Below are 230,686 nucleotides of genomic sequence, written 5' to 3'. Positions count from 1 at the left end.
ATGCGCAAGGCATCATAGATGCGTTTCAAGGCAAGCGCGCCGCTCACGTCTACTCTCGTTCTTCTTCGCCTTCGGTGGCTGCATTACAAAATATGCTAAATGACTTAGAGGCCGGTGTAGGCGCGTTATGTTACTCAACCGGTATGGCGGCCATAAGCAGTTCTTTATTTGCCTTGTTAAAGGCGGGCGATCATTTAATTGTAAGCCAATACCTTTTCGGCAACACAAGAAGCTTTTTCGAAACGATTAAAGATTTCGGAGTGCAGGTTACCTACACTGACGTGACCGATATTCAACAAGTTAAAGAAGCGTATCAGCCAAACACAAAAGGTGTCTACACGGAAACCGTCGCCAACCCTGTAACTCAGGTTGCTGATCTTCATGCCATTGGTCAATTCTGTGAAGAGAAGCACATGCTGTTTATGGTTGATAACACCATGACACCGCCACCAGTTTTCTACGCAAAAGACGTTAAGGCATCACTGGTGTTTTGCTCTTTAACCAAATACATCGCAGGTCACGGCAATGTATTAGGTGGAGCAGTGGTTGACACAGGCAACTTCGACTGGACAAAGTTTGACAACCTCAAGCCTGCTTATCAGGTTGCAGATATTGCGCAATGGGGCATCACTCAAATTAAAAAGAAAGGTCTTCGCGACCTAGGTGCTACATTGGCACCACAGTCAGCTACGGCTATTGCATTGGGCATGGAAACCCTTGATTTGCGTTTAGCACGAAGCCAGCACAATGCTATGCAGCTAGCAACGTTTTTAGACAATCATCCAAAAGTATCTAAAGTGTTTTATCCAGGTCTTGCCGATCATCCTCAGCATTTCATGGCACGGGAATACCTAAACGGTGGCTACGGAGCAATTTTAAGCTTTGATCTAATTGATGGTGCTGATCCGGTTGCGTTTTTAAACGAGATGGAGCTGGTAATCTGTGCCACCCATTTAGGCGATAATCGCACCCTTGCACTACCTGTGGCACCTACTATTTATTTCGAGAACACGGCAGAAGAACGTGAGCTTATGGGGATTTCCGATACCATGCTACGTATTTCGGTAGGTATTGAAGACACTCAGGATCTGATCGCGGATTTTGAAGCAGCGCTAAACACGATTTAGACAATGTTTTGCTAGGGTAAAGTACAGAAAAAGGGGCTTTCGCCCCTTTTTTATTTTGTTCTAATTGCGTTCAATATGATGAAAGCAATATGTTTGACTGAAATCTGTTAGTCAAAACCTAGCGTGATTTGACCGCGAATTTCACCACTCGGAAATGCGTCTGAATGGAAGTTTGTGTAAAGACCTCCGTCAGCCATCACGCCCATTTGTTCAGCCGTTAGCGTTGTATTAGCAGGCACCGACCAAATTCCATCTGAACCGTCAGTAAGCCCTAGTAATACACCACCATTAACACCCGCTGCACCTTCGTGAATGTGCGCCATATTGGCTGTCATACCAGTTATAGTTACGCTACCAGATAATGCGCCTGTGGATGTGTTGAGCGTAAATGCGCCCGCACCGCTTGCTGTTGTTGTTACTGCAGGCACTTCTTGTAAGCCATCGGCAACGATGCCGTATACTTCAATGTTGTCAGGCGTGATCTGACCGCGAATTTCACCACCAGTGAATGCCGCTGTATGTACGTTTACATAGTGACCACCTGATAGTAATAGCGTAGCTGTGGCTTCATCTAGTATTACACTTCCGTCGGTCATCCAAACACCAGCTGTACCTTCGCTTTCCACAAGCCCTACAAGAACGTCTCCATTTACACCAGCGAAGCCTGTGTGAATGTGTGCCATGGTTGCATTTTCGATAGTGGTTACCGCCACAAGAGAAACATTGTTGTTTGTGGTGTCGAAGAGCGCATAGCCAGAGCCCATTGCCATAGTATCTACTGCTGGTACCTCTTGGCTGCCGCTTAGTGAGAATGTTACTACCGCAGTTGTGTCGGGAACAATCTGACCACGCACTTCACCGTTAGGGTTAGCGGTAGTGTGAACATTTAAATACCACTCACCGCTAGTCAGCGCATCTAAGTTACTTGGTGAAATATTAGTTTCAGCGAGAACATAAGTACCATTACCAGCATCAGTCAGTGGGAAAGCAACTGGGCCGTTCATACCAATGCCGCCATCATGCACGTGCACACCAGTAACGTCAGTTAGGCCTGAAACATCAACGCTTACACTAAATGCAGGTAAATCTTCGTCAATTTCAACCACTGCCGTTGCAGTAGACATAGTATCAACAGCAGGCACTTCTTGAGATCCGCTTAAATTAACGTTGTAAGTCATGTCAGCATTAAAAGCAGGTGGAGGTGGCGCAAGTCCATCAAGCAGTGCTAATTGAGGTAGGTCGCCGTCCATTGCTCCATCTAGTGCGATAGCGGTGTAAATCTCACCATTCTCAAGCGTCAAAACGCCTGTTTCGATGGCCGCTGTTTTAGTGCCTGTTGGTGTAACCGTCACCACGTAGTCACCTTCCGCTAAGCTAACGTAACCTGTTTCAACTAGCTCACCAGTTTCATAGGCAATGTCGGCAAATGCCGGGTCAACCGCATCAATTTCGCCATCTGCGGTTACGTAGATATCGACGTTACCTGCTGAAGGTGAAGCATGTACAATACGCACTTTAGCTTCTGTCGCTACTGAGCGAGGCATATCAACAAGTACATCAAGTTCTGGTGCAGCTAAAACGTTATTTGCTATAGCGGTATAAGACATACCTACTTCTAGTGTCAACTCAGCATCGTCAATTGCCACAACACTGTTGTCGCTATCTGCTACCACGTCAATAAGGTAGTCACCTGCTGCAACAGACAAGTAGTCTGTCGTACGAGGGAACTGTATTCCGTCTACCAGCACAATCTCGTTATTCGCTAAAACATCTACCGCTGGTGCGTCGCTGATACCGTGCACTACGCGAATTTCGGCACCTGCTTCTGCATCCCATATCTTGAAGCTGCTGTCACCGTCTGCAGCTAAGAGCGTAACAGGTGAATCTCCGGTACCGACGTTATTAGTTGCGGCAATAAGCAAATCAGCACCGTCAGCTAAGTTAACCGTACCCGAGTCGTATACAACCGTTGTTTCACCTGCCGGTGTAATGCGAATTTGATAATCGCCCGCAGGTACTTGAATCAAATCTGTCGAATCAGTAAATTCAGCGGTGACTAGTGGTTGTTCCGCAGTGATGTCGGTATCTGGCGCAGTGACGTAAATGTCGACCGTTGGTGCCATAGATGCTGCGTGTACAATCTGCACTTGTGCATTACCGGCTTCAACGGTGGTTTCCATGCTGGTTACCGTTAATAACGCTAGCGTTTCATCGCTTACATTCCCCACGGCAAATACATCGTAGTTCATATCTGCTTCTAGCGTTACGTCGGCCTGAAGCACTTCAGCATTTTCACCTGGCAGAATACCGGTAACGCCAATGTCGTAGGTACCTGTTTCTACTTCAAAGCGAGATGAAGCAACTTGGTAGTCAACATTCTCTAATCCGTTAAGGATCGCATCATTAGCGGTAACATTAACCATAGGGGCGTCAGATGCGGCATGCACAACGCGCACATTTGAATATTCGATAACGGGGGCGGGGACTTCAACAACGTCATCGTCGTCATCGTCAGAGCAGCCGATTAAAAATAGTGGTAAGATTGAGCATGCAAGGAGCGTTTTGGTCCTTCTCATTTTTTGTATCCTCTTTATTGTGTTGTGGCAAACTCGATTACGCGAGGCAAATAAGAGAAGATCATCCTCCTTGCAACATTAACGTAATGTAATGTTTTCAAGTAATTTACAAAGGTTTCATTTTGCCTACTTTCGTTCTGAAAATTAGAATGGTTACCTCATATTTTTGAGATTTTCATCCAACCTTAATCCGCTAACATAGTTGTGTATTAACCAAACAACGAACATTGGAGTGCGGCATGAAAACAGTTTTAGCTATATTTTCCAGCCTTAGTGGCGAACAAGGCAATTCTTCAAAAATAGCAGACGAATATCTTTCAAAAATTGAAAGTGATGGCTCAGTACATATTAACCGCGTGGATGTAGCCTCACTGGCGCTACCTCACTTAACGGGCGTAGAGATGCAAGCGTGGATGACTGATGCAGCAGAGCGAGATGAGTCTCAACAAGCACTAGCGAAGATCTCGGACGATATTGTTGAAGCAGTAAAAGCCGCTGATGAAATTGTATTGGCAGTGCCAATGTACAACTTTGGTATTCCATCTAGTTTGAAAGCCTACTTCGATCGCATTGCACGAGCGGGCATAACGTTTAAATATACCGAGACTGGCCCTGTTGGTTTGCTGGAAAATAAATCAGCTACGGTTTTTGCTGCTCGCGGTGGAGTTTATGCTGGGTCGGACTTCGATACACAAACGCCATACTTAAAACACTTTTTAAATTTCATAGGTATTAGCGATGTACAATTCGTTTATGCTGAAGGACTTAACATGGGTGAAGAGCAAGCAAACAAGGCTTTTGCCGATGCAAGTGAAAAAATTATTGAACTAACTAACGACTAAGCACACTAAATTAATGCAGTTAGCTAAAACGTAGGAAGTATGTTTTCAGCTAAAAGTGTGTTCCAAGTTGAGTGTGCTTGTTTGCCCCGCGTATTACGCGGGGCTTTTTTATGACCAAAACTTTTTGCGAATATTCTTTTTGATTAAACGAAAATGAACAAGCGAAAACCTATTCACCCTTGATAAGTGCTTCAACATCGGCAATGAAGTCAGGGTCTGTAGGTTTAGTCGAGCTAGGGTAGTGAGTGATTTGTTTACCTGTGCTGTCAATAAGGTACTTATTAAAGTTCCAAGACGGTGCTTTGCCGGTGGCGGTTTTTAGCATTCGATACATTGGGTCTGCGTCGTCACCTTTCACCGATATAGGTTCAAACATAGGAAATTTAACGCCGTAGGTTAGTTCGCATAATTCTGCCGTTTTGCCCTCATCGCTGTCTTCTTGATTGAAATCGTGTGAAGGGAAACCAAGTACGACAAAGTCCTTATCTTTATAGTCACTGTATAGCGCTTCTAACCCTTCAAATTGTGGCGTAAAACCACAATAGCTGGCAGTGTTAACGACAAGTAGTGTCTTTCCCCCATATTCACTACACAAATTCACCGTTTCTTGTGAATTGAGCTTACGCTTCATAAATTTAAGTACGCTAGGGCACTCGTTCGCAAAGCTAGCTGACGTGAAAGAGCTGAGTACAAGCAGTGCTGGTATAAAACCTCTGGCTTTCATAGTGTTTTACCTCATCAGTTAATTTTTGTTATTTTGTCAAAGTACAACGGACCTTATTCCAAAACCATAAACGAGGATGGTTTACGTTTGGTTCACTATCTCAATCGATGAACGTTAGCGCTTTAGCAGCGGCTCTGCGTATAATGTTAACGATTTTTACATAACAACGACTTAAAATAATGAAAAAATACTCTTCTTTACTCATTGCGGCTAGTGTTACCTTTGCGCTAGGCGGATGTGCAAGCACTACTAACGAACCATCGAGTCAAACAACGTCTACATCGCTTCCTGCTGCCACAGTTCAGCAAACCGTCACACCAGATGTCGCGCCTCAGAACAGCACGCAAAAAGGTGAAATCACACTGAAGCAAATTATGTCAGATCCTCAATGGATTGGCGCGTTGCCAGAGGCTATGGGTTGGTCGGTCAATGGCGATAAAATTGTTTTTGAAAAAGAAAGACAGAATAGTGCACTGACAGATGTCTATATTGCAGAGCTTTCTAACCCTGCAAATGCCGTAAAAGCACCGCTATCAGATTTACACAAGTACCGTTTTGACGAACGCGTAGTAAGAAAAGATGGTGTGATTGCTTATTCATTTGAAGACAGTGTTTATGTGCAGTTTACCAACGGTGAAACCGTGCGTATCGCGCGTGGCGGTAATACGCTATCTACGCTTTCATTTATGACCGATGGTCGTTTAATGGCGTTAAGCGGTAACAAATTCATAGCTATAGACCTGTCTAACGGCACCCGCGAAGAATTGTTGAGCTGGGAGTTCAGCGACGAGCCCAAAGCGGTTGAGCCGCCTAAAGATTATATTGCCGAGCAGCAGCAGTCGCTGGTGGAATATATCAAACTACAGCGCAAAAACAGGCAAGAAAAAGATGACGCGCATAAAGCGTTGGCCAAAGAAAACAGCAGTGTAGCGCCCACGCCATTTTACTTTGATAAGTCGCATCGGTTAGCGGGTATCAGCGTATCACCTGCGGGTAACTTCGCAGTAGTAGCAACCACTGAAAGTAAGCCGACTCGCGATGATAGCGATATCATGCCGCACTACATTCAAGAAGACAGTCGAATTGCTGCGAAGCCGGTACGCCAACGTGTGGCAGATGCAGAGTCGGTAAATCATGAACTGTGGCTGCTTAATTTAAAAACTGGCGAGAAGAGTGAACTTAAATACTTTAATTTGCCTGGCTACAACGACGATGTTCTTGCTGACGTAAAAGCTGAAAACGCGAAAGCAAAAGGCGAGACCTATGAAGTTAATCGTTTGCCGCGCGACATTACCTTACTGCAGAGCTGGTACTGGACCAAACCTTCGATTCGCTGGCACAAAAACGGTAACGCCGTTGCTGTTATGCTAGAAGCGTGGGACAATAAAGACCGCTGGATTGCAACGGTCGACCTAGCAAATAAAACGCTAGAAAATCAACACAGGCTTCATGACGATGCGTGGGTAAACTACCGTTTCAACGCGTTTGATTGGCTAAATGACAGCGAGACGCTTTACTATCAGTCTGAGCATACCGGTTATTCGCATTTATACATTCAAAAACCAGGCGAGAAACCTGTCGCGCTAACCAGTGGCCGTTTTATTGTTGACGATCTAACCCTTTCTGGCGATGACAACTATATCTACTTTAAAGCAAACATGGAGCATCCGGGGCTTTACGAAGTTTATCGTGCTGATTTAAGTGACAACACCATCGATACCATGACTGATTTGAATGGTATGACAGATTACTCACTTAGCCCTGATGGTAAAAATTTGCTGCTAAGCCATAGTAAAGTTAATCAGCCACAAGAGCTTTACATTAAGCCTGCAGATGAAACAACTGCAGCAAAGCAAATTACACAAAGCACCAGCGCTACTTTCAACGCACTTCCTTGGGCGGTGCCTAACATCGTTGCTATTGAATCGTCGCATACCGATGCACCTATCTACGCACGAGTGTATCTACCGGAAAATTACGATAAGTCGGCACCAAATAAAGCGGTAGTGTTTAATCACGGTGCAGGCTATTTGCAAAACGCCCACATGGGGTGGTCTGGTTACTTTAGAGAATACATGTTCCATAGCATGCTAGTGCAGCAAGGCTATGTCGTACTAGATATGGATTATCGCGCTAGTGCTGGCTACGGACGTGATTGGCGAACCGCTATTTATCGTCAAATGGGTACGCCTGAAGTGCAAGATTTGCGTGATGGTGTGAACTGGCTTGTCGAAAATGCAAATGTAGATCGTGAGCGTATTGGCACATACGGCGGTTCATACGGCGGCTTCTTAACCTTTATGTCTATGTTTACCGCGCCAGATCTGTTTGCGGCAGGTGCAGCACTTCGTCCGGTAACTGATTGGGCCCATTACAACACGCCATATACGGCTAATATTCTGAATACGCCTGATATCGACCCCATTGCGTTTGAGCGTAGCTCGCCAATTTATTTCGCAGATGGGCTAGAAAAGCCATTGCTTATCAATGCGCCTATGGTTGATGACAATGTGTTTTTCCACGACACCGTGCGATTGGTACAGCGCCTTATCGAGCTCGAAAAGGAAGATTTTGAAACGGCAATTTATCCGGTAGAGCCACATGGCTTCGTACAACCAAGCTCTTGGCTTGATGAATACCGTCGTATATACAAGCTATTCGAAGAAAACTTATAGGCAGAAATGCGAGTGCAACCCAGTGATTAAGAGCCACTGAGTTGCTCACAGCGCGGTAGCTATTAAGGACGGAAAAAAAAGCTTACAAAAAAGGCCCAAATTCAATGAATTCGGGCCTTTTTTTAAATCTTCTTTTTTTTGCTTCAGCACGTTAATCTGTTTTAACAAATCAAAATGCGCAAAAAGAGTGACGCTATATCGCTCTAGTTTCTATTTTCTTTTCGCCGTAATAAACATAAGTAAAAAGATTGCGATACCGGTAAGCGCGCCGAATAAATGCGCATCTACGGCAACTTTTGCGTCAATTAGGTTAGCAACTTGTTTGCTGCTACCGTCAATTTGTTCGTATCCTACTTTCAAGGCTAAGCCAAGAAGTAACAACCAACCCGACTTCATCTTTTCTTTAATATCCACACAAGCACCCCATGCGAAAATACCGTGTAGTGCGCCTGACAAACCGGCGTACCAAATCAGATCTGGAGAGAAGAAATAAAGACCGACACTGGTTCCTAAGCAGCACCACACGAAAACTTTTAAGTACAAGCCAATGCGATAATGTTCACCATGCAAGGCCCACAACAGCGCCAGACCTGCTAAATTTAAAAGTAGGTGGTAGCCATTGGTGTGCACGATATTGCCGCTGACTATACGCCAAGTCTCTAGGCCTTGAATGGCATATCTGTCGTAAGCCAAATAATTGCCAGACATAGGCTCAAAGAAAAACGCGACAACGGAGCATAGCGCTATAAATAAAGGACCAGCGCTATACTTAAGCGAAAACGGCAGTGACATCATCAGTGTTAGTTATTTTTGAATTCAGAATTTGCTGGCTATGATACAGAAATTGCCTACTGGGTGAAAACTGAAGTACACCCGAAATAAAAAAGACGACAGAAAAGGAGTGATCATGTCCTACATCATTACCGAAAATAATCAGCAATGCTTAACCATTACGCTCAACCGCACCGACAAGAAAAATGCGTTAACGCGCGATATGTACCAAGAAATGGCGAATGCCATATTAGGTGTTAAGAATGATGGCTTAACGAAAGTGGTGGTGATAAAAGGTGCCGGTGATTGTTTTACCGCGGGGAATGATATTGGCGACTTTGCGCAGCAACAAGATCACGCCCAAGTGCCTGAGACCGCTGCCTTTATGCGCGCACTTGCCGCCTGCCACTTACCGGTTATTGCACAAGTTCACGGCTTGGCGGTAGGGATAGGCACAACGCTTTTACTGCACTGCGATTTTGTATACGCCACACCAGATACCCGATTTGTTCTACCGTTCATCAACTTAGGGCTTGTTCCCGAGTATGCATCAAGTTATCTTTTGCCTAAGGTTGCGGGTCATATCAAAGCGGCAGAATGGTTAATGCTAGGTGAACCCTTTACGTCTGCCGATGCTTATCAATTTGGTATCTTAACTAAAATAATCGACGCGAAAGAAATAGAGCAAACTGTTCAATCAACGGTAGACAAACTCGTTGCCAAGCCTTCATTCTCGCTTAGACAAACTAAAGCGTTATTAAAAGGCGATGGGGAGCGAACGAACCAACAAATGAATGAAGAGTTCGATATATTTTTAGAAGCGTTGGGCACAACCGCAGCCCAAGAAGCGTTTGATGCGTTTCTAAAAAAACGGCCAATTAACCCCGAAAAATTTAAATAAGAGGAAGTATTATTTTGAGACGCAGTGCTTTGTTCAGAGCTTCAGTAGTTACACTTGCATTATCTAGTTGCTTCATTTTTGGAGCGAACGCTAAACAAGCTCGCGAAGTTGGTGAGCCTGAAGCGGCAACAGGCTACATAGAGAAAAAGGCCTTTGAAGCCAAAGACTATATGGTTGTGGCGGCAAACCCCTATGCGTCATGGGCGGGGAAAAATGTTTTAGAAAAAGGCGGCAGCGCCATAGACGCTGCCGTGGCTGTTCAATCAATGCTTTCTCTGGTTGAGCCGCAATCGTCGGGCATCGGTGGTGGTGCATTTATCCTTTATTGGGATAATAAGAACAAAGTACTTCACACCTTCGATGGCCGTGAAACAGCGCCGAAAGCTGTCAATTCTCATTGGTTTATTGAAGGTAATAAGCCAATGCGCTGGTTAGATGCCGTAGTTGGCGGTAAGTCAGTAGGCGTGCCCGGTGCAGTGAAAGCGTTAGAAATGGCGCAGGGTGAGTTTGGTAAGCTACCTTGGAATACGCTGTTTGACGATACAATCAAAACAGCTGAAGACGGCTTTAAAGTATCGCCGCGTTTAGCCAAACTTGTTGCATTGGACTATCACCCTGGTCTTAAAACGTTTCCTGCAAGCTCTACTTATTTCTTCCCTGCAGGCCTGCCGTTAAAAGAAGGCACGGTTAAGAAAAACAAAAAGTTAGCTAAAACCCTAAGAGGTATTGCGGAAAAGGGCAGCGACTATTTATTGAAAGGCGAAGTTGCCGAAAAAATAGTAAAAGCGGTAAACAGCGCTGAAATCAATCCAGGTCAGATGACATTAGAAGACTTAGCAAGCTACGAGCCTGTAAAGCGTGAACCTGTTTGTGGGTTATATCACGAAAAGCGTATTTGCGGTATGGCACCGCCTAGCTCTGGTGGTGTGAACGTTTATCAAATTCTTAAAATGTTAGAGGGTTTTAACCTTAGCCAGTATGCGCCAGATTCAGTAGAGTTTGCGAACTTGTACACGCAGGCAAGTGCGCTTTCGTATGCCGATCGCGAGAAGTTTATAGCGGATAGCGATTTTACTAACCTGCCGTTTGCGGCCATGATCAATACGGCTTATCTTGAGCGCCGGGCTGAGAATATTGCTGTTGATAAAGAGTGGCGTCGCAAGCGCGCGGGTAATCCGTACGCTGATGCGAATGTTGCGCTTGGTACGTCAATGGAACTGCCAAACACCTCCCACGTCTCTATCGTAGACAAAGAAGGTAACGCAGTATCAATGACAACCAGCATTGAATTTATGTTTGGTTCTGGGATTATGGTAGAAGGCTTCCTGCTTAATAATCAGCTTACCGACTTTTCATTTTCGCCAACTAAAAACCGTTTTCCTGTACCAAATCGCGTAGAGCCTGGTAAACGCCCTAGAAGCGCGATGAGCCCTACAATGGTGTTCGACAAAGAAGGCAACCTTGAGGTTGTTGTAGGCTCGCCTGGCGGCTCTCGAATTGTAAGCTATGTCGCTCAAACCCTAATTGGTGTTTTAGACTTCGGCTTGGATATTCAACAGGCTATCAACTTACCTAAAATAACTAATAGAAACGACTATACGGCGTTAGAGAAGGGCACGCCGATAGCCGAGCTCGAAGAGCCATTAAAAGCGCTTGGCCACAAGGTTAAAGTCGTCGATTTAAACAGCGGTCTTCACGGAATTCAGTTTAAGTCAGGTAAACTAATTGGCGGTGCAGATCCTCGCAGAGAAGGCATTGCAGTAGGGCGCTAATTTGGCGTTTGCCTAGTTAAAACTAGAGGCAGCAATGCGCTGTTGCGTGAGTGAAAGCGGAAGGTTAAATATCTTCCGCTTTTTTGTTTTCGATAGGGAGCGAGCATAGAATGTTTGGCTCTTTCTAGTTTTTACTTTTAACTATTCGATCTTTCAAGAAGGAGTAATACCGAACGAACATGTGCAGAAAAAGACGACACTGGTGTTACTTGAATAACACGCCAGCCCTGATTGTTGTATTTGGTAACTTCTTCGTTAAGGGTGTCTAAATTAAGTTGGCTAGACCAAAAGTTACGAGTTTTAAATTCAACGACTTTTTGCATTTATATAGTTCCTTCTACAGCTTTATTCTTTAAATTGTTAAATAGTAATATAACCTTCAAGGTAAGACACCGCTTGGCCTGAAATAAGCACGCGGTCGCCTGTCACTTCACATTTTACTGTACCACCTCGTTTAGATGCTTGATAAGCCATAAGCTTTGACCGCCCAAGCACTTTTGCCCAATAAGGCGCCAGCCCAGTGTGAATTGAACCGGTTACCGGGTCTTCATCACCGCCGTTCGCAGGCCAAAAATAACGGGATACGAAGTCAAATTGAGTACCCGGTGCTGTCACTACCACATCATAGGGCGCAAGTGTTTTCAGTTGTTCGCTGTCTTGAATTACACTTAAAACGTCGTCTTCGTCGGAATAAACAGCAAAATACGCTTGATCATTTTTCAAAATGCTTTTGGGTTTTATTGAAAGCCCTTGTAGTAACGCTTCAGGCACGTCATCAACAGGGTGAGGCATTCTATTAGGGAAGTCCATTTGAATGAAACCGTTTTCTTTCTTAACGACTTTCATCATCCCCACCGATTTAGCGAAAAACGAAATGTGCGGTAGTTGATAATTTTCGCTAAAAATAACAAATGCAGAAGCCAGCGTTGCATGACCGCAAAAGTCGATTTCTGTTATCGGGGAAAACCAACGTATACCAAATACACCGTTATCGTCTTCTACTAAAAATGCGGTTTCTGAAAGGTTATTTTCAGCAGCGATTTCTTGCATTTTTTCATCGCTAAGCCATTTACCCGTTATAACTACAGCTGCAGGGTTGCCTTTAAACCTTACACTAGTAAATGCATCGACAACGTTAATTTTAATTTTCATTCGAACGCGCTTTTTTTATGATCGTATTTAAGTTTGGTTTAATTGGCATTGCCTTAAATGGGCTAACGTTAGCGCCACCTGTATTTCCATGAGGTACAAGCCCAAAAACAGTTTTTGTGGCAGCACCCGCAATTCTTAAAAGCTGACCAAAAAACTCACCAATATTGCCTTGTTTCACTGCCCATAAAAGCACTTGAACGTGTACCGCTACGTGCAGTCTTGTAGAGGCTTGACCAAGAACGTGGGCATTTTCTAAGTGTGAAAAAGCACACTTTTGGTTGTTTTGGTTTTGCATTTTATGAGCGTGCGCTAGTTCTGCTTCTACATATGGGCGAATATTGCGCGTAAAGCCTTTTGCTTTGAACATAGGGTAGGTACCTTTTACTGAGATTGATTTAAACCAAGGGCTTTTTGCATCTTTTTGGTTAACCCTAACGATACTAGCTTATATGATGCGCTTAGATAATACTCTAACGCTTCATCTTCATCGTTCTCACAGTTGTATTGCTGTATCCACTTCATACCACGACTAGCAAGATAGGGCGCTGGCCTATAGCCAGGCTTTTCTTCCAGAAAATAATAGTTTTGCTCTGACGTTTTAAAGGTAAAAGCAGGGTGCCCGTCTTTGCCAATGTTCCCTATAGCAAAAACTTTCCCACCTATCTTCCATACATCTGAATTTCCCCATTGAACAACATGGGTAGTATGGGGTAGCGCTTTGCAAAAGAGATTGAATTCATCAAGGGTCATATCATTCTATTTATTGAAGAAGCTGACTAGTGGTTATTGTGCTTCTAAACTTGCTTAAACAAACTGTTTTTCAAATCACGTACATATTAAATGGCATCAGGTTACACCTAATAGCTTTGCTGCCAGTAGTGCCAACGATATTACAGCAATAAATATTTGTAAAAAAACTAATTTAGGTTTTGGCTTCTTTTCCGGCACCAAAAATTGTTTGATGTTCACCTGAGTAATCAAAAACAGCATTGAGATAAGAAGCATAGATATAGCAGCGAATGGCTTGTCTGCTTGAAAATAGCCAGCAGCTAAATAGATTGGAGCTATTGCGAAGAAAGTTAGGATAATCCTAGCCGGTATTTCATTTTTTATCATAATACTTCCTTGTGTTGGTATGAACACTGTGCTTCACCGTAATGCTATAACCAAGCAGGCGTTGAGCTTTGTTTCAGCTGCTAAGCCTTAATAGCGTCGATGACGAGTAAATAAATTCTGTCATCATTTATATCTACAGTTTTAACAGCAGTTCCTAACGATGTGTTATACGACAATATAAAACTATAAGTAACCAGCACTTTTATATTTCCCGGTCATTCGGGCTTTTGAGTGAAGCCTCCCAAGAAACGAGCGCAGCAAATAGAGCAGATACGGTCAATATAACTATAGCAAAAACAAGAGTAATCACTCCCAATATGTACGTGTCCCCATGATAGGTTTCTCCTTGACCGCCAACCGGTACAATTGGAAATATATAATTATAAATTTCGGAAGAAAAAGCTAAAAGGGCTACACCTATAAAGAAATAACCGGCATAAGCTAACAAACGCGCAACAAATAGAATTATGCCTAGGTTCCTGGGCTTTAAATTAGAGTAAGGTATCAGTTTCATCATAAGTCTTTTACATTAACTTGTTGTGCGCTATCGCTTTCAGTAAACGACTGAGGCAGTGCGGCATATCATCAAATTCAGTGAAGCCGTTATTCATGCGTCTGTCTTTGTTAATAGGCTGCTACGCGTGCATTGCTGCCATCAAAAGAAGATAAAATGTAGCAATATCACTGCTCCCATCAAGAACATATTCAATAATCTAAACCTTTTAAACTGTCTTATTTTTTCATCGGCCACAGTCGAAAAAAAACCTGTTTTGAATGATTCACTCAAATTTGCATTTGTCACTGACCACTGAGACCCACCTAAAGAGTTACGGGATAATTTCCCCCATTCTTCTGGGTAGGTGAAAGATAAATATTTACACATATCTCTAAATTTTTTTATTTGAAGAAAAATAAGTATAGATATTAGAACTAAAGGGATGAAACTTTCCATGTGATTGTAACCTCCTGTGCGCACGACGCTTAAATAAAGGGCGCATATATTAATTCTGTCTTTAATCAAAGCGATGCATTAGAGCCGCCGCTTTCGTGTCCCTGTGATACTGCGAGAAACTTACTTAAATTTTTATAACGCAGTTTTTCGAGAGATACTACAACTTATAGATTGGTTTATTTTGTATTGAAAGTAAATGACATGAAAAAAGCTGCTCAGAAATGGGTCTAGCCACAAATAATTGCCTTTTGACGCTTTATTTACCCTATTAATTCTATTTCTAACTTTGATAATCCATACAATATGGAAAACTGCGGATATTAGATGAAGAACCTTAGCCGTTACTAGTAACGCTGCTGGTGCAGGGAACAGAAAATAGTAAGCAAGCCCTAGTAACGAAAGTATGTGAATCGAAATTGCACTGGATGTAAATGCCTTTGAAATGTGACTTTCCGATGTTGAATTCAGTATTTCGGATAACTGCCACAGGCGATAAACAACGTAAGTTCCAAATGAAAAAACGCACAAAGCTAGAACCGCTACTATCGATTTTTCTTTAAACAAACTATTTATTTGTGGCATTTCTTCATCCTTGAATTAATCGTTTAAATATCAGTGTGGTCTGCTGATAGTTTTTCAAGGCTGAGAAAGTTACATAGTTAGTTCTTTGTTTTGCACTTCGAAGTTGAATTCGCGTTACATTTACTTGGCACGTTATGTTTCGTTATTAAATTTCCCAGTATAGCCAATAAGTTTCAAATTCTGGGCGCCCGTTCGTGGGCATAAAGGCGAAGACGACCAAAGGGGACTTATTCGAGTGGACGAACTTGCCTACTTGTTAAATACCACTGGCTTTACTTATAGAAGCGTTTTGATTGATGAGCGCTGTCCATTGGTCAAAGGATTTTACTCTTGAACCGCCTTCAATAAGTATTCCTTGTGCATCTATCCGAATAATATGAGGCAGAGAGCTGGTAAAATTAGCGAATAAGCGCTCTTGAAATGCTAACTCTGCGTCAGCAGATTTCCATACCTCTCCAGTGTAGCCAGTTCTTTCTAACATTCTTTCTAGACTAGCCCAATCCTCGTCTAAAGATATTGCAACAACGTGCACAGTTGGTGGGGTAGTTTCGATTGCTTTGTTTAAGTTCTCTAGCGCTTCATAACACGGAGAACACCAAGATGCGAAAAAGTAAGCGACTACAGCTTCGCCTTTTAGGTTTTGGAAGGTAATTGGTTGTTTATCTAAAGTATAAAAAGTGTGTTCTTGAACAGGCTTTCCAATAAACGCTTTAGATGCAGCAATTTTCTCTTCGTATGTCTGACTCCAAGAGCTGTTTGAGAAAATAAGCAATAATAGTAATAAACCCTTCTTCATAATGACCTCCTTACTGTCAACGTATATAACTTTCTAATAGCGAGCGCCTTTCGCGTGCTATATTCCAAGCAATTGCGGCCTCTAACAACACAAACGCGAATAGATAAATCAAATATTTCCCTTTGACTGTGCGACTCGTAAAAATTGTTGGCATATAACAACCTAGCTCAAGAAAACAGTAGGTTGACTAGGTTGTTATTCAAAGAGCCAATTAATTCATAGAAAGAAGGCTACGAGGTTTAAGCTCTAAATTACTCTCCAAGCTTTCTATTTTTAAGAGAAGATCTTGATTAGCTTTGCTTGTTTGCTCAATTTGACTCTGAAGCTTGTCTACTTTGCCATGTAAAGTACTATTTGCTTGATTTTGCTGATACAGGATAAAGGACTGCAAGCTTATTACAGATGTAAAAGCAACGGCTGATAAAACTATTTTTGTACGGCTTTTCATAGAACTTCCTTATTTGAATAGAGCTTTTAGGTTACCAATGATTTTCTTATTTTTCACATTTATTCGTATAACTTTATAATGATGGAGCACAATAGCGAATCCGCCACGAGTGTATGCGCCCTAGCAAACAATGCTATTGTAAATTAGCATGTTATTTGCAGGCGAACTACAAACTAAAACAGTAAGTTTTTTAATAACTCTGCCGCTTTGTATGCAAAGACAAAAATGAAAATTAACTCTAATATTTTAGGAGCCTTTGAATGTTTGTTTTTAACCCATACAAACGCAGGTGATGTTTTAGCTTGTTTTAAATAACCACCAAAGAAAGCTATTCCGTAAGCGCAAACAACCATAATAATCAGGCAATTTAATAGTGTGGCAGTATTCATAGTACCTCCATGTGTATATGACGCCTGAGTTAAGGCGCTATTAATGCCTGGCTAAACTGTGTAGCAACGTGGAACTGAGCCAAGCTCTAGCAGTCCCGTAGCTATTCACTTCACTGGCAATCCATAAGCCTCTGCAACTACTTTCTTGTATTTCTCCAATGATGGCAGTCCAACTTCTGCTCTTCTGTGATTTACATTCTCTTGGTCTAAAATTGGTTCGAAAACTAATTCGCCACCTACAATACTTAGTTGGGTGCCATATAGTTGTGGTTTATTCTGATAGATTAAAACCCTGTCTGTTAGTAAGGCAAACTCTTGACCCGTGACGCCTTCGCCATTCAAGAAGGATTGTTTTAAAAGTGGAAGCATGCTTTGCTTGAATTGGTAGTCTGGCGAATGTTGAACAATTAAAAACGCGGCTGAAACGCCTTCACTACCAACTAAATCTTGAGTAACCCATGAATGTTGTTTAACGATTTCTTTTAGCCTATTGGTGTTTTCTATATCAATACGCTTAATTTTTTCGAGCAAATCAGCTGGCGCTTTTTTCCATCCGGCTGTACTTATCTCATTTCTGACTTCTTGATCTGCTTTAGCCATAGATACTAGTTCTTTTTGTAGCTCTATATTTGAAGCAGCTAAGCAGTTAAATGACAAGAATATAATTAATAGAGATATACGCATTTTTTGAAATCCTTTTAGTATTGTTCTTACACACTAAAAATAAACATCCCTGTTAAGTGCATGTCACTTCGTATTCATATGGGCTGACAAGGACGCCATATTTTGTCCCAGCTAGCTCGCTGACGACATAATTCTTGCTAACTGCTTTTTCCTTAACGACCACTTTGTCTTCGTAGCTGTCGAGCCATCGCCTGAGTTGTTGGGTACTTAGGTAAAATTAGCCACAAAACAATATATAAAAAAACTGGTAAAACAAAGAAAAAGGAAGATATAAGAAACGCTATCCGAAGCCCCGCTTTACGGAGTCCATAATATTGAGAAAGACCTGAGCATACACCTGCGATAATGCCGTGTTCCCCGCGAGTGAGAACTGAGAACTTCCTATGTGGCATAAAACCTCCTGTTTCATGAAGAAAAAATCTTAGTAACCAGCTTACAGATTACAAGACACAAATGACAGCTAGCAAACTAAAAAACTAAGCGCAGACTCGAAGTAGACGCTTGTTTGTTTTAATAGAGTACTCATAAATAAGTCTCTACTAAGGCAACATCAGAACATCAGTGGAGCTGATTTCTGTTTATGAGTACCTAACTTTTAAATGATAAGAGCGAATGTTTGTGGAATATCGGCAAAACCGCTGCATGTATGTGTCCCTTCGCGAGCCTTATTATACTTCATACGCATTGGGTATTTTCGCCAACAAATCTGTGACACCTAAATCTATACCAGACTGAAAAAGCAATGTAGAAATTTGACCTCGATGATGAGTTTGATGGTTAAAAAAGTGTTGTATGAGGTGCGAAAAAGGCTTTTTGAAAGGGACGCCATTTGAATTTTGATAGGATAAATCACTGTCCAAAAGCTCATCGCTGAGCTGATTAACAAACTCCAGAATTACGTCATCTAATCGGTTTCTTTCATTTTTTAGCTTTGCAAAGTCGCTAAACAGTATTGAATCGAGATTTTCTGGTAATGGCGTCATTGCGAGGCTATGCAATGAACTAAAATTTGAGGGATGAGACGCAAATCGTTTTAGCCAAATGACATCGGCGACTAATATATGATTAAGGGTTCCGATAATGGAACCAAAGAAAGCGCCTTTGTTTTCTGAAAGTGAATCTCTACTTAAATGTGACGCAGCCGAGTAAATGGACTCATTTATCCATTTATTGTACTCAGCCATTAATTTGAAATTGCTTTTCAAAGACATAATCTGAACTTGGGCATAACTTTAAAATAAGGGGCGTAGGCACGTAAGGCATAATGGCGAAACCGCGCATGAATTTGTGCCCCAAACCGCCTGCGGGCGACATAACTTTGTTGTTAGGTACTATGGAGCAAAAACAACAAAAGCAGCCCTAAGTAAAATAATAAAAACACCATAGCCTAGAAGCGAAATAGAACGCCTACGGCGTTTAGGCAGTAGCTCTTTTACAACAACTGTATCGTCCTTTTTTAAAGACGCTCCCCAGATAAAAAACCAATATACACTGAGCGCATAAGAACTAGAACCGATTTGAACGGTAGCGTTATGCCTAGGCCAGAAACAAAAATACTTAGAGTAAGCAATAGTGCCACCGATCTTCACTTCAAACTTTGTGGTAAAGCGGTCATAAGATACGCAAACCATATTATCAGCTACGATGTGTCGATGTTTTTGAAATCTTTCGAAGCTCATATCCGTGAAGCACCGAATGCTGAGCTTTGGCGCGCAGACGAAGGCGAGAACCGCGAAGTACCCAGGTAGTGTCTTAGTGACTGCAGGGAATGACAATAGCGCATCGTTAACGGCCGGCCCATATAACAATAAATGTCCCCACCGACCATAGACCAATGAACGTATAAAAAAACGCCAGCGCGGTGTTAAACCCGAGAACAGTATTCCAAATTAAGCCATTAAAATTATGACGCTCTCTAGCTTTTTTTCTTAAAAGAATAATCGAGGTTGGGATTAACAAAATTGCAGAGATTAATGCTAAAAAAAAGACAGAAAGAAGACCAATCCCAAGCGCCACTGAGCCTTGCGCATCAGGTGAGTCTAGTCGCTGCGCAAAAGACATGTAATAGGTAAAAGCTAAAATTGATATGATTAATCCGAAAATTTGAGTTACTTTCATACGACTCTATTTTCCTGGCTGCTAACGGCTCGAACAAAGGGAAAAATACGCGGCTACAACACCAAACGAAGTGTAGGGAGCCCAGGTGATTTTGTCCTTGGCAAGCGCAGCAAGCGTTAATGTGCTTGTGATGTGCGTGTAGAAAGCAGTTTTTTGTTTTGTATCATCTTATATGAAAAGTAGATAGTAATAAAAGGGCAAATAAACAGCGCTTTGTATGAAAAAGTGACTGGGTATGTATTTGGTAAACATAGTCCGATAGCGATAGCAAAAAGAAACGAAGTAATGCCTAAACAGCTGAAGATCAAAAGTGAATAGAGTGCAATTTTAAGCAGAGTGGAGGGCATTGGAAAAATTGCTTTTTCAATGAGCTTATACCCCGTAATGAAGAATACAATTGTTACCAAGTTTGCAAAAAATAGTTCCATTTAAACATTCTCTAGCACTTCCGCTTGAGCAGCTTGTTATAATGACTTTTCAATAGGCTTTGAAATTTCCTGTCCGCCAAATATAAAAGCTAACATAAACGTTAACTCATCTAATAGCCATAAATTAGCTAATCCCGTTAGAAGCAATACAATTATTAAGGCAATACCAGGTATAAAAAATGTGAGAAAACTATTTTTCCTTTGGCTTGGGAACAGTGTTAAGTACAAAAAAGCTAAAACAACGCCGCAAAAAGCTGATAGCAAATAAGGCATTAAGTTGATAGGGGTTATCTCGACTTCTGAATAAAAGCCACGCATGAAAAAAAGCGTTAATGCCATTACAACTGACATTATAGTTGCTGATTTTATATTTTTCGGTGTAAGAAGCATAGTGATGTTCCTTATCGTTATAGCACTAAGCTAAGGGGGGAAACGTAAGTCGAAAGTAGCGAAGCCGCCCTGCGTATATGTGTCCCCGCGCCCCGCGAAGCGAAGAGCGTCTTGCGCGTTCTTTAGATTTCATTGTTAAACTTTTCTGCATAATCAATAACTTTTCTAGCAAGATAAGTCGCGGTTTTTAAATCTATTTCGTTAACTGAACCGTCCAAGCTTTGCGCTGTAACACCTGAATGACAACCTAGCCTATTTACGCCTTTTGCTGTGTCGTGATAAGTGGCGTCCAGATTAACCCAAAGCATTCCGTGTTGACTGGCCAATACCTGCATGTATGCAAGTGAGGATGACTGATCTCCATTGAGCCCAGTGCCTGACGTAACACCCGCGGCTAGCTTACCCGCCCACTTTTGTTCAGCCCAGAAATCACTTGTGGCGTCGGCAAAAGCTTTGAATTGAGCGGATACACTGCCCATGTAGGTTGGTGAGCCAAAAACGATCGCATGGCATTTATGTAATTGTGAAAAGAGGTCGGGGTTTTGAAACCGGCCATCTATAATCTGATTGCCTTCAATCTTGTGGATGATGAGTTGACAACCATAAGCTTCAAGCTCTGTTATTACAGCTAGCATTAATTGGCCGGTTACGTCTGTGTTAGTAAAATAAACAAGTCCGATATTTAACATTGTACTAAAATTCCAAAACTACCATTGAGAAACGTAACTTTTAAATAAAAGGCGATAGCACGTAGGGCATATTTTTTGTTATGTAATATTTCCAATACATCAACTTTTGTCATGGCCTAAATCCAAGTGCGCAACTATGTAGCCGTATTGCTTATCGGTGATTTTCTCTTGCTCATGTAGCGATTTTGCTAATTCGAAGCTCCATTGCTTACCTTTAGGTGGCTTCGGAATGGATAAGTCTAATTCGAGTAGTTCTCTTCGAATTACAGTATTACCTTTTTCGGCTGCCTGTTTTGCACAATAACTTAAAATGTACTCGACGGCATATTTGTCTACGCTAGGTTCCCAAGTATATTCCACTTCACAAGCGAATTTGGTCTCTCCTTCTGGAGTCATATACTCTAAGCGACCAGTCGTGCAACCCGCTAGTAACAAAAGAGAAAAAGCTATACTTGAAAACTTCACCTTATTTTTGATTTCCTTTGGTCACATAACCTTTACGAAGTGAGTGGCTTGTTTTTTGTTAGGTACGCAGTTTCAACTGCCAATAGCCGACGTCCAACCACTTATCAAACTTAAAACCGACATTGCTAAAGTGAGCAACTTTTTTCATACCCAGTTTCTCGTGCAATGCGACACTTGCAAGATTTGGTAGCGTAATGCCTCCGATTACGGAGTTTACGTCAAGTAAATTCAAATTCTTAAGTAATTCGGTGTATAGAAGAGTTCCATAACCTTTACCGTGATGCTTTTCGGAGACGTAAACTGAAGACTCTACAGAAAATCTGTATGCAGCTCTCTCTTTCCATTTGGTCGCGTACGCATAACCGACGATAGAACCACTGATTTCCATAACAAGCCACGGAAGATTGGAACTACGTGATTTTTCTACTCTATTTTGAATGTCGGTGCTTGAAACGGTAGTTTCTTCAAACGTAACAGAGGTATTTGAAACATAATGGTTATATATTTTTTCGATACTTTCATAATCTTCAGGTTGAACTTGCCTAATCAATTCATGCTCCATATGTCAATTAACCTCACAGTACCTAATGCCAGCATATAAAAAATGTCCCAAAGAGCGCCAGTGAACGCCAATATGCTCTTGTTAGGAGACCTCACCTGAAACATCCTTTTTTCGATAACCAACTTTTATTGCAATGAGCATCACCGAAACAGAAATAATAAAATCAAAATATAGTGTCGGAGAAGTATATATTTGCTTCATTGCCACGGATAAAAAAACATTCAGAATCATCGCACTGAATATATAAACGATAAATCCATGGCTATATGGTTTCGAATTCAAACCTCTAGCAAAAGACCAGTAGGTTAAAAATGAGCTAATGCCAACCACTGGATAAGAAAATATCAAATAGGCAGTATCAAAAGAATTAATCTCTAGTCGTGCCAATAAGAGGTAGATCCCTGCGGCACAAAACGAGGGAATCAAAACATTCAGCGGTATAAACCAAAAAATCCTTTTAACCTGATACATACCTTGGTCTCCTAACTTTTAAATAGGGGGCGCAGGCATGTAGGGCATAATGGCGAAGCCGCCCTGCGTATATGCGTCCCAGCTAACGCCGTGAGTGCCAACAGTTGTTTGTTAAACACGTACCTAAAGCGATCTCGAAATTTGTTTGCACATAGATACGTCATTAGCGCTAGCGCTACTATATTTTTCGCCATTCTTTCTGAAAACTAGCCGACAGGTTTGGCTTCTTCCATCTGGATCGAAAGTTGATTTTGGATTATCCAATACTATCCGCTTATTTGCAGGGTAAACAAAGTGTAATTCGATAGTCCCACTCCCTTTGTTATGAAAAGCGTAAAAAACGTCAAGATATTGTTTGTAACCATAGTATGTACACAATATTGGTACCACAGGAGAAAACAATATGATTTTATATAAGCTCAAGGCTGTATCGTATTTAACCTTATAAATTAGGCCAACAACAACACTTAAAAATGCCGCTACAATGGAGACATTTCTGATGACCTCAAAATGGAAGAGAGGTATAGCAGGATCTGTTAATGTGATATCCATGACAAGTGTCTAACGCTTAACATTTAGGGATTTTAGGAGCGCTTTTCAGCGAGTAAAATTCCCACATAATATTTTTCTTAAGTGCGTTTTAAAATTATATTTCGGTCTTTTTAAATCTATAAGCAAAACGATCTTGCAAACCTTCATAATCACCCCACGGTTTAGTGTGATCATCTTGCTTGTTTCTGAGCACAGATGTTTGGCCATCAAATACAAAACCCGCTTGCTCCAGTTCTGATTTGACGAAATGCTCTCCAATCCGGTGAAGATCGCTTATATTAGTCAAACCCGAATCCGGCTTAGCTGCGTTGTCTAATATAATCAAGCTTCCACCTGGCTTTAATGCATCCATTAAACTAGTCAATAATTCATCACTCATCTCATTATTTAGATAGATGTCATGCAGAACAAAAAAAATGATGATTGCATCCAATTTATTGGATTGAATTTCGTTTTCAGCAAGCACTTGCGCATGTTCATTTAAAGAGTGCTTACGAAGTGAAATAACATTTGACAGTCTATTGTTTTCAAGACGTTCTTTGTTATAAAGAAAGTGCGCATATACTTTGCCAGATTCGCCAACTAGCCACGATAGCAATTCTGTTGTGTAACCACCACCTGCACCAAGCTCGAGAACTTTGTCGCCCTTTTTTATCTGAGTAAAAGGAAGAATATCTAACGGTTTCCGCTTTTGATCGTATGCGAAGTCTGCTTTTAGCCTTGCAGGGTTATTGATCGCTGCATCATATATGTCATTGGCACTAGCTTTTGAGAGCAATGAAATGCTCAGTATCAGAAGCGATACAATATGAAAACGCTTAGTGTGTCTAAATTCCATTTATTACTCCATATTTTGATTTGGCAAACAAAGCACTTAACTTTTATATAAGGGCGATAACGCGTAGGGCATAATAGCAAAGCCGCCCCAGGGAGCTTGCGACCGACTACAGCGGCTTGTTATATGCTCTTGATTGCTTACCCAGTAACTTTGTTTTGTTTAAGTTCGTGAGACTTTTCAGCGAACCCCTTGTTAACACCTTCAACAAATGGCCCTGCGGATAGAGATAGAAAAAGACAAAATGAGCCAAGTAACATCATATTCCGGTTATTTTTCCTGTACCCGAAACTGATAAAACAAACAAAAAAGATAAAAAGAATAACTTCAAAATAAAACATCATAATTCCTTTTTTTGCAAATGAAGTGATGGGCATATAACGTCCCGTCTTAAGTGGCTTGTTAGCCATACTTTGTTACCAAACCTTCCACCAAGGTTTTTGTATACCTGGGTGAGTTATTTTTAATAGTTGAGGTTCACTTTTATTCCCAGATCGAGATACAGCAATAATCTGAACCAAAATATTTATGGGTTCTTGTTCCTCATAACTCCCGTCTAACCAAAGAAAACTAAATAGCTTTTCATTTTCCATAAACTTCGATGGTACGACAGGGGATTCGTAAAAAAGCTGATCTTCAAATTCACCTTCAACAATTTTAAAAATATAACCTTGTTCATGAGAGGGTAAAGTCTCTAGTTTTAAATTGATAAAGCCCGCATCAGAACATGAACCATGATTTCCATCATCTGTTCCTCTGTGGATTGAATCAACTTTAAAAGTTGGTGTAGTAACTTCATCTGAAGAATTTTCGGATATTACGAAATCATCAAACGCTGGAGCAAAGGAACATGCTGCAGCCTTAAAAGCTAGGATATTTAATACCAATAATAGAAAACGACTCATAACTTCCTTGTTTAGCTAACTTTTAAATAAGGGGTGATAATACTTAGGGCATAATAGCGAAGCAACCCTGCGAGTGAGCGTCCTAGCGACCGAAGGGAGTGCCAACAGCGTTTTGTTAGCTTTGTTCTTTGACACTGCGCAATGCCACGTATAGTAATACCCAAATAGCAATTACTGCAAAGTTGGTAGAAAACGAACTATCTCCAATTGACCAAGATAGAGTAAATTGAAGTCCAGTATTGAAATAGAATGACAGGCGCTCAGTTTCAAAACTGAAAATCTGAAAAACATAAAACCAAGTAGAAAACCGTAATGCTTTAAAGCTGTTTTTGTAGACGAGAATGCAAATAAGAGCGTTCACCAATAAGATAAAAATCAAGGGAAGAAAAGCGAAATTACTTGTTAATTTATCCGGTTGAATAGCGAAAAAAAGAGCAATCACGCTGAATAAACCGACCACCGTATTAATAGCCATGACCCAGTATGCAAGCTTTGTGAATTTAGTGTGGCTAAAGATGAACTTACCTCTCAGAAGCTAACGCAAGGCTAACGGGCAATAATACTGCGGTAAAGTGCGCAGCACCGCAGTGTTATTGTCCCAGTGACCGCAGGGTAAGAGTTGAGCGCCTTGTTATATACCTTACTTGCCATTAAACAAAACCGCCGCTTCGTAGACCAGTTGTTCATATTGTTTTTTGGTTATAACACCTGAATCCAATTGTTTTCGAGCTTTTTCCGCACTTAATATATATTCGTATTCTATAGCAGCTAAGATATAACCATACTTCTGCTCGGAGAGATGGCCTGATTTATAGCTTTCATACGCACTCCGTTTGTTCCATGTTTGACTATTGGGTGGAGAAGGTAAGCTATAATCGTTTTCTAATATAGTTGGGTCGGATATGACCTTTCCGTTTTCAAGGTGCCCTTTAGCACAAAGATATAAAATGTAGTCAACGGAGTCTTGTACGCCATGCAAATGCCAATTGAATTCAGCTGTGCAGGAGTCTAACAATTCACCTTCTTTACTCAGGATGTCTACTCTACCTTTTGCGCATCCCAAAAGGAGCATAGTTGAAAGAATGACTAAAAATAACTTCATATTTTAAATACACATAACGCCCAACTTTGGGGCACAAATACGTAGGCTAAAATAAGGAGCGAAGCGACGGGAGCCTACGTGTTTGTGTCCCAGCGAACGCAGTGAGCGCCAACAGTTGTTTGTTAGCAGCCAATGCAACTCAAACCTTGTCGATCTTTAAAATTCCGTTTTCCTGTTTAGGCAGGAAAACAATAGTCACACACTGTCCGTTTTTTATAAAGGTGTTGTGATTCCGATTAGCAAAAAAGTATTGTTCCGTAGCGTAATCGTTATATTTAAATTTTACATTTGAAATAACGAACATTTCTTCCCTGCTGTTACCTCGTATTATTTTATGGTCGGTTATACACCCCGATATGATCTGAGTCTGGTTGGTCAAAATAGCATTTTGGACGTTATGAACTCTTAAGCCGTTTAGTAGTGATGTGGTAAAGGCAACTAAAAATATGCTAAATGCAATAACTACGATGTGTTTAGGCTTTAACTTGGTTAAAGTTGAGAGCGACTGTAACAGAGTCGTGAATTTGAAAGTCGCAACAAGGACTGCGGCAGCGATTAACAAACCAATTGAATTGAAACTAGCGCTGATAGACTCCACGTTACTTAGGAAGTAGGTGCTACTTGAAGGTTCTAACATCGTACTAATTTTGAGTTCCTAGACTTGGCTACTAGACACAATGACTCCCTGTAAAAGTGCTAGCCCCCGCATTTTCGTGGGTTAACTTTTCAGCCAGAGCCATAATTAGTTTGTTCAATACTAAATCAATTTGGAGGCTAGCATGAACAAACATAGCATGATTTTTATCGGGTTGGATACGCATAAAGAGTTTCATGAGGTTGCTTATTGTGAAGAGCAGCGTGGCGCGACGCCCGTTCATTATGGGCGTATTCCCTCGTCTAAGGTCAGTGTCAAAAAGCTAATTCGCCAATTTGAATCGAAGTATCCTGGCGCAACACTTCACGTTGTTTATGAAGCTGGACCGTGTGGTTACTGGATTTATCGGCTGATTACGAGCTTGGGACATCGTTGCTACGTCGTGGCTCCATCTCTTATTCCCAAAAAGCCAGGAGAGCGAATTAAAACCGACCGCCGAGATGCGCTTAAGCTCGTTAGGTCACTAAAGTCTGAAGACCTTACACCCATCTATGTGCCCGAGCCGGAAGATGAAGCGGTTCGTGATTTATCACGTGCTCGTGAAGCGGCAATGAAGGATTTAAAAGAAGCAAAGTACCAGCTTAAAGCCCTACTGCTGCGCAACAACATTCGTTATGAGGGTACAGCCAACTGGTCGAAGAAACACCTTCGCTGGCTCACTGAATTAATATTGCCTCATCCGGCCCAGCAAATCGTCTTGCAGGAGCAACTACAAACTATAGAAGAGCGTATCCGGCGACTGGAAAGGCTCGACAATGAGTTAACCCACCATGTGCACCAATGGCGTTATTATCCGGTGGTGAAAGCCGTTCAGGCGATGCGCGGTGTTCGATTGCTCGTTGCTGTTGGCGTGGTAGCAGAGCTTGGCGATTTAAACCGCTTCGACCATCCAAGAAAACTCATGGCATATTTAGGTTTAGTCCCCAGCGAACAGTCATCAGGCGGAAAGCGGCACTTAGGTGCTATTACTAAAGCGGGAAATGGCCGAGCAAGGCGTTTACTGATTGAGGGGGCGCACAGCTACCGTTATCCGGCTAACGTCTCTACTGAATTACAGTTAAGGCAGGAAGGCTTACCTAAAGACATCGTCGATATTGCTTGGAAAGCACAGCTGCGTCTGTGCAAACGCTATCAGCGCATGAGTAAAAAGGGTAAACACTACAATTTAATCATCACCGCGATAGCCAGAGAAATGGCGGCATACATCTGGGCTATTGCAAAGGAAGTGGTACTCACGCCGGTAAACCCAAAATTAAGACTAAGCCGAGTACCTGCATGAAAAACGAGTTTGAGCTAACACATTTGGATCAGGCCGCGGGATGTGGCACAACCTACGAGGGCGTTATGATGGCAACAACCTAACGGTTGTTGAACCACGAACCTAGACTGATGAGAAGGTGCTACGGCGGAACATGTAAGGTCAGCTCTGCTTATTTATTGAATAAGTAACCTACGAATACCAGCATAATAACCGACGACATTACTGCCTCATCCGGTGCGTTAGCTCATTTATTTTGAGTAATAAAGAATACTAATTGAGGGCTGAAAGAGTGTCAGGGAAGCGCTCGTTCAGGGTTGACAAAGGGAGTCATACCAACGCTTAAATATGGGGCACAAAAAGGCAGGCTATAATGGCGAAGCCGCCTGGCTGTTTGTGTCCCAGCCCGCCTGCGGGCGACATAATTTTTTTGTTAGCTATCAGTCTCGAATTCGATTGTAGCATCCTCGAAAATCGGTACGAAATCTTCGGTATTTTTTAGCTTTAAAAGTATTGATAAGTTAACACTTTCGAGATCGGGCGGTAGTTTTTCAAACCCCGAGTTGACAGAGAAAGCAAATTTTCCGCCACTACTATTCGTCAGCAATTGCTGGACTTCTTGAAAACTTTTAACAGATTCTGCGTTCAAATTGAAAGTATATTCTATTTTGGCCTCGTCAACACTAAGCCAGCCTTCTTTGGCTGGAATAGAGCGTCTTTCAATTAACGACAATGGAAATTTATAAATTCTATTTCCTAGGTCAGTTTCTAGTTCAAGCCCTAAATCAACTTTCTCAATATCAATTTCGACAGGCTGATCGATTATGACCTTTGCTTTGATGTCTGCGGGTTCAAGGGCAACAAAATCACTCTTTTGAAAAGAACTGAATTCTAACATTGTACTCAGCGGGATACTCGCACATCCACCAAGAATAAAAACCATTAAAAAACAAACTATCTTCATTTAAAACATCCTTGTGATGGCTAACATTAAGCAAAGCGGCGCAGTTGCGTGGGGCATTATGGCGAAGCCGCCCCGCGTAAATGCGTCCGAGCGACCGAAGGGAGTGGTCTTAAGCGCCTTGTTATAAGCAGAGCCAGTTCCTTTGGTCTTTTTAAAAACTGTTGAAGCCAGCATACGATTGATTGTTAACACAGACAAGAAAAACGACTGTGCATTGATGTTTTTTATTTGACTGAAGCTAGCCGCCATTTGAACTGTCAAACGCATTGGCGCTTGTAAACGTAGAATAATACCTTGGCGATAAAGCGCCTAATGCGCAACCTTTGAATTGAAAGCGGCGGATTTAAACCTGCCACAAGCCAGAGCGGTGCTAATGAAAACAGGTGAGGGTAGTTGTACTGGGATTTTTATGAAGCCAAACGCAGTTTAGGCTGACGCCTTATAACACCCCACTAAGGGGCAGTAACACGTAGGCTAAAATTAGGAGCGAAGCGACAGAGCCTACGTGTTACTATCCCAGCGAGCGAAGCGAGAGCCTTGAGTGGTTTGTTATGCACGCACCAATACATCATACCGCTAGCGAAACTTCAAACCAGCTATATGAAACTTGCTTAGTTAACGGTGTTTCATAAATCAGAATTTCCACAATTTCGCCTTCTTTAAATTTGTTTGGTATTGGTAAAAACCTTGAAACACCTGCTGAATTCTCTATTTCTATTCCGTTTGAGTTAGTCGATATGATCCTGCCTTTAACTGTTTCTTGAATTCGGGGAGAGTCATATAGATATATCCCACAAATGAGAACTAAAGCACCGAATGAATACCCGAGGGCTTTTTTGAGGTTCACTATTTACTTTTCCTTGTAGTGCATAACTTTTAAATAAGGGGCGCAGGCATGTGGGGCATAATGGCGAAGCCGCCCCGCATGTATGCGTCCCAGCGAACGCAGTGAGTGACTTAATTTTTTTGTTAGGTGACATTCCCTAAACATCACCCTTGGGTAAGACAACAAGTAAAAAAGTAGCCACAGGTCCTAGAAAAATAGAGATTAGAAACCAAATTAGACCGCTGCGGCATTTGGACTGTGCTAAACCAGCATTGATCAAAGCCAGTGTTCCCCACCCGACAAAATACTGGCTGCTATTTGCAATTCCATCTGACATTACCATTTCCTTGTGAATTGAGACTGTTTGAGATTATAAAATGTATAGTTAAAACTACATGACGCTATGTTGCAAATCAGTGGCACATAACTTTTAAATAAGGGGCGCAGGCATGTGGGGCATAATGGCGAAGCCGCCCCGCATGTATGCGTCCCAGCCCGCGCAGCGGGCGAGCTTGATTTTTTTGTTATACACAAGGCTATTCCTTAACAAGCTTAAGCACTTCACTGTTTTCTGAGTCGAAGACAGATAGCGATGTGCTATTTAACTTGATTGTAACGAAAATATATTTGTCTTCGTAGCCATTGTACATTTCCCCGACCCACTCAGTTTCTGTTGATTGAACAATATTTTTGATGATCGTGAGGCCAGAGTTTTGTTTATGAGTCTGGTGTTCTTTAACACTTGCTACACCAGTTGTTAAATTGAATTCGATTAGAGCTGGTTTTGTTGCCTGTTTCCAAACGCCTTCTATCGTTGATGAAGCAAATGCACTCATCGTTACTAAACAAGTGCCTATAAAAGCAAAAAATAGAAGAGACGTTTTGGTTTTATTCACTTTAATCTTCCTGATGTTGCGCATTGTGTATAACTTTCCAATAACGGGCGCAAACATGTGGGGCATAATGGCGCAGCCGCCCCGCGTGTATGCGTCCCAGCGAACGAAGTGAGTGAGTTGATTGGGTTGTTATGTGCTTTCACCTTAGTTGAGCTCCACACTTTCCGCACTTTTTAGCAAACAGCTGCACCCCAGGGTTTCCTGAAGCACGCGGTATCGAGTTGCATTTAGGGCATCGATACCATGTAAAAGTAGCAAACATAAAACCTAGCACCATGATGACGAAAGGAAAACCGGGATTTATGTATACGGACGAAAAAGAATTAATAACGACTACAACGGCAAAAGGGAGCGCGAAAACAAGCAAACCCCCTAAGAACTTTTTCTCTCTTGCTGCGAATTCAGTTTTAATTTTAAAATCTGGCATAGTCTAGCGGCACATAACTTCTAAATATGGGGCGCAAACACGTGTGCAATAATGGCGAAGCCGCGCACGAGTTTGCGTCCCAGCGAGCGGCAGCGAGTGACATAATTTGTTTGTTATGTAGCGTTTTAAAAAAGAGCATGCCAGATAAATCCGTAGAGCACAAAAATCCCGAATATTTGAAAATACTGTGTTTTGCTTACGCTACCACTTCTAGCAGACATGTAGCCAAAGTGTGTTACAACCATAGCCATAACTAAAGGGAGAAGGTAAAAAAACATCCCGGGTTGATAAATTTTAGGAGATGGCTCAGATGCATGGGTAAAGATTGAGAGTACATACGTGAGAAAAAACAACTGAAATGCTAGGTATCGAGGAAGAGTACCTATGACTAGTTTATTCTGCATTGTGAATGTCCATATCCTTCAAGCTACATAACACCCCAAGAAGGGGCAATAACATGTGGGCTATAATACGGAACGAAGTGACGGGAGCCCACGTGTTATTGTCCCGCTTACTTGGTTTGTTATGTGGTCTACTGCGTAACCATATAAGTCTCGGCAAATAAGAACCAGTCCTTTTTGTACATGCATTCTACGATAAACGCATATTGGACATTTTGACTAGGTAATTGATTATCAACTAAATGATCTTTCATTTCACTTTTACAGAGTGCAAAGTCCTTTTTAGCTCCGACTATATTGTCATCGACAGGGGGAATTTCAGTGTTTCTAACCCAATGAGTAACGTACCCAAAATAGTCGTAGTTATCCTGATACGAGAAGCTTAATTCTACTTCTTTAGGCTTGGTCGCCGTGCAACCGCACAAAACAACTGCAAGCAAAATGTTAATACATCTAGTCATTCTCAATTGCCACATAACTTTCCAATAACGGGCGCAGACATGTGGGGCATAATGGCGAAGCCGCCCCGCGTGTATGCGTCCCAGCGAACGAAGTGAGTGAGTTGATTGGTTTGTTAGGTGCGCTCACGCCAAGACCCCATTTAGCAGCATACTAGGCATAAAAAAGTAAAAAGCCAAAAAGCCCGAACTTGTAAATAGAAGTGCGACGGCACAAAAAGAAGCTTGAACGAAGAATACGGAAGGTTTAGCAGATGCACTATGCCTAAAAGCTACTACTGAAGTTTGTAAACATTCTTTAATTGCTTGGTATTTTGTTGAGAACCAAGAAATGATGGGAGCTAGGCTAGCAAAAACGAGAGCAAATGCGATTTCCACACCGCCTAATTGGACTAAGAAGGCTATCTCTGGCAAAACTGCCGCCGCAACAACCATTGCGATACCGATAACTGCGCGTTGTAGATTAGTTAATTCATTCCATGATTTCATTATTTTTCCTTTTAGCACCTAACGGCCCGCATAACGGGCAAAAATACGTAGGCTATAATACTGAGCGAAGCGAAGGGAGCCTACGTGTTTTTGTCCCAGCGAGCCCGCGAGCGAGTTTATGCGTTTGTTAGCTGCAATTGCTCAAATCGACATTAACATAGTTGATAACTTCGTTTGAATCTCCTTTAACAACAGCTCCAATACAAACTTTTGTGCCGGGATATAGCGGCTTGAAGCTGCCAACGCCATACGTCTCGCCTTTGTAGTTTACTGCTGCATAATATGGATAACCTACATATTTCGAGTATATTCCTTTTCCTATTCTCGGCGCACTCCATTTCGGAAATTCGATGACTTCTGCTGGAAAGTGGTTTCTTATTTCAACTTGCGGAGTTTTATACTCGAAGAGATAAAGCCCGAATAAAGCTAAAGGCAATACTATCAACGTCATTGTTGCAATAAGCCTTACTTTGACTTTGGTTTTTATTCTGACTTTGTATCGAGTTTCCATTTTGCAGCTAACTTTCCAATAACGGGCGCAAACATGTGGGGGCATAATGGCGTAGCCGCCCCACGTGTATGCGTCCCAGCGAACGTAGTGAGTGAGTTTATTGGGTTGTTATATGCCTTGTTTATTAAACCTGATGACATCTTTGTGTAATCCATAAGACATGCTCAATCCAAGCGTATCGTTAAAATAGAACTGAATATATCCATTATTGAGCCTAGCTTCCCAGTTACTGATATTGTCGTAGCGAGAAAGGTATAGATTTACTTTTTTCTGTCTCCCAAGGTTCCAAGACCTTCCAATGGGATCGTCGTACCAAGAACTTGAAACAATGCCATCCGTTTCATAAATAGCTACATTGTAAGCTGCATTTGAAACTTTATATTGCCTTTCCTCTTCGGACTCAAAAAAGACGGGGCTGCCAATCTTTTTTAATATAGCCAATCCATCTTCTATTGGAATGCCTAAAGGCACGTGAGGGCTTTTGAGTTTTTTAAACCAGATAATGTCCGTATTCCTTTGGCATATAACAATTTAGTGTCCGGAAAAAATCCTTTATGCAAAGTGGAAAATATCCGTATATCAGTATTGTGTTGCTTTAAGTTATCACCCTAAAACAACACATTAAACAAAAAATAAATGTATCTGAGCTTAAAAGCCGGAAAACATCCTTTTTATTTTTACTTATCGTAAAAATAGTGGGTGCTGTATATAAGTACAGTATTTACTTTATTTGTTATAAATAGGCGTCAGGGTGAATTTTGTTTACCTTCCATTCGCCATCTTCTTTTATCAAATCTAGGCTTCGAAGGTCTTCTACTTTGTCGCCATTATAGTTTCCGCTCAAAAATACGGTAATAGTGGATTTCTCTGAAAATTCGTTTCTACCAATCTTACCTGCACTTTGCGGGGTTACGGTTACAGTGTCGTACTTTAAATTAAGCAAATGTCGTTGAACGTTACTATTGGTGTGGTATCGCGTTAGTATGCGCGACATTTTTTCACTGGATAGGCGTATTGCTGTGTCAAGATTATCGTCTTCGTAAACACTTTTTAGGAACATAACTGTGGTGTATTCAGGTGTGCTTTCGTCAAGCATGCCATACCGCCCAATTCCTTCTTTTTTCTCACCACAAGCCGATAAAATCAAAACTGTAAAAAGCCCTAATAGGGCGTACCACATACGCGTTTTCATTTGGGTTACCTTAATATAAAGAGGTCCGTTTCTTATTGATAGTTTCATATCTTAGCTAAGTCAATATAACGACTGCCAAGAAGTTTGCTAAGCGGATTATTCACAAAAAACTGTATAAAAGCAAAGTGACGATAGGGTTTTACAAATTGTTGTTAAAACAAGGTTTTATTTGAAGCATAAAAAAACGAGGCACCGGGCCTCGTTTTAGCATTATTGAAATTGAAAGGCAGTTATTGCACTTCTTCTTGCTCGTCGAACGCACCAGCAAATAGTGGGCTGCTTAAGTAACGTTCTGTACCACTTGCTAGAAGCACTACAACTACTTTATCTTTATTTTCTGGGCGTTCAGCAAAACGCTTAGCGGCAACAACGGCAGCACCAGAAGAAATACCCGCAAGAATACCTTCGTCGGTCATTAGCTTGCGCGCCATTTCCATACATTCGTCGTTGGTAACTTGTTCAACTTCATCGATTAGGTCTAAATCCAGGTTACCTGGAATGAAACCTGCGCCGATACCCTGAATTTTGTGTGGTCCAGGGGTTAGTTCTTCACCCGCAAGCGCTTGGGTAATTACTGGTGAGTCTGTTGGCTCAACGGCAATAGAAGTAATCGCTTTACCTTTTGTGTTCTTAAGGTAGCGACTTACACCCGTAATAGTACCACCCGTACCTACACCTGCTACGAAGGCATCAACTTTACCGTCGGTATCTTCCCAAATTTCAGGCCCTGTCGTTTTTTCGTGAATAGCTGGGTTAGCAGGGTTGTCGAATTGTTGAAGCAACACGTATTTGTCTGGATCTGATGCCACAATTTCTTGTGCAGCGGCAACGGCACCTTTCATGCCCTTAGGCGCTTCAGTAAGAACAAGGTTTGCGCCCAGTGCTTTTAAAAGTTTACGACGCTCAAGGCTCATGCTGCTAGGCATGGTTAGCGTTAGCTTGTAACCGCGAGACGCTGCAACAAAAGCTAATGCAATACCTGTGTTACCACTGGTAGGCTCTACAATTTCTTTACCTTCGGTAAGGACACCGCGCTTTTCAGCATCCCAAATCATGTTTGCGCCAATGCGGCACTTAACGCTGAAGCTTGGGTTACGCGATTCAATTTTTGCGTATACATTACCTGATGTTACGCGATTTAGCTTAACTAGTGGCGTGCGGCCAATAGATAGGGAATTGTCGTCAAATACGTTCATTATAAATCCTTACCTCGTTCCTTATTTTATAGGAAACCCCGTCTGTCGTGATCTGTACGACCTTTTTAATAGTTAATAATTCAACGCGTGTGATAGTTAATAATTCACAGCCTGAATTAGGGGATTTCGTCATACCCCTATATCATTGGTCCCAATCAGTAAAATGCAAAGTGCTTTTTAGCTATATGTTATATCTATGGGCAATCATGAGAAGGCCTTGATATTATAGTTAAAATTGCAAAGACGAAAAATTATACGGAGTACAACAATAATGGCTTTTAGTGGCACGTCTAATTATATCGCAACCAAAGACTTACAGCTGGCGGTTAATGCTGCCATTACGCTAGAGCGTCCGCTTTTGATCAAGGGTGAGCCGGGCACAGGTAAAACCATGCTAGCTGAAGAGTTGGCAGAGAGTTTAAGTACCGAGTTAATTCAATGGCACATTAAATCAACCACCAAAGCGCAGCAAGGATTGTACGAATATGATGCAGTATCGCGTCTTCGCGACTCTCAACTTGGCGATGATCGCGTGCACGATATCAGCAATTACATTGTAAAAGGCAAGTTGTGGGAGGCGTTTAGCGCAGAAAAGCGCCCGGTACTTTTGATTGACGAAATTGATAAAGCTGACATTGAGTTTCCTAACGATTTATTACTAGAGCTCGATAAAATGGAGTTCTTCGTTTATGAAACACAAGAGCGTGTAGTCGCGAAACAGCGTCCTATTGTAATCATTACTTCAAACAATGAAAAAGAGCTGCCAGACGCTTTCTTGCGCCGCTGTTTTTTCCACTACATTCAGTTCCCGAATCCAGAGGAAATGCAAGAAATCGTTAATGTACATTTCCCAGATTTAAAGAAAAAGTTGCTTGATGAAGCATTGAAAGCCTTCTTTGAAATTCGCGATGTACCAGGGCTTAAGAAAAAACCTTCTACGTCTGAACTTATCGACTGGCTGAAGCTTTTGGTTGCTGAAGATATTCCACCAGAAGCGCTGCATTCAAAAGACGGTAAAGCAGCAATACCGCCATTATACGGCGCATTGCTTAAGAATGAGCAAGACATTCATTTGTTTGAAAAACTGGTCTTTATGGCGCGTCGCTAATGCTTATTCAGTTTTTTTATACGCTGCGAAAATATCAGGTCAAAACCACGTTGCGCGAGTTGCTTGATTTGCTTAAAGCGTTAGAGCATCACGTGGTGTACGCCGACATCGAAGCTTTCTACAGCTTGTCTCGTACCATTATGGTGAAAGACGAAACCCAATACGATAAGTTCGATAGGGCGTTTGCTGAGTATTTCGAAGGCGTAGAGTCTATCGACTTGTTCGGTAAAGACATTCCTGAAGAGTGGCTTCGTAAGGAAATCGAGAAAAACTTAAGCCCGGAAGAGCGCGAGGCGCTGCGTAAGGCAGGCGGCCTCGACGAACTGATGGAAACCTTGAAGAAGCGTTTAGAAGAACAAGAAAAACGTCACCAAGGTGGAAACAAGTGGGTTGGCACGGGCGGTACCTCGCCATTTGGAGCCTATGGCGACAACCCAGAAGGCGTGCGAATAGGGCAAAAAGGGAATAGAAAGTTCTCGGCGGCTAAAGTGTGGGATAAGCGTGAGTTCAAAAACTTAAGTTCAGATGTTGAGCTGGGTACGCGTAACATTAAAGTGGCGCTAAGAAAGCTGCGCAAGTTTGCTCGCACGGGTGCCAGCGAGCACCTAGATGTGCCTACGACGATAGGCGAAACCGCAAAAAAAGGTGGCTTGCTTGATATTCATATGGCGCCAGAGCGTCATAATGCGGTAAAAGTGTTGATGTTCTTTGATGTGGGGGGCTCTATGGACCCTCACGTAAAAAGCACCCAAGAGCTTTTTTCAGCAGTGCAGACCGAGTTTAAGTACCTTGAGTACTTTTACTTTCATAATTGCGTGTATGAAGAAGTGTGGAAAGATAATCTTCGCCGCAATAAAGAGCGTATCCCAATCTGGGATATCATTCATCGCTACGGTAAAGACTATAAGGTTATCTTTGTAGGTGACGCTACCATGGGGCCGTATGAAATTACCTACCCAGGGGGCAGTGTAGAGCATTGGAATGAAGAGCCTGGTAGTGTATGGATGCAGCGTTTGTTAAACCACTTTAATAACGCGGTGTGGCTTAACCCTCAGCCTGAAAATTATTGGCCGTATTATTCGTCTATAAAAATTATTCGCGAAATAATGGAAGACAGAATGTATGGGCTGACCCTTGAAGGGTTGACGGAAGCGATTAAAGGGCTTAGTCGAAGCCGTTGAGTCATTTAAGGGAGCAAGGCTATTATGCACACCCGTATACTGCCTTGGCACAAGCGCGTTAACAAAAAAGTGCGTTTTATTGCGACGTTAGTTATTTTGCGTCTGTTTTGATTACGCGCTTTAACCAATAGGTGTTACATTGAGTTCGGATGTTTATCGCTTAGCTTTTGTTTTACTCGCAGGCGGGCAAAGTTCCCGCTATGCCGGTAACAAGCTCTTATCAGAGCATCCTGTTACAAAATTACCGCTTGTTCAGCACAGTGCTACCGAAGTTATTCGCGCTCGCGATGCAATACGGTCAACGAGTAAACATCCAGTCACGGTGGTGGTAGGTAAATGGCACGACAGCGTGAGTTCGCAATTAGCTGAAGCTTTTTGTGGTCTAACTGAAACTCCTATTGAGGTGATACACAATAGGCAGTGGGAAGAGGGGATAGCATCAAGCATTCGCAGTGGGCTTTCACATCTATTGAGCCTAGCATTGCGGCCAGAAACGTCGCTTTCACCATCTTCGCTTCCAAATTCGTCTCTACCAGAAGCAGAGTCTTTGGCCACCAAGCCTTCACATGTGCTTTTTACCCTCGCTGACTTACCAAGCCTTAACACTCAAGACCTTATCCGCCTTATTGATGCTTCTAAAGCTTATCCAAACCACATAGTGTGTAGCGAGTGGCAGAAGCATGGGGAGAAGGACGGGCAGAGCGATGGGCAGAAGGATGGAAAACCTAATAGCCGGTTAACAGTGCCTGCCATTTTCCCAGAGGAAATGTTTAGCGAATTATTAGCGCTACAGGGAGATACTGGCGCTAAGCCAATTATTAAAAAGTATGCGAAGTTAGGGAAAGTAAAGGCCGTGTCTATACCCAATGCACAATTTGATATAGACACCCCGCAAGATTGGGAAAATGTCAAAAAGCCAGACTAGCCCTTTTTACAGTTTCCAGTTTCCAGTGCTTTTTAGGTAGCCTTCGCTAATAAGTCTGTTTAAGCACTCGCTAAGCGGTGAGCTGCACTTGGCCTTTGAATATGAAGAAGGCGCGCGCCTAGCATTACTGCTGCCGCACTTAAGCCTACGATAAATCCAATCCAGAACCCTGCTGCAGCCATCGGCTCAGCCGTTATCCAGTCTGTTCTTCCCAACACGACACCCGTAGGAAGACCTATTAACCAGTACGACACAAAGGTAATGATAAACATCGCTGTAGTGTCTTTGTATCCGCGTAATGCATTGGCAGAGATAACCTGAACGGCGTCTGATAGCTGAAACAGGGCAGCATATATGAGTAGCGCGTTAGCTAACGTGTAAACAGCATCGTCGCTGGTATATAGCCCAATAATGAAACCTTTAGCCAGCAGAGTGAAGCTCGCCGTACATGCTGAGGTGAAAAAGCCGATAAGAATAGCAGTACGGGCTGCTATTTTAGCCTGACGCTGATTTCTTTGCCCAATGCGATACCCAATGCGGATGGCGGCAGCCATCCCAATACTCATAGGAAACATAAACATAAGCGCCGAGAAATTCAGGGCTACTTGGTGGGCAGCTACCGTGGTGGCACCAAATGGTGCTAATAACAATGCAACTACTGAAAACAGCGTTACTTCGAACAAAATCGTCATGGCAATAGGCAAGCCCATTTTAAAAGTTCGGCTTATGGTTACCATGTTTGGCGTGTACAGCTGACTAAACAAATTGTATTTTTGCAGAGCAGGGGCGAAGCGCACATAGATGAAGGTTGCAATCAGCATAGTGTAAATAACGATGCCAGTAGCAATACCACAACCAGCGCCGCCCATGGCAGGCAGTGGGCCAACACCGTAAATAAATAGGTAGTTTCCAACAATGTTAGCCATCAAGCCAATTACGGTAATGATCATCGTTGGCTTGGTTTTACCTAAGCCTTCACAATAATTTCTAAGCCATTGGTACAAAGCAAAACCCGGCATGGCAAATAGCACGTAAAGCACGTAGTCTACGGTTATGCTGTGCAGTTCAGGCGCCATGGGAAAAAGCGCTACCATATTTTCATTGAAGGGAATTAACCCTGCTATTACCAGTCCTACAAAGAAGATCAGGTAGCCTGCTTGCTGGCTGGCATCAGCAATGCTGCTAATACTTTTGTTACCCTGTAACCGTGAAATAATAGGGGGAAGCGCAAGGGCTATACCTTGTATAAAACACAGAAGTGGTACGGTTATGCTAAACCCAAGGGCCACTGCTGCCATGTCGGTAGCGCTATAACGCCCCGCCATAATGGTATCGCTTACGCCCATTAGCATCTGTGTAATTTGCGCAACTAGCAATGGCCACGCAAGCTTTAAAATATCTCTTCCTTCTACAAGAAAGCGTTTCTTATTCACGGTAATGTGTCTCTATATAAGTCGCCAAGAGCGACGAGGATAATGGCTAATTGTTTCGCGTAGTGCTTTGATAATTGTTTCTTGGTAAATACAGAAGCAAAACCGAATCGCGAAAAAAGTTATCTAACGTAAAGCGTTTAAACAACAGCCGTTTTAAAAATGCAGTGGCATAACGGGAACCGTGTCACCAGGTTTCAGCTCGCTGATATCCTCATGCACTACCATAAGGCAGTTGGCAGAGGTGATTGACGTCATCACACCAGAACTTTGTGATTTAAACGGTGTGACTTCCCATTCTCCTTGGTTGTTTCTCACCATAGTTGCACGCTGGAAATCTCGTCGACCCGCTCGGCGCTTAAGTGATGTGGTAATAGTCGCGTTCACAAAAAACGGCTCGTGGCTTTGTGCTTGGCCTTGCATTTTCTTGATAACGGGTACAACCAGTAACTTAGCAGTGACAAATGAAGATACGGGGTTGCCCGGTAAACCACAAAACAAGGTATTATTAATTTTGCCTAAAGCGAAAGGTTTGCCCGGTTTAACCGCGACTTTCCAAAAATCGATAGTGCCTAGTTCAGCGATGATATCTTTTACGTAGTCTGCGTCACCAACTGAAACACCACCGCTACTTACCATCACGTCAACACGCTCGCTGGCTTCAATAAATAGCGTACGCAAGGAAGCTTCGTCATCTTCCACAATTCCGAAATCTACAAGTTCTACGTTTTCATTGCGTAATATACTGCTCACGCCAACGCGGTTCGACTCGAAAATTTGCGTTGGTTTAAGGGCGTCACCAGGGGCGGCAAGTTCCGAACCGGTTGCTACCACCCCAACGCGAAGCTTTCGGTAAACGGCTACGGTGCTTTTTCCTTGAGAGGAAAGCAACATAAGGTGCTCGGCGTGAAGGCGGGTGCCCTCGCTGATTAGCGTATCGCCACAGGCAATATCATTGGCTTTTTTGCGAATATTCTCTTTCGCAGAAGGAAGTTTGTTTATGACTACAACTTCGTCGCGATTTTCAGTATTTTCTACCATCACGACGGCATTGGCATTATCCGGAATAGGTGCGCCAGTCATTATTTTAAACGCTTTGCCATTTACAAGCGGCTCGTCAGCGCTCATACCTGCGGTAATAACACCTTGTACTTCAAGCTCAGCGCTATTAGAAAGGTCCTCAACGTTAACGGCGTAGCCGTCCATCGCCGAGTTGTCCCAAGGTGGAACATTGATGTGTGCAACAACATCTTCGGCCAAGATGCGGTTGTTGGCGTCAAAAATACTCACTTGTTCAATGTCGTTTATCGCTTTTGCTGCGTTAAGCGCTTTAGTAAGGGCTTCTTCAAGTGAAAGCCATTTAGATGACATACCAACAACTCCAATTAATTATTTAACAGGCGGATATTACAGAAAAAACACCCTTATACCAAAGGTTAAAGCGTGAAATAAGAGAATGTTGGCAAAAATGAAATGAAGGATGCGAAGAAGAATGTTGAAGCTGATTTACGTCGTTATCCGTGAGTGACGAAGAATCTATTTACTCCACCACTCACCGATTAGAGAATTAGAATGCGAATTTGGCGCCGATGCTAAGTACGTCTGTACCATCAAATGACTCGTAAGAAACCTCAGCTGATGTGGTTGGATTAAACTTATAGCCTAAGCCGCCACCAATCCCAAATTCCCAATCTGATGTGTCAGATTCAGAAAATCCCCCCGCGCTGGCTGTTACTTCAAGTTTACCGTAAGAAGGAGCGATATAAGCGTAAACATTTTCAGTTACGTCAAACTCACCTCTAAGTGAAAGTGCGTAAAACGAATCTAATTCCAGATCTACACCAAAGATCTCGTCGTCGCTAACGCCAATGCCGTATCTTAGCTCAGGAACGAGTGAAAACGTTTGGTTAACCGCGTATTTGTAACCTGCTGACGCTACGATACCACCAAGGCTAATATCAATATCACCGTCGCTGTCTGATAAATTGCTATAACTCACTCCCAAAACCCAGTTCGCTGATGCGGACATAGAAACAGATACTAACGCTGCAGCTAAAAGTGCCTTTTTAAACATAATTATTCCTTTTCAATTAACTTTTATTATTCTGATGATTTTCAAAATGCATAAGCATTGAGGCTGCAAGAAAGGGAAGTTATACATTGATAACCAGAACGCAATTGAGTTTGATGAAACAGTGTTGGTTTCATCCTAACTGTCTACGGAAGTCCCTTTCTCAATAGCTCGGAGAGTATCATCAGTCTTCTGTTAAAAATCAATTAGTTTATTTAAATAAACAAGTTAGCTAAGCGTCGTTAGTATGTCATTAAAATTGTCGAACACCCAGTCAGGCTGATAGGTCGCAATACTTTCGCCGTAATTGTACCCATAGGTAAGGCCAATACTTTTTATGTTGGCTGCCTTTGCAGCAAGAATATCATTTTTGGAATCGCCTACCATTACACACTGTGAAGGTGAAATCGTAAACTGTTCGCAGGCGTATAAAAGGGGCAGGGCAGACGGCTTTTTCTCCGCTAAACTGTCACCGCCGATAGTAAGTGAAAACAGAGACGACAACGAGAATGAAGACAAAATAGGCTCAATAAACTCTGAAGGCTTGTTAGTTATCAATACTAGCGTATAACCACGCTGTTTTAACGCATGTAGCGTGTCAAAAACACCATCGTAAAGCACAGTACTTTTAGTTTCTAACGTTCGATAATAGAAAAGAAATTTATCTAACGCAGTATCAACCTCTAATTGATTACGGTTGTGGTTTATTTTCGTATCCCCACTTAACCCGCGTTCCACTAAAACCCGGGCGCCATTTCCCACCCAGTGTCGTATAACGTGCTCGTCATAAGTTGGTAGTCGATAATCACTTAGCATCTTATTAAGGGCTGTAGCCAAATCTGGCACAGAATCGACCAGCGTGCCGTCTAAGTCGAAAAGAAAGGTATTAATTTCTTGCATTACAAACTTGATTAACTAACGAATGTGATAATCATAACACCGCAGTATCCGTACCGCGGAAGATTTATTAGCCACCTAAATTTTGTAAACTATTTACTCAAAATCTTGGTTGCTGATCCAAAGTACTTGATAAGGCTTCATTTGTAAGAAACCGCTGGATAGTGCTATTTCATCACGGGTGATAAGGTCAATCCAGTTATCGGTACCAATAAGGTTAATGTCCGACAGCAGAATAGTTTGTTCTTCATCTGAAATATTACTAATACAGAAAATACTTTGTTTTCTGTCCAAGCTTTGACGCCAATAGCCAAACAGTTGATTATTTAGTTGTAGTGTAAACTGCGTGGCGTTGGGGTGGAATGCAGGCTGTGCTTTACGTATGCGTATAAGCTGCGAGATCCGCGTTAGTACTTTATGATGTTGAGAGAAAGGCGAGTCTAACAGCGCCTCAAGTTCGCTAAAGTCCCAGCGTTTTCTATTTATAGAGCGATTTTGGCCGGTATTAGCAACTTTTTCATAATCGTTAGATGTACCAAGTAAACTGTGGATGTAAATACCTGGAATACCCTCCATACCTAACATAATGGCGTGGGCGCAGATAAAGCGGTCAACCTGATATTTGTCCGGACCTTTGATAGTGCCTTGAAGAGCGTCAAATAGCGTAATATTGATCTCGTAAGGTTTTTGCTGTCCGTGCTCAGATGCGCGCCACGATACTTTTCCACCAAAATGCTGCATGGCATGCACTAAGTCAGATATTTCCTCTTCAGAAAGTAAGCCTTCTGCTGGGCGAAGTCCAATACCATCGTGGGATGCAATAAAGTTGAAATAGGCTGTGCCGTTTTGCGCCGGCGGCATACTCATCATCCAACTTTTCAAGTACGAGCAATCACCAGTCACCAAGGTGTTTACAAGCAAAGGCGGTAGTGAAAAGTTGTAAATAGCGTGAGCTTCGTTTGCATTACCAAAATACGTCAAGTTTTCCCTGTTAGGAATATTGGTCTCGGTAATGATTATGATGGATGGGTCCACATGCTCAATAAGGGTTCTTATCAAGCGAATAACCTCATGGGTTTGGAATAAGTTGATACAGTTTGTACCTACAATTTTCCAAAGAAATGCAACGGCATCCAAACGGAAAATCTTAGCGCCTTTGTCGATGTAAAGCTTAATAATATCAATAAAGGCCAGCAGTACTTTCGGGTTTCTAAAGTCAAAATCGACTTGGTCGTGACTAAAGGTACACCAAACGTGTTTAGTACCGTTTGCAGTTTCTGTTTCGCGAAGTAGTGGCGACACACGAGGGCGCGTCACCATAGATAAGTCATCGCTGGGGTCGGCTGTAAAGAAAAAGTCAGATCCCGGACCTTCGCCTTTGATAAAGTTATCGAACCACACGCTTCTTGCAGAGCAATGATTGATCACTAAATCTGTCATTAGTCCGTAATCAGCGGCTATGGCTTCAATATCGTCCCACGAGCCTAAAGATTCGTTCACAGTGGAATAATCGATAACCGAGAATCCATCGTCTGAACTGTACGGAAAAAATGGCAAGATATGCACATTGTTCACCGTATTCCTACAGTAGCGATGAAGAAACTTGTTCAATGTAACCAGCGGGCGCTCGTCGTCGTCAATAACGCTATCACCATAGGTAATCATGATGATGTCATCTTCATCCCAATAATTGTGATGTGACTTAGGTGACGCAATGTCGGTTTGCTGCTGAATGCCTATTGTATTCATTAGTTCAGTGGCTAGCGTCTCGTAAGAGACGTCTAGCGCTACATCAGCATAAATGCTTTCTAAATGGTGTTTTACTTTGTCATGGAGATGCTCCCATGCCATATTACTTACTCCATATATTCTGCAGTATCGGCTTCAACCGCTTCTAATAGTCGTTCTAAAATATCTGGCACCGCACTGGTTACACGGTTCCAGCTTGGTATAAACGGTGTTTCCATCGGGTTTTCTAAGAAGTTTTGCCCCGCTTTCATTATATTGCTGGCGAACATCTCTACCGCTTTTTCTTCACTATGAATGTCTAAGTTCAGTCCATTCATTACCGCATCATTGTGATAAGTCTCTATAAAGTCTAGCGCAATTCTGAAATAGGTCGCTTTAATCGAACGGAACATCTCATTGCTAAACGTGTAGCCTTGCGTAGCTAGCTTTCTGAAAATTGCCTTTGTAATGTCGATAGACATTTTAGACAAACCACCTTGGTCATTATTAAGCGAAAGGTCTTGGTGTTTATGGTCATAAATATCGCATATATCTGCTTGGCACAGACGATTGTGTGAATAGTTGCGGTGCATTTCCGACAACACGCCAATCTCTAAGCCCCAGTCGCTTGGTATACGAATATCATTTAATACATCCCTTCTAAACGAAAATTCACCTGCAAGTGGGTAGCGGAAGCTGTCCATAAACTCCAGGTACTCGTTATCACCCATAATGCGTTTTAGTGCGCGAAGTAGGGGAGTGACCAGAAGACGTGAAACACGACCATTAATTTTGCCGTTAGCTACACGAGCATAGTACCCCTTACAAAATTCATAGTTGAACATAGGGTTAGCGACAGGGTAAATAAGCTTGGCAAGCAAGTCTTTGTTGTAAGTAACAATGTCGCAATCGTGTAATGCTACAGATTCTGCTCTGTTAGACGCTAATACATAGCCCATGCAGTACCACACATTACGGCCTTTACCTAACTCTTTAGGTGCTAGACCCTGAGACTGAAGTTCTTCGTCAAGCGCTTTAAGACGCGGACCATCGTTCCAAAGTACTCTGTGGTGCTGAGGTAGCTTTCCAAAGAACTTAAGCGCGTGTTTGTACTGTTCTTCATTGGCTCGGTCTAGGCCAATTACAATTTCTGATAAATAGGGAACGCCAGTGAGTTCGTTAACAATATGCGGAAGTGCATCACCTTCTAGTTCTGAAAACAGCGAGGGAAGAATAAGTGCCATAGGGCGCTTTTGTGAAAACTGTAAAAGCTCTGTTTCTAGCTCTTCGGTAGGACGACGAGCCAAATTATGTAACGTAGTAACCACACCATTTTGATAAAAATCAGCCATGTGTCCTCCTGATCATAGGGATAATAATTGAGTAAGCATTTCGTTCCAGCCTTCAGGGCCGGCTAGGGTGCTGGTATAGACCTCTTCTTTTTTTACAGCAGGCGGAGGGTTTACCGGTGATAAAATGCGAATTGGGACGTGCGCCGCTTCAAGCATTGCTACGTCGTTTTTACCATCGCCAAGGGCAATGGTATTTACTTTGGTGGTATGTTGCTTTTGATATTCACTAGCCAGCCACTTAAGCGCTTGGCCTTTATCGCAATTACCTGAAATATGTATAAAACGGCCACCCTCCAGTGGAAAGGCGCCGCGATCTTTTACAACTTTTAAAAATCGCTGTTTCTCATCGTCACTGCCCAACCATAAAACGGGTTCACCGAACTGACGCTTAGCTGCAAGTGACGCAGATCGCTCATCAAGACCTGTACACTCCTGAATTTCTGCGTTTGACATTTTTGAGAACTGCTTATATTTACCCTCAAATTCGCTGCCAATTTTTTCCAATAGCTTAATCCAATAATTTTTATTGGAGATAAAAGCTTTGCACCAATAGCCGTCTATCCAAACCGTGCCGCTAGGCTTTTGTTTAAAAAAGCCATGGGGGATGAAAATAGCGGCACCATTCTCAATAATAAACGGCCCGTCTAAGCCAATTCTTTCACGTAATGGCTGTAATTCAGCAAAGGTTTTACTGGTGGTGGGAATAACGGGGATGTCTTTTGCTTCTAATGCCGTTAAAGCCGGTTTCGCCGCCTCGAAAGAGTAGGTATGGTGGTCTAACAGCGTGCCGTCCATATCGGTGAAAACAAGCGTTTTCGTCATCGTTTTACGTCCTGTTTAGTTATCGTTCTTGTTTCATCAAGATAAAATACGGTATCGCACTTATCAGGCAAATGCGCTAACGCGTGTTCAGTGATGCGCTGATAGTGTTGCACAAAGTTTGCCACTTCTTCATCAGACATAACGCCGTCGCTATCAATGGAAGCTTTTTGGGCAAGTTTGTGTTCCTGTTCTAACCGCCATTGATAAACACAATCGAAACTTGGCGCTTTAAGCATGATGCGATAGTCAATTTTGTCGAAGAGTGTTTGGTAATCGCCTGCTAATTCGGTATTAACAAATGAACGCCAAATGCTTAGTGGATCCTCAACTTCTTCAAGGTGATTCACGGGGCGCTTTAATTCGCCAGAAGCCTGAGGTGACGCACCCACACACCATCCCTCTAGTATGATGAAATCAGGTGAAGATTCTATTACAGGCCACTGCTCTGGCGGGAATGGGTTGTCCGTCGCCTTGTTAAATCGAGGTAGGGATGTCCGCGTGCCTGCAGCTAAACTACGAAGCGTATTTAAAGCTAAGGTAACGTCGTGTGTACCCGGTACACCACGCGTTGCTAGTAGCGGATGCACTTTAATTGCTAGCGCGTTGCGCTGAGATTGATCGAAATAAAAGTCATCAATAGACAGTGAAACAACTTGTTTATTATGTACTGATGAAAGGAAAGATTCGATAAAACTGGTCAGAGTAGATTTACCTGAACCCTGACTTCCATTTATACCGACGATGAAAGGTTTTGTTGCACCTTCTTGGTGCTTAAGCAGCTGCTTGCATAATGGCGTGAACCATTTTTGTGCAGTTTCTGCATAGCTACTTGGCAATTGGTGCGTCGTTAAAAAGCTATGTATATCCATGTTGTCACCTTAATCAATGCAGAATTCGCACGTTCTTCTCGATTAAGATAACAACATTTGTGCCAATCGGGTAACATGCTAGGTACCCTAAGGATTACTTCTTATTTGCTACGATAACGGCCCGTTGTGGTGCAGGATAACCTTCTATGGTGCGAGTAATATCTTCTTGATCGAGAAAATCTTTCAAAGATTGTGATTCCATCCATGACGTTGCACGTTGTTCGTCTAAGGTAGTGTGGTTAACATCCACAACGCGGATATTTTCAAATCCCAGGCGACCTAGCCATACAGACAGAGCGGCGGTACTGGGTAAAAACCAAACATTTCGCATTTGCGCATAGCGCTCACCGGCCATTAGCACAGTGTTTTCGTCACCATCAACAACAAGGGTCTCAAGTATTAACTCTCCACCTTTCCTTAGCTGATCTTTAAGCTGCTGTAGAAAGGCCATAGGATCTTTGCGATGATAAAGAACACCCATCGAAAATACAGTGTCAAAGGCTTTCAGTGGCTGCATCTCTTCTATGCCTAATGGCAAAAAGTGAATGTTGTCACAAGGGGTTGTGGAATTACTGATAAATTGCTTAATGGCGTGAAACTGAATAAGAAACAATTGAGTAGGATCTATACCCACTACTTTTTCGGCCCCTTCGCCAAGCATACGCCACATGTGATAGCCACTACCGCAACCTACGTCTAAAACGTTTCGGTCTTTTAAAGAGGTAATGTGAGGTGCTACACGTTCCCATTTCCAGTCTGAACGCCACTCGGTATCTATGTGAATGCCATGCAGGTGGAAAGGGCCCTTACGCCATGGCATAAATTGTTTCAGCAAACCTTCTATTTGCTTTTGCGTGTATTCGTCAACGTCGTCTTTTGTGCCTATCGAAACGCTCGATGAAAGGTCAACATGGCTTGGATAGGTCGATGGCAGTTTTCCAAGCATCCGGCACCATTTATCAAATTCGCCGTGCTTTGCGTTTCGCTGCCAGTCGTCCATTTGGGCAGGTAGGGTTTGCAGCCAATGTGAAAGAGGGCTGTCTATCAACGATTTGTAGCAATCGTTAAACCAAGTCTGTTCTAGTTTACTCATAGTCTTCTTTATATGTATTGAAATCGAAATAACGCGAAGTTTAAAAGACGCTAGTGCCTAACTTTTAATGGCGACCATGGACGTAAAGTTATAGCACTTGTACCACATCACTACATCTGTAAACCCTACTTTTTTCAGGCGAGTTTCATGTTCACTGAAGGTGTCGGTTAACATAACCTTCTCTAGCGCTGCGCGTTTTTGACTTACTTCTAGCTCGCTGTATCCATTGTCGCGTTTAAACTGGTGGTGTAAGTCTACAAGTAATTCGTTTCCATTGAGGGTAGGGTGACGAATTTTCTCTGACAATACTAAAATACCGCCTGGGTTTAACCCATCGTAAATGCTTTTTAATAGTGCTTCGCGGTCAGCTGGTGGTATAAACTGTAAAGTAAAGTTCATAACAACCATGGACGCGTTATTTATCTCAATATCTTGCGCAAAGCCATGCTGTATGGAAATAGGATTTGGAAGTGAAAACGTTTGAACAACACGCTTACAGCGTTCAACCATGGCTTCAGATGCATCTACACCTATAATTTTACATGTTTCGCTAGGCAGCGCCCTAGCTACAGATAGACTCGCAGCACCTAAACTACAGCCAAGGTCGTATACCACAGAATTTGAAGTGACTGCAGTTTTAGCTAATTCGCCTATGGTGTGAACAATCGTTTCGTACCCGGGAACTGAACGCTGAATCATATCAGGAAACACATCAACGACAGACTCATCAAACTTAAAGTCATCTACTTTATTGAGTGCCTTTGCATAAATATTGTCGTGTTTCTTCACTGTGAATCTTCTATTAGCCAATTTGGGGCGCAATTTTACCGTCTGATACGTAAATGCCAATGGAAAACGCTAAATTTGTTAGTTTTTTACAGGATTTTTCAGTATTAGGTCTTTTCGTTACTGGTCTAAAGTATTAATCTATACTCATAATACAAAAAGGAAGCAGTAACGCTAATGACGAGAATTCTAGTAGCAGACGATCACCCATTGTTTCGCGAGGCATTGAGCGGCGCGTTGGAACCTTACTTTGAAAATGCACAAATAATTCAAGCCGGAAGTTTGGACGATGCATTGGCAAAACTTAACGAATTCGACGGCGTTGAGCTAGTGCTTCTTGATCTTAACATGCCAGGCGGTGAATATTTTAACGGCCTTATCACACTACGTGAACAGTATCCAAACATCCCTATTGGTGTAGTTTCAGGTAGTGATACGGTTGAAGTAGTAGCTCAGGTGATGAGCCTAGGCGCACAGGGTTTCATCCCTAAAGTATCGCAAACGCGAGAAATTGCTCAAGCTATCGTAGATATTATCGGCGGTAAGAAATGGCTTCCAGAAGGTATGGAAGAAGAGCTTGAAAAAGTTGATGATGAATTGAAAGTGTTACTTCAACGCTTCCGTGAGCTAACGCCAAAACAAATTCAGGTGCTTTCGTATTTAAGAGCTGGCCTGATGAACAAACAGATTGCTCATGAAATGAATGTCACCGAAGCAACTATTAAAGCACATATCAGTGCCATACTGCGTAAACTAGAGATTAATACTCGTACGCAGGCTGTGTTATTAATGGATAAGCTTCAGCTAAGCTAACCGCAATTTGCTTTAAAAAAAAGCCGGATTATTCATCCGGTTTTTTTGTCTTTAAAGTTCTGTTTTTAAAGTAATATTGCCGCTCTCGGTTACAATGTCTAAACCTTTATCAGGTACATGATCAAACCGCTTTTGGCGTTTCAAGAGTAACGTTGTTGATGAGTTATCGTCCTCTAGAGAAGTAGCAGTGTCCGCTAACTTAGTAACATAAACCGCCCAGTATTCAACATGCGGTGTTGAAAAGTCTTTATGAAACGCGATACCGATTTGATCTTGCTCTTCATAAAACGGAATTTCGCCTAATAAGTGCTGCCGATGAGAGGTAGATCTTTTCAATGCATACCAAACATCATCAGCCGTAGTGTACCCGCCCGCTAACGCTTCAACTTGGTTGCTCATAGCCTTACCATAATATTCAGGTAGTGAAAGCCCCGCATTTCGAATGCGAGTGTTAGGGCTACCACCTATAAAATGTGAAACTAAGCCTCTGTCGGCCATATCTTTCACCTTAGCCTCAGCTAATTCAACGAGTGTCGGGTTGCACTGCAACAGATTGCGTTTTTGACCTTTATCGTTAGCAATAAGTAAAGACAAAGCTTGTGCTTGCTCAGTATTACCGCAGGTTACTGGGTTGGCGAAGCTAGTACTTTGTGCAGTCAAAGCAATTAGCGTAGCTATAAAGAATTTTTGACAAAAAAGGCCGCTTTCGCGGCCTTCTTTTCTAGGGTTTGAACTAAGCAGCTTTACCACCTCGTTTCTTAGTAGCTGACGTTGAGTTAACTTTAGCTACTAACTCTTCGTGATCGAAATCATCAACGTTGATGGTGCGAAGTCGTCCTGCTTCTGTCTTGCGTAGCAAGTTCGCTTCTTCATCGTTAATAATATCTTCAGCTAATGCCTCATCAGCTAGTACGTCCAATCGAGTGAACGGTAGCTTGGCTTTCTTGTGCTTACAAATGCGCTCGAAGATAGGTTCACTTGCTAATACATCGTCAAGTGTTTGTTCTAGGTCGCCAAACAAACTGCCTTCCTCACGAGTTAAATACTGGCCATAGCCTAGACGGCTACGTGCAGTTGAAGGCGTTTGAAGCATTTGCGCAATAGCATGCTCTGTTTTATCAGAAGGCTTGCCAATACGACGACCAAAAGGAATAACCATAACGCGAAGCGCTGCTGCAATTGCGCGGTTAGGGAAGTTCGCTAAGAAGTCATCAATTGCAGTTTCAATGTCGTGCAATGTGGTTTGCATCGCCCAATGAAGAAGCGGAAGATCTTCTTTCAAACGACCTTCTTCGTCAAAGCGCTTCAAAGTAGTGCTGCCCATGTATAGACCACTTAAAATGTCACCTAAACGCGCAGACAAGCGCTCGCGACGCTTAAGGTCACCGCCAAGTACGCCCATAGAAACATCAGTAAGAAGTGCTAGGTTAGCGCTATAACCTTGAAGCAGTTTATAGTAACGCGCTGTTTCATCAGTAAATGGCGCACTGCTAAACGCACCATTAGTTAACGAGAACCAAATACTGCGAACCGTGTTAGCTACCGCAAAGCCGATATGACCAAATACTGCCTTATCAAACGCTTGAAGAGCCTCTTTCTTGTCTTCAATAGATGCAGCTTCAATTTCTTTAAGCACGTATGGGTGACAACGCATTGCGCCTTGACCAAATATCATCATGTTACGAGTAAGGATATTTGCACCTTCAACCGTAATTGATACAGGTACGCCTTGATAGCCGCGGCCCAAGTAGTTGTTTGGCCCAAGCATTACGCCTTTACCACCGTGAACGTCCATCGAGTCATTGATGACTTGACGCATTTTCTCAGTTAAATGGTACTTACAGATTGCCGAGATAACCGAAGGTTTCTCGCCTAGGTCAACACCCACTGTTGAAAAGCGCGTTACGCCATCCATTAAGTAAGCATTACCACCAATACGCGCAAGCATTTCTTCAACACCTTCCATATGACCTACAGGCATACGGAACTGACGACGAATACGTGCATATGCACCGGTTGCAAGTGAAACAGATTTTGCACCACCAGCAGCAGAAGAAGGTAGGGTAATACAACGTCCTACTGATAAACATTCTACAAGCATGCGCCATCCGCGACCCGCCATCGCTGGACCACCGATAATGTAATCGATAGGTACAAAGATTTCTTCACCCTTGATAGGGCCATTCTGGAATGGTGTATTAAGAGGGAAATGACGTCGGCCAATTTCTAGACCTTTAGTGTCGCGAGGGATAAGCGCACAGGTAATACCCGGCTCTTTGTTATCGCCAAGAAGACCTTCAGGATCTTGCAGTTTAAAAGCAAGGCCGATAACTGTAGCCACAGGTGCAAGAGTGATATAGCGCTTGTTAAAAGTAAGGCGCATACCCAGTACTTCTTCACCGTTCCATTCGCCTTTGCAAACAACACCAACATCTGGAATTGCGCCAGCATCTGAACCTGCTTCAGGACCAGTTAATGCGAAACAAGGGATTTCTTTACCCTCTGCAAGGCGAGGTAAATAGTGATCTTGCTGCTCTTTCGTACCATAGTGTTGCAGTAGTTCACCCGGGCCTAGTGAATTTGGTACACCAACTGTGCTTGATAGCACTGCACTTACACCTGCCAGCTTTTGTAGGACACGTGATTGCGCATAAGCTGAAAATTCAAGACCACCATATTCTTTCTTGATGATCATGGCGAAGAATTTGTGTTCTTTAAGGAACTGCCAGATTTCAGGAGGTAGGTCCGCATCTTTGTGGTTTATCTGCCATTCATCGACCATAGAGCAAACTTTGTCACAAGGGCCATCTAGGAACGCTTGCTCTTCTGCAGTTAAGCGACCTTTAGGGATGCGATGAAGCTTGTCCCAGTCTGGCTTACCGCTAAAGATATCGCCGTCCCACCAAACGGTACCCGCATCAATAGCTTCTTGTTCTGTGCTCGACATTTCCGGCATAACCTTGCGATAGAAGGCTAGCAACTTTTTAGAAATGTGTTGTTGTCTAATATTAGCAAGTGTGAACGGCAGCGTTAAAGCAAGGAACACTACCCAACCTAGTAGGCCGATATCACCGAAAAGGGTGCCTAAAATCATAACACCTGCGCCCATGGCAACAGCTGTTACCAAGCTGGTACGCTGATAGCTAGCAATCGCTAGTGTCAGAACGACCAGTAAAAACCATATAAAATCTGCCATACTTCACTCCTGAAAGGCGTTAAACGTTACGCTTGTCATATCTTCGATTCTGTAAAAACGCTTCAAACAAAAGTCGTTAACGATCGAGGTCTGACCAGCATGCTGTAAACCTATTATTTAATAAGGCAAAGATCAAGATTTTTACATGAATATTCTATTAACAGCGACATAAATAATAGGGTAGTGGACCTTACTACTGATAAGTATAGACGTTACTGATATAGCGCGATTGGAATTATGAATTGCGCTTTTTATTTGGAGCCTACCGCAGCTAGCTTATGTCGCAATTTGTTAATAAAAAAGCACGCCTGAATCTAATTTTAAGCGTGCTTTTTTGTATTTTAAATAAGTTTGTTACAAAGAGAGCTGGAGCGCTTTAGCTCTTTTACAGCATTTCAAACGACTTAAGCTTGATATCTCCTTGCTCATCTCCTTCTTTAAATTGCTGAAGTCTGACTAGCGTATAGTTGAGCGAAGGTGCGAACCATGCAAAGGTTTCGCGTTTCTTAGAGTCGCGAATAAGTTTTACTTTAACTGCTTCAACTTCTCCAAAAGGCAATGACAATACTTCTTCATCTACCACTTGCACGCCGTAGTGGCGTAGCTCGCCACGGTAGTTAACAAAGTTATAGTCTAGGGACGTTTTACCTTCGGCAAGCTGCTTGGCTAGATCTATTCGATAAATTTGATTATCAAATTCACCATTCCATTCAAAGGTTTCGCCATTTTCGACTTTAATCTTCCCTTGACCTTGTTGACTAAACGTTACTTTTAGCTCTTTATCCGGCCCAGTTCCCGAACGGTTATAGTAATACTCAGACGGTACAACCGTATCTTCGTTTACCGTGAAGATCGAGTGCTCGCTGCGCTTATCTGATAAGAAAAACTTCGATACCTTGGAGGTATAAATCAAGGAGTATTGTTGGTTCCCTAAGTTCGAAAGCTCAATATTCGCTTCGCCTACGTCGTCACCCCATTTGTAAGCGGTATACGTAGCCTTGTAAGGCTGAAGCGGTAGCTCAGATTTCTCTGCACTGGACATTGTTTGCGCGTTCCCTGAGAGGGATACCGCTAACAGTGCACCAACAGCAAAAGGCTTAATCGCTTGCATAACCAGATTCTGGTAGTTCTTGCTCATCTAAAACTGCCTTATTGTTTCGCATCGATAATCGACCAGCACTAAACCATGATAGTACTAGCGGATAGATGCGGCGTTCTTGTTCCTGAACACGCTCAGCCAAGTCGCTAGCTGTGTCTTCATCAAATACAGGCACACGACTTTGAATGATAACCGGGCCACCATCAAGCTCTGGTGTAACAAAGTGCACACTTACACCGTGCTCTTTATCTCCATTATCGATGGCTCGCTGATGCGTATTCAAACCTTTGTACTTCGGCAACAAAGATGGGTGAATGTTCACTAATTTTCCAGCAAAGCTATCGACAAACTCTGGAGTTAGGATGCGCATAAAGCCAGCAAGCACAACACAGTCAGCGCCAAAAGCATCAATTTGTGCTTTAAGTGCTTCGTCATAGGACTCGCGAGTATCAAAATTAGTGTGATCAAGGCACACGGCTTCGATGCCTGCTTCTTTAGCGCGCTCAAGACCATAAGCGTTAGGACGATTGCTAATTACGCCGCTGATTTTAGCGTTAAGACGGCCGCCTTTTATTTCATCAATAATGGCCTGCAAGTTACTGCCATTACCAGAAATAAGTACGCATATTTTAGTTACACTGCTACTCACGCGTTGATCTCTACTTGCTCTTCGCCGTCTTTTGCAGCGATGTCACCAATAACCCACGCATTTTCACCATGTTGCTTAAGGATGTTTAGGGCTGCATCGGTATCGCTTTCGTCAACAACGATAACTAAGCCAACACCACAGTTGAAGGTGCGGTACATTTCATGACGCGTTACGTTACCGTTTTCTTGAAGCCAAGAGAAGATAGCAGGCCATTCCCATGAACTTTCATCAATTACCACTTTCGCATCTTCAGGAAGTACGCGAGGGATGTTTTCCCAGAAGCCGCCACCTGTTATGTGTGAAATTGCACTAACCTTAACCTCTTCAAGCAAAGCCAATACCGACTTAACGTAAATGCGAGTAGGCTCAAGCAGCTGGTCAATGATTGGCTTACCGTTCAGGTCAGCATTTACATCAGCGCCGCTTACTTCGATAATTTTTCTTACTAACGAATAACCGTTTGAGTGGGGGCCCGACGAACCTAAAGCTATGAGCTTTTGGCCTGGTTTAACGTTCGTGCCGTCAATAACGTTATCAGCCTCAACTACACCAACGCAGAAGCCTGCAATGTCATAATCGCCATCGTGATACATACCAGGCATTTCAGCAGTTTCACCGCCAATAAGTGCACATCCAGCCTGCTCACACCCTGCACCAATGCCAGTAACAACTGACGCCGCAACGTCAATATCAAGCTTACCTGTTGCATAATAGTCTAGGAAAAATAGCGGTTCAGCACCTTGCACTATTAGGTCGTTAACACACATTGCTACAAGGTCAATGCCTACACCGTCATGACGATTCGCATCCATTGCCACTCTTAGTTTAGTACCTACGCCGTCAGTACCTGAAACAAGTAGCGGCTTTTTGTATTTTGTAGGTAGTTCGCAAAGTGCACCAAAACCACCCAAATTACCTTTTACTTCTGGTCTATGGGTTTTCTTGGTAACTGATTTGATGCGTTCAACAAGTTGATTGCCTGCATCGATATCTACGCCTGCATCTTTGTAACTTAAAGAGGTTTTATTTTCGCTCACGGTTGGGCCCTGAAACTAAGAGGTAGAAAACCGCGGATTCTACCAGCAAGTCGGCACAAGTCCAATTTGTGACGGCTATTTTATGCGCTTTTTGATCTTTTTTATTTTAAGGGTGAAATTAAATTGAATATAAAAGACAATAGAACGCTATCTTTTGGTGAATATCTTGCTAGATCTTTTGGTAAATAAAATGTCTTGCTCTGATATTAAGAGTGAGCAATGTGAATGTTGGGCTGCTTTCAAGCTTTATTTGAAATATGTTTGGCCCATGATTGGGTAGGTAAGGAATTGATTTTTAGAGGGTATGGAGTGTCAATGTTGACGGCAGTAATGCGTAACACCAATAAGGCAAAGAAGCAGAGAGTAGGTTTGAAACGAATACTGTGTGTCTCTCTTTTTGCAATACTTAATTACAGTGCAAACACGCACGCCGCTCAGCGCGTTGTTGTTAATGAAGCGCAAATTCAAGTCGAAGATCAAACTCAGCGCACTCAGCAAACAGCGCTCAAAAAAGCGCTCAAGCAAGTATTCATTAAAATGTCGGGCAGCACGAGTGTACTTGACAACCCAGGTGTCAGAGCGGCATTAACATCGCCTCAGTCGCTGCTTCGTTCATATCGCTTTGCGTTTGATAACAACAGAACCTATTACATTGCTGAATTCGATCAGGCGAAACTTAATGAAATTTTGCAGCGAGAATTACTTCCGCTTTGGGGGGACAGACGCCCAGAGACTATAGTGTGGCTAGCACAAGAAGACGAGAACGAAACTCGTACTATTCTTGACGAATCACTCGATACTGAGCTTCAGCGCGCACTTAAACAAACGGCTAAACAGCGTGGTGTGCCTCTCAGCCTCCCTCTAATGGACCTAACAGACAGCGTTAATATTTCTACCTACGACGTGTGGGGACGATTTGCTGAGCCGCTGCGTAAAGCTTCTATGCGTTACAGCGTCGATAACATTATCGGTGCCAGGGTTTATCGCAATGACCCAAATGCGATACCAGATTTACCTGAAAACGTTGTGCCGTCTGGTACCGTTGATTCATTAGATAATGTGCTTACTGAAGAAGCTCAGACTGAGCGTTACGACGATCAACCAAACGATTCAGCTAACGCTGAATCGAACCCGTCGCAAGGTAATGGTGATAGCCCAATAAACAAAAACGCTGCTCTTACTGGTCAGCCTAGCGTAAATGTTGAAGAAATATCGCCTACAGGGCAACTCGCAAACACAACGGAACCATTCACTATGGACGAATTTGCGAATTACGCTAAAAGAGCAGACGAGGGCGACTTCGCGCTGGATTGGATTTTTATTGGCGGTGGTAAAGTAAGCTACGGCAGCATCTATGGAGATTCACCGGAAGATTTAGGCAATGCACTGGTAGACGCGTATTCAAACTATTTGTCATCGCTTTATGCGGTTGTGGGTATTGAAGAGTCTGAACGAGAGGTCATTACAGTCTCAATCGCCAACGTTGGTTCCATTGCAAGCTATGCCAGTGCCACAGACTATTTGAACAGCTTAAGTGTTATTGAAAACGCAACGCTCATTGAGCAATCGGGTACCGTGGCTACTTATTCTTTAACGTTAGTCGGTACGGTTGACGATCTACTAAACAGCGTCAAGTTAGAAAATAAACTACGCCCAGTAACTGACGCCTACGGACAAACCGTTAACGAAAACAGTTTCTATTGGAGCAATTAAATTAGCATGCAGCTGCCTTTGCCTGTAACGTTACCTGTAGACGAAAACTTCGATAGTTTCGTTTCTACGGGTAACGAAGAAGTGGTTTCAGTGCTTGAGCAGATTTCAGAAGCGCTACCGCTTTGGCGAGATGCCTCGAAATTAAGCGCTTTAGCTTCATTGCAACTTCCATTACTTACCTTACTAGGCAGCAGTGCGGTTGGTAAAAGTCACTTGCTTTTTGCCACCTGTCATCAGTTAGCAGGCAGATCTGTCAATCACCTGTATTTAAATCTTAATGACTTTAAAGCTTGGTCTTTAGATATCTTCGAAGGGTTGGAAAACCTGTCGCTGATAGCGCTAGATAACATACACGCCATAGCGGGTGATAAGCGCTGGGAAGAAGCGCTGTTTGATTTATTCAATCGCGTTATGGAAGCTAAACAGGCCATGGTGATTTGCACCAGCCATTTAGGTCCATCAAACCCAGCATTCGTGCTACCTGATTTGCGTTCCCGCTTGGCATGGGGCGTTATTTATCACGTTAATCAGCTTGATGATAGCGGTCGTGAGGAGGCGGTACGCCTGCGCGCTGAAGAGCGGGGCCTTAAGCTTTCAAACCAAGCGCTACAGTTCTTGTTAAATCATAGCGAACGAGACCTAAAAAGCCTGATGTCTTTGCTAGCCAGGCTAGACACCCGCTCACTCCAAGAACAAAAACGCCTGTCGGTGGGCATGGTTAAGCGCGAGCTTAACCTAAATTAGTCAAAGCGCGAGCTTAACCTAAATTAGTCAAAGCGCGAGCTTAACCTAAACTAGCTAAGCGCGAGCTCAACCTGATTTAGCTAAGGGTTACGGTCGGCCTTGCTCAAAACGCGCTTTTTCTTCTTTCATTTCTTCTTTAAGCTTTTTAAAGCCTAATCCTAGTTCGCGTCCACGCTTTCTGGCGAAGGCGCTGCATCCAACGAACATGCCGGTACACAAAATAATTTCTACTACCGCATACCAGCGTTCAGCAGGCACGGCGTAGGCAACGGTACACCCGTGAATAAGGTAAAATAAGACAACAAAATTTGCCCAAGCGTGAGTATATGGCTTGCCTTTCAATACACCCCAATAGGGTAACAATAAGGGTAAAATATAGAACAAGGCAATAAATACTGGGGAGTAAGTATGCTCTTTAGTAAATGTAAATTGCCAAAGCGTTATCCATATAATTAGCCCAGTGTGACTGATAAGTGCTAGATAGCGAAAGAAACGCGTATCTGGTGCCATGTTTATTCTCCGAAGAAATCAGGTTTTAATATTTATCTAAACGTTGTGTCTATTCGCGTTTGTCGTATCGCGAATCAATCGTTATTTGCTAATCTTTTTGCAAACGTAGCCAGGCGCTTACCTTGAGCAAAACACAGCGCTTTTTCATCTGCGCTCAATTGTTGCGGAGCACTTAAACTATGGTGCGCGACATGTGTTACGCCATAGGGGCTGCCACCCATGGTTGTATTGTGCAGTTCTGGCTCGCTGTATGGAATACCGCAAATTATCATACCGTGATGGATAAGCGGTATCATCATAGACAACAGCGTGGACTCTTGGCCGCCATGCATGGACGATGACGAAGTAAAAACGCAGGCCGGTTTATCAATCAATGCGCCCTTCAACCATTGGCTGCTTGTTGAGTCTAAAAAGTGTTTAACCGGCGCGGCCATATTGCCAAAGCGAGTAGGGCTACCAAGGGCCAACGCGCTACATTGCTCAAGTTCCTGAATTGTAACCTCAGGGACTGTACTAGAAGCAACATCTGAGACATCTTCAGAAGTGCTGCTCGATTCGTTAATACTTTTAACTGTGCGCACTATAACCGGCACATTTTGTGACGATATTCCCTGGGCGATAGCATCGGCTAAACGCTTGGTACTGCCATGTCGGCTGTAATAAAGTACAAGAACGGGTTGCACTACAAAATGTCCAATACCGATTCAGGCGGTCGACCGATACGTGCTTTCTCGCCTTTAATAACAATAGGGCGTTCGATTAGCTTAGGCGTCTGAGCCATGGCATCAAAAAGTGCTTCATCAGACAATGCTTCGTCCCCTAAATTTGCCTCTTTGTACTCTTTCTCTTTTGTACGCATCATACCCCTAACCGATTCAAGGTTAAGTTTTTTAAATATCGCTTTAAGCGCTTGGGCATCTAGGGGATGTTTTAAATATTCAACCACAACTGGCGCTTCGCCTTTTTCTTCAAGTAGCGCAAGCGTTTGTCTGCTCTTAGAACAGCGTGGATTATGAATAATAGTAATATCTGACATATAAGCCCCTTTTTAAGGTTGTTACTTTTGGCGCGAACTATTGCGTTTTTGCTTCTTAATATCAAGCAGTTTAAACCTAGTTATCAATAAAGTGCGCAATATACCTCTGCATCGCGCCTAATCAGCGAGGTGTTTAACAAGTAATATTTTAAAATCTGTTAGAGAAGGGGGGAAGAATCTGGCACTATGACTAAAACAAATATAATTAGAGGGTTGCATGTCGTTCTCACCTTTAAATAGCAATATGGGCAAAACTAATCCGCTACTTCTTATCACCCTTTTTATTACAGCGTCTTTAGCTGGGTTTTTTACTTATCAGAGTCTTCAGAATGACTTTGAAACCTTGGATGGGCAAACATATAGCTGGAATGGTCTTAAAGGACAGTGGGTAATTGTGAACTACTTTGCGCCTTGGTGTGCGCCATGTCTTCGCGAAATGCCTGAATTAGCGTCATTTCATCAATCTTTACCTAGCGGTACACAGCTATTTGCAATTAACTACGACCCCAAAACAAAAGCTGAATTGACAGCAATGTCAAAAAAATACGACATTGCTGTGCCAGTTATTGTTAGTTCTTCCGATACTAAGCTACCCATGGCTAAGCCTCCATATTTACCTGCCACTTTCATTGTGGGCCCAGATGGAAAGATCAAAGATACGATAATGGGTGAAGTGACAGCTGACGGCTTGCATCAGCGCCTTATTAAACTAAAAAACGCTGAGCGAGATTAAGTCAACAGTGTATAGAACAACGGTAGCGCTGTACATTAACGCACTACAAACGCACTACAAACGCACTACAAACGCACTATAGCCGTTCTAATCGTTCTTCCTGATCGCGAAACTGCTTTATGCGCGCCCTAATCCGTTGCTTTGCAAGGTGATTATCACCCGCAAAATTGTAAGCATATTGAAGTTCATCTACTGCGCGATTGTATGCGCCATAAAGGGCATAGACTTCCGCTTTGCTTTGGTGCATTTGGGAGAATTGCTTAGCTTTTTGATACGCTTCACTCATCAATTGGTGGGCTATTTGATAATCTTTTCTGACCAGTAGAAAATCCTTAAGCAACGAAATGGCATCATCATACTTTTGTGCACTGATATAGGCGTTCGCCTGATTTAGCGCAAGAACCTGATTTCTCGGGTTGTGTTGAACGTGAGGCGTTAACATTTCTACCGCTTTTAAAGGTTGTCCTAAAGAGATGTAAATATCAGTCATAGCATCGAGATAGAAAAGATTATCTCCATCGCCGGCAATAAGCTTATCCATCACTTTTTTTGCTTTATCAATTTGTTCGTTTCGCATGTAGGCGAGTGCTAAACCGTAAAGCGATGCTTCTTTGCTCCGCTGAACATCTTGGTTTACTGCTGCTTCAAAATACTCCATTGCGTAATCTGCTTTAAACGAATAGCGCGCCTTTATTCGTGCTTTCGCTAATTCAAATTGTTTGTTAATGGGAAGATAACGTCTGGGATAATCCCCAGCGCGATTCCTTGCATCAGCAATACGGGTTTCAGTTAGGGGGTGAGTTAGAAGTCGTGCAGGCGGTCTAGAAACCATACGGTATTCTTCTGCCATTGTAGAAAAGAAGGAGGCCGCAGCGCTTGGATCAAAACCAGCTCTTGCCAGCATAGCAATACCGATTCGGTCTGCTTCTTGTTCATTTGTCCGTGTATAGTCAATTTGAAGCTGAGCCGATGCTGCAGAACCTGCCTGCATGGCCGCAATACCTGCTTCAGGATTAGCCATAGCAATGAGTACGCCACCAATAAGCGAAGCCAGTGCTAAAGGCGATGAGCGTCGTTGAGCTTGCATACGCCGTGCAATGTGGCGCTGCGTAACGTGTGAAATTTCGTGAGCAAGTACTGAAGCCAGCTCGCTCTCGTTTTTAGCTCTACGCATTAAGCCCGTATGTACGCCGATATGACCACCGAAAAACGCGAAAGCATTTATGGCGTCGTTGTTAACCCAGAAAAACTCGAAGGGGAACTTTGCATTGTCGGCGTGGACAACTAAACGATTGCCTACATCTTGCAAATACTCGTCCAACACTGGGTCTGAGATAACCGGGCTTTGCCCGCGCATTTGGCGCATTACGGCATCGCCTACGATCATTTCCTTATCAAGTGATATAGCGTCTGAAGCAACCACACCTATCTCAGGTAGTGCATTTTTATTGCTGTAATTGGCATCTTGTGCAACAGCCGTTAGGCTCGATGTGAGCACAAAGGAAAGGGCAACCAAAGATGCTGAAAAATGTTTTCTCATGAACCTACAATTATTGTACATGTTTAATACTGCATAACGCTTAGAGCACTAAGTTGCTAAACAGTTTCAAAATTTATTATTTTCTTATATCTACTTTTTCAGTAGACGAAATTTAAAATTTAGCGTTGTTTTACTAACACGAGTCAGACAAATACTAGAGCGAACTTCCAGAAGTTATCTAATTTAGTCAGATGCTTGGACTATATCGGTCACACGCTTCTGACTATTTCAGTCAAACGCTTCGCAGGTATTACGACACGTTGACCTAGTTTAGTTAACAACTTTCTACACTCTCACTCTACACGCTAATAGTAATACTGTAAAAACATCATACCAGTTTGATTTTGAAAGATTCTTAACTACTACTTATTGCTAATTGCTAGTGCTATCAACTATGATGCGTGACCTATTCTTGGTTATTTCTAGGCGTTTCTATGATTAGCGTTTTTGGTCGTTGGTACCGACGCAAATTTTCCGATCCTGATGCAGCAATGCTGCTCATTTTGATTCTTTTAACCACAACAGTGTTGCTATTGTGGGGCGAGCTAATTATGCCTGTACTGGTTGCAGCGGTTATTGCTTATCTGCTTGACTGGCCAGTAAGTCGTTTAGTGAGTGTTGGCGTTAGTCGCACTTTGGCATGCGGCGTGGTAATGCTCGGATTTATCACTATCACTATTTTAACTTTGATTGGATTGGTTCCAATTATCTCAAAGCAGAGTGTGAATCTTATTCAAGAAACGCCGTTAATTTGGCAAAAAGCCCAAGAATGGATCTTAACGCTTCCTGATAAATACCCAGATTACGTACAGGTGTATCAAATCCATCAGATGATGGAAGGCTTAAATGAAAAGCTAGTAGAAGTAGGAGAAACCCTGATTTCTGCTTCGTTCAGTAATATCGCCAATTTAGCCGCACTGCTTGTTTATATGGTGCTGGTACCCCTGATGGTATTTTTCATGCTGAAAGACAAGCTTTTCTTTCTAGACAGCATTTCTCGTTTATTGCCAAAAGAACGCCGCTTAATTACTCAAGTGGGCCACGAAATGAATTCTCAAATCGCTAATTACATACGCGGCAAAGTGATTGAGATTATTATCGTGGGTGTAGTGAGCTGTGTGACTTTTGTTCTTATGGACTTGCGTTATGCCATTTTGCTTGGCGTTTTAGTTGGCTTTTCTGTACTCATTCCCTATATCGGTGCTGCAGTGGTCACAATACCCGTGGCTGTTGTTGCAATGTTTCAGTGGGGAATATCACCAGAGTTTTGGTATCTAATGATAGCCTACGGCATTATTCAGGCATTAGATGGTAACTTATTGGTGCCGTTATTATTCTCTGAAGCGGTTAGTCTTCACCCGCTTTATATTATTGTTGCTGTTTTAGTCTTTGGTGGCCTTTGGGGCTTTTGGGGCGTGTTTTTCGCCATACCACTTGCTACGTTGGTAAAAGCTGTGGTTACTGCGTGGTCAAGTAATCCTGTTGCAATTCCCGAAGAGGCAAAGTAGCTAACACTAAGTATAAAAAAGCCCCGATAACTGCACGTTATCGGGGCTTTTTTGTTATGTAAGAAATTTAGCTGTTCAGGTAATCAAGAACAACTGTGTGGTGCTCTTTTGTTTTGAATTTATTGAAAACATGTTCAATTACACCGTTCTCGTCAATCAAGAAAGTTTGACGGTGGATGCCATCATATTCTTTACCCATGAACTTTTTAGGCCCCCACACACCAAATGCGTCGGCAACAGCATGGTCTTCATCAGAAAGCAGGGTGAAATTAAGGTTTTCTTTTTCTATAAACTTAGGCAGTCGCTTAACCGCATCTGGGCTTACACCTAGTACAACCACGTTCTTCGTGGTCAGTTCTTCATTAACATCACGTAATCCCTGTGCTTGAGTTGTACAGCCTGGCGTCATTGCCTTAGGGTAAAAATACACGAGTACTTTTTTACCTGCGTAATCAGTTAAAGATACGGTTTCGTCATTTTGGTTCTGCAATGAGAATTGTGGAGCTTTATCACCAGCTTGTAACGTTTTCATTGGGATCCTTCTTGTGTTTGTCTACTACTTTGCCTGTCACGTTTAACGATTTGAACAGGGACATTAGATCAGATTCTAAAACATCGATATTTTCATCTGAAGTAAGCGAAACAATAAATTTGCATCGCATGTTGTCTTTACCAGTGGCTTTGTCTTTGTAGGTTCGCTGTCTAAACGCACTAATCATGGCATCTCGCTCTGCGAAAAAGCCGGTAACGGCTTTAATCAGGCCCGTTTCGTCTTCACCACTAAATTCAACATTAAAGAGGTGCGCGAGATTTTGCTTTTCATGGTGGCTCGTTCGCTTCATCATCGACAGCAAATCAAGGCGCTGAAACAGTGCTGGTAGTATGCACTCGGCTTTTGTAATAGCTGTTTGCGTTCCCTCTATGATCATAGTCAACGAGAACTCTTTGCCATATATAGCTTGCCTGCTATCTAAAATATTGCACTGAGCTTCTGATACCGTTGTTGCAATTTCGCTTAGGATGCCAGTGTTGTCTGTACCTAAAATGGTAACGATAAGTTGTTGTTTCGACATCTACTTCACTTCAATGGTAATAATGTCGGGATGTTAGCACAGAGTTTTTTTAGAAGTCAGCGCCTTTTTCCCGCCTTTGAATAAGATATTGTCAAATTCTTGTCATTTTACATGCGCTATTACTTGTGTTTAAGCACTGACATAATTACCATGTGCGCTCACATTTTGCGGAGAGATTATGTTTACTGGTAGTTACGTAGCACTCGTCACGCCGATGCTCGAAAACGGCGATATCGATTACAAGTCTTTAGAGAAACTTGTGAAGTTTCATGTAGAGCAGGGCACTCATGGTATTGTGTCTGTTGGCACTACAGGTGAGTCAGCAACACTACCGTTTGATGAACATATCAACGTGGTTAAAGAAACAGTGGCAATGGCATCAGGTGCTATCCCTGTTATTGCTGGAAGTGGTGCAAACTCTACTGCTGAAGCGATTTTTCTTACCGAGCAATTAGGTGCTACAGGTATAGATGGTTTCTTAAGCGTGGTGCCTTACTACAATAAGCCGCAACAGGCGGGTATGATTGCCCACTTCAACGCCATTGCCGATGCTAGCGACTTGCCTGTGATCCTATACAATGTTCCGGGCCGAACCGTAGCTGACATGCTTCCTGAAACCGTTGCAGAATTATCTGCCCACAAAAATATTGTTGGTCTTAAAGATGCAACCGGTGACATTGCTCGATTAAAAGAAACCCAGCCTCTTGTTCCGGAAGACTTTGTTATTCTAAGTGGCGACGATGGCACAAGTGCTGAATTCATGTGCGAGGGCGGGCATGGTGTCATTTCAGTTACCGCTAACATAGTACCTAAAGCTATTGCACAAATGTGCGAAACTGCCCTCAATAAAGATTTCGATAAATGTCGAGAGATCGACGAATCAATCAAGCTATTGCACAGTGAGCTTTTCATTGAACCAAACCCTGTAATGCCTAAGTGGGCGTTATATAAAATGGGAATGATGAAAAGTGCTGTTATGCGATTACCTATGGTTTTACCGGAACTATCAAGCCAAAAACGTATCGAAGAACTACTAAAAAAATACGCATTGATTTCTGGTTAATAAGGAATACAGATGAAAAGAACGCTGGCTATAGCAAGTTCAGTAGCGATGGTTGCACTTGCAGGTTGTTCAAGCCAAATAGATAGAAAGACCGCTTCTGGTAGCTACGAGTACTTAAAAACTAAAGAACAAAAGACCTTAGAAGTCCCTCCTGGCTTAGATGCACCTACCTTTTCGAGAGACTTTGCTTTACCAGAGGTAGGTAAAGAAGCAGACCAGTCGCTTGTAGGTAAGAACTTGATGGTTCGTTCTCCTGCGTTGGTTCTTCCTTTAGTTACTGGCTCTCACGTGGAAGAAGGTAAGAGCTCAGCAACTATTTGGTTTGACCAAGTTGATGATAGCCAACCGCTAAGCCAAGCAATCTGGAACTCATTATTAAGTTTCTTAGATGAGCAGGGAATAGGTGTAGATAGCTTTAGCCCGGAAGATAAAGGTTTGATCACTGATTGGATGGTCATGACAAAGGAAATTGATGGCCCTTGGTATAGCTTTATCGACGAAGAGAGCGAGATAGGTCGCCGTTTTGAATTCAGCCTGGATGTCAAGCCTCATGGTCGTAGCGCTGCATTGACGGTTGATTTAAAAGACTACATGCAAACCGTTGGTAACGACGTAGTTGCAGACGTTTCTTCTTTGGAAGAGCGTCGCGAAGAAGTTGAAGTATTAAACCAAGTTATCGGTCATTACGAATACCAAATTCAGCTTGCTGAAACGCGAAGAATTGCGAAGATTCGTCAAGGTATTAATACGGAAATGGGCTTTAACGATGACGGGGACCCAGCGTACATCGTAGAAGCGCAATATGACGTTGCTTGGCCTAGAATGCTTTTGGTACTTCGCAAACTTGGGTTTGATGTTAAAGATTTAGATAAATCAAATGGCCTGCTATTTATCACTTATAATGGTGACCAGGGTAGTTGGTGGGATGGTTTATTCTCAAGCGATGCTGAATTACTCGAAAAGGGTGATTATCGTTTGAAAGTTGCAAAAGCGGGTGCAAATCGCACATCAGTTACTTTCATGAACAATGAAAGTGTACCGTTTGAAGCAAATCAGGTTTCCGACCTTTACAGTGCATTTGCTGAGGTCATGTCAGAAGATAACCTTGATATATAACTGAGACTGAGAATGGAAAAACGCGACGAGCTTTACCGCGGTAAAGCAAAAACTGTTTATTACACTGATGATAGCGATAAACTAATTCTTCACTTTCGAAACGACACTTCAGCGTTCGACGGTGAAAAAATAGAGCAGCTTGATCGCAAGGGTGAAGTAAACAACAAGTTTAACCACTTTATAATGACTAAGCTTGAAGAAGCGGGCATTGCAACACAAGTTGAAGCTTTAGTTTCTGATACTGAGTCTTTGGTTAAAAAGCTCGACATGATCCCTGTCGAGTGTGTGGTGAGAAACTTGTCTGCTGGCTCTTTAGTACGCAGACTAGGTGTGGAAGAAGGTAAAGAGCTTAACCCACCTATTTTCGAGTTTTTCCTTAAAAACGATGCGCTTCACGACCCAATGGTAAATGATTACCATATTCTATCATTTGGCTGGGCTACAGAAGCACAAATTGCCGAAATGAAGGCACTAACCTTTAAAGTAAACAATGTACTTAAAGCATTGTTTGACGAAGCAGGTATGTTGCTTGTTGACTACAAACTAGAGTTTGGTGTCGATAAAGACGGCAACATCGTGTTAGGCGATGAGTTTACTCCTGACGGCTGTCGCTTATGGGACAAAGAAACCCGTAAGAAAATGGACAAAGACCGCTTTAGACAGGGGCTTGGCTCGGTTGTAGAAACTTACATTGAAGTTGCTGAGCGTTTAGGTTTGTCTCTATAGATACAATCTGCGTGTAGTTTGAATAAAAGAGGACCTTCAGGTCCTCTTTTTTGTTTAAGCCTTTATGACTAACATTTAAAAGTTGGTTATTTGAAGAAAACTCTTTTAAGTTATTATTTTAACGATACATTCTTTGAAAGAATGAATATTTAGAAATAGAGATATGCGCAAAGGAGCGGTCATTGTTTAAAACACTTTCTTTAGTCACGGTAGCAATGGTTGCTTTTGCTGCAAATTCGTTACTGTGCAGAATGGCGCTGGCAAATACAGATATTGACCCCGCTAGCTTTACCGCGTTGCGCTTAATAAGCGGTGCACTAGCACTCACGTTATTGTCGCTCTTTTCTTTGCGAAAAGCAGCAGGGGATTCAAGCCTTTGGGTTAACCTAAAAAGTAATGCAACCTTCCTCGGTGGCGCGTCACTGTTTTTGTACGCGCTGTGCTTTTCATATGCCTATATTTCTATGGCTACTGGCACCGGGGCATTGTTGTTATTCGGCGCAGTTCAGCTAACTATGATTAGCTTTGGCCTAGCAAGAGGAGAACGGTTTAAGCGTTTTCAATGGCTAGGCTTTCTCCTTGCATTCACTGGTCTAGTAATTTTGTTACTGCCGAGTGCATCGGCGCCGCCACTTTTAGCTGGCATAATCATGGTCACTGCAGGTATTGCGTGGGGCGTATATTCGCTGTTAGGCAAAAAAAGTAAGTCCGCCTTGTTTGCTACATCGGGCAACTTCATATACGCATCTATTTTATCTATTCCCTTATTAGGGTTTCTATTATCGCTAAATAGTCGTGTATTAGTGTTCGACAATACTGGCGCCTTATTAGCACTTGTTTCTGGCATTGTGGCATCAGGATGTGGTTATGCAATTTGGTATAGCGTGCTGCCAGTTATCAAATCAACTACTGCTGCCACTGTTCAGTTAAGCGTTCCAGTAATCGCAACTTTGATGGGATGGGCTATACTTGGTGAGCAACTTAGCACTCAGGTTGTTATCGCTTCTATCATGACGCTGGGTGGCATCTACTTAGTTATAAAAAGGTAGCTAGCCACGCGAAAGATAATGCATTCCCTTTTAAATAGCACATATTTAATTGGTGGTTTTTCTACAGATTGTTCACCTTCACGCTTTTTTAGAAAGGTGTAGCGAATGGTGCGCATCTTTGTAGACTAAAGAAAAATGTTATATTTCCATCCGTGATGCTAAAGTTCAGCGATTAACAATGTGTATATCGTTGGGCGCAAAGTGGCGAAATGAAACAGCGACTATTGGTGGAAAAGTTTATTGGAGCGTAGTGTGGTAGTTACAGGAGCATTATCTAACGAACTCGAAAGAGTATCTGTTCTCAAAAGATTAGCGCTACTAGATACGCCCGACGAAGCGCGTTTTGACCGGATTACGGGTTTAGCAAGCAGTGTGCTTAATTGCCGATTCGCGACGATCACGTTAATTGATAGCAATAGACAGTGGTTTAAATCTTCAGTCAATCTTGAGATTAAAGAGTCTGCTCGCGATATCGCCTTTTGCAGCCACACCATTTGTGAAACGGACCCATTAATTGTTCCTGACACCCAAAAAGATGCGCGCTTCAAAGATAATCCGTTTGTTTTGGGCGAACCCCATATTCGCTTCTACGCAGGAATAAAGCTTGTTGTAGATGGCTGCGCTGTGGGTACTTTGTGTGTACTTGACACAGAGCCGCATCACTTTAACGAAAGCCAACTTTTTCAGCTTGAAAAGCTAGCTGAGCTCGCAAACGCAGAAATTTGTAGAGAAGAACACACAGAGCTGTCAAAACAGATTACTGAGTACCAAGACCAACTCGAGCAAACGCAAAAACTTACGCGGGTTAGAAGTACTATTCTTGAAAAAGTAGTAAATGCAGAATCTCTTCACAGTGTACTTTTTGATATTGTGAGTGCAATTGAAAGCGAGTACCCCAATAAACTCTGTAGTATTTTACTTGAACAAGACGGCAAACTTAGAAAAGGTGCTGCTCCATCTTTGCCTGAATTCTACAATGATGCTATTGACGGTTTGATAATTGGTGAAGGGGTAGGCTCTTGTGGTAATACAGCAGCCACCAATAGCCCTACCGTAGTTGAAGATATTAGTACGCACCCCTATTGGGCTGGCTTCCACGAATTAGCTGCAAAAGCGGGGGTGGCATCTTGCTGGTCTCAGCCAATTAGAGGCGCCAATGGAAATGTAATTGGGACCTTTGGTATATATCACAAATATAAAGCGATACCGACCTCTGAAGAAGTTATTCTGATAGAACAATTTGCACATATTGCGAGCATTGCTATTGAAAGAGATATAGCGAACGACCTTATCTGGAAACAAGCCAATTTTGATACGCTCACTGGCCTACCAAATAGAAACCTAATGCAGGATCATCTCGACTTGGCGATTAAGACTGCTAACAGGGAGAATGATAAGGTTGCGGTTCTTTTCCTGGATCTCGACAATTTTAAGGATATAAATGACACGCTCGGCCACGATGTAGGCGATGAACTTTTAAAAGAGTGTGCTAAGCGTTTAGAGCAAAGCGTACGCGCTAGTGATACTGTTGCTAGGCTGGGCGGGGATGAATTCGTCATCATTTTAAACAGCATCAATAGTTTAAGTTCAGTAGACGATATAATACAGAAACTGCTAGAAACGATAGCTGAACCTTTTTTGATCGATGTAGAGCAGGTGCATACCAGCGGTAGTTTAGGAGTAACCTTATATCCAGATGATGCTAATAACACTAAGGACTTGTTGAAGTACGCCGATCAAGCTATGTACAAAGCGAAAGCGTCGGGGAAAAATAGTTACAAATTCTATACCTTAGACATGCATGAAGCGGCGGTAAAACGACTTTCTCTTTTAAATGATCTACGTTATGCCGTTAAAAACAATGAACTTTTCGTTGAATATCAGCCTATAACGACGCTCAGTAATGGTCAGATTTTAAAGGCGGAAGCCTTGCTTCGATGGCAGCATCCACAAAAAGGACGAATTCCGCCCGATGAATTTATTCCTTTAGCAGAAGAGTCGGGTTTAATTATCGAAATTAGCGACTGGGTTTTTGAAGAGGTGTGCAGGAATGTAAAGTATTGGCAGTCACATTATTGCCGTGATCTTCAAATAAGTATAAATACATCACCTTGCCAATATTTTCATCAAGAGTCGAATATTACGAGCTGGCTTAACAGATTGCTTGAGATAAATGTTTCAGCGAGGTCTATTTTACTTGAGGTCACGGAAAACCTTTTAATGAAGGCTGACGAAGAGGTTTCTAAAAAGTTGTTTCAGTTTAGGCAAGCCGGTGTTGGTATAGCCCTTGATGATTTCGGTACGGGGTACTCTTCTATTTCTTATCTGAAAAAGTTTCCTACCGATTTTATAAAAATCGACAAAAGCTTTGTTAAAACCATGACAGACGTGAGTAACGATAAAGTATTGTGCGAAGCTATTATTATTATGGCTAAAAAGCTTGGAATTAAAGTAGTTGCAGAGGGCATTGAGACTCAAGAGCAGTTTGAGATCTTAAAAGCAATGAATTGTGACTATGGACAAGGGTATTACATAGCGAGGCCGATGGGGAAAGTCGATTTCGAATCCCTTTTAAAGGCAACTAGCACCGTGAGAAGTGCTAGTTGAGATGGTTACGCTGCACATCAGTGCAATTAGCTCAAAAAGCTAGGATAGTGTAGCTAGGGCTTTGCCAGAGTACTGTTTTAGTTCATCTGTTCGGTTTTCTTTAATCTTATTAGCCCAATTGGGGTCTTGTAATAATGCTCTTCCAACCGCGACTAAATCAAATTCACCGGCATCAAGTCGCTCAAGTAAGTCATCAACAGCACGGGTACTTGAGTCTTGGCCTTTAAATGCGCCGAAGAAGTCATCATTAAGGCCTACTGAACCAACTGTAATTGTGGGTTTTCCAGTAATCTTCTTAGTCCAGCCTGCAAGGTTTAGTTCGCAGCCTTCAAACTCACTTTCCCAGTAGCGGCGTTGAGAACAGTGAAAAATATCTACGCCAGCATCACTGAGAGGAAGTAGAAACTGCTCTAGTTCCTGAGGTGTGTGTGCTAAGCGAGCGGTGTAGTCTTGCTGTTTCCACTGGGAATAGCGCAGCACGATGGGAAAATCGGGACCAGTGGCAGCGCGAATGGCTTTAATTATTTCCACCGCAAACCGACCGCGGTTTTCCATACTACCGCCCCAGCTATCAGTACGCTGATTAGTGCCTTCCCAGAAGAATTGGTCGATGAGATAACCATGCGCACCGTGAATTTCTATCCCATCCATGCCGATAGCTTTGGCATCAGCTGCCGCTTGGGCAAATGCGGATATAACAGATTCAATGTGCTCGACTGTCATGGGTTCAGCACCCTGTTTACCAGGTTTGAATAGTCCCGATGGCCCAGCGCTTGGAAGCTCGGGGTAGGGGGCTTTTTCTGCAACGCGTGCCATACCTACGTGCCACAGTTGTGGCATGATTTTCCCGCCTTCGCTATGAACTTCATCAACCACATTTTTCCAACCGGCTAAGGCTTCGTCTCCGTGAAATTGAGGGATGTTGGCGTCCATAGTAGCGACTTTGTCGTTAACCGTAGTGCCTTCTGTAATGATTAAACCTGTGCCACCTTGCGCACGTCGTTTGTAGTAAACCGCTACATCAGACGTTGGAATCCCGTTTGGGGAAAACTGGCGAGTCATGGGCGCCATAACAATGCGGTTGGTTAGTGAGAGATTACCTTGTGAATAAGGCTTAAATAGTGCGTTAGCTGCCATGTTTTAATCCTGATCTTTTATTGCAATTAAGGCTGTGTGCATTTCACCCAGAAAATGAAACGTTATTATTCTTTAAAGAGCCTTAAGTAATTAATTGCATTAGTGATTATGTAAAGCCTTGCAGGATTCACATAATCACTAATGGGCTAAAAAGGCTGTAATCGATACCAGATACTACTGGTGAGTAGGGGCAAGTCAATTTTCATATGTTGATAGTAAGCCATAAGTAAAAGTGAGCTAAGAGCTCTATGATGAGAGCCCTTATTCAGATATCCGTAGGGTTAATCTAAAATCTCAACGATTTCTCTTGTAGCTTGAATAAGGCGTACAACTTTATTTTCTATACGAACAGTGATCAACCCGTCATCTCCCAATGGCACAACGACGCGAGTGTGATTATAAATATCATGGTCAAGGCGCTTTCCAACAGTTAGCTTTTTTTCCCAACCTGGCGGTAATTCTCCCGTCCGTTCGTATTTTTTCTCTATGCCCGGTGGAAGTGATTTATCTTTATGTGGGTTGTTAGGGCCAGCATAAGCCGTTGAACTAGCGAGTATAACTGCGGCTGAGATACCTATAATGGATAAAATTTTCATTGATAACCTCTCAAATCACTAAAAAGCGCTACATAATCTTGAGAAGATTATTCAAGAAATTAACGCAAACTTTGGGGTTAGCGCTTGTAGTGCAAGAGCAATTACGCTCACTTATCTTTAGCAAAATGGAAACTAATGATAGCGTCGTGTCGTTTCTTCGCAAAAAATTAGCTCCTCGTTAGAAGTGTACGTTTTGCGAAAACCATACCAAGCTGAAATCTAGCTCTACGAAATTATCAGAAAAATAAGGGTATAGGTATGTTAACGTTTATGTGTCTACCAAAGGCAAAGGGTATAAAGTCTATCGCTTGACATAAGATAACAGCGTGGCACTTTAAACGTTACAAAGGAAGAATAAAAAATGAGTGAGATTGCATTTACGCGTGAAGAAAAAGACGCGTTAGTCGCTAAACTGCAACGATATTTTGATGATGAGCTACACGTGGACCTTGGTCAATTTGACGGAGAGTTTCTTCTCGACTTCATTATTAAGGAAATGGGCGCATCTTTTTATAATAAAGGTGTTAACGACGCGAGAGCAGTTGTTGCATCGCGATTACAAGTAATAGATGAAGAACTATACGCCATCGAAAAAGCACTTTAATTTCAAAAATAAATAAAGCCTGCATTTTGACAGGCTTTATCATTAAATGGCGGTTCAGTGTTAGTACGTCAATAGTACTTGGTTGCACTAGAGTTCCTGACTGGTAGGCCTGATAATCATTTCGTTTATGTCTACTTCGCCAGGCTGTTCTATGGCAAAGGATACGGCACGGGCAATAGCATCCGCATCGATTGCATCATCATACATATCTTCTGCCATTTGCTTCGAGTCTTTGTGAGAAATGTGGTCAGTAAGTTCTGTCGCCACTGCACCAGGTGAGATGTTGGTAGAGCGAATTTCACCATTTGACTCCCTGCGAATGCCTTCACTGATTGCTTTAACAGCGAATTTAGTTGCGCAATAAACCGTTGCTCCAGGGAACACAACATGACCGGCCACAGAGGAAAGATTGATAATATGCCCGCTTTTTTGCTCTCGCATTTGTCCTAATACAGCTGCTACTCCATACATAACGCCTTTTATGTTTACATCTATCATCTGATCCCACTCGTCAACTTTCATCTCGTCAAGCGGAGCGAGTGGCATAAGACCAGCATTGTTGACGAGCACGTCAATACGCCCATAGGCATCTATGGCCGCTTTTGCAAGTGCTTGGACTTCATCCTTTTTCGTGACATCTACCGTTTTATAAGTAGCGTGGCCGCCTGAAGATTCAATTTCATCTACAAGTTTTTTAAGACGGTCTTCACGGCGAGCGCCTAATACTAATTTAGCACCTTTTTCCGCTAGCATTTTCGCTGTAGCTTCTCCAAGCCCGCTACTTGCACCTGTAATGATGACAACTTTTCCAGAAACTTCGCTCATAACATTATCCTTACGTTTGATTAGTGTTAAGTTGCTACGTAAAACTATTGAAGTGGATTACTCTAACGCGCAGAAACACTGTGAGAGTGATAGTAAGAGCGATGAATGGAAGACCTTACAGCGGCACTTTTATTTTCACTGGGCACTTAGCTACGCAGCAACATGGAAGAATTTCATCGTCGTCAATAAAGGCGAGTGGGTCAGTAGTGTATTCAACTTCGCCTTCAATAAGCTTTGTACGGCACGCACCGCAAAACCCTTCGCGACAGTGGTAGTGAATATTGACGCCTGCTGATTCAAGGGCGGTTAAGATAGTGATATCAGAGGGGGCAATAATCGCCCCCACATCGACAACGTCGATGCGGAGTGATTTATCGTTACTGCTCATTAAGCTGTGGTTTTACAGCTCAAAATCAGCAAAGTCGTCTTCGCTTACTGCAGAATCTATTTGTCCAACTAAGTAAGAGCTGATTTCAGATTCTTGTGGGGCTACTTGTACATTGTCTGAATTTAGATAGTTATTCATCCAAGGAAGCGGGTTGCTGCTAATCTCAAATGGTGTATCTAGACCTATGGCAGACATACGTTGATTCGCAATGTACTCAACGTACTGGCAAAGAATTTCTTTGTTGAGGCCAATCATAGAGCCGTTTTGAAACAGATAGTCAGCCCATTGCTTTTCTTGCTCAACCGCATTCATGAAGATAGCCCGGGCTTCGTCTTTGCATTCTTCTGCAATCTGCGCCATTTCTGGGTCATCTTTACCCTTAGCCCACAAGTTTAGAATGTGCTGTGTTGATGACAAATGCAGATTTTCATCTCGAGCAATCAAACGAATAATCTTAGAGTTACCTTCCATCAACTTACGTTCTGCGAAAGCGAACGTACAAGCAAAAGACACGTAGAAGCGGATTGCTTCAAGCGCATTTACCGAGTTCATACACAGGTAAAGCTTCTTTTTAAGCTCGTACATGTTAACGGTGTATGCAGTGCCATTGACGGTATGAACGCCTTCACCTTGTGTTTGCCATAGTTGAGTGGCAAAAATGAGGTCGTCATAATACTTCGAGATATCAGCTGCACGGCGCTTAATCTCGTCGTTCACTACGATATCTTCAAATATCTCACTTGGGTCTGAGAACAAATTACGCAAGATATGGGTATAAGAGCGCGAGTGAATAGTCTCAAAGAAAGACCATGTCTCAACCCATGTTTCTAACTCGGGTAGTGAGATAATAGGCAAGAATGCAATATTCGGGCTTCGACCTTGTACTGAGTCTAAAAGGGTTTGGTACTTAAGATTCGATATGAAGATATGTTTTTCTGGGTCGGTCAACTTTTGAAAATCAACACGATCACGAGAAACATCTACTTCTTCAGGGCGCCAAAAAAAGCTAATTTGCTTCTCAATAAGCTTTTCGAAGATGGCATGCTTTTGCTGATCATAGCGTGCAACGTTTACGGGGTTACCGAAAAACATCGGCTCGATCAATGGATTAGTACTTTGCTGATTAAACGTAGTGTATTTCATGATGGCCTAACTAAAAACTTAATGATTAACGCGTATTATTGTTTGTGTTCTTGCTGCGAAACGTTAATGGCAGGCTTTACCGTAAAATCCTTTTACGAACCTGCCATTTTTGCAAAAGGGCGTGTATTAGATTTTACACGCACCGCCTGCACAATCATCATCTTCCTCTACTACGACTTCTTCTTGACGTGGCATAGGCTCGTTTGCTTTAGCGTCTAACGCCGAGGTGTCTGAAGCACCGTCACGAGTGTTATGATAATAAAGTGTCTTAACACCAAGCTTGTAAGTAGTAAGAAGGTCTTTAAGCAGAAGCTTCATTGGGACCTTGTTACCTTCATAACGGCTTGGGTCGTAATTAGTGTTTGCAGAGATAGTTTGGTCGATAAACTTCTGCATGATACCCACAAGTTGCAGGTAACCATCGTTAGAAGGGATATCCCAAAGTAACTCGTATTTATCTTTTAAAGTTTCGTATTCAGGTACAACTTGCTTAAGTACACCGTCTTTACTCGACTTAATGCTAATAAAACCGCGCGGTGGCTCAATACCGTTGGTCGCATTAGAGATCTGCGAAGATGTCTCTGAAGGCATTAATGCAGACAGTGTAGAGTTGCGTAGTCCGTGTGTTTTAACTTCTTCACGTAATGCATCCCAGTCATAATGAAGCGGTTCATTGCACACGCTATCAAGGTCTTTCTTGTAGCTGTCAATTGGCATGATGCCTTGCGAGTAGGTAGTTTCGTTAAACTTAGGACACGCACCTTTCTCTTTAGCCAGGTTGTTCGACGCTTTCAGTAGGTAGTACTGCATTGCTTCAAACGTGCGGTGGACTAAACCGTTCGCACTATGATCTGAATATTTAACGCCGTTCTTAGCAAGGTAATAAGCAAAGTTGATAACACCCACGCCCAGAGTACGACGACCCATAGTTGCGTTGTACGCAGCAGGAACAGGGTAGTCTTGGTAATCAAGTAGATTATCAAGAGCACGTACTGCAAGATCGGCAAGCTCTTCAAACTCATCAACTGATTCAATTGCACCTAAGTTAAATGCAGACAGCGTACAAAGGGCAATTTCACCATTTTCGTCGTTAACGTGTTGAAGTGGTTTAGTCGGTAGCGCAATTTCAAGACACAAGTTACTTTGACGAACTGGCGCAACTTCTGGGTTGAATGGGCTATGCGTATTACAATGGTCAACGTTTTGAAGATATATGCGACCTGTACTTGCGCGCTCTTGCATGAACAAGCTAAACAGTTCCATAGCTTTAATTTGCTTCTTACGGATGCTGTCGTCGTTTTCGTATTTAACGTATAGCTCTTCAAACTTGTCTTGATCGGCGAAGAACGCATCATAAAGACCTGGTACGTCAGATGGGCTAAATAATGAAATGTAGCCATCTTTCATCATGCGTTGATACATCAGTTTGTTGAACTGAACACCGTAGTCTAAGTGACGTACACGGTTTTCTTCTACACCACGGTTATTCTTGAGCACTAGTAGAGATTCTACTTCCATATGCCAGATAGGGTAGAACAACGTGGCCGCACCACCACGAACGCCACCTTGTGAACAGCTTTTTACTGCGGTCTGGAAGTATTTGTAGAACGGAATACAACCAGTGTGGAATGCTTCACCACCGCGAATAGGGCTACCCAGTGCACGAATGCGCCCTGCGTTTACACCGATGCCCGCGCGTTGGCTTACGTATTTAACTATCGCGCTTGCCGTTGCGTTAATTGAGTCTAGGCTGTCGCCTGTTTCAATAAGTACGCACGAGCTGAATTGACGCGTAGGCGTTCGTACGCCGGCCATAATTGGAGTAGGTAGCGATAGCTTAAACGTTGATGCAGCATCGTAGAAACGACGAATATAGTCCATACGCGTCGCTTTGTCGTAATTTGCGAAAAGACACGCTGCTACAAGAATATAAAGGAACTGTGCACTTTCATAAATTTCACCAGTAACACGGTTTTGAACTAAATACTTGCCTTCAAGTTGTTTAACCGCAGCATAGCTGAAGTTCATATCGCGCCAATGGTCAATATAGGTTTCCATCTCTGCGAATTCTTCAGGCGTGTAGTCTTCAAGTAAATGCTTGTCGTACTTTCCTAAATCTACCATTTTTCCAACGTGTTCAAGTAACGCTGGCGGCTCAAATTGTCCGTACGCTTTCTTACGAAGATGGAAGATAGCCAAGCGCGCTGCCAAGTACTGGTAGTCTGGCGCATCAGTAGAGATCAGGTCAGCCGCTGACTTAATCAGTGTTTCGTGGATCTCGCTGGTATTAATGCCGTCATAGAACTGAATTTGCGCTTTTATTTCAACTTGTGAAACAGAAACGTTGTTTAATCCTTTGGCTGCCCATGTAACGACTTTGTGGATTTTTTCTAAGTCGATGGACTCTTTTTCACCGTTTCGTTTGGTGACGAATAAGTTGTTGTTCATGTTACTGGCCGTTTGTCTGTTAGCGCTTGATGCGTGGGCTATCTATTGCCCATTTTCGTTTTAATTTTAAATGCGTATGTTGTTAATGTTGTTGGCTCACGCCAGTTAAAAACACACACAAAAAGCGGCCTAAACTAATACCAAGAAGTATTGTAGTAGAGACTGCTCATTAAATTCTTTACTGCTTTTTTGTTTTCAGCGAGATTATTGTTTCAAACTATCAGTGGTGTCCCAGAGACAGTTTGTCATTAGTTGAGATCCCGAAAAATTATTGGTGGGATCCCGTGCTGAATTAAACACAAGATAGTGAGGTTTTGTCTTGATTGCAACCCAATATCTGGTGGTATTTCAAGCACTCAATCTGGCATGAAATTTATGTTAGTAACAACTAACTTTTTAGCGTTCTACAAGCGTAAAATATCTGGAATGCAAGCGTTTTAAACAAAATCTTAAGTATAAAAATTAATTTATTCTTAGAATTCAATTTTTATACAGACACGATATATGGTGTTTAAAATATCACCGCAGCCCAACATATAGTGTTAAATTAACTTTGCGCTACTGTATATAGTAAGTAGTTTACGTCTACGTTATTAGACGAAAGATAAAAGCCTTGAGAAATCGGGTCCATATGCAGACCTGTCATGTCGCGAGGAAGCAAACCTGCTTGATCCGTCATTGCCATAAGTTCTGAAGGCTTTATAAATTTTCCGTGATCGTGCGTACCTTTAGGTACTAATTTCAGAATGTATTCTGCGCCGAGGATCCCCATCAGATATGACTTCAGGTTTCTGTTCAGTGTAGAGAAGAAAACGTGGCCGCCAGGTTTTACTAACTTTGCGCAGGCCATAACAACAGAGGCAGGGTCGGGCACGTGCTCTAACATCTCCATACAAGTTACTACATCGAACTGACCTGCGTTTGCGTCAGCAAATGCTTCAGCCGTTGAGCAGACGTAGTCAACTTTAACCCCAGACTCTAAACCGTGAAGTTTGGCCACTTCTAACGACGCTTCAGCCATATCTAAACCTGTCACTATTGCACCAGCACGGGCCATAGATTCAGCGAGAATGCCGCCACCACAACCTATGTCCACGACTTTCTTATCAAATAACCCTTGGCTATGTTGATTAATGAAGTCTAGGCGGAGTGGGTTAATAAGGTGTAGTGGCTTGAATTCGCCTTCTGGATCCCACCAGCGAGACGCAAGTTCAGAGAATTTATTGATTTCTTGTTGATCGACGTTCGTCATTAGTAAAACAATCCTTAACCTATCTCTTTTTAAGATATCGTAAATTCAGGTTATGTTTCACTGTTTTTAAACAGAAATAGCTAAATTATACGAAGGGATGAGCGAAAAATAATCGCTTGCCTTTTAGTTGATTAATAAGCGTAATTAAGCGCTACATAATTCTGTCATCAAGTGGTACACTCGAAGCACGATTATGACCCACATAATAACAACAGTGCGCTCCCAAGCCTTGCTTTCACAATGATGTGAAGTAAAGCGCTGGATAACGCAGAACAAACCAAAATAAAGGGATTAAGCAGTTTATGTCTGATAACGCTAAAGAAATCCTCCCCGTTAATATTGAGGAAGAGTTAAAGAACTCCTACCTTGATTACGCGATGAGCGTTATTGTCGGGCGAGCCTTGCCTGACGTAAGAGATGGCTTGAAGCCAGTGCACCGTCGTGTGCTGTTCGCAATGAACGAACTGAAAAACGACTTTAACAAGCCATACAAAAAATCTGCCCGTGTGGTAGGTGACGTAATTGGTAAATATCACCCTCACGGTGACTCTGCGGTTTACGACACTATCGTTCGTATGGCCCAACCGTTTTCACTGCGCTACATGTTGGTTGACGGTCAAGGTAACTTTGGTTCTGTAGACGGCGACTCTGCCGCTGCGATGCGTTATACCGAAGTTCGCATGGCGAAAATTGCGCACGAATTACTTGCCGATTTAGATAAAGAAACCGTTGATTTTGTACCTAACTATGACGGTACTGAATTCATCCCTGAAGTATTACCAACTAAGGTACCTAACCTTTTAGTTAACGGTTCATCAGGTATCGCAGTTGGTATGGCGACAAACATACCGCCGCATAACCTGACTGAAGTGATCAACGGCTGTGTCGCTTTAATTCAAGACCCATCAATTACCATTGATGATTTGATGACGCATATTCCTGGCCCTGATTTCCCAACGGCAGCGATGATCAGCGGTCGTAAAGGTATCGAAGATGCTTACCGCACCGGTCGCGGTAAAATCTATCTTCGTGCTAAAGCGGAAATTGAAACAGACAACAACGGTAAAGAAACCATTGTTGTTAACGAGATCCCTTACCAAGTTAACAAAGCACGTCTTATTGAAAAGATCGCTGAACTGGTAAAAGAGAAGCGTATTGAAGGTGTTTCGGCACTGCGTGATGAGTCTGATAAAGACGGCATGCGCATTGTTATTGAAGTTAAACGTAACGAATCTGCCGAAGTTCTGCTTAACCATTTATATGCGAATACCCAGCTTCAAACGGTATTCGGTATCAATATGGTTGCGCTAGACAATGGTCAGCCTAAAGTATTTAACCTTAAAGAAACGCTTGAAGCCTTTATTCTTCACCGCCGGGAAGTGGTAACACGCCGAACTGTATTTGAATTACGCAAAGCCCGTGATCGTGCCCACATCCTTGAAGGTTTGGCAATTGCGCTTGCTAATATCGACCCAATTATTGAGTTGATAAAAGCATCGCAGAGCCCTGCAGATGCGAAGAAATCGCTTGTTGCACAAGGTTGGGACTTAGGCGACGTAGCGCAAATGCTTGAGCGCGCAGGCGATGACGCAGCGCGTCCAGACTGGCTAATGCCGGAATTTGGTATCCGCGACGGCAAGTACTACCTAACGGAACAGCAGGCGCAAGCAATTCTTGACCTACGCTTACACAAGCTAACGGGTCTTGAGCACGAGAAGATCCTTGAAGAGTACAAGCAACTTCTAGAGCTAATCGCAGAACTTCTTCACATCCTTAATAGCCCAGAGCGTTTGATGGAAGTGATTCAAGAAGAACTTGAAAAAGTTCGCGATGAGTTTGGTGATGAGCGTCGTACTGAAATTACCGCTGCAAGCCACGATATAGATATTGAAGATCTTATTGAGCAAGAAGACGTTGTTGTAACGCTTTCTCGCGAAGGTTATGTGAAGTACCAGAAGCTTACAGACTACGAAGCACAGCGTCGTGGCGGTCGTGGTAAGTCTGCAACTAAGATGAAAGATGAAGACTTCATCGAAAAGCTTCTTGTTGCGAATACACACGATCACATATTGTGCTTCTCAACCCGTGGCCGCTTATACTGGTTGAAAGTGTATCAATTGCCGTTCGCTAGCCGAAATGCGCGCGGACGCCCAATTGTTAACATTCTACCGCTTGAAGAAAACGAACGTATTACTGCTATTCTTCCTATTAAAGAATTTGAAGAAGGCAAGTTTGTACTTATGGCAACGGCAAACGGTACAGTTAAAAAGACTGACCTAAGCCTATACTCTCGCCCTCGTTCAAGCGGTATTATCGCTGTTAACCTAAATGAAGGTGATGAGCTAATTGGTGTTGATATTACCCACGGTGATGACGACATCATGTTGTTCTCTGACGCGGGTAAAGTAGTTCGTTTTAACGAGAAGCTTCGCGACAGCGAAACCGGTGAAGTTAAGCGTGACCCAGAGACGGGTGAAGAGCTTCTGGCACTTCGTCCAATGGGAAGAACGGCAACAGGTGTTCGCGGTATTCGTCTTCAAGATGGACAAAAAGTGGTATCACTTATTGTTCCAAAAGGCGATGGTCCAATCCTGACAGCGACAGAGAATGGTTTCGGTAAGCGTACTCCACTTGAAGATTACCCTGCGAAGAGCCGTGCGACACAAGGTGTTGTGTCAATCAAGGTGTCCGAGCGTAACGGTAAAGTGGTTGGTGCGGTTCAGGTAGACGAAACCAACGAAATTATGCTTATTAGTGACCAAGGTACACTGGTTCGTACCCGTGTAGGCGAAGTGTCAGTAGTAGGCCGTAACACACAGGGCGTTCGCTTGATACGTACAGTAGAAGGTGAGCACGTTGTAGGGTTACAGCGTATTGAAGAAGTGGCAGAGTTACAGGAACTCGATGAGGACGGTAACCCAATCATTTCAGAAGATGCGCCAGAACAAGCAGAAACTGCTGTTCAAGAGCAAGAGAACACCGCAGAAGACGGTGACGGCTCAACGACAGAAGAGTAGGGATAGGGCGCAGGTATTCATACTTGCGCATTATCAGTGTTCTTTCAAACAAGCGGCTTTTGCCGCTTGTTTACCTAATAGGCCCGCAAAATGTTTGTTATAAAGCGGGTTGAACGGTGCTTATCTACAGGTGTTGAAAAACGCAATGAAAGAGGTTTTTAACTTTAGTGCTGGGCCGGCCATGCTTCCTAAAGAAGTGATGGAAAAGGCACAATCAGAATTTACAAATTGGCGCGATTTAGGCTGTTCTGTAATGGAAGTTAGCCATCGTGGTAAAGACTTCATTGAGATAGCCGCAAAAGCAGAGCAGGATTTGCGTGACTTGCTATCTGTGCCGTCTAACTACCATGTGCTTTTCACACATGGTGGTGGACGCGGTCAATTTGCTGCTGTTCCCCTCAATTTATCATCCGCTGGTGATACCAGCCTTCACTTAGTGAGCGGCTCTTGGTCAAAAGGCGCGGTGAGTGAAGCGAATAAATACAATAATGCGGTAGTTGTGGGCGACGTTACAGAAAAAGACGGGCTTCACTATATCGCTAAGCCTGATGTTAGCGATATCGATCAGTCTGCGGCCTACTATCATTTTTGTCCAAACGAAACGGTAGATGGCATTGCTTATGAATGGCTGCCCGAATCTGGTAATGTGCCGCTGGTTTCTGACATGTCCTCGACGATATTGTCACAACCGCTAGACGTGGCAAAACACGGTGTTATATACGCCGGCGCACAAAAGAATATCGGGCCAAGCGGTTTGTCTGTGGTCATTGTTCGCGAAGACCTCGTTGGTAAAGCGCGTAAAGAAACGCCCTCTATTTTCGACTACGCATTAGCGGCAAAATCAGACTCTATGTACAACACACCGCCTACTTTCTCATGGTATTTAGCTGGGCTTGTATTTGAGTGGCTTAAAGACATGGGCGGCGTTGATGCTATGGCGAAGCTCAATGCAGAGAAGTCTGCACTTTTGTATTCTGCCATTGATAGTTCTGATTTCTATTCAAGTAAAGTTCATCCTGACAACCGTTCTAAAATGAACGTGCCGTTTCATTTGGCTAATCCTGATTTAGATAAGCTATTCCTTGAGCAATCGCAAGATGCAGGTTTACTTGCATTGAAAGGACATCGTTCGGTAGGGGGCATGCGTGCCAGTATTTATAATGCAATGCCGGTAGAGGGCATTGTTGCGCTAGTTGAATTTATGCGCGAATTTGAAAGAGTGAATGGATAAAATGGAGCAGTTAACATTAGACCCGATTGCAAAAGTATCGGGAGAGGTCAATGTACCTGGCTCAAAAAGTCTGTCTAACCGAGCGCTACTGCTTGCCGCGTTAGCTGAAGGCGAAACTGAACTAACAAACTTGTTAGATAGCGAAGACATTGAGCATATGCTTAATGCACTAACAAAGTTAGGTGTTAGCTATCGCTTAAGCGAAGATAAAACTCAATGCGTTGTGCAAGGCAATGGTGGCGCATTTGAGGTAGCTGAACCACTAGAGCTGTTCCTAGGTAATGCAGGTACAGCAATGCGTCCTTTATGCGCAGCACTTGCTGCGAGTAACGTGGATACCGTGTTAACGGGTGAACCGCGAATGGAAGAGCGCCCAATAGGCGATTTAGTTGATGCGCTACGCGAAGCAGATGCTGACGTCACCTACCTTAAAAATGAAGGCTACCCTCCGCTTCAAATTAAAGGTAAGACATTAAACGGTGGCGAAATGTCGGTTGATGGCAGCGTGTCTAGTCAATTTCTAACAGCGCTTTTAATGGCAGCCCCCCTGTTTTCAGGAGATGTGACTATTCGTATTAAAGGCGAATTAGTGTCTAAGCCTTATATCGATATCACATTAGACACCATGGCTAAATTTGGCGTCACTGTAGAGAATGACAACTACCAGACGTTTACGGTTTCTGGCAACGCCAAGTACGTTGCGCCAGGTAAATTTATGGTAGAAGGCGATGCTTCTTCGGCATCTTACTTCCTTGCAGCCGGCGCCATTAAAGGCGGAACGGTACGCGTAACCGGAATTGGGCAGAAAAGCATTCAAGGCGACATCCGCTTTGCTGACGTGCTAGAAGCTATGGGTGCAAAGGTAGTATGGAACGATGAGTTTGTTGAAATAACCGGTGCGCCACTTAAAGGCGTAAACATGGATATGAACCATATTCCGGATGCTGCCATGACCATTGCTACTACAGCGCTGTTTGCTGAAGGTCCAACGACCTTGACTAACATCTATAACTGGCGTGTTAAAGAAACAGACCGACTTGCGGCTATGGCGGCCGAGCTTCAAAAGCTAGGTGCGAAAGTAGAAGAAGGGCACGACTACATAAAAGTGTGGCCAACTGATTCACTAAAACATGCTGAAATAGATACGTATAACGACCACCGTATTGCAATGTGCTTTTCTCTAGTTGCATTAAGCGATACCCCGGTAACAATTAACGACCCAGGTTGTACACGTAAAACCTTCCCCGACTATTTTACCCGCTTTAAAACTCTATATAGCGCGTAAAAGCCTTGTATAAATAAGTCACAGGCTAATGAAGGGCTACGTAGGTTAACTCTTTAGTTGCTTCGTTGATCTGAATCAGATTTATCCTAATGTACAATGCCGTCACTAAGAGGCGGCATTGCTTATCTCTCACTAAAGCGTATAATTGCGCGCGATTTTTAGTAATTTAAACGATGGAGCAGGTATGCATTCCACACCCGTAGTCACGGTTGACGGTCCTAGTGGTGCAGGCAAAGGTACATTAAGTAGCTTGCTGGCAAAAAAATTAGGGTGGCACTTTCTAGATAGCGGTGCAATTTACCGCGTATTAGCAGTTGCTGCACTTCACCACGACCTTCCGTGTGATGATGAAGAATGTGTTGTTCCTCTAGCAACCGGTCTTGATGTTAGTTTCGAGACGAATGGCGATACCACTCGCATTATCTTAGAAGGCGAAGACGTTACTGACGATATTCGCACTGAAGAAGTTGGCGCTGTGGCATCAAAAGTTGCAGCATTACCTCGTGTTCGCGAAGCGTTACTTCGCAGACAGCGCGCTTTCCAACAAGATCCAGGTCTTGTTGCCGATGGTCGCGACATGGGTACCGTGGTATTTCCTGATGCGCCTGTAAAGATTTTCCTTACAGCTAGCGCAGAAGCCCGCGCTGAACGCCGCTATAGCCAGTTGAAAGCAAAGGGCATGGATGTTAATATTGCGCGCCTTTTAACCGATATCAAGGCAAGAGACGAGCGCGATACACAACGTGCGGTGGCTCCTTTGGTACCGGCACAAGATGCAGTAATTATAGATTCAACGGACTTGGATATTGACCAAGTCTTTGAAAAAGCGATGGATATTATTTCCTCACGCCTTTAATGACGAGAGCTGATCGCATCCAAAGCAGTGTTGCTACAGGAAGTGGCGACTAAATTTAATAACCCCGCGTTATCCGGATAAGAAGCGTGGATATCAACTTAAAAGTTATTTGAGACTTATGACTGAAAATTTTGCACAACTTTTTGAAGAGAGCTTACAAGAACTAGAAACACGTCCTGGTTCAATTGTAAAAGGTACTGTTGTTTCTATCGACAAAGACATCGTTCTTGTTGATGCAGGCTTGAAATCAGAAAGTGCTATCCCAGCTGACCAATTTAAAAATGCTGAAGGCGAACTAGAAATCGCTATCGGTGACCAAGTAGACGTTGCACTAGATGCAGTTGAAGATGGTTTCGGTGAAACTATCCTTTCTCGTGAAAAAGCGAAGCGTCACGAAGCTTGGGTTGAGCTGGAAAAAGCTTACGAAGATAAAGCTACAATTAAAGGCGTTATCAACGGTAAAGTTAAAGGCGGTTTCACTGTTGAAGTTAACAGTGTACGCGCGTTCCTTCCTGGTTCTCTTGTTGACGTACGTCCAGTACGTGACACTACACACCTTGAAGGCAAAGAGCTTGAGTTTAAAGTAATCAAGCTAGACGCTAAGCGTAACAACGTTGTTGTTTCTCGTCGTGCAGTTATCGAAGCAGAAAGCAGCGCAGAGCGCGAAACGCTTCTTGCTAACCTTGAAGAAGGTCACGAAATCAAGGGTATCGTTAAGAACCTTACCGATTACGGTGCGTTCGTTGACCTTGGTGGCGTAGACGGTCTTCTACACATCACTGATATGGCTTGGAAGCGCGTTAAGCACCCAAGTGAAATCGTGAATGTTGGTGACGAAATCAACGTTAAAGTACTTAAGTTCGACAAAGAGAAGCAGCGCGTTTCTCTTGGTATGAAGCAAATGGGCAACGATCCATGGCAAGAAATTGCGTCTCGTTACCCAGAAGGTACTAAGATCACAGGTCAGGTTACTAACCTTACTGACTACGGCTGCTTCGTTGAAATCGAAGACGGCGTTGAAGGTCTTGTACACGTTTCTGAAATGGACTGGACTAACAAGAACATCCACCCATCTAAAGTTGTTAACCTAGGTGACACTGTAGATGTAATGGTTCTTGAAATTGACGAAGAGCGTCGTCGTATTTCTCTAGGTCTTAAGCAGTGCATTGCTAACCCTTGGGAAACATTTGCTGAGTCACACGAAAAAGGTGACAAAGTGTCTGGTAAGATCAAGTCAATCACTGACTTCGGTATCTTCATCGGTCTTGACGGCGGCATCGACGGTCTAGTTCACCTTTCTGACATCAGCTGGAACAAGTCTGGTGAAGACGCGGTTCGCGACTACAAGAAAGGCGACGAAATCTCTGCTGTTGTACTACAAGTCGACCCAGAGCGTGAGCGTATTTCTCTTGGCGTTAAGCAAATCGAAGAAGATCCTTTCAACAAGTATCTGACAGATAACAAGAAAGGTGCTATCGTTACTGGTACAGTAACAGCAGTTGATGCGAAAGGCGTTACTGTAAACCTAGCTGAAGAAGTTGACGGCTACATCCGCGTTGCAGATCTTGCTGTAGAGCGTGTTGAAGACGCAACTGAAGTAGCAAGCGTTGGTGATAGCATCGAAGCGAAGTTCATGGGCGTTGACCGTAAGAACCGCACTGTTAACCTATCTGTTAAAGCGAAAGATCAGGCTGACGAAAAAGAAGCTATCGATAAAGTTAACCAGCAAGAAGATGTTGGTTTCGCTAACGCGATGGCAGAAGCATTTAAAGCTGCTAAAGGCGAATAATGCTTTTGTGGGTGTGCATTTGCACACCCAATTCGCGATAGCTGTTTAAACAATAATATTGACAATGAGGTTAAACATGACCAAGTCTGAATTAATTGAACGGCTCGCGGATCAAGCGCGTCATATTCCGGCGAAAGAACTCGAACTGGCAATTAAAGAGCTTCTAGAACAAATGGCTCAAACCCTTCAGAAGGGCGAGCGTATTGAAATCAGAGGCTTTGGCAGTTTCTCTCTTCACTATCGCGCTCCACGCGTAGGTAGAAACCCTAAAACGGGTGAAACAGTGAAACTAGACGGTAAATATGTGCCGCACTTTAAGCCTGGTAAAGAGCTTCGCGAAAGGGTAGACGCCTCAATCGCATAATGCATTTTAAAAGCCGCTGTAAAGCGGCTTTTTTGTGCCTGTCGATTAACCTTGGTCACGACTTCACTATTTTTGCTCTACCTCCCATCTCTAAATCACGAATATCCCAATATACATTCGTTTAAATTTTTATACCTATTGACCCCGGCTAAAGTAGGGTTATATATTATTCAAATAATAATAAACGGTATACATAGAAGTAATGTCAGCCGGCGATGAACAAGCAATAATAAAACAGTACCAGCCGCTCATTCGCGCGTTAATTCCATACGAACAACAAAATAGATTGTTGGAAGGAATTAATAAGTTTTCGAAGCGTCTGCCTAGTAGTGTCCGAAAGGTCGTGAAAGAAGAGGTGGTACGATTAACATCACTGACTGATGCACCTGCCGACAATTCTGCTTTTGCTCAGTTTCCAGTCATGAAATTTAAGCACTTCGGTGTGCAAATGCGTCTTGATAAGGTAGGGGCGCAAATCCTTAAAAACGAAACGTCACTCTATCAAGACAGGTATACTGTAGGTGTGTTTGAGTCAGTAATGAACTCAGACTTCTACCAAAACCAAATAAAAAAAGAACAGTTTAAAAAAATCGTTGACGCGTTTAATGTCGAGAGTCAGTCATTTACCGATATCGACTTTGGCGATGACATTGCCATTCGCCCAAACTTTACTTTGTCTTCACCTGAATTTGAGAAAGGTCGACATTGCTCCATAAGCTCTATGTCGCATCAAGGTATTACTCTGGAGACAAAAAGGCCCCCAAATGCATCCACTGGCGATATTATTACTTTCACTATCCCAGAAGTTAAAGGCCTGACCAAAGAACCCACAGAAATTACGCTCGAATTAGAGTCTGTTAAATACAACAAGCATTTGGGAAAATACGAAACGACCTTTAACTTTATAGACGACGTCGATAAGAGCTTTCTTGCAACACTAAAGCGCTATGTAGCAGTAACTTCATACAAGCAACCGCTACAACGTGACCTAGAAATAGAGCGTGCTATGCAAGAGCTCGAGCGTGACCGTATTCTAGAAAATAGCCCGTGGCTCCCTGTTTTTCTTGCACCTGAAAAGCAATCGCTCAAACCTATAATTGCACTTTTTACTAAGGCAAATGTTGAACACAATGATGCAGAAAAACTACTGGCAAGTTTGCAAGATAAGCCTATTTTCGCCACGTTAGTTGATGAACTGCGTAAATACAACGAAGCTTATGTATTTCATGGCAATATTAAAACCAAAAATGGTAACGTACAGATAACCGCTACGCACAGGCAGCTACTTGAACTTAAGCAACTTAATGCACTTGTATACTTGCTTGCAAAAAGTGAAGACTTTATATGTACCCACTGTCGCTTAGATAGTGTAACTCGTGAAGATAAGCAAAAGGCCTTTGCTATTCACGATATTGCCAGTAAGGATTTTGAGCAGCTTGCTCAGGTTTCCCACGTTTTATACTGCAAAGATGTCTCCGCCTACCTCACAAATTTAACGCTTTCCGCAAAATGTGACTTTAAGCCTTTGTCGAAAACGTTGAAAGCCAGCGGTAATAATTGGCGCATAGATTATGTCATGGAAGAAGACTTAGATAGACGGAGCGAAACCCGCTACGTTATAGACAAACCAGCTTCCATTAAAGTAGGCCTGCTTACGTCTCTTGACGCGCGAGTGGCCGATTTAAGCGCCAGCGGTATGAAATTGACGGTAGCACCACACAGCGACCTTCAAAAAGAAATTCGGGTTTCTGTACCGGAACTGAAAATTAAAGGCGAAAAATATAAAGTTGTACACTACCAAGCTGAAACCGGCGTGGTCAGGCTGTGCCTTGTAGAAGACACACGTAAAGCTAAAGTGAGCTCTAACGTCGATCATATGGTTGAAGAGAATACCGCTTATTTCAAAGTAAGAGATATTGCGCGTATTCAACGTTCCACACATCGTTACATTTGGGAGCTTGCAGTAAGGCACATGCCTTCGTTATCGGTACTTTGCGTAATGAATAGGTTTACGCTCGATAGGCTAAAAACCGTTTATCAGAGCGACGCATCTGACGATCTATATCCTTTTTCTCGTACACAAAATATTATACCGCTTCATGGTTTCTTTGCAGACAAGGGCCAGGCAAAGCCTAAATCCCAAATATTAGAAGCCATGTTTAAAGAAACCTCTGAACAAGCATTAGTAGTCCATTGTGTGAGAAAGAGCGACAGCCGTTTAGTGTACATCAAAGAACGAGACTTCTTGTTCTCTAAACTTCGCACACAAATCAAAACTCAGTTGGATGAGGAAAAAATACAGCTAAGTGCTACTGACGTTACCGCAGTACGCTGTCACGGAGCTATTACGCCGTTAACCAAAAAGCGACTAGCACAGCTTTCTAAGCTAGACAAAGCCATGTATGACAAGCTTGAAACCATGCAGGCGGGCTACACACACTGCATTTTTATAACAAATATGTCGGCACTTCATCATGACTTAGTGGTAGAAAACCTGATAGCAAAACCCCAGCGCCATGAACTCGACGGTGAAGGCGCGGCTTAAAATTTCCAATACGCTTTTTGTGTTATCTCTTTTCGCATTTTGCTATTCTTGTAAATAAATCAATAAAAAAGGGTTGAGTGTTGAAAGGGATCCTAACGTTTCTCATCATTTTGGTGCTTCTTGCCATCGCGTTTGTTATTGGCTCTCAAAATGAAGCGCAAGTAACAGTTAATTATTTAATTGCTCAGGCGAATCTGCGTTTATCAACGTTAATAGCGATAACGCTGTCTATAGGCGTGGGCATAGGAATATTAATAATGCTTATGAGCTGGCTTAAATTACGGGTTCAGTTGATGTCTGCTAAATCGAAAATACAGAGTTTGGAACAAGACCACTAATGCTCGAACTGCTGTTTCTACTTTTACCTGTTGCGGCAGGGTATGGTTGGATAATGGGGCGCAATAGTGTCCGTCAAGCGCAGCGAAAACAGTCAAGCATCCTATCTAAGCATTATTATAAAGGCCTGAACTTCCTTCTTTCAGACCAGCCGGATAAGGCCGTTGATACGTTAATCAAAATGATTAACGTGAATAGCGACACGGTTGAAACCCATATTGCAATGGGCAGTTTTTTCCGTCATCGCGGGGAAATAGACCGGGCTATTAAAGTTCATCAAAACTTGGTTAGTCGCGACGAACTACAACCAGCGCAAAGAGAAAATGCGCTTCGAGAACTCGGTCACGACTATACGCAAGCGGGCTTTTTAGAGCGCGCAGAAAACGCATTTCTTCAACTTTTAAACAGTGAAAAACATTACCTAGTTGCTCAGCAGCAGCTGTTTAGCATCTATCAAACCACGAAAGAATGGGAAAGAGCAATAGAATTAGCTGAGCGCATGGTGCAGTGTCATGGCGATAATGATGAACTGTGCGAACGCCTTGCCCACTTTTATTGTGAGCAAGCAGCCGTTGAGTTAAAGAACGAGAGTCAGGGAGCAGCGTTAACCCTGTTACAGAAAGCAGTTAATGCAGATGAGCATGCGGTTAGACCGTGGCTAATGTTAGGTGATATTGCGCTTAATCAAAAACGCTTCACTGACGCGAATGCCTATTTTACGCAAGTCGCAGAGCGCGATATTAATTGGTTCAGCGAAGCCGTACCAAGCCTTGAAAAAATTGCCGAAGAAACCGACGACTGGGATAGTTTCCAGAAAAACTTAGAAGCACACTGGCAAGAGTGCGCTACATCTTACCTGGCCATGGTTGATGTTTTGATGAAACGCGGTGAAACAGCGCAAGCCGCAGAATACCTATTAGAACAGCTTCGCAAACGTCCAACCATGCGCGGCTTTAAAACCCTTATGGGGCTTTATATTGACCAGCTTTCAGATAAAACCACGGCTGATAGCTTACGTTTACTTAAAGAGTTAGTAGAAAAGCAAATGTTGCAGCGCCCTAAATATCGCTGTGGCAGCTGTGGCTTTTCTGGACGAAAATTATATTGGTTATGCCCTAGCTGTAAAAAGTGGGGCGTAGTAAAACCTATCAAAGGGCTAGACGGAGAATAAAAGAACATGCATGACCCACGCGTTATTGTTGCATTAGACTATGACAATAAAGACACTGCATTGGCGTTTGTTGACAAATTAGATTCAAGCTTGTGCAAGTTAAAAGTGGGCAAGGAGATGTTCACCTTATTCGGGCCGGAATTTGTAAAAGCGCTTATTGCCAAAGGTTTTGATGTTTTCCTAGATTTAAAATTCCACGATATTCCAAATACGGTTGCGAAAGCGTGCAAAGCAGCGGCGGAACTGGGTGTATGGATGGTAAACGTACATGCTTCGGGCGGCCTACCTATGATGCAAGCGGCGAAGGAAGCCATTGCAACAAGCAGTAATCCTCAAACTAAGCTTATTGCGGTTACCGTACTTACCAGCATGGACGAGGCACAGCTTGCAGATGTGGTAAGCGGTGTAACACCTGAACAACAAGTATTGCGTTTAGCAGCGCTAACAGAAAAAGCAGGGTTGGACGGCATCGTCTGTTCAGCGCAAGAGGCCAGTGCGTTGCGCGAAAAACACAGTGAGAACTTTTTGTTAGTTACGCCAGGTATTCGTCCAGTAGGCGCAGACGCCGGCGATCAAAAACGTGTAATGACCCCACCTGATGCAATGAAAGCGGGCGTGAGTTATTTGGTAATGGGACGGCCTATTACCAAAGCAGATGACCCGATTGCTGTATTAAAAACTGTAAACACTTCTATAAACGGTTAGCGCGACTTAAGAAACCTTTTGTACGCTTAGTTATTTGGCTTGATACAGGGTGAGTTACGCACTGAAAGCGCTACCAGGATATCTTGGAATCAAAGTGTTAAAGCAATAAAAGTTAAGTTTATCTCGTCACTAAGTTATCAGATACAAAAAAGCTCGGATGTGGTATTCACATACCGAGCTTTTTTTCTTATGCCATTATCTAAGGCTTTTTATTCACCAAAGCGCTCGAACGCTCTGGGAATAATCGAAAAACCTTATTCGCCTTTAAGCGCTACTTCAGCTGGCGTATAGGTTAAACCTAGTTCTTCACCTAGTGCATCAACAACCGCTTTATAGGTTACTTTACCTTCGTGAACGTTTAAGCCGTTTAGCAGGTGCTTGTCTTCTAACATAGCTTTGGCTGGGCCTTTGTTTGCCAGAGCCAAACCAAATGGCAAGGTCGCATTGTTAAGCGCCATAGTAGAAGTACGTGCAACACCGCCTGGCATGTTAGCTACACAGTAGTGAACTACGTCATCGACAACGTAAACTGGGTCTTGGTGCGTAGTGGCTTTAGAAGTTTCAAAACAGCCACCTTGGTCAATAGCAACATCTACAAGCACAGAGCCCGGCTTCATCGCTTTAATTTGTTCACGAGTAAGTAGTTTAGGTGCTGCTGCGCCAGGAATAAGTACTGCACCAACAACAAGGTCTGCTTCAGAAGAGTATTGCTCGATTGCATCAACGGTAGAGTAAACTGTTTTAACTTGGCCATTAAAGATATCATCAAGCTGGCGAAGACGCGGAAGTGAACGGTCTAAAATGGTTACATCAGCGCCAAGGCCAAGTGCCATTTTCGCTGCGTTAGTTCCTACAACACCACCACCAATTACCAGAACTTTGCCTGGTGCTACGCCAGGTACACCACCAAGAAGGGTGCCGCTGCCGCCATGCGCTTTTTCTAGATAATGCGCGCCCGCTTGCACTGACATACGGCCCGCTACTTCACTCATTGGTGCAAGTAGTGGAAGCCCACCACGGTCGTCAGTTACTGTTTCATAAGCAATGCAGGTAGCGCCTGACTCAACTAATAACTTAGTTTGAGTAGGATCTGGGGCTAAATGAAGGTAAGTATAAAGCGTTTGTCCCTTACGAAGCATTTTACATTCGTTTGGTTGAGGCTCTTTCACTTTTACAATCATTTCCGCTTCAGCAAACACTTGCTCAGCAGTAGGTGCAATCGCAGCACCAGCATCTACATACATTTCGTCAGTGAAACCGATAGCATCACCAGCATTAGTTTCAACAAGAACACTATGACCGTGAGTAACAAATTCTTTTACTGCTGCTGGCGTCAAGCCAACACGATATTCGTGGTTCTTAATTTCTTTTGGTACACCAACTAACATGTATCGTCCTCAATTTTATAACGAGCTTCTATGTGGCTCTGGTTGAACTTTGTTTCGTAGCAATCGGTCTTGAAAGCCCGTAAACATATTTAGCGAGTATACGCCATAAAAAAACGAACTATCTGCTGAATAATGGGCTTGTGTGGCATATAATTCTTTGAAAGATAGCTTATGAGGTATTTTATATGTTGGTGAAGACGCCTAAACACCTTGACCGAATAGACAGGAATATACTGGTGCAACTGCAGAAGAACGGGCGTATATCTAATGTCGAACTTGCTAAAGAAGTCGGCTTAAGCCCAAGCCCTTGCTTAGAGAGAGTCAAGAGATTAGAGGCTCAGGGCTATATAAAAGGCTACCACGCCTTAGTTGACCCAGAAAAGCTTGGCGCTGCTATGCTCGTGTTCGTTGAGATTACATTAACCAAAACATCGGTGGATATCTTTGCAGAATTTTCTGCTGCGGTAAAACTACATGACGATATTCAAGAGTGTCACTTGGTCTCTGGTGATTTCGACTTCTTATTAAAAGCGCGTGTTGCGGATATGGGCAGTTATAGAAAACTGTTGGGTGATACATTGTTGCGTTTACCGGGGGTAAGTGAGTCGCGGACATATGTTGTGATGGAAGAAGTAAAAAGCACATCATCACTGCGCATTAATTTGAAGTAATGAAACCATGGCTCAATAGTGGGTTTTTATGGTAGGCTGTGCAAAAATACAGTGTTTGTGTGCAACGAAAGGATTGTTGCGGTTCACATACAATAGGGTAGGGGAGCATACCGATAGTTTTATCATTAGGTTCAGCTACTTACCAAATTACTCAAATAATAATTATGTAGGGATTGCAAAGAGTTCGCTAAGCTCTTTGTAGCGTTTAGCGCAAAGATAGTACGTATAGACTAAGACTCTTAGTCGATATAAAACTACATGCGATAGAAATTGAAGGTTCTTTAGGGTTATGGCGCGATTAACAGGGGTTCAGCGAGTGTGGGAAGCAGGCATGATTATCGCCTGTGTTTTCGCCTTTTTCTTATTGCTGGCACTAGTATCTTTTCATCCAGGTGATCCAGGTTGGAGTCAGGCTGGTTTACAATTAGACATTCACAATTGGGTTGGCGCGACTGGGGCATGGGTTGCAGACTTATTGCTATTTTCGTTTGGTTTTCTCGCTTATTTGCTCCCATTTGGCTCTGCATTTTTAGGGTGGTTCCTTTTTCAGCACATTAAAGAATTGGACGAATTCGACTATCTCACCATTGGGTTGAGAATTATCGGTGGGTTATTAATGGCCCTTGGCGCAACGGGCATCGCCAGTATCAATTTTGATGATATATACAACTTTTCAGCAGGCGGCTTTGTTGGTGATGTGATTAGTTCAGCGCTTATACCGTACTTTAATACTGCCGGTACTATTCTATTGCTGCTTTGCTTTTTCTGTACGGGCTTTACGCTATTAACAGGTATTAGCTGGCTTACTATTATTGACAGGTTGGGAGAAGGAACGCTGTGGTTGGGGCGTAAAACCCTGTCTGCACCACAAAGTTTATTGGCACTTGAAATGCCCCGTCTCGCGTTGGCCAACAAATCATCAAATCAAGAAAGCACCGATACTTCCGAGCTGGATATTACCAGTATGCGAGCAGAACCCTTAGCTTCTTCCGCACAAGTTCAGGAGCAGTCACAGCAACCGCAAACGCCTACGCAGAGAGCAACTTCGACTCGCAATGAACCCTCTTTCGGTATTGATGAGCTTAATAATGAGCCACCGTTCTATACTTATGATGTCGGCGATAACGCACAAGCTGAAGGTAAGTCGACACAAGATAGCGAAAACTTACGAAGCGATGAAGCACTTTCAAACGCTGGCGAAAGTGAACCTGAGACGAAGAAGTCAGCATTTTCGCTATCAGGTATGCGTAATGCGGTAACGGGTAGCTTTAAAGATAAATCAGGTTTAGGTAATTCTAACCAAGATGAGCCAGTGTCGTCAGAAAGTGAAAATACTCGAAGTGAGCCTCAGGTTCAGCAAAGCCCACATATTAACTTTGACGAGCTAGAAGAGTTTGACGAAGACTTGCCTTATGAAACGGGAAGTAAGCCTACGTCTTCCGTAAATGTTAGTGAAACACCTGCGCCTGCAGCACAGACACAAACGCCTCAATCACTAGAGGCGCATTCACATACAGAACAGGCACAAACAGCGAGCCAAGAAAGCAATCAAGCATTCGCGCCTGCAGCACTTGGTGCTAAGCCTGTTAAGGCGAAATCGAATGAGGTTGACCCTGATTTGCCACCTATGCCTTCGTTTGATTTGCTAGAACGTGCTGACAAACATGAGAACCCGTTAACACCAGAAGAGATTGAAGGAATTTCTCGCTTGGTGGAAGAAAAGCTTGCTGATTTCAATATTGAAGCCACTGTAGTGGGTGTGTACCCAGGCCCAGTAATTACGCGCTTTGAGCTAGACCTAGCGCCTGGCGTTAAAGTAAGTAAAATTACAGGGTTATCAAAAGATTTAGCCCGTGCAATGTCAGCTATTTCTGTGCGTGTAGTAGAGGTTATTCCAGGTAAGTCGGTTATTGGGTTAGAACTCCCCAACAAAAAACGCGAAATGGTGCGTTTAAGTGAAGTAATTAGCTGCGATACCTTCCAGTCTAATAAATCGCCTTTAACCATGGTGTTGGGTGCAGATATCTCTGGTCAGCCAGTAGTGGTTGATTTAGCTAAAATGCCTCACCTTTTAGTTGCTGGTACTACAGGTTCAGGTAAATCTGTGGGTGTAAACGTAATGATCTTGAGTTTGCTTTATAAAAGCACGCCTGAAGACGTTCGCATGATCATGATAGACCCTAAGATGCTTGAACTTTCGGTGTATGAAGGTATACCGCACTTGCTTTCTGAGGTTGTGACCGACATGAAAGAGGCCGCCAATGCACTTCGTTGGTGTGTAGGTGAAATGGAACGCCGTTATCGCTTAATGAGCGCCCTTGGTGTGCGTAACCTCAAAGGTTATAACGCTAAGGTAGAAGAAGCCATTGCTAATGGTACGCCAATTAAAGATCCGCTTTGGAAAAATGAAGAAAGTATGGATGCCGAAGCGCCAGACTTAGCAAAACTTCCGGCTATTGTTGTGGTAGTGGACGAATTTGCCGATATGATGATGATTGTAGGCAAAAAAGTTGAAGAGCTTATTGCGCGTATTGCCCAAAAAGCCCGTGCGGCAGGCATTCACCTTATTCTTGCTACGCAGCGTCCATCGGTAGACGTAATCACCGGTTTGATTAAAGCGAACATCCCAACCCGTTGTGCATTCCAGGTATCAAGCAAAATAGACTCTAGAACTATACTCGACCAACAAGGCGCAGAAACCTTACTAGGTATGGGTGATATGCTTTATCTTCCACCGGGAAGCCCAGTACCTACCCGTGTTCACGGAGCGTTTGTTGACGATCATGAAGTACACGCGGTAGTGGCCGACTGGCAGAAGCGCGGCGAGCCAGAGTACATTGATGAGATCCTTAACGGCGAAGCAACCGCAGAAGTATTATTGCCAGGAGAGCAGCCCGAGGGCGAAGACCAAGAATTCGATGCATTCTATGATGAGGCCGTTGCATTTGTTACCGAAACTCGTCGTGCCAGTGTCTCAAGCGTGCAGCGTAAATTTAGAATTGGTTACAACCGTGCAGCGCGCTTAGTTGAACAAATGGAAATGAGTGGTGTCGTAAGTGCACAGGGGCATAACGGAAACCGTGAGGTGCTTGCACCGCCGCCCCACAAAGAATAACGAATGGATTGAATAAATGAATAAAGCAGTTTCGGTTTATTTTATAAGCGCATTCTCTACAAGCGCATTCTCTACAAGCGCACTAACCGTAGCGGATGTAGCAGAGGCCTCTGCAAATGCTTCAGTAGAGCTTAACGCCACTAACATTCAGAGTGCGTACAACGATAGCGCTGACACAGTTGCTATTGCTACTTCAGTTAGCGAAAGTGATGCTGTCAGTTCATCGCTTCAAGCTTTATTAAGTGACATGAAACAGTTTCGTGCAGGCTTTGACCAAACAGTGGTGGACGCGCAGCAAAATATTGTGCACGAGGCCCAGGGTACGTTAACCATGACCCGCCCAAATAAGTTACGTTGGGAAACCACGTTTCCTGATGAAACCTTGCTGGTATCCGATGGTGAAGCGGTGTGGAATGTAGATACCTTCGTAGAACAAGTAACGGTAATATCCCAAGCGAATGCAATAAAAGACAACCCTATTGTTTTGCTTACTTCTACGGATGAAGCAACGTGGTCGAAATTTTCTATTAGCCAAATGAGCAGTGGGGTATCTGCTAACAACGCGACGAGTGACATCAATAATGGCCCTGCCTTGCAAAGTTATCAAATCACACCGAAGGAAGAAGGCGGTCAAATTGTCACGCTTACGTTAACGTTCAATCAAGATGATGAACTTGCTTCGCTTAATATGCTTGATGCGCAACAGCAAATCAGCACGCTAGTGTTCAATAATATTGAAACACGCTTTCCAGTACCCGCCGACACCTTCTCAGTTGATATTCCAGATAGCTTCATAGTTGATGACCAGCGTTAATCAAGAATTTGCGCCCCTAGCGGCGCGCATGCGCCCAGTTACCATAGACGAGTACAGCGGACAGGAACATTTACTTGGCGAGGGCAAACCGCTTCGTAAAATGTTAGAGGCGGGCCACTGCCACTCTATGATCTTGTGGGGGCCGCCAGGAACGGGCAAAACCACCCTCGCTGAACTTATCGCACAGTACACTAATGCGTCTGTTTTGCGGATCTCAGCCGTTACTTCTGGGGTTAAAGATATCAGAGCCGCTATGGACACAGCTGAAGAGAACGCCCGCTATAATCAGCGAACGCTGCTTTTTGTAGATGAAGTTCACAGGTTCAACAAAAGCCAACAAGATGCGTTTTTGCCATTTGTTGAATCTGGTGTGGTTACCTTTATTGGCGCAACTACAGAGAACCCGTCGTTTGAATTAAACAAAGCGCTGTTATCTCGAGTTCGCGTTTACGTACTAAAAACACTTGAACAACACGCGCTGTCTGAATTAGTTGATAGAGCACTGAGTGACAGTGAAAAAGGTCTGGGCGACAGAGCCCTTGGTATTGAAGACATAGCAAGAAACGCTCTTATAGATTTAAGCGGTGGCGACGCCCGGCGCCTTCTTACCTATTTAGAGCTGGCTGCAGACTTCACAAGTGCTAACGATATTACCGTTAGCGATGTTGAGCATGCGGTAGGCGAGAAAGTCGCCAGTTACAACAACAAAGGCGATACCTTCTACGATTTAATTTCAGCCTTTCATAAATCAGTGAGGGGATCAGATCCTGACGCAGCTCTTTACTGGTATGCAAGAATTTTGGATGGCGGCGGTGATGCACTTTACGTGGGGAGGCGATTACTGGCTATCGCGTCTGAAGATATTGGTAACGCCGACCCCAGGGCTATGCAGCTATGCATAAACGCATGGGATACATTTCATCGAGTAGGACCTGCAGAGGGCGAGCGTGCCATTGCGCAAGCCGCCGTTTACTGTGCCTTAGCTGCAAAAAGTAATGCGGTTTACATGGCGTTTAACGAAGCAAAATCGTTAGCGCGAAAGACCTCTGATGCACCGGTACCTATGCATTTACGCAATGCGCCTACGTCGCTTATGAAAGAACTGGGTCATGGAGACGGTTATCGCTATGCACACAACGAGCCGAATGCCTTCGCCGCTGGCGAAACATACTTACCAGAAAGCCTTGCCGGAACTCGCTTATACAATCCTAACGAGCGCGGTTTAGAAAAAGCGCTTAAAGCCAAACGGGAATTTCTCGACTCTCTTAATGCGAGAAGCAATAATAAAAGGTAGAGTTGTACACATGCACCTCCACTAATTCAAAGACACTATGGATTAGTTCATAATAAGAACGGGCTAGGGAGTTTTACGTGCCTCAAGGGTTAGCTTTGTATTGTTTTATTGCCGCAGGCGGGGCGACTGGCGCCTGTTTACGCTATTTTGTTACCACAAGCGTTGATTCCTTATTTGGAAAACACATGCCGTTTGGTACACTAACGGTGAATGTGGTTGGGTCGTTTGCACTCGCATTACTGTACGGTATTATTGAACGTCACGATTTAAGCGATTCTCCTTACCGTGCTCTCATCGGTGTAGGCCTATTAGGTGCCTTTACTACATTCTCAACATTTTCTGTTGAAACCTTAACTTTATTAGAAAACGGGTTGTGGCTCAAAGCCGCAGCGAATGTATTTCTTAACGTTGGCGCTTGCTTAGTAGCAGGTTGGCTAGCCATTCAATTGATGAAAGGATAATTAGAAACACATGTTAGATCCAAAGTGTTTGCGAAGCGATATAGAACAAACAGCTAAGCGATTAGCTGCCCGTGGTTTTAACCTCGATGTAGCAGCTTTCAGTTCGCTTGAAGAAAAAAGAAAAACACTTCAGTCCAGAACACAGGATCTGCAAAACGAGCGTAACGTACGAAGTAAATCCATCGGTAAAGCTAAGGCGCAGGGCGAAGATATTGCACCGCTTTTAGCTGAAGTGGGTAAATTGGGTGATGAGCTTGACGCCGCTAAAGCAGAGCTTAGCGAACTGCTGGAAGAAATAAACACCCTTACGCAAGGTATTCCTAACTTGCCGGATGAGTCTGTACCAGAAGGTAAGGATGAAGACGACAACGTGGAAATTTCCCGTTGGGGTGAGCCTCGCACATTTGATTTTGAAGTAAAAGATCACGTAGACGTTGCTGAAGGCTTAAACAACGGCTTAGATTTCGCCACAGCTAGCAAACTAACAGGCAGCCGTTTCGTGGTAATGCGCGGCGATATGGCACGCTTAAACCGTGCTATTGCTCAGTTCATGCTTGATACCCATACTCAAGAACACGGGTACCAAGAGATGTACGTGCCTTATTTGGTTAATGCGGACAGTTTGTACGGCACTGGCCAATTGCCTAAGTTTGGTGAGGATTTATTCCATACTAAGCCTGCAACCGAAGAGGGGCAGGGGCTGAGCCTTATCCCAACGGCAGAAGTACCGCTAACTAATATTGCGCGCGATGAGATCTTAGACGCGAAAACACTGCCAGTGAAAATGACAGCACACACGCCTTGTTTCCGTTCAGAAGCCGGCTCTTACGGTCGTGATACTCGTGGCCTGATTCGTCAGCATCAGTTCGACAAGGTAGAACTGGTACAGCTAGTTAAGCCAGAAGATAGCTTCGACGCGTTAGAAGCACTTACTGGTCATGCGGAAGTTATTCTGCAAAAGTTGGAACTACCTTACCGCAAAGTGTTGCTATGTACGGGCGACATGGGCTTTGGTGCATGTAAAACCTACGACCTTGAAGTATGGCTACCTGCACAAAATACTTACCGTGAAATTTCATCGTGTTCTAACATGCTGGACTTCCAAGCACGACGCATGCAGGCTCGGTTCCGTAACCCTGAAACGAATAAAACGGAACTGCTTCATACATTAAACGGTTCTGGTTTGGCGGTAGGACGAACGCTTGTAGCTATTCTGGAGAATAACCAGCAAGCAGACGGTAGCATAACCATTCCAAAGGCGCTCGTGCCTTATATGGCAGGCCAGGAAGTGATTAAAGCAACTAATTAACCCATTTTGCAGTGGAGAAATATTTCTGCCAGCTATAATATGAAATCCGATATGAGTATTCGTATCGGATTTTTTCTGTATGGGTTTGATGGGTATTTTGTTAATGTGCGGATTTATACAACGTATTACTGACTCACCAGACGTTATAGCGCTACTCGAAGAAGTGGGTCTCACACAAACCATTCCGCTTTTTGTCAACGAATCTTCTACAAGCAATGTCATAAACTTTTATCCCGCTTTTGGAAATGCACCTGAAAGACAAATTACGAATTTAATTGTTTCTGGTGATAGCACCATAGATGCTACGTGGTGGTTTGATGCTAAGCCCGTAGGCAATACGTTAGAAGTTGGCAATAGAACAACATTCAATGCCCGTAATCTAGAAAGCCCTTATTGGGGAAAGTTTATTCGAGAACGACGGGCTATAGTCGTAGCAACGGCGGTAGGTGAGTCAAATCCGTCTGGAAAAGGAAAAGCACATTATTTAATAAAACCCACCAGCGGAGCATTGCTTATTGGTGCGGTATATCGGAGGTTTAGTAACGGTTTATATTCTTGTGCAGTGGTGACGCGACCGCCAATAGATGGATTTAGTCAGTATCATGAAAAATCCATTCCCTGCTTTCTTCCTCATGATAGTCACGCTATTAATGCATGGCTAACCGCTGACAAACAAGGCTTTTTAAATAATGAGGTAGAGTATATTCTGAATAATCCTCGTATTTATACCGACCTTGAAGTCACGCGAGTAAAAACGTTTAAAAGTGCCGAGGCAATCGGTGAAGTTAATATGTTAAAGGCTGACTAAAACTTTTAAATAATACCACGCATACCAATAAGATGAAGGCGGCCTTAATCACAGCCGCCTCTAATCTTAGATTTACAGGAAAACGCTTTATTTAAGGTAGGAAAGTAAGGTTTCCTCGTCCGCGCCTAAAACATTCTTTTTCACTTCTTTATCGACAACGTCTGAACATTGAGATGACATTCCGTTTCGCAATTTACCAAGAAAACCCGGCCCGCTAATAATATCTATTGAGCCTAGCGCACCTCGCTTACGTTCGCCATCTAGCCAATCAGCAATGTCACTGGCAAATCGTTCATCTTCAAGTTCAGCGGCATCTTTTCGGTTCATGCTATCAACGCCCGGCACTTGTGAAGCGGGAGCCGATTGTCTACCGGGTTTATCCGTGTAAATATCTTGGTCACTCGCGCCGCTAAACTCATTGTGCCATTTCTTTACTTCAACGAGTGCACTTCCGTGGTTGGTATAGGTGTAAGCTGTGGCGTCGTCGTGGTTAGCCACAATTACGTAGTGTCTTTGAACTGTCATACAGCCTCCTATGTCCATTTATGTAAAACATTCACGTTTAAGGTGTTCTCTAATGGCAAGTATGAAAAATGTGCCTGAAACCCTAGATAAAACGCTAATGTAAAAGAGGTGTTGCAATATCAACACCAAAACTAAGATAAATAGTAATGGGGCGGCGCTTTTAATAACTATCTTTGAGCAGTCTTCAAACCCTGCAAAGTGCTTTGGTCGAATAATAATTTTGACGAAGCGAGTCATGCTTAATTTATAAGCTTGATATAAATTACTAAATCATTATGGATATTTTTGAACAAAATTATTGATTAAAGGGGCGCTGCAGTCTACATTTATTACTATAAGAAATAAGGACTTTTCAATGAATAAAATAACAATGTTAGCGGCGTTGGTACTCTTACCCGCAATAGTGAATGCTACGACTATGATTGAATCTGGGCAGCCGAACTCCGTTAATAGCCCGGAAAAAACCTCAAATACTTCACCTGCAGAGGAACAATCTGAAATCTCAGCCACATGTTATGTTGTCTCTGAATATTACAATGGAACAAGGCGGCAAAAAGTAGTCAGCAACCAAATTGAAAGCAGTATTATGGAACATGTGAAGGGAAAGAATTTAAATCTCAATGATATGGATAAAGGTGGAGAATTGACTGGTCTAGAGATTGAAATCGATGGCCATTCAGTAGACCTTAATGTTTATCGTGATTTAAGTGGAGAGTCTAACATTGCTATTGTTGGTGACGCTGAAAATCGCTTGGTTTTTAGGCTTGGTCTTTTGTTGGAACGCTCTACAAATCATGAATATAAGTTAGATTCGGTAACACTAAGCTTAGAGAGAGGCATGTCTAAAATTGATGGGATGACCCATGCGCTAGCATTTATGGATGGCGAAATAAATGAAACAACTAATACCACTACTGACGACGAGCAGTGCCGAAGAGAACTTGCTAAAAACCAAGCAAAAAACCAATATTGGGGGGCTTATATTGGCCCAGGTTTAGATTCTCCAAATATTTTAGAGCCTCTCTCTCCAGGAATATGCAAAAGAACAGTGAGTATGCGTACTTGCTATGAGAGTAATGGCCAGACTCTTTGTGCAGAGACAGTGTACTCTTTTCCGGAGCGGTGCGATTGACGGAAAATAGAACTGAGCGATGCCTGGCCTTTTCAATACCGCCTTTACAAGCATTTCGCAGGTTTAGGTAATCCTGCTAGTTTAGTGGCTTGCTTCGCCGGGCCTTTTTTAAAGAGTCGCTGCAGGTAGCGGCTATTACCTTTTTCTGGCCCAAACTTATTGGCCATAGCTTTCACCAAAGCACGAATCGCTGGGCTGGTTTCGTACTCTTCATAAAATGCGCGTACGAAGCGCACCACTTCCCAGTGGGCCTCGGTTAGCTCAATGTTTTCTTCTTGCGCCAGAAACTCCACCATACCTTCTTCCCAAAGGGTATAGTCGAGTAAATACCCGGCTTTGTCTGTAGGGATCGCTTGCCCTTTATAATTTAAGCTATAGGTTTCTTGTGTCATGAAAGAGGGATCCAGTGCTGATTGTTTGCTGATATTTCAGCGAGTTCTTTGTGGGAAATTGGATTAATATGTTCGGGCAGATTTGCGCCCCTAGCAGCCGCATCTGTGCTCAAGAACGATAGGCTAAGCGTTGGTTTGTCTTTTACCGCGCTTTCTACCGTACTTTTTACCGTACTTTTTACCGTAATTCCTACGGAATTGGCCAGCTGCTCAAAAAATGCGGTGTTTAATGCAGGGGCATAAACGCCATCACCAACAAATACAATATGAGTTGAGTTCGCCTGCTTAAAAGTGGCTTCAATAAGCTGTTTGTATTCAGGGCTCAAATTTGGCGTTGAAATAGTAATAAGCATTAGAATGTCACCACATGATCTACGCTTTGGATAAGCGCGACTTTTTCTTCTGGGGTTGTCCACTCACAGTCTAACTCATCAACTAAACTGTTATTAGCAAGAACTTGTTCTATGTCATAGGTATCTGCACTTGCTTTACACACAAAGCATTCTTCGATATCGAAAAACGGCATGCTAGCTAAACGTTTGGTGTGATTTTTTAGTCCTTTGGTAGACGCTGCCTTAACAAGCTGCAGTACACCTTGGCTTTCAAAAAGCACCTTAACCTCGTGCCCATAATTTGTTGCAGCAAGCGCAAAATCTAAACCGACTTGGCTTTTCTCGTTGGAAAAAGGACTTTGGGTAAATCTAATAAGTAAATGTGCCATTAGAATTGTACCAACCTGTTGCAATCGTGAAGCGCGGTGAAGAATTCGCCCAAGCCTGCTTGCTCGAAAGGCGCGGTTAAATTGGCCTGAGACAAGCCATTCTCTTTCGCCTCTACCTCGCTAACAATGCCTCGCTTAACGGCGGCGGTAATGCATACAAGTAATTTTACGTTGTGTTCAGTCGCTAGAGTCTTCCAGCTTTCAAGTACGAACAGCTCGTCACCCGTCTTTAGCATTAAGTTATTAGTGTGGTGTACACCTTCGCTATAAAAGAAAACATTGTTTATTACATCACCATTATCAATAACACCTTGCGCAAATGCGAGGGCGCGTAACGCGGTATCGCCTTGAAATGGGGATGAGGTAATAAGTATTGAATATTCTGCCATACAAATAAAAACACCCCGGTTAAGGGGTGTTTACTTTAAACCTTTAACGGTAATTAATCGTCGCCGCCAAATGCACCTAGAAGGTGAAGGATAGACGTGAATAAGTTGTAGATGTTCAAGTATAGCGAAACTGTCGCGCGGATGTAGTTTGTTTCACCACCGTGGATGATACGGCTTGTATCAAACAAGATGAAACCTGACATAATGAATACAATCGCTGCGCTAATCGCTAGGCTTACCGCAGGTACCGCGAAGAAGATGTTCGCAATAGCAGCTACAAGCACTACAACTAGACCTACTACCAAGAATCCGCCCATAAACGAGAAGTCTTTCTTAGTTGTAAGGGCGTAGCCAGAAAGCGCGAAGAACACAAGTGCTGTCGCACCCAATGCTTCCATAATTAGACCAGGACCGGCTACACCTAAATAGAAATTAAGCGTGTAACCAAGTGATGCACCCATTAAACCTGTAAATAAAAACACCCAGTAAATACCAGATGCTGAGTCAGCCTTTTTCTGAACAACAAATAAAGTTATAAAAGCGCCGATAGTCATGCCAAGAGACATCATAGGAGAAATGCCTACCGCCATTGCTATACCAGCACAAACTGCACTAAACGCTAGTGTCATCGCAAGCAGCATATAGGTGTTGCGTAGAACCTTGTTCGTCTGCAATACCGATGGTTGAGATGCACTTGAATACATCGAACGTTGATCCATTGTTTCCTCCAACAGGACTTATGATATGACCAAAATGGTACACAATTATTTAGTGTATGTTGTATGGGTTTTAGTTCCCATTTTCAAGTAGTTTCAGATGAAAATGGTGTCAGATGAATATAAAAACATCTCTCATACGTGCTAAACCGCTTATTTGATTGAAATCTCGGCACTTAGACAACTTTTTTAATTTTTCGCTTTACAGTCATAAAAATATCATTAAGATACGCAGCACTTCAGGAGAGTTGGCAGAGCCCGGTTTAATGCACCTGACTTGAAATCAGACGTGGGGTCAAACCCACCGGGGGTTCGAATCCCTCACTCTCCGCCATATTACGAGAACCCGCACATCGTTGCGGGTTTTTTTTATGCCCGTCTGTCACGTTAAACTTTCGTATAAGACCACAGTCGCATTGTTACATTCCATCCACATGTTTAGGCTTGCGTTTTCTTCGCGCAATCTAAAGGTGTTATGTGTCACAGGAAAGTTCTTCTTATCAAAATCTTCACAAACCGAGCAGTAGTTTTAAATCAAGAGACGACTATTTAAACCACGAATTACAAATACTTTCTCCTAAACGTTGGCGGTTAAACCTGCCTGGTAAAGATTATCGTGTTGAGTGGGAAGACTTTGTACCCGGTATGGCTGCAACCATAGGTAAAATTGTTATGGTTGCCGCCGTTGTTGGCGCATTTGCAGCGCCACTAGGGCTGTCTCCTGAGTTTGTTATTGAAAACGTTCGTTTTGAATTGCTGATCGCGGCCGTATTATTCGTCGTTTTGATTTCAGCCTTCTTCAATCCGTCTGCCAATTTAGCGGGTACACACGGTCCGCTGTTACCGCTAGTACCTCTTATCGTTGCATCTGGCGGTCACCCCATGGCACTTGGCCTGCTCATCGGTTTATTTGGTTTTATTTTAGGAATAACAAGGGGCGGCAGCATACTCGCTAAGCTCACCAGTAACGGTGTATGCGGCGGGTTATTGTTATATTTGGGCTTTATAGGCATTACAGGTCAGGTTAAAAAGCTATTTGCGTGGGCAGAAAGCTTCGATATGGCTTATTTAGCCTTTGTAGTGATTATTGCCACTATTCTTATGTACGCATGGCTAGAGCATATTGAAAAGCGCTGGTTGGCCATTCCGCTTGGTGCGGTGATGGCAGCAGCAATAGCGTTTGCCTTTGGCGCGCCGTTTGAGTTCACAACATCGCCGGGTATGCCTAATTTAAACCCTGCGTATTGGTGGGGTGAAGACACAGGCTGGAAGCTAGGTTTACCAGACTGGTCGCATTTCATTGCTGTGTTGCCTTTTGCTGTGCTCGCTGTGTCAATGTGGTCGCCAGACTTCTTGGGGCATCAGGTTTTTCAAAAGCTTAGCTACCCGAAAAAAAGTGAAAGGGCGCATATGAACATTGACGACACCATGATTGCAGCCTCAAGCCGTCAGGCGGTAGGAAGCTTATTGGGTGGTGGCAATATCTCATCTTCGTGGGGCACGTATATTATCCCTGCGTCTATTGCGCGTAGGCCTATACCTGGAGGTGCCTTAGTAACCGGCTTTCTATGTGTTGTTGCCGCACTTTGGGGTTATCCTATGGACCTAGCTATTTGGCCTCCAGTACTATGCGTTGCACTGATTGTTGGCGTGTTTCTTCCGTTAATGGAAGCGGGTATGCAAATGACACGGGAAGGTAAAACTACTCAGTCAGCTGCATTAGTTGTTATCTCATCTGTATTAGTTAACCCGGTATTTGGTTGGTCTTTTACTATGCTATTGGATAATTTGGGTTTAGTTGGGTGTAAAGACAGGGCAGGCGACTTAGGTAAAGCAGGGCGCTGGATTATTCCTGGTATTACTTTCTTAGTGCTGTGTACGGTTATGGCGTTAATCGGTATGTTCCCTGGTGTACCTGCAATTATGGAAACGTTTAGAGTTTAATAGCGCTGAACGGGTTAGGGGTAAAGGTAGTGGTGTATACATAACCCCATCAGTTTTGCTCAATCAAATTCAAGACTAATAGACTCAGAAGTGGTTAACACCGGCGGCGTAGAGTAACCTTTACGCCGCTTTCAATTTACAGCAGATTTAGGGTAAGCCCAGTAAGAATGCACTTTTCGCCGGTTATGCGTAACCGTTTTAGTTATCCCAATAGGGCGTGTCTGTGAAATAATTAGATAAAAAGTCGATGAAAACCCTTAGTTTATTGGAAATAAGCTTTCTGTGCGGGTAAACAGCGTATAACGAAATTGCTTGCGGTATGAACTCATTGAGTATAGCTACCAATTCACCGTTTTTGAGCGCTTCACCAACGATAAATGTAGGTTGAAGTACGTAACCTTCCCCCTGTTTGGCTACATTGGCAAGTACTTCGCCGTTGTTAGATATTAGCTTTGGGGTTACCTTCTGTGCATTCGTTTTTAGCGCTGAAAAAAGTGCTGACTTATCGTTATCATAATTCACATAAGAATATTCAAGATAGTGCTCAGGCCTTAAATCTTTGGGGTGTAGTGGTGTACCGTATTTTTTCAGATATGTAGGAGAAGCGCACAAAGCGAGTTTGACGGTTGTGATCTTCTTAGCCACCAGCGTTGAGTTAGCAAGGTGGCCTGCACGTATTGCTACATCAAACCCTTCATCTATGACATCAATTTTTCTGTCGTTTAGCTGCAAGTTTATCGAAACACTCGGGTGTGCTTGTTGAAATGAACTGAGCGCTCCAGCTAAATGCAGAGTGGAAAAAGAAACTGGCGCACTAACATGCAAAACGCCTTTTGCTTCTGTATTAAGCAATCCAAGCTGACTTTCCATATCGGTTACGCTTTCAAGAATATGGTTAGCATGCTGCAAGCATTGTTGTCCTGCCTCGGTTAAGTGGATTTTTCTTGTAGTGCGATTAAATAAGCGCGTATCAAGTTGCTTCTCTAGTTCTGCAACATATTTGCTTACCAGCTGATTTGACGTGTCTAGCTTTTCTGCAGCTTTTGTAAAGCTGCCTTCATTTGCAACAACGCTGAAAGTTTTCAATAGCAATAATTTATCCATCGCTCAGCCTATCATTCTAATAAACAACATGGTGTTGGTAATCATTCAATATTATAGCGCTTTATTCAATAGATGTTGGTAACTATTCTGTATGCATCAGGTTAGCGCAGTGCCCACGCTATGAAGACAGGCACTGCGTTCATCATTTTTTAGATATGACACTTTCAATCACAAAGACTTTAAGGATTCGACAAATGAGTAAGCAATTTTTGAAAAACATTTTTACTTCTAACAGCAGTTTTTCTAGTTTGGTTTTACGTGTGCCAGTTGGCATTATTCTTACTGCACACGGCGCACAAAAACTCTTCGCTTGGTTTGGTGGTTACGGATTAGAAGGCACTGGGCAATGGATGGAAAGCATTGGACTAGCGCCAGGCTTTTTAATGGCATTGCTGGCCGGTAGTGCTGAGTTTTTTGGTGGATTAGCACTTATTGTAGGTTTTCTAACACGCCCGGCCGCTTTGGTAAGTGCATTCACTATGGTGATTGCAATTTTTAGCGTGCACGCAGCCAACGGTCTGTTTATGACCAACAATGGTTATGAGTTTGCGTTAGCACTGCTTGCAGCAACAACGGCTCTCGTTATTCAGGGAGGGGGTAAATTTTCTATAGACTCTCTGATCAGTGACAAGCTTTATAAGTAAGGCGAGCTACGCCCATTTTTTTTGAAGCCGGCTTTAAACAGTCGGTTTCTATTGTAAGCCCCCCACACGGATACGATTTAGAGTAGTGCTATGAAACAGCCAATCGAAATTACAACGCCGTTGCCAGTACAAATTAGTACAGCGTATATATCTCATGGCGGAGGTCCGCTACCACTGCTTGAAATGCAGACAAATGGTGAAGCGAATTCCCCCCAGTATCACGAGGAAATGATTGGAGCGCTCAAAATGTTATCAGCAGATTTACCCAGGCCTGATGTAATCATAGTAATTAGCGCTCATTGGGAAGAAACAGAAGTTAGTGTGACTACTCACTCAGAGCCTTCTTTGGTTTATGACTATTATGGCTTTTCTCAAGAGGCGTACTCTCTTAAATACCCGGCGAAAGGAGAAGTTTCACTTGCAACTTTGCTATTAAAGCGTTTAACGGAACAAGGCATTGCTGTGCGGGAGGATAGGGCACGTGGCTTCGATCACGGAATGTTTATCCCACTAAGTATCATGTATCCCAACGCTGATGTACCCTGTATTCAAGTATCCATTACGTCGTGTTTGAATACGGAAAAGCATGTGCTATTGGGAGAAGCAATTAGGAAAGCTGTAGAACGCGGGATAAGGCCTGTAAATAGTGATGCAACGGACCAAGTGAATATTTTAGTATTGGGCTCGGGTTCTTCATTTCACAATATGCATGGCTTTTTTGATAGCTCTGATGATGCAATGCGTAAAGCTACGCGCTTTAATAACTGGCTTCAGACAACCATGCAAACCAGTGCTTATAGTGAGAATGAACGCAAAACTCGGCTTGTTGAATGGTACAGCGCACCGGATGCGCGATATGCACATCCTAGAGAAGAGCACCTTCTTCCACTCCATGTTTGCTATGGTGTTAATAACAGAGCAGCTGATAAAGCCATGTCTTTAACGCTTTTAACCAAACCTGCAAGCATGTTTGTGTGGAGTGATTAACCAGTGCTGCGTCAATGTAACGTATGATCAAATAATGTGTAATTTAAACCAGAGCAATTAAATTTTGAGCACTTTGTTTATCAATTGTTCGCTTAGGTCGAAATCTTGAAATTAGTGCTTTACAGGCCCTCAGAAATCATTAAGATACGCAGCACTCAAGGAGAGTTGGCAGAGCCCGGTTTAATGCACCTGACTTGAAATCAGACGTGGGGTCAAACCCACCGGGGGTTCGAATCCCTCACTCTCCGCCATATTCGAAAAACCCGCACACAGTTGCGGGTTTTTTTATGGTCAAAATAAATGTTTTGTTGAGTGAGAGTAGGAGCGCCGTCCCTCGACTAATAAACGCGAAAGACTGGTGCTGTGGAAAGGGCATTTATTTCCATTTAGTTGTACATTACGGAATCATTAGCTAGAAACAATAAGCGCGTTAGCAATGAAAATTGGTTCCGTTTTAACCAAAGGTGATTAAGCTTCTTGCAAAAAGATGAATATTTCACCAGTTGATTGATTTAATTGAAATTAGTGCTTTACAGCGTGCCGTAAATCATTAAGATAAGTACCACTTCAGGAGAGTTGGCAGAGCCCGGTTTAATGCACCTGACTTGAAATCAGACGTGGGGTCAAACCCACCGGGGGTTCGAATCCCTCACTCTCCGCCACATTACGAAAACCCGCACATTGTTGCGGGTTTTTTTATGGGTGAAATATTTTCTGATCTCATCTTGTCTGTATCTTGTAATTACAAAACATTTCATAAAAACCAAGTTATGTCGCGCTTTATTCACAAAAGCTTGATATATATAAAAAGGTTTACAATCAACTGAAATCATTACGGCATATTAAAGCGGTATACTCACACGTGTATCGTTGGTCCTACGCAGTTGGTAGTAATAACAAGAATTCAAGAGGACATTATGCAGGCAATGCCCACACTTAATCTTCGGGAAGGTACGGTTGAACAAAAAAGACAGGAAATAAAGGCGTATTTCCTCGACTCATTTAACACATATGAATCACTTTTCTCTTGCCTAGCGAATGACGAGGTCTATTACGAGCGACCTGAAAAGCTGCGTCATCCGTTAATTTTTTATTTTGGCCACACCGCCACGTTTTTTATCAATAAGCTCGTGCTTTCAAAGGCCATCAACGAGCGTATTAACCCTAAGTTTGAATCACTCTTCGCTATTGGCGTTGATGAAATGAGTTGGGATGACCTCAATGATGAAAACTACGATTGGCCGCAGGTTGAAGAGGTGCGTCAATATCGAAATCAAGTGCGCACCTTGGTATGCGACCTTATAGATACCATGCCGTTTAGCATGCCTATCGACTGGGACAGCCCAATGTGGCCTTTAGTGATGGGAATAGAGCACGAACGCATTCATTTAGAAACCTCGTCTGTACTTATTAGGCAATTACCTATTTCATCTGTGCGACCTGGTTCAGATTGGCCTGTTTGCCCTACAATGCTCACTAAGCCTGAAGAGCTTGATCACAACGCATTAATTACGGTTCCAGCGCAAACGGTAATTAATGATAAGACTTGGGATAGTGCCTACTACGGCTGGGACAATGAATATGGAACTCAGCAAGAATCTGTAAGCGAGTTTAGTGCATCTAAGTATCTGGTAAGCAATGGCGAGTATCTAGCTTTCGTTAAAGACGGCGGCTATCATAATGCGAAGTATTGGGAAGCCGAAGGCAATAAGTGGCGTGAATACACCCAAGCCCAACTTCCTGTGTTTTGGGTTAAAAAAGGCGATGACTATGTGTATCGCAGTATGCTTGAAGAACACCCACTCCCTTTAGATTGGCCAGTAGACGTTAATTATCACGAAGCAAAAGCCTTTTGTAATTACTTAAGCGAGAAGACTGGGTCGCTTATTCGCTTGCCCACTGAAAATGAGTGGCAAGCGCTGCGTCAGTACGCTGGTGTATCACAACCGATTTACGCCGATGGATTCAACATCGCTCTGCAAAAATATGCATCGAGTGAGCCTGTTAATGTAAATCAGTCAGGCGAGTTTTTTGATGTAGTAGGGAACGTATGGCAGTGGACTGAAACACCTATCTATCCGTTTGAAGGTTTTAAAGTGCACCCTCTGTACGACGACTTTACTACGCCAACGTATGATAACAAGCATAACCTCATTAAAGGTGGTAGCTGGGTGTCTACTGGTAACGAGGCAATGAAAGACAGCCGTTACGCATTTAGGCGACATTTCTTTCAGCATGCCGGATTTAGATATGTTCAAGGAAAGCGAGTTATAGCAGTGAACGATTTTGATTATGAAAGCGATACACAAGTGTCGCAATATAGCGAGTTTCACTATGGTGACGAATATTATGGTGTGCCCAATTTCGCTAAAGCCAGTGCTCAGTTTTGTGTTGAAAATATGCAAGGACGTGAACATAGCAAAGCATTAGATCTAGGCTGTGCTGTGGGTCGTTCAACGTTTGAACTTGCCAAACACTTCGACCACGTTGATGGCATTGATTTTTCTGCTCGCTTCATTAAAACCGCATTTGATATGCAAGAGCGTGGTGAGATCCGCTATAACCTAATAGAAGAAGGTGAATTAACGTCATTTAAGGCAAGGAAACTATCCGCTTTAGGTTTAGAAGAAAGTGCGGAAAAGGTTACTTTCGCTCAGGGCGATGCGTGTAATTTAAAACCTCAGTATACGGGCTACGACCTTATCTTTATGGGGAATTTAATTGATAGGGTCTATAGCCCTAGGAGAGTACTGGCTGATATGGCAAAACGTTTAAACATCGGCGGTTTGCTTGTTGTTGCCAGCCCCTTCACATGGCTTGAAGAATACACAGAGAGAAGCGAGTGGTTAGGGGGCTATAAAGATGAAAATGGTGAAACACTGAGTTCTACGCAAGCGCTAGAAGATGCGCTAGGTAGCGGCTTTAAGCGCGTTGGCGAGCCCACAGAGCTGCCGTTTGTCATTCGAGAAACCAAACGTAAATATCAGCACACGCTTTCCGAGTTCAACGTATTTGAAAAGGTAAGCGATTAAAGGCTAGATAAAAGACGCTTGTGTCATGCTTTAGGGCCATGCCTTGGTGCCTAGTTTTGGAGCTGCGCTTTGGGTTATAACATTAAACAAAGCGTGGCTTGATATCAGAGGCGGCATGTTGTTTAAATTAGCACCTATACAAATAATAACTGAGAACGCGTTATGCTTATTACAGTGCCAAGAAGCCCTTAGCTCGAGTCAGCAGGGCAACTCAACAGCACAAAATTAGCAGAGCAAGCAAAAGGGCAAAATACTGCCAGAATAGTAAGTAGTGAGTAAGTCGAGGGTGAACGAAGGGCAAAATCAACTCCCAGTGTTCAGCGCATTTGAGCACGAGTTTATGCCTCACAAAGATGTGTGGCAGGCTCCCGCTCACCTGAAACTCGACCAAACTCGGCTAAAGTATTCAGCAATATTGCCTCGCTTTTATAGCTCGGTGGCTCAGCAAACATCGGTCATAGATTCTCAGCAAGAGCCTATTGCTATGTGGATAGCCGATATGGATGTACCACCATGCGATTATATTCTAAGTGCAGTTACAAAAAACCTTCGCTCAACATATGGGTATCAGTCTCTTGATATTGGTGAGGCTGTGGCTAAACGTTTTGAACGCAGTTCACCGAAATACAGCCGTTTTGAGGTAAAGAGCAGTGATGTAGTTGATGTGGCCAGTGTTATTGGCGCAATAGACGTAGCGCTTCGAACATTTTGTAAAGCCAGACAGAAGGTGATGGTGTTGACACCAACCTATTCGCCCATAGTCGAAACGGTGAAAAACAATGATTTAGAACCAATATACATACCAGTAGGGCAGCCGGACTTTACCGTTGAAGAGAAATATACTCATGTAGCTTGGTCACACACTAGTAATGAGCAAAGTATCGATGATTCGTTTAACGACATAGACCTTGACGCTTTAGACAAATCTGCAGTTGCATTTGTTATCTGTCACCCCAACAACCCTACTGGCACAGTATTAAGCGCTTCAGCACAACGTAAAATCGTGGATTTTTGCGCTTATCACAATATTTTGTTGGTCACTGATGAAGTACACAGTGAATTTGCCTTTAACTCACATAACGAGCCGACCCTTATCCCTATCTTTGGCTGTGAACTTGATAGCGCAGGTTTGAACGAAGCTGAAAAAAGTGAGCAAGATAAACCAATAAATAAAAATATCGTTCACACACCGCGAATTATCCACCTTAATAGTGCCTCTAAGGCCTTCAACCTAGCCAGTGTTCCCGGTGCTTCGTACGCAGTTATTAAAGATCAAAGAACCCGTGATAAATTTTCACAAGTAATCAGTGCTCGGCACCTTAACGCAAGCAATTTGGGCAAAGTTGCTCTTATTGCCGCCTACGAGAATGGCAGCAACTGGTTGGATACGGTTAAAAGTGCGTTAGCCTTTAATAGAAAGCTAGTTGTGCGCTTTTTCAAGCACTACGGCATCGATGTAAGCTATACCATGGGAAGCGCTGGCTACTTCCTCTGGCTAGATCTCGCCTCATTTCCATTGAAGATCTTACAACCAATGGTTTCTGTGAAAACGGCAAAAGATTCAATGGGAAAGGAGACTGATCAGTTTCTTCGTTATTCACCTGTTACAAGTGTGGAACAGTGTATAGAGCGGGGCGTAGTAGGTAACGACGGAGCCCCCTTCGGCGCGCCAAATCATATAAGGCTTAATTTGGCCTGTCATCCTGCGGTTATCGAAACCGCACTGCAGCGTTTGTGCTTTACGTTGTAACTCTTAGTTACTGCTTAACTTGAATTACACGCCAATAAGTTGCTAATAGTTCTTTTTAAATTCTAAATAATAGAACAAATAACTCTATAATCCCGCATTTTATTCCTACTAAAAAGAATTAAACTAACTGTATTGTGAATCAAATAAACCAATATAGAAGCTCCTACGTGGCATGTGGAAAGTTAAAAGGTGTTGTAAGAGCAGAAAGGTTTAAGGAATCAAAATGATGTACTTGCGAAAAGCGAACGAAAGAGGAAAAGTTAATTTTGGCTGGCTAGAAAGCCGACACAGTTTTTCATTCGGGCACTATTATGATGCGAAGCACATGGGCTTTTCAGCGTTAAGGGTGATTAATGATGATATTGTTCAAGCAGGTAGAGGTTTTGAGACGCATGGCCATAGAGATATGGAAATAATTTCATATGTAGTGAGCGGTGCTTTGAAACACGAAGACAACACGGGTAATGAATACGTGGTACCTGCGGGTGATATACAAGTGATGAGTGCGGGTCGCGGTATTATGCACTCAGAGTTTAATCCCTCTAGTGAAGAACCTGTGAACTTTCTTCAAATTTGGATTGTGCCAAATGAAAAAGGTGGGGTCCCAGGTTATACCCAGAAAACCTTCGGTAGTAATGCGGGTGGTAATGAAAAGCTGGAGTTGCTCGTAAGTGGTGACGGCAAAGATGGTTCGTTGAAAATTAAACAGAATGCGTCAATAAGTCGCTTGACCTTGAAGGCTCAAGAAACTTGGCAACGAAATGCTGAAGGGCAAAAAGGGTATCTTCATATCATTTCAGGTGGGGCAAAAGCTTCGGCGAAAAGTGCACGTGAAATAGTTGAACTGGAATCTGGCGATGCTGTTGGGATCTATGAGGACGATAGTATTACGCTCACTGCCTCTCAAGATTTAATTGCCCTTTGGTTTGATTTACCAATTTAATTGGCTAAAGGTAATCTAGATCAATAATTTAGTTTCAATTTGTGTATCTCTACTTCACGAATCTTTATCTCGTGGTATGATGGCTACGATAAGGTTTTAGGCTGTTAATAGTTATCATTAACGAATATTGACAGTCTTTAACCTAGTTGTTTAGAAAACTGAAGTCAGTGAGATACTAGAGTGATAAAAATAATCCTAGCAGATGACCACGATTTGGTCAGAAGAGGGATACGCCTAATTCTGGAAGACGTAGAAGATTTTACTGTTATCGATGAAGCGAGTAACGGTGAAGATGCGGTACAAATGTGCCGAAAAAATGCGCCAGATGTGGTACTCATGGACGTGAACATGCCCGGTATTGGCGGACTCGAGGCGACAAAGAGAATTGTTCGCATGTCAGAAAATACGCGGGTGATATGTGTTTCAATGCACAAAGAAAGCCCAATACCTATGCAGGTAATGGAAGCGGGTGCGTTTGGATTTCTTACCAAAGACGCAAAGCCAGATGAGGTCATTCTTGCCATTCATAAAGTAGCGGCGGGGCAAATGTATCTCGACAACGAAATGGCCAATAGCATTGCGATAAGTAAGTTATTGCCAAGTTCGGATAATCCATTTGATGAGCTATCGAGTAGAGAACTTACAATAGCCATGAGATTAACCGAAGGTCATAAAGTGCCAGATATTGCTCGAGAACTTAGCATCAATTCAAAAACGGTTAATACCTACCGTTATCGTATGTTCCAAAAATTAGGCGTGACGTCTGACGTAGAGTTAACACACTTAGCCTACCGTCATAAGCTAATCAGTCCTAATACCTTTTAAGCGTCACTAGACGCATAACGTCAAAGTGATTATGTCTGCATTTGATTCAGCAGCATTTCTTAAGAATTTAACCTCTCAACCTGGTGTGTACCGTATGTATAACAGCCAGGAAGAGGTTATTTACGTAGGAAAAGCCAAAAACCTTAAAAAGCGAGTATCAAGTTACTTTCGTACTAACCTTGATAACGCTAAAACTCGTTCGCTAGTTAGCCAGATTGCGAACATGGATGTCACCGTTGTAAATAGTGAGACCGAAGCGTTTCTACTAGAGAACAACTTCATTAAGAAGTATAAGCCACGTTACAACGTGGTAATGCGTGACGACAAATCTTACCCTTTTATCTTTTTATCAGATCACGAACATCCTCGGCTTTCTTTCCATCGCGGCCCTCAAAAGAAAAAGGGCGAATATTTCGGGCCATACCCGAGTGCATGGTCAGTGCGAGAAAGCTTACGCTCTATGCAGCGTATTTTTCCCGTTCGTCAATGCGAAGACAGCTATTACCGTGCGCGCAGCAGACCTTGCCTTCAGTATCAGATGCAGCGGTGCAGCGCGCCTTGTGTTGAAGGCTATGTGAGCGATGAGGAATATAAAGAGCAGGTCAATTTTGCTCGCTTATTCTTAAAAGGTAAAAACCAGCAAGTCATTGGTGGGCTGGTGGACAAAATGGAAAAAGCGAGCGAAGCATTAAACTTCGAGGCCGCGGCGCGTTATCGCGATCAGATAAACGCATTAAGGAAAGTACAAGAGCGACAATGGGTTGCCGGTACCCAAGACGAAATGGATGTGTTTGGCTTCGCGTTCAAAGGCAACATGGCCTGTATCCAGGTAATGTTTATTCGCGAAGGGCAGTTATTAGGCAGTAAAGCGTATTTCCCTAAAGTACCCAATACGGCAGACGAGCAAGAAGTTTTCGAATCTTTTTTCCTACAATTTTATTTAGCTGGCAACAAAGTCATTCCTAAACAAATTGTGTTGAGCAACACTCTTAGTGACGAAGATGCTATTGCAGATGTACTTGCCAGTGAAGCAGGGCACAAGGTGCATTTCTTCAAAGGGGCGAGGGAAGAGAAGCGTAAGTATCTTCAGCTTGCCCAATCAAATGCACAAACCGCGTTAGATGCTCAATATAGCCAACAAAAGTCTGTGTTTGCCCGTTATCTAGACTTAGAAGCGGCACTTGAAGTGGATACCCCCATTCAGCGCATGGAATGTTTTGATATTTCTCACACCTCTGGTCAACAAACAGTGGCGTCCTGCGTGGTATTCAATCGAGAAGGGCCACATAAAAGTGACTACCGTCGCTACAACATTGAAGGCATCACACCTGGAGATGATTATGCGGCTATGGCGCAAGCATTAAAGCGTCGCTATAAGTCCGTTAAAGAAGTGCAGAAAATTCCGGACCTTTTATTAATAGATGGTGGTAAAGGTCAGCTTGCCCAAGCTGAGGCGTTCTTTGAAGACTGGCCTCATGATAAAAAGCCCATGCTTTTAGGTGTAGCAAAGGGCACTACCCGTAAGCCCGGCTTAGAAACCCTGATTTTGGCAGGCAGTCATCAAGTGCTTCCAATGGATAGCCATTCGCCTGGGCTTCACCTTATTCAGCATATTCGCGATGAATCACACCGATTTGCTATCACTGGGCACCGCAACCGCCGTCAGAAAGTGAAAACGACCTCAAGCCTTGAAAGTATTCCTGGTATAGGCGCTAAGCGCAGACAAACGTTGTTGAAGTTTATGGGCGGCTTACAAGGTCTTAAAAAGGCCAGTAAAGATGAAATAGCAAGTGTACCAGGCATAAGCCCAGAACTGGCGGACACTATTTACGACCACCTTCATCAATAAATGACTGAGTAACAAGCAATACATTGCAAATTAAGGTAATGTGTTGTGAAAATGCAAGAAGCTGAGTTAAAAGCTACTGCGCTAAAACGCCCATAGAGGCATAACACCGAGATGTAATTTTTATGTGGACTGTTCCAAACTGTATTACTTTATTTCGAGTAATCCTTATACCTGTTTTTGTGGTTGTTTATTTTCTTGATTGGCGCTGGGCGCACGAGGCAGGGGCCTTTATCTTTTGGCTGGCAGCCATTACCGACTGGTTTGATGGTTATTTAGCTAGAAAACTTCAGCAATCTACACCCTTTGGCGCCTTCTTAGACCCAGTAGCAGATAAACTTATCGTTGGTGCCGCGCTTCTTATGATCACACATAGTTATGCAAACCTTTGGATAACTTTGCCATCCATTGCGCTTTTAGTGCGTGAAATTTATGTATCGGCACTACGAGAATGGATGGGGTCAAATGGCGTAAGAGACGCTGTTAAAGTGTCTTTTATAGGTAAAGCTAAAACAACTGCTCAAATGTTAGCCTTAATTGGATTACTTTCAGGGTTAGAAACTTTTATGGGCGTAACAATTTATTGGGTTTCTTTAGGTTATATCCTTTTATATTTCTCTGCAGTGCTGTCAATTTGGTCAATGTTTGTTTATACAAAAGCGGCGTGGCCACACCTTCGAAGTGGCGCAGCAAAGTAGAATTGATCGCGGTTTAATCAAAGTGAATAAAAAAATAGCAAACGATCATAAAAAACCGCATTTATCTCAATTTAAACGCTTTTTTGTGTTGACAGTTTTGAATGGGTAGGTAGAATGCACCCCACATTTCGAGAGGACATCAACCAAACGAAATGGTCGATTAAGACATGCGGGAATAGCTCAGTTGGTAGAGCACGACCTTGCCAAGGTCGGGGTCGCGAGTTCGAATCTCGTTTCCCGCTCCAATCTCTTAGAGATAAGTTTTAATCACGCGCCAGACGCATCTGGCGGAATGGCAGAATGGCTATGCAGCGGATTGCAAATCCGTCTATCTCGGTTCGACTCCGGGTTCCGCCTCCAAACGCTGCAACGCAGCATCAGGTTCTACGCCTGACACCTTTGCTGAAAAGCAACCCGATGCCCGGGTGGTGAAATTGGTAGACACAAGGGATTTAAAATCCCTCGCTGGTAACAGCGTGCCGGTTCAAGTCCGGCCCCGGGCACCATTTCATAGTTTTTAATAGTTTCTTACAGTCAATCTAACACCTCAAACTCCCTATTTTTCAGCATTTACAGTGTCTACCTGTATATTGTCGTCTATTGTCATCTCGTGGTACATGGTGCTACATTCGGTGCTACACAGGTTCAATTACGACTAAATAGCACCAGCAAGTAAGCATGTTGGTAGCACCAGTCGATTAATCAGACGATAGGTAGCACCACATGCCCTTAACAGACATTCAAATAAAGCAAGCTCAAGCAAGCACAAAGGATATTTGGCTCACTGATGAGAAGGGCCTGCGTTTGCTCGTGAAAAAGAATGGCTCTAAGTACTGGCGTCTTAAGTATCGTTTTCAGGGAAAACAAAAGACATTGGCAATTGGCGTCTATCCAGAAGTATCGTTAAAGGATGCACGAGAAGCAGTTTCAGAAGCTAGAAGACAATTAAGAGATGATATTGACCCTAGCGCTATAAAGCAGGAAAAGAAGCACCTTTCTTCTGTAAGCGAAATAGAACTGTTTAACACTCAAGCACGGCTTTGGTGGAACAAACAAAAGGGCCAGTGGAGCGAGGGCCATGCCGCCCGAATTTGGACTCGTTTAAATGATAATGCGTTGAAGACGCTAGGCAAGCGGCCCATTGGTGAAATCACACCTCAAGATATAATTAGAACCGTTCAAAAAATAGAAACGCGTGGTGCGCTCGATGTTGCTCAAAGAGTACTTCAAGACATTAGGCGCGTTTGTCGCTTCGCTGTACAGACTGGCGTTTTACTCCATAACCCTGCTTCTGAGCTATCCGGAATACTGGAAAAGCGTAAAACATCGCACAGGGCCTCTTTACCAAGGGAAGAATTGCCACAGTTTCTACGTGATTTAGATGACTACCACCAGCAAGGCCGCTTGCTCACCAAGCTAGCTATTGAACTATTGGTACACACTTTTGTTAGACCTGGTGAGTTAGCCGGTGCCCGTTGGGATGAATTCGACTTAGAAGAAAAGCTATGGCGCATACCAGCGCATAGAATGAAAATGAAGTCTGATCACATCGTGCCACTTTCTAGGCAAGCACTTGCAGTATTAGAAAATACCAAGCCGTTCAGCGCTCGTTTTGAGTTCGTTTTTCCTTCTGAAAGAGATAGGTTTAAGCAAATGTCTGACAATACTATGCGGATGGCTATTTTTCGCATGGGCTATGATGGTGAAACTAAAGGCAAAAGCAAGGCTAACCCACATGGGTTCCGTGCTACTGCATCTTCAATACTAAATGAAACTGGCTTTAACCCAGACGCAATAGAACGTCAGCTTTCACATATGGAAAGGAATGGTGTTAGAGCTGCTTACACGCACCATGCTCGTTACTTAGAAGAACGTAAAGAAATGATGCAATGGTGGAGTGATTACTTAGATAGTCTTAAGAATAACGGTAACGTTACGCCCATTTTTAAAAAACAAGCCTGATGAGTGTCGTGCAGGGTCAATTAACTACGGTAGGGAATTAATATGGAAATCAATAACAGATTGAAGAATTACTTAGACGCAGGTGAGCATGAGAGTCAGCTACTAGCGTTCACCAGTTTGTATAACACCATGCAGCTTGTTATAGATGGTGGTCGCAGCTATACAGACTCACAGTCTCAGACGTTATCAGAGGCGCTCAGCTTAATGTTACCCGCATTTAAAAGTACGTTAACTCAGCTTGAAAGCATTGGTAAGGGTGATAGTTCTAAAGACCTAGCGTTAATCATTAGGACAAGAGAAGCTTCAAGTGCCCTAGCAGATGAAATGCTAGGCATTCTAGAAAACGGCGTATTCCAACAAAAAGATTCATCTACAGAGTATCAATCTTTTAGAAGTGCCTGTTATAGCGTTAGTTCTCAGATATGTGACGCTTCACACGAATATCATGCGATTCTTCATAAGTATATCGACCCTGACTATAACGTGCTGACTATCACCGCAGCTTAGCCTTATAAACTGGCGCTAGGGTAGCTCCCGAAAAGTGACCCCAATCACCTGTGCCAGTTCCTCTTTATGGGATTCCGTAGGGGTACGGTATGACAAAAATGCTTGGTTCATTAGATGAAGCATTATCATCGTGGGAAAATGAAATTCTTCCTGATCTACAACACAAGGCCAGAAGCATACAAAGCCTTAATAAGGAATTAGCCACGGCACAAAGCGAAGGTAGCCGTGAATATCTTAGTTTACTTATTGATAGGGCCGTGCGCGCTTCACAAGCTATTAGCGACATACCTAGGCTCTTTTATGATAACCCTGATAACGCTTATATCTGGAAAGATGCTATATCCTGTAGCGACTACACAGCTTCAGACTTACTTGCTGTAATTGTAATGGGGTATTTAGGGCCTGATAACCCCCAGGGCAAGCTAACAGCAAAGGATAGGCAAAAGTGGAAAGCTGATGTGGCTCAAACGTCGCAGAAACTCGCCGCCCTTCTATCTGGAAGCGACTTACAATCAGTATCTGACGAAAGAGTATTTAACCTATACAAAGACCTAGCGTGGCTTATTGATTTTCATGTAACGAATAGAGAAGAGGCGAAGGTCTTGAAAGGCGCATTAGAAGATAGAGTATTTGAGTCTTCATTTGGCTTTATGTGGGACTTAGATAGGCTTACTAAGGTTAATGCTGCTTCTGAACGTTTTAAGTCATGGCATGACTTACAATATACCTATGAGCCTTTCTGGCCCGAGATCATCCTAAAGAAACCTAATGACGCCAATGCACCACGGGCTTACTTTATCCGATATGTCACTTACTGTTTGCTTAACCTAACAAACAAAGCCCAAATAGACCGCGTAAAGCGACTTTCTGACACTTTCTATAGTGAGGTCGATACTAAGTCAATACGGGGCCTTACAGCGGATTTAACCGCAGCACACAAAAGGTAGGCCTCTGTGTAATAGGGGAAATGTGATAATTACCGTTTTAAAACCTTTCTAGCGTTTAATGCTACAATTCATGATTTATCGCCACTTACTAGGTATTATGAATTTGCTCGGCGTTACCATGCCAGTAAACCCAAGTCTTTAGAGCGCTGATTGTAACATTACAAAGCTATTTTACGCGAAGCCTCTTTTGGCGAATTACTGGCAATATGAATACGAAGTTATGCGGTCCCATATCATGGTTTCTAAGCTCTTTGCTGTACCTTGCCAAAAGGTGCTGTTTCGACAGAGTAGCATAATCAGAGATGCAAAGGAGAGTCACAGCGTTGAAGGACTAGTTTCTAACTTAGTCAGAGGCCAGGCTGCTGCATATGTTAGCGGTACATTGCGACCACTAAGTGTTGTGAATGTAAGTTCAAAAAAGTTGTATTTTCATAGCCCGACTAGAATGTCGGGCTATAGGGGAATGAAAGTTAGTCTAGGTTTGAGTGCGCCGGGTTGGCGCTTCCGACGTAGGAGTAATTTCCGGTGCTCTTTGCCTAGAGCGCATCAACATAAATAACTCAGTTTGAAGTTCTTTCTTATGTTCAGCCAGCAAGTTAGTGTTTTTTAAATCCTTCTCACAGCGCTTTATTTGGTCGTCAACCTTCTCATGGTACATTTTATAAGCTCGTTTAGCGGATGCTTCACTAAATGATGACCAGCCTAATAAGACTCTTAAGTACTCGAATAAAAACAACGCACCTGTTATTGTCGCAGGAACAATCGTCATTAGCAGTTCTTTTAAGTCACCGCCTATTTTGAAATATGCAATGATTGCGAGAAGTCCAGATGAAACCCCTCCCGCTCCTAATTTTTCAATTTTCCCTAGTGCCACGACCAAATCCTAATGACTGTAACCGTTTTTCGAGGTCCAGCGCGTAGTCTGTTTTTGGGTCAACTACCACTGAATATGTCTTATCGCCATCCTTGAATGTAAGCTTCAAGTAACGCTTTTGAAATAAACGAGTCCAAATAGGCATTGTTATCGTGAAAGCAATTTTTGCAATCAAGGGCGCAGCTAAGATCGAAGAGATCAAGAATACACCTTCAAGCAGCAAATTAATTTCATGAGAACTCATTAGAGTACCTTTTTAGATTCTTCCACACGATGGCGGATAACTTGTTCAATAGACCTTGTTGTTGTGGTCTTTCCGTCAACGATACGTTCGACAGTCTTTAGTTTTACTTCAAACATGTCACCTTTAATGAACTGACGCTCTCGGTTCGTTATACGTTCCATGAATGCCTCATCGTTCATTCTAGCCGATACTTCATCATTATTGGGCAGTCTGATCTTCCAGCCCGTTTTACTTTCTAGTGCGACAACTGTAAATACTACGTTAATGGCTTTTTCTGTAGTTATTTCCTCTGCCATAAGTCTTCTTGAGGGCGCTTTGAAGTACTCCACTTCTTCCGGTGTTACTTCTTCGACGACCTCGTTGTTATCGTCCAACAGCTTTACTGTAGCACCATCCTCAAAATCAGATGCTTTTTTCACTACTTCGGAAATATGCTTTCTGATTGAAAAGTTAGAAACTAACTTGTCTACAGTTACGGGGATCTTTACTTTTTCACCGTCATCAAATGTAATCTCTGCAACATCATCAATAATTTGCTTTTCAACTTGCTTCCGATTGCGCAGGGCTTTTAGCGCCCCAAAAACAGTACCAATTGAAACAGATGCGGTCGTGGTTGCAATACCAAGCGCACGAAGCACTTCAATACCACCATTATCTAGCCACGCAACAAACTCTACAATGAAAGAGCCTGGTTCGTGTGCTTGAACTTCGACCCTTGCGTCTGCTTCCTCACCATGTAAGACCTTTGTAGACTCTTTTATTAACTGAGACATATTAATCAGGCTGGTGCCCAATATGGATGCATCAATCGTATTATCTGCAGTTGAATTAGAATCGTAAGAAAGCTTGAAGACGTATTTGTTATCCGTAGACATTGAATTTCTCCCTGAAAATTTCGGCGTAATATAATTCATTGTGAGATGACAATACAGAGTTTCTTAGTCCCTGTTCGAATCTCATTTACAATGTTTTAGTTCTTATAAGGTTTAAATCTCATCTATATAGACAAGTCTTTCTAGAATGGCTTACAGCTCGCCGATATGCAATAGCAGCTAACAACCGTAATGTTTTGAATCTCCAGAACGAGAGTACCTAGCTCATTCTTTAGTAGCTCCACAAAAAAATCATTTTTCCGACAAGTATTTCAACAAGTCGAAACCAGCATCTAATTTCCCTTCCCATAATTCTACGCATACTTTCCTAGACATGGTGTTACGTATTGACCAACAGAGAATATAATCCAAAGGCTAAAAGGGCTAGGAAGCAATCATTAAGAATATCAATTTCCGCTACTAATGTGACGTGTGACGTATGTTCTTTTAAATGCTTAGAAGAGTAGCTTCATAGTGAGCATTAAATGTGAATATAGATGGCTAGCTAAATACAGCTTCATTGAGGATTGGGTTCGCAAAGCGACCATCGACGATGGTTATTACTCATAGGTTATCTCTGTGAAAGTACTTTCTTACTGGTTCGAATAGAGAGTACACATCAAGTCATATGGTCATGATTAACCGAATAGCTAATTAAAAGTAAGTTACAAAAAGTTAGGGGGATTTCTTCCTTATTTCCGTGTAAACCCCCTAGGGGGTTTACTAACCATCTGCAAAGTAAACCCCACTTATTATCATTGTTAGAGTGTTCATAATTGTTTCTTCATCAACTGAGAAAGTACTTAAGAGACAATTATGAACAAGAATGTAGCTAACGATTACCCACAAGACGACCCGATTTTAAGAATGAGGGACGTTGAAAAATCCGTAGGTCTGAAAAAGCCAACTATCTACAAGCTTATAAAGCAATCTCAATTCCCTTCACCTATTAATCTAGGTGGTAGAGCAAGCGGTTGGCTTCTTTCAGAAATTAATCAATGGAAAGCTGAACGTATAGCAATATCACGGGGGCAGTAATGCAAAAGACAATCCCGTATAAGCCTGATCACTTCTATTTTCTGGGTTCTACTGTAAATCAAGTTTTAGGCTTTCGAGCTGCTCGCGGTACTGGCCCATGCGAAGTGATGGAAACAGAGAACGAGGGCTATTATTTGGAATATGTCCCCTCTAGTAACTTAGAGCTTCAGTTCAAGTTTAAACACAATACATTGGCTAACGGTGGTAAATGCCTGGTCTACGAAATCCCCGAAACTTTCAACCTTCTTTCAGTAAGCGACAAAGCTAAGCAAATGGGGTTAGACCTATGAAATTACGAGAGCTAACAAGTAAAGAACACCTCAAACCCGAACACGTGTATATCATTGGGGATAGTGAGCATAGAGTACTCGGTTTTCTTGAAGTGTTACGCGTGGCCCGTCAGCCTATAGAGCAATTCACAGTTAACAACTTAATATACCTCTGCTACCCACCAGCAACCGAAATCAATCAGCTACCAAGGGAAGTCATTAACTTACCTTGTGGCGCTACGTGTGTGGTGCATTGGCTAACCTTCAAAGCAAAAAAACGAAAACCCCAAAAGCCTGTAGCCCTTTTCTCAGCTCATGTGAAATCGCAATCAATGAGCAGAATAAACAAAGCTAAGTCTTGCAGTAAGAAGAGGTATTAATGGGTAAGTTAGATTTTAAAGGCCTAAATGAGTATGCGTTGAGTAATATTGATAGCGTATTACATCATTACTTGCCTAACGGAAAGCATGAGGGCCATGAGTACAAGCCATTAAACCCAAGAAGAGCAGACAATAAATCTGGTTCATTCAGTATTAATACCAATACAGGTGTTTGGGCTGACTTTGCAGATAGTGAAGCGAAAGGACAAGACGTTATATCTTTGGTGGCTTATGTTACAAACAAGTCCCAAGGCGAAGCATTCAAAGAGCTTAGCGATTTACTCAACTATGGTAATAGAGTCGCAACAAAGACAAATAAAAGCGCCACAAATACCCGTAGGAATAGTGAGGAATGGTTACACGTAACGCCTGTGCCGCCCGAATTTGTTAAACGTTGCTTTAAAAAACACCTAAAGCACGGCTTACCTACTTTTACATGGGAATACAGGGACGCTAACAATCAGCTCATTCTTAAAGTACTGCGCTTTGATAAACAAATAGACGGCAAAAGAGAAAAAGTATTTGCTCCGTTAGCCCTATATAGAAACCGTGATACTGGTGAAATCAAGTGGCGATGGTCTATGCCAAAAATAAACCGTCCATTGTACGGCTTACACGAACTAGCCAAGCGCCTCAAATCCACAGTAGTGCTTACAGAGGGGGAGAAGGCCGCAGACGCGGCAAAAGCATTGTTCCCTAGCTGTGTTTGTATGACGTGGCCTAATGGCTCTAAGTCTATCAGTAAGGCCGATTTCACACCGTTGGCTAGGCGCAATGTAATCATATGGCCAGATAATGATAATGCCGGTATTAAGTGCGCCAAAGAGCTTAAGAACTTACTCACTTCACTAGATGCAGCAAGCATTCGAATTATTGATTTAGACAGCTTAGCTAAAACCCCTCTTTCTGAAAGCGAAGGTGGCCCCTTATTTGGTGAAGGTTGCACGTGGCCCGATAAAGCGGATGCCGCAGACGCTATTGAGGTAGGCTGGGGCGCTACACACTTAGAAGCGTTAAAGAAAAGTGGTGAACTATTCATAAAAGAGGCGGTTACACACGCCCCTAGCGATATTAAGCCTAACGTGCCTCAAGGCTTTAAATTAACCGATAACGGTGTAGAAGCGTTTTACAAGTCTGATGACAAAGGCAATGAGATATACAAGCGAATATGTGCCCCTTTAGAACTGTTAGCCTTAACCCGTGATGCTGGTGGCTCTGGTCAAGATTGGGGTGTACTTGTGCGCTTTAAAGACTATGACGGCCAAGAGAAGCGCTTAAATATTCCTAAGCGCCTGTTTGCTACTGACGGTGGTTCAGACATTAGAAAACAATTGCTTTCAGAGGGGCTTCATATAGAGCCACGCTCGCAAGAGAAAGGAAAACTCATTGATTACCTTAACTGCCCTGACATAACCAATAGAGTAGGTTTAGTTAAAAAGTTAGGTTGGCATAAAAACGCTTTCATTTTGCCCGACCAAACAATAGGCGAAACAGAGTCACCGCTTCTCTACGACAATGAAAACGCCCGTGATTGTAAATTAAAGGCCGCTGGCGCTATATCAGATTGGCAACGTGAAATAGCGTCATATTGCGAAGGAAACCCCTTGCTTACTCTTGCTGTATCTTTGGCCTTTGCTGGCCCCCTAGTTAGCTTGATGGGGCTTTCTGAGAATGTTGGTTTTCACTTCTACGGTGACAGTTCGTTAGGTAAGTCCACGTTAATGAATGTTGCTTGTTCTGTGTATGGTAAGCCTAGCGAATTTAAAGGCTCATGGCGTACCACTGATAACGCTTTGGAAGATACCGCAGCTTTACATTCAGACATGCTATTGGCGCTCGATGAGCTGAACGAAGCTAACCCCCTTACTATTGAGGGGATCATATACATGGTTGGTAACGGTAAAGGAAAGAACCGCTCTGGCCCTGACTATGCTAAGAAAAAAACACAGCGTTGGAACCTAGCGTTCTTGTCAAACGGTGAAAAGACTATTGATGACTACTTAGGCAGCATTGGCAAAGCTGTTAATGGTGGTGTTCACATGCGTTTTCTTTCTTTGCCAGCTTCTCAGCACGAAGATGAAGCACTTAAAAAGCGTAATGGCATATACACCAATACACATAACTTTATTAACGGTGCTGCATTGTCTGACCACTTAAACAAGGCGTGTGAAAAGTACCACGGTGAACCGTTCTTAGAGTTTATCAAGCAATTAACCAGTACCGACTTAGGCGAACTAAATAAAGTACATCATGCAGAGATTGCAACATACAGAGAACGTGTGCTTGGTAATGATGCAGGTGGACAAGCGGTAAGGGCCTTTCAAAAATTTGCGTTGGTGGGCTTAGCTGGTGAGCTTGCTTCAACTTTTGGCATTACTGGATGGAGCGAGGGCCATTCTATTCAATCGGCTATATCGTTGTTTAAAATGTGGGTAGATATTCGCGGTGGTACTGGGAACGTGGAAGAAATACAGCTTCTTAATCACCTGGCGAAGCAAATAAAGCTTTATGGTGAAAAGCACTTTAAACGGTGGGATAGAAGAGGGGCAAAAGACCCTATGGTCATTGATGAGCACGTACCATCTAAATTAGAAATGTGGGGCTATAGAGAGCAAATTACTATTAGGCACCCTGACAAAGACGCCACTACAGACCATATGTATTACGTCTATAAAGATATTTTTATGGATGTCATGTGTAAAGGGTTTGATGGTAAGAGGGCCGCTCGACTGCTTAGAGACCTAGGCGTTTCTATGCTTAGACCGTCAGAGTTAGAACGTAAGAAGCTAAACACCTCTGAAGCTCTACCTAATGCTGGTGGTAAGTCTCAACAGGTGATTAAGTTCAAGGCATCTTCACTCTTTGAAGCTGTAGATAGAATGGCTTTAAGCGATAGTGAACAAGACGAAGCTGAACATGCTAAGTCAGCCTGATTATGTGTATATATCAATGGATGATGCTTAATATACTAAGCCTGTTTAGATATACAGGTTTAGTATTGTTACATGCAATTAACTACCTAAGTGCATTGCTCCAACTGCTCATTTCTTTCTCTGTAAGCACCTATAACACACCATCTATCTTATTAAATTTGCACTATGCAGTACCTATTTGCACTTTGTTTATAGCCGTTTGCAGTAGTGCAAATTCTAAATATGTACTTATAAACATAGGGTTACAACTCCCGTTTGCACTATTTGCACTTTTTGCACTCTATTTTCTAGGTCAGGGGTTCGTCCCTTCTACCCTGCGCAACGGGGCATAACGCGCTTTCAGTTGTAAAGACTTCTAAACAGACTTCACACAAGTGAAGTGCAATGGTGTAAACCCACCACCATAACCTTTGCCAACAAACTCACTTCACAATGCTATTTGCCTATGCTTTTTCACGGGTCCTTTTGGAAAGGGGGGGGTGTACGGCACACGGAACCGCGTATCTTTAACAGCTATAGAAAATTTCAAAGGGGGGTTATATTTTAATTGAGATAACTTCATTAAAATCATTGGTTTAAATGATATGTAAATTCATACTTAGTTCGATTTATATGCTTTGGCTCAATTTAATGGTGGGCACATTGCACCGTTAAATTGAATGTTTGCACTAAGGTATTGTATACCAGACCTAATTTATAAATATTACTCAAAGGGTAACTGAGTTTTACCTCGTTATGGTTGTCCATACCCAATACAACAACACCAAAATATAGTGTGTCGAATCGGGCTTCTCTTCGCGTGAAAGCAAAAAGTTAAGGGGCACGGGGTTAGATAGGCATATTTCTACTGCAAAAAGTGCAAAAAGTGCAAAAAGTGCAAATGATAGAAATAACTGTATATTTATCAGTTGAATATTGTGTTTGCACTTTTGATTAACGTTTAAAGTAAAGTGCAAATTTAGAAACGATAGTGCAAATTTTTAAGGGCCGAAATATGCTTTTGATAAAAGGTGTAAAGATATGACTGAGTGGGGCTACGGGTTAGTAGTATTGGTGCATGGGCTCATTGCAGCGTATTTATTAACTTATATCAAAAAAAAGGCTAGTGACCTGGCTACAAAGGAAAACCTAGAGGACTTAAAATTACAGCTGCATGAGACAACTACTGTGGTGAAAAGTACCGAACAGCACATAATGTCTGACGTATGGGTAGCGCAGAAAAGGTGGGAAATTAAGAAAGAGTTTTACTCTAATGCACTAGCCAATTTCGAAATAATACTTGATGCGCTCAAAGTCGTCGAGAACAGTCTAAAGCCCAGTGAAAATGACAGGCCGCAACCATCAAAAACATTGGTTAGTGAAAAAGAAAAGATGATTAAGTCTGCCAATTCAATGCTTGAAAATGAAGTGAAAACTATCGGTACTCTGTTTCTTGATAAGGAAGTGCTAAGCGCAATAGACAGGTACCTTAAAGCGGAGGAAAGGAGACAGGCTAAAATTGATTTAGAGCTTCTTGATCCCGACTGCACAGACCCAAGTGTGGGTGAAGAATACCATAGCTGGTCCTCCTATATATGCCACCAGCTTGCTGAGTGCATAGAAGCTCATAGGCTGCTAGTGGAATACGCCAGAGAAGATCTACAAGTGATGTGGCAAAGTGATAACAGGCATTCGAAAAATTACGACAAATAGGAAGCAAATTAATGGAAAAAATACGGGTTACCACGTTTAAAGGTTCCACTGAATCATTTTGCGAAGTATTAGACGAAGCGCAGCTCAAACATAGCAAAGTATTTCATCTATCTGAAAGCGTAATGGCTTCCGGATTAACCATAGAGATTATATTGCACGGCGGCTTTGGGGCACTGGCTGTGGCTTGTTTGGCGTGGGTTCGTTATAAGAAAAATAGGCGTATTAATATCAGAACCAAAGAAGGTACCAGTGTTTGGTTAGAAGGTTATTCAGCAGAGGACGCTACAAAAATCTTGGCGCGAGCTGAAAGTATCGCTGTTATAGAAACGGAGCCGAGTGAAAGCTCGAAAGAAAGAGCTACAAAATAATACCGTTTCGCTATATAAAGTTAATTTTTTATAACCACCAGCGATACCTTAATTATGTAAGGCAAAGCAAGTTAATTGGTGCTACATTTGGTGCTATAAATGATGAGGGTTATATAAAATAGATAGTTAAATCAATTTGTTAGGTTTGTTTTTTAACTTCGGCCCCGGCACCATTTCATAGTTTTTAATAGTTTCTTGGCTCTACCCCATAAACGGGGGATCAGCATTCACCTTACACGATTGATAACACCATCCCATCCGCAATGGGGGCTCTACCCCATAAACGGGGGATCAGCATTCACCTTACACGATTGATAACACCATCCCATCCGGTAACCGGCATAGCACAATGGGTCATCACTCTTATTCGATAATTTTCAAAGTTTCTAAAACCATACGCTCTTCTCGATATCATTTCCATTTTGTTGTGGAAGCCTTCAGTGATCCCGTTGTTTCGTGTAAAGCGCCACATGGCGATGATAGGTTGCAACCACGAAGTTAAGGTTTTGGCCAGTGCACGAAGTGGACTGTGATGTAACTGTTCAAGCAAGTCTAAGAACCTCGGTAATGTCTTCTCCATTCGTTTTTCATTCATAGTCTTTAACAGCATATACCTGATGAGCTTCTGTTTGACCTCATACAGTGTTTTTAACACTGGATAGTCAACTAAGTAGCGTTGTAGGTTGCTGTTATTCTCTTCGCTTAAATGCCATTGATGTCGTCGCATCAAACTAAGTAAACCCCGATTCTTACGTCCTTCAGGATGGTGTTGCTGCCACGCTTTTAAGAAATGATGGTTTATCAAGCGCACTACATGAAAACGGTCAGCGACTATCGTAGCATTAGGGAAATAGCGTTTGGCAATACCACGATAGGTTTCCGATAAGTCCATCGCGATGAGCTTAACGTTCTCTTTATTGGGAAGGTGGCGCAAGTACGAGCGTAAACTTAATTCAGAACGTCCCAGTTTTACATCAAACACACTACGATGTCGTAAATCTACAAACGTCGTCGCATAACCCTTCTTACGGGTAAAAAAGTGTTCATCTATCCCCAACATCTCTGGGCAGGGTCGACTGATAATCTCTTTATATTTTTGGCTGATGTGTGATTGGTACCAACGCTCTACCGTAGTGGGACTAATGCGATGTGTGCGAGAGATACCACGTTGCGTAACACCACCGTGATGCGCCTCAAAGACTTCTAAGCGAAAGCACTCCGATGCCCGGTAGCGTGGCCGGATCCCAACAAAAGGGTGCCTGAAATAACGACCACAGCATCGACAATGATATTTAGGCACCTTTAAATGTAGCGTTAGCACCTGATTACCTTGGCGCGTGTGCTTCACAGTGCGCTTATGTGTGGCTTTTATGCGTAAATGTCGACTCTCACAATGCTTGCATAGCGGCTTTTTAGTGGGCTTTGCCCACACTTCAATAAAATCATGTCGATGAACACGTTCTATTTCTAACTCACTTATGCCTAAAATAGTACCTGCGTGGGACATCTGTACTCTCCATTAAATGATTCTTCGCAAAATCAGTTTAATGAATGCGGATGTCCCCCGTTAATGATGAAGAGCCAAAATTGATAAGATAATAGCGCTCTTTTATCACAAATTACTATGGTAAAATCCCTAAAAATTTTTGCCAAAGACGCACTATCTTGAATTCTGTTATGTCACTTCGTTTAGACGAGTTATCTCGTGCTGAACGTCCATTCTACGCACGTGGGAGTAAAGTAGTTCGCTGCGACGCGTGTTTGCTTCCAACGCAAAACTGTATTTGTGAATTTAAGCCTGAAGCTGGCACAGATGTGGCGGTTTTGTTTTTAATGTACAAAGGCGAATACTATAAACCTACCAATACGGGTCGTTTGATAGCGGATGTGGTTAAAGACAACCACGCGTTTTTATGGAAACGAACTGAACCTGATGAAGCGTTACTCAAACTGCTAAGCGACGACAAATACTTTCCCATTGTGGTATTTCCACACGAATATGCTGCAGCTGAACGCTGTATTGACGCTCCACCATTGAATACAGGGAAAACGTTACTATTTATTTTCTTGGATGGAACCTGGCGTGAAGCAAAGAAGATGTTTGTAAAAAGCCCATACTTACATAATTTTCCTGTATTGGGCGTTAGCATGGAAGTGGCTTCAGACTATTTGCTTAGAGAGTCTACCCATGATTTCCAACATTGCACGGCAGAGGTAGGTATTAGCGTTTTAGCACTTGCTGAACAAAAGCAAGGGGCTCAAACGCTAGCGCATTATTTTAGTGTGTTCAGGCGGGAATACTTAAAAGGTAAGCCCCATTTACAGCATAAACTCGCGTTTGCAGAGTCGCAGGTTAAAGACAACATCTAAAAAGTGTCACTTTTATTTGCGAAAGTATTGTTTTACATCCACTATTTTATATTAAAGAAAAACGGAGAAAGCGAATGGCATCAGTTACTTTTCAAGGCAACACAGTTACAACTAAGGGGCAGTTACCAGAAGTAGGTACAGCTGCGCCAGACTTTACTCTAGTAAAGGCAGATTTGGGCGAAGTAACGCTGTCAGAACTTGCAGGGAAAAACGTAGTTTTGAATATCTTCCCTTCAATCGACACAGGCACTTGCGCGATGTCAGTGCGTAAATTTAACGAAGAAGCTGCAAAATTAGATAATACAACCGTTATCTGTGTGTCAGCAGACCTGCCGTTTGCTGCGGGCCGTTTCTGTGGCGCAGAAGGCATCGAAAACGTTCTTACAGGCTCTACCTTCCGCTCAACCTTTGGCGATGATTACGGTGTAACATTCGAATCAGCACCGTTAACAGATTTACTGTCGCGCTCGGTTGTCGTTATCGATAGTGAAGGTAAAGTGGTTTATACAGAGCAAGTAGCAGAAACTACTGAAGAACCAAATTACGAGTCTGCTATTGCTGCATTAAGCTAAGAAGGTCGCTTAGTCGTAAACAAAAACTAAATGTTTAATGTGAATCAACACATACCGTCTAGTTTTTAACTCGGTATCACAGGGCGCCCACTTATATGGGCGCTTTCCAGGAGGATGTAATGGCAACAGTATTGCTATCAATAGGCGAGCTAGCCAATGCAATGCAACAAAAGCCAGTTACGCTTGTAAGAGCGTTGATGGATGATCCCGTTTCAAAAACACCAGATACACGAACGGCAATGGTATTGCCTGCGTCAGTGGATTTTGATCTCGATAGCGAAGGAAGCGATCACACTACAGGTTTACCACACAGTATGCCATCAGCTGAAGACCTTGCTATTTATCTTGGTAATCAGGGCATAACAGCGAATACGCCCATAGCGGTATACGATACCCGAGGTATTTATTCTGCGCCTAGAGTGTGGTGGATGCTTAAAGCACTTGGGCATAAAGATGTATATATATTAAATGGTGGCCAACCTGCATGGGAGGGGGCTGGGCTTCCCGTTTCAGAACAACAGCAGTATGGGAAACTTACCTACCAAGCAACACCTCGACCTGGGTGGTTTGCAAACTCTAGCGCAGTGCTTCAAGCTATAAACACCGAAGCGCAATTGCTTGATGCGAGAAGTGCCCCGCGCTTTAAAGGTGAAATTTCGGAGCCTCGAGAGGGAGTGCGCTCAGGACACATGCCAGGCGCGTTCAATGTTCCTTTCGATACATTAGTAAAAGACGGCCATTTCTTACCTGTAGATGAACTTAATGCTGTTTTTGCACAAGCAAAAGTCGATTTACGTAAACCTATTATATGCACGTGTGGTTCAGGCGTTACCGCTTGTATCATTGGTGTTGCAGCTCTTATGTGCGGCGCTACGCAAGTTTCGGTATATGATGGTTCGTGGTCTGAATGGGGCGCTAAGACTCAGTACCCTGTAGTTAAAGGCGTGTAAAAGCATAGAAGCCGTGAAGTGCTGAAATCATTTATGTGCGATGTATGCCTAAGCACGATATTATCGCGAATTACAAAATAAACTGAATCACTCGCTTTATTGGAACAGAGTAAAAATAACCTGATGTCAGCTAATCAATCCTTACCCAATATTGTTATTCTCACCGGTGCGGGCATCTCCGCTGAATCTGGGTTAAAAACGTTTCGCGATAATGACGGCCTTTGGGAAAATCACAGCGTTGAAGAAGTCGCTACACCCGAAGCGTTCGAACAAAACCCCAGCTTGGTTTATCGCTTCTATAACGCGCGGCGAGCACAGCTTCAACAAGATGATGTTTTGCCCAACGCAGCACACATGGCGCTTGCTAAACTCGAGAAAGCCTTCGGTCATAAGCTAACGTTGGTGACGCAAAATGTAGATGACTTACATGAGCGTGGGGGAAGTGAGTCGGTTTATCATATGCATGGTAAACTACTGTCGGCCCGCTGTGCTATTAGCCAGCAATCTTTTGATTGGTGTGAAAGCTTTGATCACACCACTAAGTGCCCCTGCTGTAACAGAGTCACCCTGCGACCGGATATCGTATGGTTTGGCGAAATGCCTATGTATATGGAAGAAATATACGATGCGCTCTCACAGGCCGATGTATTTATAGCTATTGGTACATCGGGTAATGTGTATCCCGCTGCTGGCTTTGTTCAGATTGCTAAAGAAAATGGGGCACACACAATAGAAGCGAATTTAGAACCAGGTGTATCCAATGCCTTGTTTGACGAATCACTCACCGGTCCTGCCTCGCGTATAGTTCCGCAATGGGTTGATGAAATAATTTCAAAATATGCGCTGTAGGAGGCGCAAAACATGCAGTATATGAACGAATTTCTTACCATTGCACTGGTACATCTTGTGGCTGTTGCTAGCCCGGGACCTGACTTTGCGGTGGTTGTTCGAAACAGCGTTGCCTATGGTAGACGTATAGCCATGTACACTAGTGTCGGTATTGGACTAGCAATCTTATTGCATGTTGCTTATTCGCTAGTAGGGCTAAGCGTGGTAATTGCTACTACGCCTTGGCTTTTTACCACTTTTAGCTACGCTGCTGCTGCTTATTTACTTTATCTTGCTTTCGGAGCGCTTAGAAGCGGCCCCGTAAAGCAGAAGCAGGATATAGATGCAGAAAAGAAGACATCACAAATCTCGGCGAAACGTGCCGTTTGGATGGGTTTTCTGACAAACGGACTTAATCCTAAAGCGACGTTGTTTTTCCTTTCACTTTTTACTGCCATCATCAGTATTGATACGCCATTTAGCGTAAAGCTTGGTTACGGTATCTACTTAGCATTTGCCACGGGGTTATGGTTTTGTTTTCTTTCCTTCCTTTTAAGTACCAGTAAAGTCGCCGAACTTATTGGCAAAAAAGGCTATTGGTTGGATAGGGCTATGGGCGTGCTTTTAGTCGGGTTAGCAGCTAAGTTGGTGTTGGGTTAACTTTTGTTTATTACACAAGCAGGCATTTATTTTTGTGAATTGGTATAATCGCGCCGATTTTTCTAAAAATATAAGAGAGTTGTGTGAAAGACGTAAACCCAGACCGCCTGAACAATACGTTGTCTAAACAGTATCAATTCGATACTAAAGGTCTTTTGCGCCGCGCTGCCGGTTTAACAAAAGCTAATTTTTCATCATTGTTTCAAGGTAGCCTTGTTTTATTCTTGACCTTTGTGATGCTTGGGGTAATTGCCCAACAGTACATTACCATCAATGACGACGGTAGCTATGTATTCGAGCACCAGTCTATTATCCAGATTGTGGCAATCTGCATTGTGGCGCCGTTACTTACGGGCTTATACATGATGGGCGTTTTTATAGCGCGAGGCGTAAAAACATCGGTTTTTACGGTATTTCAGTTTTTCCCCCTTATATTTCTGGTTGCGTTAACCCAGTTAGTTAGCAGTATTCTTGTGCAGTTAGGCATGATGTTGGTTATCTTACCAGGCGTGTATTTTTATCTAGCGTCGTCTTTTTCTCTTATGTTAGTGGCCGACAGAAAACTAACCCCAATAAGCGCAATTATTCTTTCATGCAGAGTATTCAACGCGTACTGGGCTCAAATTGCCAGTATCTTCGGTGTGCTCTTCTTACTGTTTGTTTCGGTACCACTGACGTTCGGGGTTTCCCTTATTTGGGTGTTACCTTTTTATTTTAGTATGATGGGATTGCTCTATCAGGAACTGATTGGCGAGCAAGGAGTGAGCACGGAAGCATCTGTAAATGATGTGAATGAGTCGAGCTTCGATGCATAAACGAGAAACCTTTAAAATTGTCCTTATAACGCTAGGCGTTTTGGCGGTCATTGTCATTAACGCCATTATTTTTACTAAGGACGAGCCAGATATTTTAGACATACCGCAAACGGTAGAAGCGAAAAAACCGGTGCCTGACTTCTCAGTTTATAGTGACGTAAAAGAAAAAAAAGAGGCTTTTTTTAATTATCTACGGCCCGAGGTAGAGAAGCAAAATGCCTACTTACTTACCTTAAGACATTATGTACAAACCTTGTATAGGAAGGCGTTAGTCAACGAATCGCTTTCAGAAGATGACATGGCTAGGCTTGAATGGCTTGAAGAAGAGTATCGGGTAAAGTCTACACAGCCCTTAAAAACCAAACTATTGGCCTTACTGCAGAAAATTGATGTTTTACCTGAAGAGCTGGTACTTGTTCAGGCTGCGAATGAATCTGCATGGGGAACAAGCCGGTTTGCAAGAAAGGGCTACAACTTTTTCGGTTTGTGGTGTTTTTCAAAAGGGTGCGGTTTCGTCCCAAATCGCCGAAATGCCGGCGCCTCACACGAAGTGGCTAAGTTTGATAGCCTGTCTCGCGCTACGTACACCTATATGCGTAACCTCAACAGACACGATGCCTATGCTGATTTACGAGAGATACGCAGCCGACTGAGAGCTAATCAATTACCCATTACTGGTGTTGCATTGGCTGAAGGGCTAATGAATTATTCCGAGCGAGGAGCCGCTTATGTTGAAGAGCTTCAAACAATGATCCTATTTAACGAGGAGTTTTTATCCGAATGATACGCGCTGCATTATTTCTTGCTTCATCTCTGTTTGTCGGTTTTGCTAGTACATCCGTAACGGCTGAAACGATAGATGTAGAGTACAGCCGTTTCTACAGCCATGTTAAAAAGCTAGATAACGAAGATACCCAAGCGCTTCAGTTTGCGTTTGGTTTTGTCCGAGTAGGTGAAGGGCGTTTATGCGAGGTTAACGGTGCATCTATCGTTACCGATAAAAAAACAATGCCATTAGAAGTTACAGATGAAGGACGTTTTACCGTACCCACTGAAAAAGCACTGAAATTGGCTAATGCACTGGTACGTATTGATTTAAACGAACGTGCGAACGTTTGTGATATGTCGGTGCAGCTTGAAACCAAGCCAGAATACCTTAAACAGTATTACAAAAAAGAAGAACTCAGTTTCTTGTATGAACAGTATGAAGCCTTTTTCAATGAAATGGGGAGCTTTTTGTCTTTTATGATGCCGTCGGTGAAGGGCTTAATGATTCAGTTCGAAGATAAAAATTTAGATTTCGTCACGCCGCAGGGTGTACAAATTAACAATGGTGTTTTGCATTTAGAGCAAGAGTGGATAAATGAGGCGAAAGGCTTAACGCTGCCTCAAGCGCCGCTGCGTGTAACAGCTATGGCGTCTAGTTAATCTACCTTTTGGACAATTAGGTATCAGGTTAGCAACTGATACCTAATTTGCTCAGCAACCCGCGCGATGGTTTCTTCGCCCTTTGCGCACAGTTCTTCCGCCCTATGAAACTCCATAATACCCACATCAGTAAGCTGAGGTTCGATAAGTATATCTGGCGGATCGCCGGCTAAACGTGAACGGGTAACGCGGGCTTGAAGTATCTCAAGTGAGCTACTCATTACGCTCATAATTCCTGGTGGGTTTCGCTTATTCACCTTTGCAGGAACTTCGGTAAATTCTTCTTCGACTTTTTCAATAACATCGGTCGCGATACTTTCTTCAGTCTTCACATCATCAGAAGCATTAACCTGAAGCTGCTCTTCATTTTCCTCTGATGCTTTGTCATCTTTACTGTCTGGCGAAAACCATTGACGCAATACGTTTTGGCTTTTAGTAAAAAAGTCTTCGGTTTTACGTTGGTTTTCTTCGTGATCTTGCCTTAACTTTTCTAATCGAAGCGGGCGAAAATCGGCGTTAAGATTAACTGCAATTACAAAGTCTGCGCCTAACTGTCGACACAGGTTAACCGGTACAGGGTTAACAACTGCGCCATCTACTAACCAGCGATCACCATGTGCCACGGGCGTAAAAAGTGCCGGAATAGCGCAAGATGCTTGAATGGTGTCGCCAATAGGACCTGAATTAAATACCACTTCACGTCCTGTATATAGGTCAGTCGCCACTGTTGCAAAGGGCTTAAGCATTTCTTCATACGAGGAAACACAAAACTCGCTAGCAAGCTTGTCAAAAACTTTTTGTCCGCTAGCAATGCCGCCTCGCCTGAGCCCTACACCCATAAGCGCGAGCACCTGCCAGTCGCTAAGCGAACAGGCCCATTCTTTTAAACCTTCTAACTTGCCACTTGCGTAGGCAGCGCCAACATAAGCACCGATCGAGCAACCAGCTACAACGTCAATTTTAACGCCAAGCTTTTCCAACGCTTCAATTATACCAATGTGAGTCCAGCCCCTTGCGGCACCGGCACCTAACGCAAGTCCAATTTTCATTTACTTTGGTTCCATAATATTTACTACCTCGATAGCGTTATCTTCATCGTTAAGATCTGCACTATTTTCTGTAGTAAAAGAAGGTTCATCAAATCCGATATCACCATCTGCAACGGGGCCGTCTTGGGTGGCAATAGACTTAAAGTCATAAAGGTTACTGTCTACAAGGTGTGAAGGGGCCACGTTTTGAAGCGCGCGGAACATTGATTCAATACGACCTGGGAAACGGCGGTTCCAGTCTTGAAGCATTGCTTTGATATTCTGACGCTGTAGATTTTCCTGTGAACCACAAAGGTTACACGGAATTATTGGGAACTCAGCGGCTTGTGAATATTTCAAAATGTCCTTTTCGCTACAGTAAGCTAGTGGACGAATAACAATATGTTCGCCGTTATCACTAACCAGTTTTGGTGGCATAGATTTTAGCTTACCACCATGAAACATATTTAAGAAGAAAGTTTCTAGCATGTCGTCACGATGGTGACCTAATGCAATTTTAGTCGCGCCTAACTCTTTCGCTGTACGGTACAAAATACCACGACGCAAACGAGAACAAAGCGAACAGGTCGTTTTCCCTTCAGGAATTTTGTCTTTAACAATAGAGTAGGTGTCTTCTTCTACAATCTTGTAGTCAACGCCAATGCTGTCTAAGTACTCGGGTAAGATATGTTCGGGAAAACCAGGTTGCTTTTGGTCAAGATTTACCGCAATAATATCAAAATGAATAGGCGCAATCTTCCTTAAAAACAATAGAATATCAAGCATGGTATAGCTGTCTTTACCGCCAGATAAACACACCATGACCTTGTCGTTGTTTTCAATCATACCGAAATCGCCAATGGCCTTACCCACGTTGCGACGAAGTCGTTTTTGAAGTTTGTTGAAGTTGTACTTTTGCTTACTTTGCGCGGCGTTTAACGTCGGCGCGTCAGCACTGCTTGTGCCTAAACTCATAATTAACTAGCTTGGTTTGTGATAAAGGCGCCATTATACATTAAAGCGCCTTTTCGAGACTATGGCTGTGTGGTTAAATTTATCCAGAAACGTTAAGTACTGATTAAAGCGTATGTGGCTAAGCCCCAGATTTTAACCGCTAAATGCGCAGTTTTTTATGAAAAACGCCCATCGCCGACTCGCCATTTATCGCCACCAAGTGTCTTGATATGCAAGCGCAATTAAGTCGTTAACTACACGGTTATCGGTGATTCAAATCCATCAGGCTTAATTGCTAATACGTCACAATTCAGTTCATCGATAACGTGTTCGGCAGTATTGCCAATAAGCGCTGCTGAAATACCCACCCGTCCCACTGTGCCTATTACAACTAACTCTGCATCGAGTGTTTTTGCTACTTGTGGGATAACTTTTTCAGGTAAGCCTTCTTTCACCACACATTTATTATCTGGTATACCGTATTTGAGTGCGTGACTACGCATTTCCTTCATATGATGGTTTTTTACCGCATCGTGATACGTGTCTGGGTCAAACTCCGGCACTTCGATGGCAATGTTGAGTGGTGTTGAAGGGTAGCTGTTGACTAAATTAACGTTACCTTTCAGCAAAGACGCATAGTCATTCGCGATTAATGTAAGCTTGTCGTTTAGTGCAGCGTGTTCATCATCTTCGCTCCCTACGTTCACTGCAGCAATGATTTCACCGCCTTCTGGCCAATCATGTTCTTTCACGAGTAGAACAGGGCGAGGGCATTTGCGCATTAAGTGCCAGTCCGTAGGTGTAAAGATCACTGAGGCAAGGTCGTCATGTTTTTTAGTAGCTTTTACTACTAAGTCGATTTGGTTATTAAGGGCGTAATAAATAATCGACTCATAAGCACGGTTGTTCCACTCAACCACAATATCGGTCTCTGAAAAGCCTTGTTCTTTTAGCTGGGCAGATAGCCATTTGGCGTGTTCTTTTGTAACGGCATCGCGCATTGATTCACGTTCGTCGGGGCTAAGCATGGTTGTCATATCGTAAGACAAATCATATACCACCATCATAGCGGTAACCGTGGCGCCGGTTTTTGATGCAAGTTCATAGGCACGGCTTAGGGCAGGCTGGTTGTCGCGTTCCGCGTCCACCACGGCAAGAATTCGTTTACACTCAATCATAACGTCTCCTCAACTACAAAGCTTTGTATGGCTGTCGACATCGATATTTTTTCAAAACAGTTTATAAAAACCATTTACATTAACTATAAACGACATTTAAAAAAACGTGAGTTGTTTTGGATCAAGGCGTAAATAATTCGTTGATAAACAAAAAAGGCTACACTGAATTTTACGGGAGCTTTCATGCTCAATGGATGGATATTGTGTAACTCACTAAGGGAATACAGTGAAATTTTAAAGATTAAAACTAAAAAGCGCGCATGTAGCGCGCTTAAGATAAAAGAAGAATAAATTAACCGTTACAAACTACGCTAGGGCCATTTAACGCCTCTAGCTTGGTATTTAACCGGTCAAAATCCAAAATAGAGATCAATTTACCGTCTACCTTGATAATGTTTTCCTTCTGAAAACGACTTAATAGACGGCTAATGGTTTCTATCGTTAAGCCTAAATAGTTGCCGATTTCGTTTCGGGTCATAGTTAGGTGAAACTCTCTGTGCGAAAAGCCACGCTCTTCAAAACGCTGGGAAAGGTGTGATATAAAATACAGCAAACGCTCTTCAGCAGTACGCTTGTTTAAAAGCATGATCATGTCGTGATCTTGTTTTATCTCAGCGCTCATAAAGCTCATGATCTGATGGCGTAGTTTGGGAAATTGAACCGACATTTCATCAAGTGTGTCATAAGGCAGTTCACACACCATGGCGGTTTCTAGCGCAGAAGTGTAACTTTGATGCTTACTTTCACGCAGGGCATCAAAACCAATAATATCACCCGGGAAGTGGAAGCCGGTGATTTGCTCTTCACCTTCTTGATTAGTTACAAATGATTTAAAAGAACCTGTTCTTACCGCAAAAAGGGAACGAAATTTATCGCCAGTTTGAATGAGCGTATCGCCTTTATGAAGCGGCTTTTTGCGCTCGATTATATCGTCAAGAGATTCAATTTCTGTTTTGTTTAGTGCAACGGGTAAACACAGGTGACTAAAGCTACAGTTTTGACAGTGAATAGAAAATTGGCTTCCTTTGCTCATAATGCTTGCTCTTATAAAGACCCCACGACAATAATACACCTATTTTTAAACGATTGCGCCATGAATAAGATAGGCTGCATATATGGCCATTATTACTGCGATGAGTTGTCTAACGTGACTGTTTTGAAAACTACTAACAATATACTGACTGCCTGCACTTGCTGCGAGTAGCGTTGGCAAAGTACCTAAACCGAAGAAAAACATCACGGCGGCGCCTTGTACTGCATTGCCCGCAGCCAAAGACCAAGTAAGTGTTGAATACACTAATCCACAAGGTAACCAGCCCCAGATAAACCCATAAGGGATAGCGCTAAAAGGGGTTTTGAACGGTAAAAAACGCTTAGATAATGGCTGCAGTTTAGAAAACAATCCTTTTCCAGCGTTTTCCAATACCGTTAAACCCGTCCACCATTTACCTAAATAACAGGCTAGCAACAACAGCATAAGGCCGCTAAGCAAAGATAGGGCATAGTTGGCAAGGGGCACGTAGTCGGCGGCTATTTTTCCAAGCGCCCCAGTTAGCGCGCCAGCGATGGTGTAGCTTGCTATACGTCCTATATTGTAGGCTAGGGTATAGGGTAATGCTGAAGCACCTTTTGGTGACACCATTCTTAGCGCTGCCACTATACCCCCGCACATGCCCACGCAGTGAACACCGCCAGCTAAGCCGATAAGAAAGGCTGAGAAATAATTAATCCCCTCCATGCGACTCTTGGCTTTTATCTACTTTACTATCCTGAAATTGCTTGCGTTGCTCAGCGAGCTTTTTTTCCTCAGGCGGAAGGTCATCATCAAACAAAATACTGTAACCCTGACGGTCTAAATCTTCAAACTGATTGGTTTTAACCGCCCAGAAGAATATCACAATTGCCACAGCTACTATGATGATCGCGATTGGTATTAAAACGTAAATTATGCTCATACTATTTGCCCAGAAGTCGCGTAGAGTTTGTCACTACTATGATACTGCTTAATGACATTCCAACAACCGCCATCCACGGTGAAAGCAGGCCTGTTACGGCGAAGGGTAAGATCAGCACATTGTAACCTAACGACCAACCAATATTTTGTCTTATTTTTTGTTTCACTTGGTGCGAGGTTTTAATTAACTCCGGCACAGAAAGTAGCTGGTCGCCTAGCAATATCACGTCGGCAGCAGTCTTCGCAACATCTGTCGCATTACCTACTGCTATCGCTACATCGGCACTAGCAAGCACTGGCGCGTCATTAATACCATCGCCCATCATCATTACCTTGGAGCCCGATTGCTGCATAGCTTGAACCGTTTCGTATTTCTGTTCTGGGGTAAGGCCCCCTTTAGCGGTGGAAATTGGTAAAGGTTTCGTTAGGGAGTCGACGTTTTGCTGTGTATCGCCGCTTAATACAGCTAGGGTATGACTTTTTGCCAATATATCGAGGGTTTCTTGGGTATCGTCACGCAGTGAGTCACGAACTTCAAAAGCCGCCATAATACGGCCTTTGACGGTAAGAAACACATTAGCCGAGGGGTAACCCTCGATAAATGATTGCTGTGATTCGTGAACACTGAATGCTGCTGAGCCCATGCAAAATAGTGTGTCATTAATTTCACCGCTAATTCCACCACCTGGCGTGACTGTAAAATTGGACACTTTGTGTATGGTGTTGCCGTTTGACGTTTTATCACCGCTAACGGCCTTATTATCGCTAAAGGCTTTATCCCCGCTAAAGGCTTTAGCAATAGGGTGCTCAGAGCGAGATTCAAGTGCGCGTGCAATGGAAAACGCGCTGTCGCTGTCTACGCCGTCAGCATACCAGGCGTTTGATATAGTGAACTTACCTTGTGTAAGCGTACCGGTTTTGTCGAGCGCGATAGTGTCAATGCCAGTTATTTGCTCAAGAGCATCGGCTCGCTTTAGCAAAATGCCTTGTCTGTTTAATTTCGCCATAGCGCAAGTGAGCGCTGATGGTGTGGCTAACCCTAAGGCGCAAGGGCAGGTTGCTACTAGCACCGAAATGGTGATCCAAAATGCATCAACACTGCCGTTATAGGCCCAAAAGGTGTAGGTTAACGCTGAAATCAGCAGTACCGCAGTCACAAAATATCGAGAAAAATTATCGGCTATTTGCGCGGCCTTGGGTTTGCTGGCCATCGCACTTGCTTGAAGCCTCACAATTTGATTTACCAGCGCATTTTTAAGTGTTTGCGTAACAGTAATGGTAAGGCTGCCGTCCTGACATACGGTACCACCATATACAACGCTGTTGTTTGTCTTGCGCACAGGGTTAAATTCACCCGTTAGCATAGACTCATCAACCGCAGCGTTACCTTCTGTTACCAGCCCATCAATGGGAATTGTCTCACCGGGCTTAACTAGCACTACATCGTTCACTTTTAGTTGCTTTGCTAAGCATTCAGTAACGCTGCCATCTGGCATTAATTTAGTCGCTGACACAGGAACATACTGCATCATATTGGCAGAAATCTGCGCCGCTCTGTGTCGACTGCGATGTTCTAAGAATCGGCTAAGCAACAGCAGAAAAATGAACATACAAATGGATTCGAAATACACTTCGCCTTGTTCTAGCATGGTAGAGCGAATACCGGCAATATAGGTACCAAATATGGCAAGCGTAACAGGTACATCCATATTAACTGTTCGTGCGCTTAGCGCTTTAGCTGCACCGACATAGAAGGTGCTACCAGAATACAGTACAACCGGGGTGGTGAGTGTAAGGGCAACCCAGTAAAAATACTGTCGTGTTTCTAATTCGATGGCGCCAAACCAATCAAAATACAGCCCCGTCATTAGCATCATCACCTGCATGGTCATGATACCTGCTAGCCCTAACTTCTTAAGAAAGGTCTTTTGTTCGCGTTTATAGCTGGCTTCGTGCTCATCAGGGTGAAATGGAGAGCCAATATAGCCGATACGTTTCAGCGTAGAGAGAATTTGGCTAAGCTTAATTTGAAACGGTGACCAAGTAACTAAAGCCCGACGCTCTTGAACATTTACAGCTACTTGCTTAATGCCTTCAACTTTCGATAATTGCTTTTCAATAAGCCAGCCACAGGCAGCACATGTAATACCCTCAAGTGTCAGCTGAATTTGCTTATCTTGCCCTTCTTCAAACACAAACTCTTCCTGAAGGGAAGGGTCGTCATAGACTTTGAGTTTATCTAGTGTTTCTAAAATACCGTCATCAGATTTTTGTGCAGGTTCGGTCCTAAACTGGTAATAGTCTTCTAAACCATTGTTAACAATAGCTTCAGCTACCGCTAAACAACCTGGGCAGCACATATCCCGATGTTGCCCCAATATGACAGTAGTGAATTTCCCATCGTCTGCGGCTGCTACAGGCAGCCCACAATGGTAACAATCGTGCTTTGTCATTATGGATTGAACTTCATTATACCAGTATGGGGTAGATAGACCGTGTTTTGAATTTTCCAGCTATCATCAATAGGTGTGAGCGATATGCGCCATTTACCGTCTAGGTTTTCTTCAATAAAACCGCGATAAATACCGTTAGCGTCGCGACTTAGTAAAACGCTGACATCACGCTCTTCAAGCGTGACGTGATAAAAGCTTAGCTTAACCGCATTACCTTCTTGAGGAATGCCTGAATGGAACTGCAGCGCGATGCTACCGTCTTCGATGGTTAAATCGGTAGTAATATTTAAACGGCGGGCGATTGCCTCTTTGTCCAAGCGTGCATTAATTGCTTTACCTTCTTTGTAGTAATCGTCTACAACAAGGCTATCTTCAGTAGAAATAGCAAGGTTTAACAACACGCCGCCCATGATCAGGGTAATGATAGGTACGGCAATTAAAAACCAGGGCCAGAATTCTTTATACCAGGGTCTATTCATTTAATTATTTACTCGTCTTTACTTCACTAGCAAGGTCGCTAACAACATATCTATTATTACTAGTGGACAGCCGTATTCGAACTGCATAATAACGATAAATATGGTGTTGGTAATTCTCACCTACAGCGCACTAAATTTGTACGTAATGGCACTGTCTATATGGCTGTATATTCTCATAAAAAAAGCCCCGTAGTAACGAGGCTTTTTAAGATATTTAATGATTTAAATCATTAATCATTTGAAAGGCTGTAAACATACGCTGCAACAACGTGAATTTTGTCATCACCCAAGGTTTTCTTGAATGAAGGCATTACACCGTTACGACCGTAAGTAAGCGTTTCTGTTACCGCTCTGTGGCTGCCGCCGTATAGCCAGATATTGTCAGTAAGGTTTGGTGCACCAAGTGCTTGATTACCTTTACCGTCCATACCGTGACAAGCCGCACACGCTGCGAAACGTGCTTTACCTGCTTCTGCAAGCTGTGGGTCCACATCGCGACCGCTTAAACTAAGTACGTAGTTAACCACTTCTTCGATACCGTCTTCACCCATAGCATCTAGCCATGCTGGCATAGCTGCTTTACGACCAAGCGTAAGAGTTTCTACGATTTTCGCACCTGAACCACCGTACAACCAGTCGTTGTCTGTTAGGTTAGGGAAGCCGCCATTTTGACCACGTGCATCAGAACCGTGACACTGAGAGCAATTTTGTAGGAACAAACGCTGACCTACTTTGTTTGCTTCTGGGTCTTTAGCCAGTTCTTCAACAGGAACTTGTGCATACGCTTCAAAGATCGGGTCGAACTTTTCAGCTGCAAAGTCTAGTTCACGGTCATATTCTACCAGGTAGCCTTGCTCTTTAGCGTCAATACGCGCTTGAGCTGACTCTTCTAGCGATTGAATATTTTGGTTAGAGCTCTTCCAACCTAAAATACCTTCATACGCACCTAGGCCAGGATAAAGCGCTAGGTATAAAAAGCCCCAAACGATGGTCATGTAGAACATAATTGTCCACCAGCGAGGAAGTTGATTGTTCAACTCCTCAATACCATCAAATTCGTGGCCCATTGACTCACCTTCAGCTACGCCAGTCTTGTTAGACAGGCACCAGCGAAGAAGGAAGTAGCAACCAATGATCAACCCTAGGGTTATCACTGAAATCCAAATTGTCCAAAACATACTCATGAGTTCGAGACTCCTGCTAATCTTCTTTTGATTTTTCTTTTTCTTCGTCTGCAAACACTAGGTTCGCAGCTTCATCGAATTTTTTCTTGTTGCGGCTGCTAAACGCCCACCATACAACACCGATGAAGCTTACAAAGACGATGACAGTAAAAATGCTGCCTACAATTCCCTGGTCCATATTATTTCAAATGTGTGCCAAGAGATTGTAGATAAGCAATAAGGGCTTGCATTTCCGTTTTACCCTGTACTGCCGCTTTCGCACCCGCAATATCTTCGTCGGTATACGGAACGCCAAATCCACGGAATACTTCCATTTTTTCAGCTGTTAACTCGCCATTAAGCGTGTTTTCCGCAAGCCAAGGGAAACCTGGCATGTTCGACTCTGGTACCACGTTGCGAGGATTAAGCAGGTGAACTCGGTGCCATTCGTCGCTGTAACGACCACCAACACGTGCTAGGTCAGGACCAGTACGCTTAGAACCCCATAGGAAAGGGTGCTCCCATACTGATTCGCCAGCAACGCTGTAGTGACCATAACGCTCTGTTTCAGCGCGGAATGGACGGATCATCTGGCTGTGACAACCTACACAACCTTCACGGATGTAGATATCACGGCCTTCAAGCTCAAGCGCGGTATATGGACGTAAGCCTGTTACCGGTTCCATGGTTTGCTGTTGAAACATCAACGGCGTAATTTGAACCATGGCACCGAAACTGATAGCGATAAGGATTAATACCGTTAACAGACCGACGTTCTTTTCAATTAACTCATGTGCGTTTTTCATTATTCGTCTCCTTTACTACGCCGGCTGAGTCGCTGGGTCTGCAGCGATACTGCCTTTAGGTGCACGAACGGTTTTCCATGTGTTGTATGCCATAACAAGCATACCCGCTACCACGAAACAACCACCAATGAAACGAACCACATAGAAAGGTTTAGACGCTTCCAATGACTCAACAAAGCTGTAGGTCAAAGTACCGTCAGCGTTTACTGCGCGCCACATTAGACCTTGTAGTACACCAGACATCCACATTGCTACGATGTATAAAACAACACCGATAGTTGCGAACCAGAAGTGCACATTAACAAGCTTGGTGCTGTACATTGCACGCTGACCGAATAGCACAGGAATTAAGTGGTAAATTGAACCAATTGAAACCATTGCAACCCAACCTAGTGCACCAGAGTGTACGTGACCAATTGTCCAGTCAGTGTAGTGTGATAGTGCGTTAACGGTCTTAATTGCCATCATTGGGCCTTCGAAGGTAGACATACCGTAGAAAGACAACGAAACAATAAGGAAACGCAATACTGGGTCGGTGCGAAGTTTATGCCACGCGCCAGATAGCGTCATAATACCGTTAATCATACCACCCCAAGATGGAACGAATAGGATAATAGACATCACCATACCTAGTGACTGAGTCCAGTCTGGTAGGGCAGTGTAGTGAAGGTGGTGAGGACCAGCCCAGATATACAGAGAGATCAGTGCCCAGAAGTGAACAATTGAAAGTCTGTATGAATAAACCGGGCGACCAGCTTGCTTAGGTACGAAGTAGTACATCATACCAAGGAAGCCCGCAGTTAGGAAAAAGCCTACCGCGTTATGGCCGTACCACCACTGCATCATAGCGTCTACTGCGCCTGCATACAGTGAATACGATTTAGTGAAAGATACCGGAATAGCCATGCTGTTACCAATATGAAGAATTGCAACAGTTAACATGAACGCGCCTAAGAACCAGTTTGCAACATAGATGTGCGAAACTTTACGGATTACTAGGGTTCCGAAGAAGTTGATGATATAAGCGACCCAAACCAGTGCCAAAAGGATATCAATTGGCCATTCTAGTTCAGCGTATTCTTTCGAGCTAGTTAAACCCATAGGCAGGGTGATAACTGCTAAAACGATTACGGCTTGCCAACCCCAAAAGGTAAATGCGGCAAGTTTGTCACTGAACAGTCTTACCTGGCAGGTACGCTGAACGATGTAGTACGACGTTGCAAATAGCGCACAGCCGCCGAAGGCAAAAATAACGGCATTAGTGTGCAACGGACGCAAACGTGAGAATGTTAGCCATGGTGTGTCAAAGTTAAGCATAGGTGCAAATAATTGCGCGGCAATGAATACCCCTAGGCCCATACCAATGATACCCCAGACTATGGTCATGATGGTAAATTGCCTAACTACTTTATAATTGTAGTCAGGTTGTGCTTGGCTTATTTCACTCATTTTAATGAATCTTCCACTTCAAATGAACTATGGTCTCCAACTGCCGGAATAGTACGGTCGAGACGTGTATCAGCTAAGGAATAACGCTTCACACCGAGCTCGGAAAGAGTAATAATTATTGTCTCCAAGCCAGTTGGTACGCGGATGATAAGGTTTTTAATTACAAAAAGATACCATAAACTACGTAAGCTTGATCTCCATCAATGAAGAAATACACAAAATTTAAGAAATGCTAAATAACGATAACAATAAACGATCAAAAATTTTACATTCGCAGCTGCCGCTAGTGGCTATTATTATCGTAGCTGTGTGTGTATACCTTGCACATAAATTCCAGTCATCGGCATTAAAAGACACGAGCGTCGTTAATGGAATAGGAAATAGCTGCAACTTTGTCAATGAAACTTGCGAATTCTTAATTGATGAAAAGCTTGCGATAGCATCCTTTTCAACCATGCCAGAACCCGAAGAATCAGTAACAGTTAAACTTATAATTCCCGAAGGGAAGAATATTGAAAGCGCGTGGATTGAAGGCGTAAATATGTATATGGGCAAAATTCCAGTGCTGTTAGATAGTGACGGTAAAGGAAAGTGGTCTGGCTGGTTTATGTTGGGTAGCTGTAGTGAACCCGTGATGAAATGGCAGTTGCGACTGAATGTAGAAGGTATGGACAGTCCCAGCTATCTGTATTTTGTCACCCAACAGTAATTAAAAAATTGTCATTTATATAAACTGAAAGTCCGCAACCAAAGCTGTGAAGCTAATAGCGTGTTATTAGACTAATATAAAAAAGGCCGCCTAATTCGAAGATTAGGCGGCCTATTTATTAAATGTCAACTGATCGCCGAAGCGTTAGGCATATACCTTACATTTGCGACTGCAAATAGTTTTGAAGCCCTAGACGCTTGATAAGACCCAGCTGCTGTTCTAGCCAGTGTGCATGGTCCATCTCTGTATCGTCTAATAAAACAATAAGCATGTCCCGGGTAACATAGTCTTTCTCAGTTTCGCAAAGTGCGATGACTTCACGCAGCTTTGCGTCAACTTCATATTCTACACGCAAATCGCTCTCAAGCATTTCAGGTACGTCTTTACCTACTTTAAAGCCTGTACGCTTTGTCATATCAGGCGTGCCTTCTAAAAACAGCATGCGTTCAATTAGCTTAGTGGCGTGACCGCGTTCATCGTCAAATTCATGATCAATGCGTTCATAAAGTTTATTCAAACCCCAATCTAGGTACATCTGAGAGTGAATGAAATACTGATCCATGGCGGCTAGCTCGTAAGAGAGTAGTTCATTTAAGCCATTGATAATTGCCTGGTTACCTTTCATTAGTCATCTCCCATTACTTGCGCTTGTAGGTAATTTTCAATACCCATTGCATCAATTTGGTATTCTTGCGTTTCAATCCAGTCCAGGTGCTCTTCTTCGTATTCAAGAAGGTCTTCAAGAAGATCACGAGAAACGTAATCTTGTTTCTCTTCGCACAACGCGATGGCTTCGCGAAGTAGTGGAAGCTGCTCTTTTTGAAAACGCGCATCACATGACAGCATTTCAACGGTATCTTCACCGATATATAGCTTGCCTAATGCTTGGAGGTTAGGAAGGCCTTCAAGAAATAAAATGCGCTCGATGAGATCGTCCGCTTGTTTCATGTCTTTGATAGACTTCTTATAATTCTTTTCGTTAAGTTCAGAAAAACCCCAGTTTTTGAACATACGAGCGTGCAGAAAGTATTGATTTATCGAAGTAAGTTCACTTGTCAGTACTTCGTTCAATTTCGCAACAACTTGTTTATCACCTTGCATTGTGTAAACCCTATTAACGTATTTGCGTGAAGTTTAGTCTAGATGAGTGAGGTTGTCAAAAAAGTCTTTTTAAAACAGTTGCTTACAAACGATAACGTTTCTCAATTCATCCATTGTTCGCATTTAGAACAGCATTACCGTTGCGTGTGGGCGTAAGCAAGACTTTCTTCTGCGAAACCTAGCCCTGCTTCAGTAAAGAAGTTAAACACTTTATCAACGCCGTTCTCTAAAAGATGAGATACTTCATCTTCATAGCGCGCAATTGCAGCAACTTTGCCAGTGTAACCTGCGTTTTTGAGTTGTCGCGTAATGTTGATTGAATCTTGAATAGAAGGTAAAGCAAGAAGGACAAGCTCTACTTGCTTGATATCTAGATTATCCCATAAATCTACGTCTTCACCGTCGCCGCAAATTACATTAAAGCCTTCATCTGCCATTTCTTTTACTTTTACGCGATCGGCATCCATTCCCCACACGTTAACACCAGTTAATTTGGATAGTGCATTAAAAGCACCGCGTCCAACACGTCCCATGCCTAACACTAAGAATTCTGCATTATGAAGTGTCGGATAAATATCTTCTTTTAAACGTTCTTCTTTCTCGAAACGCTTAATGGTGTGCTTATGCTTGTGATATCGAGAATGTGAATTACGATAAAGCACGCTGGTAATCACAAATGAGATGGAAACGGCCAAAGCAATAACCACTAGCCAGGTGTTTTCTAACAGCCCTAGGGAAACTGCCAGTGCACCGACAATAAGCCCAAACTCGCTGTAGTTTGAAAGCACTAAACTGCTTAAATACGCAGTTCGCCCCCGAAGGCGCAGAGAAGTAAATAAGCCAAAAAACAGTGCAGCTTTTAACGGTATAAACACGCAGAACACAATAGCGAGAAGAACCATGCTCAGATCGGGTAGGGCGGTAAGGCCTATGGTAAGGAAAAAACCAATGAGGAATAGGTCTTTGAAACTAAGAAGTGACTTAGCAAGTTCTGACGCTTTTTCGTGTTGCGCCAGCATGATACCGAAGATAAGTGCGCCCAAATCGCCTTTGATGTTAACTAACTCAAACAAGTGATAGCCACCGAGCGCGAGAATAAACCCTGTAAGCGGTAGCAATTCACCGTGCCCAGATTTATTAATCATTTTATTGATGATTGGCATTGCTGGGAATAAGGCTAACAAGGCGAGCGCCCACACTGAAGGGAGCTTTCCGGTTGCTGCAACAAGAAAGATAACAGCAAAAACGTCCTGCATAACTAAAATGCCTATGGCAAGGCGGCCGTGGCGTGTTTTACTTTCGCCACTTTCTTCTAACACTTTAACTACACACACGGTACTACTGAAGCTGAGTGCAAAAGCGATAAGCGCAGCACTTTTCCAAGTAAGTCCGTCAACGAAATTGGCGGCAACCGCACCTATTGCATAAACACAACAGGTAATAACGCCCACCCATATTAAGGTATGTGAAACACTTCCCGCCCAAACTTCCCGACGACTTAAATCACGGATGTTGAGTTTCAAGCCGATGGTGAATAGCATAATGGTAATACCCAAATTGGCTATTTGTGTTAAATCTTCAGTGAGTGTGTAACCTGCAAAGTTTAATAAAAAACCTGCAACCAAATAGCCGACAAGAGGAGGAATGCCAATTAGTTTTACTGATAAGCCACATATAAATGCGAAAAGAAGAAATGCATACTCCATGAATTACCTTTCAAAATGTTGAACGTAAAATCCGTTACCCCTAACAGGTCACATTATCTATAACCTACTATTTACAGATAGTAGGTAAACACACTAATTTAATGCTAGTAGACTAGCATGTAATGACTTGTTTTCGCAGCTAAAAAACTATCGTATAGTAAAAAAAAGGTAACGCGTAACCTGTGTTTTTTTAGAGCTGATTGTATAAATTAAAACTTTAAATCAATCATTTAGCTTTAAAGTGAATCTAGTTTTAGGTTTGAGGTGTATTGAACAGGGTTATAGGCATATTATCTAGTTTAAATATGGCCGAATTAAAGAAGGATTCTTAATGCGTTTAACTATTTTAACCATACTCATCTTGCTGGTCGCCTTTAATGTAGTAATTGGCTTACTCTGGGCGCCGGTGTGGTGGTTTTTGCTTTTATCTGTCACGCTATTGATTTTTGGTCTTTACGACGCCTTCCAAACTAAACACGCCATCTTGAAAAACTTCCCACTAATAGGCAGAGTGCGCTGGACGGTAGAAGGTTTAAGACCCTACATCCAGCAATACATTATAGAAACAGACACTGGCGGTACGCCTATTTCCCGCATGTTTCGCTCTATTGTCTATCAACGAGCAAAAAATAGTAGAGAAACGGTACCTTTCGGCACCCAACTAGATACTTATAAAGATGGTTATGAATGGATTGGTCACTCTCTATCCGCCAGAGAAGTAGAGGATATGGATGAGGACCCTCGCGTTTTGGTTGGAGGTCCCCATTGTAAAAAACCGTATCGCGCTAGTGTGCTTAATATCAGTGCCATGAGTTTTGGTAGTTTATCGAGAAATGCTATTTTAGCGCTCAATAAAGGTGCAGCGAAGGGTAAGTTTTACCACAACACAGGCGAGGGCGGCTTGACCCCGTATCACCTTGAAAACGGCGGCGATATTGTGTGGCAAATCGGTACGGGCTACTTTGGATGTCGAACCAAGGATGGCGGTTTCGACCCTGATTTGTTCGAAGAAAAAGCCAATCTCGAAAATGTTAAAATGATAGAAATAAAGCTGAGCCAAGGGGCTAAGCCCGGGCACGGCGGAATTCTTCCTGCATATAAAAACACCCCAGAAATAGCTGAAATAAGAGGCGTTGAGCCTGGTACCCAAGTCGATTCTCCACCTAGACACAAAGCTTTTTCGACACCGTTAGAAATGGTTGATTTCATTAGCCAGCTTAGAGAGTTAAGTGGTTATAAACCGGTGGGAATTAAACTCGCCCTTGGCAGAAAAAGCGAATTTATTGCTATGTGCAAAGCGATGGTAGAAAAAGGTGTTACACCGGACTTTATTACGGTTGATGGCGGCGAAGGCGGTACAGGAGCTGCGCCACTTGAATATACTAATTCTATTGGCTTTCCGCTACGTGAAGCACTCGCTTTTGTGGATGACTGCCTTACAGGTTTTGGACTGCGTGACAAAATTAAAGTAATAGCATCGGGCAAGATTATTACCGCCTTTCAGTTAGCCAAAAATCTGAGCTTGGGAGCGGATATTTGTAACAGCGCCAGGGGGATGATGCTGGCACTTGGTTGTGTACAGTCGTTATCCTGCAATACAAATAAATGCCCGACCGGTGTTGCTACTCAAGACCCTAAGTTAGCAAAAGGTTTAAACGTTGAAGATAAGTATGAACGTGTGTACCGCTTTCATAAAAAGACTATTCATGCATTGATGGATATCTTGTCGTCAACCGGCCATGTTAAAACCAGTGAACTGAATCGTACCCATATTTTTAGACGGGTTGATCAATGCAATGTTGCCCGTTATGACGAAATTTTCCCACTGGTTAAAACGGGCAGCTTTCTAACTGACGATGTACCCGACAGGTTTAAACTTCATTTAAAAGAAGCAAACGCCCAAAGTTTTATGCCCTGTAGTTTGTTAGCTGAAATAGAAACAGAAACGAAGGACGTATCATAGTGTTTGCTTATGAGTAAGCAAATGACTGGTTTGCAGGATAAAAGTCTGTGCACGGAATTGTTTTGCTAAGCCGGTAACCTTGTTAGTTAACCAAAATGACAGCGCAACCTATAACGGGCAAGACAAAACGCGCAATACAAAACACCACTAAGCCAGCTTTTCAATTACATAGAAATTCGAAGGCTTGGCTTAGTGGTTATTAGCAACTAGATATGGTGCCGCTACTCATTGGACTTTTCGGGTATACGCAATTGATACAAGCGATAGTCACTGGTTCTATAAGGCGCTACTTTATATTTAGGCTGAAGGTATGCAACTAAATCAATAAGTTCAGAAACCGTCAATTCGTCATTCACTACCCGCATTAATGAAACTCCATCTTCACTCGTAAAGCTGGCAGGCTGACGAGGCGTAAGCTTGTGTGAAGGGTTAATAATACTCGTTACTAACTCTGCATATGTCTTAATTCGACCGCTACTTCCACCTAGTGGAATGGGCTTTGCCACTAAATACTGAGCGTCCTCCGGCTCTTTATCCCCAGCTATTCTATGGCAGTCTTGGCACTGATATTTCTTAAATACCTGATAACCTTGCTTCATGTTACCTTCCGGTAAGCTAAAACCGCGAGGCGACTTCGGTCCCTGGTCGCAGGCAAAAAGAAAAAGTGTTGCTAAAACTATTATTGTTGTTTTCATATCGTTCCCCCTCACACGTTTAACGTTTGTAAAAAGCTATGTGCGTAGAATTAAGTATGAACGAGTTTGCAGTCTAAACATTGACCTAGCGCAATGAATATATATTTGTAAGGCTTTACTATGTGAAGTACTAAAAAACAGTTGCCTCGAAAATCTTAACAATACAAGGCTGAGGAGAGTAAAAGTGCAAAGCTATGAAACCATACTAGTACCCATTGATATATATTCTGATTACGAACTTGTAGTGGAAAAAGCGATTGCTATAGCCGGTAACAGCCATAAGATTCATTTGTTATATGTTGCTTATCCACAAACTAATGTTGAGCCTTATGGATTATTCTTAGAAAGAGACTTTTCCGAAGAGGTAAGGGAGCAGGCACAAAGGCAGTTAAAGGATGTCGCCGCAAAACACGATATTCCTTACAGCCATATAAACGTCGAGATTGGTTCGCCAGCGGATGAAATTCATCACATGGCTGAGAAAATTAGTGCAGACCTGATTGTTGTAGGAACCCATGGCCAAAGCGGGCTAAGGTTACTGCTAGGCTCCACAGCTAATGCGGTTTTACATGGCGTTAAAACCGACGTGCTAGCTGTGAAAGTATAACTTAATACTACGATTGAGAGATAAAAAAGCCCTGTTTAAAGGGCTTTGATTTTTTGATCGCAACATTCTAAGACTAGACTTCTAATGGTACTTTCTAGATTTTTTATATGTGAATAATGCACAGACGTCTCACCGCCTTTATTGATGTCTTTGATTGTGAATACGGCATCATCACCGCGAGATGTAACACAAATACGAACAAAATCGTCAGACTGCGCAAGGGGAACATGAAGATATAACGGCTCGTTGTTAGATTTTAAATAATCAATTGCAGCTTCTTGCGATTTAAAGGGGTCTTGTTTCTCTGGCTGGACTTTCCATGAGGAAGAAGGGACAACCAACTCCGCGAGTAATTTTCCATGCTTAGTATCAATACCACTACTCATATATAACTCCTTTATTTTGTGCGTTCTACTATTTTTTAACTAACTAGTTGTTGAGTTAGTGCCAAAAACTGTAGAAAACAATTTAACCATGCAATATAAATACGCGCGTTATGGCAATTCAGATTGGTATGTTGATAAAGAGAGTAGGTGAGTGAGAATATAAATACTAATTTTGGTTACGCGTAACATTTTGTGGTTGTATCTTGTTGTTTTACCGATATTTATCTTTTTCGTTTCGCCGATAATTTTGCCATTCCACCACGTTTTACGTTGGCTTGTTTTGTATAATGACCGGGCATTTCAGGTGATTGCCAGCCCCCAGCTAGTTGAAGCTCAGGCAGAGATGCCCCATCTTCTGCAAGAGAAACCGCACCTCCGACACGACCACTATGTGGTGTAATGTTTTCACTAATACCAGCACGATGAGCAATGCGTTGCCAAATTCTGTATACGCTCGAGTAGTTAAGTACGTTAGCCTTATGGCTTGGTATGTTTTCGTCAAAAGGTAAAAGTGCAGTTTTATGATTCGTAAGTCGCCTGAACAAAATGCCTTTGTGCAAGCCGCGTAAATCAGAAGGTAGTCTTTGAGTTTTGGACTTTGGGTCTATATTTGCTTCGTTGATATATTCTTGAACCATAGAAATGGTACTAGACGAAACGTAACGATATTGGCCCTGGCCAGTTTGATCGCTTTTAGATGAAACAACGAGCAGTGTGTTATTTCGAGCAGATATATCCTCAACACAAACTCTCACTAGCTCATCGGCGCGTAGCAAGGCATCGAACATCAAATTAATAATAGCGAGGTCGCGTAGTTCCAGCAATGAATCTGGAATTATTGCATTGTTAATCTGTTCGACCATATCGATAGTAAGAGGAACCGCTTGTTTATGTGAGAGCCTATACTTTCTATTTTCAATTAGTGACAGTCGAATAAAGTCTCTTAAGTACGCTGACCTAATAATGGGATTAGGTAACTTGGCAACGCCAAGAAATTTACTAAGTGCGGATAGGCGACGCTTTATGGTTCTATAGGCTAGGGGAGAACGACACAACTCTTCTACATAATTTTTTATGCAGATTTCATTGTGTTCAAAATCGTTTTTGAAACCATCAAAGCCGTGCTGTCTGCAAAAAATTGCAAATTCGTTATAGTCACTTATATAGGCACGCTGTGTGTTATAAGGAAGTTTAGTAAAAATGTCCTGATAGTATTGCTGGTAGTAATTTTCGAAACTCTTGTCATTAGACGTTACCTGGAGGGATGATGTTTCTTGAGTCTCAGTAGCACTACTTGAAAACTGTACCTTAGGTTCGGACTTGGTAAAATAACTATCGGCAGTATTAGCAACTACAGTTGAGTTTGAGGGATAACTTGCTTTATCAGTGCTCTTTTTAATTTTCATCGAAGAATTATTAGTAACGCCTTTAGTCATTCTGCGCCCAGATAAGTGCAAATTGTTTGGTTTTGAAGACATTAAATAACCCGGTAGCCACGATATGTGTGTATTATGCTAGATTGTTGGAAATACTGTAAAGTACTGATATTTTTGATAATTCACGCATGATAACTGTAATTATCATGCGTGAACATAAGGGCCTATTTCACTGAAACGCATAATTTGCTTAACCCTACCTTTGCCGATCACAGTGTGACACCCTACCATAACGCTGTATATACGAACAGTTATAACCGCAATATGTACAAGCAAGCAACACAAAAACTAAAAAACTCTGTCGCTATATTGGCTTTAACGGCGTTTGTAGGCCGATATTGTTCAATTTACCCCCATTTATCAATCGTGCGCTACGTGAAATCTGTAAGGCAATGCCCCTAATGTTGCTTCAGATTTTACGTAGCGGCGCCTAAATATTGAGCGCCAAAATGCATGAATATATAGCTTGGAAATCTGTATTCCCAGTCTATATTTTACCTGGGGAAATTATGCCTGATGAAGTGTTGGTACTAGACGATGGTAGCAACTGGTTTGACCTAGGGAGTCAGATTTTTCACTCTTTCAAAAAGGAATAGGTGATAGTTTTTATAAGTCATACTTTTGCCTTTGCGCTTAAAATTAACGTGGCAGCTAAACTAAATGCTTTATATTCGTAGTGCTAATTGGGCCTAACTTCTACGAACGTTATTTTTAGTCGCGAACATCGCCAGTCACTAATTGAAAACTTTCAAGCACCTAACACTAGCGCTATTCCTAAATAGATACGCTTTGCTTAGTTTAATTATATTATTCGAAACGACCTTCATAAGTTTCTTAATCCTTGAATAACTATATCGATGAAAACGCGAATATTTGGAAAAGCATTCCAGCGGCCTAGCATTTATTAGTTAATTAAAAACCATAGACATCTATTACCAGCGTTAGTTTTTACCCAAAGAGCTCAAAACGCATAAAGCATATTATTCCTCCATAGAGAGTTCTTTTAAACGAATAGATTTAAACAGCCCTAAATAATGAAGATAAAAGAGAACTCAAATTAAATACACAGTCTATTAAAGCTTATAAAAGGCTCGCAGTTATATCGCTGGCATATGTGAATATCGCTATGGTTATTGAGGCTTAAATTCCTAGTAATAATTCTCTTTAAACACGGCACAAATGAATCACATGTAGAAGGTTAGTTCATTGGGACAGCGTTAATCTTCGAGCGCCTTTCTTTATTCTGTTTTAATACTCTATTTAACATAATATACATTATGCGTAATTAAATATATGGAAGATTAGGGCTTGATGTCGCTCTATTTGGTTGGTTTGTTGGCTGTGATTACTCACACACTTTTATGCGTGGCTGCTGTGTTGGTCCAGTGCTTAGCTTTAAGCTCGTGCGTCAACATCTCACTTACGCGAGTACTTTTAATTTTAAACTACTGAGATGTTTTGATTTGGAACGATGAATTGAGTCGTGAAATTAAATCGTGCGCTACGTGAAATCTGGTGTACTACACCTCACAATTTATATTTTTATTCACGTAGCGTTACGTTGGTTTTTTAGAATATGCTGTCAAAGTATTTACCTATAAGGTGCTACTTCTATAATTATGTTTGTAGATTTGTATTTTTATTGTTTGAGTATTAGCTACCAACGAACCATTGTTTTGATGGATTCAATTCGCACACATAAAGCTTTCCAATAACACCAAGCAAATTCACAGTAATAATTGCTCGAATAACTAAGTGATTTTAAATAACTAAGCTATCGTAACTATTGAGACAATGTGAAAACAATAATCTAAAAGAAACCCGAAATGGTTGTAACTATCTAGTTTTATGCTGCATCTAGTTAAGGTCTAGCTTTGATAAATACGCTCAATTCGCTTTATATCTTCAGCATAGTCTAATGCTAATTTTGCACGCTCATAACTCTGCTTAGCTAATTTGTTCGCTGCATTGGTGAAGTCTTTATCTATCTCTGTGTCGCTGTTTTCGAAACAGGCTTTAATAGTGTTGAGAGACTTTTGAATTCGTATGGCCACTTCTATGTTAGCCGCACCATCTCTGGCAATACTTGTATAAGCGTCATCAAATAAATCGTCGACACTCAACTTGGGTAATGAAACGAGGTCATACTTACTGTCGTTTTGATTTTGCCTTTGTTCCTTGTCGTTTTCATTTTCTGAATGACGATTAGCACTCGTCTCGCTACCTTTATGCTTTACACTATTATCTTGGGAGACAGGTTTGTGCCACAGCAACATCAATCTGGTGATGCTACTGATAGCATTTATCGCTGTACCATGGTCATTAACAGATGGAGACAATGCTCGAGATGCAATTTCAGCCAGTACAATAAATCCAAACCTGGGGTCTGCTTCAAATGATCGAGCTTCGCCTATAGTAAAGGCGCTGATAACTTCATCGTTTTTTAATTCTGTATTTGAGTACGCTAATGCTCGTTCTGGGGTGACAAATTCACCGGGTAGTAAAGCAACATTAATAAAGCAGTCTTTGCTTTTTGCTAGAGTTTGTAGCTTCGCGATATCGATAAGCTGGATATACCCTACTTTGTCAGTGAAAATAGCGTAACTCCCCTGCTCTTTTATTTCTTCTTGCGGTACAGCTCCCAGACAGGGGCTTTTAATTCTGTTTTTTATCGCCCGTGTCGTGGCGTTTTCTACTTTTAATAGCGTTGACCCCACACGGCCTAAACGAGCTACGCTATCTACCCATCGGATAAAGGTTAAAATTACCGCCACAAAGGCTAAGCACGTTAAGCAAAATAATATGAAAAGCCCAGCCTTATTAAAAATAGCTTGGGTCATTGCAGTAAGCGCTACCGCGCTATAAATAAACGCGCCAATGAATACCGACAATGCATTTTGTGATACATCGTCAGAAATGATAAGGCTTAGGGAGCGAGGCGTAGATGATTGACTCGCTGATGCATAGGCGTTAACCATAGTTCCTGCTGAGAATGTGGCAATTACCATCATACTCGATGCCATAATGGAGAGCAGTGCCTCAACCGATTCCGGTTTGATTTCAGGGATATGCTCGGCTAGTGAAGTACCGTCAGCCACTTTAGCTAGAAATACGGCAAGAATAGATAGAAGGCAAAACCCAAGAGGTTTTACCCAAAGCTTTTCTTTCAGGCTATAAACAAGAAACCTAAGTCTATCTACAGTTATTGGTGCTTCCACGTTGCTCTCTTCTGAATTTACTTTCCTCAGTAAGTACGAAAGTTATTAGGTTTTTGATTTATCTTACTTTTATAAGATGAGAGCATTACGTAAAACTATACGTTAAAAGGGAGGCCTATTGCGCGTTTATTTCTAACGATATAGACCTGTACATTAGATAAAGCATGTAGAAACCATCTCCGGTTCAGGCGCTAAGCTGGTGCCTTGACCTTAATTGAAGCGCGAGGTTTAGGCGGGGCGCTTTTTGTACTGCTTTTATAGTTGTACCAAGGTAATACCAAGTAGTGACAGGCGAATAAAACAATAAGCATGGCTGCTAAGGTGCTCAACATCGATAGCTGCTGTAGTCCAACTAGCATAAGTCCCCAACCTATACATATCCATTGTAAGACATATAGTGCGGTAACATTTTTACCCCAAAAAGCAAATAGCGAAACGACATAGGTTGCTTTGAACCTCACTACAAATAAATGAATTGCAAAGATAAATAGCATAACAATGCCAGTCATGAGTAGTACTACACCGGGGCCACTTCGAAGGTTTGTAACGATGTGATAGTCAGGGTTACTTAAGGTGAGCAAGACGCCTAACGTTGTGCATACTGCGCCTAGCTTAAGACAGTAAGTGAAGTTTATAGCGTCGCAATCATTTTTTCGTTTCAAAAAGCGCCCGAATGCCATTCCTGCAATGGGATAAGCAGCCCATGGAAAAATAGGAAATATAGCCCCTACTTCTTCGTTCCCAACAAATAGTTTCAGCAACTCATCAAAAATAGATAGAGACGTATATTTATCCCAAACCGTGTGCGATAAAAAAGCGATAGCGGTAGCCGCGCATATCCAAATATAGATTTTATTGGTCGCATGTTTCAACGCGGAACATATTAATAGAGAAATGCCAGCGAACTGGAATACATCTCCTATTAGCAGTTCACTTAAAGGCGTGTGAGGGGCAACGTCCTGATATGTCACTAGCCCTATCTCAATCGACAGCCACATGGGTATTGTTCCGCGTAAAAGGTTGAGTATGTAGCCAAGTGCAAATAGCGACAATGCGCGTTTGATTTCCTCGCGGGGTGTTGACGACGTCGAGAAGCCTACAAAAACCCCCATAATAAAAACAAACATTGATGCTGCAGGCCAACCCAAAGCAAACTTGATGGTATTACCAAATGTGCTGAACCTGACCTCGTCCAAACCGTAAAAATCTAGCACATGAATCATTATCATTAGCAACACTGCTAGACCTTTCGCTACGTCAAAAGTCAGTTGTCTATTAACGCTGGGCGTGGCTAAGTTATGGGGTAAATAGAATAGTTTCATGCGTTTCGCTTTTTATTGTTAGTGGTTAGTAACAGTATTGCGCGTCAGTTCACCCTTCTTTAATAAGCTCAAACCTAACCAGAGAAGCAGGCAGGAGAAACTTAAACAAGTGAAAGACACAGAAAAGAGGTTTTTATAACCAGCGTTAAAATATTGCATTATGGCTTGGCTATGGAAAATCACATCAACGAACGTCAAAAGTGCAAGAATGAGCCCGCTAACTAAAACCGTAACACTTATCATTTTAAGTCTATTTTTAGTAAAAAATGCGGCGACTACCGAAAGGCCGTAAACTAAGAAGAAAGCAGCTTCAACGATTAATGCCCTTTCATCCAAACTGGCAGCTAACGTTCTTTCGAGCAGGAATGCTGTCGCGGTGGCTGGAATGATACCCGCACAACCTCCTAATGTAAGCGCGGAGATATTACGTTTAAACCGTTGTGAGATACTGCGATTATTTTGAAATTTGTTAAGCCACAACATGTTGCCAACAATTATTAGACCGCACACGGCAAGACCCAGAATGAAAAAAACAACCCTAACATCAAGGCCCGCAAAGTGGCCAAAATGTAGCGCATAAAGAAAGCGTGTTCCATCGGCAAAAGCGTTCCTTTCACTGGGGTTTAGTTCTGTAGTAAATGCATTTTCACGTACGCGGTAAGTCATATCTATACGCTGTGAGAAGCTTGTTTCATGTTGACCTATGATGCGAATTAACGCGTTATCGTCACCATAATTTGTCAGCCTTAACGAATGAGCCTTTGCGTGTTGCTCTTCTTCCCACGATGCGACCAGTGCGTCTAAGTCAGGCATTTCTCGTTCAATACCAGCGTACGACTCTGTTATTTTTGGGAACCCTGAGTCATTGAGTAGCGCAGTTCTATCGCCATCATAGACAAATAAAAGCGTGACGATTTGTGATATTAAGCCCAGATTAAACATTAAGCCGGTAAGCGCATACATAAATGTATAGGGTAAGCTCATTACCCCTACTACGTTGTGCATGTCTGTAAGTTGATAGCGTTGTGTAGCTTTTGAACCTCTATAGAAAAAAAAGTGTGTGATCAGCTTTTTAAATTGAACAATTAATCCGGTGAAAATGACCACAGTGAAGAATAAGGTAATTATTCCAACAATGTGGTCGCCTAATGGCAAATTTAAATCAATATGTAAACCATAAAGAAAATCGGCTAAGTGGAAACTGTCGATAGGCGCTACAGTTTTGCCATTTGCTGGGTCTACATATAGAGAAGTTAGCTCGGTGTGGTCTGCTTCATTTTGCTTCACTGGAAGATAGAGTTCATACAGTGGCAGCGTGTCAGTGGGAAGTACCACGAACATTCTTTCTTGCGTGTCCACGTCATATTCTGAAAGTGCCGTATCTACTACTTCACTTAACGGTAAAGTGTCTGACACTGAACGGAATTCTGTGTGTGGTAAAGTATGGGGTAAGACCGACCACGCCTTTAACTCTGGATAGAACAAAGTAAGAGAGCCAGCCCAAAAAACGATAAATAGAGGAATTGAAATGAAGAGCCCTATCCAACCGTGACCTTCTAACGCAGAACGAATAGTACTGGCTTTCATGCAACAACTCCCATCTTAATCAGCACATTTAGTACAAGTGAAATAAACAACGCGCTCAAGCATCGAAGTAACGGCTTTCTTATGGTTTCAAAACAGAAAAAATAGGTGATTAATCCAGCCCAAAGCAAAAAGCCGAGTATGTAACCCGCAAGTAATTTGATGTCCACATCAATGGGTAAAAAGTGGTTAATATTTAAAGTAATGCTTACGCTGAGCACTAGACCAATAAAAAATGAAAGCAGTGTTTTACGCCACATAAACCCCTCCGATTAAAGACAGTGCGAAGTTAATCAAGGTGCCGTACGCAATAAGTCTTAATGCGCGATTTTCGTGAGCGCCGATAAGGGTTATTAAAATAAAGTTCATCATGATCATAGTGATGATGGAAAACACAACCGCCCAAATGTTGTATTGCTCTTTTAAGAGAAAAGCTGCCACTATCAATGCAGTGACGAACAGGATACTGCCTAAAACCTTCGATATCGTTGGTGCGCCAGTTCTTTGATGCGTAGAAGAAAAGTAAAGTGCTGCGCACCCACCCCATAATGTTTGTAATGCGAGTATATTTGTAATTAAAAACATATAGATTCAAATCCTTTTGCTTACTTCACCATGTTGTTTAAATGGCTACAGTTGTATTGGCCGCCTGACTCATCTTTTGAAGTTTATATCTGTCGTGACTAAGAACATTTTTACAGTTGTTGCCAAACCACTCTAACGACGAATCTATGTTGCATAGTTGTGGCTTTGAATACAGGTATTCAATGAACCCTTGATAATCTACCGCACCGTCAAAAATGGGTACCATTCCTTCTCGTGAACCTGCAGCAGCGTAAACATTATCGGGTGCAAACACGCTTAAATGCTTACTGCTACTAATATTTTTGAAATGAAAGTGGTTGATATATGGAGCCAGTAGTTCACAAGATGCGATAACATCTGCGCCAGACTCCCATACATGTAACACGTCGTAGTTTAGTTGCAGATTCGTTTTGTTAACTTCCTCAAAAAGCTCGATAGTAGACGCGACAGAGTCGGCATAGGTATTGGGATGTGTCTCTATCACTAAGTTAAGGTTATAGTCACTCAGCCAATCACAAACGAGCTTCAGGCGTTCAAAAAGTAAATGCTTCTTGTCGTCGGGTATAACGCTACTCGCTTCATTACTGGCAAACGTACGAATCTTAGTGGCTCCCCAATGCTTAGCTAAGCGGCAGAGACGGTGAACTTTGAAATATAATGTGTCCCTCTCCTCAAAAAGAGGCAAGTAGTCACTTAGCATTGTGGCTCTCAATGAGTAACTTGAAAGCCACTCTTTACCGTATAAAGGCTGATCTTCTAAATTGGTTGCATGCGCTCCCCACAGTTCAATACCTTGGAAGCTATTTGCCACAGACCACTTTGCGATTTCAGCTATTGATATAAGCTGGTGTCTGAACGATATGGTGCATACTGAAAGGTTCATAGGGCAGCCTCCAGGTCACAAGCACTCGTTATACTGGGCTCTGCTTTAGTATGAAGTTGGTGAAACGCCAACCATTCAAAGTACACATCATTAAGCTTTGACTTTATTTGTTTTTCAGTAATATCTTGTTCATCGAGTAACCTAAGAATTTCTTCAAAAAGCGGTGCCGTTTCTTTGCTTTCCTTCGCCAATTCTGAAAGTTTGATAGCACGAAATTGTATTGCTTTAAACGTCGATACAAGCTTCTCTATTTCATCGCACCACAGTTCAAACGTGACTTCTGGAAAGCCAATGTCTCGCCAGAAATAAGCGAACCCGTGTTCATATGCATACTTTCTAATGGCAAGAACGGGTATTTGCTTTAAGGCTTCGCCTAGGTGAGCCCCCTTGCCGTTAGGATTGTCACGATGGGCAACGACTATTTTCCTTATGGCATCTGTAAGAACGTTATGCTCGGGTAAAAAAGTAGCTTTAAAGTATTCGGTAATAGTTTCAAGTGACGAAGGCACGATATCATTGCTGTCGAATAGATACCCACCTGCAACATGTGGTGATGTGATGGCATTGATAACATCTGTGCGTTCAACCTCTCCTTCCCACCTAAAGTCTGGATCATACATAAACCAACGTTGCTGGCTGTCTGTTTTCTTTAACATCACATAGTGAGGAAATGGGTTCTGGTTAAACTTGTTCTCCCGTTCTGGTAGCAAGTACATGTCTAGCATTACCATGATGTTTTGCGAAGCAGTGGCATTGTCGAGTAAGCTTTCTAATTCGGCTATATTCTGTGCCTTAGTTTTCGTGTTGTCATACCAAGGCGTAACCTCTACACCATAAATACGTTTATACCACTGAATAAAGAAGTCGTGGCTGACAGACTCGTCATGATAAGCAAGCGTATATTCCTTCGTTACGACAACATCGGCATCCCACACTCCGAAGTAAAAAGGTCGGTGGTCGACTTTTGGCGAAGCTTTGATACTTTCACACAAGCAACTTACAAAACAGTGAACTTTTATATCTTCAAAGGGCACTTCTTGAACGTGGGTACTGTCTTCGTCTTGATTTGCACCTTGATGAGATAAAATAAAACGCGCAAGACTCTCTACCGTTTTAACGTCATCTTGAGATATTGCACTTTCAGGCACTTCAATGTCGTAAGACAATTCTAGTTGAATCAGCATCTGCATTAGCACCACTGAATCAATGTAAAGATCTTCATTCAGGCGTGCCGAAGGAGAAAACTTTTCAGCGTGTTGTGATTTCATGTCGTGCGTAAGCACATGCTTAATTGTATTTATTAAAGAGTCTAAATTCATAACGTGCTCTAGGCTGTAACCGCTTGTGTTTCTGCTTCTAATTGGTAGCTTTGTGCTATCGCTTTTCTATTTACCTTGCCATTAGGCAAACGGTTAATAGCGTCAACTTGAACGAAATCAAAAGGGACTTGGTAGGTTGCTAAATGCTGATGGCACCAGCGTTTTAACGCGGCTTTATCTTCATTGGTATAACGACGAGGCGCACAAAATTGTAGGTACGCCCGATAGCCTGTGCTGTGGTCTTTTACTTTAAATAAAACCGCATCTTTAATGTGGGGATGAGTTAATACAATGTCTTCAACATCTTTGGGGTAAACGTTAAGACCCGAAACAATGATGGTGTCATCTTGGCGCGCAACAAAGCATAGCTGGCTCTTGCCATCAATCGTTTCGAAATAACCAAGGTCGCTGGTATGGATCTCTGGAACTTGACCATCAAGTGGTTGCTTTACCTTTATTACAATTTCACTCGGTGCATTCAAGTTATCACCAGCTTTAACGGTAACATGAGGAAGTACTTCACCTATTACATTAGCGCGGTCAAAGGTTTTGCTTATTGCAACACATCCAGCTTCAGAACATCCGTATTGCTGATAAAAATGTTTAATTTTGGATCTGGTTCGCTCAAACACGGGGCCTGACATCAAGGTGCCAGAGGTCATAACAGCATGAAGCTTACTGTTGTTGGGCCAAAGCATGCATATTGTATCTATCATTAATGGTGACGAATACAATAGCGGTTGCTCAAGTTTAAGCAGTGCTTTAAGCAAATGCTTAGGGTTAATACTCGTAAAGACTCTAGGGTGTTTCCCTCGCGCTAATCCAACTAATATCCCGCATATAAGCCCGTATGAGTGAGTAACTGGGCAAGCAATAACTGGAGTCATAGAGTTTGGAGCACTGAAATGAGAAACGTAAGCAGATACTTCCTGATCAATGCTCCGCCAAGAGCGCTTGATGCTTTTAGGTTCGCCGGTGGTCCCCGAACTCATTTGGATTAAACCCGGCGCTGTGTCAGGCATTGCGTTATGCGGAAATAAAATCACATTGTCGAGTGTTTGGTAAATAAGTGCATAGCACCCGGCTCTATCGGCGTATTTTTTGGCCAGCGATTCTGGAGTACTAGCATGAATAGGCATAACAGTAAGCCCGGTTTCTTTTGCGTAAAAACACAGTGAAAGCCAATCAGTTACGCTTTCAATGCACACAGCAACACTGCCTTTCTGTGCTTTTAGATAAGGGGTATTCGAAAATACCTTAAATTTTGAGCTTATATCTTGGGCTGAGATGACTTTATCGTCGATACTAAGCATGTGACTCTCCACAAGTATCTTTGAAAAATTTAGCTAATGGGTTTTCAATGGTGTGATGAAACTCTTCATGTGCACTGCTTGCATAGAGTTTTTTCTTTAAAAGGGATTCAGTAATAATGCGAGGTTCAAATAGGCTCATACGATTAATACGGGAGTAGTCTGTAACTCCGCTATCGTTGTACGCGCGTAAAGCGCTAGCTACTTTCGACCAAAAGAAACCCTCGCTACAATATCCGTGTTTAGAAAAAAGAAACGACAATTCCGTCAAGTTATAGACAAACACCGTATCTACGAATAGCTCTCGCAATGCGCCGATATCGTCCATCCAGTAATAGTGGTTTAATGGGGAGTTCACGTACTCAGGGTTTATCTTTTCGAACTCAGGCACAATGCATGCGTTCGCAATAAATTCGGGTACGTACTCTAAACTCTCGTGAAAATCACGTAACACGACTTTCTTCGGTAAACCGTCGTTCAATATTAAAGACATGTTTTGCGCATGTGCTTCTACTGCAATACCGTGATTAACCAATAGATGCCACACGGGAAGCACTGCAGTATTGATAAGTGCGTCTAACCATTTTTCTACGCCGTGTTTTTCAATCCAATGGGCAACAAATGGTTTGCCGTCTTGTTCAGTACTTGCAAGGATGGCAAACGGTACGGTTTTAGCGTTGGGCTCGTTTAACACGCTAGCGTCACGAAAAATAGCGCAGAGACTCGGTGACAATGCGTTAATCCAACAACCATGTTCGCTATCACCTTCGGGATTTTTTAAAGCAATGCCGGCGTATTCTTTTTGGATAGATAGAACGTTTTGGCTTTGTAGCCACTCATCATTAGAAATTACCTTGGCTAACCAATTAGATATATGGGGTGCTGTACACACTGAGTGAGGCTCGATAGTGCGCAAAGACGATGTGTTCACCACATTAAGCGGTAGCTTTACACTGGCTTTATTTACATTGCTTGTATTAAGCAGGGTTCTTAAAGACGTGCTGGCTTGATAGTCATCTCCAGCTAGCCCAAGGGAGTAAACGTCACTATCTGCTAAAGGTTGCTCCAGAAGAAGCCTAATTGTTTTGTACTGCCAGGGATGTACGGGCACTAGATCATAATCTTGGTGATTTCCACCCTGCCGGCGCAAGATGTCAGTCAAATAATTGTAGGTAGAGTGGCCCAGCTCTCTTTTCCAAAAGCTCTGTTCGGTCTCGCCGTTAAAATTTGCACTTAAAAATTCACGCTTTATAGCAAGCCACTGAAGCTTAAACGTTCCGCCGGTTTCAGGGCCGTATTGCTCGTGGTCGGCAACACTAAAACCGCTTCTTGATTTAAAACATGGGTGGTACGGGTGCCCTTCTATAAGTGCAGATTCTAAGCGGTTATAACTAAGCGCGCGTCTGCTCGGCATTTGAACCAGGTTCTTTTGATTCCAGCGACAAAGTAATAGCGTGTGTTTTAACTCATCGGCGAGTTTATTCCGCTTTTCTTCAGCGCAAGGTAACGAATGAATCAACTTGATAGCGCAGGACAGTGTTAAGGGCACACCATCTCGTTTAATTGAGTTAGGATCTAAACGAATTCTACTGAAATATGTTATTTGGCCCTGGGCTGTTATCAGTGTCTTGCCAATATTTAACGTAAATTTTCCGCCTTCAAAACAGTATTCGATTAAGTTTTCGTAAAGCAAAGCTTCAAACAACTGGCGAACAACGCGCTTCTCGTTTTCACACATCGCCAGAGCACTTGACTCTTGAAATGCAACCTCTGGTGCTTCGGTTTTTTCAAAAATGAGGTTAGCAAGCATCGGCCACTACCTTATCTGCACTTTTCTCTTGAGGTTCGTTAACTTGTAACGAAGTTTCACTGAGCTTCTCAATACTTTTAAATGGGTTATTAACCCATACATACACAGCAAGTTCATCTTGTGCTTCTAGCTCATCAACATCCTCTACCCGCGTAAGAAGGTTGGCTTTAAAAGGAAGCTTTTCTCGCTCTAACACAGAGGAGACGAATGCCGAGCCCAATGAACCTAAGCTAGGAAGCATAGATTTTAATTTACAGTGAATTTTGTGTAGTAACGTAGGCTCTAGCGCAAGTTGGTCGCTACCGAGGCGATTAATAACGGCAAATAATTGATTGAAAAAAAGATAGTATGTGAATCGATTAATTATCATCTGTTCACTGTAAAACAGGTCTTTGCAGTGAATGAGATGAGGCTCCATGGTTTCAAGAATTTGTTGTCTTTCTTTAGACAGATAAAAACCTTGATTATCACGATAATAATAAGCTGTCGGGTAACCGTCAGATATTTCCAATAGTGAGTTTTGTTGATGCGCTTCTAAGGCAATACCGCACTGGTCAAAGAGCCGTATGGCCGGCTCGATTGCACAATTCAAATAACGATCAAACCACTTTGTGGCCACCACACTACTATCAATACCCTCTTTTTGGGCCTGCGAGTGAATGATATTAGCAAGTCGAGATTGCCCACCGGGAACGAGAGGGTCTTGAACAAGGGCAGCTATAGACTGCGTTCCGCCAAGGCTATCGATTTGATTTGCTTTATTAAAAGGGTTCTTTCTTAATATCAATTCAAACCCGCTTTCTTTCGCATTGCCCGCGTTGAGGGAAATGTATGCAGGGTCATCGATAAATTTAAATTCAGGGTAGAGTATAGAAAAACCACACCGTTTTAGTAAGCGGCAAAGGGTGACGCCAGCCTCTAATTCATGGTGCATATTTTTTCTTAAAGAATTGGTTACCTTAACAGGTATAGATACCTTCACCATATAATCTAACTCTGCGTTATACAGAGTTCTCACTGAAGACGTGGGCGTAAATAAAGGCCCTAACTCTCCTAGTTGGAGCAACTCACCTTCAATAAGCATTTTTTGTATAGGAGCTTGAGCACACAGCCAATCAGCTTGGAGCGGATGTACCGCCAACAATTTTAAATTCTTACTATGTAGTTCCTCAATAAGCGCCTTGGTCGAAGGATCATCATCGCATAACGCTATATTTTCTAGTATTTCAAAAGCAGACGCTGTCTCTGCACTATTGGAAAAGGTGATGGATTGCTTGGCTGCAAAATAATGCAGTTTGAAATTCCCTTTTAGTTCTGGCGTGAAAAGTTCATGTTGCCAACGATGCATACCTTGCCTTGATTTTGGCGTTGGATGTAACCAATGGCCAAAAAGAATGGCTTGTTCAGAATCTATAAATTGGTTACTTTCAAGGGCGGGATCACCAGCGCGATTTTCTAAATACATCGCCATAATTTGATGGCTTTCTATCGTCCTGGCATAAAGTTCTAAGCTTTGCTCTGCTATTGTGTCTGTAGATTGCTTACCAGATTCGCCTTCACTGTAGATTTCGTCGATAAGCAATAGAATAGCGCTCATGAAGGAAATTTCTTCCCACTGAAGACTATTGGGAAGTTGTTTGTAAACTGAATTGAATACATGTCGCCCTACCGTAGAGCGATAAGATGCGGATACTGAAAGCCGAGTATTGTTTGCGGTTAGATAAAGCTCAACAGCATATTTATCATTTTGATGTAGCTGAATGCCTGTTCGAATGGCCCAATCTGTTTTAGTGTGCCAAACCCCCGTATCAATTTCTTTGATGTAAGCATTCATGAATGCTTGAAATGACGCGTTATTAGCTTGTTTCTTAGCTACTGAAGTCATGGTTAGACCCTTTTAAGATGAGCAAATTACCGCGACAATTTAGTGAGAATGGTTCTCATTAGCAAAGACTTTTACATTTGTTACATGTGGTTATTTTTTGGGTGTTATTTCTTAGGTTTCTCTTTTTAGGCAATAGGGCTTGCAAACAAAGAAGACTGCGCAGCAAAGTGTCACCCACTCTGCAATGGGGAGTGCTATGAGAAACGAAAAGTCAGGGTTCTTGTTTTCAGATATTGAAGACGTGAAGTAGGATAATAAGAATAGAAGGCCAACTGGAAACAGTATACTTCTGCTTAACGCAATAACAGCAGATTGAAATGGCTTCTCAATGGCAGTTAAAAAGACACTAAGCAGTACGTTACAGCCGTTAACAAGGAAAAGCGGCCAAATATATAGAATGATGCTATACGCGTAGGTAGAAACTTCATGTTGTGTTGGGGCAAGAAAAAGGCCAACGAAGAAAGGTTTAAACCACAGCAAACACGCTGTCATTATTAGCCCGACAGTAAATACTGTCGCTAATGCTATTAACAGGAAAGCATCGACTCTTGTTGGTTGTGAGGCACCCCGGTTGTAGCTAACAAGTAGATGAAGTGCGTCTGCGATACCAAAACTAAGCATGATGCTAAGGAATATAAAGTAATTAACCGCACTGTAGGCCGCTACCCCATCGCTGCCAGTTTTAATAACCAGTAGTGCATTGATGACTAAGAAAAGTACACCCACTGAAATTTCGTTAGTAAATTCTGAAATACCGTTTCTCAATACGCTGAATAACCTGCGCCAGGGTTTATTAAACGTTGCAAGTGTTACGCCTCGGCTTTTATCTGCGAAAAAAGCGGCTAATACAAAGAGCTGAAGAGTTTGTGCTACGCCTGTCGCATAAGCTGCTCCCTCAATCCCATAACCCCAATGCCCTACAAATAGTGCATCTAATGCTATATTAGTCAGTGCACCTATAAGTAATGCAGTGGTAGCAAGTTTCGTGTACCCATCTGCCCGGACAAGGTAGTAGAGCACCATACCTGAGAACTGAAGAATGAATACCCATCTAAGCACGGAAAAATATTGTTTTGTCAGTGGCGCGATGTCAGAATGAACATGAAGTAGCCAAAACAAAGCTGGTTCGGCGACGTAGCTTAATACTGCCAATATTACATTAAGTGTTACGGTAACTATTAATATTTGCGTAAACAAAGCGCTGCCGGAACGGGTATCCCCCTTCCCCATAAAAGTGCCGATAGTAACGCTTCCGCCTATTGCGAGCATTAAGGAGAGCGCTACGAGAAACGTAATGTAGGGTAAAAGTAACGCTACTGCTGCTAATCCTAGAGGGCCGACGTATTGGCCTACAAAGATACCATCAACTAAACTAGCGGTTGTTAAAGCAGTAAGGCCAATTAGTGATAAAAACGATTGTTTGAAAAAAGTGCTTAATAAAGGGTTGTTTAAAATTGCAGCTTTTGTAGACAGTGCCATTACTACTTCTCGAACTTGGTTTGTCGTAATCCTAAGTTCGTTCAGCGGCCCATTCAATGAAGGTTACATTTGAAACATATGTTAATAGTATGTTGCATAAACACTGTTACGGGCATACGCAAGTAGAGAACAACGAGAGCTCTTAAAAGCCTAATTTCCGAGAAAGCAATGGTGCTGATCTTATACTGTGGGTGGTAGCGGAAAACTCGTGCTTCGATATAACAACGGCAAATTAAGAAGCGCTATTATCTGCATTAGCCATAATCTGCCAGTTTAGTTGCCTTCACTAACTAAAGTTTTCTAACTTTCTTTTTTGTCGAAGAACAGCGCTTTGAGCAGTAGCGCACGTTTTCCCAGTTTTTCTCCCACTTTTTGCGCCATGTAAACGGCCTTTCACAGACCGGGCACATTTTTGTAGGTAAATCAGACTTCTTCATTTTTGGTTAGCTTTGATAAAAATATCGTGGCGTCCTGTTTCATGGTTTCAATATTTTCTTCTTTCATCCGCCCATAGGTTTTATAAATCATAGCCATACGGTGATTGTTACTTAACTTCTCTTTGTGCTTATCAATGAAATGCCAGTAGAGGTAGTTAAAGGGGCAAGCTTTTGGTCCCGTTTTTTTTGAGACCTGATAGCCACAGTTTTTGCAATAGTTACTCATTTTGTTGATATAGCTACCGCTAGCGACGTAGGGTTTGCTTGCTAAGTTTCCACCGTCGCTGTACAAGATCATTCCCGCGACATTGGGCAGTTCAACCCATTCATAAGCATCGGCATAAACAAGCAAATACCATGCTTGTACCTCTTCAGGGCTCAGTTCGGTTAACAGGCTGAAGTTACCAATCACCATCAGCCGCTGTATGTGGTGCGCATACGCGTTTTGTTGAGTCTCTTTTATACATTGGCGCATACAGTTCATATTGGTTTGCGCATTCCAAAAGAACGAAGGCAACGAGCGAGCGTTATTGAAATAATTGTCCGTTTTCAAATTCGGCATAAAGTGCCAGTAAAAACCTCTCACATATTCACGCCAGCCCAGTATCTGTCGAATGAACCCTTCGGCAGAATTAAGAGGTACTTGGCCAGCATGGTACGCTTGCTCGGCGGCTTGAATGGTTTCTTTGGGGGTTAATAACCCGCAGTTTAGATAGAACGCGATATGGGAATGATAAAGCCAAGGCTTCCCCTCGACCATGGCGTCCTGATACTGACCGAAATTCGGTAGCCTTTGTTCTATAAAGGTGTTTAAAACGGTAAGGGCGTCTTCCCGCGTGACCGCAAAGTGAAAGTTATCAATATCGCCAAAATGATCGCTGAATTCGTCTTTTACTAGTTCAATTACATTCGAAGTGATGTCGTCAACGTCGAATGTGGTGTGCTTAGGCACTTTGTGAGTTTCAGGCATAGATTCACGATTTTGGGCATCGTAATTCCACTTACCACCAATGGGGTTTTTCCCCTCCATAAGTACGTTATGCTTACGGCGCATTTCACGGTAGAAAAACTCCATTCGGAGCTGCTTTTTACCTTCGGCCCAATCTGTGAATTCCTTTGGCGTAGATAGGAACCGGTTGTCATCGCAGATTGTTACGGGAATGCCAAGCGCGTTTTCCCATTGCTCCATGCTTTTTAGTAAACGGTACTCTCCCGGCATGGTTACTTTTACTTCATCAAAATCCTTTTCGCTTAATGCGTGCTTAACTTGGGCGAGTAAGTCGCCTTTGTTAGCGCTATCGTTGTACTGAACATAGTTAACGTTATAGTTTTCATCACGCAAACGTTTAGCAAAGTGGCGCATAGCGCTAAATAAAAACGCTATTTTCTTTTTATGGTGCTTTACGTACGTCGCTTCTTCACGAACCTCCGCCATTAAAATGGTATCTTTGCTTTTTACAGCATCGGTAATAGCCGGTAAGGTTTCGGTAAGCTGGTCGCCTAAAACTAAAATAAGTGCTGCCATACCCTACTCTTTTATTTGCTGAAATGCGTCTAAAGCACGCTGCCGTGATGCTTTTAAATCAACGAGTGGCTTGGGATATTGTTTACCAAGTTCAATCCCTGCATCTTTTAGTATTGCACTAGGTGCTTCCCAAGGCTTGTGTATGTACTTATCAGATAGCTTATTCAATTCTGGACAAAACTTGCGAACATAGCTGCCTTTTTTATCGAACTTTTCGCCCTGCAATATAGGGTTAAAAATGCGAAAGTATGGCGAAGCGTCGGCACCAGAACCTGCTACCCATTGCCAACCGGCACTGTTACTGGCAAGGTCAGCATCTAACAGTGTATCCCAAAACCACCGCTCACCTTCATGCCAGCTAAGCAGTAAGTTTTTCACCAAAAATGACCCCACAATCATGCGTACACGGTTGTGCATGTATCCGGTTTGCCATAGTTCTCTCATACCCGCATCGACAATTGGTATTCCGGTTTTTCCTGTTTGCCAAGCCTTAAGCGCTTTAGCATCTGAACGCCAAGGGAACTTATTAAATTTTTCGTTGAAGTTTTTATTTGGCAGAGTTGGAAAATGAAACAGCAAGTAGTAGCTAAACTCTCGCCAACCTAATTCACTCAAATAGGTTTCAATACTTTTGTCTTCACTATTGCCAAATTTGTCTTTTATTGCGTACCACACTTGGTTTGGCGAAACCTCACCAAAGTGCAAATGGGGTGATAAGCGCGATGTGCCGCGAGCCGAAGGGATATCTCGTCCGTTTTTATATTTGCGTGCAGAGTTTTCGATAAAATCTGCTAGATTATCCGCAGCTCCGTCTTCGCCTGGCGACCATTCTTTCGAAATGGTCTCGTCCCAATTGATAGTGGGCAGTAAGTTTAGCGATGCTAATTCAATACCTTCATTTTCTACATCTGCATAAGTTATGCGTGCTGGTGGCGCTTTAGGATAACGCGGCTCTTCTACTTGCAAACAACCTTTCTTGTAATAAGGAGTAAATACGCGATAAGGCGTGCCGTCCTTTTTGAGCACTTTCATTGGCTCCCATAAAAGACTTCCATTACAGCTGTGCGCTTCGTAATCACTGTCAATGAGAAATTGCTTAATCTCTTTGTCGCGGTTTATCTGCCATGGTTCATAGCACCGGTTCCAAAAGATAGCTTTTGCGTCAAAAGATTTCATTAATGTTGAAATGATATCCTTTGGGTTGCCTTTAAAAATTTGTAGGTGGCCATTAAGGCGCTGATTCAGAGAAGCTAAAGAATGATGAAGCCACCATTTACTGGCTCCTCCAGGTACTCTTCCGTCAGGGGTTGTATCATCATAAATATAGATGGGTACTATTTTCCCCATATCACAAGCTGCATTTAATGCCGGATTGTCTTTTACGCGTAGGTCTTGTCTGAACCACATGATACTAACAGGAACGGTCACTTTTTTTCCTCAGGCGTTGCGCCAAATTTAAATATTATTCGTATCTTATGTCTTACGAAGAAAAGCGGATTCAAGATCCGTCTAGATATTAAAAATAACGCTTAAAATTAGTATGATAAATCAACATTCTAACGATAAAACTAAATTTAATGACAAACGAGGCCTATTTTGGTTCAGGCATGATCTGAGACTGCACGATAATGCGGCCATTACAGCGTTGTGTGAACAGGTCAGTCAAATCACATTCGTCTATATTTTAGATGACAAAAACTTTACGCCTAACGCGTTCGGGCTTAATCCAATGGGCGAGCATAGACGCACATTTTTGCTTGAGACATTGTTAGATTTAAAACGCCAATTAGCAAAGTTTGGCCACGACTTACTTGTTGCGAAAGGTAGTGCCGCTCAGTGTCTAGTTGAGCTGTTGAAGTCAGGGCAGTACACCCACCTTGGAGTCAGTCAATATTGTGGTTATGATGAAACCGCAGAATTAAACACAGTAAAACGTTTCTTTGACTCACTAACTATTGTCGAGCGCTCGACGTTTGGTCTTTTTGACGCACAAACATTTCCGTTTAGTATTGAAGAGATGCCCGATGTTTTCAGTCCGTTTCGACGCAAAGTAGAGAAACATTGCAAACCGTTAGCGGTTCATCCTACACCAGAGTCCCTACCTACCTCCTTCACACCAACATTAGACGCGTCTTTTCTGTTCAGTCTTGACCTCGATTTACCGAAACCGTCTGAATCTTCGTTCGTTGGTGGTGAAACCGCAGCGCTTTCTCACCTAAACACGTATTTATTTGACTGGCATGCTGCGTCATCCTACAAGGAAACACGTAATGCACTTGATACATGGAAAGACAGCACAAAGTTGTCTGCCTGGTTAGCAAATGGTTCACTTTCTGCGCGCGAAGTGATGAGGCAAGTACATAACTTTGAAGAGACCGTTGAAAAAAATGATTCCACTTATTGGATTTATTTCGAGCTGTTGTGGCGAGAATTTTTTCACTGGCTGCAGTGTAAGTATGGCGCTAAATGGTTTCGCTTTAGCGGCATTCAAGGTAAAACTCCTTCCACTTCACATTGCCCTGAGACCTTTGCGCAATGGTGTGAAGGCAATACTGGATACCCTATTGTAGACGCGTGTATGCGACAACTAGCAGAAACAGGTTATATGTCGAACCGCGGTAGGCAGCTTGTTGCTAGCTGCTTTGTACACGAACTTCGGCAAGACTGGCGTTACGGTGCTGCATGGTTTGAGCATCAGTTAGTTGATCATGATGTGGGAAGCAATTGGGGAAATTGGCTCTACCTTGCCGGCGTGGGAAGCGACCCTCGCGGACATAGGCAATTCAACCTTCAAAAACAGACTGAAATTTACGATCCGGCAGGCGCATTTCGTAATAAATGGCTGTAGTTTTTAAACTGTATGGCGTCAGATAACTTAAAAAAGGCTAACTCAAAAGAGACAGTCACGGTTATATGGTTAAAGCGAGACCTTCGCTTACGTGATCACGAGCCTTTTTATCGCGCTGTTGAGGCAGGAGAAAAGATACTCCCACTATTTTGTTGGGAGCCCTCGCTTATCGCAGACCCGCATATGGACCTTCGCCATTGGCAATTTATGCAACAAAGTATAGATGACATTAACAGTCAATTGCCTGCTCATGCACGTGTTTTGTCCTTGCACTGTGAAGTAATAGAGGCACTTGAACTTATTGCTCAAAATTACAACATTGGTGCGGTTAGGAGTTACCAAGAAACTGGTCTTTCAGTTACGCATAACCGTGATATTGACGTTGCTAAATACCTGATAAATAGATCAATTGTATTCGCTGAATGTCAGTATGGTGCAGTAATACGTGGTCTGCCCCATAGAGCACAATGGCAGCAAAACTGGGAGCTCCATTTCGAAACCCCCACCTATGATTTTGATATAGAAACGGCTAATTGGGCTAACTGGCGTGAATATAAAGACATTTTAAACGCGTCGAAATCTATTAACGAGATAGCTGAACTTAAACGGTCATCGCCTGACCTACCCAACCACTGTAGCGGTAATATAGACGGTAGCGCACTCAAGAGCGAAATGACTGAAGTTGAAGTAACACCTAATATCGCGTTGATGCAGCCTGGTGGCGAAAAGCGTGCTTGGCAGGTTTTGAAGGATTTTTTCAGTTCTCGTGGACAGTATTATCACCAACATATTTCAAAACCTGAGTATGCACGACGCGCATGCTCACGATTAAGCCCTTATCTCGCATGGGGCAACATTTCTATCAAGCAGGTCTATCAAAGCGTTCAGTTGGAAAAACAAGCTAAGAAAGCTTTGCAAACATCACCGCGCAAACAGTGGAGTCGCGCCCTATCCGCTTTAACATCTAGGCTGCACTGGCACTGCCACTTTATTCAAAAATTTGAGAGTGAGGCTAGTATAGAGTGGCGCCCAATGAACCGTGCTTATGAGCACTTCCCTTTTATAGACGGGCCGGAAGCTGAGCGACGTTTCTATTTCTGGAGCATTGGACGTACAGGCTACCCTTTGGTAGACGCCTGCATGCGAGCGCTACGACAGACCGGATATATAAACTTTCGGATGCGGGCAATGGTAACGAGTTTTTTATGCCACCATTTAAACGTGCACTGGCTGAAAGCCGCACATTACCTTGCAACACAGTTTTTAGACTTTGAACCGGGGATCCACTACCCCCAAATACAAATGCAGGCAAGTGTCACTGGTATCCATACCGTAAGGCTGTACAACCCGGCAACACAGTCACAAAAATTAGACCCTGATGGCGTATTTATTAAGAAGTGGGTGCCAGAGCTAGCTAAACTACCTAATGAAGCCGTTCATGCGCCCTACGATCTACCGCCATTAGAAGCGCAAATGCTTGGTTTTGACGTTAAACAAGATTATGTGCTGCCCATTATTGATATTGCAGAGAATAACCGTATAACAGCAAAACGTTTATGGGACTATCGCGAGCGCGATGATGTGGTAAAAGAAGCGCAGCGTATTGTCAGGCGCCATACCATGCAAAATAGTCCAAGCAGAATATGGCTCAAATCACAAATTGAAAAAACAGCCTAACGGTTATTCTTTCTTAGCCACTCATTTAATAGCTTAATCTGACCACACTTGTAGGCCGCATACATTAGCCGCATAGCGTTCGACATAGCTTCACTGTCGGTCCAATCTGTTTTTTCGCGTATTTCGTCATAGCATGCCTTCGCTTCTGGGCTGACATAGCCTCTCACTAGCTTTTTGCCGGCATCTTTTTGTCTTTCTCTAAAACGACGTTGTTTATCAGCGTTTGCTTTTGCTCTATCTGCAGGGCTTTTTCTACTGGTTTTTTTTGTTGTTTGTTCTGTCATAGTTTTCACACACAAATACTATATTGTGGAGCGTAGTTTAATCGCTGTTTATAAATTACACGCATGGGGCGATATTTGTACGGATTAAATTTATAGTTAGTATAGTAGCACGCGTTTTTCTTCAGAAAAATGACTGTTCAGAGTTGTTTGGCGTACAAGTGTTCGCTAAATTAACACCGTCACTTAAATAACAACAATGAGTTGGGAATGTCCGAGAAGAAAAGTAGTTTTAATAAAGAAGATTTATTGGCGTGTAGCCGTGGTGAAATGTTTGGTCCGGGTAACAGCCAGCTACCTGCACCAAATATGCTAATGATGGACCGTGTTGTTTCAATTACTGAAGACGGCGGTGAACATGGCAAAGGCGAGATTATTGCTGAGTTAGATATTAACCCGGATTTATGGTTTTTTGATTGCCACTTTCCAGGCGACCCTGTCATGCCAGGCTGTCTTGGTCTAGACGCGATGTGGCAACTAGTTGGCTTTTTCCTTGGTTGGAGCGGCGGGCCTGGCAAAGGGCGTGCGCTAGGTGTTGGTGAAGTGAAGTTTACCGGTCAGATTCTACCAACAGCCAAAAAAGTTACGTATAAAATTACGATGAAGCGCGTAATTAAGCGTAAACTTTTCATGGGTATGGCTGATGGTTCGGTTGAGGTCGACGGGCGTGAAATTTATGTCGCGAAAGATTTGAAAGTAGGTCTGTTCCAAGATACATCAAATTTTTAAACGCTGTTTTTAGTCGACATTGCATATAAAAACGCTGCCGCACAAAAAAGCCCCTTTTCAGGGGCTTTCCTTTTTGCATAATCAGTTCATAAAAGAGAAGTGTTATTTAACGCTTAAACCTAAGTGTCTATCCTCTACTGCCTCACGCCACCCACCTAACCACTGTGAACGTGCATCGTTTTGCTGAAATGGACAATTTTCCTTTGAACGACCGCTAATACCAGCTTGATAGCCTTTAGAATGAGCGCGAGTCATTTTATCTCTTTTTTGTCTTTTCATTGATTAGCCTCTTTTGTTTGTTGGACGTACAACAAATCATTTTCTCGAGCGCTCTACATCATATCGGTTGATAGTGCCGGAAAAGTGATTGCGTACACTACTTTGATAGTGCAATTAACAAAATGGTTCAAGAAAAATATAAAATTAAAACGCTTGACAATCGTTAAATAAATGAAGTTTCGATGAAATTTATATTACATTTTTTATGCATAAATATGTCTGTATTTGCATTTTTTAGGCATAAAAAAAGCCACACGAATGTGGCTTTATTAAACTCATCATGAATTTACATGAGGAGGTTATTTATTTTTTAAAACGTCTGCGCACAAAAGCAGCGGCAAACAAACCAAAGAACGTAAGCCAGCCAGTGGATGCGCCACTGCGCTCAAACGGCTGTTCGTCCTCAGGTACTTCACAGTCTTCGATAGAGCCATTAGCTATCGGAGATAGCTTAACTGCAACGACAGAGTCAACCAGTTCTGTTTCACCGCTTGAGTTTATGATGTCGACGCCGGTTACGTATTTACTGTTTATCTTAATACGCGCATTAGCAATAATTTCGTTGTCGTCGTTGATATCAACCGCTTCGATTAATTCGTAAGTGTTGTCGCACGAGACTAAATCATTAAGATCCAAAAACTCTTCAGTATCAATGTTATACATAAATGCAGCGGTTTCACGTAGCGTGTCGCTTGTCGCATCGACATCTGCCTTACCCACCACGATATTGTTATTGTTAATTGCGTTCGCAGTAACACCGGCACTCACGAAAAAGCCATCAGGGTATTTTTGTTCTTGAGTATCTAAGTTATAAACAAAAAGGCGTGAACGAGCGGTACTGCTTTGCGAACGAAGTACGGCGCCAGTTACCCAGTTCTCATCGTTTATAGCAATTGCTTGGCTGATAAGGTTTTCTTCGCGAGGAAGAAGTTCAATAGTCTCGCCGTCTCTGAATACAGTTGCAACGCGCTCACTTTCAGTTAAGCCCGATTGGTTAGGTCGGTTGATCGTAACGCTATCGCCAGTTAGCCCTTCACCCACCGCAATACCTTGGTCATTAATATCATAAGCGTAGGTAAAGTAGTGTGCTGAGTCGTCTTCATCCGGCTCGAACAGTAATGGATAGGTATCAGTGCTAATCACGTCTCCATTAACGTCAACTTGCCAGATTGTTGCGTTTACTTCTGAGAGTTGAACAAAGCCAGGAAAAAACGTTCGTAGACTTGAATTCGCATTGACGAAATAGCTTGAGATACGTGGTACTGCAAAGTCACCATTGTAAATGGTGAAAAGACAACGCCCTTCAGACTGATCGCCACGTAACTCATCGTCAGCACAAGTTTCAATAGCTTCATCTACCTGGTCTTGAAAACTGACCGTACTGAAGCCTGCTACTTGTAAGTTTGCATTTATTGCACGGGCCGAAGAAAAGCCGCCTGCTGTTGTGTCTACAGCTGGTAGTGCTTTAGACACACCAGATGCTTGAATAAAACCTTGCTGCGCCGATTCTGCATAAGTGTAGTTTATGGTATCACCATCTTCATCTTCGTATGGGTCTAAAACAACTAAACCAGATGAATCACCTACTACAAAGTTGCCGTTTAAGCTGTCTCTACCTATCGCTTCTACCGAGCGGGTGTAATCATCAAATTTTTCAGTCACTTCGTCCAAACCCGGTACCAAAGAAGTATCTTGGGTGTCAGTTAAGAAGGTTCTGAAAGGCGCAAGTTTCTGACCTGTGGTCGCAGTACTAGACGAGAGTAGATAGTTAACGATTGTCGTATAATCTGAATTAGTGAACACACCTTGGCGCGCATCGTCTTCATTTTCTAAAGCAGAGCCGTTAACATCGAAGAAAGTGGTATCTTCTTCTAACTGCTCCACATCTACTGGTGGGTTGTATTCAAGCTGAACAACAGACAGCATTTTGCCTGAGTTGTCGATTGAACGAGCAAAATTGTTTCTAGCGGTATCCTGTAAAGGAAGAGGCGTCACTGAATAGGTCGCGGCAAATGCCGAAACACTTCCTGTTGCCAACAGAACGGCGGCGGCAAGCTGAGTTCGTTTCATTTAAAATCCTATTTACTGCTGATTATCTTCCAGCATACTTTCTAGTTCATCCCAGCGCGCATATTTCTGGGAAAGTAATTCTTCTTTATCTGCCAGTTCGGCTAACGCCTTGGCAGTAACGTCACTGTCTTGTTTGAAAAAGTCTGGATCGTTGACTTTTTCTTGCATAGCCTCAAGTTCTTCCTCAAGTGTTTCTAGTTCTTTCGGTAAGGACTCAAGTTCACGCTGGTCTTTGTATGATAGCTTTTTCGTCTTACGGGGAGAAGACTTAGCACTAGGACTGTCTGAAGCTGAATTAGTTTCATTCTTTACCTTGGCTTTCTCTTCCTTTTCGATTTGCTGACGTTTTTCCTGTTGCTCTTTATACCAGTTTTCTACGTCAGTGAAACCCCCAATAAATTCACGAAGCATTCCATTACCCTCGAACACCACGCTACTATTCGCTACGTTATCAACAAATTCCCTATCGTGACTGACTAAAAGCACGGTGCCGGTATATTCGTTGAGTAATGTTTCGAGCATCTCTAAGGTTTCGACATCAAGATCGTTAGTTGGCTCATCCAGTACCAAAACATTACTTGGCTTAAGCATGAGTTTGGCCAACATTAAGCGATTCTTCTCACCACCAGATAGCGATTTAACTGGCGCATTAACGCGCTCAGGTGTGAATAGATAGTCTTGTAGGTAGCTAATAACGTGGCGCGGATGACCATTTACCATCAGGTCGCGTTTACCGTCGCCTACTGCGTCTATCACAGACTTCTCTAAATCCAAGCCGTGGCGATGTTGGTCAAAGTATGCCACTTCAAGGTTTGTGCCTTGTTTGCAGTTGCCGTTGTCGGGTTGCAACTCGCCCAATAATAGCTTGATAAGCGTACTTTTACCGCTTCCATTAGGACCAATGAGAGCAAGCTTGTCGCCACGTAAAACATTCAGGTTTAACCCTTTAACAATGGGTTTTCCTTCAATGCTGTAGCTCAAATCTTTTACTTCAAACACCATTTTTCCAGAGCGTGCGCCCTGATGTTGATTGACTACCGCATTGCCTTGAACTGCTCGGCGCGCTTTGCGCTCTTCACGGAGCTTTTTCAGCGCTCTAACTCGACCTTCGTTGCGGGTACGGCGAGCTTTAATGCCCTGACGAATCCACACCTCTTCTTGCGCTAGCTTTTTATCAAACTCAGCGTTTTGTGACGCTTCAACTTCTAAATCGTGCTGTTTCTTTTCTAAATAAGTTTCGTAGTTACCCGGATAGCTCGTAACCGAGCCACGGTCAAGGTCAATAATTCGCGTAGCCATGGCACGTATAAATGCACGGTCGTGGCTTACAAACACAATAGCACCCTGATAATTGCTCAAGCTCGATTCAAGCCAGCGGATCATCTCAATATCAAGGTGGTTAGTGGGTTCGTCTAACAGTAATAAATCTGGTTGGCGCACTAACGCACGGGCTAAAGCGGCTTTTCTTCGCCAGCCTCCAGATAACGTTGATAACGATATCTCAGGGTCAAGCTTAAGCATGGTAAGCGTTTGCTCAATCTGCTGCTCGAACTGCCACGCGTCTCTGGCTTCTAATTGCTCTTGTAAACGCTGCAGCTTATTTAAGTTAGCTTCACTTGGGTCTTCACCCACGATGCGGGTTTGATGAAAATACGCTTTCAGCGTTTCGCCCACATCAGATAAGCCTTCGGCAACATAATCGAACAAAGTTACGTCTGTCGTCTGCGGTGGGTCCTGTTCTAAACGTGCAATTACGGTATTATTTTCGATAATGCGCTGGCCATCGTCGGCAATAATATCGCCTGCGATAACTTTCATAAGGGTGGATTTACCGCTTCCGTTGCGCCCAACTAAACATACGCGTTCTTTAGGTTGAACAACCAGCTCAACGCCGTCTAAAAGCGGCGGATTTCCGTAAATAACAGTGATGTTTTTTAACTGCAAAATGCTCACTGAAGAAACTCCTCTAAATCGGCGGCACTAAAAGGCCATCCAATTTCTTTTTCATTATCGGCCCGCTTCAAAACTGGAATACGAGCGCCATACAAGTGATAAAGCTCGGTACTTGTACGAATATTGACTTTCTCAATAACAAGCGATGAAAACATAGACGTTTGCTGCAGTTCAACATCGGCTAAATCACAAAGACCACATTGAGGGCCCGTGTAGAAAATTATTTTCATGAACGTAGAATCCAGCACTGGTGTATTTTCCCTTTACGGGCAAAATCTTCGGGTATGGTTTCGTGGGTGATATTTTCAATGTCCAAGCCAAGGTCGCTGATAGCTGGCTCGTCTAACTTAAAACCACGCTTGTTGTTAGAGAAGATGATGATCCCCTGCTCTTTTAAACACGCTTTAGCGTCGGTAAGCATTTTTACGTGGTCGCGCTGCACATCCCACGTGCTTTGCATCCGCTTTGAGTTAGAAAACGACGGTGGGTCGATAAATATTAGGTCATATTTACCTTTGTGCGTACCTAGCCATGTGGTGCAATCTGCTTGAATAAAAGCATGAGGGCCACTTAATTTATTAAGCGCTATATTTTTCTTTGCCCATTCCAAATAGGTATTCGACATATCTACTGTGGTAACAGACTTGGCGCCGCCCATAGCTGCAAATACAGATACGCTGCCCGTGTAAGAAAACATATTCAACACGTCTTTGTCTTTAGACAAGGTTTTTACTTTTTGACGCGTATTTCGGTGGTCTAAGAAAAGTCCGGTGTCCAAGTAATCAGTCAGGTTTACCAAAAAGCGTGCGTTATTTTCGAACACTTCCATCATTTCGCCTGACTGGTTAATTTTTTCGTATTGCTTAGTCCCTTTCTGCTGGCTACGCACTTTAAGCGCAATGTGCTTGGGTGAGACCCCGGTAACAGCAGGTAAATGCAACAACACCTCTTGCAGGCGTTTACGGGCTTTATCTTCTGATACAGTTTTTGGTGGCGCGTACTCTTGAACGACCAGCCAATCGCCATACCTATCTACCGCTACGTTGTAATCGGGTAGATCAGCGTCGTAAATACGGTAGCAGTTTGTGTTTGCACTTTTGATCCAGCCTTTCATACGCTTGAGGTTTTTCTTCAAACGATTAGCAAACTCATGATTGCCGGCGTCTTCACTAAACTGAACAGTGTTTTGTTCATCAAGCACATAGTTAGCTAAACGGCACTCTAATTTACCATTGTTCATGGCGTAGTCTTTAGTGGCGCGAAGCTTTAATACACGTAGCAAGTCACGGTTACTACTTAAAAGCGACACGTGCCAGCCTTTCCATGCTTCTTTAAAGCGCTTACCCCAATCGCTAAATAGCGGGATTAACGAAGTAAGTTCACCTAAACGCTCTCCATATGGCGGATTAGACACAACGTAGCCAGGAGTACTAACTGGCGGCGATGACTTGGTAGCATCCTGCTGAGAAAACGAAATATCGTTAAACACGCCAGCAAAGTCAGCGTTAGATTTTGCAATCGCCACCATTTTACGACTGAAGTCGCCCGCATAAATACCGCCGCAGCTTGGCTTTTGAACAGAAATGGCATATTCAACCAAATCATCCCAAACCTTAGCTTCATGGCCAAGCCATTTAGTAAAGCCCCAGTATGAACGCTTTATACCCGGTGCGATATTTCGGGCAATGTAGGCAGCTTCTATTGCAATAGTGCCTGAGCCACACATTAAATCTACCAAAGGCGCTTCGGTATTCTCTGCCCAACCACTGCGCATAAGCATTGCGCTGGCGATATGCTCTTTTAGTGGGGCGTCACCGGTTTCTTGCCGATATGCGCGTTGGTGTAAACTTGCGCCAGCTAGGTCTATACCCAAAATTACATTGTCACGGTGCAGCCTGGCATACACAGAGATATCAGGGCTTTTGCGCTCGACTGACGGGCGAGGTAAACCTTGCTCTACGAATGAGTCTACGATGGCGTCCTTAACACGAACAGCGCCAAACTGGGTGTTTTTGATAGCAAAGTTAGTTCCGATAAACTGTACAGATAATGTATGACGTGAATCCATCTGCATTTGCCAGTCAATGCCCATCGCCGTGTTATATAGCGCATCTGCGTCGCCTGCTTTACCGGAGGCTAGCACCCAAATTACGCGATTAGCTAGGCGTGACCAAAGGCAAAGTTTATAAGCGTCTTCTTTTGACCCTTCAAACTGAATAGTACCAGGCCCCTGTTTAATTTGTGCATCAGGGCAAAGGCTTAGCACCTCTTGTTTCAATAGTTCGTCAAGACCGCGACTGGTCGTAACCAGAATAGTATTCATTCATGTACCTGTATTTGGTGTACGCGCTTAACGCAAAGCACGCACACGAGAGATTGGTTTCGGGTGTACTTTATATCGACTGTATTATAACGCGTTTACGATGCGTTTAACGAGAGATGGGCCTTGATAAATAAAGGCCGAGTAGACTTGCACTAATGATGCGCCAGCATCTAAGCGCGCTTGCGCCGCTTCAGGAGAGTCGATGCCCCCTACGCCGATAATAGGTATAGCGCGGTCAAGTGCCTTATTTAGTTTACGGGTTACTTCTAAACTCATATCGGTCATAACAGAGCCGCTTAGGCCACCCATTTCATCAGCGTGCTTTAGGCCAGCAACTGAGTCCCGTGACAGCGTTGTATTTGTTGCAATGACGCCGTCCATTTTGCTATTGATTAGCGATGCTGCAATACTTTCGATTTCAACATCACTTAAATCTGGCGCTATCTTAATAAATAACGGTACGTACTTTCCGTGGGTTTGCGTGAGCGTTTCTTGCGCAGCTTTTAAGCCTACTAACAGCTTATCAAGTGCTTCACCGTACTGCAGGTTCCTAAGCCCTGGTGTGTTAGGCGATGAAATATTGATTGTGACATAGCTAGCGTAAGGATAAACCTTATTTAAACAAATCAGATAATCGTCGAGTGCATTTGCTTCTTCGGTGTCTTTGTTTTTGCCAATGTTAATGCCAATTGGACCTTTAAACTGCGCCTTTTTTACTTGCTCAACAAGATGATCAACACCTTTATTGTTGAATCCCATGCGATTAATAATGGCGTGTTTTTCAGGAATTCTAAATAAGCGAGGTTTAGGGTTCCCCGGTTGCGGACGCGGCGTTACCGTACCAATTTCTACAAAGCCAAAGCCCATGCTTGAAAACGCATCAATACAATCACCGTTCTTATCAAGACCTGCGGCTAACCCTACCGGATTATCAAACGTCATGCCGGCAACAGTGACGGGCTTTTTAAGCGTTGGTGTGCTGTACATCCATTTCAGCGGTGTATGTTGTGTCTTGTTTAACCAGTTAATGGTGAAATCGTGACTTTTTTCAGGTTCACACTGAAGTAAGAATTTTTGCACTAGAGATTGCATGGTTGTGTTTAACGCTCGCTTATTAAGGGTCTGTTGGTCGTTGCTATGCCTTGCGTTCACAGATCATCTGCTGACAAAAAACGCTGTAAAGCTAGTCAATAATAACCAATCGGCCAATAAAAAGCCCTGATAAACAGGGCTTAAATCATTAAGGTGCGTGTATTCTAATGGTTAGACTTCACGCTTAAAAGCATCAATTCGCGTAAAGCGACAGAAAATTTCGCAAATTCGTGCGTTGTGCTGGTCTTAAACTCTGACATCATGTGATACCAACGTTTAAGAAGCGCCTGATTACTTTCAATCCACTCATCTAGAATTTGGTCAGCGTTGCTCACATCTTCGCGAGAGGCTAGCAGGTTTGCTGCGATTGAGCGCTGCTGCCAATCAAGTTCTTCACGATATGAAGCACGAGCCAATGCCTGCCAGTGGTTGCTTACCGCCTGATTGTTGATTTGATCTAAGAACCAGTGAAGCTCTAGACGTGATCCCAATTGGTAGTAAAGCTTGGCGACAACATCAGTATCATGCTTATCGGCTTCTACAATTTGTGCCAAATCAAAGCTTGAGAACATGTTTGAGAAACTCGCTACTTGATACGCAATATCTTGAGGTACACCCTTATCGATATATTTCTGCGTTGCGGCTTCTAGCTGCGCGTATTCACTTTCAACAAGATAATGCTGTAAGTTTTTCGATAAAATATCGAATGTGCCGCGATAGCTCGCAATCGCCTCTTCAATTGACTGCGCTTTGTTGCCGTGACGTATATACCAGCGGGCGGCACGACGCATAATTCTGCGCGCTTCATCAAGCATTTTTAGTTGAAGCTTTGCTGGGATAACGTTGTCTAATTCTTCAATACGCTCCCATAGTGTATCCATATTGAAAATGCCGTGCACAATTGCGTAAGCATCTGCAATTTCGTCTACGCTTGCACCAGTTTCTTCCTGCATTCTAAACACGAAGTTAAGGCCCATATCGTTAACCATATTATTGGTTAATTTAGTGGCGATAATTTCGCTTCTAAGCGGGTGCTGCTGCATGTGTGATGCAAACTTTTCGCGAAGTACCTTCGGGAAAGCTTCAACTAATAGCTTACCATGGTAAGGATTGTCAGTAATTTCTGGGATATTAAGCGCATCTTTAAGCACCATTTTACCGTAGGCGATTAACACGCTAAGTTCAGGGCGAGTTAGGCCTTGGTCGGTTGCCACGCGATCGGAAATCTCGTCATCGCTCGGTATAAATTCTAACTCACGATTTAGTTGCCCTTCTCGTTCTAGGCCGTGAATAAAGCGAAGCTGTTCTTTAAGTTGCTTAACACCAGCTAACTCGGTAATAGAGATTGACTGGGTTTGACGGTAACAATCTTTAAGTACGATTCGGCTTACATCATCGGTCATATCATACAACAGCTTATTGCGCTGTTTGAGCGTTAGCTCGCCGTCGTTGACCAGACTATTAAGTAAAATTTTAATGTTAACTTCGTTATCAGAACAATCCACACCACCAACGTTATCGATAAAGTCAGTGTTAACGCGACCGCCATTAGAGGCGTACTCGATACGGCCTAATTGGGTTAAACCTAAGTTACCACCTTCGCCCACGATTTTAGCCTGAACGTCGCGGCCATTAACCCGTAAATCATCATTCGCACGATCGCCCACTTCAGAGTGAGATTCTTTCTTACTCTTGATGTAAGTACCTATGCCGCCATTCCATAGTAAATCAACCGGCATTTTAAGAATGTTGTGAATAAGCTCGTTAGGCGTCATTGTTAATTGACGCGTTCCTAACCACTTTTTCATCTCAGGTGTCAGCTTGATTGACTTAGAGGCACGGCTGAATACACCACCGCCTTTCGAGATAAGTTTGCTATCGTAGTCTTCCCAGCTAAGGCTTGGGTTTTCAAATAAACGTTGGCGCTCTTTGTAACTTGCTGCCGCATCAGGGCTTGGGTCAAAGAAAATATGTAAGTGGTTAAACGCCGCGATTAAGCGCGTGTGCTTTGACAGCAACATACCGTTACCAAATACATCACCAGCCATATCGCCCACGCCTACAGCGGTGAAATCGGTAGTCTGACAGTCAATGCCAATTTCTCTGAAATGACGCTTCACAGACTCCCAGCCGCCCCGTGCAGTGATGCCCATTTTCTTATGGTCGTAACCAATGCTTCCGCCGGAGGCAAATGCATCACCTAGCCAGAAACCAAACTCTTCCGCAATACCGTTTGCGATATCAGAGAAAGTTGCAGTTCCTTTATCTGCGGCTACAACTAGATACGGGTCGTCATCATCAAGGCGAACGACGTCTTTTGGCGGTACTATTTCGCCATTAACGATGTTATCAGTAATATCTAATAAGCTCGTGATGAAAGACCGGTAGCAGGCTTGGCCTTCAGCCTGAATAGCTGCACGGCCTTCGCCTACTGGCAAATTTTTACAAACAAACCCGCCTTTCGCCCCCACAGGAACAATAACCGTATTTTTAACCTGCTGTGCTTTTACAAGACCTAGTACTTCGGTTCTGAAATCTTCTTGTCTATCAGACCAGCGCAGACCGCCGCGGGCAACTTTGCCACCGCGAAGGTGTACCCCTTCAACACGTGGGCTGTATACAAAGATTTCAAACTTAGGCAACGGAAGCGGCATTTCTGGAATAAGCTCTGGCATCATCTTAAATGACACGTAAGACTTTTCGATGCCTGCATCGTCTGGCTGATAGAAGTTGGTTCGTAGAGTTGCCGACATCATATCCAAATAACGACGGATAATACGGTCGTCATCAAGGTTACTTACATTGTCTAGCTGTTCCTTGATGGTCTCTAGAATTGCGTCTTCTTTTTTCTGATTACGCTTTTTCTTGGGGTCAAAGCGTTGGTCAAAGAAGTCTACCAATAAACGGGCAATATCTGGATAGTTAGAGAGGGTATTTGCAATATAGTCACGGCTAAATGAGCTGCCAGTTTGACGCATATATTTAGCGTAGGCACGCAGAACCGTCACCTTTCGACCCGTCATATTGGCGCCCAAAATCAGGCGATTAAACGCGTCATCTTCAAGCGTTTTATACCACACCTTCGCAAAAGCGTCCTGGAAAAGGGTTTGCGCCATTTCCATATCAAAGTGCTGGCCGCTTTTGTGCAGCATGGTGAAGTCCATTACCCAATTTCGCTCACCTTCGGAACACGTGATTTTATATGGACTTTCGTCGATTACGCGTAACCCAAAGTTCTCCAGCATGGGGAGTACGTCAGACAAGTGAATGGGTTCTGCACGGTGGAAAAGCTTAAGCTTAACGACTTGGCTTTCAGCGTCTTCTTCTTGTGGGCGGTAGAACAACATATCCAAGGTGTGATTGTCGTCAAGCATCTCTAGCTTGCCGATATCTACCAGCGCTGCCGATGGAAGGTTATGCTCCATATAGCTACGAGAAAACGCATTGTTGTATTTGCGCTCAAGCGCCTTGCCAGATGCTTCGCCGTGAGCCGCTGAAATTGCTGACGCTAGTCTGTCGTTCCAGGTTTTGGTCAACTCAATAATGTTTTGCTCTATTTCCTTCACATCGAATTCCGCGTTGTTGTCGTTGACTCTAGCAATGTAATGCGTACGGGCATATACAGACTCTGAAAAGAAGGTGGTAAATTCGACTTCTTCAGTAGCGCCTAATGACGCTTTAAGTAGCTCTTGAGTCTCTTTACGCAACTGAGTGTTATAGCGCTCTCTTGGTACGAATACCATGCAAGAGAAGAAGCGGCCAAATGTATCTTTGCGAATAAACAAACGAGATATACCGCGCTCTTGCATCTGAAAAATGCCCATCACAATTTGTGCGAGTTCTTCTGCTGGTGTTTGCAGTAACTCATCACGTGGATAGGTTTCTATAATGTTCGCAAAAGCTTTGTATGCGTGTGTGCCTGGCTCAAAGCCGGATAATTCACAAATTCGCTTAATCTTCTCTCGTAAAATGGGTAGCTGGGTTACGCTGTTGTTATAAAACGATGCTGAATAAAGTCCTAGAAAGCGATGCTCACCTACGACCTGCCCGTCTTTGTTAAATACCTTCACGCCCACATAGTCCATATAGGCTGGCCGATGCACGCGGGCACGAGAATTTGTTTTGGTCAGTATCAACGGGTTTTTGCTTAACGCTTCAGCTCTTGCTGATGCAGGCAGTCTTGATAACAGACGTTCGCGGTCATTTATCGAGTTTTTAAGAAGACCTAAGCTGGTGTCGTTTTTCGGTATCCATCTATGATCGCCTTCAATTGCTTTAACTTCATAATAGCGATATCCCATCATGGTAAAGTTATGGTCACCCAACCACTCAAGGTATGCCTTAGTCTGTTTTTTTGCATCTGCGGAAACAGGCCAATTGTATTTCGCGTTATTCTTGATAACGTCCTGTAAAGTGCTGGTCATGCCCTGCCAGTCTTCAACAGCTAAAGAGACTTCATCAACTACCGAGTAAAGCTCTTTAGTTAAAGCATCAATATCTTTTTTCGACGTCTGTCTATCGATTTCAATGAAAATGACAGTCTCTTTTTTAGCACCTTCTATGGTTTGACCTGGTTCTGCAAAGGTTTCGACTTTGTTCGATTTGTCGCGTTTAACGCCAATAGGGCTATGAAGAAATAAATGCGCAGTAATGTTCAACCGGTTCAGTAGCATACGCACAGAGTCAACTAAGAACGGCATGTCTGACACAATAATCTCTACTATTGTGTGACTTGAGTGCCAACCGTGTTTAGCTATTTCTGGGTTGAAAACACGAACGTAAGGCGAAGCGTATTCAAATTTTGCTAAACCATTCCATAAACTAAGTGTTGCACCATACAGGTCGCTGTCGTTGCGATTTTCTAAATCGTCGCTTGATATGTTTTTATACAACAGACGTCCGAATTGCTGCACAAGAGACTTCTGCTTGGTATCTACTTTTTTATCAATAAGTGCAAATACATTGTCTAGCAGTACTGAGTGTCGCTGTGAGGTGACTGTCATTTGTTAACCTTTTTTGAATGTCATAATACCAATTGAACTTGGTATAAGTGCCGAGTACCTAACTATTTTCTCTAATAAATGACGCTAATGAAAGCCCATTTTTAACCTTATATTAACAGCATAGATAACTATGCAGAAAACACCCAAAAAAAAGGGCCTAAAGGCCCTTTTTTATGCGTAGCTATGCAAAAATAATTTATGCATCAGGGTCGTTCTTATTCCACCACAGGAACCTAGCCAAGGCGGGCAGTACAATTATTGCCCCAAGCATGTTCACAACGAACATAAATGTTAGCAAAATACCCATATCCATTTGGAACTTAAGTGAAGAGAATACCCAGGTACTTACGCCTATAGCTAGCGTTATGCCAGTAAACAACACTGCACTTCCGCGCTCTTTCAAAGCAGCGAAATAAGCTTCTTGGACGGTAGCACCTTTCTTCAGCATTAAGCTTTTGGTAGAAAGAATATAAATACCATAGTCCACTCCGATTCCCACGCCAAGTGCGATAACTGGTAATGTAGAAACGGTGAGGCCAATTTGAAGGTATGTCATTAGTGCTTGAGCCAACACAGACACTACATATAGCGGTATTACGACGACTAACGTAGCACGTATTGAGCGGAAGCTAATTAAGCAGAGCGCGATAACAGCTCCAAATACATAAAGCATCATTGGATCTTGCGCCGCGCTCACTGCTTCATTAGTTGCAGCCATTACGCCGACAGGGCCAGAAGCAAGACTAAACTTCATATCGTCAGTTTGGTACGCATCGCGATACGACTTAACTGCATCAACAACGCGAGAGATGGTTTCTGCCTTGTGATCTTCCATAAACAGGATGATAGGCATAACTGAACAATCGCCGTTAAGTAGTCCAGATGAGGTAGGTACGCGAGAGATTGCCTGAACCAGCGTTTGTTGATTACGCGGAAGAACCTGCCATTTTACGTTCCCTTCGTTGTAACCGGCATTAACAATTTTGGCGACTGACGCAAGTGACACCGCAGACTGCACGCCCTGAACGTTTTCCATTTTCCACTGGAAGTCATCCATGGCTTTCATCACACTGTGCGAGGTACAAGCTTCCGGGGTCGTCTCTACAAGTATAGAGATATAATCCACCGTTACTTCGTATTTGTCAGTAATCAAAAAGGTGTCTTCATTGTAGCGAGAAGTTTCATGTAGCGCTGGTGCACCGGCGTGTAAGTCCCCTATTTTCATATTCTGCGCTTGGAAATGACCGAGCACGAATAAAATAGCGGTGACAATTAAAATAAACGCAGCTGGCTTTTTACGTGAACACGCAGCAATTACTTCCCAGAATTTAGAATTTGCGTTTTCTTTACCAGCAAATTTCTCTACATACTTCTGGTCTAGCTTTAAGAAACTCATAAGGACAGGAAGTAATAAAAGATTGGTAAGTATGATTACCGCAACACCCATACTTGCTGTTATGGCTAGCTCGCGAATGATACCAATATCAATAACCAGTAGCGTCATGAAGCCTACAGTATCAGATAACAAGGCAATTCCGCCGGGTACTAGAAGGTTTCTAAATGCCGCCATTGAAGCCCGTTTCGCGCCAATGCCCGTCACCGCTTGCTTTTCTACCGCGTTAATCATTTGAACGCCGTGGCTTACACCGATAGCGAATACAAGGAACGGCACTAAAATTGACATAGGGTCCATGCCAAAACCAATGGAAGTCAAAAGCCCGAGCTGCCAAATAACGGCGATAATTGAACATACCAATGGCAACACGGTAAGCATGAGGCTTCGTGAAAAGAAGTACACCATAACGGCTGTAATCGCGATAGCAATAGCGAAAAACAGTAGTACATCTTTAGCGCCATCGGCTACGTCGCCAATCATTTTCGCAAATCCAATAATATGAATTGAGGTATTTTCGTTTTCGTACTGACCACGCAGCTGCTCTTCAAGCTCTGCAGCTAACGCAAGGGTATCAAGGGGCTCGCCAGTTTGAGGGTCAATGTCCAGCAACTGTGCAGTTACCATTGCGCAGCTGTAGTCACTCGAAACCTGTCTACCAACGATGTTCGCTTTTTCCACGTTCGCAGCCACAAGCTCCAGGGCCTCTGGCCTTGATGAGTCGAAGTCTGCTGGTATGACAGGGCCGCCCGCGAAACCACCTTCTACAATTTCAGTGAAGCGTGTAGAGGGAGAGAAAAGTGAAATTACTAACGAACGGTTTACGCCATTGATGAAGAAAAGCTGGTCGTGAACGTTCTTTAACGTATCGAAAAAATTTTGATTATAAATATTATCGTTTTTATCACATACTGAAACTAGGATGTTGTTGGCCCCACCAAAATCTTGGCGGTGCTCAATATACGTTTTCATGTACTCGTGATTAAGCGGAATATTCTTTTCGAAACCTGCGTCTAGACGCATCTGTGAGGCTTGGTAACCTAGAAAAATCGTAGCAATGGCAAACAGTGCCACCACAACTTTGCGGTTACCAAACACTAATTTTTCAAGAAAATGGGTCATTGTTTTTATACTGCCCTATTTTAAATTCAACGTTTTAATGCCATTTGCAGTAACAGCAATGCTGGTACCGTTAAACTCGGTGGCGTTTAAAATCGCCGCTTTATCTTTTATTTGAGACACGGAAATGCCGTCATCACTTTGGCAATTGGATGGATTGGCATAAGGGTCACGCGTACTGGTAGGTAGCGGGCGTTGTGCACTTACCATCATGCCGTTGTTACCCAAAGCATAAACCTGTGATTCTGATTCAATTAAGATTGAATTAAGGGTGCTCGTTGAACAGGTTTGCACATATTCCCATTCCCCTTGATTTCTGTTTACGAAAATATTCCCACGAAGACCTACTGCAAGTACCGTGTTTTCATCCAGCGGTTTGATATCGAAGAAAGAGCCTGTGTAGTCGACGTAATAACGTTCCCAAGATTCACCTTTATTAACACTCTTGGCCAAAAGTCCCGCTTCACCCGCTAGATAAAGCGTATCACCATCAAGGGTTACACGGTTTAAGTGAGGCAGAATAGATTCTAGTTCTTGTTGATAGAATGCTTCATCTTCCTTGCGGACTTCTTCAAGGTACTCTTGATCAAGAGGATCCAACAAGCTCGCGTGACGCTCGGCAGTCCACGTGTTCCCACCGTCTGTCGTACGATAAAACAGGCCGTAAGCGCCTGTAGCAATGCCTTGTTGGTCATTGAAGAACAATACATCTAAAAATGGGCGTTGAAGTTCGGGTTGATAATTTTGTATCTCCCATGTTTCGCCCCTATCTGAAGAATGAAGAATGACAGCGTCGTGACCTACTGCCCATATTTTTTCGCCCACAACCGTGGTAGCGGTAAGCGTTGATTGAGTTGGCACCGCTTTTTGATTGAAAGTTTTGCCATCTTCCGAGACTAATACGTGACCGCGTTCACCGACAATAACGACAAATGAATCAGCGTCTATGTCCAAAAGAACTGATTGCTCAACCAAAGGTGCCATGAATGCTTCTTCGGCAAGTGCAGCTGTAGAGTAATTAGCTGCGAATGTGGCGGCAATGCACGCTGCAATGGTTTTTTTCATAATTAACCATTCCCCCTATTTATAATTGTCTGTATACAAAAACGGCTGGCAATTGCCAACCGTTTGTTGTGTAAGGTGATTAGCGCTTACCTTCTCGTCGCAACGCCTGAGGCGTGAATTCCACATCTCGAGGGCGTACGGTGAAGTCGTACATTTGCTCTTCGTTGTCTAGGCCAATGGCCAAATAACGACGAGAGTTTAAGTCGTAGTACGCATCAAGCGTCGACCATTGCGTAGGAACTTCATAGTAGTTAACACCATAAGCTACACCAACGCGGTAGAGTTCGCCACGATTATCATACATATCAGCTACTTGAATTTGCCAGCTATCTTCATCAATGAAGAAGACGCGCTTTTGATAAATGTGACGGAAACCTTCTTTCAACGTAGCTTCAACTACCCAAACACGGTGTTTCTCCCAACGGGTAAGGTCTGGATTAACGTGATTTGGCTTCAAGATTTCATCGTATGAAGCACTGTCTGAATGTAGTGCATAGTTGTTGTAAGCGACAAACATTTCCTGTTTACCAACAAGCTTCCAGTTGTAACGATTAGGAGAACCGTTAAACATGTCGAAATCATCAGTAGTGCGCAGGCCGTCAGCCGCTGTTCCCGGCGTATCGTAAGCGATGTTAGGAGCTAAGCGAACACGACGCTGACCAGTGTTATACGTCCAAGCTTTACGCGGCTCTTTAACCTGGTCTACGGTCTCGTGAACAAGTAACGCCGTACCTGCTAGACGGGCTGGCTTAGTTACTTTTTGTTTAAACATAAACAGAATATTTTCATCTGTTAGCTTTTCAGGTGTAGCACCTTCTTCAGCATATTTAATTAGCAACTGCTCATCAAAACCGATTACGTTGTAATCACCACCGGTAGTAACCGCTGCTTGTCCACCATTACGCTGAACCGCTGCTCCGCGATAACGAAGAATGTGGTTCCAAATTGCTTCAAGACCGTTTTGTGGTATTGGAAATGGAATACCCAACACTGCACCTTTAAGGCCATTACCGTCGTCGAGAAGCTCAGCTCGAGTTGCGTTTACCTTAGTCGCATCATAAATAGCCTGAGGGTTTGACGCAGAGCGGCGTGTTGGGTAAACCGGCATACGGAACGTTTCTGGATAAGCCTCAAAAAGCTTCTTCTGGCCTTCAGATAAGAATTCCGCATACTCTTTATAGTTCTGTGCTGTTATCTCGAACAACACCTTGTCTTCTGGGTAAGGGTCTGGGTGGTGGTCACCCACACTGTACCCTGCAGGCGCAGACGTGATACCGCCAGTCCAGGCAGGAATACTGCCATCAGCATTACCCGCTTTTTCAGCGCCGAGCGGCGTTAGTTCGTTACCTAATTTGTTTGCGTCTGCATCAGACACTTTAGCCATAACGCTTGCACCAGATAAAGCCAGTGACAAGGCGGCTGCAATAATTCCTACTTTTCTAATCATAAAAACCACTCTTAGATTGCGTATTTGATGTTAAATGAAATGAAGTCTCTGTCAGATAGCGCATTAGTTGTACCAATGCCGCCCCAGAATGCACTGTAAGACGCCGTTGCAGACCATTTACTTAAATAATCGAACGTGAAAGAAAGTGCAGCAGACTTAACATCTTCTGTGAAAAGGAATAATGGATCTGGCGTAGTACCCTCAACGTCATGAGAGAAAGTACCGCGAACTCGAAGGTTCATACCAGCGAATATTGAGTTGTAGTCAGCAACCGCCAATAAGCGATAGCCCCACGCATCGTCAGTTGCAAACGGGTTAGTCTCAGGTCCGTCTGAAAGGCCTTGGTGTAGACCTTCACGAGCGTTACCGTTAATTGGTTCAAGCGACGGTGTACGAGCAGTACCCGGTGCATTTAAGCGAATAACATCTGGGTCTGGCATGTCAACAACGTTTACATAACCTACTTCGCCTAGAAGTACGAAGTTGTCAGATCCAAATTTAGGGCCGAATACATGTGACGCGGTAAATTGCATTTGCCATGTATCAGAGAAAAGGAAACCTTCTGCGGTTTCACCTGGGCCAACCGCTCTACCAATGTTATTTAGCTGTGAGATTCCTTCAAGATCTGGACGTAAGCCTGCGTTAGCTAACTGTTCAGGCATACCCATGTAAAGCAACTCTACATCGTCTATTTGAAGTGGCTCATCGACACGATAAGCAAATTCACCCGCAAGAGCTGTAGTACCAATATTGGTGTTGAAGCTCATACCGTAAAGTTTGATGTCTTCTGGATAGTAGAATTCAGACTGCGTGAAGGCACCTAAATCTGTGATATTGTCCCTAGTAATTGTAATACTTGGATCAGCCAACATAGCAAGGTCTGAAGCTATACCTTCGGCAGTAAAGTCTGATGTTTTACCAGAAATAAGCGGACGCTGGCTGTGATAGTTAATGTGATAGAAACTAAATTCTGTTTCATTCAAATTCTCAGCAAACCACGTTAAGCGCAAGCCATACTGGCCTTGGTCGTCTGCATCGTTATGCGCCTCATCAGAGAAACCACGAATTGCAACTTTTGTCGGGTAAGCAAGATAAGCTTGAGAGATATCTGCAGCATCAGCACCTGAGCGTAATAAATCACCGTAACCATTTAAAGCAGTTAATAAGTGATCTAAGTCAATATCAGGGTTACCACTAAAGCCTAACTGAATATTCTGGCGTTGACCGCCCTCACCTGCAAAGTCGTTACCGGCGAAGTAGCTGCCTGACACAGGAAGCCAGCTGCGCTGCCACTCATATTGATAGTAACCTGAAATGCTCACCGTATCGGTTAGGCCTAAAGACGCATAAACCATACCTACCGGTAGGAATACTTCTTTTAGTTCGGCACCTGGTGCACGAGCACGCGTTACATCCACAGGGTTGGTCGTGTTGATACCATGCTGGATGAACGTACTTTCACCCCAACTTATTACTTGGCGGCCAACACGAAGCGTTAGTGGCTTGTCGCCAATCCACCAGTCGCCATAGAAGAAAGCATCATACAAACGAACATCTGTACATAAAAGGTCTTCCGCCTCTGGGTCTTGACAAAGATCGTATTGGTTGCCCGTTATTGGGTTAGAGTAAGGACGGTCACCATCCATTTGCTCGAAATCATAGAACCAGAAACCCCGAGCGAAGAAACCATAGTCGCCGAAGTTAATATCTAATTCATGTGAGCCTGAAACCTGCGTTGCGAACGCATCGCCTGGATCGTGCGCTAGGTTACCGAGGTCACCATTCGTTGAATACGCACCATCTGCTAACCCCCACACATCGCCACTTGGGTATAAAGGATTGAAAGCTGCGTGATAACCGCTCCAGTCAAACTGAGGATGGTTACTGTTACCAATAAGGTCGTAATCTCTTGCCTCTGTTCGAATACTTGTAGCTAATGTAAATGTCGAATCTAAAGAAATACTTACATCACCTACTTGCCAATTTGCAGCGTGTACTGGTACTGCAGCAGCACCTAACAGAGAGAGAACTCCCGCTGCTACCGGTGATATCTTAAAAGCGCTAGGCCCGTTTTTCATATTTTTATACTCCCAAGTCGATGTGACTTAATACGTGACATCATGACCAACCATAACGATTAACAAAATCATTACATCATTTTGCCATAACCGCAAGAACTAATCCTACCAGTTAACAAAATTTACAACATTAGTCGTATCAAATAGTTATTGCTTTATTGTGAGTATAAAAGGCATTTATAAACTTGCAGGAAAATTGTACAAGTTTAACGAGCGATAATTCGATTTATCGTTAAGTCGCTTTTTGAAGAGTGTGGCGTATTTGTGAAGACCTTGAACCTAAGATGTGCAGGCAGTTGTAGTATTGCGTAAGTTACAGCTGTGAGAAAATAAAAAGGCCCTATCCGAGCCTTTCAAAAGATTTAATTTTTTTATTAGCGTCAATGACCATTCTGAAACGGCCTTTGATACCGTTCGATGTGACAAATTGGCGAAGCCGATTCGTAGGTACCTGAACACTTAGACCGGATTCACTTAACATGACCACATCTGGCATAGACGGGGCATAAAGCACCTCACATTGTTTGTAAGGTGCGTTTATTGAAAAATAAAAGACGGAGTCTGATGCGTTAATGCTTTTCATAAGCAAGACTTTTACTTACTTTTTCAAACAAGTCTTTACTTAGGCCCTTGTGGTTAAGTAAGCGGCCAAGTTGCTGCTTCATATGAACTTGGTGTTCACTAGCGAAACCCTGCCACTGGGTTAACGGTGTAACTATACGAGCCGCAACTTGCGGGTTGACTGCATCCAGCTTAAGCAAATAGTCAGTTACAAACTTATAACCGCTCCCATCTGCAGCATGGAACCTTTCGCTATTATAAAACGCAAAACTGCCAATGACTGAGCGAACACGGTTTGGATTGCTCATTGCAAATTGCGGGTGCTCACAAAGCATTGTGATGGTGGCAAAGATATTTTCGCGATTTTGCGTTGCATGAAGCGCAAACCATTTATCTAGTACGAGTGGGTCGTGTTTCCACGTTTGTTCAAATTGAGCCATCAAGCTATCGAATGTGGCAGAACTGCAGTGTTGCGCACTTCTCAATGCTCCAAGTGTATCGGTCATGTTATCTGCATTATCAAATTGCGACACGACGAGGTCTTCGTATTGAGGTAAGCGTGCTACATGCGCAAGCACCACATTTCTGCAACGGCGCTGATTGATTGCATTTTGCGTGTAGCTGTATGCGCTTTGTTCAATGTTGTTGAACACAGCAAACAGTTCTTGCTCTAGCGCGCGAGAAAACTGGTCACAAAATGCCTTTCGAGCTTTTGAGAGCGCGGACACAGTGATATTGCTACGACTTTGACACAAGGTCTCAAAAGAAGGAATAACTAAACATTCGCCAAGTAGTTCCAGGTTATTCTGCTCCTGAGCTATAGCCTGCTTGATACCATTCCAAATATCGTTACTAATGGCAGAGCCCGGAGATTCTTCCAACTGCTTTATACAGCGGTCATACAAGGCTTGCATTGCGTCCCAGCGATTGAATGGATCTTTCGCATGTTTAAAAATGGTAAGTAATGATTCTGTATCTAGCGGGTTTTCAACTTTGGCTGGCGCTGAAAAGTTACCTAACACTACCGGTGTTAATTCACTATGTTTAGCATCTACGGTTAAACGCATTGAGGCATCTTTCAAAATAACCATACCGTCATCGATAAACGATTCGTTGTCAGTATAGGTATTGCCCTCTTTATCAATTATCTCAATATTCACTGGGATATAAAGGGGAAGCTTTTCACTTTGATCTGAAGTAACGGGCGTGTGTTGCGTCAAAGTAAAGGTATGTCTGATAGTCTCGTTGTCGCTAGCTTCTGTACTGTGCTTAACAGAGATGACAGGCGTACCAGATTGACTATACCAGCGTGTAAATTGAGTTAAATCTAAATCAGTCGCTGACTGCATGGCTGAAATAAAGTCATCGCACGTGACCGCTTGACCATCGTGCCTTCTGAAGTACTCATCCATACCTCGTCTGAATCCATCAGGACCAAGTAAGGTGTGGAACATGCGAATGACTTCAGCGCCCTTGTCATAAACTGTTACCGTGTAGAAGTTATTCATTTCAATTACTTCTTCAGGACGAATTGGGTGACTCATTGCGCTGGCGTCTTCAGCAAACTGATGTTCTCGCATTACGCGAACATGCTTAATACGGTTACTTAGTGCCGAGGTCATGTCAGCGCTAAACTGTTGGTCTCTGAAAACGGTAAGCCCTTCTTTGAGGCTTAGTTGGAACCAATCGCGACATGTAACCCGATTTCCAGTCCAATTGTGGAAATATTCGTGTGCAATAACAGACTCTACATTGAAGAAGTCATCGTCAGTCGCACTTTTTTGGTCGGCTAAAACAAACTTACTATTAAAGACGTTTAAACCTTTGTTTTCCATTGCTCCCATATTAAAGAAGTCGACGGCAACAATCATGTAGATATCTAAATCGTACTCTAGCCCAAAAACATCTTCGTCCCATTTCATCGCTCGTTTAAGAGACTCTAAAGCGAATACGCCTTGGGACTTTTTGCCTTTGTCGACATACAACTCTAGCGCAACTTCCTTACCGCTTGTCGTTGTGTAGCTATCGGTTAGTAAATCGAAATCACCGGCAACCAATGCAAAAAGGTAGCAAGGTTTGGGATGCGGGTCGTGCCATTTCACGAAATGGGTGTTTTCATCGATATCCCCTTTATCTACCGAGTTGCCGTTGGCAAGTAGCATAGGCACTGATTTGTCAGCAACCACAGTAACCGTGTAAACGGACAAAACGTCAGGGCGGTCCATAAAATAGGTAATTCGGCGAAACCCTTCCGCTTCACATTGCGTGCAATAAGCGCCGCCCGATAAGTACAAGCCTTCAAGGGCTTTATTTTGTTCAGGCGCAATGGTGTTAGTAATTTCTAAGGTAAATTCATCGAGATGAGTAGCAATGCTTAACGATGTATCTGACACTGTATATTCTTTATCAGATAAAGTATCACCGTTAATAGCAATAGCGTTTAGCGACAAGTTATCGCCATCTAGAATTAAAGGGCCGGTATGTTTTCCATTACGAGTTACGGATAATGTACTGATAACCTGCGTTTGCGTTGGATGTAGCGTAATATGTAGGTCAACTGTCGCTATTGAAAAAGCGGGCGGCTGATAATCCGCCCGGCGTTTAGCTTGAACTGACATAGATCCTCCTAAAAGAAAGCCTACGTGGGTTTATTTGGAACGTTTGGTTAAACCGTTTCTTTACTGTTAACTTCAACGTGTGGTGGTGTAATACGTAGAATCTTAATACCTAAGTACGCATACACAACAGCAAGGATCGGGTTGATTACGTTAAAGAATGCATAGAACACATAATCAAATGGGTTTACCAATAAAACACTGTGCATGTAGGCACCACAGGTGTTCCAAGGAATTAGCGGAGATGTAAGTGTACCACCGTCTTCAAGACTACGAGAAAGGTTAAGCTGGTCTAACCCTCGCTTTTTAAATTCTTCTTTGTACATGCGGCCTGGCATAACGATAGAAATATATTGATCGGCCGTTACAAGGTTAGTTCCAAAACACGTAAGAATGGTTCGACTTACCATATCACCGGCTGACTTAGCGCCAATTAATATGGCAGACACGGCACGTTTTAACAGACCTACACGCTCAAGAACGGCTCCAAAAGACATAGCACAAATGATAAGCCAAATTGTATTTAGCATAGATGACATGCCGCCGCGAGACAGCAAGCTATTTAAATTTTCATCTGGCGTAGAAAAGCTCACCCCATCAAATAGCGCTGTCCACACAACTTTCAACGCGCCAATGTTTGCAGAGTCATCGCTACTTGCCATAGATGTAACTACATCCCATTGAAACACGACAGCCCAAACGCCCCCTAACAAAGCGCCAATGAAAACCGCTGGGAAAGCCGGCATTTTCTTAATTGCTAAAGTAAGTAGAACGGCAAGAGGAATTAGCAAATGCCAGCCCAAGTCAAAAGAGTCATTAAGCAGTAGTTGCATTTGTTCAATACGCTCTGCTTTAGCTTCACCTACTTCGCTAAAGCCAAGGACAGTGAATAATACAAGGGCAATGACAAAGCTTGGAATGGTCGTCCACAGCATATAGCGGATATGCTCGAACAAATCAGTGCCTGCAACAGCGGGAGCTAAGTTAGTGGTCTCAGATAATGGCGAAATTTTGTCGCCAAAATACGCACCAGAGACAACAGCGCCAGCCGTAATAGCAGCTGACATTTCCATTCCCGCTGATACACCCATTAATGCCACACCTACCGTTGCTGCGGTAGTCCAAGAACTACCAATACTCATAGCAACTACCGCACAGATTAAACATGCAGCGGCGTAGAAAAACGATGGGTTTAGTAGCTCTAAACCAAAATAAATAAGCGTAGGCACTGTGCCGGCAAGCATCCATGTACCAATGAGTGAGCCTACGGCTAACAATATTAGGCAGGCCCCCAGAGACATGGAAATTCCATCTACGATACCCTTCTCTATCGTTTTCCAGCTGTACCCATTTTTCATGCCGATAATAGCAGCTAGGCCCATTGCCAAAAGTAACGCAATTTGGTTCGGACCGTATGATGAATTATCCGCAAACAGGTAAACCGCACTTCCCATCATGACCACTAGCGCAAGAATAGGAAGTATTGCATCGAGTAGTGACGGCGTTTTTATCTCTTTATTCGTCATTGTCGTTTTTAAAAACCTTTTTTATTGTATTTATAACGCGTTAAACGTGCTGCTTGCTGCAACTTTTAGTGCTTTAGAACACTGAGCGATAGAACATTAGCGCGATGATAACCGGGCATACAAAGCGCACGTACCAAGGCCAAATTTTCCAGAATATACTGTGCTCAGCATACTGATCGCCTTGCTTGAGTTCTTCCAGTATTGCGTCTCTACGCCATACCCAACCGGCAAAAATACATAACGCTAGCCCAAGCAGTGGCTGGCTGTACTCTGTGGTTAGTGCGATTACAAGGCCAAACAAGGTTTCGAAATTTAAAATAATGATGCAGCTTAATAAAAAGATAATCGAAGCCATTAGCACAACTGCTTTTTTACGCTGTAGACCTTTGCTTTCCACCATAAAGGCAACCGGCACTTCCAACATCGATATAGAAGAGGTTACCGCTGCGATAGCCATTAATGCGAAGAAAGTAAAAGCAACAAAAAGCCCTACAGTACCTATGGTGTCAAAAAGCGCGGGCAGTACTTTAAAAATTAGTGTATCGCCTTGAATTAACGCGCCTTCTGGCGTAAAGATTTCGACGCCGTTATTCAGCGCAACGTACATAGCTGGAATAATAAGCATACCAGCAATAACGGCTACCCCAATGTCAACTAAAGCAACAGAAGCACCAATGGACGGTAAGTTTTCATTTTTGCTGAGGTATGAGCCGTAGACCAGCATAGTACCTACACCTAATGACATTGAGAAAAACGCTTGCCCCATTGCATTGATTAGTAGTTCTGGGTCGAGAACACGGGAGAAGTCAGGCACTAGATAAGCTGACCAACCTTCGACTGCACCGGGCTGAAGGCTTACGTAAACAATAAGCGCGAGGATTAATATAACCAAAGTTGGCATAAGTCGTACTGACCACTTCTCAATACCTGACTTTACACCACCAACAACGATAAATGCGGTTAACCCCATGAATAAAAAGCAAAAAATAATGTTACGCGTAACCGATGAAGTAAGCAACCAGTCGCTTACATCGCTTAATCCGACTAAACTAACAGCAGCATCGGCGAAATAAACTAGCATCCATCCACCAACAATTGCGTAGAAGGCAAGAATGAGCGAAACGGTAACACAGCCCCATATTCCGGTGAGTCTTCCGGCGAAGTTACCTGATATTTTACCTAACGCGTCAACCATATTTGAACGGGAACTGCGTCCAATAATAAGTTCAGCCATGAGAACTGGGTAAGCAAGAACGAATGCAAGGAGTAAGTAAACAAGAACAAACGCAGCCCCTCCGTTACTCGCTACTTTTGTGGGGAAACCCCAAATATTGCCGAGTCCAACTGCTGAGCCTGCCGCTGCTAGCACGAACCCTATTCGAGAGGAAAATTCGCCTCTGATAGCCATGTTATTTCCCTTTATTATTGTTTTATTAGTTTATTTATAGACACAAAAAAAGGGCTGGCCCTAGACCAGCCCTTTTCTCTAATCACTTAGTTTCTTGTGATAGCGTAACGGCCTGTTTCAATCATATCGAAGGTGATGTTGGCTGCTTCATCCAAGAATGGATCTAATTCTTCCATATCTTCCGGTAAGTCGTCCAATGATGTGACAGTTTCCATTCCCATTCGCTGTAAACGTTCGTTAGCACGTGCGAGAGATTTCTCTTCCGCCTCTTTCTTGTCTGCTTCGCGCACAGACTTCACCAGTGAGATAAAGTTCTTATCTTTGTTTTCTTTGTATTCTTCAATATCGTCATAAATATAAGAAAACTCTGGGTTTTGCAGAATGCGTTTGTTGTGTTTGGCTGTTAATACGTCCAATGCGGCAGTGCCGTCAGCAAATGTCGTATAGTTAGCACGATTTATACTGTCCCATGGAAGTGCGTTTTCAGCTTGAGCTTCGCCCCACTCTGATGGCTCTACAGCAGATGGATAAAGGATGTCAGGAATAACGCCCTTATGCTGAGTGCTTCCGCCATCAATACGATAGAACTTAGCGATAGTGAATTGAACACTGCCAAGTGGATTATCGTAAAGGTCATAAATTTTGCCTAAGCCGCGGTGTTGTTGAACTGTACCTTTACCAAAAGTTTGTTCGCCAACAATGAGTGCGCGGTTATAGTCTTGCATGGCCGCTGCAAAAATTTCTGATGCAGAAGCGCTATAGCGATCAACTAATACCGTCAGTGGACCATCGTAGGCGACCTCACCGTCAGTATCTCGATTTACGCTCACTTTGCTTTGACCATAGCGAATTTGAACTACTGGGCCTTTTTCTATGAATAAGCCGGTTAACAATGTGGCCTCGGTAAGTGAGCCACCTCCGTTGCCGCGTAAATCAACAATCACGCCCTTTACGTTTTGTGCTTTCAAGCTTTCTATTTCTTTTGCAACATCCATGCTTAGATTGTTGTAAAAGCTAGGAATGGTGATTACACCTAAGGGTTCGCCTGCGTGAGGGCCTGTATCAGGTACATATACTTCAGACTTAGCGGCGCGATCTTCAAGTTTAATTTTATCGCGAGTAAGACTAACCACCGAGGTAGTTTTAGACTCAGAGGCGCCTTTTTCAACTTGTAATCGAACAGTGCTTCCTTTCGGGCCTTTGATAAGCTCAACGACCTCGTCTAGTCGCCATCCAATTACGTCTACAAATTCTTCATCATCTTGCGCTACACCAACAATCTTATCTTCAGGCTTTATTGCGCCCGACTCGTCTGCTGGACCGCCTGGCACTACACTTTTTATAACCGTGTAATCATCTTCGCTTTGCAATACCGCACCGATACCTTCAAACGACAAGTTCATGTCCATTTGGAAACGTTCAGCATTTCGCGGAGATAAATAACTAGTGTGGGCTTCTATGGTGCGTGCAAAGGCATTCATTGCAGTTTGGAACACGTCTTCGCTTTTTGCTTGCTTTGTACGTTTAATTGCTCGCGTGTAACGTTTGGTAAGCAGCTCTTTCGCTTCATCCCAAGTTTTGTCAGCAAGTATCAAATTCAACGCATCATACTTAACCCGTTGACGCCAGATCTCATCAAGCTCAGCTTTACTTGCAGGCCAATCTGCATCTTCTCTATCGTAAAAGAATTTATCGCCTTCTTTTTCGAAATCGAATGGCCCTTTTTCTAACAATGATAATGCAAACTCGTAACGTTCAATGCGACGCTTCGCACTTACGTTATACATATCGTAGGCAACTGAAAGGTTACCTTTACTCAGCGCATCATCGAACAGGGTGCGGTATTTTTCAAAACCTACCACGTCAGACAATAACAATACTTGCTTGTTGTGATCTAAACTATCGATAAAGCGCTGATAAACTCGAGCAGAGAGCGCGTCATCCAACGATATTTCCTTGTAATGCGCCCTTGTAAAAAGTGCACTTACTCGCTTTGCCGCAACACTGTGTTGAGATTCCTGCTGTAAAATAGGAAGCTCGTCTACCTCTGGTGTTGACGTAACGGCACCAGCTCCTACCCCTACGGTAAGAAAAGCACTGGCGATGGAAATTCGAAGGATGTCTCTCATATTTTACGACCTCTTGGAGCGTGCCAAACGTAAAGCGTCTGCGTTTACTTTAACCACCATGCCTGAGTCTAATTGAACGTGGATGCCATCTTTAGCAACTTCGGTAATTACTGCTGGCATAGGTGCTTTACCTAATTTAACGGTAACTTGCGTACCTTGCTGTAAATCGCTGTCGGTCAATTTCGCAGGTGGTGTATTGTTTGGTCTGTTATTTTTCGGTTTAGTTCCGCGCTTACTATCAGCATGGTCCGAATTTGCAGATTTTTCACCTTTTGGGCGATTAAATTGACGTTTGTCTTTACGCTTAGGCTGTTGTGCAAGCTTAGCTTTACGCTTTTCAGCGGCTTTTGCTTTGCTTTCCTCAAGCTGCTGTTGCGCGTGATCAGCATGTTCTTTTTCAATCGCATCGCCTTCAACGCCGTCTAAATCTACACGGTTCGCACCTTCTTTGATGCTATAAAGATAGCGCCAGCTGTTGGTGTAATGACGTAATGTAGAGCGAAGAAGCGTCTTGCTAACGCGTTCCTCCTCTTCTAAGCGAGTGGCAAGATCTTGAAAAATACCGATCTTAAGTGGGCGGGCCTCGCCTTCAATGCTAAAACATTTCGGAAAGGTCTCTGCAAGGAAAGCTATCACTTCCTTACTGTTAGTAAACTTCTCTGGTGATTCCATTAACTTTCTAAATTATTCAGGAGATTTCATCGTTACTTGCATCATCCCAAGTTGCCAGCGTGTGGTCAACCCAATCAAGCAATTCGTCGTCATCTATTTCTAATAAATGCTTATCTTGTTGCCAAGATTCCCATGCGTAGTGCAAAATTTGCTCTAAACGCTGTGTTTCAATATCTTCTTCTGCATTGTCATAAACCGCGTGAAGAATAAAGTTTAAACGTTCAGATGCCTCATCTGGGTCATCATGAAAGTCTTCCATATCTTCAAATGTGGATAAAACAACGTGTATATCGACACTGGATTTCATAATTATTTCTGCGAATCCATGAGAATTTGAGCAATTTCGACGAGCCCTTTTTCGTCTTCTTCGTTAAAGCGTTCAAAAACAGGGCTGTCGATATCAAGTACGCCGATAAGCTTATCATTGAGTACAAGTGGAACAACAATCTCAGAGTTAGACGCGGCATCACAAGCAATGTGTCCTGCAAACTGATGAACATCTGCTATGCGCTGAACGGTTCTGGTACTTGCACTTGTACCGCAAACGCCCTTTCCTAGGGGAATACGAATGCAAGCGGGCTGACCTTGGAATGGACCAAGTACCAATTGCTCTTCTTTAAAAAGGTAAAAACCTGCCCAATTTACCTCTTCGAGGTTATTGAAAAGCAGCGCACTGATGTTGGCCATATTGGCAATAAGATCATGCTCATCAGAAACCAAGCTCTTTGCTTGGGCAACTAACCGGCTGTACTGTTGTTCTTTCAAACGAATTTCCTGCTATTGAACAATATTAAAAGACACATTAACCCGCGCTTCTACACGCTCTTGCCCAGGTAAAGACATAGACATGTCTTTGGCAAAAGCTTCAGCGCGCATTACTGGAATCGGCATATTGCCACCAGATTCTGAGATTGCAACTACTTCACCTACTTCCACCTCTAATTCTTTCGCCAACAGGTGGGCGCGTTGCTTTGCGTCTTTCACTGCAGCAATAAGTGCTTTTTGGTATGCATCGCCTTCACCAATAGTAATAAAATTAAACTGTTGGATACGGTCAACACCACGTTTTAGCACGCCATCTAGCACTTTATCGTAGGTTTCAAGATCAGTTGAGGTGACAGTTATATCACGAGACAGAGTGAAACCTTCTTGCTGTCGCCCCTGTGGTGTATTGGTATAACGAGGTTGCAAGCGCACTTGCATACTTTGAATATGCTTCTCATCTATGCCTTGATTAAGTAAAAACTTAACGATAGAACGCAAGTCTGCATCTAGTCGCGTATTAAGTTTGCCTACAGTCGCTCCCTCTTCTTCAACAACCAGCTTCACTGAGTAAGCATTTGGTGTCACTTCTACAGCGCCTACGCCTTGCACATTTATTACTGCATCTTGCGCTGCCTGAGCAAACGTTGGGGCGGACAATGCGATTACTGCTGATGCCCAAAACGCTCTGCTAAACGTAATTAGTTTTGTATGCGTAAATAATTTCATAATGATTCCTTTTCAGACGACATCTTTATTCACTGTGTTATTGAGAATAAATGTATATGGCTGAACAGTGTATGAATGTAATCGATGCAGAAAATATTAGCACTGAACTATAAGCTAAAGAGTTACTACTTCGTCGAGCAGCATTATTTATAAGGTAAGCCCCTTGTTAACAATAGAAAACAAAGGGTATTGATGGGCTAACTTCACAAGATGAAGCTAAGAAAGCCAACACGTTCAATAACCTAGTTCGCTGAACATGTTGGCGTTTTATAGACATTAGGTAAGAGTAGACACTTGGGGTTGGTTACCTTGGTTTATTTCAATACGGTACTATTTCAATACGCTTCGCAACGCTGCTAAACAGTGGTCAATGTTGCGTGGCTTACACGCATAACCCATTAGCCCGATACGCCATACTTTGCCTGCATGATCGCCCAGCCCAGCTCCTATTTCTAAATTGAAGTCTTGAAGCAATTGCTTTCGCACGGCTGCATCATCTACGCCATCTGGTATTTTGACAACATTTAGCTGAGGTAAACGATAAGTACTGTCTACGGTTAACTCTAAACCAAGGTCATTTAAACCTTGTGCAAGTTTTTCGTGACCTGAAGCATGTCGCTTCCACGCATTTTCTAACCCTTCTTCTTTTAGTATTAGAAGTGATTCGTACATCGCATACATGCTGTTAACGGGCGCGGTATGATGGTACGCACGTTTTGCGCCTTGGCCCCAGTAACCGACAATCAAATTCATGTCTAAGAACCAGCTTTGCACTTTTGTTTTTCTGTTTTGAATAACGTGAACTGCTTTATCGCTAAAAGAAACAGGTGAAATACCTGGCACGCAACTTAAGCATTTTTGTGAGCCTGAATAAATCGCATCAATTTCCCACCCATCAACGTCTAACTCAATGCCGCCTAACGAAGTAACCGCGTCGACGATACTTAAACAACCATATTTTTTAGCTAGTTCGCAGAGTGCTTTTGCTTCATTACGCACACCTGTTGATGTTTCTGCATGAACAAAGGCAAGAATTTTTATATCGGGGTTGGCTTTTAGGGCATCCTCAACAGCGTTAAGGTCGGTTTGCTCACCCCACGTATTATTGATGGTAATAGCTTCACCACCGCATCGCTCAACATTTTCGACCATGCGGTTACCAAAAACGCCGTTAATGCATACAAGTACTTTATCACCAGGCTCTACCAGATTAACAAAACACGCTTCCATACCCGCAGAGCCCGGGGCGGAAATGGGCATAGTGAGGGCATTTTCGGTTTTAAAAGCATATTGCAACAGCTGTTTCGTTTGATCCATTAACTCAATAAATAGAGGATCCAAATGACCTAAAGTAGGTCTGGCCATGGCATTTAGTATTCTGGGATTAACGTCGGATGGTCCTGGACCCATCAAGGTACGCTCAGGCGGTATAAAAGTAGAAAAAGATTGCATAATCCTTCCTTATTTTTGAGAGAGCCAATTATTATAGTGAGTGTCTTGCCTTTTAAGCATGACCAATGCCGTCATACTACAAGTTTGGTCAAAAGGAACAACCGTCTGTTTTGAACATAAATAACATGAATGAACGCTATGCAATACATTCGATTTTATGTATGTGAAGGGTGTTCAATGTTAGGAAGGTGGGAAAGGTATAACTGAGTGAATAAGTGCGTCAAATTGACTAAAAATTTTTACCACATCCGACCAGCATTTAGTTCATTGATATATTTAAGGTTATTTCTATACTTAGGTTAGTAATCAGGGTGTAAGATAAAATTCACACAATTGCTGTTTATATTTTGAGCTAATTTAAACTATACTCATTGTTCGTTTAAAGTTTTTTATTTAAACTCTCCCTGTAAAAGTTAGCGCACGGCTCAGCAATGAGCCATTCCCCTAGGCCCGGAACGTTTGTTCTGGGCATTTTTTATGGGGAAAGAAAAATTAAATGGCGAGTAGGATGATTACTCATCAATCTGTTGCAAAGATGTCATGTAAGTCTTTGCGTTGCTGACATAGTGGTCTGCTGAGGCCTTTAACTTTGGCTCTACGTTTTCATCAAAAGTCCTGATAACTTTGCCAGGCGCCCCTACAACTAAGCTGTAGTCTGGGATTTCCATATTTTCAGTGATTAGTGCATTAGCGCCAATAATACAAAACTTTCCAATTTTCGCACCGTTTAGCACCACGGCGTTAATACCTATCAACGAATAATCGCCAATTTCACAACCGTGGAGCATAACTTTATGACCTACTGTCACTCCTTTGCCAAGGACCAAAGGAATTCCCGCATCGGTATGTAACACGCTACCGTCTTGGATATTTGTATTCTCACCAACTGTTATTTTGTCCATGTCGCCGCGGATTACCGCGTTAAACCAAACACTGGCTCCCTCTTGAAGTTCAGTGTTTCCAATGACGTGAGCGCCCGGTGCAATAAAAGCGCTCTGGTGAACTTGCGGTGTTGTTGAACCTAACTTATAACGCATTCGCTTATTCCCTATTCGTCTACTTTTCTCATTAACCCTTCTTGCATGGTTGATGCAATAAGTTCGCCCTTTTGATTAAAAATCTGACCGCGAACTAAGCCCCTAGATCCGCCGCTAAATGGGCTTTCCATTGCATATAACATCCATTCATTCATGCTAATTGGGCGATGAAACCACATTGCATGATCAATGGTTGCGATGCGAAGTGACTTATCAGTTACAGCAACGCCATGCGGTTGTAATGATGTACTTAAAAAATGATAGTCTGACGCATAAGCAAGTGCTGCTTGGTGTACGGCAAGTTGTGCATCCATGGTATCTCTTGCTTTTAACCAAATATAGCGGGTAGGTTCACGCTTAGCTGAGTGATATGAATTAGCTGCATCTACGGTGCGAATATCAACCGGTTTGTGGTAGCTCAACGCTTCCTGCATAGGGCGCGCTATTTTGTTGAAATTCGCCTCGTAAAACTCTATGTCAGATTGCACTTCTTCAGGTCCAGGAACATTAGGCATGGTCGGATTTTGATGCTCCATGCCTTCTTGTGGCACTTGGAAAGATGCTGTCATATAGAAAATATTTCTGCCGTCTTGTATCGCTTTGACGCGACGAGCTGAGAAACTTCTTCCGTCTCTTACTATTTCTACGTCGTATACAACCGGTTTTTTAGCATCGCCTGGTAATAGGAAATAAGTATGAAATGAGTGGGCCACTCTGTCTGGTGATACGGTCTCATAGGCTGCTGCCAGAGCTTGTCCCAAAACTTGCCCGCCAAATAAAGCTCTAAAGCCTAAATCCCAGCTTTGACCTCGATAGATGCCAGCTTCCACTGTTTCAAGTTCAAATAGTGATGATAGTTTAATCTCGGACATGTTGTACGTTCTCTTCAATAACTGCTTTGGGGTTTCGCGGATAATATTTTTCAGGCAATTTTGCTTTATGCTCAAAAAAGCGCGTATCTTTATAGGGTAACTTCATAAACCCTGAAATGCCTAGCCCTTTTATGTTAGGGATTTGTTGCACTAGTTGCGCCAATAACGCTTTAAAGCGCTTCTCTTGGCTATGGTCAAGCAACGTATAATAGTTGTGTATCTTCAGGTGTTTAGGCAATGCTTCAAATATAATGCATCCAGTGTGGTGTATCGAGTTTAACTGTACAATAGTTTCAATGATATCCTGCGGCAGTTTTAGTAGTTCATCAGGGTCGTCGCCATCTTCAAAATAAGAGTGTGTTCGACTTTCATCTTTGTGTGCAGAAACACGTGACAATTCATAAGGAATGGAAAGGTCATTACCAGGCAGAAAGTCTTCATCTTCGCTGTCGCGTTCAATATGAAGCGTATTCTTCGCATTAAACATACAGCATTTAAATACCGCTGGTTTGTGTATGGCTCTCGCTAAATTGATGACGTTATTTACCGCTAGATCAAAGGCAGTTTTGAGGGTTTCATCATACAAATTCAAGCTGGAATCTACATAAATACCCTCTGGCTCCCAACGCACCGCCATACCACCTACTACTGGGTAGCGCCCCAATCGGCTAATTGCCGACACGAAGGCTTTCTCAGTATCACCCATACCTTGCAGGTAGTTTTTGTAATAGCGGTCAAATTGCGCATCGTCTATGTAGCGTAACTCTTCTACGTCTCTATCATCTAAAGAATCAGATAGCAGCACCTGTTGGCGTAAATAAGACTTGCGCGAACTATAAACGACGGTTTCTATATCAGCATTAAGAGTATGAGTGAGCCAAGTGGGTATTAAGGGTGTGTATTGCGTCTGTTTGTCTTGGGTGAAAACCATGTTTTTTAAAACATGAAGGTGGTTAAACAAATAATCGCCACCCTGTCTTCTTTTAACAGGATCATCACTCAACATATACTCCAAAATATTGGCAAGCATTTTGGGTAAACCAAGGGATGATGGCGTAATAACTTTACTGCCATAGCGACAAGATTGCCCAGATGCTAGTGCGTATAGGGTGCTAGCTAAACCCTGCTCATCAAAACGCGGGCTGGAAAGCGCCCCATTTAATTGTTCTTCGCCAATAAAGTAAACGTCGCCCAGCCGTGCGTTCGTCTGATGAAGTTCGCCGGACATCAAATCCATGACGTTGTTACCCACATATTGCCCAGCAATGTCGGTCTGAGCGAAGACGGAAGACCCCCAGTCTATCAAGCCTATGGATTCATTAGTGGCATCCCAGACCAGATTTGATGGTTTAATATCGCCGTGGACAATAGGCTTAGTTTCGCCATTCTCGCTGTATTGGCGGAAACTCGACAAAAGCTCGCCCACTTGAACGGCTATTTTCACGATAATTCGGGGAGGCAAAGGGCCTGTTTTCAAGCTTACTTTTTCTAAATCTTCACCAGGCGCTCTGCCCATAACTAAGATTGATTGCTTACGTATCTGCTGATATTCAATAAAACGCGGCACAAACTTGTGGTTAACGTGAGAAAGCATAAAAGCTTCTTCTTCTAAGCGGTCTTGGACATGCTGCGGCAAGGTTATACGCGAGAACTTAAATACTCGTGATTCTCCACTTGGCGCATTCCCTGCAAATGCAAAACCAAATGCGCCTTTTCCTAAAAGCTCAATATCGCTATACCCCAACCCTGCAAGTTGAGACATACAGAGATTTACCCAGTCTTTCAATTTTTTTGCATCCGCATGGGATAGCAAGTAAATCGACTGTTCGTCTGGTATGTAAAAGTGTTTTAAACCTTTGAGCTGAGACATTTCATTGTTTCACGGTTATGGGATTATTCTTATGCCTTTTATGCGGTAACAAGATAATAAGCAAAGCGCCTACCGTATTTAGCCCCTAATTGACCGTCAATACGGCTAATTAGGTATCGTTATTTACCCAAGTAACATGCGCGGTGGCGTGAAAACCTGTTTCATTTTCACCTAGCATGTCAACAACGCTTGTTAATGCACTCTCTAGGTTCGTATCTAGCTTCCATGGGGGATTTAGTACAAATACACCAGAACCATACATGCCTGCGTCAGACGTATTTTCTGCAACACATATCTCAGCTTTAAAGCAGGGTCTGCCAAGCTCTGCGAGCTTGTTGCACATTGCTTCACTTGCGCCGCTTTTAGCTCCCGCTCTTTCTGATAGCAGTGGGTACCACACGACAATTTGCGCCTGCTGCCAACGTTTCAACACCTGTTCAACGCCTTTAACAAGGTCGCTATACTCATTCACTCTCTCGTATGGAGGGTCAATTAAAATAGCACCGCGATTAGGCTTTGGCGGCGTGAGTGCTCGAAGCCCTTCGTAGCCATCTCGTTTGTGTGTGTGGCTATGTCCGGTTCGAAGCCGCGACACGTTTTTCTCTAATTTTTGAAACTCGCCAGGATGAAGCTCCATCAAATGTAAAGTATCAATGCCGCGTTTAGCCTTAGCGCTTATTGCAGGCGAGCCTGGATATTGCTGTTGCGCTAAGAAAGGTTCACATAATGACAGGTAGTCATTAAGTAAGCTTGGCAAATTTTCCGTGCTCTTGTTTTTTGAAGCCAGGTTATCTGGAGCTGCAGCTCCATCACCTTGCTCAAAAAGACGGGAAATACCTGATTCGTACTCTTTGTTCTTTGACGATAGGTCGTCGGTCAAATCGTATGTGCCAGCACCGGCATGCGTGTCAAAAAGCGTAAAGGGCTTATCTTTCTTTTTTAAGGCGTTGATAACACCAATCCAACAGAGATGTTTGATGACGTCGGCGTGATTGCCAGCATGAAAGGCGTGTTGATAACTAAGCACAAAACCTCAGTAAAATTTATGTTTGTTTATAGGTAGCTATAATAACGCCATCCCGCGATGAGGTACACAAAACAAAAAAGGCCAATACGCTAATATTGGCCTCCCTCCTATTTCGCTACAGCACATCAAAGTGCACTAAATAGATCATTTAAGGTGCATTAGCATCTTTTCCGGCTGGGTAAGATAACTCATCCATAAATTATTGAAGCGCACCATAGTTGCACCATCAATAATTCGGTGATCACCCGACCAATTAACTGCCATGATATGTTGTGCGCTAACATTACCCTCATCGTCAAAGCGAGGAAGCTTTTGAGTTTTACCTAACGCCACAATAGCGGCTTCCGGCTTGTTAATTACCGGCGTAGCAGTGATACCGCCGATAGCACCAATGTTTGAGATACTAATAGTACCGCCTTTTAAATGCTCGCTGGCTACGCGCCCTGCCCTTGCTTGCTCGATAATATCTTGCATTTGAACGGCAATATCCAGTAGTGAAAGTTCTTGTACCCTTTTAATATTAGGCACAAGAAGCCCAATTTTGGAATCTACCGCAAAGCCAATATTGTGATCAGAATAGTAGCTAATCTCAGTGGCATCGTCATTGAGTTGACTGTTAATTACAGGGAACTCGGTAAGTGCCAACGACATTGCTTTAACGAAAAACGGCATAAAGCTTAGTTTAACATTGCTCGCCTCAAACTCAGGCTTAAGCAAGTTACGTAAAGACATTAGGTTGTCCATCACCAACTCGTCGCTTACAGTGAAGTGAGGAATTGTGTAGACCGACGCGGACATCTGCTTGGCCATGGCGGCCTGTATACCGCGCACTTTTTCAGTCTTAACGCTGCCTTTGACCACAGCATTTACGCTATTTTTATCGCCTTTTTGTGTGGTGGGCTCGTTTGACGAAGCATCTGACGTATCTTGTGCCGACGCACCAACATTTGTTTGTTGTAAATTGATTACGTCAGACTTAAGAATACGCCCTTTTTTACCTGAGCCTTTGATCGAAGAAAGGTCGATATTATTTTCTCTAGCAATACGTCTTACCGCAGGGCTCGCTAGCACTTTACCTTCAATAGCAATAGGTGGCTCAAACTCACCATCACTAAATTTCGATTGCGTGTTTTCATCTAAGGTTTGTGGTGAAGCATTTGAGGAAAGCGTGTTTGTCGCTTTAGATGCATCACCTAAATCGTCAGATGTGCTGTTTGTCACTTCAGAATCGCCGATAACTTCTAGTGCGAACAAAGCACTATGCACTTTAGCGATGTCGCCTTGGGCGTAGTAAAGCCGATGCACGGTTCCCGCATTTTTAGCAGGAATTTCAACCACTGCTTTATCGGTCATCACTTCAACAACAGCTTGATCTTCTTCTATGTCGTCGCCCTCGGCCACATTCCATTTCACAATTTCACACTCAACGATACCTTCACCAATATCTGGCAGTATAAAGTCTTCAATGTGCTTGCCGTTGGAATCACCTGAAGCTGATAAACCTCCTTGGGTGGAAGTTGTGTGTTCAGCCCCTTCAGCGCTAACGTTTTCTTCTACGCTCTGCGTATTTGCCGCAGTGCTTGTTTCGCCATTTGCACTTGCATCGTTCGCATCATCAGGCGTCATTGAAAATAGTGGTTCATGAACCTTAGCAATATCGCCAACTGCATAATGCAGCTTGTTAACAACTCCAGCATGCATAGCTGGAATTTGAACGGTGGCTTTGTCGGTCATTACTTCAGCTACGGGCTGATCTTCTTCAATTTGTTCGCCTTCAGAAACTAACCATTCAAGAAGCTCACATTCAACAATACCTTCACCAATGTCCGGTAAGATAAATTCAATTGTCATTTAATTGTCTCCCGGCTTAGTAGTGAAGCGTACGCTTGATAGCTTCGTACGTTTTGGTTTCATCTGGCATGTATTCCTTTTCATGAGCCAATGGATACGGTGTATCTAAACCACAAACCCTCGCAATCGGCGCCTCAAGATATAAAAAACAACGCTCTTGAATGCTTGCTGCTATTTCACTTGCAAAACCACCGGTTAGCGGAGCTTCATGGTTAATCAGTAGTCGACCTGTTTTCATGACAGATTGCATCACTGTTTCCACATCCCACGGAAGAATGCTGCGCAGGTCAATAATTTCACACGACACACCATCTTCAAGGGCCATTTCTGCAGCTTTTTGCAAGATTTCTATCTGTGCACCCCAACCTAGCAGCGTAATATCACTACCTTCCTGCACAATATCCGCTTTACCTAGCGGTAGCTCGTAATCTTCTTCTGGTACTTCTGATACGGAGGCACGGTAAAGTCGCTTAGGCTCCATAAACAATACGGGGTTTTTATCGCGAATTGACGCAAGCAATAAACCTTTTGCTTGGTACGGATCACGAGGGATAACAATCTTAAGACCTGGGCAATGTGCAAAGAACGCTTCAGGTGACTGGCTATGGTAATGTCCGCCTGCGATCCCACCGCCGTATGGAGTGCGAATAGTTAATGTACCTACATCAAACTGTCCACCTGAGCGATAACGCCACTTCGCTGTTTCGTTCACTATTTGATCAAAAGCTGGAAAGATGTAATCACCGAACTGAATTTCTGCAACAGGAACCGAGCCTTGCGAGGCTAAACCATTGGCAAAGCCAATAATGCCTTGCTCAGTGAGTGGCGTGTTGAAGCAACGAGCTTTACCAAATTTTTCTTGAAGATGGCTCGTTGCTCGAAATACACCACCAAAGTGACCCACGTCTTCACCAAAGACCATTACTTTCTCATCTTCGGTCATGGCTGTGATGAGCGCATTATTAATTGCTTGTAGTAAGTTCATCTTAGCCATTATTTCACTCTCCCTGCGGTTTTAGGGTACATCTTTGGGTATTTCTTGATATGGGCTTTTAGTTCGTTAAGCTGTTCTTTTAAGTGCCATGGCGCTGTGTCGTAAACGTCTTCTACTATATCGTCGATAGCACATACGTCTGTTTTCTCACAACTCTTCATTGCTGCTAATACATCTTGTCTTGCTTTATCAACACGTTTTTGATTTTCATCTGCGTCAAACCACCCTTTGCTTTCTAGCCATTTTTCCATACGGGCGATAGGGTCTTTTGCACGCCATTTGTCTTCTTCTTCACGAGAGCGATAGCCTGTTGGGTCGTCTGACGTTGAGTGAGCAGCTAAGCGGTACGTCATGGCTTCAATGAGCACTGGACACTTTTCTTCAATGGCGATTCTGCGGGCTTCTTTAGTAGCAGCATAAATTGCTAACACATCATTACCGTCAACGCGGATAGTTTTAATACCGTAACCTAAGCCGCGAGAAGCAATACCATCTCCGGCAAATTGCTCCTCTGCGGGCGTTGATATGGCGTAACCATTGTTACGGCAAAAGAAAATTACTGGGCAATTCAGTACAGCCGCCATATTTAAGCCAGCATGGAAATCGCCCTCTGAAGCTGCACCTTCACCAAAGTAGCAAATGGTTACCACGTCTTTACCCGACATTTTTTGTCCGTAAGCGTAACCTGAAGCTTGAGGGATTTGTGTGCCTAAAGGCGACGATATGGTCATGAAGTTAAGGGGCTTATCACCGTAATGGATAGGCATTTGACGACCTTTGTTCGGATCGTCCTTGTTGCTAAACATTTGGTTCATGAATTGCTCGGTCGTATAACCACGGTAGGCCAGCGCGCCCTGTTCACGATATTGGGACATAATCATGTCATCATCTGATAACGCAGCCGCACTTGCTACTGATGCGGCTTCTTCACCTGTACTAGCAAGATAAAAACTTATACGCCCCTGACGTTGTGCACCTACCATGCGTTCGTCCAACACGCGGATATAATGCATAGTGTTAAAAATTTTTAATGCTTCATGCTGGTCAAGATCAGGCTCTACCGCTTTTTCGATAACCTCGCCTTCTGATGACAAGATTTGAAGCATTGGGATATCGACAACCCCTTTTGTAATGATTTCGACCTTATTTGTTGTTTTTACTTCGGCCAAATGATTTCTGTCTTTCACGTTTGTTCCCCTTAAATATGAGGGTTAATAGCGACTTTTATAGTTTGGGATATGCTAGATGAGGAACTGCAGGAGCGTCTTACTTATTCGAAGGTAAAAATTCAGATGGATGAAATCACTATACTCAATTAGTCTAAATTAAAAGGATAATTGTCCTAATAAAGTAAAGCCCATGTAAAATTTATGGAAACAGCGTAGGATGAACCTCATAATAAAATTGTATTATTGAGCTAAATACGACGTTCTTTCGTGGTTGTTTATGTAATTTTATTTCAATTTTATTCGAGGAACTATCACTCCAGCGCTTAATTATTCTAGTTTTATTTCAAATTTAACTGACATCCAAATGTAACAAAATATGTAATTTGTGTATTTCTGAAATACACATTACATAACCCCCGAAATTGTGCTAACAATAAATGTGTCATGACGGCAAATAGCTATTAAGAAGGGCAATAAGCCTTTAAAGCAAATAAAGATCGTCAGGCCCAGGGAACTATTCACACGAGAATAATTATGAAAAAAACAATTATCAGTACGGTAGTTGCAACTGCCTTAGCAGGTTCTGCTTTTGGCGCGTTTGCTCTATCAAATCAAATCTCCGGCCACAGCGTTGAACAACAAAACGCAATTGAGGCTTCTTTCGATAAAAAGAATATTCTTGCAAATGCTATCCAAACAAGTAGTGATAGTGTTCGCGTTATCGTTCAGTTAAACGACGTTCCTATGGCGCAATTTAGCGCTGTGAACCCGAGTGTAAGCAGCATGTCTGCGCATAAAGGTCAAAAAGTTAACTTTGAGTCAAACGCAGCGAAGGAATATAAATCGTTCCTTGAAACTCAACAGCAATCTGTTATCCAATCAATTAAAGCGTTTGATAAATCATTTAAAGCTGACTTGTCCTACACAGCGGCTTTTAACGGCTTTGCTGGTATTGTATCAAAAAGCGCGCTTGATAAGCTTTCGAGCCTATCTACCGTCAAGGCGGTATACCCAGACGTTATTCACCACGCACAAATGGATGCAAGCTTAGACTTAATCGGTGCGGTTGAAACTTGGGAACAGTTCGGCGGTAAAGAAAGTGCCGGTGCGGGTGTCAAAGTTGCTATCATAGATAGTGGTATCCGTCCAGAAAACCCACTATTCAGTGGTGAAAACTTTACTGCACCAGATTCTCTTCCTACAGATGATTACTGTTCAGAAGTTCCTGATTTTTGTAACGACAAGCTCATTGTGGCACGTGCGGCAGACATCGTAGAAGGCTTCGCAGTTGTTGAAGAAGAATATCAAAGCCCGCTAGGTTTTAACGGTCACGGTACTCACGTTGCTGGTACTGCGGTAGGTAACTACGGCGTAATGGCTGAGCGCGACGGTGCTGAAGCAGAGATTTCTGGTGTTGCACCAGCTGCATATCTTATGGTGTATAAAGGTCTGTACGCTACTCCAGCAAACCCTGCATCTTCAAGTGGTGCATCTTCAATGTTACTGTCAATGCTTGAAGCTGCACTGACAGATGGCGCTGATGTTGTTAATAATTCTTGGGGCGGCGGCGCTGGCGGTAACCCTAATGGCTCTGTATACGAAGATGTTCTTGAAGCCATGCACGATGCTGGCGTAGTAACCGTTTTTGCAGCAGGTAACGATGGTCCTGGTGAAGGTACAATTGGTTGCCCTGGTTGTTCGGAAGACGTTATCACGGTAGCAAACACGACAACGGGTCGTTTGTTTGCAAATGAAGTGACTATCGAGGGTGATACCACAATTGGTTCAATCCCAGCACTTTATTCAGTGGGTAACCCTGCTATCGTGTTCGACAGCCCAATTACTGCACCGGTTGTTTATGCTGGTGAAGTTGATGCGGAAAATGTGGAAGGTTGTGATGCATTCGACGCTGGCGCGTTTGAGGGTGCGATTGCACTTATCAGCCGTGGCACTTGTGGTTTCGTAACAAAAATTGAAAACGCAGAAGCAGCAGGCGCCGAAGCCGTGCTCATCCACAACGTAGATGGTCGCGGAGAAGCGCCAATCTTAATGGGCGGCCTAAGCGAAGCGCAAACTATCCCTTCGTTAATGCTCCCTGCTACGCCAGGACAAGCCCTTGCAACTCTTGCAGTGGAAACAGACGAGTCGCTAAATGTGACCATTGGTAGTGAAATTGTTCGAGTGGTCTCAGATAGCCTTGCTGACATCATGAATGAAAGCAGCTCTCGCGGGCCAAACGGCGACCCTACGTTCCTTAAGCCAAATATTGCGGCACCTGGTACACGTATTTTCTCTGGTGAATCACCAGATGCTCCGGGACATGAAGGCGAATCTTTCTCGTTCAAAAATGGTACGTCTATGGCGTCACCACACGTAGCAGGCGCAGCGGCCCTACTTAAACAAATGCACCCAGACTGGACTGCACAGCAAATTAAGAGTGCCCTTGTAACGTCTTCTATCCGAGACGTACTGAAAGAAGATGCTGCTACACAAGCAGATAACTTTGATATGGGTGCAGGTCGTTTAGATCTACCTCGTGCTACAACTGTTGAGCTTACATACAGTGATTTAAGCTTGGTAGATGGTAGCTGCTACTTGAACTGTGAAATGTCTATCACGGTAACGAATACCAGTGACGAAGAAGTGACTGTTGATGCAACAGCTATGTTTAACGACGCTGCTATTGTAGCAACGGTTACACCACAAATGGCTACCCTGCCAGCAGGTGCTTCTGCTGAAATTATGGTTGCGGTAGACGTTACAACAGCCTCTACAGGCTCATGGTCTTTCGGTGGCATCAACTGGGCAGATACAGACGATACAACAACGGATTACTTTATTCCTGTAGCGGTTTACCCAATCAGCAGCGATGAGCCATCTCTATTTGATAGTGATGTAAGCACTCAACTTGCCGCTGAAGGAGAGCTAGTTGTTACTGAAGCATTTGCTACTAACACCGATGTCACTGGTATGATCAGCATTTCTGGTGAGATTGACCATAAATACGACATCAACCCGTCAACTATTTCTGCGGTCAAAAACGGCAATCAAGAGCCGGTAAGCTTCGACGCTGATTCTGGCACGTTATACTGGGAAGGTGCACTGAATACTGCGTCATTCTCAATGAACGCAGATACTTCCATTGGTGATTTACTTGAAAGTTTAGGTGCACCACGTTATCTACCTATGGCGTTTGTAAGAGGGGCAGAGCCTATTCAATGCTCTGATGCGTGTGATGATACGTCTATTTCAGTTAGTCTACCTCAGGCTATTACTTATTTAGGTAGTGAATATACTACCATGCAGATTTCATCGAATGGATTTGTATCGCTAGGTACAAGTTCGGGTAACATAACTACTCCATTTGCTGAAGTACTTCCAAGTCTAAGCGAACCAAACAACGTCGTTGCGCCCTACTGGACAGACTTTGACCTAGAAGGTGGTGGCGCGGGAACGGGCAGAATTTGGGCAGTTCCTTTAGGTACAGGTCACTTTGTTGTTGAGTGGGAAAATGCCCAGATCTGGGGTGAAGATGGTACGAGCTTTAACTTCCAGCTTTGGTTTGAGTATGAAACAGGCAACGTCAACTTTGTTTACGGCCCAATGGACACGCCAGTATATGCAACGGTTGTAGGTGCTGAAAACGCATCTGGTAGCGTTGGTACTACCTTCGCTGCACTTACGACAGATGGCCTTCAAGGCACGCTTCCTGTTGAAGGTGATGAATTCGTATTAACAGCGAACGCTGGTGATGAAGTAGCGATCAGTTACGCAGGTACTGTTCTTCCTTCAGGCGAATACATGGATGATATGCTAACTGTTGATGAAGATGCGTCGGTAACGGCTAACATCCTTGCTAACGAGATGGATAGCACAATCATTAACACGTTTACTATGGAATCGCTTTCAGGTGATTTCCGAACGTTTACGCCGATTACTATCGATAAAGAGCCGCTTGACCCGTCAACTGTTACGGTTACTACTGAAGCAGTAAACGGTACAGTGGCAGTTAACGATGATGGTACGGTAACCTACACGCCAAATACAGACTTCTTCGGTGAAGATTCATTTACCTACACAGTTCAAGTAGAAGGTACAACTAATGATGAAGGCGAAGTTGTAGCAGGCGATATCATTGGTGAAGGTACGGTAACTGTAGAAGTTGCTGGCGTTCAAGATGCACCAGTACTTTCAATTTCTGCACCATCAAGCGTTGATGAAGGCGAATCATTTACCGTAACTGCTTCAGCAACCGACGCAGACGGCGATGACGTTACCATCACTATTGACGGTGTTGAAACTACGTCGTTTACTGGTACTGCACCAAGCCACGAGCAATCAAATCGTGTATCGGTACAAGTAACAGCGACTGACGGTATCGATACAACTACAGAAACCGTGACTATCGCAGTTAACGATAAGTCTGGTGGCTCTATGGGCTGGATTGCATTACTTCTTGCTCCAGCGGTATACCTACGTAGACGCATGAAACGTTCATAACGTTTTCTTAAAATGTAAAAAAGGCCGCAATCGCGGCCTTTTTTAATCGTCTTTTGAAAGTTGCTGTAGGTGCTGTGACATCCGTTTACTAGGCTGAACCCCAAGTTCACGAAACTTTTCAATTTGTCTGACAATATTCCCTCGCCCGTTAGTTAATTTATTCATCGCTTGTTCATAGCTTGCGTGAGCCGTATCCATAGACTTTCCTACTTTTTCCATATCAGTAACAAAACCTACAAACTTGTCGTATAACTTAGCGGCTTGTTCAGCAATAAGCTGCGCATTTTGATTTTGGTACTCGTATTGCCAAATATTATTAATGGTTCTAAGCGCTACAAGTAAGTTTGTAGGACTTACCAGCATAATATTGTGGTTAAGCGCCATGGTGACCAAGTCGGGCTCTTCTTCTACAGCGATCAAAAAAGCAGGTTCTATAGGGATGAAAAGTAAAACGTAGTCTAATGTCTTTAAACCTTTTAAATTCTGGTAGTCTTTTGCGCCAAGGCCTTTAATATGCCCTTTAATTGAAGCTACGTGCTGACTTAAAAACTGCGCTTTTTCCGCTTCGTCCTCACAATTGAAATAGCGCTCATAAGCCGCAAGGCTCACTTTTGAATCTATGATGACGTCTTTATCGTTTGGTAAATGCACTACCACATCTGGCTGGAAACGCTTGCCTTGTTCAGATGTCGCAGACATTTGAGTTTCAAATTCGTGTCCTTCCCGTAAACCAGATTCCTTAAGTATGCGTTCAAGAACGACTTCACCCCAGTTACCCTGCTTCTTGTTATCACCTTTTAGTGCATTGGTGAGTGCAGCTGCTTCTTCTGTAATTTTTTGATTTAAAGCTTTTAAGCCTAATATTTCCGTTTTAAGTGACGCTCGCTCTTGGCCTTCACGTATATGTTGTTCTGAAATTTGACGTTTAAAGCCATCTAATTCATTCTTAAACGGAGCTAGCACAGCCTCAATGTTGTGTTTGGTTTGTTGGGTGTAGCGCTGTTGTTTCTCTTCAAAAATGCGGTTTGCTAAATTCTCAAACTGGGTTTGCAACCGTTGTTCAGAGGCATTCATAGCCGCTAGCTTGTCTTCGTGCGCCGTATGAAGCGCCTGAATTCTCGCTTGGTGGGCCTCGTTTTGTGCCTGAAGTTTTGCGTTAGCCACCCTCTCGCTGCTCAACTCATTTTGCAACTTGTCACAATACTGTGAAGATTGAGAAAGCTTCGCCGAGTTGTTTTGGCTGCGGATGAAAGAATAAAGTGCCAATAGACAAACACTAATAAAAGCAATTAAGAAAGCGACGGGTTCGCTTGAGATAAGGTTGGTAATCATAGTGCACATTCATACTGTTGTTTTGTACAGCACTATAAACAAAATAATGAAAATATACCAATTTGTATAGGGTTAAGACAGGTAAATCACGTGAGAGCTAGTTTCTCATCCAAGGTCATGTAATCTCAATGAAAAACAAAAAACGGGCGACTGCGCGCCCGTTTCATTCAATCAATCGAAGCTTTTACATTTTTTTGGTAAGCGAAATAATCTCACTTCGTGATGATTTTCGCGTTAGCCAAGTTATTTGTAAAAGCTTTGCAAAAGCCTCACCGTCACTCACTATTTAGAAAGTGAAGCGTCAAGCTCTTCTATTTTTGCTTTCCAAATAGCTGGGCCATTCTTATGTGCATTTGCACCTGTGCTGTCTACAGCAACGGTTACCGGCATGTCTTCTACGTCAAACTCGTAGATTGCTTCCATACCTAAATCTTCAAATGCCACAACGCGTGAATTCTTAATCGCTTTCGATACCAGATAAGCTGCACCACCTACTGCCATAAGATACACAGCTTTGTGTTTTGCAATGGAGTCAACCGTTGCTGGGCCACGCTCTGCTTTACCAATCATGCCGATAAGGCCTGTTTGTTCAAGCATCATGTCTGTGAACTTATCCATACGGGTAGCTGTTGTAGGGCCAGCTGGACCCACTACTTCATCACCTACAGCGTCAACTGGACCTACGTAATAGATAAAGCGATTAGTTAGGTCAACGCCTT

The 230,686-nt window shown here is 43.0% G+C and carries 209 protein-coding genes and 6 tRNA genes (2 of these 215 cut by a window edge); 77 read left to right on the top strand and 138 right to left on the bottom strand.

The genetic code is table 11. The annotated features are described in order from the left end of the window. Positions 1–1,127, top strand: partial view of a cystathionine gamma-synthase family protein gene (locus tag PCAR9_RS10950; RefSeq protein WP_179983624.1) — the 3' portion only. Its footprint begins 115 nt before the window's first position; the window shows 1,127 of its 1,242 coding nt (coding positions 116–1,242); its start codon lies off the left edge, out of view; the stop codon is at positions 1,125–1,127. A gap of 107 nt (positions 1,128–1,234) precedes the next feature. Here the strand turns inward: PCAR9_RS10950 and PCAR9_RS10945 are convergent, their stop codons facing one another. Next, positions 1,235–3,703, bottom strand: coding sequence for a CHRD domain-containing protein (locus PCAR9_RS10945; protein ID WP_179983623.1), 2,469 nt, complete (start codon positions 3,701–3,703; stop codon positions 1,235–1,237). 239 nt (positions 3,704–3,942) lie between these two features. Between PCAR9_RS10945 and PCAR9_RS10940 the strand changes: the two genes are divergently transcribed. Then, positions 3,943–4,545, top strand: a complete 603-nt coding sequence (locus tag PCAR9_RS10940; protein ID WP_179983622.1) for an FMN-dependent NADH-azoreductase — start codon at positions 3,943–3,945, stop codon at positions 4,543–4,545. Positions 4,546–4,714: 169 nt separating this feature from the next. Here the strand turns inward: PCAR9_RS10940 and PCAR9_RS10935 are convergent, their stop codons facing one another. Next, positions 4,715–5,269, bottom strand: coding sequence for a glutathione peroxidase (locus tag PCAR9_RS10935; protein WP_179983621.1), 555 nt, complete (start codon positions 5,267–5,269; stop codon positions 4,715–4,717). A gap of 179 nt (positions 5,270–5,448) precedes the next feature. Between PCAR9_RS10935 and PCAR9_RS10930 the strand changes: the two genes are divergently transcribed. Continuing rightward, the gene (locus tag PCAR9_RS10930) at positions 5,449–7,944 is read left to right on the top strand and encodes a prolyl oligopeptidase family serine peptidase (RefSeq protein WP_179983620.1); all 2,496 of its coding nucleotides are present in this window, start codon (positions 5,449–5,451) and stop codon (positions 7,942–7,944) included. Positions 7,945–8,154: 210 nt separating this feature from the next. Here the strand turns inward: PCAR9_RS10930 and rrtA are convergent, their stop codons facing one another. Continuing rightward, a complete protein-coding gene (rrtA, locus tag PCAR9_RS10925; protein ID WP_179983619.1) occupies positions 8,155–8,739 on the bottom strand; it encodes a rhombosortase in 585 nt (194 codons plus the stop codon). Positions 8,740–8,851: 112 nt separating this feature from the next. Between rrtA and PCAR9_RS10920 the strand changes: the two genes are divergently transcribed. Further along, positions 8,852–9,616 carry an enoyl-CoA hydratase gene (locus PCAR9_RS10920; RefSeq protein WP_179983618.1) on the top strand — a complete coding sequence of 255 codons (765 nt, stop codon included), beginning with the start codon at positions 8,852–8,854 and terminating at the stop codon, positions 9,614–9,616. A 14-nt stretch (positions 9,617–9,630) separates the two neighbouring features. Further along, a complete protein-coding gene (ggt, locus tag PCAR9_RS10915) occupies positions 9,631–11,388 on the top strand; it encodes a gamma-glutamyltransferase (protein ID WP_179983617.1) in 1,758 nt (585 codons plus the stop codon). A 137-nt stretch (positions 11,389–11,525) separates the two neighbouring features. Here ggt and PCAR9_RS10910 read toward each other — a convergent pair whose 3' ends face one another. From PCAR9_RS10910 to PCAR9_RS10805, 22 genes are all read right to left on the bottom strand, one after another. After that, on the bottom strand, positions 11,526–11,711 hold the full coding sequence (locus PCAR9_RS10910) for a DUF4177 domain-containing protein (RefSeq protein ID WP_179983616.1): 186 nt from the start codon (positions 11,709–11,711) through the stop codon (positions 11,526–11,528). Positions 11,712–11,748: 37 nt separating this feature from the next. After that, on the bottom strand, positions 11,749–12,540 hold the full coding sequence (locus PCAR9_RS10905) for a PhzF family phenazine biosynthesis protein (RefSeq protein WP_179983615.1): 792 nt from the start codon (positions 12,538–12,540) through the stop codon (positions 11,749–11,751). Then, entirely contained in the window at positions 12,530–12,907 is a 378-nt protein-coding gene (locus PCAR9_RS10900) for a DUF3703 domain-containing protein (protein WP_179983614.1), read from the bottom strand. The genes PCAR9_RS10905 and PCAR9_RS10900 overlap by 11 nt, the downstream gene beginning before the upstream one ends. 14 nt (positions 12,908–12,921) lie before the next feature. Then, complete coding sequence (locus PCAR9_RS10895) at positions 12,922–13,290, bottom strand: MmcQ/YjbR family DNA-binding protein (RefSeq protein ID WP_179983613.1); 369 nt, start codon at positions 13,288–13,290, stop codon at positions 12,922–12,924. Between the two features lie 96 nt (positions 13,291–13,386). Further along, a complete protein-coding gene (locus PCAR9_RS10890; protein WP_179983612.1) occupies positions 13,387–13,656 on the bottom strand; it encodes a hypothetical protein in 270 nt (89 codons plus the stop codon). A 1,790-nt stretch (positions 13,657–15,446) separates the two neighbouring features. Continuing rightward, on the bottom strand, positions 15,447–15,986 hold the full coding sequence (locus PCAR9_RS10885; RefSeq protein ID WP_179983611.1) for a TlpA family protein disulfide reductase: 540 nt from the start codon (positions 15,984–15,986) through the stop codon (positions 15,447–15,449). A 211-nt stretch (positions 15,987–16,197) separates the two neighbouring features. Then, positions 16,198–16,434, bottom strand: a complete 237-nt coding sequence (locus tag PCAR9_RS10880) for a hypothetical protein (protein ID WP_179983610.1) — start codon at positions 16,432–16,434, stop codon at positions 16,198–16,200. A 173-nt stretch (positions 16,435–16,607) separates the two neighbouring features. Further along, positions 16,608–16,823 carry a hypothetical protein gene (locus PCAR9_RS10875; RefSeq protein WP_179983609.1) on the bottom strand — a complete coding sequence of 72 codons (216 nt, stop codon included), beginning with the start codon at positions 16,821–16,823 and terminating at the stop codon, positions 16,608–16,610. A gap of 105 nt (positions 16,824–16,928) precedes the next feature. Next, a complete protein-coding gene (locus PCAR9_RS10870; protein WP_179983608.1) occupies positions 16,929–17,507 on the bottom strand; it encodes a DUF6624 domain-containing protein in 579 nt (192 codons plus the stop codon). A gap of 152 nt (positions 17,508–17,659) precedes the next feature. Further along, positions 17,660–17,899, bottom strand: coding sequence for a PspC domain-containing protein (locus tag PCAR9_RS10865; RefSeq protein ID WP_179983607.1), 240 nt, complete (start codon positions 17,897–17,899; stop codon positions 17,660–17,662). A 276-nt stretch (positions 17,900–18,175) separates the two neighbouring features. Beyond that, complete coding sequence (locus PCAR9_RS10860) at positions 18,176–18,718, bottom strand: DinB family protein (protein ID WP_179983606.1); 543 nt, start codon at positions 18,716–18,718, stop codon at positions 18,176–18,178. Positions 18,719–18,838: 120 nt separating this feature from the next. Beyond that, positions 18,839–19,186: a hypothetical protein gene (locus tag PCAR9_RS10855; RefSeq protein ID WP_179983605.1), complete on the bottom strand. Its 348-nt coding sequence runs from the start codon at positions 19,184–19,186 to the stop codon at positions 18,839–18,841. Between the two features lie 106 nt (positions 19,187–19,292). Then, entirely contained in the window at positions 19,293–19,625 is a 333-nt protein-coding gene (locus PCAR9_RS10850) for a hypothetical protein (RefSeq protein ID WP_179983604.1), read from the bottom strand. 464 nt (positions 19,626–20,089) lie between these two features. Then, positions 20,090–20,443, bottom strand: a complete 354-nt coding sequence (locus tag PCAR9_RS10845) for a hypothetical protein (protein WP_179983603.1) — start codon at positions 20,441–20,443, stop codon at positions 20,090–20,092. Positions 20,444–20,565: 122 nt separating this feature from the next. Next, complete coding sequence (locus tag PCAR9_RS10840) at positions 20,566–21,132, bottom strand: flavodoxin family protein (protein WP_179983602.1); 567 nt, start codon at positions 21,130–21,132, stop codon at positions 20,566–20,568. Between the two features lie 99 nt (positions 21,133–21,231). After that, the gene (locus tag PCAR9_RS10835) at positions 21,232–21,597 is read right to left on the bottom strand and encodes a hypothetical protein (protein WP_179983601.1); all 366 of its coding nucleotides are present in this window, start codon (positions 21,595–21,597) and stop codon (positions 21,232–21,234) included. 58 nt (positions 21,598–21,655) lie between these two features. Beyond that, positions 21,656–22,159, bottom strand: coding sequence for an arsinothricin resistance N-acetyltransferase ArsN1 family B (locus PCAR9_RS10830; protein WP_179983600.1), 504 nt, complete (start codon positions 22,157–22,159; stop codon positions 21,656–21,658). A gap of 81 nt (positions 22,160–22,240) precedes the next feature. Next, complete coding sequence (locus tag PCAR9_RS10825; protein WP_179983599.1) at positions 22,241–22,630, bottom strand: hypothetical protein; 390 nt, start codon at positions 22,628–22,630, stop codon at positions 22,241–22,243. A gap of 646 nt (positions 22,631–23,276) precedes the next feature. Then, a complete protein-coding gene (locus PCAR9_RS10820; protein ID WP_179983598.1) occupies positions 23,277–24,020 on the bottom strand; it encodes a class I SAM-dependent methyltransferase in 744 nt (247 codons plus the stop codon). 413 nt (positions 24,021–24,433) lie between these two features. Further along, positions 24,434–24,922 (bottom strand): hypothetical protein, encoded by a 489-nt coding sequence (locus PCAR9_RS10815; protein ID WP_179983597.1) that lies wholly within the window; start codon positions 24,920–24,922, stop codon positions 24,434–24,436. Between the two features lie 115 nt (positions 24,923–25,037). Next, entirely contained in the window at positions 25,038–25,397 is a 360-nt protein-coding gene (locus PCAR9_RS10810) for a hypothetical protein (protein WP_179983596.1), read from the bottom strand. A 165-nt stretch (positions 25,398–25,562) separates the two neighbouring features. Further along, positions 25,563–26,024, bottom strand: a complete 462-nt coding sequence (locus PCAR9_RS10805) for a hypothetical protein (protein ID WP_179983595.1) — start codon at positions 26,022–26,024, stop codon at positions 25,563–25,565. A gap of 779 nt (positions 26,025–26,803) precedes the next feature. Between PCAR9_RS10805 and PCAR9_RS10800 the strand changes: the two genes are divergently transcribed. After that, on the top strand, positions 26,804–27,958 hold the full coding sequence (locus tag PCAR9_RS10800) for an IS110 family RNA-guided transposase (protein ID WP_179983594.1): 1,155 nt from the start codon (positions 26,804–26,806) through the stop codon (positions 27,956–27,958). Between the two features lie 412 nt (positions 27,959–28,370). Here the strand turns inward: PCAR9_RS10800 and PCAR9_RS10795 are convergent, their stop codons facing one another. The 10 genes from PCAR9_RS10795 to cysK all read right to left on the bottom strand — a co-directional run bounded on the left by PCAR9_RS10795 (position 28,371) and on the right by cysK (position 35,297). Further along, on the bottom strand, positions 28,371–28,901 hold the full coding sequence (locus PCAR9_RS10795) for a hypothetical protein (RefSeq protein WP_179983593.1): 531 nt from the start codon (positions 28,899–28,901) through the stop codon (positions 28,371–28,373). A 568-nt stretch (positions 28,902–29,469) separates the two neighbouring features. Next, positions 29,470–29,748: a hypothetical protein gene (locus tag PCAR9_RS10790; RefSeq protein WP_039235234.1), complete on the bottom strand. Its 279-nt coding sequence runs from the start codon at positions 29,746–29,748 to the stop codon at positions 29,470–29,472. A gap of 136 nt (positions 29,749–29,884) precedes the next feature. Then, complete coding sequence (locus tag PCAR9_RS10785; protein WP_179983592.1) at positions 29,885–30,064, bottom strand: antitermination protein NusB; 180 nt, start codon at positions 30,062–30,064, stop codon at positions 29,885–29,887. A 199-nt stretch (positions 30,065–30,263) separates the two neighbouring features. Continuing rightward, the gene (locus PCAR9_RS10780; protein WP_179983591.1) at positions 30,264–30,623 is read right to left on the bottom strand and encodes a DUF2147 domain-containing protein; all 360 of its coding nucleotides are present in this window, start codon (positions 30,621–30,623) and stop codon (positions 30,264–30,266) included. 959 nt (positions 30,624–31,582) lie between these two features. Continuing rightward, on the bottom strand, positions 31,583–31,912 hold the full coding sequence (locus PCAR9_RS10775; RefSeq protein WP_179983590.1) for a hypothetical protein: 330 nt from the start codon (positions 31,910–31,912) through the stop codon (positions 31,583–31,585). 123 nt (positions 31,913–32,035) lie between these two features. Then, entirely contained in the window at positions 32,036–32,398 is a 363-nt protein-coding gene (locus tag PCAR9_RS10770) for a hypothetical protein (RefSeq protein ID WP_179983589.1), read from the bottom strand. Between the two features lie 127 nt (positions 32,399–32,525). Then, positions 32,526–32,909, bottom strand: coding sequence for a hypothetical protein (locus tag PCAR9_RS10765; RefSeq protein WP_179983588.1), 384 nt, complete (start codon positions 32,907–32,909; stop codon positions 32,526–32,528). 108 nt (positions 32,910–33,017) lie between these two features. Beyond that, complete coding sequence (locus tag PCAR9_RS10760) at positions 33,018–33,380, bottom strand: hypothetical protein (RefSeq protein ID WP_232091176.1); 363 nt, start codon at positions 33,378–33,380, stop codon at positions 33,018–33,020. 262 nt (positions 33,381–33,642) lie between these two features. Beyond that, positions 33,643–34,101 carry a nuclear transport factor 2 family protein gene (locus PCAR9_RS10755; RefSeq protein ID WP_118494447.1) on the bottom strand — a complete coding sequence of 153 codons (459 nt, stop codon included), beginning with the start codon at positions 34,099–34,101 and terminating at the stop codon, positions 33,643–33,645. A gap of 230 nt (positions 34,102–34,331) precedes the next feature. Continuing rightward, positions 34,332–35,297, bottom strand: a complete 966-nt coding sequence (gene cysK / locus PCAR9_RS10750) for a cysteine synthase A (protein WP_179983587.1) — start codon at positions 35,295–35,297, stop codon at positions 34,332–34,334. 271 nt (positions 35,298–35,568) lie between these two features. On the opposite strand from cysK, the gene PCAR9_RS10745 reads away from it, so the two are divergent. The 3 genes from PCAR9_RS10745 (at position 35,569) to PCAR9_RS10735 (ending at position 38,511) form a co-directional block, all read left to right on the top strand. After that, entirely contained in the window at positions 35,569–36,405 is an 837-nt protein-coding gene (locus tag PCAR9_RS10745; RefSeq protein WP_179983586.1) for an AAA family ATPase, read from the top strand. Then, entirely contained in the window at positions 36,405–37,586 is a 1,182-nt protein-coding gene (locus PCAR9_RS10740) for a vWA domain-containing protein (RefSeq protein WP_179983585.1), read from the top strand. Before PCAR9_RS10745 ends, PCAR9_RS10740 begins: the two co-directional genes overlap by 1 nt. A gap of 139 nt (positions 37,587–37,725) precedes the next feature. Continuing rightward, positions 37,726–38,511 carry a nucleotidyltransferase family protein gene (locus PCAR9_RS10735; protein ID WP_179983584.1) on the top strand — a complete coding sequence of 262 codons (786 nt, stop codon included), beginning with the start codon at positions 37,726–37,728 and terminating at the stop codon, positions 38,509–38,511. Between the two features lie 59 nt (positions 38,512–38,570). Here the strand turns inward: PCAR9_RS10735 and PCAR9_RS10730 are convergent, their stop codons facing one another. The 10 genes from PCAR9_RS10730 to cmoA all read right to left on the bottom strand — a co-directional run bounded on the left by PCAR9_RS10730 (position 38,571) and on the right by cmoA (position 49,562). Next, a complete protein-coding gene (locus PCAR9_RS10730; RefSeq protein ID WP_179983583.1) occupies positions 38,571–39,944 on the bottom strand; it encodes an MATE family efflux transporter in 1,374 nt (457 codons plus the stop codon). A gap of 153 nt (positions 39,945–40,097) precedes the next feature. Beyond that, positions 40,098–41,312 (bottom strand): molybdopterin molybdotransferase MoeA, encoded by a 1,215-nt coding sequence (gene moeA / locus PCAR9_RS10725; protein WP_179983582.1) that lies wholly within the window; start codon positions 41,310–41,312, stop codon positions 40,098–40,100. Positions 41,313–41,508: 196 nt separating this feature from the next. Next, the gene (locus tag PCAR9_RS10720; RefSeq protein ID WP_179983581.1) at positions 41,509–42,015 is read right to left on the bottom strand and encodes an outer membrane beta-barrel protein; all 507 of its coding nucleotides are present in this window, start codon (positions 42,013–42,015) and stop codon (positions 41,509–41,511) included. 225 nt (positions 42,016–42,240) lie between these two features. Continuing rightward, entirely contained in the window at positions 42,241–42,912 is a 672-nt protein-coding gene (locus PCAR9_RS10715; RefSeq protein ID WP_179983580.1) for a phosphoglycolate phosphatase, read from the bottom strand. Between the two features lie 93 nt (positions 42,913–43,005). Continuing rightward, complete coding sequence (locus PCAR9_RS10710; protein WP_179983579.1) at positions 43,006–44,760, bottom strand: sugar phosphorylase; 1,755 nt, start codon at positions 44,758–44,760, stop codon at positions 43,006–43,008. A gap of 5 nt (positions 44,761–44,765) precedes the next feature. Next, positions 44,766–45,989, bottom strand: a complete 1,224-nt coding sequence (locus PCAR9_RS10705; protein WP_179983578.1) for a glycosyltransferase family protein — start codon at positions 45,987–45,989, stop codon at positions 44,766–44,768. A gap of 12 nt (positions 45,990–46,001) precedes the next feature. Further along, positions 46,002–46,811, bottom strand: a complete 810-nt coding sequence (locus PCAR9_RS10700) for an HAD-IIB family hydrolase (RefSeq protein WP_179983577.1) — start codon at positions 46,809–46,811, stop codon at positions 46,002–46,004. Beyond that, positions 46,808–47,680: a kinase gene (locus tag PCAR9_RS10695; RefSeq protein ID WP_179983576.1), complete on the bottom strand. Its 873-nt coding sequence runs from the start codon at positions 47,678–47,680 to the stop codon at positions 46,808–46,810. The genes PCAR9_RS10700 and PCAR9_RS10695 overlap by 4 nt, the downstream gene beginning before the upstream one ends. Positions 47,681–47,774: 94 nt before the next feature. Beyond that, the gene (gene cmoB / locus PCAR9_RS10690; protein ID WP_179983575.1) at positions 47,775–48,773 is read right to left on the bottom strand and encodes a tRNA 5-methoxyuridine(34)/uridine 5-oxyacetic acid(34) synthase CmoB; all 999 of its coding nucleotides are present in this window, start codon (positions 48,771–48,773) and stop codon (positions 47,775–47,777) included. A gap of 57 nt (positions 48,774–48,830) precedes the next feature. Further along, positions 48,831–49,562: a carboxy-S-adenosyl-L-methionine synthase CmoA gene (cmoA, locus tag PCAR9_RS10685; protein ID WP_179983574.1), complete on the bottom strand. Its 732-nt coding sequence runs from the start codon at positions 49,560–49,562 to the stop codon at positions 48,831–48,833. Between the two features lie 174 nt (positions 49,563–49,736). Here cmoA and PCAR9_RS10680 point away from each other — a divergent pair, with 174 nt between their 5' ends. Beyond that, positions 49,737–50,372, top strand: a complete 636-nt coding sequence (locus PCAR9_RS10680) for a response regulator transcription factor (protein ID WP_179983573.1) — start codon at positions 49,737–49,739, stop codon at positions 50,370–50,372. Between the two features lie 51 nt (positions 50,373–50,423). On the opposite strand, the gene PCAR9_RS10675 is transcribed toward PCAR9_RS10680, so the two are convergent. From PCAR9_RS10675 to purM, 5 genes are all read right to left on the bottom strand, one after another. After that, entirely contained in the window at positions 50,424–51,122 is a 699-nt protein-coding gene (locus PCAR9_RS10675) for a CAP domain-containing protein (protein WP_179983572.1), read from the bottom strand. Further along, a complete protein-coding gene (gene fadE / locus PCAR9_RS10670; protein WP_179983571.1) occupies positions 51,106–53,568 on the bottom strand; it encodes an acyl-CoA dehydrogenase FadE in 2,463 nt (820 codons plus the stop codon). Before fadE ends, PCAR9_RS10675 begins: the two co-directional genes overlap by 17 nt. A 385-nt stretch (positions 53,569–53,953) precedes the next feature. Next, complete coding sequence (locus PCAR9_RS10665) at positions 53,954–54,706, bottom strand: DUF3108 domain-containing protein (protein ID WP_179983570.1); 753 nt, start codon at positions 54,704–54,706, stop codon at positions 53,954–53,956. Beyond that, positions 54,666–55,316, bottom strand: coding sequence for a phosphoribosylglycinamide formyltransferase (gene purN, locus PCAR9_RS10660; protein WP_179983569.1), 651 nt, complete (start codon positions 55,314–55,316; stop codon positions 54,666–54,668). The genes PCAR9_RS10665 and purN overlap by 41 nt, the downstream gene beginning before the upstream one ends. After that, positions 55,313–56,353, bottom strand: a complete 1,041-nt coding sequence (gene purM / locus PCAR9_RS10655; protein WP_179983568.1) for a phosphoribosylformylglycinamidine cyclo-ligase — start codon at positions 56,351–56,353, stop codon at positions 55,313–55,315. The genes purN and purM overlap by 4 nt, the downstream gene beginning before the upstream one ends. Before the next feature lie 315 nt (positions 56,354–56,668). On the opposite strand from purM, the gene PCAR9_RS10650 reads away from it, so the two are divergent. Further along, complete coding sequence (locus PCAR9_RS10650; RefSeq protein WP_179983567.1) at positions 56,669–58,066, top strand: DUF2066 domain-containing protein; 1,398 nt, start codon at positions 56,669–56,671, stop codon at positions 58,064–58,066. A gap of 6 nt (positions 58,067–58,072) precedes the next feature. Beyond that, positions 58,073–58,810: a DnaA regulatory inactivator Hda gene (gene hda, locus PCAR9_RS10645; protein WP_179983566.1), complete on the top strand. Its 738-nt coding sequence runs from the start codon at positions 58,073–58,075 to the stop codon at positions 58,808–58,810. 87 nt (positions 58,811–58,897) lie between these two features. On the opposite strand, the gene PCAR9_RS10640 is transcribed toward hda, so the two are convergent. The 3 genes from PCAR9_RS10640 to arsC all read right to left on the bottom strand — a co-directional run bounded on the left by PCAR9_RS10640 (position 58,898) and on the right by arsC (position 60,356). Continuing rightward, a complete protein-coding gene (locus PCAR9_RS10640) occupies positions 58,898–59,320 on the bottom strand; it encodes a DUF2069 domain-containing protein (RefSeq protein ID WP_179983565.1) in 423 nt (140 codons plus the stop codon). A gap of 74 nt (positions 59,321–59,394) precedes the next feature. Continuing rightward, positions 59,395–60,003 (bottom strand): NAD(P)H:quinone oxidoreductase, encoded by a 609-nt coding sequence (gene wrbA, locus PCAR9_RS10635; protein WP_179983564.1) that lies wholly within the window; start codon positions 60,001–60,003, stop codon positions 59,395–59,397. Next, positions 60,003–60,356, bottom strand: a complete 354-nt coding sequence (gene arsC / locus PCAR9_RS10630; protein WP_179983563.1) for an arsenate reductase (glutaredoxin) — start codon at positions 60,354–60,356, stop codon at positions 60,003–60,005. The genes wrbA and arsC overlap by 1 nt, the downstream gene beginning before the upstream one ends. Positions 60,357–60,573: 217 nt before the next feature. On the opposite strand from arsC, the gene PCAR9_RS10625 reads away from it, so the two are divergent. Continuing rightward, the gene (locus PCAR9_RS10625) at positions 60,574–61,089 is read left to right on the top strand and encodes a TlpA family protein disulfide reductase (RefSeq protein WP_179983562.1); all 516 of its coding nucleotides are present in this window, start codon (positions 60,574–60,576) and stop codon (positions 61,087–61,089) included. 76 nt (positions 61,090–61,165) lie between these two features. Here PCAR9_RS10625 and bepA read toward each other — a convergent pair whose 3' ends face one another. Further along, complete coding sequence (gene bepA, locus PCAR9_RS10620; RefSeq protein WP_179983561.1) at positions 61,166–62,629, bottom strand: beta-barrel assembly-enhancing protease; 1,464 nt, start codon at positions 62,627–62,629, stop codon at positions 61,166–61,168. 434 nt (positions 62,630–63,063) lie between these two features. On the opposite strand from bepA, the gene PCAR9_RS10615 reads away from it, so the two are divergent. Then, the gene (locus PCAR9_RS10615) at positions 63,064–64,137 is read left to right on the top strand and encodes an AI-2E family transporter (protein ID WP_179983560.1); all 1,074 of its coding nucleotides are present in this window, start codon (positions 63,064–63,066) and stop codon (positions 64,135–64,137) included. Between the two features lie 67 nt (positions 64,138–64,204). On the opposite strand, the gene bcp is transcribed toward PCAR9_RS10615, so the two are convergent. After that, positions 64,205–64,669: a thioredoxin-dependent thiol peroxidase gene (gene bcp / locus PCAR9_RS10610; RefSeq protein WP_179983559.1), complete on the bottom strand. Its 465-nt coding sequence runs from the start codon at positions 64,667–64,669 to the stop codon at positions 64,205–64,207. Beyond that, positions 64,647–65,210 carry a glycine cleavage system transcriptional repressor gene (locus PCAR9_RS10605; RefSeq protein WP_179983558.1) on the bottom strand — a complete coding sequence of 188 codons (564 nt, stop codon included), beginning with the start codon at positions 65,208–65,210 and terminating at the stop codon, positions 64,647–64,649. The genes bcp and PCAR9_RS10605 overlap by 23 nt, the downstream gene beginning before the upstream one ends. 178 nt (positions 65,211–65,388) lie before the next feature. Between PCAR9_RS10605 and dapA the strand changes: the two genes are divergently transcribed. The 5 genes from dapA (at position 65,389) to PCAR9_RS10580 (ending at position 71,771) form a co-directional block, all read left to right on the top strand. After that, the gene (gene dapA / locus PCAR9_RS10600; RefSeq protein WP_179983557.1) at positions 65,389–66,273 is read left to right on the top strand and encodes a 4-hydroxy-tetrahydrodipicolinate synthase; all 885 of its coding nucleotides are present in this window, start codon (positions 65,389–65,391) and stop codon (positions 66,271–66,273) included. Positions 66,274–66,285: 12 nt separating this feature from the next. After that, the gene (gene bamC / locus PCAR9_RS10595) at positions 66,286–67,389 is read left to right on the top strand and encodes an NlpB/DapX family lipoprotein (protein ID WP_179983556.1); all 1,104 of its coding nucleotides are present in this window, start codon (positions 66,286–66,288) and stop codon (positions 67,387–67,389) included. A 12-nt stretch (positions 67,390–67,401) separates the two neighbouring features. Further along, the gene (gene purC / locus PCAR9_RS10590; RefSeq protein ID WP_179983555.1) at positions 67,402–68,115 is read left to right on the top strand and encodes a phosphoribosylaminoimidazolesuccinocarboxamide synthase; all 714 of its coding nucleotides are present in this window, start codon (positions 67,402–67,404) and stop codon (positions 68,113–68,115) included. 182 nt (positions 68,116–68,297) lie between these two features. Continuing rightward, positions 68,298–69,164 (top strand): DMT family transporter, encoded by an 867-nt coding sequence (locus PCAR9_RS10585; RefSeq protein WP_179983554.1) that lies wholly within the window; start codon positions 68,298–68,300, stop codon positions 69,162–69,164. A 252-nt stretch (positions 69,165–69,416) separates the two neighbouring features. Continuing rightward, a complete protein-coding gene (locus PCAR9_RS10580; RefSeq protein WP_179983553.1) occupies positions 69,417–71,771 on the top strand; it encodes a sensor domain-containing phosphodiesterase in 2,355 nt (784 codons plus the stop codon). Positions 71,772–71,810: 39 nt separating this feature from the next. Here the strand turns inward: PCAR9_RS10580 and PCAR9_RS10575 are convergent, their stop codons facing one another. Then, positions 71,811–72,908 (bottom strand): NADH:flavin oxidoreductase, encoded by a 1,098-nt coding sequence (locus tag PCAR9_RS10575; protein ID WP_179983552.1) that lies wholly within the window; start codon positions 72,906–72,908, stop codon positions 71,811–71,813. 281 nt (positions 72,909–73,189) lie between these two features. After that, the gene (locus PCAR9_RS10570) at positions 73,190–73,504 is read right to left on the bottom strand and encodes a hypothetical protein (protein ID WP_179983551.1); all 315 of its coding nucleotides are present in this window, start codon (positions 73,502–73,504) and stop codon (positions 73,190–73,192) included. 361 nt (positions 73,505–73,865) lie between these two features. On the opposite strand from PCAR9_RS10570, the gene PCAR9_RS10565 reads away from it, so the two are divergent. Further along, positions 73,866–74,108 (top strand): DUF2164 domain-containing protein, encoded by a 243-nt coding sequence (locus PCAR9_RS10565; protein WP_179983550.1) that lies wholly within the window; start codon positions 73,866–73,868, stop codon positions 74,106–74,108. Between the two features lie 87 nt (positions 74,109–74,195). On the opposite strand, the gene PCAR9_RS10560 is transcribed toward PCAR9_RS10565, so the two are convergent. The 5 genes from PCAR9_RS10560 to ubiG form a co-directional block, all read right to left on the bottom strand. Next, on the bottom strand, positions 74,196–74,933 hold the full coding sequence (locus tag PCAR9_RS10560) for an SDR family oxidoreductase (protein ID WP_179983549.1): 738 nt from the start codon (positions 74,931–74,933) through the stop codon (positions 74,196–74,198). 115 nt (positions 74,934–75,048) lie between these two features. Then, positions 75,049–75,321 (bottom strand): class I ribonucleotide reductase maintenance protein YfaE, encoded by a 273-nt coding sequence (gene yfaE, locus PCAR9_RS10555; protein WP_179983548.1) that lies wholly within the window; start codon positions 75,319–75,321, stop codon positions 75,049–75,051. Positions 75,322–75,333: 12 nt separating this feature from the next. Further along, positions 75,334–76,464, bottom strand: coding sequence for a class Ia ribonucleoside-diphosphate reductase subunit beta (gene nrdB / locus PCAR9_RS10550; protein WP_179983547.1), 1,131 nt, complete (start codon positions 76,462–76,464; stop codon positions 75,334–75,336). 126 nt (positions 76,465–76,590) lie between these two features. Next, positions 76,591–78,912 carry a class 1a ribonucleoside-diphosphate reductase subunit alpha gene (gene nrdA, locus PCAR9_RS10545; RefSeq protein WP_179983546.1) on the bottom strand — a complete coding sequence of 774 codons (2,322 nt, stop codon included), beginning with the start codon at positions 78,910–78,912 and terminating at the stop codon, positions 76,591–76,593. Between the two features lie 547 nt (positions 78,913–79,459). Then, positions 79,460–80,164, bottom strand: a complete 705-nt coding sequence (ubiG, locus tag PCAR9_RS10540; protein ID WP_179983545.1) for a bifunctional 2-polyprenyl-6-hydroxyphenol methylase/3-demethylubiquinol 3-O-methyltransferase UbiG — start codon at positions 80,162–80,164, stop codon at positions 79,460–79,462. A gap of 302 nt (positions 80,165–80,466) precedes the next feature. Here ubiG and gyrA point away from each other — a divergent pair, with 302 nt between their 5' ends. The 10 genes from gyrA (at position 80,467) to pyrF (ending at position 93,463) form a co-directional block, all read left to right on the top strand. Beyond that, positions 80,467–83,181, top strand: a complete 2,715-nt coding sequence (gene gyrA / locus PCAR9_RS10535; protein WP_179983544.1) for a DNA topoisomerase (ATP-hydrolyzing) subunit A — start codon at positions 80,467–80,469, stop codon at positions 83,179–83,181. Between the two features lie 145 nt (positions 83,182–83,326). Next, positions 83,327–84,412, top strand: a complete 1,086-nt coding sequence (gene serC, locus PCAR9_RS10530; RefSeq protein WP_179983543.1) for a 3-phosphoserine/phosphohydroxythreonine transaminase — start codon at positions 83,327–83,329, stop codon at positions 84,410–84,412. 1 nt (position 84,413) lies between these two features. Next, positions 84,414–85,697 (top strand): 3-phosphoshikimate 1-carboxyvinyltransferase, encoded by a 1,284-nt coding sequence (gene aroA, locus PCAR9_RS10525; protein ID WP_179985208.1) that lies wholly within the window; start codon positions 84,414–84,416, stop codon positions 85,695–85,697. 184 nt (positions 85,698–85,881) lie between these two features. Continuing rightward, positions 85,882–86,553 (top strand): (d)CMP kinase, encoded by a 672-nt coding sequence (gene cmk / locus PCAR9_RS10520; RefSeq protein ID WP_014976668.1) that lies wholly within the window; start codon positions 85,882–85,884, stop codon positions 86,551–86,553. 118 nt (positions 86,554–86,671) lie between these two features. Next, a complete protein-coding gene (gene rpsA / locus PCAR9_RS10515; RefSeq protein WP_179983542.1) occupies positions 86,672–88,342 on the top strand; it encodes a 30S ribosomal protein S1 in 1,671 nt (556 codons plus the stop codon). A gap of 76 nt (positions 88,343–88,418) precedes the next feature. Continuing rightward, positions 88,419–88,706, top strand: coding sequence for an integration host factor subunit beta (gene ihfB, locus PCAR9_RS10510; RefSeq protein ID WP_014949641.1), 288 nt, complete (start codon positions 88,419–88,421; stop codon positions 88,704–88,706). 202 nt (positions 88,707–88,908) lie between these two features. After that, positions 88,909–91,251 carry a PilZ domain-containing protein gene (locus PCAR9_RS10505; RefSeq protein ID WP_179983541.1) on the top strand — a complete coding sequence of 781 codons (2,343 nt, stop codon included), beginning with the start codon at positions 88,909–88,911 and terminating at the stop codon, positions 91,249–91,251. A gap of 80 nt (positions 91,252–91,331) precedes the next feature. Further along, positions 91,332–91,589 (top strand): LapA family protein, encoded by a 258-nt coding sequence (locus PCAR9_RS10500; protein WP_179985207.1) that lies wholly within the window; start codon positions 91,332–91,334, stop codon positions 91,587–91,589. Then, on the top strand, positions 91,589–92,758 hold the full coding sequence (lapB, locus tag PCAR9_RS10495; protein ID WP_179983540.1) for a lipopolysaccharide assembly protein LapB: 1,170 nt from the start codon (positions 91,589–91,591) through the stop codon (positions 92,756–92,758). Before PCAR9_RS10500 ends, lapB begins: the two co-directional genes overlap by 1 nt. Before the next feature lie 6 nt (positions 92,759–92,764). Beyond that, positions 92,765–93,463: an orotidine-5'-phosphate decarboxylase gene (pyrF, locus tag PCAR9_RS10490; RefSeq protein ID WP_179983539.1), complete on the top strand. Its 699-nt coding sequence runs from the start codon at positions 92,765–92,767 to the stop codon at positions 93,461–93,463. A 254-nt stretch (positions 93,464–93,717) separates the two neighbouring features. On the opposite strand, the gene ald is transcribed toward pyrF, so the two are convergent. Then, entirely contained in the window at positions 93,718–94,851 is a 1,134-nt protein-coding gene (ald, locus tag PCAR9_RS10485; RefSeq protein ID WP_179983538.1) for an alanine dehydrogenase, read from the bottom strand. Between the two features lie 185 nt (positions 94,852–95,036). On the opposite strand from ald, the gene lrp reads away from it, so the two are divergent. The 7 genes from lrp to PCAR9_RS10450 all read left to right on the top strand — a co-directional run bounded on the left by lrp (position 95,037) and on the right by PCAR9_RS10450 (position 103,323). Beyond that, positions 95,037–95,522 (top strand): leucine-responsive transcriptional regulator Lrp, encoded by a 486-nt coding sequence (lrp, locus tag PCAR9_RS10480; protein ID WP_179983537.1) that lies wholly within the window; start codon positions 95,037–95,039, stop codon positions 95,520–95,522. Between the two features lie 289 nt (positions 95,523–95,811). After that, positions 95,812–98,637, top strand: a complete 2,826-nt coding sequence (locus PCAR9_RS20215) for a DNA translocase FtsK (RefSeq protein WP_179983536.1) — start codon at positions 95,812–95,814, stop codon at positions 98,635–98,637. 16 nt (positions 98,638–98,653) lie between these two features. After that, positions 98,654–99,451, top strand: a complete 798-nt coding sequence (gene lolA / locus PCAR9_RS10470) for an outer membrane lipoprotein periplasmic chaperone LolA (RefSeq protein WP_179983535.1) — start codon at positions 98,654–98,656, stop codon at positions 99,449–99,451. Next, on the top strand, positions 99,438–100,745 hold the full coding sequence (locus PCAR9_RS10465; protein WP_179983534.1) for a replication-associated recombination protein A: 1,308 nt from the start codon (positions 99,438–99,440) through the stop codon (positions 100,743–100,745). Before lolA ends, PCAR9_RS10465 begins: the two co-directional genes overlap by 14 nt. Before the next feature lie 77 nt (positions 100,746–100,822). After that, complete coding sequence (gene crcB, locus PCAR9_RS10460; RefSeq protein ID WP_136781676.1) at positions 100,823–101,206, top strand: fluoride efflux transporter CrcB; 384 nt, start codon at positions 100,823–100,825, stop codon at positions 101,204–101,206. Between the two features lie 10 nt (positions 101,207–101,216). Continuing rightward, positions 101,217–102,515: a serine--tRNA ligase gene (gene serS, locus PCAR9_RS10455; protein WP_179983533.1), complete on the top strand. Its 1,299-nt coding sequence runs from the start codon at positions 101,217–101,219 to the stop codon at positions 102,513–102,515. Positions 102,516–102,618: 103 nt separating this feature from the next. After that, positions 102,619–103,323: an SOS response-associated peptidase family protein gene (locus PCAR9_RS10450; RefSeq protein WP_179983532.1), complete on the top strand. Its 705-nt coding sequence runs from the start codon at positions 102,619–102,621 to the stop codon at positions 103,321–103,323. Between the two features lie 87 nt (positions 103,324–103,410). Here the strand turns inward: PCAR9_RS10450 and PCAR9_RS10445 are convergent, their stop codons facing one another. Beyond that, entirely contained in the window at positions 103,411–103,848 is a 438-nt protein-coding gene (locus PCAR9_RS10445; protein ID WP_179983531.1) for a host attachment protein, read from the bottom strand. Positions 103,849–104,203: 355 nt separating this feature from the next. Here PCAR9_RS10445 and PCAR9_RS10440 point away from each other — a divergent pair, with 355 nt between their 5' ends. Then, positions 104,204–104,980 (top strand): hypothetical protein, encoded by a 777-nt coding sequence (locus tag PCAR9_RS10440; RefSeq protein ID WP_232091174.1) that lies wholly within the window; start codon positions 104,204–104,206, stop codon positions 104,978–104,980. Between the two features lie 44 nt (positions 104,981–105,024). On the opposite strand, the gene PCAR9_RS10435 is transcribed toward PCAR9_RS10440, so the two are convergent. From PCAR9_RS10435 to PCAR9_RS10415, 5 genes are read right to left on the bottom strand one after another with little or no spacing between them, the layout of a single operon-like run. Beyond that, positions 105,025–105,372 (bottom strand): TusE/DsrC/DsvC family sulfur relay protein, encoded by a 348-nt coding sequence (locus PCAR9_RS10435; RefSeq protein ID WP_179983530.1) that lies wholly within the window; start codon positions 105,370–105,372, stop codon positions 105,025–105,027. Continuing rightward, on the bottom strand, positions 105,369–105,725 hold the full coding sequence (locus PCAR9_RS10430; RefSeq protein WP_179983529.1) for a hypothetical protein: 357 nt from the start codon (positions 105,723–105,725) through the stop codon (positions 105,369–105,371). Before PCAR9_RS10430 ends, PCAR9_RS10435 begins: the two co-directional genes overlap by 4 nt. Continuing rightward, positions 105,725–106,093, bottom strand: a complete 369-nt coding sequence (locus PCAR9_RS10425; protein WP_179983528.1) for a DsrE family protein — start codon at positions 106,091–106,093, stop codon at positions 105,725–105,727. Before PCAR9_RS10425 ends, PCAR9_RS10430 begins: the two co-directional genes overlap by 1 nt. After that, a complete protein-coding gene (gene tusD / locus PCAR9_RS10420; protein WP_179983527.1) occupies positions 106,093–106,482 on the bottom strand; it encodes a sulfurtransferase complex subunit TusD in 390 nt (129 codons plus the stop codon). Before tusD ends, PCAR9_RS10425 begins: the two co-directional genes overlap by 1 nt. 53 nt (positions 106,483–106,535) lie before the next feature. Then, on the bottom strand, positions 106,536–107,201 hold the full coding sequence (locus tag PCAR9_RS10415) for a Bax inhibitor-1/YccA family protein (RefSeq protein WP_071814872.1): 666 nt from the start codon (positions 107,199–107,201) through the stop codon (positions 106,536–106,538). A gap of 239 nt (positions 107,202–107,440) precedes the next feature. On the opposite strand from PCAR9_RS10415, the gene PCAR9_RS10410 reads away from it, so the two are divergent. Then, positions 107,441–107,532: transfer RNA gene (locus PCAR9_RS10410), tRNA-Ser, on the top strand. Between the two features lie 143 nt (positions 107,533–107,675). Then, a complete protein-coding gene (locus PCAR9_RS10405) occupies positions 107,676–109,142 on the top strand; it encodes a DUF3360 family protein (RefSeq protein ID WP_179983526.1) in 1,467 nt (488 codons plus the stop codon). 198 nt (positions 109,143–109,340) lie between these two features. Here PCAR9_RS10405 and PCAR9_RS10400 read toward each other — a convergent pair whose 3' ends face one another. Beyond that, entirely contained in the window at positions 109,341–110,246 is a 906-nt protein-coding gene (locus tag PCAR9_RS10400) for a LysR family transcriptional regulator (RefSeq protein WP_179983525.1), read from the bottom strand. Positions 110,247–110,440: 194 nt separating this feature from the next. Between PCAR9_RS10400 and PCAR9_RS10395 the strand changes: the two genes are divergently transcribed. The 16 genes from PCAR9_RS10395 to PCAR9_RS10320 all read left to right on the top strand — a co-directional run bounded on the left by PCAR9_RS10395 (position 110,441) and on the right by PCAR9_RS10320 (position 124,387). Further along, positions 110,441–110,890, top strand: a complete 450-nt coding sequence (locus PCAR9_RS10395) for a DoxX family protein (RefSeq protein WP_179983524.1) — start codon at positions 110,441–110,443, stop codon at positions 110,888–110,890. Between the two features lie 90 nt (positions 110,891–110,980). Next, positions 110,981–111,877 (top strand): DODA-type extradiol aromatic ring-opening family dioxygenase, encoded by an 897-nt coding sequence (locus tag PCAR9_RS10390; RefSeq protein WP_179983523.1) that lies wholly within the window; start codon positions 110,981–110,983, stop codon positions 111,875–111,877. A 159-nt stretch (positions 111,878–112,036) separates the two neighbouring features. Further along, positions 112,037–112,128 (top strand) — tRNA-Ser (locus tag PCAR9_RS10385). A 319-nt stretch (positions 112,129–112,447) separates the two neighbouring features. Further along, a tRNA-Ser gene (locus PCAR9_RS10380) sits at positions 112,448–112,539 on the top strand. Between the two features lie 255 nt (positions 112,540–112,794). Continuing rightward, positions 112,795–114,909, top strand: coding sequence for a 5-histidylcysteine sulfoxide synthase (gene ovoA / locus PCAR9_RS10375; RefSeq protein WP_179983522.1), 2,115 nt, complete (start codon positions 112,795–112,797; stop codon positions 114,907–114,909). 340 nt (positions 114,910–115,249) lie between these two features. Beyond that, a complete protein-coding gene (locus PCAR9_RS10370; protein ID WP_420000792.1) occupies positions 115,250–116,659 on the top strand; it encodes an aminotransferase class I/II-fold pyridoxal phosphate-dependent enzyme in 1,410 nt (469 codons plus the stop codon). 223 nt (positions 116,660–116,882) lie between these two features. Then, positions 116,883–117,602, top strand: a complete 720-nt coding sequence (locus PCAR9_RS10365) for a pirin family protein (protein ID WP_179983521.1) — start codon at positions 116,883–116,885, stop codon at positions 117,600–117,602. 180 nt (positions 117,603–117,782) lie between these two features. After that, positions 117,783–118,427: a UvrY/SirA/GacA family response regulator transcription factor gene (gene uvrY / locus PCAR9_RS10360; protein ID WP_179983520.1), complete on the top strand. Its 645-nt coding sequence runs from the start codon at positions 117,783–117,785 to the stop codon at positions 118,425–118,427. A gap of 31 nt (positions 118,428–118,458) precedes the next feature. Further along, entirely contained in the window at positions 118,459–120,276 is a 1,818-nt protein-coding gene (gene uvrC, locus PCAR9_RS10355) for an excinuclease ABC subunit UvrC (protein WP_179983519.1), read from the top strand. Between the two features lie 122 nt (positions 120,277–120,398). Then, positions 120,399–120,971: a CDP-diacylglycerol--glycerol-3-phosphate 3-phosphatidyltransferase gene (gene pgsA, locus PCAR9_RS10350; RefSeq protein WP_179983518.1), complete on the top strand. Its 573-nt coding sequence runs from the start codon at positions 120,399–120,401 to the stop codon at positions 120,969–120,971. 169 nt (positions 120,972–121,140) lie between these two features. Continuing rightward, a tRNA-Gly gene (locus tag PCAR9_RS10345) sits at positions 121,141–121,216 on the top strand. 41 nt (positions 121,217–121,257) lie between these two features. Continuing rightward, positions 121,258–121,331, top strand: a tRNA-Cys gene (locus tag PCAR9_RS10340). A gap of 59 nt (positions 121,332–121,390) precedes the next feature. Continuing rightward, positions 121,391–121,477, top strand: a tRNA-Leu gene (locus tag PCAR9_RS10335). Positions 121,478–121,694: 217 nt separating this feature from the next. After that, positions 121,695–122,933, top strand: a complete 1,239-nt coding sequence (locus tag PCAR9_RS10330; RefSeq protein WP_159509664.1) for a tyrosine-type recombinase/integrase — start codon at positions 121,695–121,697, stop codon at positions 122,931–122,933. 42 nt (positions 122,934–122,975) lie between these two features. Continuing rightward, the gene (locus tag PCAR9_RS10325) at positions 122,976–123,440 is read left to right on the top strand and encodes a hypothetical protein (RefSeq protein WP_075177973.1); all 465 of its coding nucleotides are present in this window, start codon (positions 122,976–122,978) and stop codon (positions 123,438–123,440) included. An 89-nt stretch (positions 123,441–123,529) separates the two neighbouring features. Then, positions 123,530–124,387: a hypothetical protein gene (locus PCAR9_RS10320; RefSeq protein WP_075177972.1), complete on the top strand. Its 858-nt coding sequence runs from the start codon at positions 123,530–123,532 to the stop codon at positions 124,385–124,387. 475 nt (positions 124,388–124,862) lie between these two features. Here PCAR9_RS10320 and PCAR9_RS10315 read toward each other — a convergent pair whose 3' ends face one another. From PCAR9_RS10315 to PCAR9_RS10305, 3 genes are read right to left on the bottom strand one after another with little or no spacing between them, the layout of a single operon-like run. Next, entirely contained in the window at positions 124,863–125,261 is a 399-nt protein-coding gene (locus PCAR9_RS10315; RefSeq protein ID WP_075177971.1) for a hypothetical protein, read from the bottom strand. After that, the gene (locus tag PCAR9_RS10310; RefSeq protein ID WP_179983517.1) at positions 125,242–125,505 is read right to left on the bottom strand and encodes a hypothetical protein; all 264 of its coding nucleotides are present in this window, start codon (positions 125,503–125,505) and stop codon (positions 125,242–125,244) included. Before PCAR9_RS10310 ends, PCAR9_RS10315 begins: the two co-directional genes overlap by 20 nt. Next, entirely contained in the window at positions 125,505–126,380 is an 876-nt protein-coding gene (locus tag PCAR9_RS10305) for an LAPAL motif-containing putative phage structural protein (RefSeq protein WP_075177969.1), read from the bottom strand. The genes PCAR9_RS10310 and PCAR9_RS10305 overlap by 1 nt, the downstream gene beginning before the upstream one ends. 813 nt (positions 126,381–127,193) lie before the next feature. On the opposite strand from PCAR9_RS10305, the gene PCAR9_RS10300 reads away from it, so the two are divergent. The 5 genes from PCAR9_RS10300 (at position 127,194) to PCAR9_RS10280 (ending at position 133,057) form a co-directional block, all read left to right on the top strand. Next, the gene (locus PCAR9_RS10300; RefSeq protein WP_044447590.1) at positions 127,194–127,415 is read left to right on the top strand and encodes a helix-turn-helix transcriptional regulator; all 222 of its coding nucleotides are present in this window, start codon (positions 127,194–127,196) and stop codon (positions 127,413–127,415) included. Then, positions 127,415–127,705: a hypothetical protein gene (locus PCAR9_RS10295; RefSeq protein WP_075177968.1), complete on the top strand. Its 291-nt coding sequence runs from the start codon at positions 127,415–127,417 to the stop codon at positions 127,703–127,705. Before PCAR9_RS10300 ends, PCAR9_RS10295 begins: the two co-directional genes overlap by 1 nt. A 358-nt stretch (positions 127,706–128,063) precedes the next feature. After that, positions 128,064–130,997, top strand: a complete 2,934-nt coding sequence (locus PCAR9_RS10290; protein WP_179983516.1) for a DUF927 domain-containing protein — start codon at positions 128,064–128,066, stop codon at positions 130,995–130,997. A gap of 1,020 nt (positions 130,998–132,017) precedes the next feature. Beyond that, complete coding sequence (locus PCAR9_RS10285; RefSeq protein WP_075177965.1) at positions 132,018–132,689, top strand: hypothetical protein; 672 nt, start codon at positions 132,018–132,020, stop codon at positions 132,687–132,689. Positions 132,690–132,700: 11 nt separating this feature from the next. Next, on the top strand, positions 132,701–133,057 hold the full coding sequence (locus tag PCAR9_RS10280; protein ID WP_075177964.1) for a hypothetical protein: 357 nt from the start codon (positions 132,701–132,703) through the stop codon (positions 133,055–133,057). A 298-nt stretch (positions 133,058–133,355) separates the two neighbouring features. On the opposite strand, the gene PCAR9_RS10275 is transcribed toward PCAR9_RS10280, so the two are convergent. Then, positions 133,356–134,564: an ISL3 family transposase gene (locus PCAR9_RS10275; RefSeq protein WP_179982516.1), complete on the bottom strand. Its 1,209-nt coding sequence runs from the start codon at positions 134,562–134,564 to the stop codon at positions 133,356–133,358. A 170-nt stretch (positions 134,565–134,734) separates the two neighbouring features. Here PCAR9_RS10275 and PCAR9_RS10270 point away from each other — a divergent pair, with 170 nt between their 5' ends. The 8 genes from PCAR9_RS10270 to PCAR9_RS10235 all read left to right on the top strand — a co-directional run bounded on the left by PCAR9_RS10270 (position 134,735) and on the right by PCAR9_RS10235 (position 140,680). Beyond that, positions 134,735–135,427: a tRNA-uridine aminocarboxypropyltransferase gene (locus PCAR9_RS10270; protein ID WP_179983515.1), complete on the top strand. Its 693-nt coding sequence runs from the start codon at positions 134,735–134,737 to the stop codon at positions 135,425–135,427. Between the two features lie 74 nt (positions 135,428–135,501). After that, positions 135,502–135,999, top strand: coding sequence for a thiol peroxidase (tpx, locus tag PCAR9_RS10265; protein WP_179983514.1), 498 nt, complete (start codon positions 135,502–135,504; stop codon positions 135,997–135,999). A 119-nt stretch (positions 136,000–136,118) separates the two neighbouring features. Further along, positions 136,119–136,949: a sulfurtransferase gene (locus PCAR9_RS10260; protein WP_179983513.1), complete on the top strand. Its 831-nt coding sequence runs from the start codon at positions 136,119–136,121 to the stop codon at positions 136,947–136,949. A 123-nt stretch (positions 136,950–137,072) separates the two neighbouring features. Next, positions 137,073–137,798: a Sir2 family NAD+-dependent deacetylase gene (gene cobB / locus PCAR9_RS10255; protein WP_179983512.1), complete on the top strand. Its 726-nt coding sequence runs from the start codon at positions 137,073–137,075 to the stop codon at positions 137,796–137,798. A 12-nt stretch (positions 137,799–137,810) separates the two neighbouring features. Continuing rightward, positions 137,811–138,437: a LysE family translocator gene (locus PCAR9_RS10250; protein WP_179983511.1), complete on the top strand. Its 627-nt coding sequence runs from the start codon at positions 137,811–137,813 to the stop codon at positions 138,435–138,437. A gap of 83 nt (positions 138,438–138,520) precedes the next feature. Next, a complete protein-coding gene (locus PCAR9_RS10245) occupies positions 138,521–139,252 on the top strand; it encodes a YciC family protein (protein WP_179983510.1) in 732 nt (243 codons plus the stop codon). Then, positions 139,245–140,036, top strand: a complete 792-nt coding sequence (locus PCAR9_RS10240) for a glucosaminidase domain-containing protein (RefSeq protein ID WP_179983509.1) — start codon at positions 139,245–139,247, stop codon at positions 140,034–140,036. The genes PCAR9_RS10245 and PCAR9_RS10240 overlap by 8 nt, the downstream gene beginning before the upstream one ends. Beyond that, positions 140,033–140,680, top strand: a complete 648-nt coding sequence (locus PCAR9_RS10235) for a DUF2987 domain-containing protein (RefSeq protein ID WP_179983508.1) — start codon at positions 140,033–140,035, stop codon at positions 140,678–140,680. Before PCAR9_RS10240 ends, PCAR9_RS10235 begins: the two co-directional genes overlap by 4 nt. Before the next feature lie 23 nt (positions 140,681–140,703). Here the strand turns inward: PCAR9_RS10235 and PCAR9_RS10230 are convergent, their stop codons facing one another. The 12 genes from PCAR9_RS10230 to ccoN form a co-directional block, all read right to left on the bottom strand. Beyond that, the gene (locus PCAR9_RS10230) at positions 140,704–141,729 is read right to left on the bottom strand and encodes a patatin-like phospholipase family protein (RefSeq protein ID WP_179983507.1); all 1,026 of its coding nucleotides are present in this window, start codon (positions 141,727–141,729) and stop codon (positions 140,704–140,706) included. After that, the gene (ttcA, locus tag PCAR9_RS10225) at positions 141,730–142,683 is read right to left on the bottom strand and encodes a tRNA 2-thiocytidine(32) synthetase TtcA (RefSeq protein WP_179983506.1); all 954 of its coding nucleotides are present in this window, start codon (positions 142,681–142,683) and stop codon (positions 141,730–141,732) included. 233 nt (positions 142,684–142,916) lie between these two features. Then, complete coding sequence (uspE, locus tag PCAR9_RS10220) at positions 142,917–143,840, bottom strand: universal stress protein UspE (RefSeq protein ID WP_179983505.1); 924 nt, start codon at positions 143,838–143,840, stop codon at positions 142,917–142,919. 292 nt (positions 143,841–144,132) lie between these two features. Continuing rightward, complete coding sequence (gene fnr / locus PCAR9_RS10215) at positions 144,133–144,873, bottom strand: fumarate/nitrate reduction transcriptional regulator Fnr (RefSeq protein WP_179983504.1); 741 nt, start codon at positions 144,871–144,873, stop codon at positions 144,133–144,135. Positions 144,874–144,918: 45 nt separating this feature from the next. After that, positions 144,919–145,578: a sulfite exporter TauE/SafE family protein gene (locus PCAR9_RS10210; RefSeq protein ID WP_179983503.1), complete on the bottom strand. Its 660-nt coding sequence runs from the start codon at positions 145,576–145,578 to the stop codon at positions 144,919–144,921. Next, entirely contained in the window at positions 145,565–145,795 is a 231-nt protein-coding gene (ccoS, locus tag PCAR9_RS10205; RefSeq protein WP_179983502.1) for a cbb3-type cytochrome oxidase assembly protein CcoS, read from the bottom strand. The genes PCAR9_RS10210 and ccoS overlap by 14 nt, the downstream gene beginning before the upstream one ends. Position 145,796: 1 nt before the next feature. Beyond that, a complete protein-coding gene (locus PCAR9_RS10200; protein ID WP_179983501.1) occupies positions 145,797–148,247 on the bottom strand; it encodes a heavy metal translocating P-type ATPase in 2,451 nt (816 codons plus the stop codon). Continuing rightward, entirely contained in the window at positions 148,247–148,726 is a 480-nt protein-coding gene (locus PCAR9_RS10195; RefSeq protein WP_179983500.1) for a FixH family protein, read from the bottom strand. The genes PCAR9_RS10200 and PCAR9_RS10195 overlap by 1 nt, the downstream gene beginning before the upstream one ends. Before the next feature lie 230 nt (positions 148,727–148,956). After that, positions 148,957–149,910, bottom strand: a complete 954-nt coding sequence (gene ccoP, locus PCAR9_RS10190; protein ID WP_014949592.1) for a cytochrome-c oxidase, cbb3-type subunit III — start codon at positions 149,908–149,910, stop codon at positions 148,957–148,959. 16 nt (positions 149,911–149,926) lie between these two features. Then, entirely contained in the window at positions 149,927–150,088 is a 162-nt protein-coding gene (locus PCAR9_RS10185) for a cbb3-type cytochrome oxidase subunit 3 (protein WP_014949591.1), read from the bottom strand. 1 nt (position 150,089) lies between these two features. After that, on the bottom strand, positions 150,090–150,695 hold the full coding sequence (ccoO, locus tag PCAR9_RS10180; RefSeq protein ID WP_014949590.1) for a cytochrome-c oxidase, cbb3-type subunit II: 606 nt from the start codon (positions 150,693–150,695) through the stop codon (positions 150,090–150,092). Between the two features lie 15 nt (positions 150,696–150,710). Beyond that, positions 150,711–152,144 (bottom strand): cytochrome-c oxidase, cbb3-type subunit I, encoded by a 1,434-nt coding sequence (gene ccoN, locus PCAR9_RS10175; protein WP_014949589.1) that lies wholly within the window; start codon positions 152,142–152,144, stop codon positions 150,711–150,713. A gap of 229 nt (positions 152,145–152,373) precedes the next feature. Here ccoN and PCAR9_RS10170 point away from each other — a divergent pair, with 229 nt between their 5' ends. Then, the gene (locus PCAR9_RS10170) at positions 152,374–152,853 is read left to right on the top strand and encodes a hypothetical protein (protein WP_179983499.1); all 480 of its coding nucleotides are present in this window, start codon (positions 152,374–152,376) and stop codon (positions 152,851–152,853) included. Positions 152,854–153,010: 157 nt separating this feature from the next. Here the strand turns inward: PCAR9_RS10170 and bfr (PCAR9_RS10165) are convergent, their stop codons facing one another. From bfr (PCAR9_RS10165) to PCAR9_RS10155, 3 genes are all read right to left on the bottom strand, one after another. Beyond that, a complete protein-coding gene (gene bfr, locus PCAR9_RS10165; protein WP_014979359.1) occupies positions 153,011–153,478 on the bottom strand; it encodes a bacterioferritin in 468 nt (155 codons plus the stop codon). Continuing rightward, positions 153,478–153,954 carry a bacterioferritin gene (gene bfr / locus PCAR9_RS10160; RefSeq protein ID WP_014949586.1) on the bottom strand — a complete coding sequence of 159 codons (477 nt, stop codon included), beginning with the start codon at positions 153,952–153,954 and terminating at the stop codon, positions 153,478–153,480. The genes bfr (PCAR9_RS10165) and bfr (PCAR9_RS10160) overlap by 1 nt, the downstream gene beginning before the upstream one ends. 134 nt (positions 153,955–154,088) lie before the next feature. Beyond that, entirely contained in the window at positions 154,089–155,660 is a 1,572-nt protein-coding gene (locus PCAR9_RS10155) for a cation:proton antiporter domain-containing protein (protein ID WP_179983498.1), read from the bottom strand. Positions 155,661–155,991: 331 nt separating this feature from the next. On the opposite strand from PCAR9_RS10155, the gene PCAR9_RS10150 reads away from it, so the two are divergent. Next, positions 155,992–157,623 carry an FMN-binding glutamate synthase family protein gene (locus tag PCAR9_RS10150; protein WP_179983497.1) on the top strand — a complete coding sequence of 544 codons (1,632 nt, stop codon included), beginning with the start codon at positions 155,992–155,994 and terminating at the stop codon, positions 157,621–157,623. A gap of 221 nt (positions 157,624–157,844) precedes the next feature. On the opposite strand, the gene PCAR9_RS10145 is transcribed toward PCAR9_RS10150, so the two are convergent. After that, positions 157,845–158,318, bottom strand: a complete 474-nt coding sequence (locus PCAR9_RS10145; protein ID WP_179983496.1) for a c-type cytochrome — start codon at positions 158,316–158,318, stop codon at positions 157,845–157,847. A gap of 184 nt (positions 158,319–158,502) precedes the next feature. Between PCAR9_RS10145 and PCAR9_RS10140 the strand changes: the two genes are divergently transcribed. After that, positions 158,503–158,925, top strand: a complete 423-nt coding sequence (locus PCAR9_RS10140; RefSeq protein WP_179983495.1) for a universal stress protein — start codon at positions 158,503–158,505, stop codon at positions 158,923–158,925. A 35-nt stretch (positions 158,926–158,960) separates the two neighbouring features. Here the strand turns inward: PCAR9_RS10140 and PCAR9_RS10135 are convergent, their stop codons facing one another. After that, the gene (locus tag PCAR9_RS10135) at positions 158,961–159,311 is read right to left on the bottom strand and encodes a hypothetical protein (RefSeq protein WP_179983494.1); all 351 of its coding nucleotides are present in this window, start codon (positions 159,309–159,311) and stop codon (positions 158,961–158,963) included. 221 nt (positions 159,312–159,532) lie between these two features. Next, positions 159,533–160,789 (bottom strand): tyrosine-type recombinase/integrase, encoded by a 1,257-nt coding sequence (locus tag PCAR9_RS10130; protein WP_232091171.1) that lies wholly within the window; start codon positions 160,787–160,789, stop codon positions 159,533–159,535. Between the two features lie 407 nt (positions 160,790–161,196). On the opposite strand from PCAR9_RS10130, the gene PCAR9_RS10125 reads away from it, so the two are divergent. Beyond that, positions 161,197–161,343, top strand: coding sequence for a hypothetical protein (locus PCAR9_RS10125; RefSeq protein ID WP_179983493.1), 147 nt, complete (start codon positions 161,197–161,199; stop codon positions 161,341–161,343). Positions 161,344–162,615: 1,272 nt separating this feature from the next. On the opposite strand, the gene PCAR9_RS10120 is transcribed toward PCAR9_RS10125, so the two are convergent. The 14 genes from PCAR9_RS10120 to PCAR9_RS10055 form a co-directional block, all read right to left on the bottom strand. Continuing rightward, complete coding sequence (locus tag PCAR9_RS10120) at positions 162,616–163,965, bottom strand: DUF2254 domain-containing protein (protein WP_179983492.1); 1,350 nt, start codon at positions 163,963–163,965, stop codon at positions 162,616–162,618. Positions 163,966–164,156: 191 nt separating this feature from the next. After that, the gene (locus PCAR9_RS10115; RefSeq protein WP_179983491.1) at positions 164,157–165,287 is read right to left on the bottom strand and encodes a heparan-alpha-glucosaminide N-acetyltransferase domain-containing protein; all 1,131 of its coding nucleotides are present in this window, start codon (positions 165,285–165,287) and stop codon (positions 164,157–164,159) included. Positions 165,288–165,305: 18 nt separating this feature from the next. Then, positions 165,306–166,874 (bottom strand): PepSY-associated TM helix domain-containing protein, encoded by a 1,569-nt coding sequence (locus PCAR9_RS10110; RefSeq protein ID WP_179983490.1) that lies wholly within the window; start codon positions 166,872–166,874, stop codon positions 165,306–165,308. Next, positions 166,871–167,131, bottom strand: coding sequence for a hypothetical protein (locus PCAR9_RS10105; protein ID WP_179983489.1), 261 nt, complete (start codon positions 167,129–167,131; stop codon positions 166,871–166,873). The genes PCAR9_RS10110 and PCAR9_RS10105 overlap by 4 nt, the downstream gene beginning before the upstream one ends. Next, positions 167,121–167,456: a hypothetical protein gene (locus tag PCAR9_RS10100; RefSeq protein WP_179983488.1), complete on the bottom strand. Its 336-nt coding sequence runs from the start codon at positions 167,454–167,456 to the stop codon at positions 167,121–167,123. The genes PCAR9_RS10105 and PCAR9_RS10100 overlap by 11 nt, the downstream gene beginning before the upstream one ends. A 37-nt stretch (positions 167,457–167,493) precedes the next feature. Then, complete coding sequence (locus PCAR9_RS10095; protein WP_179983487.1) at positions 167,494–168,339, bottom strand: sugar phosphate isomerase/epimerase family protein; 846 nt, start codon at positions 168,337–168,339, stop codon at positions 167,494–167,496. Further along, on the bottom strand, positions 168,336–169,658 hold the full coding sequence (locus PCAR9_RS10090) for a DUF6005 family protein (protein ID WP_179983486.1): 1,323 nt from the start codon (positions 169,656–169,658) through the stop codon (positions 168,336–168,338). Before PCAR9_RS10090 ends, PCAR9_RS10095 begins: the two co-directional genes overlap by 4 nt. Before the next feature lie 8 nt (positions 169,659–169,666). Further along, complete coding sequence (locus PCAR9_RS10085; protein ID WP_179983485.1) at positions 169,667–170,971, bottom strand: AMP-binding protein; 1,305 nt, start codon at positions 170,969–170,971, stop codon at positions 169,667–169,669. Continuing rightward, positions 170,964–172,778, bottom strand: a complete 1,815-nt coding sequence (locus tag PCAR9_RS10080; protein ID WP_179983484.1) for an IucA/IucC family protein — start codon at positions 172,776–172,778, stop codon at positions 170,964–170,966. Before PCAR9_RS10080 ends, PCAR9_RS10085 begins: the two co-directional genes overlap by 8 nt. Beyond that, positions 172,768–174,663 (bottom strand): IucA/IucC family protein, encoded by a 1,896-nt coding sequence (locus PCAR9_RS10075; protein ID WP_179983483.1) that lies wholly within the window; start codon positions 174,661–174,663, stop codon positions 172,768–172,770. Before PCAR9_RS10075 ends, PCAR9_RS10080 begins: the two co-directional genes overlap by 11 nt. 111 nt (positions 174,664–174,774) lie before the next feature. Next, a complete protein-coding gene (locus PCAR9_RS10070; RefSeq protein ID WP_179983482.1) occupies positions 174,775–176,142 on the bottom strand; it encodes an MATE family efflux transporter in 1,368 nt (455 codons plus the stop codon). A 290-nt stretch (positions 176,143–176,432) separates the two neighbouring features. Then, positions 176,433–176,579, bottom strand: a complete 147-nt coding sequence (locus tag PCAR9_RS10065; protein WP_071951583.1) for a DUF2256 domain-containing protein — start codon at positions 176,577–176,579, stop codon at positions 176,433–176,435. Then, positions 176,566–178,104, bottom strand: a complete 1,539-nt coding sequence (locus tag PCAR9_RS10060; RefSeq protein ID WP_179983481.1) for a cryptochrome/photolyase family protein — start codon at positions 178,102–178,104, stop codon at positions 176,566–176,568. The genes PCAR9_RS10065 and PCAR9_RS10060 overlap by 14 nt, the downstream gene beginning before the upstream one ends. A gap of 3 nt (positions 178,105–178,107) precedes the next feature. Further along, positions 178,108–179,532 carry a cryptochrome/photolyase family protein gene (locus PCAR9_RS10055; RefSeq protein WP_179983480.1) on the bottom strand — a complete coding sequence of 475 codons (1,425 nt, stop codon included), beginning with the start codon at positions 179,530–179,532 and terminating at the stop codon, positions 178,108–178,110. Between the two features lie 112 nt (positions 179,533–179,644). Between PCAR9_RS10055 and PCAR9_RS10050 the strand changes: the two genes are divergently transcribed. Together PCAR9_RS10050 and PCAR9_RS10045 are read left to right on the top strand one after the other, a co-directional pair. Beyond that, positions 179,645–180,952, top strand: a complete 1,308-nt coding sequence (locus PCAR9_RS10050) for a DASH family cryptochrome (protein ID WP_179983479.1) — start codon at positions 179,645–179,647, stop codon at positions 180,950–180,952. Between the two features lie 12 nt (positions 180,953–180,964). Further along, positions 180,965–182,629, top strand: a complete 1,665-nt coding sequence (locus tag PCAR9_RS10045) for a cryptochrome/deoxyribodipyrimidine photo-lyase family protein (RefSeq protein ID WP_179983478.1) — start codon at positions 180,965–180,967, stop codon at positions 182,627–182,629. Here the strand turns inward: PCAR9_RS10045 and PCAR9_RS10040 are convergent. Further along, positions 182,626–182,913: a hypothetical protein gene (locus PCAR9_RS10040; RefSeq protein WP_179983477.1), complete on the bottom strand. Its 288-nt coding sequence runs from the start codon at positions 182,911–182,913 to the stop codon at positions 182,626–182,628. The genes PCAR9_RS10045 and PCAR9_RS10040 overlap by 4 nt on opposite strands. Positions 182,914–183,120: 207 nt before the next feature. Between PCAR9_RS10040 and fabA the strand changes: the two genes are divergently transcribed. Next, entirely contained in the window at positions 183,121–183,639 is a 519-nt protein-coding gene (gene fabA / locus PCAR9_RS10035; protein ID WP_025255307.1) for a bifunctional 3-hydroxydecanoyl-ACP dehydratase/trans-2-decenoyl-ACP isomerase, read from the top strand. A gap of 102 nt (positions 183,640–183,741) precedes the next feature. Here fabA and rmf read toward each other — a convergent pair whose 3' ends face one another. The 28 genes from rmf to PCAR9_RS09895 all read right to left on the bottom strand — a co-directional run bounded on the left by rmf (position 183,742) and on the right by PCAR9_RS09895 (position 224,153). Then, positions 183,742–183,918, bottom strand: a complete 177-nt coding sequence (rmf, locus tag PCAR9_RS10030; RefSeq protein WP_039220169.1) for a ribosome modulation factor — start codon at positions 183,916–183,918, stop codon at positions 183,742–183,744. A gap of 303 nt (positions 183,919–184,221) precedes the next feature. Then, positions 184,222–185,988 carry a DUF3466 family protein gene (locus tag PCAR9_RS10025; RefSeq protein ID WP_179983476.1) on the bottom strand — a complete coding sequence of 589 codons (1,767 nt, stop codon included), beginning with the start codon at positions 185,986–185,988 and terminating at the stop codon, positions 184,222–184,224. A gap of 12 nt (positions 185,989–186,000) precedes the next feature. Beyond that, on the bottom strand, positions 186,001–187,941 hold the full coding sequence (uup, locus tag PCAR9_RS10020; protein ID WP_179983475.1) for an ATP-binding cassette ATPase Uup: 1,941 nt from the start codon (positions 187,939–187,941) through the stop codon (positions 186,001–186,003). Then, positions 187,938–188,171 (bottom strand): glutaredoxin family protein, encoded by a 234-nt coding sequence (locus PCAR9_RS10015; protein WP_179983474.1) that lies wholly within the window; start codon positions 188,169–188,171, stop codon positions 187,938–187,940. Before PCAR9_RS10015 ends, uup begins: the two co-directional genes overlap by 4 nt. Then, the gene (gene rlmKL, locus PCAR9_RS10010) at positions 188,168–190,264 is read right to left on the bottom strand and encodes a bifunctional 23S rRNA (guanine(2069)-N(7))-methyltransferase RlmK/23S rRNA (guanine(2445)-N(2))-methyltransferase RlmL (RefSeq protein WP_179983473.1); all 2,097 of its coding nucleotides are present in this window, start codon (positions 190,262–190,264) and stop codon (positions 188,168–188,170) included. The genes PCAR9_RS10015 and rlmKL overlap by 4 nt, the downstream gene beginning before the upstream one ends. 84 nt (positions 190,265–190,348) lie before the next feature. After that, positions 190,349–191,356: a quinone-dependent dihydroorotate dehydrogenase gene (pyrD, locus tag PCAR9_RS10005; protein WP_179985203.1), complete on the bottom strand. Its 1,008-nt coding sequence runs from the start codon at positions 191,354–191,356 to the stop codon at positions 190,349–190,351. Positions 191,357–191,520: 164 nt separating this feature from the next. Further along, entirely contained in the window at positions 191,521–196,359 is a 4,839-nt protein-coding gene (locus tag PCAR9_RS10000) for an NAD-glutamate dehydrogenase (RefSeq protein WP_179983472.1), read from the bottom strand. A gap of 196 nt (positions 196,360–196,555) precedes the next feature. Further along, the gene (locus PCAR9_RS09995) at positions 196,556–198,874 is read right to left on the bottom strand and encodes an efflux RND transporter permease subunit (RefSeq protein WP_179983471.1); all 2,319 of its coding nucleotides are present in this window, start codon (positions 198,872–198,874) and stop codon (positions 196,556–196,558) included. A 15-nt stretch (positions 198,875–198,889) separates the two neighbouring features. After that, entirely contained in the window at positions 198,890–199,936 is a 1,047-nt protein-coding gene (locus PCAR9_RS09990) for a WD40/YVTN/BNR-like repeat-containing protein (protein ID WP_179983470.1), read from the bottom strand. A gap of 79 nt (positions 199,937–200,015) precedes the next feature. Next, complete coding sequence (locus PCAR9_RS09985) at positions 200,016–201,383, bottom strand: DUF1329 domain-containing protein (RefSeq protein WP_179983469.1); 1,368 nt, start codon at positions 201,381–201,383, stop codon at positions 200,016–200,018. 11 nt (positions 201,384–201,394) lie between these two features. Then, the gene (locus PCAR9_RS09980; RefSeq protein WP_179983468.1) at positions 201,395–203,461 is read right to left on the bottom strand and encodes a DUF1302 domain-containing protein; all 2,067 of its coding nucleotides are present in this window, start codon (positions 203,459–203,461) and stop codon (positions 201,395–201,397) included. Positions 203,462–203,801: 340 nt separating this feature from the next. After that, positions 203,802–204,044 carry a DUF2835 family protein gene (locus PCAR9_RS09975; protein WP_179983467.1) on the bottom strand — a complete coding sequence of 81 codons (243 nt, stop codon included), beginning with the start codon at positions 204,042–204,044 and terminating at the stop codon, positions 203,802–203,804. Continuing rightward, positions 204,031–206,640 carry an aminopeptidase N gene (gene pepN / locus PCAR9_RS09970; RefSeq protein ID WP_179983466.1) on the bottom strand — a complete coding sequence of 870 codons (2,610 nt, stop codon included), beginning with the start codon at positions 206,638–206,640 and terminating at the stop codon, positions 204,031–204,033. Before pepN ends, PCAR9_RS09975 begins: the two co-directional genes overlap by 14 nt. Before the next feature lie 47 nt (positions 206,641–206,687). Beyond that, on the bottom strand, positions 206,688–208,163 hold the full coding sequence (gene nhaC, locus PCAR9_RS09965; RefSeq protein WP_179983465.1) for a Na+/H+ antiporter NhaC: 1,476 nt from the start codon (positions 208,161–208,163) through the stop codon (positions 206,688–206,690). A gap of 73 nt (positions 208,164–208,236) precedes the next feature. Continuing rightward, entirely contained in the window at positions 208,237–209,571 is a 1,335-nt protein-coding gene (locus tag PCAR9_RS09960) for a sodium-dependent transporter (protein WP_179983464.1), read from the bottom strand. Positions 209,572–209,657: 86 nt separating this feature from the next. Then, the gene (gene prc / locus PCAR9_RS09955) at positions 209,658–211,700 is read right to left on the bottom strand and encodes a carboxy terminal-processing peptidase (RefSeq protein WP_179983463.1); all 2,043 of its coding nucleotides are present in this window, start codon (positions 211,698–211,700) and stop codon (positions 209,658–209,660) included. Between the two features lie 3 nt (positions 211,701–211,703). Next, a complete protein-coding gene (proQ, locus tag PCAR9_RS09950) occupies positions 211,704–212,372 on the bottom strand; it encodes an RNA chaperone ProQ (protein WP_118494787.1) in 669 nt (222 codons plus the stop codon). 16 nt (positions 212,373–212,388) lie between these two features. Beyond that, the gene (locus tag PCAR9_RS09945; protein ID WP_118494789.1) at positions 212,389–212,679 is read right to left on the bottom strand and encodes a hypothetical protein; all 291 of its coding nucleotides are present in this window, start codon (positions 212,677–212,679) and stop codon (positions 212,389–212,391) included. 2 nt (positions 212,680–212,681) lie between these two features. Continuing rightward, positions 212,682–213,137, bottom strand: a complete 456-nt coding sequence (gene msrC / locus PCAR9_RS09940) for a free L-methionine (R)-S-oxide reductase MsrC (protein ID WP_179983462.1) — start codon at positions 213,135–213,137, stop codon at positions 212,682–212,684. Positions 213,138–213,149: 12 nt separating this feature from the next. After that, complete coding sequence (locus PCAR9_RS09935) at positions 213,150–213,863, bottom strand: SIMPL domain-containing protein (protein WP_179983461.1); 714 nt, start codon at positions 213,861–213,863, stop codon at positions 213,150–213,152. Between the two features lie 330 nt (positions 213,864–214,193). Further along, positions 214,194–215,315 (bottom strand): pyridoxal-phosphate-dependent aminotransferase family protein, encoded by a 1,122-nt coding sequence (locus PCAR9_RS09930; protein WP_232091170.1) that lies wholly within the window; start codon positions 215,313–215,315, stop codon positions 214,194–214,196. A 512-nt stretch (positions 215,316–215,827) separates the two neighbouring features. After that, positions 215,828–216,352: a gamma carbonic anhydrase family protein gene (locus tag PCAR9_RS09925; RefSeq protein WP_179983460.1), complete on the bottom strand. Its 525-nt coding sequence runs from the start codon at positions 216,350–216,352 to the stop codon at positions 215,828–215,830. An 11-nt stretch (positions 216,353–216,363) separates the two neighbouring features. Then, positions 216,364–217,224 carry an acyl-CoA thioesterase II gene (gene tesB, locus PCAR9_RS09920; protein ID WP_179983459.1) on the bottom strand — a complete coding sequence of 287 codons (861 nt, stop codon included), beginning with the start codon at positions 217,222–217,224 and terminating at the stop codon, positions 216,364–216,366. Continuing rightward, on the bottom strand, positions 217,211–219,094 hold the full coding sequence (locus tag PCAR9_RS09915) for a protein kinase domain-containing protein (protein ID WP_179983458.1): 1,884 nt from the start codon (positions 219,092–219,094) through the stop codon (positions 217,211–217,213). Before PCAR9_RS09915 ends, tesB begins: the two co-directional genes overlap by 14 nt. Positions 219,095–219,203: 109 nt before the next feature. Next, complete coding sequence (locus PCAR9_RS09910; protein ID WP_179983457.1) at positions 219,204–220,121, bottom strand: 23S rRNA (adenine(2030)-N(6))-methyltransferase RlmJ; 918 nt, start codon at positions 220,119–220,121, stop codon at positions 219,204–219,206. Positions 220,122–220,265: 144 nt separating this feature from the next. Continuing rightward, positions 220,266–221,972: a dihydrolipoyllysine-residue acetyltransferase gene (locus tag PCAR9_RS09905; protein WP_179983456.1), complete on the bottom strand. Its 1,707-nt coding sequence runs from the start codon at positions 221,970–221,972 to the stop codon at positions 220,266–220,268. A gap of 16 nt (positions 221,973–221,988) precedes the next feature. Then, entirely contained in the window at positions 221,989–222,966 is a 978-nt protein-coding gene (locus PCAR9_RS09900; RefSeq protein ID WP_061095031.1) for an alpha-ketoacid dehydrogenase subunit beta, read from the bottom strand. Beyond that, positions 222,966–224,153, bottom strand: coding sequence for a thiamine pyrophosphate-dependent dehydrogenase E1 component subunit alpha (locus PCAR9_RS09895; RefSeq protein ID WP_179983455.1), 1,188 nt, complete (start codon positions 224,151–224,153; stop codon positions 222,966–222,968). The genes PCAR9_RS09900 and PCAR9_RS09895 overlap by 1 nt, the downstream gene beginning before the upstream one ends. Positions 224,154–224,669: 516 nt before the next feature. On the opposite strand from PCAR9_RS09895, the gene PCAR9_RS20175 reads away from it, so the two are divergent. Beyond that, on the top strand, positions 224,670–228,635 hold the full coding sequence (locus PCAR9_RS20175) for a S8 family serine peptidase (protein WP_179983454.1): 3,966 nt from the start codon (positions 224,670–224,672) through the stop codon (positions 228,633–228,635). A gap of 42 nt (positions 228,636–228,677) precedes the next feature. Here PCAR9_RS20175 and rmuC read toward each other — a convergent pair whose 3' ends face one another. Together rmuC and PCAR9_RS09880 are read right to left on the bottom strand one after the other, a co-directional pair. Next, the gene (gene rmuC / locus PCAR9_RS09885; protein ID WP_179983453.1) at positions 228,678–229,967 is read right to left on the bottom strand and encodes a DNA recombination protein RmuC; all 1,290 of its coding nucleotides are present in this window, start codon (positions 229,965–229,967) and stop codon (positions 228,678–228,680) included. A 282-nt stretch (positions 229,968–230,249) separates the two neighbouring features. Further along, positions 230,250–230,686 carry the end of a fumarate hydratase gene (locus PCAR9_RS09880; RefSeq protein ID WP_179983452.1) on the bottom strand. 1,093 nt of this gene lie beyond the right edge of the window, so the window shows 437 of its 1,530 coding nt (coding positions 1,094–1,530); the start codon falls outside the window, past its right edge — the gene reads right to left on this strand; it ends in the stop codon at positions 230,250–230,252.

This window comes from Alteromonas macleodii, assembly GCF_903772925.1.
In the GTDB taxonomy this organism is placed as follows: domain Bacteria; phylum Pseudomonadota; class Gammaproteobacteria; order Enterobacterales; family Alteromonadaceae; genus Alteromonas; species Alteromonas macleodii_A.
The sequence above is the reverse complement of the archived record's forward strand: the minus strand, read 5'-3'. Positions and strand labels throughout refer to the sequence as shown.

Excerpts from the sequence above, each read along its gene's own strand:
- PCAR9_RS10945 (WP_179983623.1), bottom strand. The coding sequence starts at position 3,703 with ATGAGAAGGACCAAAACGCTCCTTGCATGCTCAATCTTACCACTATTT.
- PCAR9_RS10940 (WP_179983622.1), top strand. The coding sequence starts at position 3,943 with ATGAAAACAGTTTTAGCTATATTTTCCAGCCTTAGTGGCGAACAAGGC.
- PCAR9_RS10935 (WP_179983621.1), bottom strand. The coding sequence starts at position 5,269 with ATGAAAGCCAGAGGTTTTATACCAGCACTGCTTGTACTCAGCTCTTTC.
- PCAR9_RS10930 (WP_179983620.1), top strand. The coding sequence starts at position 5,449 with ATGAAAAAATACTCTTCTTTACTCATTGCGGCTAGTGTTACCTTTGCG.
- rrtA (WP_179983619.1), bottom strand. The coding sequence starts at position 8,739 with ATGATGTCACTGCCGTTTTCGCTTAAGTATAGCGCTGGTCCTTTATTT.
- PCAR9_RS10920 (WP_179983618.1), top strand. The coding sequence starts at position 8,852 with ATGTCCTACATCATTACCGAAAATAATCAGCAATGCTTAACCATTACG.
- PCAR9_RS10910 (WP_179983616.1), bottom strand. The coding sequence starts at position 11,711 with ATGCAAAAAGTCGTTGAATTTAAAACTCGTAACTTTTGGTCTAGCCAA.
- PCAR9_RS10905 (WP_179983615.1), bottom strand. The coding sequence starts at position 12,540 with ATGAAAATTAAAATTAACGTTGTCGATGCATTTACTAGTGTAAGGTTT.
- PCAR9_RS10900 (WP_179983614.1), bottom strand. The coding sequence starts at position 12,907 with ATGTTCAAAGCAAAAGGCTTTACGCGCAATATTCGCCCATATGTAGAA.
- PCAR9_RS10895 (WP_179983613.1), bottom strand. The coding sequence starts at position 13,290 with ATGACCCTTGATGAATTCAATCTCTTTTGCAAAGCGCTACCCCATACT.
- PCAR9_RS10890 (WP_179983612.1), bottom strand. The coding sequence starts at position 13,656 with ATGATAAAAAATGAAATACCGGCTAGGATTATCCTAACTTTCTTCGCA.
- PCAR9_RS10885 (WP_179983611.1), bottom strand. The coding sequence starts at position 15,986 with ATGAAGAAGGGTTTATTACTATTATTGCTTATTTTCTCAAACAGCTCT.
- PCAR9_RS10880 (WP_179983610.1), bottom strand. The coding sequence starts at position 16,434 with ATGAAAAGCCGTACAAAAATAGTTTTATCAGCCGTTGCTTTTACATCT.
- PCAR9_RS10875 (WP_179983609.1), bottom strand. The coding sequence starts at position 16,823 with ATGAATACTGCCACACTATTAAATTGCCTGATTATTATGGTTGTTTGC.
- PCAR9_RS10870 (WP_179983608.1), bottom strand. The coding sequence starts at position 17,507 with ATGCGTATATCTCTATTAATTATATTCTTGTCATTTAACTGCTTAGCT.
- PCAR9_RS10865 (WP_179983607.1), bottom strand. The coding sequence starts at position 17,899 with ATGCCACATAGGAAGTTCTCAGTTCTCACTCGCGGGGAACACGGCATT.
- PCAR9_RS10860 (WP_179983606.1), bottom strand. The coding sequence starts at position 18,718 with ATGTCTTTGAAAAGCAATTTCAAATTAATGGCTGAGTACAATAAATGG.
- PCAR9_RS10855 (WP_179983605.1), bottom strand. The coding sequence starts at position 19,186 with ATGAGCTTCGAAAGATTTCAAAAACATCGACACATCGTAGCTGATAAT.
- PCAR9_RS10850 (WP_179983604.1), bottom strand. The coding sequence starts at position 19,625 with ATGAAAGTAACTCAAATTTTCGGATTAATCATATCAATTTTAGCTTTT.
- PCAR9_RS10845 (WP_179983603.1), bottom strand. The coding sequence starts at position 20,443 with ATGCTTCTTACACCGAAAAATATAAAATCAGCAACTATAATGTCAGTT.
- PCAR9_RS10840 (WP_179983602.1), bottom strand. The coding sequence starts at position 21,132 with ATGTTAAATATCGGACTTGTTTATTTTACTAACACAGACGTAACCGGC.
- PCAR9_RS10830 (WP_179983600.1), bottom strand. The coding sequence starts at position 22,159 with ATGGAGCATGAATTGATTAGGCAAGTTCAACCTGAAGATTATGAAAGT.
- PCAR9_RS10825 (WP_179983599.1), bottom strand. The coding sequence starts at position 22,630 with ATGTATCAGGTTAAAAGGATTTTTTGGTTTATACCGCTGAATGTTTTG.
- PCAR9_RS10820 (WP_179983598.1), bottom strand. The coding sequence starts at position 24,020 with ATGGAATTTAGACACACTAAGCGTTTTCATATTGTATCGCTTCTGATA.
- PCAR9_RS10815 (WP_179983597.1), bottom strand. The coding sequence starts at position 24,922 with ATGAGTCGTTTTCTATTATTGGTATTAAATATCCTAGCTTTTAAGGCT.
- PCAR9_RS10810 (WP_179983596.1), bottom strand. The coding sequence starts at position 25,397 with ATGGCTATTAATACGGTGGTCGGTTTATTCAGCGTGATTGCTCTTTTT.
- PCAR9_RS10805 (WP_179983595.1), bottom strand. The coding sequence starts at position 26,024 with ATGAAGTTATTTTTAGTCATTCTTTCAACTATGCTCCTTTTGGGATGC.
- PCAR9_RS10800 (WP_179983594.1), top strand. The coding sequence starts at position 26,804 with ATGAACAAACATAGCATGATTTTTATCGGGTTGGATACGCATAAAGAG.
- PCAR9_RS10795 (WP_179983593.1), bottom strand. The coding sequence starts at position 28,901 with ATGAAGATAGTTTGTTTTTTAATGGTTTTTATTCTTGGTGGATGTGCG.
- PCAR9_RS10785 (WP_179983592.1), bottom strand. The coding sequence starts at position 30,064 with ATGTCAGATGGAATTGCAAATAGCAGCCAGTATTTTGTCGGGTGGGGA.
- PCAR9_RS10775 (WP_179983590.1), bottom strand. The coding sequence starts at position 31,912 with ATGACTAGATGTATTAACATTTTGCTTGCAGTTGTTTTGTGCGGTTGC.
- PCAR9_RS10770 (WP_179983589.1), bottom strand. The coding sequence starts at position 32,398 with ATGAAATCATGGAATGAATTAACTAATCTACAACGCGCAGTTATCGGT.
- PCAR9_RS10765 (WP_179983588.1), bottom strand. The coding sequence starts at position 32,909 with ATGGAAACTCGATACAAAGTCAGAATAAAAACCAAAGTCAAAGTAAGG.
- PCAR9_RS10755 (WP_118494447.1), bottom strand. The coding sequence starts at position 34,101 with ATGAAAACGCGTATGTGGTACGCCCTATTAGGGCTTTTTACAGTTTTG.
- cysK (WP_179983587.1), bottom strand. The coding sequence starts at position 35,297 with ATGAACGTATTTGACGACAATTCCCTATCTATTGGCCGCACGCCACTA.
- PCAR9_RS10745 (WP_179983586.1), top strand. The coding sequence starts at position 35,569 with ATGGCTTTTAGTGGCACGTCTAATTATATCGCAACCAAAGACTTACAG.
- PCAR9_RS10740 (WP_179983585.1), top strand. The coding sequence starts at position 36,405 with ATGCTTATTCAGTTTTTTTATACGCTGCGAAAATATCAGGTCAAAACC.
- moeA (WP_179983582.1), bottom strand. The coding sequence starts at position 41,312 with ATGTCATCTAAATGGCTTTCACTTGAAGAAGCCCTTACTAAAGCGCTT.
- PCAR9_RS10720 (WP_179983581.1), bottom strand. The coding sequence starts at position 42,015 with ATGTTTAAAAAGGCACTTTTAGCTGCAGCGTTAGTATCTGTTTCTATG.
- PCAR9_RS10715 (WP_179983580.1), bottom strand. The coding sequence starts at position 42,912 with ATGCAAGAAATTAATACCTTTCTTTTCGACTTAGACGGCACGCTGGTC.
- PCAR9_RS10710 (WP_179983579.1), bottom strand. The coding sequence starts at position 44,760 with ATGGCATGGGAGCATCTCCATGACAAAGTAAAACACCATTTAGAAAGC.
- PCAR9_RS10705 (WP_179983578.1), bottom strand. The coding sequence starts at position 45,989 with ATGGCTGATTTTTATCAAAATGGTGTGGTTACTACGTTACATAATTTG.
- PCAR9_RS10700 (WP_179983577.1), bottom strand. The coding sequence starts at position 46,811 with ATGACGAAAACGCTTGTTTTCACCGATATGGACGGCACGCTGTTAGAC.
- PCAR9_RS10695 (WP_179983576.1), bottom strand. The coding sequence starts at position 47,680 with ATGGATATACATAGCTTTTTAACGACGCACCAATTGCCAAGTAGCTAT.
- cmoB (WP_179983575.1), bottom strand. The coding sequence starts at position 48,773 with ATGAGTAAACTAGAACAGACTTGGTTTAACGATTGCTACAAATCGTTG.
- PCAR9_RS10680 (WP_179983573.1), top strand. The coding sequence starts at position 49,737 with ATGACGAGAATTCTAGTAGCAGACGATCACCCATTGTTTCGCGAGGCA.
- fadE (WP_179983571.1), bottom strand. The coding sequence starts at position 53,568 with ATGGCAGATTTTATATGGTTTTTACTGGTCGTTCTGACACTAGCGATT.
- PCAR9_RS10665 (WP_179983570.1), bottom strand. The coding sequence starts at position 54,706 with ATGAGCAAGAACTACCAGAATCTGGTTATGCAAGCGATTAAGCCTTTT.
- PCAR9_RS10650 (WP_179983567.1), top strand. The coding sequence starts at position 56,669 with ATGTTGACGGCAGTAATGCGTAACACCAATAAGGCAAAGAAGCAGAGA.
- hda (WP_179983566.1), top strand. The coding sequence starts at position 58,073 with ATGCAGCTGCCTTTGCCTGTAACGTTACCTGTAGACGAAAACTTCGAT.
- PCAR9_RS10640 (WP_179983565.1), bottom strand. The coding sequence starts at position 59,320 with ATGGCACCAGATACGCGTTTCTTTCGCTATCTAGCACTTATCAGTCAC.
- arsC (WP_179983563.1), bottom strand. The coding sequence starts at position 60,356 with ATGTCAGATATTACTATTATTCATAATCCACGCTGTTCTAAGAGCAGA.
- PCAR9_RS10625 (WP_179983562.1), top strand. The coding sequence starts at position 60,574 with ATGTCGTTCTCACCTTTAAATAGCAATATGGGCAAAACTAATCCGCTA.
- bepA (WP_179983561.1), bottom strand. The coding sequence starts at position 62,629 with ATGAGAAAACATTTTTCAGCATCTTTGGTTGCCCTTTCCTTTGTGCTC.
- PCAR9_RS10615 (WP_179983560.1), top strand. The coding sequence starts at position 63,064 with ATGATTAGCGTTTTTGGTCGTTGGTACCGACGCAAATTTTCCGATCCT.
- bcp (WP_179983559.1), bottom strand. The coding sequence starts at position 64,669 with ATGAAAACGTTACAAGCTGGTGATAAAGCTCCACAATTCTCATTGCAG.
- PCAR9_RS10605 (WP_179983558.1), bottom strand. The coding sequence starts at position 65,210 with ATGTCGAAACAACAACTTATCGTTACCATTTTAGGTACAGACAACACT.
- dapA (WP_179983557.1), top strand. The coding sequence starts at position 65,389 with ATGTTTACTGGTAGTTACGTAGCACTCGTCACGCCGATGCTCGAAAAC.
- bamC (WP_179983556.1), top strand. The coding sequence starts at position 66,286 with ATGAAAAGAACGCTGGCTATAGCAAGTTCAGTAGCGATGGTTGCACTT.
- purC (WP_179983555.1), top strand. The coding sequence starts at position 67,402 with ATGGAAAAACGCGACGAGCTTTACCGCGGTAAAGCAAAAACTGTTTAT.
- PCAR9_RS10575 (WP_179983552.1), bottom strand. The coding sequence starts at position 72,908 with ATGGCAGCTAACGCACTATTTAAGCCTTATTCACAAGGTAATCTCTCA.
- PCAR9_RS10570 (WP_179983551.1), bottom strand. The coding sequence starts at position 73,504 with ATGAAAATTTTATCCATTATAGGTATCTCAGCCGCAGTTATACTCGCT.
- PCAR9_RS10565 (WP_179983550.1), top strand. The coding sequence starts at position 73,866 with ATGAGTGAGATTGCATTTACGCGTGAAGAAAAAGACGCGTTAGTCGCT.
- PCAR9_RS10560 (WP_179983549.1), bottom strand. The coding sequence starts at position 74,933 with ATGAGCGAAGTTTCTGGAAAAGTTGTCATCATTACAGGTGCAAGTAGC.
- yfaE (WP_179983548.1), bottom strand. The coding sequence starts at position 75,321 with ATGAGCAGTAACGATAAATCACTCCGCATCGACGTTGTCGATGTGGGG.
- nrdB (WP_179983547.1), bottom strand. The coding sequence starts at position 76,464 with ATGAAATACACTACGTTTAATCAGCAAAGTACTAATCCATTGATCGAG.
- nrdA (WP_179983546.1), bottom strand. The coding sequence starts at position 78,912 with ATGAACAACAACTTATTCGTCACCAAACGAAACGGTGAAAAAGAGTCC.
- ubiG (WP_179983545.1), bottom strand. The coding sequence starts at position 80,164 with ATGACGAACGTCGATCAACAAGAAATCAATAAATTCTCTGAACTTGCG.
- gyrA (WP_179983544.1), top strand. The coding sequence starts at position 80,467 with ATGTCTGATAACGCTAAAGAAATCCTCCCCGTTAATATTGAGGAAGAG.
- serC (WP_179983543.1), top strand. The coding sequence starts at position 83,327 with ATGAAAGAGGTTTTTAACTTTAGTGCTGGGCCGGCCATGCTTCCTAAA.
- aroA (WP_179985208.1), top strand. The coding sequence starts at position 84,414 with ATGGAGCAGTTAACATTAGACCCGATTGCAAAAGTATCGGGAGAGGTC.
- cmk (WP_014976668.1), top strand. The coding sequence starts at position 85,882 with ATGCATTCCACACCCGTAGTCACGGTTGACGGTCCTAGTGGTGCAGGC.
- rpsA (WP_179983542.1), top strand. The coding sequence starts at position 86,672 with ATGACTGAAAATTTTGCACAACTTTTTGAAGAGAGCTTACAAGAACTA.
- ihfB (WP_014949641.1), top strand. The coding sequence starts at position 88,419 with ATGACCAAGTCTGAATTAATTGAACGGCTCGCGGATCAAGCGCGTCAT.
- PCAR9_RS10505 (WP_179983541.1), top strand. The coding sequence starts at position 88,909 with ATGTCAGCCGGCGATGAACAAGCAATAATAAAACAGTACCAGCCGCTC.
- lapB (WP_179983540.1), top strand. The coding sequence starts at position 91,589 with ATGCTCGAACTGCTGTTTCTACTTTTACCTGTTGCGGCAGGGTATGGT.
- pyrF (WP_179983539.1), top strand. The coding sequence starts at position 92,765 with ATGCATGACCCACGCGTTATTGTTGCATTAGACTATGACAATAAAGAC.
- ald (WP_179983538.1), bottom strand. The coding sequence starts at position 94,851 with ATGTTAGTTGGTGTACCAAAAGAAATTAAGAACCACGAATATCGTGTT.
- lrp (WP_179983537.1), top strand. The coding sequence starts at position 95,037 with ATGTTGGTGAAGACGCCTAAACACCTTGACCGAATAGACAGGAATATA.
- PCAR9_RS20215 (WP_179983536.1), top strand. The coding sequence starts at position 95,812 with ATGGCGCGATTAACAGGGGTTCAGCGAGTGTGGGAAGCAGGCATGATT.
- lolA (WP_179983535.1), top strand. The coding sequence starts at position 98,654 with ATGAATAAAGCAGTTTCGGTTTATTTTATAAGCGCATTCTCTACAAGC.
- PCAR9_RS10465 (WP_179983534.1), top strand. The coding sequence starts at position 99,438 with ATGACCAGCGTTAATCAAGAATTTGCGCCCCTAGCGGCGCGCATGCGC.
- serS (WP_179983533.1), top strand. The coding sequence starts at position 101,217 with ATGTTAGATCCAAAGTGTTTGCGAAGCGATATAGAACAAACAGCTAAG.
- PCAR9_RS10450 (WP_179983532.1), top strand. The coding sequence starts at position 102,619 with ATGTGCGGATTTATACAACGTATTACTGACTCACCAGACGTTATAGCG.
- PCAR9_RS10445 (WP_179983531.1), bottom strand. The coding sequence starts at position 103,848 with ATGACAGTTCAAAGACACTACGTAATTGTGGCTAACCACGACGACGCC.
- PCAR9_RS10440 (WP_232091174.1), top strand. The coding sequence starts at position 104,204 with ATGAATAAAATAACAATGTTAGCGGCGTTGGTACTCTTACCCGCAATA.
- PCAR9_RS10435 (WP_179983530.1), bottom strand. The coding sequence starts at position 105,372 with ATGACACAAGAAACCTATAGCTTAAATTATAAAGGGCAAGCGATCCCT.
- PCAR9_RS10430 (WP_179983529.1), bottom strand. The coding sequence starts at position 105,725 with ATGCTTATTACTATTTCAACGCCAAATTTGAGCCCTGAATACAAACAG.
- PCAR9_RS10425 (WP_179983528.1), bottom strand. The coding sequence starts at position 106,093 with ATGGCACATTTACTTATTAGATTTACCCAAAGTCCTTTTTCCAACGAG.
- tusD (WP_179983527.1), bottom strand. The coding sequence starts at position 106,482 with ATGGCAGAATATTCAATACTTATTACCTCATCCCCATTTCAAGGCGAT.
- PCAR9_RS10415 (WP_071814872.1), bottom strand. The coding sequence starts at position 107,201 with ATGGATCAACGTTCGATGTATTCAAGTGCATCTCAACCATCGGTATTG.
- PCAR9_RS10400 (WP_179983525.1), bottom strand. The coding sequence starts at position 110,246 with ATGGATAAATTATTGCTATTGAAAACTTTCAGCGTTGTTGCAAATGAA.
- PCAR9_RS10395 (WP_179983524.1), top strand. The coding sequence starts at position 110,441 with ATGAGTAAGCAATTTTTGAAAAACATTTTTACTTCTAACAGCAGTTTT.
- PCAR9_RS10390 (WP_179983523.1), top strand. The coding sequence starts at position 110,981 with ATGAAACAGCCAATCGAAATTACAACGCCGTTGCCAGTACAAATTAGT.
- ovoA (WP_179983522.1), top strand. The coding sequence starts at position 112,795 with ATGCAGGCAATGCCCACACTTAATCTTCGGGAAGGTACGGTTGAACAA.
- PCAR9_RS10370 (WP_420000792.1), top strand. The coding sequence starts at position 115,250 with ATGCCTCACAAAGATGTGTGGCAGGCTCCCGCTCACCTGAAACTCGAC.
- PCAR9_RS10365 (WP_179983521.1), top strand. The coding sequence starts at position 116,883 with ATGATGTACTTGCGAAAAGCGAACGAAAGAGGAAAAGTTAATTTTGGC.
- uvrC (WP_179983519.1), top strand. The coding sequence starts at position 118,459 with ATGTCTGCATTTGATTCAGCAGCATTTCTTAAGAATTTAACCTCTCAA.
- pgsA (WP_179983518.1), top strand. The coding sequence starts at position 120,399 with ATGTGGACTGTTCCAAACTGTATTACTTTATTTCGAGTAATCCTTATA.
- PCAR9_RS10330 (WP_159509664.1), top strand. The coding sequence starts at position 121,695 with ATGCCCTTAACAGACATTCAAATAAAGCAAGCTCAAGCAAGCACAAAG.
- PCAR9_RS10325 (WP_075177973.1), top strand. The coding sequence starts at position 122,976 with ATGGAAATCAATAACAGATTGAAGAATTACTTAGACGCAGGTGAGCAT.
- PCAR9_RS10320 (WP_075177972.1), top strand. The coding sequence starts at position 123,530 with ATGACAAAAATGCTTGGTTCATTAGATGAAGCATTATCATCGTGGGAA.
- PCAR9_RS10310 (WP_179983517.1), bottom strand. The coding sequence starts at position 125,505 with ATGAGTTCTCATGAAATTAATTTGCTGCTTGAAGGTGTATTCTTGATC.
- PCAR9_RS10305 (WP_075177969.1), bottom strand. The coding sequence starts at position 126,380 with ATGTCTACGGATAACAAATACGTCTTCAAGCTTTCTTACGATTCTAAT.
- PCAR9_RS10300 (WP_044447590.1), top strand. The coding sequence starts at position 127,194 with ATGAACAAGAATGTAGCTAACGATTACCCACAAGACGACCCGATTTTA.
- PCAR9_RS10295 (WP_075177968.1), top strand. The coding sequence starts at position 127,415 with ATGCAAAAGACAATCCCGTATAAGCCTGATCACTTCTATTTTCTGGGT.
- PCAR9_RS10290 (WP_179983516.1), top strand. The coding sequence starts at position 128,064 with ATGGGTAAGTTAGATTTTAAAGGCCTAAATGAGTATGCGTTGAGTAAT.
- PCAR9_RS10285 (WP_075177965.1), top strand. The coding sequence starts at position 132,018 with ATGACTGAGTGGGGCTACGGGTTAGTAGTATTGGTGCATGGGCTCATT.
- PCAR9_RS10280 (WP_075177964.1), top strand. The coding sequence starts at position 132,701 with ATGGAAAAAATACGGGTTACCACGTTTAAAGGTTCCACTGAATCATTT.
- PCAR9_RS10275 (WP_179982516.1), bottom strand. The coding sequence starts at position 134,564 with ATGTCCCACGCAGGTACTATTTTAGGCATAAGTGAGTTAGAAATAGAA.
- PCAR9_RS10270 (WP_179983515.1), top strand. The coding sequence starts at position 134,735 with ATGTCACTTCGTTTAGACGAGTTATCTCGTGCTGAACGTCCATTCTAC.
- tpx (WP_179983514.1), top strand. The coding sequence starts at position 135,502 with ATGGCATCAGTTACTTTTCAAGGCAACACAGTTACAACTAAGGGGCAG.
- PCAR9_RS10260 (WP_179983513.1), top strand. The coding sequence starts at position 136,119 with ATGGCAACAGTATTGCTATCAATAGGCGAGCTAGCCAATGCAATGCAA.
- cobB (WP_179983512.1), top strand. The coding sequence starts at position 137,073 with ATGTCAGCTAATCAATCCTTACCCAATATTGTTATTCTCACCGGTGCG.
- PCAR9_RS10250 (WP_179983511.1), top strand. The coding sequence starts at position 137,811 with ATGCAGTATATGAACGAATTTCTTACCATTGCACTGGTACATCTTGTG.
- PCAR9_RS10240 (WP_179983509.1), top strand. The coding sequence starts at position 139,245 with ATGCATAAACGAGAAACCTTTAAAATTGTCCTTATAACGCTAGGCGTT.
- PCAR9_RS10235 (WP_179983508.1), top strand. The coding sequence starts at position 140,033 with ATGATACGCGCTGCATTATTTCTTGCTTCATCTCTGTTTGTCGGTTTT.
- PCAR9_RS10230 (WP_179983507.1), bottom strand. The coding sequence starts at position 141,729 with ATGAAAATTGGACTTGCGTTAGGTGCCGGTGCCGCAAGGGGCTGGACT.
- ttcA (WP_179983506.1), bottom strand. The coding sequence starts at position 142,683 with ATGAGTTTAGGCACAAGCAGTGCTGACGCGCCGACGTTAAACGCCGCG.
- uspE (WP_179983505.1), bottom strand. The coding sequence starts at position 143,840 with ATGATTGAGTGTAAACGAATTCTTGCCGTGGTGGACGCGGAACGCGAC.
- fnr (WP_179983504.1), bottom strand. The coding sequence starts at position 144,873 with ATGAGCAAAGGAAGCCAATTTTCTATTCACTGTCAAAACTGTAGCTTT.
- PCAR9_RS10210 (WP_179983503.1), bottom strand. The coding sequence starts at position 145,578 with ATGGAGGGGATTAATTATTTCTCAGCCTTTCTTATCGGCTTAGCTGGC.
- ccoS (WP_179983502.1), bottom strand. The coding sequence starts at position 145,795 with ATGAGCATAATTTACGTTTTAATACCAATCGCGATCATCATAGTAGCT.
- PCAR9_RS10200 (WP_179983501.1), bottom strand. The coding sequence starts at position 148,247 with ATGACAAAGCACGATTGTTACCATTGTGGGCTGCCTGTAGCAGCCGCA.
- PCAR9_RS10195 (WP_179983500.1), bottom strand. The coding sequence starts at position 148,726 with ATGAATAGACCCTGGTATAAAGAATTCTGGCCCTGGTTTTTAATTGCC.
- ccoP (WP_014949592.1), bottom strand. The coding sequence starts at position 149,910 with ATGAGTATGTTTTGGACAATTTGGATTTCAGTGATAACCCTAGGGTTG.
- PCAR9_RS10185 (WP_014949591.1), bottom strand. The coding sequence starts at position 150,088 with ATGGACCAGGGAATTGTAGGCAGCATTTTTACTGTCATCGTCTTTGTA.
- ccoO (WP_014949590.1), bottom strand. The coding sequence starts at position 150,695 with ATGAAAAACGCACATGAGTTAATTGAAAAGAACGTCGGTCTGTTAACG.
- ccoN (WP_014949589.1), bottom strand. The coding sequence starts at position 152,144 with ATGAGTGAAATAAGCCAAGCACAACCTGACTACAATTATAAAGTAGTT.
- PCAR9_RS10170 (WP_179983499.1), top strand. The coding sequence starts at position 152,374 with ATGCTAAATAACGATAACAATAAACGATCAAAAATTTTACATTCGCAG.
- bfr (WP_014979359.1), bottom strand. The coding sequence starts at position 153,478 with ATGAAAGGTAACCAGGCAATTATCAATGGCTTAAATGAACTACTCTCT.
- bfr (WP_014949586.1), bottom strand. The coding sequence starts at position 153,954 with ATGCAAGGTGATAAACAAGTTGTTGCGAAATTGAACGAAGTACTGACA.
- PCAR9_RS10155 (WP_179983498.1), bottom strand. The coding sequence starts at position 155,660 with ATGGAGTATGCATTTCTTCTTTTCGCATTTATATGTGGCTTATCAGTA.
- PCAR9_RS10150 (WP_179983497.1), top strand. The coding sequence starts at position 155,992 with ATGCGTTTAACTATTTTAACCATACTCATCTTGCTGGTCGCCTTTAAT.
- PCAR9_RS10145 (WP_179983496.1), bottom strand. The coding sequence starts at position 158,318 with ATGAAAACAACAATAATAGTTTTAGCAACACTTTTTCTTTTTGCCTGC.
- PCAR9_RS10135 (WP_179983494.1), bottom strand. The coding sequence starts at position 159,311 with ATGAGTAGTGGTATTGATACTAAGCATGGAAAATTACTCGCGGAGTTG.
- PCAR9_RS10130 (WP_232091171.1), bottom strand. The coding sequence starts at position 160,789 with ATGTCTTCAAAACCAAACAATTTGCACTTATCTGGGCGCAGAATGACT.
- PCAR9_RS10125 (WP_179983493.1), top strand. The coding sequence starts at position 161,197 with ATGCATGAATATATAGCTTGGAAATCTGTATTCCCAGTCTATATTTTA.
- PCAR9_RS10115 (WP_179983491.1), bottom strand. The coding sequence starts at position 165,287 with ATGAAACTATTCTATTTACCCCATAACTTAGCCACGCCCAGCGTTAAT.
- PCAR9_RS10110 (WP_179983490.1), bottom strand. The coding sequence starts at position 166,874 with ATGAAAGCCAGTACTATTCGTTCTGCGTTAGAAGGTCACGGTTGGATA.
- PCAR9_RS10105 (WP_179983489.1), bottom strand. The coding sequence starts at position 167,131 with ATGTGGCGTAAAACACTGCTTTCATTTTTTATTGGTCTAGTGCTCAGC.
- PCAR9_RS10100 (WP_179983488.1), bottom strand. The coding sequence starts at position 167,456 with ATGTTTTTAATTACAAATATACTCGCATTACAAACATTATGGGGTGGG.
- PCAR9_RS10095 (WP_179983487.1), bottom strand. The coding sequence starts at position 168,339 with ATGAACCTTTCAGTATGCACCATATCGTTCAGACACCAGCTTATATCA.
- PCAR9_RS10090 (WP_179983486.1), bottom strand. The coding sequence starts at position 169,658 with ATGAATTTAGACTCTTTAATAAATACAATTAAGCATGTGCTTACGCAC.
- PCAR9_RS10085 (WP_179983485.1), bottom strand. The coding sequence starts at position 170,971 with ATGCTTAGTATCGACGATAAAGTCATCTCAGCCCAAGATATAAGCTCA.
- PCAR9_RS10080 (WP_179983484.1), bottom strand. The coding sequence starts at position 172,778 with ATGCTTGCTAACCTCATTTTTGAAAAAACCGAAGCACCAGAGGTTGCA.
- PCAR9_RS10075 (WP_179983483.1), bottom strand. The coding sequence starts at position 174,663 with ATGACTTCAGTAGCTAAGAAACAAGCTAATAACGCGTCATTTCAAGCA.
- PCAR9_RS10070 (WP_179983482.1), bottom strand. The coding sequence starts at position 176,142 with ATGGCACTGTCTACAAAAGCTGCAATTTTAAACAACCCTTTATTAAGC.
- PCAR9_RS10065 (WP_071951583.1), bottom strand. The coding sequence starts at position 176,579 with ATGAAGAAGTCTGATTTACCTACAAAAATGTGCCCGGTCTGTGAAAGG.
- PCAR9_RS10060 (WP_179983481.1), bottom strand. The coding sequence starts at position 178,104 with ATGGCAGCACTTATTTTAGTTTTAGGCGACCAGCTTACCGAAACCTTA.
- PCAR9_RS10050 (WP_179983479.1), top strand. The coding sequence starts at position 179,645 with ATGATAAATCAACATTCTAACGATAAAACTAAATTTAATGACAAACGA.
- PCAR9_RS10045 (WP_179983478.1), top strand. The coding sequence starts at position 180,965 with ATGGCGTCAGATAACTTAAAAAAGGCTAACTCAAAAGAGACAGTCACG.
- PCAR9_RS10040 (WP_179983477.1), bottom strand. The coding sequence starts at position 182,913 with ATGACAGAACAAACAACAAAAAAAACCAGTAGAAAAAGCCCTGCAGAT.
- fabA (WP_025255307.1), top strand. The coding sequence starts at position 183,121 with ATGTCCGAGAAGAAAAGTAGTTTTAATAAAGAAGATTTATTGGCGTGT.
- rmf (WP_039220169.1), bottom strand. The coding sequence starts at position 183,918 with ATGAAAAGACAAAAAAGAGATAAAATGACTCGCGCTCATTCTAAAGGC.
- PCAR9_RS10025 (WP_179983476.1), bottom strand. The coding sequence starts at position 185,988 with ATGAAACGAACTCAGCTTGCCGCCGCCGTTCTGTTGGCAACAGGAAGT.
- PCAR9_RS10015 (WP_179983474.1), bottom strand. The coding sequence starts at position 188,171 with ATGAAAATAATTTTCTACACGGGCCCTCAATGTGGTCTTTGTGATTTA.
- rlmKL (WP_179983473.1), bottom strand. The coding sequence starts at position 190,264 with ATGAATACTATTCTGGTTACGACCAGTCGCGGTCTTGACGAACTATTG.
- pyrD (WP_179985203.1), bottom strand. The coding sequence starts at position 191,356 with ATGCAATCTCTAGTGCAAAAATTCTTACTTCAGTGTGAACCTGAAAAA.
- PCAR9_RS10000 (WP_179983472.1), bottom strand. The coding sequence starts at position 196,359 with ATGACAGTCACCTCACAGCGACACTCAGTACTGCTAGACAATGTATTT.
- PCAR9_RS09995 (WP_179983471.1), bottom strand. The coding sequence starts at position 198,874 with ATGACCCATTTTCTTGAAAAATTAGTGTTTGGTAACCGCAAAGTTGTG.
- PCAR9_RS09990 (WP_179983470.1), bottom strand. The coding sequence starts at position 199,936 with ATGAAAAAAACCATTGCAGCGTGCATTGCCGCCACATTCGCAGCTAAT.
- PCAR9_RS09985 (WP_179983469.1), bottom strand. The coding sequence starts at position 201,383 with ATGATTAGAAAAGTAGGAATTATTGCAGCCGCCTTGTCACTGGCTTTA.
- PCAR9_RS09980 (WP_179983468.1), bottom strand. The coding sequence starts at position 203,461 with ATGAAAAACGGGCCTAGCGCTTTTAAGATATCACCGGTAGCAGCGGGA.
- PCAR9_RS09975 (WP_179983467.1), bottom strand. The coding sequence starts at position 204,044 with ATGAAAAGCATTAACGCATCAGACTCCGTCTTTTATTTTTCAATAAAC.
- pepN (WP_179983466.1), bottom strand. The coding sequence starts at position 206,640 with ATGTCAGTTCAAGCTAAACGCCGGGCGGATTATCAGCCGCCCGCTTTT.
- nhaC (WP_179983465.1), bottom strand. The coding sequence starts at position 208,163 with ATGACGAATAAAGAGATAAAAACGCCGTCACTACTCGATGCAATACTT.
- PCAR9_RS09960 (WP_179983464.1), bottom strand. The coding sequence starts at position 209,571 with ATGGCTATCAGAGGCGAATTTTCCTCTCGAATAGGGTTCGTGCTAGCA.
- prc (WP_179983463.1), bottom strand. The coding sequence starts at position 211,700 with ATGAGAGACATCCTTCGAATTTCCATCGCCAGTGCTTTTCTTACCGTA.
- proQ (WP_118494787.1), bottom strand. The coding sequence starts at position 212,372 with ATGGAATCACCAGAGAAGTTTACTAACAGTAAGGAAGTGATAGCTTTC.
- PCAR9_RS09945 (WP_118494789.1), bottom strand. The coding sequence starts at position 212,679 with ATGAAATCCAGTGTCGATATACACGTTGTTTTATCCACATTTGAAGAT.
- PCAR9_RS09935 (WP_179983461.1), bottom strand. The coding sequence starts at position 213,863 with ATGAAATTATTTACGCATACAAAACTAATTACGTTTAGCAGAGCGTTT.
- PCAR9_RS09930 (WP_232091170.1), bottom strand. The coding sequence starts at position 215,315 with ATGCAATCTTTTTCTACTTTTATACCGCCTGAGCGTACCTTGATGGGT.
- PCAR9_RS09925 (WP_179983460.1), bottom strand. The coding sequence starts at position 216,352 with ATGCGTTATAAGTTAGGTTCAACAACACCGCAAGTTCACCAGAGCGCT.
- tesB (WP_179983459.1), bottom strand. The coding sequence starts at position 217,224 with ATGTCCGAGATTAAACTATCATCACTATTTGAACTTGAAACAGTGGAA.
- PCAR9_RS09915 (WP_179983458.1), bottom strand. The coding sequence starts at position 219,094 with ATGTCTCAGCTCAAAGGTTTAAAACACTTTTACATACCAGACGAACAG.
- PCAR9_RS09905 (WP_179983456.1), bottom strand. The coding sequence starts at position 221,972 with ATGACAATTGAATTTATCTTACCGGACATTGGTGAAGGTATTGTTGAA.
- PCAR9_RS09900 (WP_061095031.1), bottom strand. The coding sequence starts at position 222,966 with ATGGCTAAGATGAACTTACTACAAGCAATTAATAATGCGCTCATCACA.
- PCAR9_RS20175 (WP_179983454.1), top strand. The coding sequence starts at position 224,670 with ATGAAAAAAACAATTATCAGTACGGTAGTTGCAACTGCCTTAGCAGGT.
- rmuC (WP_179983453.1), bottom strand. The coding sequence starts at position 229,967 with ATGATTACCAACCTTATCTCAAGCGAACCCGTCGCTTTCTTAATTGCT.